The 218,902-nt window shown below is 49.7% G+C and carries 201 protein-coding genes, 3 tRNA genes, 1 other RNA gene and 1 pseudogene (1 of these 206 running past the window's edge); 122 read left to right on the plus strand and 84 right to left on the minus strand.

All coding sequences use genetic code 11. From position 1 onward, the window contains the following. Positions 1-854, plus strand: partial view of a right-handed parallel beta-helix repeat-containing protein gene (locus tag L9P87_RS10855; RefSeq protein ID WP_237444764.1) — the 3' portion only. Its footprint begins 229 nt before the window's first position; 854 of the gene's 1,083 nt are visible here — the last part of the coding sequence; its start codon lies beyond the left edge, outside the window; its stop codon occupies positions 852-854. A gap of 68 nt (positions 855-922) precedes the next feature. Here L9P87_RS10855 and L9P87_RS10860 read toward each other — a convergent pair whose 3' ends face one another. The 3 genes from L9P87_RS10860 to L9P87_RS10870 form a co-directional block, all read right to left on the minus strand. After that, positions 923-3,421, minus strand: coding sequence for an MFS transporter (locus tag L9P87_RS10860; RefSeq protein WP_237444765.1), 2,499 nt, complete (start codon positions 3,419-3,421; stop codon positions 923-925). Between the two features lie 172 nt (positions 3,422-3,593). Next, entirely contained in the window at positions 3,594-4,517 is a 924-nt protein-coding gene (locus tag L9P87_RS10865; RefSeq protein WP_237444766.1) for a hypothetical protein, read from the minus strand. Positions 4,518-4,588: 71 nt separating this feature from the next. Next, positions 4,589-5,197 (minus strand): TetR/AcrR family transcriptional regulator, encoded by a 609-nt coding sequence (locus L9P87_RS10870; RefSeq protein ID WP_237444767.1) that lies wholly within the window; start codon positions 5,195-5,197, stop codon positions 4,589-4,591. Positions 5,198-5,378: 181 nt separating this feature from the next. Between L9P87_RS10870 and L9P87_RS10875 the strand changes: the two genes are divergently transcribed. Then, the gene (locus L9P87_RS10875; protein WP_237444768.1) at positions 5,379-6,461 is read left to right on the plus strand and encodes a phosphotransferase family protein; all 1,083 of its coding nucleotides are present in this window, start codon (positions 5,379-5,381) and stop codon (positions 6,459-6,461) included. 66 nt (positions 6,462-6,527) lie between these two features. Here the strand turns inward: L9P87_RS10875 and L9P87_RS10880 are convergent, their stop codons facing one another. Next, positions 6,528-7,178, minus strand: coding sequence for a TetR/AcrR family transcriptional regulator (locus L9P87_RS10880; protein WP_237444769.1), 651 nt, complete (start codon positions 7,176-7,178; stop codon positions 6,528-6,530). A gap of 132 nt (positions 7,179-7,310) precedes the next feature. On the opposite strand from L9P87_RS10880, the gene L9P87_RS10885 reads away from it, so the two are divergent. The 3 genes from L9P87_RS10885 (at position 7,311) to L9P87_RS10895 (ending at position 11,600) form a co-directional block, all read left to right on the plus strand. Next, positions 7,311-8,123 carry a sterol desaturase family protein gene (locus L9P87_RS10885; RefSeq protein WP_237444770.1) on the plus strand — a complete coding sequence of 271 codons (813 nt, stop codon included), beginning with the start codon at positions 7,311-7,313 and terminating at the stop codon, positions 8,121-8,123. A gap of 39 nt (positions 8,124-8,162) precedes the next feature. Further along, complete coding sequence (locus tag L9P87_RS10890) at positions 8,163-9,197, plus strand: DUF7802 domain-containing protein (RefSeq protein ID WP_237444771.1); 1,035 nt, start codon at positions 8,163-8,165, stop codon at positions 9,195-9,197. Between the two features lie 198 nt (positions 9,198-9,395). Then, on the plus strand, positions 9,396-11,600 hold the full coding sequence (locus L9P87_RS10895) for a TonB-dependent receptor family protein (RefSeq protein WP_237444772.1): 2,205 nt from the start codon (positions 9,396-9,398) through the stop codon (positions 11,598-11,600). Between the two features lie 105 nt (positions 11,601-11,705). On the opposite strand, the gene L9P87_RS10900 is transcribed toward L9P87_RS10895, so the two are convergent. Further along, positions 11,706-12,293 carry a TetR/AcrR family transcriptional regulator gene (locus tag L9P87_RS10900; protein WP_237444773.1) on the minus strand — a complete coding sequence of 196 codons (588 nt, stop codon included), beginning with the start codon at positions 12,291-12,293 and terminating at the stop codon, positions 11,706-11,708. A gap of 126 nt (positions 12,294-12,419) precedes the next feature. Here L9P87_RS10900 and L9P87_RS10905 point away from each other — a divergent pair, with 126 nt between their 5' ends. Continuing rightward, a complete protein-coding gene (locus L9P87_RS10905; RefSeq protein ID WP_237444774.1) occupies positions 12,420-12,953 on the plus strand; it encodes a VOC family protein in 534 nt (177 codons plus the stop codon). A gap of 25 nt (positions 12,954-12,978) precedes the next feature. After that, positions 12,979-14,439: an FAD-binding protein gene (locus L9P87_RS10910; protein WP_237444775.1), complete on the plus strand. Its 1,461-nt coding sequence runs from the start codon at positions 12,979-12,981 to the stop codon at positions 14,437-14,439. Positions 14,440-14,566: 127 nt separating this feature from the next. Here the strand turns inward: L9P87_RS10910 and L9P87_RS10915 are convergent, their stop codons facing one another. The 4 genes from L9P87_RS10915 to L9P87_RS10930 form a co-directional block, all read right to left on the minus strand. Continuing rightward, entirely contained in the window at positions 14,567-15,880 is a 1,314-nt protein-coding gene (locus tag L9P87_RS10915) for an NnrS family protein (RefSeq protein ID WP_237444776.1), read from the minus strand. A 308-nt stretch (positions 15,881-16,188) separates the two neighbouring features. Then, positions 16,189-16,725: an SRPBCC family protein gene (locus tag L9P87_RS10920; protein WP_237444777.1), complete on the minus strand. Its 537-nt coding sequence runs from the start codon at positions 16,723-16,725 to the stop codon at positions 16,189-16,191. Positions 16,726-16,907: 182 nt separating this feature from the next. Next, a complete protein-coding gene (locus L9P87_RS10925) occupies positions 16,908-17,156 on the minus strand; it encodes a hypothetical protein (protein ID WP_237444778.1) in 249 nt (82 codons plus the stop codon). A 233-nt stretch (positions 17,157-17,389) separates the two neighbouring features. Beyond that, positions 17,390-19,018 carry a phytoene desaturase family protein gene (locus tag L9P87_RS10930; protein ID WP_237444779.1) on the minus strand — a complete coding sequence of 543 codons (1,629 nt, stop codon included), beginning with the start codon at positions 19,016-19,018 and terminating at the stop codon, positions 17,390-17,392. 139 nt (positions 19,019-19,157) lie between these two features. Between L9P87_RS10930 and L9P87_RS10935 the strand changes: the two genes are divergently transcribed. Next, positions 19,158-19,691, plus strand: coding sequence for a PadR family transcriptional regulator (locus L9P87_RS10935; protein WP_237444780.1), 534 nt, complete (start codon positions 19,158-19,160; stop codon positions 19,689-19,691). Between the two features lie 22 nt (positions 19,692-19,713). Here the strand turns inward: L9P87_RS10935 and L9P87_RS10940 are convergent, their stop codons facing one another. After that, a complete protein-coding gene (locus L9P87_RS10940) occupies positions 19,714-20,598 on the minus strand; it encodes a DMT family transporter (RefSeq protein WP_237444781.1) in 885 nt (294 codons plus the stop codon). Between the two features lie 182 nt (positions 20,599-20,780). Here L9P87_RS10940 and L9P87_RS10945 point away from each other — a divergent pair, with 182 nt between their 5' ends. The 3 genes from L9P87_RS10945 to L9P87_RS10955 all read left to right on the plus strand — a co-directional run bounded on the left by L9P87_RS10945 (position 20,781) and on the right by L9P87_RS10955 (position 24,466). After that, positions 20,781-22,322, plus strand: coding sequence for a PQQ-binding-like beta-propeller repeat protein (locus L9P87_RS10945; protein ID WP_237444782.1), 1,542 nt, complete (start codon positions 20,781-20,783; stop codon positions 22,320-22,322). A gap of 20 nt (positions 22,323-22,342) precedes the next feature. Further along, positions 22,343-22,912, plus strand: coding sequence for a TetR/AcrR family transcriptional regulator (locus L9P87_RS10950; RefSeq protein ID WP_237444783.1), 570 nt, complete (start codon positions 22,343-22,345; stop codon positions 22,910-22,912). 390 nt (positions 22,913-23,302) lie between these two features. Then, a complete protein-coding gene (locus L9P87_RS10955; protein ID WP_237444784.1) occupies positions 23,303-24,466 on the plus strand; it encodes a pectin acetylesterase-family hydrolase in 1,164 nt (387 codons plus the stop codon). Positions 24,467-24,639: 173 nt separating this feature from the next. On the opposite strand, the gene umuC is transcribed toward L9P87_RS10955, so the two are convergent. Both umuC and umuD read right to left on the minus strand, forming a co-directional pair. Then, positions 24,640-25,914 (minus strand): translesion error-prone DNA polymerase V subunit UmuC, encoded by a 1,275-nt coding sequence (umuC, locus tag L9P87_RS10960; RefSeq protein ID WP_237444785.1) that lies wholly within the window; start codon positions 25,912-25,914, stop codon positions 24,640-24,642. A gap of 3 nt (positions 25,915-25,917) precedes the next feature. Then, positions 25,918-26,361 carry a translesion error-prone DNA polymerase V autoproteolytic subunit gene (umuD, locus tag L9P87_RS10965; RefSeq protein ID WP_237444786.1) on the minus strand — a complete coding sequence of 148 codons (444 nt, stop codon included), beginning with the start codon at positions 26,359-26,361 and terminating at the stop codon, positions 25,918-25,920. Between the two features lie 214 nt (positions 26,362-26,575). Here umuD and L9P87_RS10970 point away from each other — a divergent pair, with 214 nt between their 5' ends. Beyond that, on the plus strand, positions 26,576-27,088 hold the full coding sequence (locus L9P87_RS10970; RefSeq protein WP_237444787.1) for a DUF4442 domain-containing protein: 513 nt from the start codon (positions 26,576-26,578) through the stop codon (positions 27,086-27,088). Positions 27,089-27,248: 160 nt separating this feature from the next. Here the strand turns inward: L9P87_RS10970 and L9P87_RS10975 are convergent, their stop codons facing one another. Beyond that, positions 27,249-27,962 (minus strand): 16S rRNA pseudouridine(516) synthase, encoded by a 714-nt coding sequence (locus L9P87_RS10975; protein ID WP_237444788.1) that lies wholly within the window; start codon positions 27,960-27,962, stop codon positions 27,249-27,251. Positions 27,963-27,982: 20 nt separating this feature from the next. Continuing rightward, positions 27,983-28,873 carry a pseudouridine synthase gene (locus L9P87_RS10980; RefSeq protein WP_237444789.1) on the minus strand — a complete coding sequence of 297 codons (891 nt, stop codon included), beginning with the start codon at positions 28,871-28,873 and terminating at the stop codon, positions 27,983-27,985. Positions 28,874-29,018: 145 nt separating this feature from the next. On the opposite strand from L9P87_RS10980, the gene L9P87_RS10985 reads away from it, so the two are divergent. Next, positions 29,019-29,993 carry an XdhC family protein gene (locus L9P87_RS10985; protein WP_237444790.1) on the plus strand — a complete coding sequence of 325 codons (975 nt, stop codon included), beginning with the start codon at positions 29,019-29,021 and terminating at the stop codon, positions 29,991-29,993. An 82-nt stretch (positions 29,994-30,075) separates the two neighbouring features. On the opposite strand, the gene L9P87_RS10990 is transcribed toward L9P87_RS10985, so the two are convergent. From L9P87_RS10990 to L9P87_RS11010, 5 genes are all read right to left on the minus strand, one after another. Further along, the gene (locus L9P87_RS10990; RefSeq protein ID WP_237444791.1) at positions 30,076-31,221 is read right to left on the minus strand and encodes an ABC transporter permease; all 1,146 of its coding nucleotides are present in this window, start codon (positions 31,219-31,221) and stop codon (positions 30,076-30,078) included. Further along, on the minus strand, positions 31,218-32,423 hold the full coding sequence (locus L9P87_RS10995) for an ABC transporter permease (RefSeq protein ID WP_237444792.1): 1,206 nt from the start codon (positions 32,421-32,423) through the stop codon (positions 31,218-31,220). The genes L9P87_RS10990 and L9P87_RS10995 overlap by 4 nt, the downstream gene beginning before the upstream one ends. A 2-nt stretch (positions 32,424-32,425) precedes the next feature. After that, positions 32,426-33,415 carry an HlyD family secretion protein gene (locus tag L9P87_RS11000; protein WP_237444793.1) on the minus strand — a complete coding sequence of 330 codons (990 nt, stop codon included), beginning with the start codon at positions 33,413-33,415 and terminating at the stop codon, positions 32,426-32,428. Then, positions 33,412-34,863 (minus strand): TolC family protein, encoded by a 1,452-nt coding sequence (locus L9P87_RS11005; RefSeq protein ID WP_237444794.1) that lies wholly within the window; start codon positions 34,861-34,863, stop codon positions 33,412-33,414. Before L9P87_RS11005 ends, L9P87_RS11000 begins: the two co-directional genes overlap by 4 nt. A gap of 131 nt (positions 34,864-34,994) precedes the next feature. Beyond that, positions 34,995-35,783, minus strand: a complete 789-nt coding sequence (locus L9P87_RS11010) for an SDR family NAD(P)-dependent oxidoreductase (RefSeq protein WP_237444795.1) — start codon at positions 35,781-35,783, stop codon at positions 34,995-34,997. 117 nt (positions 35,784-35,900) lie between these two features. Here L9P87_RS11010 and L9P87_RS11015 point away from each other — a divergent pair, with 117 nt between their 5' ends. Beyond that, positions 35,901-36,374, plus strand: a complete 474-nt coding sequence (locus L9P87_RS11015; protein ID WP_237444796.1) for an NUDIX domain-containing protein — start codon at positions 35,901-35,903, stop codon at positions 36,372-36,374. Positions 36,375-36,385: 11 nt separating this feature from the next. Here L9P87_RS11015 and L9P87_RS11020 read toward each other — a convergent pair whose 3' ends face one another. After that, positions 36,386-38,602, minus strand: a complete 2,217-nt coding sequence (locus L9P87_RS11020) for a PQQ-dependent dehydrogenase, methanol/ethanol family (RefSeq protein WP_237444797.1) — start codon at positions 38,600-38,602, stop codon at positions 36,386-36,388. A 302-nt stretch (positions 38,603-38,904) separates the two neighbouring features. After that, complete coding sequence (locus L9P87_RS11025) at positions 38,905-40,107, minus strand: cation:proton antiporter (RefSeq protein ID WP_237444798.1); 1,203 nt, start codon at positions 40,105-40,107, stop codon at positions 38,905-38,907. A gap of 778 nt (positions 40,108-40,885) precedes the next feature. Between L9P87_RS11025 and L9P87_RS11030 the strand changes: the two genes are divergently transcribed. Next, positions 40,886-41,413 carry a hypothetical protein gene (locus tag L9P87_RS11030; RefSeq protein ID WP_237444799.1) on the plus strand — a complete coding sequence of 176 codons (528 nt, stop codon included), beginning with the start codon at positions 40,886-40,888 and terminating at the stop codon, positions 41,411-41,413. Positions 41,414-42,200: 787 nt separating this feature from the next. Here L9P87_RS11030 and L9P87_RS11035 read toward each other — a convergent pair. The 5 genes from L9P87_RS11035 to rpsU form a co-directional block, all read right to left on the minus strand. Then, a tRNA-Ile gene (locus L9P87_RS11035) sits at positions 42,201-42,277 on the minus strand. Positions 42,278-42,505: 228 nt separating this feature from the next. Then, positions 42,506-44,308 carry an RNA polymerase sigma factor RpoD gene (gene rpoD, locus L9P87_RS11040; protein WP_237444800.1) on the minus strand — a complete coding sequence of 601 codons (1,803 nt, stop codon included), beginning with the start codon at positions 44,306-44,308 and terminating at the stop codon, positions 42,506-42,508. A gap of 162 nt (positions 44,309-44,470) precedes the next feature. Further along, on the minus strand, positions 44,471-46,444 hold the full coding sequence (dnaG, locus tag L9P87_RS11045) for a DNA primase (RefSeq protein WP_237444801.1): 1,974 nt from the start codon (positions 46,442-46,444) through the stop codon (positions 44,471-44,473). Further along, positions 46,445-46,891 carry a GatB/YqeY domain-containing protein gene (locus L9P87_RS11050; RefSeq protein ID WP_237444802.1) on the minus strand — a complete coding sequence of 149 codons (447 nt, stop codon included), beginning with the start codon at positions 46,889-46,891 and terminating at the stop codon, positions 46,445-46,447. Between the two features lie 120 nt (positions 46,892-47,011). Then, entirely contained in the window at positions 47,012-47,227 is a 216-nt protein-coding gene (gene rpsU / locus L9P87_RS11055) for a 30S ribosomal protein S21 (protein WP_123712439.1), read from the minus strand. A gap of 244 nt (positions 47,228-47,471) precedes the next feature. Here rpsU and tsaD point away from each other — a divergent pair, with 244 nt between their 5' ends. From tsaD to folK (L9P87_RS11070), 3 genes are all read left to right on the plus strand, one after another. Continuing rightward, positions 47,472-48,506 carry a tRNA (adenosine(37)-N6)-threonylcarbamoyltransferase complex transferase subunit TsaD gene (gene tsaD / locus L9P87_RS11060; RefSeq protein ID WP_237444803.1) on the plus strand — a complete coding sequence of 345 codons (1,035 nt, stop codon included), beginning with the start codon at positions 47,472-47,474 and terminating at the stop codon, positions 48,504-48,506. 94 nt (positions 48,507-48,600) lie between these two features. Continuing rightward, on the plus strand, positions 48,601-48,957 hold the full coding sequence (folB, locus tag L9P87_RS11065; RefSeq protein ID WP_237444804.1) for a dihydroneopterin aldolase: 357 nt from the start codon (positions 48,601-48,603) through the stop codon (positions 48,955-48,957). Continuing rightward, a complete protein-coding gene (folK, locus tag L9P87_RS11070; protein WP_237444805.1) occupies positions 48,958-49,467 on the plus strand; it encodes a 2-amino-4-hydroxy-6-hydroxymethyldihydropteridine diphosphokinase in 510 nt (169 codons plus the stop codon). Positions 49,468-49,483: 16 nt separating this feature from the next. Here the strand turns inward: folK (L9P87_RS11070) and L9P87_RS11075 are convergent, their stop codons facing one another. Then, the gene (locus tag L9P87_RS11075; RefSeq protein WP_237444806.1) at positions 49,484-50,218 is read right to left on the minus strand and encodes a pteridine reductase; all 735 of its coding nucleotides are present in this window, start codon (positions 50,216-50,218) and stop codon (positions 49,484-49,486) included. Between the two features lie 263 nt (positions 50,219-50,481). Here L9P87_RS11075 and L9P87_RS11080 point away from each other — a divergent pair, with 263 nt between their 5' ends. From L9P87_RS11080 to L9P87_RS11090, 3 genes are all read left to right on the plus strand, one after another. Beyond that, on the plus strand, positions 50,482-50,904 hold the full coding sequence (locus tag L9P87_RS11080; protein ID WP_237444807.1) for a hypothetical protein: 423 nt from the start codon (positions 50,482-50,484) through the stop codon (positions 50,902-50,904). 295 nt (positions 50,905-51,199) lie between these two features. Further along, positions 51,200-52,798 carry an isocitrate lyase gene (locus tag L9P87_RS11085; protein ID WP_237444808.1) on the plus strand — a complete coding sequence of 533 codons (1,599 nt, stop codon included), beginning with the start codon at positions 51,200-51,202 and terminating at the stop codon, positions 52,796-52,798. 140 nt (positions 52,799-52,938) lie between these two features. Continuing rightward, a complete protein-coding gene (locus L9P87_RS11090; RefSeq protein WP_237444809.1) occupies positions 52,939-53,499 on the plus strand; it encodes a hypothetical protein in 561 nt (186 codons plus the stop codon). 160 nt (positions 53,500-53,659) lie between these two features. Here L9P87_RS11090 and L9P87_RS11095 read toward each other — a convergent pair whose 3' ends face one another. From L9P87_RS11095 to L9P87_RS11105, 3 genes are read right to left on the minus strand one after another with little or no spacing between them, the layout of a single operon-like run. After that, complete coding sequence (locus tag L9P87_RS11095) at positions 53,660-55,303, minus strand: AMP-binding protein (RefSeq protein ID WP_237444810.1); 1,644 nt, start codon at positions 55,301-55,303, stop codon at positions 53,660-53,662. Between the two features lie 26 nt (positions 55,304-55,329). Continuing rightward, positions 55,330-56,871, minus strand: coding sequence for a thiolase C-terminal domain-containing protein (locus L9P87_RS11100; protein ID WP_237444811.1), 1,542 nt, complete (start codon positions 56,869-56,871; stop codon positions 55,330-55,332). Further along, positions 56,871-57,887, minus strand: coding sequence for an LLM class F420-dependent oxidoreductase (locus tag L9P87_RS11105; RefSeq protein ID WP_237444812.1), 1,017 nt, complete (start codon positions 57,885-57,887; stop codon positions 56,871-56,873). The genes L9P87_RS11100 and L9P87_RS11105 overlap by 1 nt, the downstream gene beginning before the upstream one ends. A 191-nt stretch (positions 57,888-58,078) precedes the next feature. Here L9P87_RS11105 and L9P87_RS11110 point away from each other — a divergent pair, with 191 nt between their 5' ends. Together L9P87_RS11110 and L9P87_RS11115 are read left to right on the plus strand one after the other, a co-directional pair. Beyond that, entirely contained in the window at positions 58,079-58,537 is a 459-nt protein-coding gene (locus tag L9P87_RS11110; RefSeq protein ID WP_237444813.1) for a MarR family winged helix-turn-helix transcriptional regulator, read from the plus strand. A 90-nt stretch (positions 58,538-58,627) separates the two neighbouring features. Then, positions 58,628-59,419, plus strand: a complete 792-nt coding sequence (locus L9P87_RS11115) for an enoyl-CoA hydratase-related protein (protein ID WP_237444814.1) — start codon at positions 58,628-58,630, stop codon at positions 59,417-59,419. Between the two features lie 84 nt (positions 59,420-59,503). Here L9P87_RS11115 and leuA read toward each other — a convergent pair whose 3' ends face one another. Beyond that, the gene (leuA, locus tag L9P87_RS11120; RefSeq protein WP_237444815.1) at positions 59,504-61,189 is read right to left on the minus strand and encodes a 2-isopropylmalate synthase; all 1,686 of its coding nucleotides are present in this window, start codon (positions 61,187-61,189) and stop codon (positions 59,504-59,506) included. Between the two features lie 718 nt (positions 61,190-61,907). Between leuA and L9P87_RS11125 the strand changes: the two genes are divergently transcribed. Next, positions 61,908-63,599 carry an AMP-binding protein gene (locus L9P87_RS11125; RefSeq protein WP_237444816.1) on the plus strand — a complete coding sequence of 564 codons (1,692 nt, stop codon included), beginning with the start codon at positions 61,908-61,910 and terminating at the stop codon, positions 63,597-63,599. An 88-nt stretch (positions 63,600-63,687) separates the two neighbouring features. On the opposite strand, the gene L9P87_RS11130 is transcribed toward L9P87_RS11125, so the two are convergent. The 3 genes from L9P87_RS11130 to L9P87_RS11140 all read right to left on the minus strand — a co-directional run bounded on the left by L9P87_RS11130 (position 63,688) and on the right by L9P87_RS11140 (position 65,079). Continuing rightward, the gene (locus L9P87_RS11130; RefSeq protein ID WP_237444817.1) at positions 63,688-63,867 is read right to left on the minus strand and encodes a hypothetical protein; all 180 of its coding nucleotides are present in this window, start codon (positions 63,865-63,867) and stop codon (positions 63,688-63,690) included. A 111-nt stretch (positions 63,868-63,978) separates the two neighbouring features. Then, entirely contained in the window at positions 63,979-64,458 is a 480-nt protein-coding gene (locus tag L9P87_RS11135) for an NYN domain-containing protein (RefSeq protein WP_237444818.1), read from the minus strand. 15 nt (positions 64,459-64,473) lie between these two features. Beyond that, positions 64,474-65,079: a nucleotidyltransferase family protein gene (locus L9P87_RS11140; RefSeq protein WP_237444819.1), complete on the minus strand. Its 606-nt coding sequence runs from the start codon at positions 65,077-65,079 to the stop codon at positions 64,474-64,476. A 238-nt stretch (positions 65,080-65,317) separates the two neighbouring features. Between L9P87_RS11140 and L9P87_RS11145 the strand changes: the two genes are divergently transcribed. After that, positions 65,318-66,217 (plus strand): DUF3943 domain-containing protein, encoded by a 900-nt coding sequence (locus L9P87_RS11145; RefSeq protein WP_237444820.1) that lies wholly within the window; start codon positions 65,318-65,320, stop codon positions 66,215-66,217. An 8-nt stretch (positions 66,218-66,225) separates the two neighbouring features. Then, entirely contained in the window at positions 66,226-66,762 is a 537-nt protein-coding gene (locus L9P87_RS11150; protein WP_237444821.1) for an outer membrane beta-barrel protein, read from the plus strand. A gap of 79 nt (positions 66,763-66,841) precedes the next feature. Here L9P87_RS11150 and cls read toward each other — a convergent pair whose 3' ends face one another. The 8 genes from cls to L9P87_RS11190 form a co-directional block, all read right to left on the minus strand. Further along, a complete protein-coding gene (gene cls / locus L9P87_RS11155; RefSeq protein WP_237444822.1) occupies positions 66,842-68,341 on the minus strand; it encodes a cardiolipin synthase in 1,500 nt (499 codons plus the stop codon). 14 nt (positions 68,342-68,355) lie between these two features. Further along, on the minus strand, positions 68,356-69,462 hold the full coding sequence (locus L9P87_RS11160) for an ABC transporter permease (RefSeq protein ID WP_237444823.1): 1,107 nt from the start codon (positions 69,460-69,462) through the stop codon (positions 68,356-68,358). Continuing rightward, positions 69,459-70,391 (minus strand): ABC transporter ATP-binding protein, encoded by a 933-nt coding sequence (locus tag L9P87_RS11165; RefSeq protein WP_237444824.1) that lies wholly within the window; start codon positions 70,389-70,391, stop codon positions 69,459-69,461. Before L9P87_RS11165 ends, L9P87_RS11160 begins: the two co-directional genes overlap by 4 nt. After that, positions 70,388-71,332, minus strand: coding sequence for an HlyD family secretion protein (locus L9P87_RS11170; protein ID WP_237444825.1), 945 nt, complete (start codon positions 71,330-71,332; stop codon positions 70,388-70,390). Before L9P87_RS11170 ends, L9P87_RS11165 begins: the two co-directional genes overlap by 4 nt. Before the next feature lie 102 nt (positions 71,333-71,434). Then, positions 71,435-72,652: an organoarsenical effux MFS transporter ArsJ gene (gene arsJ, locus L9P87_RS11175; RefSeq protein ID WP_237444826.1), complete on the minus strand. Its 1,218-nt coding sequence runs from the start codon at positions 72,650-72,652 to the stop codon at positions 71,435-71,437. A 19-nt stretch (positions 72,653-72,671) separates the two neighbouring features. Then, positions 72,672-73,685: an ArsJ-associated glyceraldehyde-3-phosphate dehydrogenase gene (locus tag L9P87_RS11180; protein WP_237444827.1), complete on the minus strand. Its 1,014-nt coding sequence runs from the start codon at positions 73,683-73,685 to the stop codon at positions 72,672-72,674. Positions 73,686-73,786: 101 nt separating this feature from the next. Beyond that, positions 73,787-74,131 carry a metalloregulator ArsR/SmtB family transcription factor gene (locus L9P87_RS11185; protein ID WP_237444828.1) on the minus strand — a complete coding sequence of 115 codons (345 nt, stop codon included), beginning with the start codon at positions 74,129-74,131 and terminating at the stop codon, positions 73,787-73,789. 92 nt (positions 74,132-74,223) lie between these two features. Continuing rightward, on the minus strand, positions 74,224-74,865 hold the full coding sequence (locus L9P87_RS11190) for a TetR/AcrR family transcriptional regulator (protein ID WP_237444829.1): 642 nt from the start codon (positions 74,863-74,865) through the stop codon (positions 74,224-74,226). Positions 74,866-75,149: 284 nt separating this feature from the next. Between L9P87_RS11190 and L9P87_RS11195 the strand changes: the two genes are divergently transcribed. From L9P87_RS11195 to L9P87_RS11225, 7 genes are all read left to right on the plus strand, one after another. Beyond that, on the plus strand, positions 75,150-77,576 hold the full coding sequence (locus tag L9P87_RS11195) for a TonB-dependent receptor (RefSeq protein ID WP_237444830.1): 2,427 nt from the start codon (positions 75,150-75,152) through the stop codon (positions 77,574-77,576). 165 nt (positions 77,577-77,741) lie between these two features. After that, positions 77,742-78,521, plus strand: coding sequence for an acetoacetate decarboxylase family protein (locus L9P87_RS11200; protein ID WP_237444831.1), 780 nt, complete (start codon positions 77,742-77,744; stop codon positions 78,519-78,521). 26 nt (positions 78,522-78,547) lie between these two features. Continuing rightward, positions 78,548-79,729 carry a 3-hydroxyacyl-CoA dehydrogenase gene (locus L9P87_RS11205; protein WP_237444832.1) on the plus strand — a complete coding sequence of 394 codons (1,182 nt, stop codon included), beginning with the start codon at positions 78,548-78,550 and terminating at the stop codon, positions 79,727-79,729. Then, entirely contained in the window at positions 79,722-81,479 is a 1,758-nt protein-coding gene (locus L9P87_RS11210; RefSeq protein ID WP_237444833.1) for a class I adenylate-forming enzyme family protein, read from the plus strand. Before L9P87_RS11205 ends, L9P87_RS11210 begins: the two co-directional genes overlap by 8 nt. A gap of 33 nt (positions 81,480-81,512) precedes the next feature. Next, positions 81,513-82,433, plus strand: coding sequence for an SDR family NAD(P)-dependent oxidoreductase (locus L9P87_RS11215; protein WP_237444834.1), 921 nt, complete (start codon positions 81,513-81,515; stop codon positions 82,431-82,433). 17 nt (positions 82,434-82,450) lie between these two features. Beyond that, positions 82,451-83,269, plus strand: coding sequence for an SDR family oxidoreductase (locus tag L9P87_RS11220; RefSeq protein ID WP_237444835.1), 819 nt, complete (start codon positions 82,451-82,453; stop codon positions 83,267-83,269). Between the two features lie 44 nt (positions 83,270-83,313). Then, on the plus strand, positions 83,314-84,591 hold the full coding sequence (locus tag L9P87_RS11225) for a spinster family MFS transporter (RefSeq protein ID WP_237444836.1): 1,278 nt from the start codon (positions 83,314-83,316) through the stop codon (positions 84,589-84,591). 73 nt (positions 84,592-84,664) lie between these two features. Here the strand turns inward: L9P87_RS11225 and L9P87_RS11230 are convergent, their stop codons facing one another. After that, the gene (locus tag L9P87_RS11230; RefSeq protein WP_237444837.1) at positions 84,665-86,023 is read right to left on the minus strand and encodes a cytochrome P450; all 1,359 of its coding nucleotides are present in this window, start codon (positions 86,021-86,023) and stop codon (positions 84,665-84,667) included. Between the two features lie 235 nt (positions 86,024-86,258). Between L9P87_RS11230 and L9P87_RS11235 the strand changes: the two genes are divergently transcribed. Beyond that, positions 86,259-87,464 (plus strand): Aq_097 family APC-type transporter, encoded by a 1,206-nt coding sequence (locus L9P87_RS11235; protein ID WP_237444838.1) that lies wholly within the window; start codon positions 86,259-86,261, stop codon positions 87,462-87,464. A gap of 2 nt (positions 87,465-87,466) precedes the next feature. Here L9P87_RS11235 and L9P87_RS11240 read toward each other — a convergent pair whose 3' ends face one another. After that, positions 87,467-88,372: a LysR family transcriptional regulator gene (locus L9P87_RS11240; protein ID WP_237444839.1), complete on the minus strand. Its 906-nt coding sequence runs from the start codon at positions 88,370-88,372 to the stop codon at positions 87,467-87,469. Between the two features lie 106 nt (positions 88,373-88,478). Between L9P87_RS11240 and L9P87_RS11245 the strand changes: the two genes are divergently transcribed. From L9P87_RS11245 to L9P87_RS11270, 7 genes and pseudogenes are all read left to right on the plus strand, one after another. Continuing rightward, positions 88,479-88,925, plus strand: a complete 447-nt coding sequence (locus L9P87_RS11245; RefSeq protein ID WP_237444840.1) for a PACE efflux transporter — start codon at positions 88,479-88,481, stop codon at positions 88,923-88,925. Between the two features lie 680 nt (positions 88,926-89,605). Continuing rightward, positions 89,606-91,087, plus strand: coding sequence for an AAA family ATPase (locus L9P87_RS11250; RefSeq protein WP_237444841.1), 1,482 nt, complete (start codon positions 89,606-89,608; stop codon positions 91,085-91,087). 396 nt (positions 91,088-91,483) lie between these two features. After that, positions 91,484-91,621 (plus strand): annotated as a pseudogene (locus L9P87_RS17870) (CDGSH iron-sulfur domain-containing protein); the annotation flags it as partial. A gap of 345 nt (positions 91,622-91,966) precedes the next feature. Further along, a complete protein-coding gene (locus L9P87_RS11255) occupies positions 91,967-93,058 on the plus strand; it encodes an FMN-binding glutamate synthase family protein (RefSeq protein ID WP_290368506.1) in 1,092 nt (363 codons plus the stop codon). Between the two features lie 155 nt (positions 93,059-93,213). Further along, complete coding sequence (locus tag L9P87_RS11260) at positions 93,214-94,083, plus strand: MerR family transcriptional regulator (RefSeq protein ID WP_237444843.1); 870 nt, start codon at positions 93,214-93,216, stop codon at positions 94,081-94,083. Further along, positions 94,080-94,628: a lipocalin family protein gene (locus tag L9P87_RS11265; RefSeq protein ID WP_237444844.1), complete on the plus strand. Its 549-nt coding sequence runs from the start codon at positions 94,080-94,082 to the stop codon at positions 94,626-94,628. Before L9P87_RS11260 ends, L9P87_RS11265 begins: the two co-directional genes overlap by 4 nt. A 145-nt stretch (positions 94,629-94,773) precedes the next feature. Continuing rightward, positions 94,774-95,130 (plus strand): sirohydrochlorin chelatase, encoded by a 357-nt coding sequence (locus L9P87_RS11270; protein ID WP_237444845.1) that lies wholly within the window; start codon positions 94,774-94,776, stop codon positions 95,128-95,130. Positions 95,131-95,153: 23 nt separating this feature from the next. Here L9P87_RS11270 and L9P87_RS11275 read toward each other — a convergent pair whose 3' ends face one another. The 10 genes from L9P87_RS11275 to L9P87_RS11325 all read right to left on the minus strand — a co-directional run bounded on the left by L9P87_RS11275 (position 95,154) and on the right by L9P87_RS11325 (position 107,577). Continuing rightward, entirely contained in the window at positions 95,154-97,097 is a 1,944-nt protein-coding gene (locus L9P87_RS11275) for a RecQ family ATP-dependent DNA helicase (protein WP_237444846.1), read from the minus strand. 529 nt (positions 97,098-97,626) lie between these two features. After that, complete coding sequence (locus L9P87_RS11285; RefSeq protein WP_237444848.1) at positions 97,627-101,064, minus strand: TM0106 family RecB-like putative nuclease; 3,438 nt, start codon at positions 101,062-101,064, stop codon at positions 97,627-97,629. Between the two features lie 27 nt (positions 101,065-101,091). Further along, positions 101,092-102,027: a nucleotidyl transferase AbiEii/AbiGii toxin family protein gene (locus tag L9P87_RS11290; RefSeq protein WP_237444849.1), complete on the minus strand. Its 936-nt coding sequence runs from the start codon at positions 102,025-102,027 to the stop codon at positions 101,092-101,094. A gap of 12 nt (positions 102,028-102,039) precedes the next feature. Next, complete coding sequence (locus tag L9P87_RS11295) at positions 102,040-102,849, minus strand: type IV toxin-antitoxin system AbiEi family antitoxin (protein WP_237444850.1); 810 nt, start codon at positions 102,847-102,849, stop codon at positions 102,040-102,042. 127 nt (positions 102,850-102,976) lie between these two features. Next, positions 102,977-103,495: a hypothetical protein gene (locus L9P87_RS11300; RefSeq protein WP_237444851.1), complete on the minus strand. Its 519-nt coding sequence runs from the start codon at positions 103,493-103,495 to the stop codon at positions 102,977-102,979. Next, a complete protein-coding gene (locus tag L9P87_RS11305; RefSeq protein WP_237444852.1) occupies positions 103,492-104,838 on the minus strand; it encodes a recombinase family protein in 1,347 nt (448 codons plus the stop codon). The genes L9P87_RS11300 and L9P87_RS11305 overlap by 4 nt, the downstream gene beginning before the upstream one ends. After that, entirely contained in the window at positions 104,838-105,329 is a 492-nt protein-coding gene (locus L9P87_RS11310; protein ID WP_290368503.1) for a DUF2924 domain-containing protein, read from the minus strand. Before L9P87_RS11310 ends, L9P87_RS11305 begins: the two co-directional genes overlap by 1 nt. A gap of 330 nt (positions 105,330-105,659) precedes the next feature. After that, on the minus strand, positions 105,660-106,334 hold the full coding sequence (locus L9P87_RS11315) for a hypothetical protein (protein WP_237444854.1): 675 nt from the start codon (positions 106,332-106,334) through the stop codon (positions 105,660-105,662). Positions 106,335-106,339: 5 nt separating this feature from the next. Next, positions 106,340-107,272 carry an ImmA/IrrE family metallo-endopeptidase gene (locus L9P87_RS11320; RefSeq protein WP_237444855.1) on the minus strand — a complete coding sequence of 311 codons (933 nt, stop codon included), beginning with the start codon at positions 107,270-107,272 and terminating at the stop codon, positions 106,340-106,342. Next, the gene (locus L9P87_RS11325; protein WP_237444856.1) at positions 107,257-107,577 is read right to left on the minus strand and encodes a helix-turn-helix domain-containing protein; all 321 of its coding nucleotides are present in this window, start codon (positions 107,575-107,577) and stop codon (positions 107,257-107,259) included. Before L9P87_RS11325 ends, L9P87_RS11320 begins: the two co-directional genes overlap by 16 nt. Positions 107,578-107,742: 165 nt before the next feature. On the opposite strand from L9P87_RS11325, the gene L9P87_RS11330 reads away from it, so the two are divergent. The 14 genes from L9P87_RS11330 to L9P87_RS11395 all read left to right on the plus strand — a co-directional run bounded on the left by L9P87_RS11330 (position 107,743) and on the right by L9P87_RS11395 (position 120,199). Next, positions 107,743-108,918, plus strand: a complete 1,176-nt coding sequence (locus L9P87_RS11330) for a hypothetical protein (RefSeq protein ID WP_237444857.1) — start codon at positions 107,743-107,745, stop codon at positions 108,916-108,918. Then, positions 108,915-109,856 (plus strand): hypothetical protein, encoded by a 942-nt coding sequence (locus L9P87_RS11335; protein ID WP_237444858.1) that lies wholly within the window; start codon positions 108,915-108,917, stop codon positions 109,854-109,856. Before L9P87_RS11330 ends, L9P87_RS11335 begins: the two co-directional genes overlap by 4 nt. A 203-nt stretch (positions 109,857-110,059) precedes the next feature. Continuing rightward, positions 110,060-110,269 (plus strand): helix-turn-helix transcriptional regulator, encoded by a 210-nt coding sequence (locus L9P87_RS11340; RefSeq protein WP_068642664.1) that lies wholly within the window; start codon positions 110,060-110,062, stop codon positions 110,267-110,269. Next, positions 110,266-110,736, plus strand: a complete 471-nt coding sequence (locus tag L9P87_RS11345; RefSeq protein ID WP_237444859.1) for a hypothetical protein — start codon at positions 110,266-110,268, stop codon at positions 110,734-110,736. Before L9P87_RS11340 ends, L9P87_RS11345 begins: the two co-directional genes overlap by 4 nt. Before the next feature lie 2 nt (positions 110,737-110,738). Beyond that, complete coding sequence (locus L9P87_RS11350) at positions 110,739-111,047, plus strand: hypothetical protein (protein ID WP_237444860.1); 309 nt, start codon at positions 110,739-110,741, stop codon at positions 111,045-111,047. After that, on the plus strand, positions 111,047-111,922 hold the full coding sequence (locus tag L9P87_RS11355; protein WP_237444861.1) for an ATP-binding protein: 876 nt from the start codon (positions 111,047-111,049) through the stop codon (positions 111,920-111,922). The genes L9P87_RS11350 and L9P87_RS11355 overlap by 1 nt, the downstream gene beginning before the upstream one ends. Then, on the plus strand, positions 111,922-112,515 hold the full coding sequence (locus L9P87_RS11360; protein WP_237444862.1) for a hypothetical protein: 594 nt from the start codon (positions 111,922-111,924) through the stop codon (positions 112,513-112,515). Before L9P87_RS11355 ends, L9P87_RS11360 begins: the two co-directional genes overlap by 1 nt. Positions 112,516-112,527: 12 nt before the next feature. Beyond that, positions 112,528-114,201 carry a DEAD/DEAH box helicase gene (locus L9P87_RS11365; protein WP_237444863.1) on the plus strand — a complete coding sequence of 558 codons (1,674 nt, stop codon included), beginning with the start codon at positions 112,528-112,530 and terminating at the stop codon, positions 114,199-114,201. 163 nt (positions 114,202-114,364) lie between these two features. Then, positions 114,365-114,559, plus strand: a complete 195-nt coding sequence (locus L9P87_RS11370) for a DUF6511 domain-containing protein (RefSeq protein WP_237444864.1) — start codon at positions 114,365-114,367, stop codon at positions 114,557-114,559. Continuing rightward, positions 114,559-115,317, plus strand: a complete 759-nt coding sequence (locus L9P87_RS11375) for a hypothetical protein (protein ID WP_237444865.1) — start codon at positions 114,559-114,561, stop codon at positions 115,315-115,317. Before L9P87_RS11370 ends, L9P87_RS11375 begins: the two co-directional genes overlap by 1 nt. After that, on the plus strand, positions 115,317-117,542 hold the full coding sequence (locus L9P87_RS11380; protein WP_237444866.1) for an AAA family ATPase: 2,226 nt from the start codon (positions 115,317-115,319) through the stop codon (positions 117,540-117,542). Before L9P87_RS11375 ends, L9P87_RS11380 begins: the two co-directional genes overlap by 1 nt. Next, positions 117,532-118,305 (plus strand): crossover junction endodeoxyribonuclease RuvC, encoded by a 774-nt coding sequence (locus L9P87_RS11385; RefSeq protein WP_237444867.1) that lies wholly within the window; start codon positions 117,532-117,534, stop codon positions 118,303-118,305. Before L9P87_RS11380 ends, L9P87_RS11385 begins: the two co-directional genes overlap by 11 nt. Further along, positions 118,302-118,691, plus strand: a complete 390-nt coding sequence (locus L9P87_RS11390) for a DUF6362 family protein (protein WP_237444868.1) — start codon at positions 118,302-118,304, stop codon at positions 118,689-118,691. Before L9P87_RS11385 ends, L9P87_RS11390 begins: the two co-directional genes overlap by 4 nt. 245 nt (positions 118,692-118,936) lie before the next feature. Further along, positions 118,937-120,199 (plus strand): site-specific DNA-methyltransferase, encoded by a 1,263-nt coding sequence (locus tag L9P87_RS11395; protein ID WP_237444869.1) that lies wholly within the window; start codon positions 118,937-118,939, stop codon positions 120,197-120,199. On the opposite strand, the gene L9P87_RS11400 is transcribed toward L9P87_RS11395, so the two are convergent. Genes L9P87_RS11400 through L9P87_RS11415 form a run of 4 tightly spaced genes read right to left on the minus strand, consistent with a single transcriptional unit; the run spans position 120,168 to position 121,564 of the window. Then, positions 120,168-120,512: a hypothetical protein gene (locus tag L9P87_RS11400; protein WP_237444870.1), complete on the minus strand. Its 345-nt coding sequence runs from the start codon at positions 120,510-120,512 to the stop codon at positions 120,168-120,170. The two genes, L9P87_RS11395 and L9P87_RS11400, sit on opposite strands and share 32 nt — an antisense overlap. A 35-nt stretch (positions 120,513-120,547) precedes the next feature. Continuing rightward, on the minus strand, positions 120,548-120,889 hold the full coding sequence (locus L9P87_RS11405; protein WP_237444871.1) for a hypothetical protein: 342 nt from the start codon (positions 120,887-120,889) through the stop codon (positions 120,548-120,550). After that, positions 120,886-121,341: a DUF3489 domain-containing protein gene (locus L9P87_RS11410; protein WP_237444872.1), complete on the minus strand. Its 456-nt coding sequence runs from the start codon at positions 121,339-121,341 to the stop codon at positions 120,886-120,888. Before L9P87_RS11410 ends, L9P87_RS11405 begins: the two co-directional genes overlap by 4 nt. Before the next feature lie 10 nt (positions 121,342-121,351). Next, entirely contained in the window at positions 121,352-121,564 is a 213-nt protein-coding gene (locus tag L9P87_RS11415) for a hypothetical protein (protein ID WP_237444873.1), read from the minus strand. A gap of 106 nt (positions 121,565-121,670) precedes the next feature. On the opposite strand from L9P87_RS11415, the gene L9P87_RS11420 reads away from it, so the two are divergent. The 30 genes from L9P87_RS11420 (at position 121,671) to L9P87_RS11560 (ending at position 143,041) form a co-directional block, all read left to right on the plus strand. After that, positions 121,671-122,213, plus strand: a complete 543-nt coding sequence (locus L9P87_RS11420) for an elements of external origin (protein ID WP_237444874.1) — start codon at positions 121,671-121,673, stop codon at positions 122,211-122,213. Then, a complete protein-coding gene (locus tag L9P87_RS11425; protein ID WP_237444875.1) occupies positions 122,161-124,227 on the plus strand; it encodes a phage terminase large subunit family protein in 2,067 nt (688 codons plus the stop codon). Before L9P87_RS11420 ends, L9P87_RS11425 begins: the two co-directional genes overlap by 53 nt. A gap of 7 nt (positions 124,228-124,234) precedes the next feature. Beyond that, positions 124,235-124,462 carry a gpW family protein gene (gene gpW / locus L9P87_RS11430; protein ID WP_237444876.1) on the plus strand — a complete coding sequence of 76 codons (228 nt, stop codon included), beginning with the start codon at positions 124,235-124,237 and terminating at the stop codon, positions 124,460-124,462. Positions 124,463-124,508: 46 nt separating this feature from the next. Next, on the plus strand, positions 124,509-126,020 hold the full coding sequence (locus L9P87_RS11435) for a phage portal protein (RefSeq protein ID WP_237444877.1): 1,512 nt from the start codon (positions 124,509-124,511) through the stop codon (positions 126,018-126,020). Then, positions 126,017-127,309: a S49 family peptidase gene (locus tag L9P87_RS11440; protein ID WP_237444878.1), complete on the plus strand. Its 1,293-nt coding sequence runs from the start codon at positions 126,017-126,019 to the stop codon at positions 127,307-127,309. Before L9P87_RS11435 ends, L9P87_RS11440 begins: the two co-directional genes overlap by 4 nt. Continuing rightward, complete coding sequence (locus L9P87_RS11445; protein ID WP_237444879.1) at positions 127,306-127,689, plus strand: head decoration protein; 384 nt, start codon at positions 127,306-127,308, stop codon at positions 127,687-127,689. Before L9P87_RS11440 ends, L9P87_RS11445 begins: the two co-directional genes overlap by 4 nt. 19 nt (positions 127,690-127,708) lie before the next feature. Further along, the gene (locus tag L9P87_RS11450) at positions 127,709-128,740 is read left to right on the plus strand and encodes a major capsid protein (RefSeq protein WP_237444880.1); all 1,032 of its coding nucleotides are present in this window, start codon (positions 127,709-127,711) and stop codon (positions 128,738-128,740) included. An 82-nt stretch (positions 128,741-128,822) separates the two neighbouring features. Continuing rightward, positions 128,823-129,155 carry a hypothetical protein gene (locus L9P87_RS11455; protein ID WP_237444881.1) on the plus strand — a complete coding sequence of 111 codons (333 nt, stop codon included), beginning with the start codon at positions 128,823-128,825 and terminating at the stop codon, positions 129,153-129,155. Then, positions 129,121-129,465: a head-tail joining protein gene (locus tag L9P87_RS11460; RefSeq protein ID WP_237444882.1), complete on the plus strand. Its 345-nt coding sequence runs from the start codon at positions 129,121-129,123 to the stop codon at positions 129,463-129,465. The genes L9P87_RS11455 and L9P87_RS11460 overlap by 35 nt, the downstream gene beginning before the upstream one ends. Before the next feature lie 10 nt (positions 129,466-129,475). Continuing rightward, entirely contained in the window at positions 129,476-130,009 is a 534-nt protein-coding gene (locus L9P87_RS11465) for a phage tail protein (protein ID WP_237444883.1), read from the plus strand. Then, positions 130,010-130,495: a hypothetical protein gene (locus L9P87_RS11470; protein ID WP_237444884.1), complete on the plus strand. Its 486-nt coding sequence runs from the start codon at positions 130,010-130,012 to the stop codon at positions 130,493-130,495. 3 nt (positions 130,496-130,498) lie between these two features. Next, the gene (locus L9P87_RS11475) at positions 130,499-131,077 is read left to right on the plus strand and encodes a phage baseplate assembly protein V (RefSeq protein WP_237444885.1); all 579 of its coding nucleotides are present in this window, start codon (positions 130,499-130,501) and stop codon (positions 131,075-131,077) included. A 6-nt stretch (positions 131,078-131,083) separates the two neighbouring features. Next, positions 131,084-131,419: a GPW/gp25 family protein gene (locus tag L9P87_RS11480; RefSeq protein ID WP_237444886.1), complete on the plus strand. Its 336-nt coding sequence runs from the start codon at positions 131,084-131,086 to the stop codon at positions 131,417-131,419. Continuing rightward, entirely contained in the window at positions 131,416-132,312 is an 897-nt protein-coding gene (locus tag L9P87_RS11485; protein WP_237444887.1) for a baseplate assembly protein, read from the plus strand. Before L9P87_RS11480 ends, L9P87_RS11485 begins: the two co-directional genes overlap by 4 nt. Beyond that, entirely contained in the window at positions 132,305-132,940 is a 636-nt protein-coding gene (locus L9P87_RS11490) for a phage tail protein I (RefSeq protein ID WP_237444888.1), read from the plus strand. The genes L9P87_RS11485 and L9P87_RS11490 overlap by 8 nt, the downstream gene beginning before the upstream one ends. Then, positions 132,940-133,908: a phage tail-collar fiber domain-containing protein gene (locus tag L9P87_RS11495; RefSeq protein ID WP_237444889.1), complete on the plus strand. Its 969-nt coding sequence runs from the start codon at positions 132,940-132,942 to the stop codon at positions 133,906-133,908. Before L9P87_RS11490 ends, L9P87_RS11495 begins: the two co-directional genes overlap by 1 nt. A 2-nt stretch (positions 133,909-133,910) precedes the next feature. After that, positions 133,911-134,444, plus strand: a complete 534-nt coding sequence (locus L9P87_RS11500; protein ID WP_237444890.1) for a hypothetical protein — start codon at positions 133,911-133,913, stop codon at positions 134,442-134,444. Continuing rightward, positions 134,441-134,926, plus strand: coding sequence for a hypothetical protein (locus tag L9P87_RS11505; RefSeq protein WP_237444891.1), 486 nt, complete (start codon positions 134,441-134,443; stop codon positions 134,924-134,926). The genes L9P87_RS11500 and L9P87_RS11505 overlap by 4 nt, the downstream gene beginning before the upstream one ends. A gap of 6 nt (positions 134,927-134,932) precedes the next feature. Next, positions 134,933-135,436 carry a hypothetical protein gene (locus L9P87_RS11510; RefSeq protein WP_237444892.1) on the plus strand — a complete coding sequence of 168 codons (504 nt, stop codon included), beginning with the start codon at positions 134,933-134,935 and terminating at the stop codon, positions 135,434-135,436. Beyond that, positions 135,429-136,643 carry a phage tail sheath C-terminal domain-containing protein gene (locus L9P87_RS11515; RefSeq protein WP_237444893.1) on the plus strand — a complete coding sequence of 405 codons (1,215 nt, stop codon included), beginning with the start codon at positions 135,429-135,431 and terminating at the stop codon, positions 136,641-136,643. Before L9P87_RS11510 ends, L9P87_RS11515 begins: the two co-directional genes overlap by 8 nt. Positions 136,644-136,654: 11 nt before the next feature. Continuing rightward, complete coding sequence (locus tag L9P87_RS11520) at positions 136,655-137,158, plus strand: phage major tail tube protein (RefSeq protein WP_237444894.1); 504 nt, start codon at positions 136,655-136,657, stop codon at positions 137,156-137,158. A 10-nt stretch (positions 137,159-137,168) separates the two neighbouring features. Continuing rightward, positions 137,169-137,441, plus strand: coding sequence for a hypothetical protein (locus L9P87_RS11525; RefSeq protein ID WP_237444895.1), 273 nt, complete (start codon positions 137,169-137,171; stop codon positions 137,439-137,441). Beyond that, positions 137,441-137,686 (plus strand): phage tail assembly protein, encoded by a 246-nt coding sequence (locus L9P87_RS11530; RefSeq protein WP_237444896.1) that lies wholly within the window; start codon positions 137,441-137,443, stop codon positions 137,684-137,686. Before L9P87_RS11525 ends, L9P87_RS11530 begins: the two co-directional genes overlap by 1 nt. Positions 137,687-137,846: 160 nt before the next feature. Next, complete coding sequence (locus L9P87_RS11535) at positions 137,847-140,156, plus strand: phage tail tape measure protein (RefSeq protein ID WP_237444897.1); 2,310 nt, start codon at positions 137,847-137,849, stop codon at positions 140,154-140,156. Positions 140,157-140,165: 9 nt separating this feature from the next. After that, positions 140,166-140,558, plus strand: a complete 393-nt coding sequence (locus L9P87_RS11540; protein WP_237444898.1) for a phage tail protein — start codon at positions 140,166-140,168, stop codon at positions 140,556-140,558. Continuing rightward, complete coding sequence (locus L9P87_RS17915; RefSeq protein WP_354001896.1) at positions 140,558-140,767, plus strand: tail protein X; 210 nt, start codon at positions 140,558-140,560, stop codon at positions 140,765-140,767. The genes L9P87_RS11540 and L9P87_RS17915 overlap by 1 nt, the downstream gene beginning before the upstream one ends. Before the next feature lie 3 nt (positions 140,768-140,770). Then, positions 140,771-141,742 carry a phage late control D family protein gene (locus L9P87_RS11545; RefSeq protein ID WP_237444899.1) on the plus strand — a complete coding sequence of 324 codons (972 nt, stop codon included), beginning with the start codon at positions 140,771-140,773 and terminating at the stop codon, positions 141,740-141,742. Between the two features lie 112 nt (positions 141,743-141,854). Further along, positions 141,855-142,145 (plus strand): DUF6127 family protein, encoded by a 291-nt coding sequence (locus L9P87_RS11550; protein WP_237444900.1) that lies wholly within the window; start codon positions 141,855-141,857, stop codon positions 142,143-142,145. 1 nt (position 142,146) lies between these two features. Continuing rightward, on the plus strand, positions 142,147-142,605 hold the full coding sequence (locus tag L9P87_RS11555; protein ID WP_237444901.1) for a holin family protein: 459 nt from the start codon (positions 142,147-142,149) through the stop codon (positions 142,603-142,605). A gap of 1 nt (position 142,606) precedes the next feature. Continuing rightward, entirely contained in the window at positions 142,607-143,041 is a 435-nt protein-coding gene (locus L9P87_RS11560) for a lysozyme (protein WP_237444902.1), read from the plus strand. A 36-nt stretch (positions 143,042-143,077) separates the two neighbouring features. On the opposite strand, the gene L9P87_RS11565 is transcribed toward L9P87_RS11560, so the two are convergent. From L9P87_RS11565 to smpB, 9 genes are all read right to left on the minus strand, one after another. Then, entirely contained in the window at positions 143,078-148,846 is a 5,769-nt protein-coding gene (locus L9P87_RS11565) for an ATP-binding protein (RefSeq protein WP_237444903.1), read from the minus strand. A gap of 46 nt (positions 148,847-148,892) precedes the next feature. Next, entirely contained in the window at positions 148,893-151,955 is a 3,063-nt protein-coding gene (locus L9P87_RS11570; RefSeq protein WP_237444904.1) for a type I restriction endonuclease subunit R, read from the minus strand. Beyond that, positions 151,956-153,161: a restriction endonuclease subunit S gene (locus L9P87_RS11575; RefSeq protein WP_237444905.1), complete on the minus strand. Its 1,206-nt coding sequence runs from the start codon at positions 153,159-153,161 to the stop codon at positions 151,956-151,958. After that, positions 153,154-154,635: a type I restriction-modification system subunit M gene (locus tag L9P87_RS11580; RefSeq protein ID WP_237444906.1), complete on the minus strand. Its 1,482-nt coding sequence runs from the start codon at positions 154,633-154,635 to the stop codon at positions 153,154-153,156. The genes L9P87_RS11575 and L9P87_RS11580 overlap by 8 nt, the downstream gene beginning before the upstream one ends. Then, positions 154,632-155,507 (minus strand): hypothetical protein, encoded by an 876-nt coding sequence (locus tag L9P87_RS11585; protein ID WP_237444907.1) that lies wholly within the window; start codon positions 155,505-155,507, stop codon positions 154,632-154,634. Before L9P87_RS11585 ends, L9P87_RS11580 begins: the two co-directional genes overlap by 4 nt. Further along, positions 155,504-157,021 carry a type I restriction-modification system subunit M gene (locus tag L9P87_RS11590; protein WP_237444908.1) on the minus strand — a complete coding sequence of 506 codons (1,518 nt, stop codon included), beginning with the start codon at positions 157,019-157,021 and terminating at the stop codon, positions 155,504-155,506. Before L9P87_RS11590 ends, L9P87_RS11585 begins: the two co-directional genes overlap by 4 nt. A gap of 1 nt (position 157,022) precedes the next feature. Beyond that, positions 157,023-157,964 carry a WYL domain-containing protein gene (locus tag L9P87_RS11595; protein ID WP_237444909.1) on the minus strand — a complete coding sequence of 314 codons (942 nt, stop codon included), beginning with the start codon at positions 157,962-157,964 and terminating at the stop codon, positions 157,023-157,025. 454 nt (positions 157,965-158,418) lie between these two features. Beyond that, positions 158,419-158,772, minus strand: a transfer-messenger RNA (tmRNA) gene (gene ssrA / locus L9P87_RS11600). Positions 158,773-158,942: 170 nt separating this feature from the next. Continuing rightward, positions 158,943-159,422, minus strand: a complete 480-nt coding sequence (smpB, locus tag L9P87_RS11605) for an SsrA-binding protein SmpB (RefSeq protein WP_237444910.1) — start codon at positions 159,420-159,422, stop codon at positions 158,943-158,945. Positions 159,423-159,614: 192 nt separating this feature from the next. On the opposite strand from smpB, the gene L9P87_RS11610 reads away from it, so the two are divergent. Both L9P87_RS11610 and L9P87_RS11615 read left to right on the plus strand, forming a co-directional pair. Further along, complete coding sequence (locus tag L9P87_RS11610) at positions 159,615-160,064, plus strand: type II toxin-antitoxin system RatA family toxin (RefSeq protein WP_237444911.1); 450 nt, start codon at positions 159,615-159,617, stop codon at positions 160,062-160,064. After that, positions 160,054-160,335, plus strand: a complete 282-nt coding sequence (locus L9P87_RS11615; protein ID WP_237444912.1) for an RnfH family protein — start codon at positions 160,054-160,056, stop codon at positions 160,333-160,335. Before L9P87_RS11610 ends, L9P87_RS11615 begins: the two co-directional genes overlap by 11 nt. A gap of 11 nt (positions 160,336-160,346) precedes the next feature. Here the strand turns inward: L9P87_RS11615 and L9P87_RS11620 are convergent, their stop codons facing one another. Beyond that, complete coding sequence (locus L9P87_RS11620; protein WP_237444913.1) at positions 160,347-160,676, minus strand: outer membrane protein assembly factor BamE; 330 nt, start codon at positions 160,674-160,676, stop codon at positions 160,347-160,349. A gap of 92 nt (positions 160,677-160,768) precedes the next feature. Between L9P87_RS11620 and fur the strand changes: the two genes are divergently transcribed. Then, positions 160,769-161,182 carry a ferric iron uptake transcriptional regulator gene (fur, locus tag L9P87_RS11625; protein WP_237444914.1) on the plus strand — a complete coding sequence of 138 codons (414 nt, stop codon included), beginning with the start codon at positions 160,769-160,771 and terminating at the stop codon, positions 161,180-161,182. Positions 161,183-161,250: 68 nt separating this feature from the next. Here fur and recN read toward each other — a convergent pair whose 3' ends face one another. Then, positions 161,251-162,909, minus strand: a complete 1,659-nt coding sequence (recN, locus tag L9P87_RS11630) for a DNA repair protein RecN (protein ID WP_237444915.1) — start codon at positions 162,907-162,909, stop codon at positions 161,251-161,253. A 242-nt stretch (positions 162,910-163,151) separates the two neighbouring features. On the opposite strand from recN, the gene grpE reads away from it, so the two are divergent. From grpE to greA, 7 genes are all read left to right on the plus strand, one after another. Next, entirely contained in the window at positions 163,152-163,733 is a 582-nt protein-coding gene (grpE, locus tag L9P87_RS11635; protein ID WP_237444916.1) for a nucleotide exchange factor GrpE, read from the plus strand. Between the two features lie 170 nt (positions 163,734-163,903). Continuing rightward, positions 163,904-165,826 (plus strand): molecular chaperone DnaK, encoded by a 1,923-nt coding sequence (gene dnaK / locus L9P87_RS11640; protein WP_237444917.1) that lies wholly within the window; start codon positions 163,904-163,906, stop codon positions 165,824-165,826. Between the two features lie 101 nt (positions 165,827-165,927). Beyond that, positions 165,928-167,055 (plus strand): molecular chaperone DnaJ, encoded by a 1,128-nt coding sequence (gene dnaJ, locus L9P87_RS11645; protein ID WP_237444918.1) that lies wholly within the window; start codon positions 165,928-165,930, stop codon positions 167,053-167,055. 196 nt (positions 167,056-167,251) lie between these two features. Continuing rightward, complete coding sequence (gene dapB / locus L9P87_RS11650) at positions 167,252-168,058, plus strand: 4-hydroxy-tetrahydrodipicolinate reductase (RefSeq protein ID WP_237444919.1); 807 nt, start codon at positions 167,252-167,254, stop codon at positions 168,056-168,058. 331 nt (positions 168,059-168,389) lie between these two features. Beyond that, positions 168,390-169,517: a glutamine-hydrolyzing carbamoyl-phosphate synthase small subunit gene (gene carA, locus L9P87_RS11655; RefSeq protein WP_237444920.1), complete on the plus strand. Its 1,128-nt coding sequence runs from the start codon at positions 168,390-168,392 to the stop codon at positions 169,515-169,517. A gap of 72 nt (positions 169,518-169,589) precedes the next feature. After that, positions 169,590-172,805, plus strand: a complete 3,216-nt coding sequence (gene carB, locus L9P87_RS11660) for a carbamoyl-phosphate synthase large subunit (protein ID WP_237444921.1) — start codon at positions 169,590-169,592, stop codon at positions 172,803-172,805. 1 nt (position 172,806) lies between these two features. Further along, positions 172,807-173,286 carry a transcription elongation factor GreA gene (gene greA, locus L9P87_RS11665; protein WP_237444922.1) on the plus strand — a complete coding sequence of 160 codons (480 nt, stop codon included), beginning with the start codon at positions 172,807-172,809 and terminating at the stop codon, positions 173,284-173,286. 68 nt (positions 173,287-173,354) lie between these two features. On the opposite strand, the gene yhbY is transcribed toward greA, so the two are convergent. Next, entirely contained in the window at positions 173,355-173,666 is a 312-nt protein-coding gene (yhbY, locus tag L9P87_RS11670; protein WP_237444923.1) for a ribosome assembly RNA-binding protein YhbY, read from the minus strand. Positions 173,667-173,836: 170 nt separating this feature from the next. Between yhbY and rlmE the strand changes: the two genes are divergently transcribed. From rlmE to pnp, 15 genes are all read left to right on the plus strand, one after another. Then, complete coding sequence (gene rlmE, locus L9P87_RS11675) at positions 173,837-174,451, plus strand: 23S rRNA (uridine(2552)-2'-O)-methyltransferase RlmE (protein WP_237444924.1); 615 nt, start codon at positions 173,837-173,839, stop codon at positions 174,449-174,451. A gap of 147 nt (positions 174,452-174,598) precedes the next feature. Then, complete coding sequence (ftsH, locus tag L9P87_RS11680) at positions 174,599-176,530, plus strand: ATP-dependent zinc metalloprotease FtsH (protein ID WP_237444966.1); 1,932 nt, start codon at positions 174,599-174,601, stop codon at positions 176,528-176,530. Positions 176,531-176,586: 56 nt separating this feature from the next. Further along, on the plus strand, positions 176,587-177,438 hold the full coding sequence (gene folP / locus L9P87_RS11685; protein ID WP_237444925.1) for a dihydropteroate synthase: 852 nt from the start codon (positions 176,587-176,589) through the stop codon (positions 177,436-177,438). Between the two features lie 9 nt (positions 177,439-177,447). Next, positions 177,448-178,785 carry a phosphoglucosamine mutase gene (gene glmM / locus L9P87_RS11690; protein WP_237444926.1) on the plus strand — a complete coding sequence of 446 codons (1,338 nt, stop codon included), beginning with the start codon at positions 177,448-177,450 and terminating at the stop codon, positions 178,783-178,785. Between the two features lie 85 nt (positions 178,786-178,870). Then, positions 178,871-179,623, plus strand: coding sequence for a triose-phosphate isomerase (tpiA, locus tag L9P87_RS11695; RefSeq protein WP_237444927.1), 753 nt, complete (start codon positions 178,871-178,873; stop codon positions 179,621-179,623). A 4-nt stretch (positions 179,624-179,627) separates the two neighbouring features. Continuing rightward, a complete protein-coding gene (gene secG, locus L9P87_RS11700; RefSeq protein WP_237444928.1) occupies positions 179,628-179,984 on the plus strand; it encodes a preprotein translocase subunit SecG in 357 nt (118 codons plus the stop codon). Positions 179,985-180,006: 22 nt separating this feature from the next. Further along, positions 180,007-180,093: transfer RNA gene (locus tag L9P87_RS11705), tRNA-Leu, on the plus strand. A 166-nt stretch (positions 180,094-180,259) separates the two neighbouring features. After that, positions 180,260-180,336 (plus strand) — tRNA-Met (locus tag L9P87_RS11710). A gap of 231 nt (positions 180,337-180,567) precedes the next feature. After that, positions 180,568-181,032, plus strand: a complete 465-nt coding sequence (gene rimP, locus L9P87_RS11715; protein ID WP_237444929.1) for a ribosome maturation factor RimP — start codon at positions 180,568-180,570, stop codon at positions 181,030-181,032. Between the two features lie 114 nt (positions 181,033-181,146). Next, a complete protein-coding gene (gene nusA / locus L9P87_RS11720; RefSeq protein ID WP_237444930.1) occupies positions 181,147-182,637 on the plus strand; it encodes a transcription termination factor NusA in 1,491 nt (496 codons plus the stop codon). A gap of 20 nt (positions 182,638-182,657) precedes the next feature. Beyond that, a complete protein-coding gene (infB, locus tag L9P87_RS11725) occupies positions 182,658-185,480 on the plus strand; it encodes a translation initiation factor IF-2 (protein ID WP_237444931.1) in 2,823 nt (940 codons plus the stop codon). Positions 185,481-185,593: 113 nt separating this feature from the next. Further along, positions 185,594-185,986 carry a 30S ribosome-binding factor RbfA gene (gene rbfA, locus L9P87_RS11730; protein WP_237444932.1) on the plus strand — a complete coding sequence of 131 codons (393 nt, stop codon included), beginning with the start codon at positions 185,594-185,596 and terminating at the stop codon, positions 185,984-185,986. 15 nt (positions 185,987-186,001) lie between these two features. Beyond that, entirely contained in the window at positions 186,002-186,934 is a 933-nt protein-coding gene (gene truB, locus L9P87_RS11735) for a tRNA pseudouridine(55) synthase TruB (RefSeq protein ID WP_237444933.1), read from the plus strand. A gap of 128 nt (positions 186,935-187,062) precedes the next feature. Next, positions 187,063-187,332 (plus strand): 30S ribosomal protein S15, encoded by a 270-nt coding sequence (gene rpsO / locus L9P87_RS11740; RefSeq protein WP_237444934.1) that lies wholly within the window; start codon positions 187,063-187,065, stop codon positions 187,330-187,332. A gap of 83 nt (positions 187,333-187,415) precedes the next feature. After that, entirely contained in the window at positions 187,416-189,509 is a 2,094-nt protein-coding gene (gene pnp, locus L9P87_RS11745; protein WP_237444935.1) for a polyribonucleotide nucleotidyltransferase, read from the plus strand. A 79-nt stretch (positions 189,510-189,588) separates the two neighbouring features. Here the strand turns inward: pnp and acs are convergent, their stop codons facing one another. From acs to dksA, 10 genes are all read right to left on the minus strand, one after another. Next, positions 189,589-191,532 (minus strand): acetate--CoA ligase, encoded by a 1,944-nt coding sequence (acs, locus tag L9P87_RS11750; protein WP_237444936.1) that lies wholly within the window; start codon positions 191,530-191,532, stop codon positions 189,589-189,591. A 147-nt stretch (positions 191,533-191,679) separates the two neighbouring features. Next, on the minus strand, positions 191,680-192,558 hold the full coding sequence (gene panC, locus L9P87_RS11755; RefSeq protein ID WP_237444937.1) for a pantoate--beta-alanine ligase: 879 nt from the start codon (positions 192,556-192,558) through the stop codon (positions 191,680-191,682). 266 nt (positions 192,559-192,824) lie between these two features. Continuing rightward, a complete protein-coding gene (panB, locus tag L9P87_RS11760; protein WP_237444938.1) occupies positions 192,825-193,619 on the minus strand; it encodes a 3-methyl-2-oxobutanoate hydroxymethyltransferase in 795 nt (264 codons plus the stop codon). A gap of 158 nt (positions 193,620-193,777) precedes the next feature. Next, on the minus strand, positions 193,778-194,257 hold the full coding sequence (gene folK / locus L9P87_RS11765; RefSeq protein ID WP_237444939.1) for a 2-amino-4-hydroxy-6-hydroxymethyldihydropteridine diphosphokinase: 480 nt from the start codon (positions 194,255-194,257) through the stop codon (positions 193,778-193,780). Between the two features lie 11 nt (positions 194,258-194,268). Next, positions 194,269-195,630, minus strand: a complete 1,362-nt coding sequence (gene pcnB, locus L9P87_RS11770; RefSeq protein WP_237444940.1) for a polynucleotide adenylyltransferase PcnB — start codon at positions 195,628-195,630, stop codon at positions 194,269-194,271. 467 nt (positions 195,631-196,097) lie between these two features. Next, on the minus strand, positions 196,098-197,492 hold the full coding sequence (locus L9P87_RS11775; RefSeq protein WP_237444941.1) for a sigma-54-dependent transcriptional regulator: 1,395 nt from the start codon (positions 197,490-197,492) through the stop codon (positions 196,098-196,100). A 74-nt stretch (positions 197,493-197,566) separates the two neighbouring features. Then, positions 197,567-200,521, minus strand: coding sequence for an ATP-binding protein (locus tag L9P87_RS11780; RefSeq protein WP_237444942.1), 2,955 nt, complete (start codon positions 200,519-200,521; stop codon positions 197,567-197,569). Beyond that, on the minus strand, positions 200,518-200,700 hold the full coding sequence (locus tag L9P87_RS11785) for a hypothetical protein (RefSeq protein WP_237444943.1): 183 nt from the start codon (positions 200,698-200,700) through the stop codon (positions 200,518-200,520). Before L9P87_RS11785 ends, L9P87_RS11780 begins: the two co-directional genes overlap by 4 nt. An 87-nt stretch (positions 200,701-200,787) precedes the next feature. Further along, complete coding sequence (gene gluQRS / locus L9P87_RS11790; RefSeq protein ID WP_237444944.1) at positions 200,788-201,717, minus strand: tRNA glutamyl-Q(34) synthetase GluQRS; 930 nt, start codon at positions 201,715-201,717, stop codon at positions 200,788-200,790. 76 nt (positions 201,718-201,793) lie between these two features. Further along, a complete protein-coding gene (gene dksA, locus L9P87_RS11795; protein ID WP_237444945.1) occupies positions 201,794-202,225 on the minus strand; it encodes an RNA polymerase-binding protein DksA in 432 nt (143 codons plus the stop codon). A gap of 310 nt (positions 202,226-202,535) precedes the next feature. On the opposite strand from dksA, the gene L9P87_RS11800 reads away from it, so the two are divergent. After that, the gene (locus L9P87_RS11800; protein ID WP_237444946.1) at positions 202,536-203,690 is read left to right on the plus strand and encodes a pyridoxal phosphate-dependent aminotransferase; all 1,155 of its coding nucleotides are present in this window, start codon (positions 202,536-202,538) and stop codon (positions 203,688-203,690) included. Then, positions 203,687-204,421: a DNA/RNA nuclease SfsA gene (gene sfsA / locus L9P87_RS11805; RefSeq protein ID WP_237444947.1), complete on the plus strand. Its 735-nt coding sequence runs from the start codon at positions 203,687-203,689 to the stop codon at positions 204,419-204,421. The genes L9P87_RS11800 and sfsA overlap by 4 nt, the downstream gene beginning before the upstream one ends. Here sfsA and L9P87_RS11810 read toward each other — a convergent pair. Next, positions 204,418-204,765, minus strand: coding sequence for a Rieske (2Fe-2S) protein (locus L9P87_RS11810; protein WP_237444948.1), 348 nt, complete (start codon positions 204,763-204,765; stop codon positions 204,418-204,420). The two genes, sfsA and L9P87_RS11810, sit on opposite strands and share 4 nt — an antisense overlap. Before the next feature lie 190 nt (positions 204,766-204,955). On the opposite strand from L9P87_RS11810, the gene L9P87_RS11815 reads away from it, so the two are divergent. From L9P87_RS11815 to hemB, 4 genes are all read left to right on the plus strand, one after another. After that, entirely contained in the window at positions 204,956-206,074 is a 1,119-nt protein-coding gene (locus L9P87_RS11815; RefSeq protein ID WP_237444949.1) for an Rv3169 family protein, read from the plus strand. Between the two features lie 142 nt (positions 206,075-206,216). Continuing rightward, positions 206,217-207,260 carry an AraC family transcriptional regulator gene (locus tag L9P87_RS11820; protein ID WP_237444950.1) on the plus strand — a complete coding sequence of 348 codons (1,044 nt, stop codon included), beginning with the start codon at positions 206,217-206,219 and terminating at the stop codon, positions 207,258-207,260. Positions 207,261-207,380: 120 nt separating this feature from the next. After that, on the plus strand, positions 207,381-207,644 hold the full coding sequence (locus tag L9P87_RS11825; RefSeq protein ID WP_237444951.1) for a DUF4404 family protein: 264 nt from the start codon (positions 207,381-207,383) through the stop codon (positions 207,642-207,644). A gap of 260 nt (positions 207,645-207,904) precedes the next feature. Next, positions 207,905-208,885 (plus strand): porphobilinogen synthase, encoded by a 981-nt coding sequence (hemB, locus tag L9P87_RS11830; protein WP_290368504.1) that lies wholly within the window; start codon positions 207,905-207,907, stop codon positions 208,883-208,885. Positions 208,886-208,947: 62 nt separating this feature from the next. On the opposite strand, the gene L9P87_RS11835 is transcribed toward hemB, so the two are convergent. Beyond that, positions 208,948-210,120: a TonB family protein gene (locus tag L9P87_RS11835; RefSeq protein ID WP_237444952.1), complete on the minus strand. Its 1,173-nt coding sequence runs from the start codon at positions 210,118-210,120 to the stop codon at positions 208,948-208,950. 302 nt (positions 210,121-210,422) lie between these two features. Here L9P87_RS11835 and L9P87_RS11840 point away from each other — a divergent pair, with 302 nt between their 5' ends. Then, positions 210,423-211,097, plus strand: coding sequence for a cyclic nucleotide-binding domain-containing protein (locus L9P87_RS11840; RefSeq protein ID WP_237444953.1), 675 nt, complete (start codon positions 210,423-210,425; stop codon positions 211,095-211,097). A gap of 7 nt (positions 211,098-211,104) precedes the next feature. Here L9P87_RS11840 and L9P87_RS11845 read toward each other — a convergent pair whose 3' ends face one another. Together L9P87_RS11845 and L9P87_RS11850 are read right to left on the minus strand one after the other, a co-directional pair. Continuing rightward, entirely contained in the window at positions 211,105-211,680 is a 576-nt protein-coding gene (locus tag L9P87_RS11845) for a lytic transglycosylase domain-containing protein (RefSeq protein WP_237444954.1), read from the minus strand. Continuing rightward, positions 211,680-213,404 carry a proline--tRNA ligase gene (locus tag L9P87_RS11850; RefSeq protein WP_237444955.1) on the minus strand — a complete coding sequence of 575 codons (1,725 nt, stop codon included), beginning with the start codon at positions 213,402-213,404 and terminating at the stop codon, positions 211,680-211,682. Before L9P87_RS11850 ends, L9P87_RS11845 begins: the two co-directional genes overlap by 1 nt. Positions 213,405-213,490: 86 nt before the next feature. On the opposite strand from L9P87_RS11850, the gene L9P87_RS11855 reads away from it, so the two are divergent. From L9P87_RS11855 to L9P87_RS11875, 5 genes are all read left to right on the plus strand, one after another. After that, positions 213,491-213,925, plus strand: coding sequence for an HIT domain-containing protein (locus L9P87_RS11855; RefSeq protein WP_237444956.1), 435 nt, complete (start codon positions 213,491-213,493; stop codon positions 213,923-213,925). Between the two features lie 220 nt (positions 213,926-214,145). Beyond that, complete coding sequence (locus L9P87_RS11860; protein WP_237444957.1) at positions 214,146-214,556, plus strand: HU family DNA-binding protein; 411 nt, start codon at positions 214,146-214,148, stop codon at positions 214,554-214,556. Positions 214,557-214,762: 206 nt separating this feature from the next. Further along, positions 214,763-214,984 carry an FmdB family zinc ribbon protein gene (locus L9P87_RS11865; protein ID WP_237444958.1) on the plus strand — a complete coding sequence of 74 codons (222 nt, stop codon included), beginning with the start codon at positions 214,763-214,765 and terminating at the stop codon, positions 214,982-214,984. 84 nt (positions 214,985-215,068) lie between these two features. Beyond that, complete coding sequence (gene aspS / locus L9P87_RS11870) at positions 215,069-216,838, plus strand: aspartate--tRNA ligase (protein WP_237444959.1); 1,770 nt, start codon at positions 215,069-215,071, stop codon at positions 216,836-216,838. A 234-nt stretch (positions 216,839-217,072) separates the two neighbouring features. Next, positions 217,073-218,347, plus strand: coding sequence for an aspartate aminotransferase type Ic (locus tag L9P87_RS11875; RefSeq protein WP_237444960.1), 1,275 nt, complete (start codon positions 217,073-217,075; stop codon positions 218,345-218,347). The last annotated feature ends 555 nt before the right edge of the window (positions 218,348-218,902 follow it).

Consider the following 218,902-nt stretch of genomic DNA (forward strand, 5'->3'; position numbering starts at 1 on the left):
GTGTGGGGATCTTGCTCTCTGGCAGTGACGGTTTTATCAGTGGCGGCGAGGTCTCTGGCTGTCGACAAGGTGTTGTGGTCGATGGCAGCGGTGGTCACTCGGTATTTGGTATGACAGTCAGCGCCAATGGTTTTGGTGACGACGGTGAGGGTGATGGTGACGAGGCAGGCTTTTTGGTGTTGAGCGGTTATAATTTTTTCATCCAAAATCAAGCGCTGAATAACGGGGTAGATGGTTTTAATATCGACGGCAGTCACAATGCCTTTTTGTATAATAAATCCAGTGATAATGAAAACGATGGCTTCGATATCGATGGAGGCTCTTACAATAGCTTCAGTAATAACACTGCCTCAGGTAATGGCGATGACGGTTTCGATGTCGACTCGGGTTTCTCCGACGAAAGCGACCTCGGCGAGGGGGAACACAATACATTTACCCTGAATATGGCCAATGGAAATGGCCGCGATGGTTTCGATGTCGATGGTAATTACGGCCGTTTTATCAATAATACGGCGAACAATAATGGTATGGAGGATGATGAAAACGAGGAGGATGGTTTCGATATCGACTCCAAGGGGAATGTCCTGCGCGGCAATATCGCCAACAATAACCCCGGCGATGGTATTGTGCTCAAAGACAATGATTATGATGAGGGCGATAATACGCTGGAGTCTAACTCAACCCGGCGCAATGGCCAGATGGGCATCCGGGTGATATCGGATGACAACACGGTGACAATGAATTTTTCCTTTCACAATGACGAGTTTGATTTGTACGATGACCGATCGGACTGTGGTGGCAACCGTTGGTGGTTTAACTTTTATAGAAATAAAAGTGAGGCCTGTATTCGTTAGCGCCATTCGCCTGATTAAGCGCAGTCGTAAGCTGGCGCCAGTGGTTCAACCGCTGGCCGCTGGCCCGACTAATTATTGCTAAACTTTTCGACCGTGTCCTCTATTTGGTGGCTGCTAACCTGTTCATTGATCTCCTCGATCAGCTCTGGGTTGTCGTCGCCGACCGAGGCGATAACGGCCTCAACCATATCGTTAGCCTGATCCGGCGCCGCTTCTGATAACCGGCTGATTAATTCGAGCGTGGCGCTATTGTCCTCTTCTTCTTTATCGACACCAGGCTCTGCTGACTTGTCGCTGCTGTCGTTGTCATTGATGGTGGGGGTAATGCTGGGTTGAGTGTCTTCAGTGCTGGTTGTATTGTTGTTTTTCTCCGTTTCCGCCTGCTCTGACATCACCGCCTCGGCAACCTGGGTGCTGGCCTCTGGCACGTTCTCTACCACGGCAACGGCAATGTCGATGCTGTTTTCCGGTGCGGCCTCGGATAATCGCTGAACGATATTCACAGCGCTCTCGTTGACCCGCTCGCTGATGGCTTCTGAAATTGCCTCGGTATATTCCTGTCGCTGTTTATCCTTTTCAGCCTGCTCAAAGGCGTCGGCTTGATCGGCATTTTTTGAGGCCATAATAATGGCTGCAGGCTGTGGTTGCTCGCTGTCACCTTGGTTGCTTTCACCTTGCAGGTCTTGGTCGGCGGTCTCGTTGTCCGGCTCATCATTAATATAGTTTTCCGCAATGGTACTGGCCATACCCTCGGCGACGGCAACGGCGGCATCGGGCACGGTCTCGACAATCTTCACCGCCACATCGATGGCTTTCTCGGGTGAGTTTTCAGATACCTTTGCCACGAGATCGACGGCTCGCTGCTCGTGTTCACCGCTGGCGGCGTCGGCGGGACGGGCGGTTTCGATGTCATCACTGAGCTCCTGGGCAAAGAATTCAGCAATTTCATCGGTGTTCTCTGGCAGGGTTTCAAAGGCGACGCGGGCCAGCACGCCACGAAGCTGTGGGATCTCTGCCGAGATTAAATAGGAGAAGTCGGCGAGGTCGCTGAGGTAGAGCTGGGCAAACAGGCTGATCACTTCGTAGGCTTTTTCCTCGCGAGCCTCGAGAATAGCCTCGAATATTTTGGGCTTATTCCATGGCACGGTTTCCGACAGTGCCTCGGCCAGGCGGCAGACATCGATCTCCTCGACAGTGGCCAGTGCACCGGCGATCTCATAGCTGTATTTAGGCTTCTTTTTTGCCAGCGCACAGGCCATGCGCACGGCCGCTGAGGGGTCGCTCTTGGCCAGTGAACGTGCCGCATGAGCCTCTTTGCTGAGGGGGAACTTAGCCTGAATAAACTTGGTTCGCGGGTCGAGGGTTGAGGCCGAAGGCACGACACCCGATTGCATAACAAAGCTTTCCTGTTGGTCGCTGGGCAGCGCCTGACGTTGGCCGATGCGAACCAAGACGATAAACGCGAGCACTAACTGGCTGCCGGCGATACCATAAAAAAGTGTTGTGCTACCAAATAGGCTCATCCCCTGTGACATGGCAATCGGGCCAATAATACCGCCGGTGGCATAGGCGACCAACAGCGTACCCATGGCGGCATTAATTTGTTCCTGGCGCAGTTTGTCATAGGCCTCGGCAATGCTGAGTGGGTAGAAACAACTGAGTAAACCGCAGACCACACTGTTGATACCAACGGCAAACCAAAACTGATCGAGGGCAACCAAGCGGGGAACAGACAGCACCAAACCGCTGGAGAATACCAGTAATAATGTCATGACCGTTCGGCGGTCGAAACGGTCGGCGAGAAAGCCGACAGGCAGTTGCAATAGAAAGGCGCCGAGTACCGCACCGGCCATAATCATCGAGACGCCGTAGCCGCTGAGGCCATTGCTGGAGGCAAAAATCGGTAGCATATTAAACATCGCAAAATACATCATGCCGGCGAAGAAGCAACCGGTAAAACCCAGCGGGCTGAGCTTGGCCATGCTGATAAACGACATTGTCTTTTGACTACTGACCTTGGGGCCGGCCTGGCGGCTCATCAGAATCGGTACCACCGACAGGCACAGCAACATGGCGCTGATAATGAACAAGAGGTCGGTCGCGGGGTCGCCAAGGTTGATGGCAAATTGGCCGAGAAAACTGGCGCTGAGAATCACCACCTGGTAAGAGGCGAGAATTCTCCCGCGGTTTTCGCTGGTCGAGCCGGCACTTAACCAGCTCTCAATGGCGGTAAAAATACAGGCATTACAGAAACCGGCAAAAATACGCATCAAGCCCCACAGCCAAGCATTGGTGAGTAGGCTGCAGGCGAGAATACCGAAGGCGGCAATAGCACCACTGATGGCAAATAAACGAATATGGCCCACTCGACGGATCAATACCTTGCTATACAGGCCGCCGAATAGCAGGCCAACGCAGTAGAGCGATAGCACCAGGCCAATCGTGCCAGTGTCAAATTGGTTGATCTGTAGCCGGACGGGCAGTAATAGGTTGATCAGACCGTTGGCCAGCATAAAGATAAAGGCGCTGATGAGTAGTGAACTGGCGGATAGCAGGTGTTTATGCACAACAGGTCTCAGTGAGGAAGATGATTAAATAGCCTAAGTGTAGACATTAAATCATTGTTGAATATGATTATTTATAGTTGTCCATAATGCGGATGTTGGCACTTTCAACCGTTGTTGTAGATCAAGAATTGGCAAACTAGCGGGGGCAATATTGGTCTTGATCGAATGCGGTTTACTGGCAGTATTGCTGCGCATATTGTTCGCTTTGTCGCACCGCCTGCTGCTGCTCATAAAGATACATATTGTCGAGTAGTATTTGTTTTCTGAGCCTTAACATCGTTGAGACTTGTGGCTGTGGTTGATAGTTGGCCAGTAGTCTCTCGACCATGACCAGGTGGCTATAGCTATCGATGTCCTGTTCCGGGTTATTATCATCCTGACTATAAAACTGCATCAGTGCGATGAAGCCATCAATAGAGCACTGTGCCCGGGCCTGAAATAATAGTTCCGGATGACGTCGCTGCTCGGGGCTGCTGTATTGCATGAACAGCTCGACCTGGGCGATGGCCAGCCCCTCGGCGGCAGCGGCTTCTAAGTGCTGGCGAATACTGCTGTTGTTTATCTCGATAGCCTGCCCAGTCTCTGCCAGTTGTTGGCAGCTGAGATAACGATTAATCAGTTGTTGTTTTTGTCGCTCCACGGCCGGTTGTTGCTCGGGGTGGTTTTGCTGCCGTTGCTCTAGGTGACGCAGTTGCTGGTTCAATACCTGATCGCTGATTGGCTGACGGCACTGTTTTAACAGGCGAAAGAGTAGGTACTCACTCTCGGCTTCTATATCGTCCGCACCGTGTCGCGCGTAGGCGATAAGCGCCGGTACCTGATCTGGGCTGATGCGATAGCGTTGTTGTGCCGGGTAGAATATTGGTTTGTTGCTGGCTTGCCGAGGAGTTGGCTGCTGCTTGGCGACAGAATACGTTACTGGCGGTGTTGTGTCGCGGTGGTTGGCCGCCGAGGGAGGGGGGCGTACTGCAATAGGGCTGGCGGGTGTCGACAGCGGCAGTGGTTGCTGGTGTGTCGCGCTGGCGACAAATAGACTGGCCGCTACCACGACGAGGGTGAGGCCGATCACAGCAAAGAGTAATTCGCGTTGTTTCACCGGCCTTCCTCTGCCTTATCACTGTCTATTGACGCTAAGAGTAAAACGATGGGTTGGCAATAGCTGGGCGTTTATTCGCCGCCAAATAAGCCATCGATATTGCGTTTCAAGGTTTTTTCCCACAGCCGGTCGTGCTGTACCAGGTCGAGATAGTCGATGGTTGCGGCGGCCTTGCCGTCGATCTCGATAAAGTTATCAACCACATCGAGCTGTTTTGAATCATTTTCAAATAAGCTGAAGCCGATGACCATCCACAACAGGGATTGGCCCTGGGCAATAGCATCGGCCTTATCGAAACCACTGGCCATCAACGGCTCGGCAATGGCGTCGATGATGGCCACCATCTGCAGTGCCGGCAGTGAATTATTAAACAGTGATAGCAGCCGACCATCACAGTTGAGCTGCTGTCGCAGCCCGTCGAGGAAGCGGGTGAGTTGCTGCCGCGCCGGTAGACGGGTGTCGTGTGCCAGGTGATCAATTTTAAACAGGTGGGCGGTGAGGGCGACAACCAGTGCCTGTTTATTAGCAAAATAGCTGTACAGCGATGGCGCAGTAATATTGAGCTCGGCGGCAACCTTGCGGAAGCTCAGCTCTTTTTCGCCACCCTGTTGCACGAGTTTTAAGGCGGCGGCTAAAATTTCTTCGCGGCTGGTGAGGCTGGGTCTGCCTACTTTTTTCATTATTGAGTCCGGTGGCGGGGTGGTTAAGCAAGGTTAACAATTATTCTAACACTGTTCGTTAAAACTGAGGTATTATTTTAACAGTGTTAAAATAATATGATAAATGCAACCACCACCGGCCACCTGCGCCGCTTCGTGTCTGTTGCCAACGCTGGATAACGTCAAGCCCTGGAGGGATGTTGTGAGTACGCAAGATAAAGTCAATGAAACGGTAAGACCGACGCCAACAATGGATAATCCCGAGAGTATTCGTCTGGCGTTACAGGATTGGATGTCACAACAGTTGGCCACTGAGGTCGTGATTGCCGAACTCCATGTTCCCGAGGGCACCGGCATGTCGAATGTGACGCTGCTGTTTGATGCCGTGGCCAATGGCCAGGGGGAAAGTTATGTCGCCAGAATCCAGCCCCAAGGTGAGGGGCTGGCGTTTCCCAGTTACGATTTAAAAATGCAGTGTGTGATGATGCAGGCAGTGGCCGAAAGCTGCGCCGCACCGATGCCCAATATCATCGGCGAGGAGAGCGATGCCGGCGTATTGGGTATGCCGTTTTATATTATGACCAAGACCTGCGGTATTATCCCGCCCGACCTGCCGCCTTATCATATGGACGGTTGGCTGAAGGAGACGACGGCGGAGAATCGCAATCGTGTATGGATGGCAGGTATCGACGAGATGGCCAAGGTGAATACCCTGGATATAACCCAGCCGTTGATGGCGGCGGCGATTGCCTCGGAGTCGTTCCCTAAATCACTGACCGAGCAGATACAATATTGGGATGACTACTACGCTTGGGGTTATGGTAATCATGTCAATGCCAGCTGTGAACAGGCGCTGGCTTGGCTGAAGGACAATCAGCCAGAGGAGCAGGTGAGGGCACTGTGTTGGGGGGACTCGCGCATGGCCAACGTGATTTTCAAAGAAGATATGAGTGGTGTGGCGGCGTTGATCGACTGGGAGATGTTAGCCCTGGGTGATCCGTTACAGGACATTGCCTGGTGGATTTATATGGATGAGCTAATGAGTACCGGCATCGGTGTCGAGCGTATAGAGGGGATTCCCGACCGCTTGCAGTCGGCACAACGTTGGGCCGACAAGACCGGTTTGAGCATCGATAATCTTCATTACTATTTGATCTTTGCCGCCATGCGATTCGCGCTGATTTTAGGGCGTATGTCGATTGCCGGTGGCAATGCAGAAAACACAGGGGGAGGCTTCGAGGCAGTCTATCTGCAGGGGCTGCTCGACCAGTTGCCGAAGCAGTAAGCCCTATAGACTTTAATGGTTGAAAAGCCCTCGCCGATGATTCGGCGAGGGCTTTTTTGTGGCTGTTTATTCTTGCTGTGCAAAGAATTGGTTTTCTAATATTTCAACCAACACCCGCATCGAGTTTTTTAGCGAGCCGGCCTGTAAGCCATATTGGAACAGGGCGACACCGACGCCGCTGCCGAGTACCGCATTAAACATGTCCATCGGATCGGCGTCAGAGGCCAACTCACCGGTGAGCTGGGCGTCGGTTAGCATGGTGGTCAGCGCCGTTAATATGGCATTGTTTTCCTCGACCAGGGGCTCGGTCAATTCTGGATGGCGACGCATCTCTATCGGTACGGCGGCCAGTAAGCCGGTAATAGTACTGTCGCTGTCGTGGGCCTCTGCCGACGCCATTAAGATCGAGGTAATGGCCTGTTTCAACGACTCGGCCGAGACGATGGCTTCCATATAGCGGGGTAATAAAATCTGCTGGGTGTCGACCACGCAGGCGATGTATAGGGCTAACTTCGAAGGGAAGTAAGCGTACAGCGCCGCATGACTCATGCCCATTGCCTTGCCGACATCCTTAAAGGTGGTTTGGCTGTATCCCTGTTCTGCAAACAGCTTGCGTGCTGCCGGCATCAGCCGGGCCAGGGTTTGTTCTTTGTTGCTGCCCTTGGGGCGGCCAGATCGTGTGGGGGTGGCGGCGTCGGCCATAGCAATAGTTCTCAACGGGGTAATGTCTACACATGGTAACAGCTTTATCAGCAATAAATTACTTGCATGTAACTTAGTTCAGGGGAATAATTGGCTGTAAATTACACGGTAGTAACTTAACAGAATAACAGGTCATAGGTAAATACGATGCAGCTTGGATTTGCTCTCTGGCAATATATTGCCATTACTTTGGTTGGGGCCAATGTCTTATACGTTGGTGTTGGCGGCGCGGTGCACTGGTGGTATTACGTTAAAAATAAAAGTAATGCCAAGCGTTGGAAGATTCAGTCGAGCAAGTTTTTATCGAAGAAGCTGGATCGCGAGGCGATGTGGCTGGGGCTGTTTAATATGAATCTGGCCTCCGGTGCCTTTGGTGTCATCGGCTGGGGCGTGTTCGAACACGGCTGGTCACGACTTTACTATGATTTTGGCAGCCACGGCTGGGATTACACGCTGCTGAGTATGTTTCTCTGCTGGCTGTTTATCGAGACCTGTGCTTTTTACCTGCATGCCGGTGGTCACATCGGCTGGTTTTATAAAAATATTCACTCGATACATCACCGTTACAGCGCGCCGACGTTCTGGACTATTTCGGCCATGCACCCACTGGAGTGGATACTGCATAGCTCTTATATTATCTTGCCGGCGTTTATTATTCCGATGCATTTATATGTCTATGGCTTTGTTGTGGCGATGACGTTTGTGCTGGGCTATTGGGATCACTGCGGCATCAAACTGCCCCGGATTCCGCTCCATGGCTCCAATAAATTTCACGATGATCACCATAAGTATTTCCATGTCAATTTCGGTTTCACCTGCAGCCTGTTCGACCGCATACACAACACCATACGCCGAGATGGCCACCACTACACCGAGTTGAGCTTCAACGGCGGTAAGGGGGTGGTGAAAAAACCAGAAGAGCTTGGCAGTAATGCTGTCGGCCCCGTCGTCGATTACTAATATTGATCGACACCATAATAATAAAAAAATGAGAAAGTGATGAGCGAACATATTTCCTATGCGATGAATAACGCCGAGGCGACCAATGCATTGGTGTATTTTAACTCGCCGGCGATGATAAAGGATTGGTCTTTCTTGGCGATCGAATGGCTGCTGATTATCGGCTTCGTATTAACGGTTGTACATGCGATTCGTTACAGTCGCCAGCATCAAACACCGGCGGCGATTTACACCCTGGTTGGTGCGTTATTGTACGGCCTGGCGATGGATATAATTTCCTATTACACGGTGGAAAACTTCTGGCACGGTGAGTTCTCGGTGATGTTTTTGTACAACCGTTTGCCGTTGTATATCGCCTTGTTTTATCCGACGTTTATGTATCATATCTACATGACTATTCGGCGCTTTGACTTCTCGCCGGCGGTGGAAGCAATCAGTGCCGGCTTTATGGCGGGAACCCTATATTTAATATTCGACAATATTGGCCCTCAGTTAGGCTGGTGGATTTGGGATCGCGCCGACCCCAGCACCTTGCCCTATGTCGATAGTGTGCCGCTGACCAGCTATCACTGGTTTTTCATGTTTATGATTGCCTTCGCCTTTATAGCCCGCAAGGTCTGTTGGCAGTGGCCTGAGCAAGACGCCAGCAAGGTGAAGCTGTACAGTGGTATTGCCTTGATGCCGATCACGGTGATTGTTCTGGGTTCGGTGTTGTTTATCCCCTATAACCTGTTTTCCAAGGGGGTGCCGCCCTGGGATATGTTGCCCTGGGATAAGTCGTTAGTCGGGGCGGCTGTTTTTCACTGCCTGAGCTTCACTGCCGCGGGGTTTGTATACTTACTCAATTATCGGCGCTCGTCGCAGCCTCGGGACACCTTGCTAATGATCTTCCCGCTGGCGTTTATTACCGGTCATTTATATGTCTATATCGCCAATTTTAGTCTGTTCTTTAATCTGACAGGCGATGGCTTAACCACAGAGGGCTTGGCAATCGGTAATTTACCGGCTGTATTGGTGGCAATCGTCGTTGGCACGGCGATGATTTTGTACGCTAATCAGCCGACTAAAGACTAGCGTTAGACTTATATAAGGTGTTTTAAAAAAGAGGCTGCGGCCTCTTTTTTTTCGCATGGTTAAAAATATATTGGACGGAAAACAAGAATAATGATAATTAGTATCGATTGTTGTTGATAATCATTATCGTTTTAATTATTATTGCGCCCATAAAAATCAACACGTTTACTATACCTTACAACCTAGGATGTCGCCCCGATGCAATTACGCCCGCTTGTTTTAGCCATTGCCATGGTTAGTTCAGCCTCTGCTATGGCAGAAGCTGAAACCACTAAAAAAGATCAGTACTACCTCGAAGAAGTTACTATTATTGGCTCTAAGAGCAATGCCCAAACCGCGGCTGGCTCAGCAACAGTGTTAGACAGTGAAGATTTGGCGGTGTTTAATTTTACTGATATCAACCAAGTGTTAGCTGATGTCCCCGGCGTCTATGCTGCGGCGGAAGAAGGGTTTGGTTTGCGCCCCAATATCGGTATCCGTGGTTCGGGTACTGAGCGTAGCGGTAAGGTGACGATGATGGAAGATGGCGTCCTGGTTGCGCCGGCGCCTTACTCTAATCCAGAAGCCTATTACTTCCCGACCACCAGCAGAATGTCTGGCGTCGAAGTATTGAAGGGTGCCCCGTTATTAGCCTATGGCCCTGCTACCGTTGGTGGCGCGATTAACTTTGTCTCGACACCCATCCCCAGCGAAGAATTGGCCGGTAGCATCAAGGCGGAGTATGGCGAGTACAATAGCCACCGACTACTGGGTAATATTGGTGGCTCTGGTGATGTTTATGGCTGGTTGATCGAAGGTCAGCAATACGGCAGCGATGGTTTCCATGATATCGATAATTCCAGCAACGATACCGGTTTTGATAAGCAGGATGTGATGGCCAAGTTTCGCTTGAATACACCATCTGATTTCGGTGGCATGTATCAGCAGCTTGATTTCAAACTACAGTATGGCGAAGAGAGTTCTGATCAATCCTATACCGGCACCACCGATGCCGACTTCGATGCGGATCCGGATCGTCGTTACGGTTTGACCGCCGAAGATCAGATGAATAACGATCGCACTGCGGCCTCTATCAATTATTTGATCAGTGTTAACGACAGCTTAGATGTTAAGGCGTTAGCTTACTATGCCAAGTACCAGCGTGACTGGTTCAAGCTTAACAAAATTAACGGTGGTAGCATTGGCGGTGTTATCGATGATGCTAACAATGGTGACCAGGGGGCGCAGGATATTCTCGATGGCAGCGCAGAAGCCGACCTACGTATCAAGCACAATAACCGTGAATACACCTCGCAGGGTATTCAGTTGGCGGCGGATTATCGCTTCAATACCTCGTCTATCTCACACCAACTAAACACTGGCGTTAGATTGCACAGTGATGAGATGGATCGCTATCAGCCCGAGGAAGATTGGTATCAAGATGCCGACGGCAACTTAAGCTATGTTGGCGAACATGACAACGGCGAGATCAGCGGCAGCAACAACCGTATCGAAACCGGTGATGCAATCAGCTTCTGGGCCGTCGATACGATTGCGGTTAACGATAAGTTGAATGTGACGTTGGCATTGCGCTATGAAGATGCTGAAACCGAGCGTAAAGAATACGGCGATAACAACCGCGATGTACTGGCCAAGACACGTAATAACTCGGTGCAGGAATGGCTGCCAGGCGCTGCTTTCACCTACCAGGTCAACGATGCTGTTCAATTGTTAGCCGGCGTACACAAAGGTATGGCTCTGCCGAGTGGTGGTGCTAAAGACGGTACCGACCCTGAATTATCGATGAACTATGAGTTTGGTGGTCGTTACAACAGCGGTGACCTCAGCGGTGAGCTGATCGGCTTCTACAGCGACTATGAAAACACTGTGCAGAACTGTTCTGATGCCAACCCCTGTGACAGCGGTGCTACCACCGGTTCGTATAGCTTGGGTGAGTCTGAGGTTCAGGGTGTCGAGGCGGTATTGGCCTACAATGGCCTTGCCGCTGGCGGCCTAACGTTCCCGCTAAGCGCAACTTATACCTATACCGATGCAGAGATTACAACCACGGCCGATGGCGGCGAATATACTAAGGGTGATCAAATTAAGTATATTCCCGAAAATCAGTTCGCACTGACGGCCGGTGTTGTTGCCAACCGTTGGAGCAGCCATTTACGCGCCAACTACGTCAGCTCGAGCTGTACTGAAACGGGTTGTAATCAGATGGCTGACGATACTTTCAGCAAGACTGATGACTTGTTTGTCATCGACTTCGTCGCTCGCCTCGATGTCGCAGCTAACACCAGTACGTATGTTAAAGTGGATAACATCCTCGATGAACAGGCCATTGTTTCTCGTAGTCCGTATGGCGCTCGTGGTAATAAGCCTCGCACAGCCTTGGTCGGTGTTGACTTCACGTTCTAAAATTTGAGGTTTCGACCGACACGAAAAAAACCGCCTTTATTGGCGGTTTTTTTATGATTTGAATTCACCGCTGGCCACCGTGCATCAGGGCTGTTGTCAGGGTGATTATTGCCTCGGCTCAAGCACAGGGCTAACAACGACACGCAAGTAGTGTCGTAGCTTTGCCTCATCAGTCCCGTATTCCCCGGGGTAGCTAACCAGTGAATGCATCAGCCGACTGACCCAGTCACTGAGGATTTCGAGGCTGAGATTGTCAGCCACCTCGCCGTTGGCCTTGGCCTGGTCGTAATTGTGCTGCAGTGATTGATAGGTGGTCTGATACAGCTCATGCGGATTTAAGTTGCCCTGCTGTTGGTTGCCCGACTCATCGCCGAACAGCAGGGCCTGCATCGGGTAGTGGTGGCGGCGCTGCATAATAAAGATAATACTCTCGGTGACCACGCCGTGCAGTGAGGACTGGCCAGCCAGGGTTTTTCTCAGCTCGATCAGCGACTGCTGCGACTCGCGCTCAATGACCCTATCGAGTAGTTGCCTTTTATTGTTGGCGTGTCGGTAGACGGTGGCGCGGCTGATGCCGCTGTATTTGGCAACACCCTCTAAATTGGTCTGCTGCAAACCGTCGCGCTGATAGCAGGCGATGGCGGCATCGATGATTCTATTCAGTGTGTCGGTTGATTTCTTCGTCTTTGCCAAGGCGGTCTCACCCTATCTCAAAAGCATTAATTATATTTTAGGCGGTGCTGTGGTGTCTTGTCGCTCACCGTGTTTTGAGATAAATTAACATAAAAATCTCAAAACAAAAGCAATAAGTGAGGCGTTATGAATCAGCACGGACAGTTTGGCAAGGTAAAACAGTGGGGCTTCTTGGTCAAAGACCTCGATAAGGCAATGGCTTTCTGGACCGAGACACTGGGCGTTGGGCCATGGTGGGGCTACCGTAATGTGTCGTTGGAATCGACGTTTAAGGGCGAGACCAACACGGTAAAAATGCATGTTGGGCTGGCGTTTCAAAACGGTGTACAGATCGAGTTAATTCAGCAAACCAACGATGTACGCTCTCCCTATAGTGAGTTTAAACAGACCGACAAAGAGCAGGTCATGCATCAAATTGCCTACTTTGCCCCCGACATTGATGATGCGGTTGCCCGTGCAAAGGCGACGGGCATGAGCGAGCTGGGTGTCTGCACCAATATGTTAGGCCAACGTTATTACTATATGAGTAACGATGACCTCGGTGACTTGGTGGTCGAATTGATGGAGGTCGATGACGGTTTTGTTGCCGACTATGAGCGCTGCGCCAAAGAGGCGGAACAGTGGGATGGCAGTGAGCCGTATCGATTAATCAGCTTATAAGTTGGTCTAAAGACAGGGTTAAATAATGGACGCTAATAATACAGCCGCGGATTTCGCCGTCATCGATGTGACACGGGTGGATCACTGGCACGAAGAGGCCGATGTGATTGTCGTCGGCTTTGGTGCCGCCGGCTCCTGCGCCGCCATTGAGGCAGCTGAGGCTGGCGCTGATGTGTTGGTGTTAGAGCGAGCCAGCGGCATCAGCGGCACCACCTGCGCCGCCACCGGCCATTTTTATCTAGGCGGTGGTACGCCGCCGCAACGGGCCAATGGCATCGATGACAGCAGCGAGGCCATGTTCGATTATTTGATGGCCAATACGCCGCAGCCCGATGAACAGAAAATTCGCCTCTACTGTGAACAGAGCGTTGAGCATTTTCACTGGCTGACAGACCAGGGCGTACCCTTTAATAATGGTTTTTATCGAAAAAAACATTTCGAGCAGCCCACCGATGAATGCTTGATCTGGTCGGGTAACGAGAAGGTCTGGCCAATCAGTCAGCAGGCCAAGCCCGCTCCCCGGGGCCACAAGGTAGAGAAAACCGGCAGCGAGGGTGGCGGCCTGGTAATGAAGCATTTAACCGCCAAAGCTCAATCGTCAGGGGTTAGGTTTCAACACGACGCGGCGGTAAAGAATTTGTTGCTCGATGGCGACCGTGTGGTCGGCGTCAGCTATAGCCACTTCAAAGAACAGCGCTTTGTCAGAGCTCACAAGGCGGTGATTCTTGCCGCCGGTGGCTTTGCCATGAATCAGCAGATGATGGATCAATACTGCCCGCGCCTCGCAGACCCACGAGTATATAAGCAGGGCAATCCCTTCGATGATGGCAGTGGTATTGAGCTCGGTATGTCGGTTGGCGGCGCCACCGAGCACATGGACGGCGCCTTAATAACCTCGCCGTTTTATCCACCGCAAGAGCTGTTGTTTGGCATTATGGTCAATAATCAGGGGCAGCGCTTTATTAACGAGGATTCTTACCACGCGCGTACCGCGGCGGCTTGTTTGGCACAGCCCGATGACACGGTGTATTTGATTGCCGATAACGACACCTTCGGCCGCCCAGAATTGGGTATGCAGGAGTTGATCGATGCCTGGGAAACAGTGGCGGAAATGGAGCAAGACCTGCAGTTACCCACAGGTGCGCTGCAAAAAACTATGGCTGATTACAACCGCGCCGCCGAGAACGGCAGCGACCCCGAGCAGCATAAATACAAGGACTGGGTAAAACCGTTGAATAATCCGCCTTACGCGGCCATCGAGTGCAGTTTCGGCAAGTCGTTCTATGTTGGTTTTACCCTTGGCGGGCTTAAGGTCAATGTCGATGGGCAGGTGATTAACCAGCAGCAGCAAGTGGTCGATGGCCTCTATGCAGCCGGTGCCTGCGCCTCGAACATCGCGCAGGACGGCGCCGGTTATTCCAGCGGCACCTGCATCGGCGAATCGACCTTTTTTGGCCGCCGCGCGGGGCGTCACGCGGGGCAATAAAGCGCCTCGAATATCGGCTGTTGCAAGGTAACGGCGCCGGTTATTCCAGTGGCACCTGCATTGGCGAATCGACCTTTTTTGGCCGCCGCGCGGGGCGTCACGCTGCCCGGTAACAGCCCGAGCAGGCCTATTGTTGTTTGTCGTGACGCTGGCTTAGCAGGATCGGTGTATAGCGCCAGAGGAACAGCGCAAAGGCGGTTATCCACAGGCCGGCGCTGATATCCCAGGCCCACAGCGGTTGGCCCAATAATGGCAGAAGTACTCGAGCGATGGCGGCCAGCAGGATTAAGCCAAAGGCGATATTGATGCTGACGTGCGGCTTTAGCGGCCGCCCGGTATGGCCGAGGGAGACTCGGGCCATCATCGCCAAAATCATTGCGCCAATCGTGCCGACAGTGATCAGGTGCAGCGCATCGGCAAAGCGGATGGCATCGGTGGCATAGCTCAAGCCCAATAGAATCAACCCAAGACCCAGTGCCAGATACGATAGATGCAGCGACCACAGCAGCGGCGTATTGCGTGTCGCCCAGCTGTCCCAGTAGCCCAGGCGTATGAGGTGCAGTGTACCTGCGGCAATCATTAAGATCGCGGGAGACAGCGGCAGCGATAGTATGCCGCCGAAGAAGAATACCGCCGTGCCCAAAATAGCCGTGGGTAGTATCCAGCGATCGAGGTTCGGTGTCTCGGTGACCTTGGCCTGATCAGCGCCGCGGCCGGTAAAGAACGGGATAACACGGCCGCCGACGATGCCGACAATAATGCCGAACAGTAAGATTGCCGTACGGGATAGATGCAGCGCCAGCGCGCTGTTGCCTGAGATATCGCTATAGAGTACGGCGATATTGAGCAGCATCATGGTGGTGAGCAGCGGCACGAACAGATAGTTTCTTCGATTGCGACTGCTGACTACCATCCAGCCGAGGTAGCCAATCACCGCCAGCCACCAAACGCTTTGCACTACGATGGCGGCGATGAGAGCATGGTTGTTATCGCTGATTAATAATGCTCTGACAACCAACCACACTACCGATAAGACGATTAATAATGTGCCGTTCATACCGCGCTTACCGGTCCAGGTCTGGGCCGCGGTGAGCAAAAAACCGGCGGCGACGGTGGCGCCGAAGGCGAATAGCATTTCATGAATATGCCAGATCACCGGTGTTAAGCCCCCGAGGGCGTCGCCGGCGAGTCGACCGTTTAGCCACAGTGACCAGGCGATAATACTGGCAACAGAGGACAGGGCGGCGAGTAAAAACCACGGGCGGAAGGGCAGGTCCCACAGCGGCTGCTGGCTGATGGCTAGGCGGGTAGAGGGGCGGCTGGCTTTGTCGCGCAGTGTGCCGTCGCTGGCCAAGCGTTGGTTCAGACGCTGCTTGGCACCCTGTTTATCGTTTTTCTTTGGTTCTTGAATGGTCAAAAATGGGCTACCTTGTTGGCTCATGGTTTGCTTCCCCCGGGCCTGCGCAGCAGCGCAGCATATAACCCCGTGTTGTGGCGGTGGCGAAAAGCAGGGTGGTCTTCTGGCAAGACCTCTACATTTCACGGCGAATGACTAGGGTTTAGCGACTATCGTGCCAAACTATTTATATTGAATTAATTCAATAGTTTAAGTTAGTTTATTTCAAATAAGGGTCTAAATGACTGCCAGTATTCAGGGGTGGATATGACCGCAAGAGGTCTTTAGGACACACCCCTGCGGCGAGGGGCGGGCAAGGTATAGGCCAGCGATTTTCTGGCGCAACGGCCGGTTTAAGCCGTGGTTGCAGCGCTTTGCTGCGGTTTGCTAACCACCAACTCATCCTTGTTAACCAGTTCGGCAAAGTTGTTCAGCCATTTTTGCAGCATACGACGCATGATCGGGGCAATCAGTGGTGTGACAAACCGACTAAAGCCTTTGGGCTGCATTGCCATCTGCCACACAACCTTGCAGCGGCCGTTGCCGAGATCGGTGACGAGATAGTCTTCGGCGAATGACTCGTTCATGGGTTTGCTCATTTCGGTGAAACAAAAGGCCATATGTTTGCCGCGCTCCCAGGCAATAAAGGTTTCCCAGCCTGTCATCCCGCCCTGCATATGCACTGTCCGAGTGGTGCCGAGGCCAAACGGTTGTGGCGATGTCCACTCGACCTTGTTGATAGGGTCGGCCCAGACAGTCCACGAGTGGGCATCTTCGAAGTATTCAAAAATACGCTCTGGTGTGGCGTTGACCTCAACTTCTGCCTTAAATACATAGGGGCAGGTGTTGAAGAAATCAGTGGTTACCGCAGTGCAGGGGTGCTTGTCCATTGTAGGCCTCGAGTGGATGAATTATTATTTTTTTATGGAAACGATAAAGACTGTAACCCGATGGCTAATAATATCAATGACAAAAAAGCTCGGGCTGCTGACTGTTTTTGTCACCTTTGGCTCATGAGCTGCCATCGTCATCGGTTGATTAGCCTGCGCAAGCGAGGGGGGAGAGGTAGGTTTTACTGTGCTTGGACAACCCGGTAGCGCAAATTTTTATGGATGTCGACTGTGGCAACGGTGGTGTCTGGGCTGGCGTGGATTGTTTTATCGATGGCGGCAATATAGGTTTTTTCAGGTATGGTAACGGTCAGAGTAATTGTGGCAGTGACGGCATGTGCCGTGGCCGGTTCGCCGGGGAGGGCGAATGGGGATGACAGTGACAGCAGGGCGACAATAAAGGAGGTGATTGCCCGGGTAGAGATCTGCATAGCGCCAGCCTTGTTATCGCTTCGATAAGACTAGAGGTTAGACGCATGGCAGAAAAAGAAGTACTGATTGTCGATTCAGACAGCACGATGCACTGCTGCCTGATTTTTTATTTTTTTAGTTTTGTATAAAAATGAGAGCGTTAGCCGGCGTTATAATTTTTTATATAACAAGATGAAATAAGCTGTTTTTTGCAACAGCAAAATCAACTTTAGCCAACGCACTATTTCGATGTTTATTCCGCCTCTGCCGGGATTTGATAATTTTTGATCAGTGACTGAACTTTGCTGCTGCCACCTAGGCCCAACATCGACATTGTCGTCATCAAACCGCCCATTAAGGCACCGCCAACACCGGCAGTCATGACATCAGAACCGGTCATGTAAAAGCCCTTGAGCTTGGTCTGTGGGTGTAGACAACTCTGACCGAAACGGTCGACGAAGTGGTCGAGGCCGTATATCTCGCCGCGTTCGTTAAGCTGATAAAATTGGGTCGATAACGGTGTTGATAGCTCGCAGTAATCGAGGGCATCGCGTAGCTGCGGCAGACGGTTAAATAGCACCTCGAGTAATTTCTCGGTCAGCTGTTCTTTATAGGCCTCGTAGTCTTCGCCACGCTGTTGCCAGGTGCTGCCATTCCACTGCTCGAACCAATCCATATTGGTAATAGTGACGATTTCTACCGTCGATTTACCGGGGAAACGCTCGTCCCATGAGGGGTCTTTCGTCGATGGAAACGACACGTAGACCAGCGGGAATTCCGCCTCGGGGTCTTTGAGGAAGCGCTTAATATTGCCGTCGTGATCGGCGTCTGGATAGATCCATAAATTGGTGCTATTCAGGCCTAGCTCTTCAGTCGTGCCCTTGAAACCAGCATAAATGCCCAGCGATGCGCTTGAGCGCTGTAGCTTCTTTTGTGTCTCTTTGACGCCGTATTGCTTTTGCTTGTCGGCTGGTAGCAGGCGATTGACGGTATTCATATAGCCGACATTACTGATGACTGTATCGGCGAATATTTCGTCGCCGTTGGCCATACGCACACCGACACAGCGGTTGTTTTTGACCACTAATTCATCCACCTCAGCGTAGGTGAAAACTTCGCCGCCCTGCTGTTGAATCGTGGGAATAATAGTGCGGGCAATTTCACTGGCACCGCCGACAGGGTAGGCGCCACCGGCGAGGTAGTGCTTGGCGATTAATGCATGCATGACAAAGGCGGCATCATTGGGTGTCTGGCCGTAGTCGCCCCACTGGCCGGTGAGAACGGCAATCAGTTGCTGGTTATCGGTGAGCTGTTCCAAAACCTCGCGGGTGGTTTGGAAAAACTCTTTTGGCAGCAATAGGCGTCGGCATTTATTGTAGAGATTGCCCAGTAGCCGAGGCATGGCCTGACCCATGAAAAATTTCGGCGTCAACCGACTCATCTTGCGAATCAGCTCGACATAATCCTCGATAACCTGGCGTTCTTCGGGAAAATCACTGGCCAACTGCTCGATAAAGTTTTCCCGTCCTGAGACGAAGTCGTATTCCTGCTCGCCGAGAATAATACGGTCATAAGTGGGGTCCATCTCAGCCCACTTCAATCGACCTTGGCTAATGACATCGAAGATGCGACCCAGGGTTGATGGCTTGTGTACTTCGCCAACATAGTGAACACCGACATCCCATTCGTAGCCGTTGCGCTCGTATGCGTGGGTGAAACCACCGGCAGTATAGTGCTGTTCTAGCACGCAAACTTTCTTGCCGAGTAGTGATAACAGTGCAGCGTTAGTTAAGCCACCCATGCCTGAGCCGACGACGATTGCGTCGTAGTGTTTGTCGGCACGATTGGTGCGGTAGCGCTTGCCGGTACGGACAGAGGCCATTAGAATACCCTTTTATTATGCAATAATTTGCATATAAGTTAAACAATCGGCGTAAGCTATGCAAGTTAATTCATATCTGACTGAAATGTCGGTATGATTTAGCCCAGTAATTTTAATCTATTGATAATGGAATTCTACGATGTCGTTAAAGCACGCGGTATTAGCGCTGTTACAAAAGGAAGAGGGTAGCGGCTACGATTTGTCGAAGCGTTTCAAGGGTGGAATGAGCTATTTTTGGAGCGCCAGCCACCAACAGATCTATCAGCAGTTAAAAAAGATGCTGTCAGATGATTTGATTGCCGTCAGGGTGGAGTCGCAGGACGGCAAACCCGATAAAAAAATCTATCAAATTACCGAATTAGGCACGCAAGCCTTAATCGATTGGATAGAAGAACCGAGCAAGATGAGCCGGGTTAACGATGCCTTCTTGGTGAAGCTGTATGCTGGTGAGGTGGTCGATAACAGCGTCTTGGCCGCTAAGATCAAAGAGCATGTGGTTCATCACCAAAAACTGCTGACGGCCTTCGCGTTGTTAGAAGAAGAGTATGCCGGGATGAATAAGCAGCAGCGTAAGAGGGTGATGCTGCCCTATATGACCCTGCGCAAAGGCGTCTTGGGTGAGCAGGCCTGGCTGCAGTGGGCGGAAGAGGCCTTGGCGTTGCTGGAGCAATAGCGGGTTTGAACTGGCGGCCGTTTTAGCGGCCTTTTTGCTGTACTTGCTGAATGACTAGGCCGGCTAAAATACAGCCCAGGCCAACGATTGTACTGGCCAGTATGGCCTCGCCAAGAACAAGGTAAATCAACACCAGTGACAGTATTGGCGACAGGAATATCAGGTTGGATATCTTGGCCGTGCTATTGGTCAGCTTCATCGCCTTGAGCCAAAAAATAAACGCCAGCCCCATCTCAAAGGCGCCGATGTAAATGGCCGAGGCAACCCCCTGCCAGGGCATCGTCCTGATTTCGTTATTGAGCAGACAGTAGGTGATGATGACTGGCAGGGCGGCGATAAAATTGAGTAACAGGCCGAGCAGTGCCGGCCGGCTGTCCTTGGTATTGAGGATCCAGTACAGCGCCCAGATCACCGTGCTGACCAAGGCCAGTACCACGCCGTCAAGATTATCGAACTCGAGCAACCAGGGCTGGCCCTTGGTGGCGATATAAAGCACACCAAAATAACACAGTAGCGCGGCAGCAATATCTTGTTTATACAGCCGATGACCCAGTATTGGCACGGCTAACAGTGTCATCGTCAGCGCCCAGGTATAGTTGATCGCTTGAGCCTGCTGCGCGCTGAGTAAGTCGTAGGCCTGAAACAGAATTAAGTAGTACAGCGTTGGGTTAAGCACGCCGAAGCCGAGAGAGATCAACCCCTGTTTCTTGCTGACCTGTTTAATCTCGGCCAATTTCCCCTGCCACCACAGTACCACCAATAACACTGCGCTTGAGGCGATGCTGGCAATCAGTAGCATTTGGCCTGGGCTGAGGTAGCTCAGGCTGATTTTAAAGGCTGTGGCGACGGTAGACCAACAGAGTACCGCGGCCAAACCGTAGCTGTATGCTCGACTTTGATTTGTCATAAAAAACTAACGAAAATAATTGTTTGTCAGAGTGGCCGATTGTCATCCTCTGGCGGGCTGCTGTAAAGCTTAGCGGCCATCATAGGCGGCGGCAAAGATGAACATTTCGTTAGTCGCTTGACGGTGATACTGTCAAGACTGTTATTATAGCGCCACTATAAATACTATGATGGACACACACGATGAGACTATTTGCAGCCTGCGCCCTATCAACCGCTGTATTGCTAAGCGGTTGCAGCGAGCCCGTTGAACCGAAGGCGATTGCTTCTAAGCCGGGTAATGCCAAAGCGTTTATCGGTTCGCCGGCCACGCCTAAGCCGATTACGGTTGCCATACCGGATCACCCTTATATGGCGGCTGCAGGCTTAAATGCCATGCACAGCGATGGCTATAGCTCCGACGTCCACGCCAGGGGGCCGCTGGGGAATAATGTGCAGTTGCGTTCGCGGGTGGGTACCAAGATGCCCGGTGGTCAGTGTGCCACGCTTACCTTCGACAGCGAGCATCGTCTGGTTGCCCTGTGTGCGGCAATCAGCGGTTTTAATATTCATTTGATCGAGCCTCGCAGCCTGGAGCTATTGGCCGAATACAATCTGCCTATACGTCCCTCCAGCTATGATGCGCTGATCAATCGCGATAAAAGTTACATTATGGAGGACAGCTCCGGTGCCTATTTTTATCTCGACGAGCAGGATCGAGTGGTCATGGCGGCCAGTGATCAGACTATTCGCCGCATTGCTCACCGGCAAGATGACAGTGGTCAATGGCAGTTTGTGCTGGAGAATAGCTGGGACTTAAGTGGTGAGGTGCCGTTCAATTGCACGACACTGACCGATTGGTCGCCGCAGGGAGAGTGCGATCCGATTACCGCGGTAATGCCAGATCATGATGGCTTTATTTGGTGGGTTACCCGTCACGGCCGTCTCGGCACGCTCAATCCCGAAACGGGCAAGGTAGTTGCCAGCCGCTTGCCGGGCGAAGAGATTCAAAATGGCTTCTCAGTCGCCGAAGATGGCGTCTATATTGTTTCCGATCACGCCATGTATCGTTTTTATGCCGATCAAGATGGTCAGCCGCAGACTGGTTGGCGGGAGGAGTACGACCGCGGCAGCAGCCGTAAGGTCGGTACGATTAACCAGGGTAGCGGCACCACGCCAACACTGTTAGGCGATGACTATGTCACCATTACCGATAATGCCGATGGTAAAATGAATGTGGTGGTGTATCAGCGTCAACAGAGTTTCAAGGGTGACCGTGAAGTCTGTGCCGTGCCGTTGTTTGATGATGGCCACTCGGTGACAGATAACTCGATGATCGGCTTTAACCGCACGATTATTCTCGAGAACAATGCCGGTTACAGCAGCGCCTACGAACAAAAAGACTGGGCGACCGCCGGTGGTGGTATCAGTCGGATTGATATTCGTGAGGATAACAGTGGCTGCGATGTGATCTGGACCTCTCCGGTACACTCGCCATCAGTGGTGCCGAAGCTATCCGCCGATAACGGACTTGCCTACTTTTATTCTTTCACCCCTCAGCCCGACGGTGAAAATGCCTGGTATCTAACCGCCCTCGATGTCGAGACCGGTAAAACCCAGTTTCAGGTGTTAACCGGTATTGGTTCTAACTTTGACAATAACTGGGCACCGCTTACACTGGCGCCTGATGGTACGGCCTATGTCGGTACCTTTAAGGGCTTGGTCGCCATTTGGGATGGCAAATAATATAGAAGGAAGGGTTATTCATGGGGCGTCCTCGGGTTCGGGATAAGATTATCGTGGCGGCACAGCAGTTGCTGGCCAGCAAGGGGGCGTCGGCGCTGACCACCAAGGCGGTGGCGAGCGAGGCCGGTGTGACCGAGGCCAGTTTGTTTAATAACTTTGGCGATAAGGCCGGTTTGATTCGAGTGTTGATTGAAGAGCAGGCGGGCGAATTCAGCACCTTTGAACAGGCGCTGCTGGCGGGTGTCGATGGCAGTTTTGAAGACTGGTTGGCGGCGGTGTTAATGACCGCGCGAGATTATTTCTCGTTTGTTTTGCCATTGGCGGCACCACAGCTGCTGCTGGCGCAGAGCGTCAAACAGCAGGGTAATAGTTATACCGGGCATCGCCCTCTGGCCTCTCGATTAAGCCAGCTGCAACAGCAGGGCTGGCTGCCCTCGGGTGTCGATGTTGAGGCCACGGCTCTGCTGATTATGGGGGCGGCGATGCACAGCGCCTTAACAGGGTTGACCATGGGTGATGATGCCCTGGGTGGTTCCATCGACAGCTGGGCCCGGCGTATTGCCTCCAGCCTGGTGTTACCCATTGGCTGACGGTGTTGAGCCGTCATGCTAGGTATATGCCACTGACGATTGGGTATTATTGCGAATAGGTTTTGCTGTAAAAATATCGATAATAGATGTCACAACACAGGTAAGTGTTGTTCCAACATCCAAGGTTTTTTTGCCGCTAAAGCGATTGCTTCAGCGGCTTTTTTTTGTCTGAAATATCTCGCCCTTTCATACTTGTAGAGCGCATGCCCTCGGCGACGCATGCTGGGCTGCAATTGAGCCCTGCAGTAAAATGAGTGTTTACACTGTGGACTTTCTATTTTGTGACGTATATTCTGAAAAAGAATCGACCGCTGTACCCCGACTGGGTGGTGGCAAACAAATAATAATAAAATGGCCCAGCTAAATGAATAATGGGCTGTGGGAGATACTATGATCCAGCCCTTTAACACCCCGGCGGCAGCCAAATCAACCCTGCTCAAATGTGCAACAATATCTGTCGCGCTGATGCTGTCAGCCTGTGGCAGTGATAATAACTCTGACAGCAGTGCTGCGGAATCGCCGTCGTCATCGGCCCCCTTCCAAGAGATTATTGATCAGGGCGTGACCCGCTATCTGGGTGACTTCAGCCCGTCGATCACCACTGATGTTGATGATTTAACCGTCCATCAATTTGGTGCCGGCGATGGCCCACTCTGTCTCGATGGCAGCGAGTATGAGATGTCGACCCGGGACGGTAGCTCTGAAGAGTTGGTTATTTATCTCGAGGGCGGTGGTGGCTGTTGGTCGGATCTTAATTTCTGTTTTGCCACGCAGTCCGCCAACGCCAAAAATGTTGGCAGCGGTATCTTGGATGCCAACTTAGCGGTTAACCCGGTGAAAGACGCCAATGTGGCCTACTTTCCTTATTGTGACGGCTCGTTATTCGCCGGCGATGCGGATAACGACTACGAAGACAATGGCGAAATCCGGTATCAGCGTGGTTTGAAAAACCTCTCTGCCGGCCTCGATGTCGTGAAAAACCAATATCCCGCGCCAGAGCGTATTATTCTGACCGGTGTCAGTGGTGGTGGTTTCGGTACTATTTTTGCCTTGCCTGTGGTCAGAGCCCTCTACCCTGATGTTGCCATTGAGGTGATTAACGATTCCGGTTTAGGTGTTGCCAAGGCGGGCATGCCGGAGTTTATTGATGGCTTGTTCAGCGATTGGAATGCCGGCGCCTTTGTTCCTGCGTCAGGTTGTCCAGACTGCTATAGCAATGGTCATTTGACCGATGGTTATTTTGATTGGCAGTTAGCGCAGGACCCGAATATGCGTTTGGCCATGCTGAGCTCCAAACAAGATAATACCATTGGCTTTGCCTTCCTCGGTATGCCGACAGAAGAGTTTGAGGCGGCGTTAGTACCAGAGATGGCGGCGCTGGAAACCAACAACCCCGATCGTTTCCGCAGTTTTATTATCAACGGTAAATCGCACACCATGCTACGCAGTGCCGACTTGGCGACGACAGCCGACGGTGTGGTATTAAGCGATTGGTTAAGTGACATGCTGAGCAATTCGGACAACTGGGTGTCAGCGCAGGACGCACCGCAATAGTCAGCGGTAGTCAACAATGAAAAATAGCCGCCTTATGCGGCTATTTTTTTTGCCAGTGGTTTACCCACAGAATCTGTGGGTAAGTCCGTGTGTAAGGTGTTGGCATGGCGGTGTGGCACTGTCTGTTGGCGGTTTGCGGCAATCGGTTGTTTTTTGTCCGAGGTGAAATCAGCCTAATACACACGGGGAATATCGGCCCAGCGCGTGGTATACGCGGGTGATAAATACTGCCGTTTAATCGACCAGGGTTTATCGATACCCTGGCTGGCAAAAAAAATCTGAGTCTTGCCGCTACGATTAACCCGGTCGATGGTATTCATCAGATCGGTGGCGTTTTTTCGCTGCCGGTGAGGGCTGAAAAGATCGGGCTGGAAAACCCCAGGGTGGTAAAAATCAGACAACATAATGCCGGCCTTGGCATAGGCGAAGCCCGGCCGCCAAATGCGTTGAAGTAACTGCCTGGCCAGCGCCATAATCTCTCTGCTGTCGTGGGTGGGGGTGGCGAACGAGGCGCTGAGACTGGGCGTATATTGCGGCTGGTGATTAGCAAAAGGGCTGGTGCGGATGAAGACATTGAGCTGTTTGGCGTATTGTTTTTCTTCTCGCAGCTTTTCGCCGCCGCGACAGGCATAGCCGGCAACAGCTTGTTGCATCTCGGTCAATGTGGTGACGCGCTGGCCAAATGAGCGGCTGCAGATAATTTGTTTTTTTCTCGCCGGTGTTTGCTCGAGGCCAAAACAGGCCTCGCCGTTGAGTTCTCGCACGGTACGTTCGAGTACCACAGAAAACTGCTGGCGTATCATCGCCGGGTCGGACTGCGCCAGTGCTAATGCGCTGCCGATACCGATATTGTGGAGTTGCTGTGACAGTCGCCGACCAACCCCCCATACCTCGCTGACCGGCAATAGTGCCAGCAATTTTTGCTGCCGGCTTACCGCGCTGAGGTCGACCACACCACCGGTGGCCGGATATTGTTTGGCGGCATGGTTGGCGAGCTTGGCCAGTGTCTTGGTGGGGGCAATACCGACGCAGACAGTAATGCCAGTGCCGTGGCCGACGGTGTCTTTTAGTTGTGTGCCCAAATTCAGCCGCTGGCCAGGGGCGATGCCGCTGAGATCGGCAAAGGCCTCGTCGATGGAGTAGACCTCGAGTGCCGGAGTCAGCGCCTCTAGATGATGCATGACACGGGCTGATAAATCGGCATAAAGGGCGTAATTGGAGGAGAACACAGCAATATTATACTGCTTGATCAAACGCTGTATTTTAAAAACAGGCACGCCCATTTTAATACCGAGCTGCTTAGCCTCTGCCGACCGTGCCACCACGCAGCCGTCATTGTTAGAGAGTACAACGACGGGTCGATGCCTTAAATCCGGACGAAATAAACGCTCGCAGCTGGCGTAAAAATTATTGCAATCGATCAACGCAATACAGTTTGAGGCGGCCATTATTCAGCGACGGATATTGCGCACAACACTGCTGACAACGCCGAATATATCGAGTTCAACGCCATCGGGAATATCGATGGGGCGATAGTGCTTGTTGCGGGGGAGCAGCCGCGGCCGTGGGTGTAGCTCGAGCTGTTTAACGGTGAGTTCGCCGTGCAGGCCGGCAATGACAATGTCACCATGGCGAGCTTGTAATGAGCGGTCGACGACTAAGATGTCCTCGGCGTAGAGCCCAGCTTCGATCATCGAATCGCCCTGTACCCGTACGTAGTATGTGGCGGCAGGGTGCTGAATACAGAGTTCGTTGAGATCGAGGGTCTGCTCAATATAGTCCTGTGCCGGCGAGGGGAAGCCGGCGGAGACTCGCTCTAAGAATAAAGGGATATGGATGCGTTGGGCGGCGTTAAAAGAGCGTATGCTGCTGCGCCCGCGTAGGGAGACTGACATAGGTAATCCAGAGGCTGTATATTTATACAGTATATAGTGAAGTGGCTCGATCGACAATAAAATAGTTTGCAACGCTGTCAGGAGAGAAAAAGCCAGGGCTTGCCTCACCTCAGTAAAGCTATATACAATAGTGTTGACGGTGTCACCATTTGTGGTGGTACCCCTTAGATGCCACCCTTTGGTGAAAAATAATACATTATCGGAGTTCCTCCCTATGGCTAATACCGCTGTAAAAAAGAGTATGTTGCGCAATGTTTACGACCGTTGCTCAGCCATGCCTGAATCAATTCAGCCACGTTTACTGTCTTTTATTTTTGGTCGGGTGGTTAAATTCTTCGGCACAGCGGGGTTGCGTTTCGAGTTACTCACCCCTGAGCGCAGTATTGTATTTCTCGCTAATCGTAAGAAAGTACAAAATCATATTGGCGGTATTCATGCGGTGGCGATGGGGCTGATCTGTGAGAGCGCGACAGGCGCCATCGTCGGTTTAAACTTACCGGCTGATGCGACGCCGGTGATTAAGTCAATGCAGATTGATTACTTGAAACGAGCCAGTGGCGCAATGCGGGCAGAGGCCTGGTTGACCGCCGAGCAAATCGAGTTGATGAAAAGCGCGCCCAAGGGCGAGGTTGAAGTGGCTTGCACCGTTACCGATGAAGATGGCAAGGAGCCAATAGAGGTGGCCATGATATGGGCCTGGGTGCCGTCGAAACGCCCCGAAAAATAGCGCGATAGGAGTGCGCCGATAAAGCGCTGGGACGGCGGAAAGAGCAATGGCAATATATCTTAGTATTTTAATTAAATGATATTTTTTATTAATTTCGATATAAACAAAGCAGTGTTGTGTCGATGCGAATATGACTCTTTATCGTGCTTGCCCCGGTTGTTTACTTAATACCACTGATTTCATCGGCGGTTAACGCCCGGTACTGCCCCGGTTGCAGCGTCGGGTCAAGCTGGATATGACCAATGGCGGCCCGGTGGAGGCCGATAACCGGGTTGCGAAAACGGCCGAACATCCGCTTTATCTGATGATACTTTCCCTCGGTCAAAAACACCTCGGCGGTGTGAGTGTCGATGATATTGAGTCGCGCAGGCTGGGTGGTAATATTTTCAAACTCAAAATACATGCCCTCGGCAAAACCGCTGATGTAAGATTCGTCGATCGGGTTTTGTAAATTGACTCGATAGTGTTTTTCGATTTTTTTATTTGGCAGCGTCAAACGCTCAGACCAGCGGCCATCGTTGGTGATGAGCACCAGTCCGGTAGTATGAAAGTCTAAGCGGCCGACAATATGGAGGCCGGCTATCACGCTATCTTCCTGTCTCAAGCAGTCAAACACCGTTTTATTTTTGTCGTCCTTGGTGGCACTGACTGTGCCGCAGGGTTTGTTGAGCATAAAATAAACCGGCTGATTATTTTGTAGCACGTTGCCCGCGACAGAGATATGGCTGAAATAATCGACCAACAGATTGGCGTCATTCACGGGCTGATAATCCACTAACACCTTACCTGTGGCTAACAGCGGTTTTAATTGTCGCCGTGTCAGTTCGCTGTGCTGGACAATAAAGCGGTCGAGGCGGGAGCGTTTAGCGGCCATGGTGATTTCCCGGGGCTGGATTACTCAAGGCCAAGCTCGGCGTGATAGCGGAAGTCACGTTGCTGCTGGGTGACTGGATCGGTAAAGGTTAAGCGCCTCGCCAGTAATTGCAGTGGACGGCTAAAGTCTTGTGGCTGTTCTGGTTGCAGTACGGGGTAGAGCGGGTCGTTGAGAATAGGCAGGCCGATGCTTTGCATATGCAGCCTCAGTTGATGAGTTTTTCCGGTGATAGGCTGCAGCTCAAACAGCGCCTTGTTGTGGTGTTGGCCGATGCAGCGTATCAGCGAACAGCTGTTATTGTCGCCCTCGCCGATGCGCATTAAAAAACGCGGCTCACCTCGACAGATATGGTTTTCCACCTGCCACTGTCGACCAACATAGTTTACACAGGGGTCTATTTCACTCACCGCCTGATAGTGTTTTTCGATGTTATGGTGTTCAAACAACTGATGATAGAGGGCGCGATGCTGCTCCTTTTTGGCGAACAGTACCAGGCCGGCGGTGAGGCGGTCGAGACGATGTAAGGCCTGCAGTTGATCGTTACCGGTCGACTGTCGAAGCCGGTTTTGCAGGCATTGATTGACATAGCGACCGCCGGCAGTCACCGGTAAAAAATGCGGTTTATAGGCCAGCAGTAAGGTGTCGTCCTCAAAAATAATAGCCTCGTCAAAGGGGATGACAGGCTCTTCGGTGACCTCGCGGTAGTAATAGACACCCAGCTTGGCGGTAAACAGTCTATCCGGGCCGATGGCCGTTCCCGCTGTGTCGTGTACCTTGCCGGTATTCATACGCCGACGCCAAGTATTGGCACCGATCAGTGGAAACTTCAGCACCAAGTAATCGAGCACAGTAATGCAGCCGGGGGCGGACTCGGGCAGTGTCACCTTCGAAGGGTATTTGCTGATGCTCATAGCGAGTGCGACCAAATAGCCTGATGATAACAAATCACAGGTGGCCTAAACAGCGGCCCGTGGCTGACTTGCCTATAATGGGGCCTTAGACACGATATCTAGGCTGATGTATTCTAACTATCCGACCCAGTGATTTAAGCAGACCATGCAATTAACAGACTTAAGCGTATTAAAACAACTCAAGCACTGGTTGGCAGACAGCCAACCGGTGTGGCTGTGTACCATCGTCTCTACCTATGGTTCGGCGCCCCGTCCCGTTGGTTCGCTTTTTGCCTCTAATGGTAAACAGCGGGTAGGGTCTATCTCCGGCGGCTGCCTAGAACAGGCGTTTTTCGAAAAACTAGTGGCCGGTGATTTCCAGCAGCAGGCGGTGTTGTTTGATTACAATAGCCAGCTTAATCGCAGTGGCCAGCCATCGGAGCTGCCCTGTGGCGGCAGTATTGAATTGTTAGTCGAAAGGCTGGAACCCAGTCATGACAACATCAATCATATCAGCCAGTGGTTAAAGCTGGCCGAACACTACCATCCCTTTGAGCGCACGATCAATCTGGGCACTGCAGCCCATGGCTTGATTACCCTCAGCGATAGTCCGAAGAAAGAGGTAGAGAGGAGCGCCGAGGCGGTCAGCCTCCGCTATGCTCAGGTCTGGTCAATCTTGTTATTGGGTATTAGTCAGGTCAGCGAGCATGTGGCCAGAATTGCACTGAGTGCCGGTTACCAGGTGCGGATCTGTGATAACCGCGAGGAGATGGCCGATGCCTGGAACTATACCGCCGATCAAGGTGGCATCGATATCGAATGGACTGACCCCGGCTTATTTGTCGAGAAACACAGCGGCCCCCGCTCGGCAGTCTTGGCCCTTGCCCACGACCCAAGAGTTGATGATATCGGCTTGATGACAGCCTTTGGTCTGCCAAGCTATTATCTTGGCGCCATGGGATCGCAGGCGACAACGCGAAAACGCCGTGAGCGGTTGCAGCGCATCTGCCAGTTTGACGATGCAACGTTGGATAGACTGCATGCACCCATCGGTCTCGATATCGGCAGTAAGACACCGGTCGAAATCGCCATTTCAATTATGGCGGCGTTGATACAGGCTAAATCAAAAACCGTGGTATAAGCATTTGACAAGGTTGGCTGCATAATAACGACAGCCCTTAGCTGGCAAGGGCGCTGCTGTTAAAGACGGTATCAGGGTGTGGTTAGGCTTGTGTTGTCACTGAAGACTGTCGGCGAGCGATCAAATAGCAGGCGAGACTGCCATAGACCGCAACCATCAGCCAGAGGCCAAGCCACAGGTCAATCGAGTGCTGCCATAGCCCGCCCATTTGATTGAGCTGCAGCATGGCATGGATGGCGGGAATGGCTGGAATGACATAACTCAGATCAATCATCCAGCCGGGAATTAACGCCGACGGCCAGACAAAGCCACTGATGAAAATAATTGGCATCGAGATAATCGCGTACAACTGGGTTGGCTTATCACGGTGGTTAAAGCAGACGCTAAGGCAGATACCGGCCAGGGTGGTGGCTAATATCCAGGGCAGTACCAGCAGTAATAATTCACCGATGCTGGCCAGCCGTGAGACATCGTAATAGTAATAGCCCCAGCCGAAGTAATAGGCCGAGAACCCGGCATAAATGGCACCGAAGGCAAGGCAGCGAGAGAGCACTAATTGCCAGGGCGAAACCCGCTGCCAATAACCAGCGCTTCGCCACTGGGACGCGCCTAAAATGCCGGTACCGATCAGCAGCGTCTGATGCAAAATGAGTAAAAATAAGGCGGGCACAATATAGCCTAGGTAGCCCAGGCTGAGGTTGAACACGGGAATGCTGTTGAGCTCGATGGGGTTGATACTGATATCGACATCAGCTTTCTGACTGCCGGTGGCCAGCAGTATGGCCGATTTTATATCGTCATTTAAGGCCAGTGTTGCCTTCACGGCTCCCTCGGCAATGGCTGAGTATACCAGCATATAATTGGCATTGGCGGCGATTGCTATTGTCGGCGATTTCGCCTGTAATAGGTCGCGCTTGAAGTGAGCGGGGATAATAACTAGGCCGCGGCTCAAGTCATTGGCAATGATTTTCTCGGCGGCCTGGATGCTGCTGGCATGGTGGCTGATGGTGATTTGTGGCGTCGCATCGAGATACCGGCTGAGCTTGCGGCTGAGGTGGCTGTGATCAAAGTCGACTAATACGACGGTTTGTTCGCTGGTGGTCTGGTGAAGATAGGGCAGCGGGTATAGGACGGAATACAATAGCAGGCCGCCAAACACCGTCAGTACAATGGCACTGTCATTGAAAATGCTGGAGAATTCATTTTTTAATAGTGCCCAAAAAGTCATGATGTTTCCCCGACTGCTTTACTGACACTATTATTTTCTTGAAGAATCTGTGTTCGGTATTGCCGGCTGAAAAACATCAGCGGTAGGCAGAGGGTGAAGAAAAATAAAAACTGACTCAGCGTTACGACATCTAACAGATTGGCACTGCGACTGAGCTGGTCGAGAAAAAGCTGCATATAGTGACTGCTGGGGATAATTTGTCGCCAGATAAGCGCCGCCAGCGGCATGTCTGAGCTGGGAAAGGTGACGCCCATAAAGGCAAAGGCCGGGGCAAACAGGGCGGCGCAAATACTGATGCTACGGACATTATCTTTGAAGATGATCGAGAGCACAGCGACGATCAAAAACAACGCTATTAAGCTGATCAGTTGACCGACAATCAACAGTGACAAACTACCGACTAACGGCAGGGCTAAGATGCCATAGAGAAAGGCTAGGCCGGCAATGCCCAGCAGCCATAGTGGCAAGGCAATGGCGATAAATTGTGCCAGCCACAGTGTGATGCTGCGGTATTGAGTAAACAGTGCCGGCTGTGCAATCAGCTGCGCACAGGCATTACTGATTGCCATAACACTGACCAATTGCCACAGCGCAATCATAATCGCCGGTAGCAAAAAGGCTAAATAATTACTGTTGCGATTGTTCAGCGGGGTGATTTGTTGGCGTACTGGCGACAGGGCAAAGGCGATCTGCTGACGGTTTAACCCCTTGAGTAGTGAGCTCTTGGTCGATAGTTTTTGCAGTCCGCTGGCCAGGGCCTGCTGAATAGCGCTGTTGGCCTGCTTTCCCAGTAGTAAATACTGACCGTTATAGCGAATATCAACCTCTGGCTGACGACCGTTTGCCAGTTTGCGGTGCAGGCCATAGGGCAGTGTAACCAGGGCGCTGTAGTGACCTTTTCTTACCGCCGTTATGGCGGCGTCAGCATCGCTATAATCGGTAACAGTCAGTGTTGGGCTGGCATTGAGATAGCGGCTTAGCAGGCGGCTGCTTTGGCTGTGATCGAGGTCAATGACGGCGATATCGATACCGCGAACAATGCCTGCGCTAAAAATTAAATACAGCACCGACATGATAATCAGCGGCGATGCGGACAGCAGCCATAACTGCCAGCGGCTGTTGGCGGTATTCAGCAGCAACTGCTTCGCCAGTAGCAATGAGCCAAGCCCTGCTGTGGATGAATGCGCCGATGCTGTCGCCATTTTTACAGACCGTTGCTGTCAAAGTCGAGTAACACGCTCATGCCGACTTTCAGATTTGGCACCGGGCTGCTGGGGCGTAGTTCCACCTCAAAGGTACGCATATCAAAATCATGGCCGCTCTCGGTGGCGCGCCACGTGGCGAAGTCGCCCATGACGGAGATGTGACTGACGGTATAGCTCACGTCTTGATTTAGCGCGGGAATGTGCAGGGTGACGCGGTCGCCCTGTTTGACCTTGCTGAGTAAGTCCTCACGCAGCTGGAACACGGCCCAGCTGTCGTCTATATCGACCATGCTAACCACGGGGAAGCCAGCTGGAGCCAGCTCACCGGGTTGTAATAGCACCTCAGTAATCTCGCCGTTAATCGGTGCCACCATTTGGCTGTCAGCGAGATAGGCGTCAACCTCGTCGAGGGCGCCCTGGGCCATTTCCTGCTGACCTAGGGCGGCGGCCTTGGTTTCAACGCGAGCACCTTCCTGGGCTATTTGGTACATCGCCAGAGCGGCCTGCTCGGTATACTGTGCTGCCTGCCACTGGGTGCGTGCCTCATCGCGTTTTTGTTCCGAGACCACGCCCTCTTGAAACAAATTATCCACCCGTTTGAATGTAGCCTTATATAAATCGTTAGCGGCCTTGGCTTTCAACCACTGATCCTTGGCGGCGCTGATTTCCTGTATGCGGGCGCCGCTGTCGGCCTGCTGCTTTTGTGCGCTGGCGGCGCTAAAACCACCGAGGGCCTGTCGACGCTTGGCCTCGACGACGGTGCTGTGAATACTAAACAGTGGCGTATTGATGGCGACGTTGTCACCGCGGCGAACATCAATGGTGCTGATACGGCCGGTGAGTTTGGAAGAGACGCTGTGTTCTGTCGCCTCTATCTGGCCCTGCAATACGGTCGACGGCTGCTGGTAGGCCTTGAACAGACCGATGATCAAAACGCTGACGATGATGGCGCCGGCAACGGCGGCGGCAATATGATGGCTGCGATTCACGGTTGATTACCTTGCTGTGTAAAAGGGTTGGCGATGGCGGGTTGGAAGGTGTCGCTATTGGCTGTTTTGTCAGGTGTGGTGTGGGAGCGGCTCTGTTGAGCATGGTTTAAAAAATTATCAATATCGCCGGTGACAGCACTGAGTTTGGCGAGGGCGACAAGATAATTGTACTCGGCCAACAACTGCTGAACACGGGCGCCGGATAATTTTATCTCGGCATCGACTCGTTCCAGTGAGGTAGAAAGCCCTTGTTTAAAGGCGATTTCACGCAGTCGCCTATTCTCAGTGGCGAGATCTAAGGTCGAACTGAGGCTGTCGACTTCATCATTGGCGCCTAACATTTGGCTATAGGACTGTTGCAGCAACAGCTGTAAATCCTGCTCTGTTTGGCTGGTCATATAGCGGGCCTGTGCCAGAGCGCTCTCGGCGGCGCGTATTTTACCGCTGTGACCATCGCGGCTGAACAACGGGATTTTAATGCCCACACCAACAATCCAGTCGGGCGTAATATCGGCGAGCAAGGTGTCGTCGTCATACAGCGTGTGATTGCCGTAGAGAAACACCGTTGGCTTATAGCCACCGCGCTCAACGGCGATCAAACCCTCGGCTTGTTGTTGCTTGGCTTGCAGTAATAGCAGCGCTGGATGACTGTCTTGGACCTCTTGCTGCAGGCTGGCCAACACCGGTGGCTCGGCCAGCACAAACATCTCCGAGCTCGGTGTATTGTGGTGACTGTTGAGTAAATGATTAAGGGCGGTCTGACTGATCTCGGCGGTGCGCTGGCTGTTGTTGTAATCCAATACTGCCTTGTCGTAACTGACCTTGGCGCTCAGTCGCTCGACCTTGGCAATCTGGCCCTGCTGCTCCATCAATTCGGCATGATGCAAGTGTTGCTGCAAGCTACTTTTTAATTTCCCCTGGGTGTCGCGTATGCGCTGGGTCAAGATGACGCCGTAATAGCGCTCGGTCAGCGTCACAAACATCTCACGTTGTTCGAGAATTAACTGCTGTTGTTGCTCCTGTACCTGGGCTGCACGTATGCCCTTGGCAGCATCAATTTTACCACCGACATAAATTGGCCACATGGCATTGAGGCTGGCGGCAAAAATATCCTGTTCGGTGAACGGGGTGACAAAGAAGGAGTCGGGCAGCTGTATCGGCAGCTGAATATTGGCCTCGGCCAGCGGGTTCAAATCACGAATATCCAGCTCGATGGGTTGCTCCATATAGCTGTAGTTTGCGGTGATATCGAGGCTGGGGTAGTTCAGGCTGCTGGTAGAATCTAAATCGCCACGGGCCTGCTCAACCTTTGAGGCGCTGGCCTTGAGTTTGTCACTGCTGCTCAACAGCTGTTGCCAAGCGGATTCAAAACCGATCGGTTCTGCTTGTACGGCGACGCTGAGGGCAGTGGTAAAAATAGCTAATATCAGCGGGTTGTGAGTATTCAATCCATGACCTCTGAAACGAAAGATATGACAGCTATAGTGTAGGTTAATATGCGCGCATAATACACTTGCTTGCTAAACTATTTCGTTAGCTGAAAACAGGGTGCTAGAGCGTTGGCTATATTGCCGAAGGTTTAGACATAGGCCACGGCACCGCCGTCGATACGAATGTTTTGACCATTGATAAAACCAGCCCGTTGGCTGCATAAAAAAGCCACTAAGTCGGCGACCTCTTGCCGCTCGGCTATGCGCCCGCAGGGGTTTGGGAATTCATGTTCTACAATGGCGGCTTCTATCTCTGGCCAGCTTTCTCCCCAGCCTTGCTTTTTTGCTTTTTGACGAAACGCCGCCTCGAGTTCGGTTGTTCTGATATAGCCAGGTGAGACGGTATTGACGGTGATGCCGCTACAGCTAAGTTCTTTTGTTAGGCTGACGCTCATCGTTGCCAGTGCGCCCTTGGCGGCATAGTAATGCGGCATAATGCTATTGGGCTGGTGACTGCCGATAGTACCCAGCTGAATGATTCTGCCCCAGCCTTTTTGTTTCATCGCGCCGCTGACCCCCTGAATCAGCGACATCGCCGAGAGTACATTCTTCTGGTACATATCGATCCAGTCATCAGGGCTGGATTGTTGCCAGCTGCCGCGGCCGGCGGTGCCATAGTTATTGACCAGTATATCGATGCTGCCGACACTGTCATCGAGCTGCTGTAATACCTGTGCCGGCCCTTGCGCCGTTGCCAGGTCACCCCAGACAGCCTCGCTGTTGGCGACTTCGGCGGCAGCGGTGGCACTATCGCCGGGCTGGTTGCTGTGAAAGACCACACGGGCACCTTCTGCGGCTAAAGCACTGGCAATGGCTTGTCCGGTGCCGCGATTGCTGCCGGTGACCAGAGCGGTTTTGCCACTGAGTTGTAGGTCCATGGGGCGATTCCTCTTCGGTGGTAAGGCGGGTCGATGCATTAACATCTCGACATTGATGGCGCTGTTCTGCAAACTGACCAGCAGCGATTAATTTACAATAATAAAGAGAGACTGAACATGAATTATTGCCCCCAGTGCGCCCAGGCGTTAGGCGATGTATTGATTGACGGCGAGATCCGCAAGGGTTGTTCAGAGCCGGGTTGTGGCTATGTGCTGTGGAATAATCCGACGCCGGTGGTGGCGATGATAGTCGAGGTCGAAGGCGGTGTGGTGTTGGCGCATAATGCGGCCTGGAAACATAATTTTTATTCGATTATCACCGGCTTTTTAGAATGCCGTGAAGACCCGAAAGAATGCGCCCAGCGAGAGACTGAGGAAGAGCTCGGCCTGACAGTCAGGTCATCGACACTGGTCGGGGTTTATCCGTTTGCCCAGCAGAATCAGGTGATTATTGCCTACCATGTTGAGGCCGAGGGCGAGATCACCCTCAACCATGAGTTGGACGACTATAAAATTATTCCCAAGGACAAGCTTAAGGGCTGGGATATGGGGACTGGCCTGGCCATTAACGATTGGTTGGCCAGCCAGTAAACAATAAGACGTTATTGCGTCATATTGAAATCGTAGGTGGCATTGGCCAGCCAGGGGAAGGCTTCGCCGAGTTTGGCCAAGCCATACCAAATCCAGTAATAGCACTGCTGCCAAAACGTCATCGGTTTGAGTTCCTCAACCAGCTGATGATTGCGCTCGATCAGATAGCCGTGGATAAGATCGACCTCTGTTGGCTGCAGGGTCTGGTAGAAACCGACCATGCCCTTGTGTTGACGCAGGCCTGCCAAGGCGATGGCCTGGAACTCACGGTGGGTGACCTCATCCATATAGCGCAGATCGGGAATGATGTTGCCACCGATGGCGGCGATGCCGTGACAGGTGGCGCAGTTGCGCTCATAGAGTTTCTCGCCCTCGAGTATTTGCGCCTCGCTGGCCTCCCAGGCTGGCGCTGTCGGTGGCATCAAGTCCTCGTTGGTCAACGGCGCGATGGCAACCGGGGCAGGTGCTTTCTGCTCCTGTAACTTAAACACCAGTAGGCGATTAGGGTTTTGATAGCTCTTCTTCGGGTAGGCTCTGCCCTGGTCGCTGACGGCCAGCATCAGGCTGCCACCGGAGCCCTGAGTGACGGCTATATATTGCTCGCCATCGAGCGAATAAGTGATCGGCCCGGCGAGTACGGCGCTGTCAGTTTGATAGCCCCATAAGCGCTCGCCGTTGCTGGCATCATAGGCATAGAAGCCGCCTTCACCAGTGCCTTGGAATACTAACTGACCGGCGGTGGCCAAGACGCCACCGTTAGAGACCTTGGGGTGCTCGACCTGCCAGACCTTGCGCTGCGTGACCGGGTCCCAGGCGCTGAGATAGCCGCGAAGAATCGCATCGTTGGTGGCCTTGGCAATCAGTGGGTTGGGGTTGAAGCGCATGCCCCAAAGGTCGACGCCGGTATTCCAGCGGTGCTGGGTAAAGCTGAATTTGTCATCGGGGGTGTAATGGCCGGGCACTCGCTGCTCGGGAATATAGACCAGACCGGCGCTGGGATTGAAGGCCATTGGCTGCCAGTTGTGGGCACCGAAGGGCGCAGGCCACAACAGGCTGCCGCCGGTTTCGTTGTAGTCGGCGATGGGGTTTTCCACCGGCTTGCCGGTGACCATATCGATATGGCTGGCCCAGTTAATATGGGCATAGGCCTCGGCTGACAGCAGCGTGCCGTCGCGGCGGTCGAGCACATAGAAGAAGCCGTTTTTCGGCGCCTGCATAATCACTGGCGTGGTGCTGCCATCGTTGTTGAGGTCGAGTTCGGCCAGCATTAAATGTTGGGTGGCGGTGTAGTCCCAGTTGTCCTTGGGGGTGACTTGATAGTGCCAGACATAGTCACCGTTGTCGGGGTTGATGGCGACGATCGAGTTGAGGTAGAGGTTGTCGCCGCCGCCGGGGCTGCGAATATTACGGTTCCACGGCGAACCATTACCGGTGCCGATGTAGAGCAGGTTGAGCGCTGGGTCGTAGGCCATGGCATCCCAGACTGTGCCGCCGCCACCGAACTTCCACCACTCGCCGGTCCAGCTGGCCACGGCATCCTCTAGCGCCTGACTCTCCTGTGGCTTGGCCGGGTCGCCGGGGACGGTGTAAAAGCGCCACAGCTGCTCGCCACTGACGGCGTCATAGGCGGTGATATAACCGCGTACGCCAAGCTCGGCGCCGCCGTTACCGATGATGACCTTGCCATCGATGACGCGGGGGGCGCCGGTAATGGTGTAGTGTTTGTTTTCCGGCACGGTTTGTACCGACCACAGCACCTCGCCGCTGTCGGCATTGAGGGCGATTAAGCGGCCATCGAAGCTGCCGACAAAGACATAGCCATTGTCGCCATCCTGCCACAGTGCGGCGCCGCGGTTGGCTGGGCCGCAACAGCTGTTGATCAGGTGCGACTTATCGACCTCGGGGTTGAAGTGCCAAAGCGATTTACCGCTGCGTGCATCGAGAGCAAAGACATGGCTCCAGGGCGTGGTGACGAACAGTTTGCCGTCGTGCATCAGCGGCGTCGATTCCATTACCCGGTGGGTGGGAAAGGTAAACGACCAGGCGAGGCCAAGATGGTCGACGTTGTCGCGGTCGATTTGAGTCTGCGGACTGAAGCGTTGCTCGGCGTAGTCTCTGCCGTAGCCGGGCCACTCATCGCCGGGGTTGATCAGAGTCTCGGTCATGGTCTGGCCATAGACAGAAGAGCAAAAACAGTAGTACAGAGCGAGCAATAGTATTTTTTTCACGCAGGCTTACCTTTGGCTGAATAGAGCGCGATGGCGGTGCGGCGGCGGTGTTTCTCCGCGGCGCGACCACGCCCCGTAACAAAGCTTATTGTCATTATTTCTGTCATATTATTCGCTGCGCCTGAAGAGGTCAATTCATCGTCGCTACTAGCGGCTATCAGGCCAATGAATAAACCTCAATCGGTGTTTGCAGCGGTGTTGATACTACGGTTGTCTTGAGCTTTCAGCATGGCCTCGATGACCCGTTCGCGAAACCATTGATGACTCAGTGTGACCCGGTTTATGATCGTGCAGAGTCGCCACTATGGTTCTTTTTTACTTAGCCAGCTAATCATCGGCCGGGCTGTGATGCCGTGTAAAACGAGGCTAAAGACAACAGTACAGGTGACGATAATGGCAATCAGCTGGCCATTGGCTAAACCGGCGTCGATGGCGATGATGACAAACACCAAGCTGGCCAAGCCGCGGGGGCCAAACCAGCCCATAAACAGGCGCGAGGCGGGGCTGACATCGCTGCCGCTGAACGAGAGATAAACGGGAATCATCCGTATAACGGTTAAGCTAAGCAGGGCGTAGACCGGCACCTGCCAACTGAATAGGGCGATGCTGCTGCCAATGACGGCGGCGCCAAATAATACCCAGGTCATTAACGCCAATACCTCGGCCGCGCCCTCGGTTGCCAGCAGCAGCTGGTGGGTTTTATCCTTGGCTAAGTAGCCAAACAGCATGCCGCCGGAAAACGCGGCGATATAGCCGCTGCCGTGATTGTTCTGTGCGATGGTAAAGCAGCTGACCGCCAGTGCGGCAACGGTTGCCTGCAGCCATATCGGCGACAGCCAATCGCGGGCGGCGCTCAATCGCAGCAGTTGGGCGGCAAGAAATGCCAGGCTTAAACCCACCGCCAGGCCTATGCCTAACTCCTCGGCGACTAATAACAGGGCATCAATGTCTTGCTGCTCACCGCCAGCACTATTGATTTCCAGCGCAATCAGCAGCAACAAAATGGGGACACAGAGTCCGTCGTTAAAACCGCTCTCGGCGTTAAGCCCCTCACGGATGCGTGCGGGCACCGCAGGGTTGGTGACCACCGCCTTGCCAAGGGCGGCATCGGTGGCGGCCAGCATGGTGGCCAGTATCGCCGCCTCAAACAGCGACAGCTGCTCAAATAACCAGGCTGCGGTTATAAAGCCGAGTAAGATCACCATCGGCAAACCGATGAAAAGCATTCTTGAGGGAATCTGTAACTGCTTTTTTAATACCGACAAATTAGCATTGGCGGCATCACTAAACAGCACCAGTGCCAGAGTCATGTCCGCCAGCAGGCGCAGATCTTGGCTGGTGGCCGAGCCGCCAAACAGCCCCAGGCCCCAGCTGCCAAAGAGGAAGCCTGCGGCGGTAAAAATCATCGGCCCAGAGACCACCGAACGGTCGACCCGCTTGGCGATTAAGCTATAGCAAAAAATAAAAGCGGCCAGCGTCGCCAGCGGTGTATAGATCTCGTTCATGGGGTTAAGCGTCCTGTGCTGTTATTGGTTGCAATACTTTGAGTGGTTGTGACCAGTGTGCCAGATCATTCGGCCTCTAACCAAACTTGTTAGCAGTCAACGCTGCATCTATTCACCCTGGGGCTACATCACTGTGTGCTTGGCAGCGCCAAAAGCGGCAGCCCCGATGTGTTGTTGGTGAGGTTGTTCTTCTAGGTGGTGACTTGGCTTAGTGAATTGGTTAGCGGCACTTCGCTCACTCACGCCACACCAGCCGCCGGGACGCCGTGAATACCTCCCTGTAGGCTCAGCTTCAGCATCCTTGCTGAAGATGCCCGGCTGCTGATGCAGCGCGAGCTGGTTTGGCGCTAATAGTTTTTACTCTGACCCTAAATATCGTGTTTACTCTGACCCTAAATATCCGTTTTTAATAACGGTTAGCCCGTTATTATCGACACCGTGCAGTTGAAAGCTTTGTTTGGCCAAATCAATTCCTAGTACAGCTAATTGGCCTTTTGCAGTATGCTTAGTCATGTTCGCCTCACTCTTCTTTTGATGTTTGTTATGCGCTTACATCATGGCTCATTCGAAGCCTTATGGGGAGTGATGCGGACCATTCCATTAGGTCTTTAAATTTGGATAAAATTAGGCTGAGTCAAAGATCAAAGACCTGGCCCCATACTTATTCACATACAGGAGGGAACATATTCGGTAAATTTTTTTATGCGCTGACAGTTCAAACTCCAATTAATATAATGGACACTTTTTCAGAAACTGATCATTATCTGGATAGGAATTTATGGAATTTGAAGTAGAGCCATATGATGTTGTTTGGTATGTGATAGTTATAATTGGAGCTGTAATTATGGCCGCTTCAATTATAGAAAAATATCGGAAGAAAGAGCTTGATCAAAAGGAAGTTAAGCTAAGTTTACTTGCAGTAGCTGTTGCTCTTGTTATGTTTTCGATGATTCTTTGCTATCAATATGGGAGGGTCTCAGATCTGCGAAAAATAGCTGGTAAGAAAACAATGATGAGTACTGAAGGCGTTCCAATGATGCTGTTTAAGGCCCTTATTGATCGTGAAGGCAACAGTACTGATAACGAAGTTTACCCAATAATCCAAGTAGGTGATGTTGATTTCTATGGGTACAGAGTTCAGCATAAATGTTTGAATGAAAGAATGTATGTTTATTCTCGTCTTGCATTGGAGTTGTCGGATAAAAGTATTAAAATATGGTACAGGCTTGTCGATGACGATGCATATATTTATAAATATTTGGGTCAAGAAGAGATTGCTTGCGCAATGAAAATAGAGATACTGTGAGTTCAGCGGGGTCAGGTTGATACTCCCCTAGCAGCCCTAACTGGACACCCATACTAGTTAGTCAACCACTGACATTAAAGCTGCGGCGCTTGGCTTGTTTACGGCTTCATCCTAAATATTAATCCTGTTGGCTGTTATTGCGTTGGTTCCAAGCTGTCACCGGCGCACCGGCAAAGCAGTTATTACATTCCAGGGCATCGACCTCGCCCTGGCTATCGAGATGCCAGAACCCTGGCACCAAATCAGCACTGCCACAAAATGGGCAGGGCTTGTTATCCGGTTGGCTATCACTTATTGCAGCACCTCGGCATCCACAACCAAGCGGCTGGGCTTGCGATAGCTGATTTTGGCGCTTTCTTTTCCGAGATATTTACGGTCAGAGTAAAAACTACCCACCCCAAACCACCCGCGGCTGCCGATATCGCCACAGAGACATCGTCAGCATGGACGCTGACGCTGAGCCTACAGGGACGTACTTGCGGCGTTCTCAGTAGTGGTGTCGGCGGACGCCCGCGCAGGGTAGCGAGTCTCGAATGAAAGCTCAGCTAGCAAAGCTTTCACTCATTTAAATACAGGATATTTAGGGTCAGAGTAAAAACCACCCGCGGCCGCCGATATCGCCACAGAGGCATCGTCAGCAGGGACGCTGACGCTGAGCCTACAAGGATGTACTCGCGGCGTTCTCAGTGGTGGTATCGGCGGACGCTCGCGCAGAAATAGCGGACAGGGGGGAAGCCAAGCTTATGATTCAGTTTTACTTGAGAGATTTTCGATCTTGAGGAAAAAGTGGTGGCCCCTCACAGATTTGAACTGTGGACCTACCGATTATGAGTCGGGTGCTCTAACCAACTGAGCTAAGGGGCCGTACAACATCGAGAATGTTGCCGTGCTATTTATGCAATAGCGGCGCAATTATATAGTGCTGAAATGGCTTTGGCTACCGTAAAAACACGCGGCGTGGCAGGTTGGTTGAATATTGCACAATGAGGCGGTGCGCTGGCTGGCTGGGGTTGGTCGGGTGTGGTGAGCAGAGACAAAAAAGGCGCTGTTATCGGGGATAACAGCGCCTTTTTTGTGCCCAAGGGCTAACCTTTAGCCTTCGTCTAAGAAGCTGCGCAGCTGCTCAGAGCGAGAAGGGTGGCGTAGCTTGCGCAGTGCCTTGGCTTCAATCTGACGAATACGCTCACGGGTCACGTCGAACTGCTTGCCCACTTCTTCCAGCGTGTGATCGGTATTCATATCGATACCGAAACGCATACGAAGAACCTTGGCTTCACGGGCTGTTAAGCCGCCGAGTACGTCTTTGGTGGCTTCGCGCAGGCCTTCGACGGTGGCACTATCGACGGGGGAGTCGATGGTGGTGTCTTCGATGAAGTCACCCAAGTGCGAATCTTCGTCGTCGCCGATTGGCGTCTCCATGGAGATAGGCTCTTTGGCAATCTTCAGTACCTTGCGGATCTTGTCCTCAGGCATCTCCATGCGCTCGCCGAGTTCTTCAGGAGTCGGCTCGCGGCCCATTTCCTGCAACATTTGACGAGAGATACGGTTGAGCTTGTTGATGGTCTCAATCATGTGTACCGGGATACGAATGGTACGGGCTTGGTCGGCGATAGAACGGGTAATCGCCTGACGAATCCACCAGGTAGCGTAGGTCGAGAACTTATAACCGCGACGGTATTCGAACTTATCCACCGCCTTCATCAAACCGATGTTACCTTCCTGGATCAGATCCAAGAATTGTAGACCGCGGTTGGTGTACTTTTTGGCGATAGAGATAACAAGACGGAGGTTGGCCTCGACCATTTCCTTCTTGGCGCGACGCATGCGCGCCTCACCGATCGACATGCGACGGTTGATCTCTTTGATATCGGTGACAGTGATACCAACGGTGGCCTCACGGACGCCGATACGACGCTGGGCGCGAACGATCTCTTCTTGGTAAGTCATCAGGCGCTCGGCATACGGCTCGCCGCTGGCGATAACGCCGAGAATCCAATCGTCGTTGGTCTCGTTGCCCTGGAACTCGGTAATGAAATCCTTGCGTGGCATCTTGGCGTAGCGAATACACCAGTTCATGATTTGACGCTCTTCCTTACGGATGCGCATCAGGTTGCCGCGGGCGATTTCTGTCAGTGGTTCAAACTGGCGTGGGGCCAGCTTGAAGAACTTGAACACCTCACCGAGTTTTTCTAATTCTTTGCCAACCTGCTTGCTGTAGCGGCCGTGCTTGTCGATGGCGGCGTTAACCTTATCGTTTTGCGCACGCAGCTCACCGAAACGCGTTTCTGCTTCGATCGGATCCAGGCCGCCTGGCTCGTCATCATCATCGTCGTCATCGCTGTCGCCGGTGTTTTGCTGTGGCGGTACCACGGGCTGCTCGTAAGGGTCGAGGTAGCCGCTGAAGATGTCGGTTAGGCGACGCTCTTCCTTGGCAACGAGGTCGTATTCGTCGAGGATGTGCTCGACGGCGCCGGGCCAGTAAGCCAGGGCGGCCATCAACTCACGGATGCCTTCTTCGATACGCTTGGCGATTACAATTTCGCCCTCGCGGGTCAGTAGCTCAACCGTACCCATTTCACGCATGTACATGCGGACGGGGTCGGTGGTGCGGCCGGCTTCGTTTTCGACAGCGGCCAGTGCGGCGGCGGCTTCGGCGGCGGCGATATCATCGGACGAGGCATCACCACTGTCCATCATTAAGTCATCGGCGTCGGGTGCTTGTTCAAACACCTTGATGCCCATGTCGTTAATCATCTGGATGATGTCTTCGACCTGATCGGGATCAGAAATATCTTCAGGCAGGTGATCGTTGACCTCTGCATAGGTCAAGTAACCCTGTTCTTTACCTTTGGCTATTAATGCCTTTAATCGCGATTGCTGTTGTGATTCAGCCATAGGAGACTAATACCTTGCCTGTGGATACGTATTGGATAGCCCTATATTATAACGGCTTTTATGCTATGTGGGCTAATTAATAGCCTGCATAATGCCAAAAAATTACAAAAAACTGATATATCATCAGTCCTGTTCGTAGCTTTTTTTGATCGCCGTTAAAATTTAGTGCTTCGAGTGCGAGATCAGCAGTTCGCTGTAACGCAATTTTTGCTCCGCCGACATCTCGTTAAACGGGATCTCGCTGAGGGTGTTCAGTTCTTGCTCTAGTTGGCCCTGTTGCTGCTGGTTGGCAAGAAAGCTAAAGATATCGATCAGCTGCTGCTGGGCGCCGTCTTCACAGCTGAGCAGCATGTCATCGTTCAGTAACTCTTGCAGTCGCTCGTAAAAGCTTGTTCCTATCCAGTGACCAATTAGCGTATAGGTGGGGGTGGCGGGGTGATTTTTCAAGAAGGCGATGATTTCTTTTAACAGCAGCGCGTCCTGATCCTGCAAATCGTCGATCGCCTCGGTGTTGTCGAGCTGGCTGATACTGCCGGGAAAATACAGCAGCAGGGTGATCGCCGTTTGGATATTGCTGCGCTGGCGGCTGTTAATCGCCGGGCTTTTGCTGGGCCGTTGTTTGGCCTGCGGCCGTCGCGGTGCCGGCGCGCCATTGTTGTCGTCGTGGTCGATGTCGACCGGTGGCGCCTCGTGGTGGCCGCCATCATCGTTGTTGAAATAGCCGTCGTAGCCATCGTCTGCCGGTTTGGCCGCTTGCTTGCTCTGCTGGTAGCGCTGGTTGGCCAACTGATCCTGCTGTTGCTTAAGCTGTGCTTTCGCCTGCTGTTGTTCGCGGCCTTGTTGACGCAGTTGTTCGAGAGTATCTGCCTCGAGACCGGTACGGGTGGCCAGCTCCTTGTGCATCAGGCTTTTGAACACGCCCTCGGGTATTTGGTCGATCATCGGAATGGCCAGGGTCGACAGCCGAGCCCGGCCGTCCATCGATTGCACATCGAGGCCCTCGGAGACGTGATCGAATAAATACTGTGACAGCGGCAGGCCCTGACCAATTTGATGTTCGAAACGGTCGGCGCCGATGCTGCGCACGAGGGTGTCGGGGTCTTCGCCGTCGGGCAAAAATAAGAACCGTGCCTGCAGCCCATCGCGAATCATCGGCAGCACGTTTTCGAGGGCGCGATTGGCGGCGGCGCGGCCAGCCTTGTCACCGTCGAAGCAGAACACCACCTCTGGGCAGACGCGGAAGATGCGTTCTAGGTGATCGCTGCTGGTGGCGGTGCCAAGGGTGGCGGTGGCGTAGTGAATGCCCGATTGTGCCAGTGCGACGACATCCATATAGCCCTCGACCACCACGATGCGTTCGATGGCTCCCTTGCTCTTTCTCGCCTCGTAGAGGCCGTAAAGTTCTTTACTCTTGCTGAAGACCGGGGTTTCCGGCGAGTTGAGATATTTCGGTTTGTCATCGCCGAGCACGCGGCCGCCAAAGCCGACGACACGGCCGCGGTGATCGCGAATGGGAAACATGATGCGGTCGCGGAAGCGGTCGTAATAGTCGCCGTTGTCTTTTTCGATCAGCATGCCGCTGTCAAACAGCTGTTTGATTTTCAGCGGCGTGGTGCCGACGGCTTTGATCAGATTGTCCCAGCCCGGTGGCGCATAACCAATTTCAAACTGCTTGGCGGTGTTGCCATCGAGGCCGCGATTTTTAAGGTATTCAATCGCCTGTTTGCCGCCGGGGTGACCCCGTAAATTGCTGTGGAATAATTCTGCGCAGCGCTCAAGAATCTCATACAGCGCCTTGTTGGCATTGTTGGCGACCTTGTTAAAGCTGGGGTTGTCTTCCTTGGGTACCTCGAGGCCGACGGTGGCGGCGAGGGCGTCGATGGCCTGGGGGAAATCAAGGCGCTCGTAATCCATCATAAAACTGACGGCGTTGCCGCCGGCGCCACAGCCAAAGCAGTGATAGAATTGCTTGTCGGCGTTGACGCTGAAGGACGGGGTTTTCTCGTCGTGGAACGGGCACAGCCCCTTGTAGTTGCGGCCAGCCTTTTTCAGCGACGAGCGGGCATCAATAATCTCGACAATGTCGACACGTTCGAGTAAATCGTCGATAAACCCCTGGGGGATGCGGCCTGACATCTACGCCAGTTTGGCTTTGATCAGCTTGCTGACATCGCCCATATTGGCGCGGCCCTGCATCGGTGCTTTCAGCACGCCCATGACCTTGCCCATATCTTTCATGCCGTCGGCTCCGGTATCGGCAATGGCCTGTACCACCATGTCGGTGATCTCATCTTCGGTCAGCGCCTGGGGAAGGAATTCTTGTACCACAGTGACTTCGGCTTTTTCGATGTCGGCGAGATCGTGACGGTCGGCGGCTTCAAACTGGCTGATGGAGTCGCGGCGCTGTTTGAGCATTTTATCGAGTACGGCCAAGACGCGGGCGTCATCTAGCTCAATACGCTCATCGACTTCAATACGTTTGATTTCGGCCTGAATGCTGCGAATAGTGGTCAGCCGAGGCTTGTCCTTGGCGCGCATCGCGTCTTTCATTGCGGATTTGATCGTGTCTTTTAAGTCAGACATGGTTTTTATTCCTAATCAGATGAGTTAAATCCTAAAACAGAAAAAGCCCTGAGGGTAGACCCATCAGAGCTTTTAAACCGGCAAACCGCTAGGTTATGCTAAATAGAGTAAAAAACTCTATTAGTATAGACGCTGCATCTTACGGTTTTCACGCTGAAGCTTCTTAGCGTGACGCTTAACTGCAGCAGCAGCCTTACGCTTACGTACGGTGGTAGGCTTTTCATAGTGCTCGCGACGACGTACTTCAGAGAGTACACCGGCTTTCTCGCAAGAGCGCTTGAAGCGACGTAGTGCGATGTCAAATGGTTCGTTGTCTTTCAGTTTTACTGATGGCATTAATTGTTACCTTGTTGTTGGCAGCGGTTTAAAGAAATCCGGCTATGCTTCAATCAATTCGTATTTGCTGTTTTAACAAATCAACAGCAAGCACTGTTCATTCGAGGTGGCGGATTTTACCCATAAACAAATCAAAATGCAAAGCCCACTGGATTTGCTTTACCTCGACCATTATCATGCGGCTTTTAATATTGACTGAATCGCCACTGCGGCAAGCCTGATTTAGGGGCTTAAGGGTTTGATAATGCTAGTACTAGGGCTCGAAACATCCTGTGATGAAACAGGTATTGCACTGTATGACACCGACCGAGGTTTATTGGCCGATGCGCTCTATAGTCAGATTGAGCTGCATCAACAATACGGCGGAGTCGTGCCCGAACTGGCCTCTCGCGACCATGTACGCAAAATTATTCCACTGATTGAAGAGGTGTTGGCCGAGGCTGGTGTGACGAAGGCCGATATCGATGCCATTGCCTATACCTCTGGCCCCGGTCTGGCGGGTGCCTTGATGGTTGGCGCCTGTGTCGGCCGCTCGTTGGCGCTGGCGCTGGATATTCCGGCCATCGGTGTACACCATATGGAAGGCCATTTATTAGCGCCAATGCTGGAGCAGACACCGCCAGCCTTCCCGTTTCTGGCGTTATTGGTCTCCGGTGGTCATACCCAGTTGATCAAAGTCGAGGCCATCGGCGAATATGAGTTGCTCGGTGAGTCCCTCGACGATGCCGCCGGCGAAGCCTTCGACAAGGCGGCTAAGATGATGGGCTTGGCCTACCCCGGCGGCCCGAATATCGCCAAGTTGGCGCTCGATGGTAATGGCGACCGCTTCAAATTCCCCCGACCAATGACTACCAAGCCCGGCCTCGATTTCAGTTTCAGCGGCTTAAAAACCTTTACCCTCAATACCGTCGCCAAACACGTCGATGACAACGGTGAGCTTGAGCCGCAGATAAAATGTGATATCGCCGATGCCTTCGAGTTGGCCGTGGTGGACACCCTGGTACTTAAGTGCAAGCGGGCGATGAAGCAGACCGGTATGAATCAATTAGTGATTGCCGGTGGCGTCAGCGCCAACAGCCGACTGCGGGAAAAACTAGAGCAGACGCTGACCTCGATGAAGGGCAATGTATTTTATGCTCGCCCTGAGTTTTGTACCGATAATGGCGCCATGATTGCCTATGCCGGTGCCCAGCGATTGCTGGTGGGCCAGCACGCGTCGTTGGCGGTGGTGGTGAAACCGCGCTGGCCGTTGCAGCAGTTACCGGCGCTGAGTCGTTAAATAGAATCAGTCTGACGGCACAGCAGCAAGCATCTGTGCCGCGATCAAATAGCGTTAATTGAATGAGCCGTGCTAGGCCGAGAGTAACAAAGTAATGGATATAGTCTTTATACGTGAGCTTAAAATCGATACCGTCATCGGCATCTTCGACTGGGAGCGGGAGATTAAACAAACCGTGGCCATCGATCTCGATATGGCGCATGACTTCAGCCGTGCTGCCGATACCGACAGCATTGATTATGCCTTGAGCTATAAAGATGTGTCGGATCGCCTGGTGGCGTTTATCGAGGCGTCAGAATTTTTCTTGATCGAGACCATGGCGGAACAGATCGCCGAGATTATTATGACTGAATTTAGCGTCCCCTGGTTGCGTCTACAATTGAGTAAGCCCGGGGCGGTGCCCGCAGCGAGCAATGTCGGTGTCGTTATTGAGCGAGGAGAGAAGCGTTAAATGGCCAAGGTTTATGTCAGTATAGGCAGCAATATAGAGCGTCAGAAATACATTACCAATAGCCTGGATGCGTTGGCCGACCGTTTTGGTGCGCTGGTTATTTCTCCGGTTTATGAGAGTGAGTCCGTCGGCTTTGATGGCGATAACTTTTTTAATTTGGTTGTCGGCCTCGAAACCTCATTGTCGATAGCTGAGTTGTCGTCCTGTTTCCGCGCCATCGAAGATGTGAATCAGCGCGATCGCAGTGGCCCCAAATTTGGAGGCCGAACATTGGACTTGGATATATTAACCTATGACGATGTCATCGGTGTCATCGACGGGGTGACGGTACCGCGGGGTGAAATTCTGACCAACGCCTTTGTATTATTGCCGCTGGCTGATATCGCCGCCGATGCTCAGCACCCCGAGAAAAAGATGACCTACCGTCAGCTATGGCAGCAGTATTCGACCGGCCAGAAACTCTGGACGGTCGACTTCGAATGGCGGGGGCAGTCGATATCTGCGGCCTAGGTCTCAGTGTATTGGCTCAGCATTGCAGGGTTCTGCCGCCATCGACGTTGATGATTTGCCCGCTGATATAGCCAGCTTGGCTGGCTAAAAACAAGGCTGTTTCTGCAATATCATGGGCCTGACCAGAGCGTTTCAGTGCCGTGGCATCGATAATCGTTTGCTGAGCGCTTTGGGCCATGTCATGTTCCGGCCACATAATGGCGCCGGGTGCGATGCCGTTAACACGCACCTCTGGCCCCAATTCCACCGCCAAGCTCTTTACCATCGCCCGATTGGCAGCCTTGGCCATGCAATAGATAGGGTGGTCGCTGAGCGGCTGCTCGGCATAAATATCGATCAGATTAATAATGCAGCCCTGCTGCGCCTTCAGCGATGGCGAACAGGCCTTGGCCAGGAATAGCGGCGCCTTGGCGTTGCTGGCAAACAGTTCATCCCACTGCTGCTCGGTCATTTGATCGACCGGAGTGGGATAGAAGCTGGAGGCGTTATTGATCAGCACGTCGATGCGACCAAAATGCTGTAGCGTGCTCTCGGCCAGCTGTTCGACCTGGGCGGTATCGGATAACTCCGCTTGTAAAAGCAGTACGGAACCGGCACGGATGGCGTTGAGTTCATCGGCAATCTGCTGCGCCGCCTCATGTGAGTTGCGATAGTGCAGGGCAATATTAAAGCCGGAGCGATGAAATAGCTGACAGGTTTCGGCGCCAATACGATTGGCTGCACCGGTGATTAAGAGAGTGGCTTGTGACATAGGCGGGCTGTCCATGGCGAGTGATTGTTTTATCTTACTGATCAACAGCGGTGTAATAAAGCGCGTTTTATCAGGTTGCTTAGGGGCTTAATAAGGCGAAGCCGAATAAATTGGCTTACAATAGTGCTGTCGCTGGGCAAACTGTGGCGGTGATTTTTACACGATTGTGGATTGGTTGGCGGCTACACATTATTTGCGTAGTATGATGGTAAGCTAATATTAATCAGCGCGATAACAATAAGATAAACGAGTAAACAACGCTTATGACGGCAACGGTTCGATTCATCCTCAATATTTTTGCCTGCACGCTACTATTGTCTGCCAGTGTCTGGGCCTCCGATCAGGCGGTGATTCAGCCGCTGCCAGAAGATGACCGCGTTTTGATTGTCGGTGAGCGCCCCTCCGATATTCAGATTATTCGCTGGCTTAAGCGGCCGAAAAACTTTTCAGAGTGCATTATTAAGAACGTCACCCCTTACCTGCCGGAAAAAATGGTCGAAGGCTTGATGCATGTCTGCATGACAAACTTTCCCAAGGGCAGTCAAAGTGCTTGGTTTAAGCCAAGAAGCATCGACGGTTGCTATCAAAAACACCAGGACAAGGCGGGTAATAAGAAGGCAGCCGGTGCCATTTATGTGGCCTGCCAGGCTTATCATCAGGATGTGACAAACGTTAGTCGCTATTAATTGCTCCCATCACAACGCAGCTGAGCAGGGCCGGGCATAGCCGTCCATATTGGCTAAAACACTGCGCTACAGCGACTATTTAGTTTTTATGGCGAATAATGGCAGCCCCATTATTCGCTTTTTTTTGATTAAAACTTGACGGTTTCGACCATTATTCATTGTCATGATGGAGGCTATAGATAGCATGGGATTTAGTTATAGTGGGTAAAGCGCTATTATTCTTTCCAACATCACAGCGACTAAAAATTCAGCGCTGAGTCACCTACTGTTAATTACACTCTGGAAGGAAATGATCATGTCAAACTACAGTCAAGACATCGATGCAGCAGCAGCCACAATCGATACAAAGGGCGCATCTTGGGATGCAATTAACCCTGAGTCAGTTGCTCGCATGCGTACTCAGAACAAATTCAAAACTGGTTTAGACATCGCCAAGTACACTGCCGATATCATGAATGCAGATATGGCAGCATTCGATGCCGATTCTTCACAGTACACTCAGTCACTTGGCTGCTGGCACGGTTTTGTTGGCCAACAGAAAATGATCTCTATCAAGAAGCACTTCGGTGGCAAGACTGACCGTCGTTACTTGTACCTGTCAGGATGGATGGTTGCTGCACTGCGCTCTGAGTTTGGTCCTCTTCCTGATCAATCAATGCACGAGAAGACTTCTGTTGCTTCTTTGGTTGCTGAGCTTTACACCTTCCTACGTCAGGCTGATGCACGTGAACTAGGCGGTCTTTTCCGCGCACTAGACGCTGCTACAGAAGCTGGCGACACAGCTGAAGCTGCTAAGATTCAAGCTGACATCGACGGTCACGTGACTCACGTTGTGCCAATCATTGCCGATATCGATGCCGGTTTTGGTAACGCTGAAGCGACTTACCTGATGGCCAAGCAAATGATCGAAGCCGGCGCTTGCTGTCTACAGATCGAAAACCAGGTTGCCGATGAGAAGCAATGTGGTCACCAGGACGGTAAGGTTACTGTACCTCACGCTGACTTCCACTCTAAGATCCGCGCACTACGTTACGCCTTCCTAGAACTGGGTGTCGACAACGGTATCATCGTTGCTCGTACTGACTCTGAAGGTGCTGGTCTTACTAAAGAAATCGCTGTTGTTAAAGAGCCAGGCGATCAGGGCGATCGTTACAACTCTTTCCTCGATGTTGAAGAAATCGACGTTTCTGAAATGGCTGAAGGCGATGTTTGCTTCAACCGTGACGGCAAGTTGGTTCGTCCTAAGCGTCTTCCTTCTGGTCTTTATCAGTTCCGTCAGGGCACGGGTGAAGAGCGTTGTGTTTTTGACTCTGTTGAAGCGATCAAAGCCGGCGCTGACCTTATCTGGATCGAGACAGCAACACCAAGCGTTGCCGATATCGCTGGCATGATGAACGAGGTTCGTAAAGAAATCCCAGATGCTAAGCTGGTTTACAATAACAGCCCATCATTCAACTGGACACTTAACTTCCGTCAGCAAGCTTACGACCGTTGGGTTGAAGCGGGTCAAGACGTTGCTGCATACGATCGTAGCGACCTAATGAACGCCAAGTATGATGATTCTGAATTGGCTGCCGATGCAGACGATAAGGTTCGTACTTTCCAGGCTGATACCGCTCGTGAAGCGAATATCTTCCACCACTTGATCACACTACCGACTTACCACACAACAGCCTTGTCTGTTGATAACTTGGCCAAGGAATACTTCGGCGAAGCAGGTATGCTGGGTTATGTTGCCGGTGTTCAGCGTAAGGAAATCCGTCAGGGTATTGCCTGTGTTAAGCACCAGAACATGTCAGGCTCTGACATGGGTGACGACCACAAAGAATACTTTGCTGGTGAGAACGCACTGAAAGCAGGTGGTGCTAAGAACACTTCAAACCAGTTCAGCTAAATCGAACCTGGTGCTTAACCTCGCTGTAATAAGCCTTGACTAACTAAGGCTGAGGTTTAAAGTGTGTGAAAAGGCGACCTCTTGCAAAAGGGTGTCGCCTTTTCTGCTGATTGAAACCAAGACTTTTTAGAGTGAAATTGATGATGACGAATATTCCAAACAACTTACAAGATGCAAGAGACTTACTGAGCGCAGAGGGTTTTAAGGTTGGCCGTACTTGGTATCACGGTACATCGTCGACATTGGTTGCTTCAATACAAGAGTATGGTTTAAAGCGCTCGGGTGACAGGGCCTTAAAGCAAACGGCTAAAAAAATCATGGCGACGATTGGCAACAGTTATACCGAAACCATCGAACCTGTTTTTCTCACTCAAAGTAAAGAGTTGGCTTACTACTGGGCTGAGCAAAAGGTAAAGGAGCGTGCTGCTCATAACGGCGGTGAAGAGGCCCCGGCAGTACTGGCGATCAACCTGCCAGAGGCAATGAATAACAGCGTTAAGCCGGATGTGGGTGCTGCCAGCCTGTTAATGATTGAGGGCAATGATTTCTTAGAACAGGTGTCTAACCTATACACAGCACACGGCTTTAAAGCGCCGTTGATCGACCCCGCACAGGCAGACCGACTAGATTATTTAAACAAGCTGGGTATGGCCTACATCAACGCCGACATCGATGCCGAGAATTTAGAGCTATTGGTTTAAGGGTTTACCGTCTACGACAAGATTCTGACCGGTGACGACAGTCATTGATTACCGGCAAAAAAGTTAACAGTAGTGTGGCGGTTCTGCCGCCACTTTGAAGCGATGAGCAATCATCGCTTTTTTTATGCCTGAAAAACGCCGAGGGAGCCTCCTTAAGCTTTTAGTTATTTTCTCGGCCCGGTGCGGGCTGGTATTGTTCTAAACAGCGGGCGGCAAAGTCGGTAATCATTTTGTAATCTACCTTGCCATTGGCAAAGCGCTGCATAGAGTCAATCGCATAGATTTTCTTGGGCACCTTGTAGTCCGCAAGATTTTTGCGTAAATAATGTTGTAGGGCGGCCACGTCCAAATTGTCATTGGTCAGCTCGCCACCCTCGACTACAGCCACCACCATCTTGCCAAAACGAGGGTGTGGCAAGCCTATTAGCAGGGCATCGGAGATGGTTTGGTGGCGGATCAATAACTGTTCAACCTCGATGGTATAGACCTTTTCACCGCCGGTGTTAATAACGCTGTTATCGCGCCCCAGCAGAGCTAACAAACCATCTTTTCTGACCGTGCAGCGATCACCGGTTTTGACAAAGCGCTCGCCATTGATCTTGATAAACGTGGCCGCGGTTTTTTCCGGCTCGTTGTAGTAGCCAATAGGAATGTAGCCGCCGGCATAGGCAATGCCGATGGTGTCACTGCCGGGAGCAACTTCCACGAGATTATCGTCAAATATTTTGGTGGTCGGCATGGGGAGAAAGACGCCGGCCTGTTCGGTGGTTAAAGCAAAACCACTGGTCTCGCTTGACCCCAGTGTGTCGAGCAACACCAGGTCGGGGTTTTGTTGAATAAAGCGTGTGCGGCTTTGATCGCTGAGTATGGCGCCGGATGATATCAGTGACTGAACACTATCAAAGCAGCCATCGTCGCGGGCTTCGATGCTTTCCAATAATGGCAAGGCGAAGGCATCACCGACAATCACCAAGCTACCAACCTGATGTTGTTTGATTAAATTAAGGCAGTGATCGGCATCGAAACGTTTGATCCCCGTGGTAACGACCGGCGAGCCCTGAGCCAGCGCACAGATTGCCATCATCAGCCCTGTGCCATGCATCAGTGGGCATAGCGGTAGCAAGGGTTTGGATGCTGGCTGGGTTTGTAAAAGGGTTAAATAGTCGTCCAGTGTGTCGGGGGCGTCGGTTAACGCTGTCGCTGCCATGGCACCAATACCCCACACCTTCATCTTGTGCCACAGCCCAGTATGCTCCCACTGTGTACCCTTGGGCATACCCGTGGTGCCGCCGGTGGCAATGATGATTTGGTTGTCGCTGGCGGTATCGGTTACTAAGTCATCGGCCCGGTAGAGATAGATATCATCCAGCGACACGGCAAAGTCGTTGACCGGGTCAGCGCCGTCTTCCGTCACTTCAACATAGGCAATTGTTTTGTTCAGCTGCGGTTTTATTTCAGCAACCTGTTTTGCAAATTCAGTGGCATAGACCAGGACTTCCACATCCAGCGAATGACAGAGATGCTCTAGCTCTTGCTGTTGATAGCGATAATTAATATTGACATGTGCACAGCCGATTAAACCGCTGCCGAAAAACACCTCTAGGTAGGCATTCGTATTGCGTAGATAGTGACCCACATGGCTGTGTTTTTTAAGCCCCTTGTCTTGCAGCCAGGCGCCAATGCTTCTGGCGCGACGACGCAACTCGGCAAAGGTATATGTTTGTTGTTCATGGATTAATGCCGTGCGTTCTGCCATAGGGCCGAGGCCTATTCGATCGACCGCCTCACTGTAATTCCAACTCATGTTACGTCCTCTGTTTCGGCGCTGCGTTAAGGGGTGGTTAACACAAACTTAAGCTGCTCGCCCTTTATTATTATGTCGACCGCCTGACCGCTTGGGTCACTGGCGGACATCGCTGTTAAGGTTTTTGGGTCTGATGTGCTGGCGACAAAATGTTGTTGCTCATTGGTACGGCCAATAATGATGGCCCGGATGCTGCCTTTTGCCGTGGGGTAAATTACGTAAGAGACAATCCGTCCGGCTGTCGGCGCATCGCTGATCGTCATTGGCTTGTCAGTATTACGCACCCAGGTTTCTGTGTTGGCCCAGTCGATGTCATTAGCGCGGTTCGAATAAATGACACTGGCGTGTTTCGATAGCACGCCGCCATTGGCGGTTACCATGGCGTAGCTTGGCACCGGCTTAGCCGCCGCGGTATTTTGCCGCAGTTGCGTCACCACCTCGGCCATCGCATGGAGGCTGTAGTTGTTACCCGGGCCGCCGAAGTAAGGCAGGCCACCGGTCAGCGTCAGCGCGCGACTGCCATCCACAGGCAGCCCCATATGATTGGCAACTGCGGTGATGGCGCAGGGAAAGCAACTGTATATATCGATCAATTCTATTTGCTCGGCGGTGAGTCCGGCGGTGTCGAGTACACGGTCTGTAACGTGATTGGCGATGGGCGATAACGCCGGATCTGGGCGCTGTGTCAGGGTGTGCTCGGCGCCCTCAGCCATGGCTTGCAGGTAAATAAAGTGAGACTCGGGAACACCCAGCTCGCGTGCCTTGGCGACGCTGCACAGTATCACTGCCGCCGACTGATTAACGCTGTCCTGGGCGATCATGCGCTTGCTGTAGAGGTGATTGAGTGGTGCAGCACTGATAATTTCTTCGGCTGTTTGCTGTCCGGGAAATTGCGCATAAGCGTTGTTGGCGGCGACGGCGCTAAACGATGCCAGCAGCTGTGCCATAGCCTTTTGATGGGCCGGTATCGAACGACCGGCTTGCTGGCGTTGGGCCTGCTCAATGAGAGCGTAATACAGCGCCACACTTGTCAGCCCATTGGCCTGTTCCTGCGTGGTGGCTATGCTTTCACCGATGCCTCGGTCTTCCAGAGGCTGGCTGAACTCTTCACTCCAGTCGAGAGAGAATGTCGGCGTCAGTTTTTTTTGACGGGCGCCGTGGCGCTGATTTTTTAATGCCTCAGCCCCAGCAATTAACACCATATCGCGGTCGCCGCGGGCAATATCCGCGGCAAACTCGATCAACATGGACTGCGGTTGATTGCCCCCCATCGATGAATAAATACGATGTTTTGGCGTGGCGCCTATTGCCTGTGCAATGGATTGCGGCGGGTTATTACTACGGCCCCACTCGCACGGCCATAGGTGCCCCATATCGGAAAACAGACGCGTCACTGCAATGGTGTCGATGTGTTGAGCAATCTGAGCTGTGTCGCATGCCGTACCACTTAGGGCATGCGTCAGCGCCTGCATGCTGGCCTGAGCAGCCAGCGTCATTGGTGAGTCATCGGTTGTCTGGCGTTGTACAAACTGTCCCGCGCCAATTAAAACCGGTGTACGATCATTCATCAGAGCACCAGTTCGGCGATATCACGCAGCTGTTTTTTGTCGGTCGTCGCCACCAACAAGCTGGTGACGCGGGAATCACGCCAGGCCTGAAGGCGATCTTTAATTCGGGCTTTTGAGCCGATCAAAGAGATGCTGTCAGCAAATTCGTCGGGAATAGTGTTAATGGCCTCATCTCGCTTACCTTCCATAAACAACTGTTGAATCTTGTCGGCTTCAGCCTCGTAGCCCATGCGGACAAATAAATCTTTGTGGAAATTTTGTGTCTTGGCTCCCATGCCGCCGATGTAAAAACTTAAAAAGGTTTTTACCCGTAGCAAACCGGCTTGGAGGTCGTCGTCAATATTCACCATGACCATCTGGTTGATCTCAAAGTCGGGCTTGGCATTGACCAGCGACTTTTCATACATGCTTTCGTCATAAGGGTTATAGATCAGCGGCAGCCAACCATCGGCAATCTCGGTCGATAGTGCAATATTTTTGGGGCCTTCAGCGCCCATGAAAATCGGAATGTCTTTACGTACAGGGTGGACAATTGGCTTAAGGGGTTTACCCAGGCCCATGCCATCGTCACCGGTGTATGGCAGCGGGTAATGGGGGCCGCTGTTGGTCACTGGGGCTTCCCGGGCCAGCACCTGTCGCACTATGTCTATGTACTCGCGAGTGCGCGCTAACGGCTTGGGGAAGGGTTGGCCATACCAACCTTCGACAACCTGCGGTCCAGACACGCCCAGCCCCAGTATAAAACGTCCCTTGGACATCAGGTCCAAACTCAGGGCGTGCATTGCACAGGCGGTTGGGGTACGAGCTGATAATTGGACAACAGCGGTACCCAGTTTAATTTTATTGGTATGTGCGCCAATCCAGCACAGCGGGGTGAAGGCGTCATTCCCCCAAGATTCTGCCGACCAAACCGAGTCGTAACCCAGCTTTTCGGCTTCCTGTGCCATCTCAATAAAATTCTCTTGGGGGGCTCTGCTCCAGTAACCCTGCGCTAAACCTAATTTTAAATCACCCATTGTTTAAGCCCCTATTTGACTGTGTGTATGTCGTTATTTTAGTCGCAATATCAAGCCCCAACGGGCAGACATTGGTAATTGAGGGATACATTACACTTATGACAGCATGCTGACAAGTGGTGTGCATGCTGTCGTTTATGATAGGATAACGGTTCGATGATATTGAGTCATACAGTTAAAAAGGTAGACACGTGAGCACTTCACCCGGTGGCAAGGCGGTTTTGGATCTGGTTTTTGAGATTCTTAAAACCGCACCAAAATTGCAATTAAAAGGCGACAAATTGACACAGGATACAGGCCTGACGAGCTCGCGCTGGTGGTGTTTGGTGACCATTGCAGAAAACGATGGCAGTCTCTCCGTCGCCGATATTGCCCGGCGTATGAATTTGCAGCGACAGACTGTGCAGCGTTTTACCGATGCCTTGGCTAAAAGCGAGATGATTACCTACACCGAAAACCCGGACCATAAGCGTGCACGACATCTGTCGATGACCGACAAGGGCAAAGCGGCTTTGGTCACGGTGAAAAAACGCGATAATGACTGGGCAGAAAATACTGCGGGCGCGGTTAACAGCGACGATATCGAAACCACTATCCGCACCTTAACAGCGCTTAGAGATGAAATTACTGCGCAATTTACCGAGCGCTAGACATCGGCTTGTTTGGGTTTGAATATTTTCATAGTGGCTGAGTTGAGAAATGTTCTATGGATATCATAACGACACAGGGGTAATGCCAGAATGACTAATCATTATAAATTTTGCACACTGGAAAAAAGAGACCATATTTGGATTGTGACGATCAATCGCCCCGATGCCCTCAACGCGCTCCACCCGCCGACTAATTATGAATTGGAGTCGGTATTTAATGACTTTGATACCGATAAAAACGCCTGGGTTGCGATTTTAACCGGCGCTGGCAATCAGTCATTCTCTGTTGGGCATGATCTTAAATACCAAGCCTCTGGTGCGAAGGTTACCATCCCTAAAACTGGTTTTGCTGGGTTAACCGCGCGTTTTGATCTCGACAAACCGGTGATTGCTGCCGTCAATGGCTTTGCGATGGGGGGGGGCTTTGAAATAGCCTTGGCCTGCGACCTGATTGTAGCGGACCAACGTGCTCAATTTGCCCTGCCTGAACCCCGGGTTGGTCTGGCCGCTTTAGCAGGGGGAATACATCGGCTGTCGCGCCAGATTGGTCAAAAACAGGCCATGGATATGTTATTAACGGCTCGTAAAGTTGGCGCCGAAGAGGGGCAGCGAATGGGTTTTGTCAACCGTATTGTCAGCGTCACTGACAATACGACAGTGGTTGATGAGGCGGTTAAAGTGGCTGAGCAAATGATCTTGTGTTCTCCGGTCTCATTGCAGATGACCAAGCAAATGCAGCGCCAGGGTGCAGACCTTGCCGACTTAGAAACCGCGGTATCGTATCGATACGAGGCCATTGACACGCTGTTGAGTAGTAACGATTTTATCGAGGGGCCTGCTGCCTTTGCCGAAAAGCGTGCGCCTAAATGGTCGGGCAGCTGATTTGTCACGCGTACTGCCTTTATTGAACACGGTGTGGGTGTGATGGCGGGCTAAGTTTTCAACCACGCCGCCATCACAGCACGCTTAGGCGACGGCAGAAGTACAGGGCTGTTGCCGGTTAAACGCTGACAGTACAGCATTTAATGACGCGGAGACGATGTCTCCGCTTTCCGCTATACCGATGACTGTTTTACCGTCAATGGTCAGGTCGACTATCGCCCTCGCCGAGGCGCTGGCACCTTCTTCGATGGCGTATTCAATATAATTTTCAATATCGATAGACTGTTGGCTGAAACGGCTAATGCCTTTTACAAATGCGGCAAGTACGCCGTCGGCGCTGGCCTTGATCAGCGCTTCTGCACTACCGTTGGTAAGAGTAATGGCAACCTCATCCTGCTCGTCATGATTAATCTGATAGCTGCTGATTGCATAGGGCTGGTCGCCATCTGCCTGGTGGCTACCGATGTGATAGTGTTGTTTAAATAGTTGTAGCACCTTGTCGCTGCTGACTTCGCCGCCATTATCTTCGGCAAAGGCCTGCACCACAGGGCTGAAATCGACCTGTGCCCAGCGGGGTAGGCTGATGCCGTGATCGCTTTCTAAAATATGGGCGACGCCGCCTTTGCCAGACTGGCTGTTGACCCGGATCACCGCCTCGTAGCTGCAGCCAACGTCGGCAGGGTCGATAGGCAAATAAGCGACCTGCCAAGGGGCGCTATTATCTTGGCGTAAGTCTAAGCATTTTTTTATCGCATCCTGGTGGCTGCCAGAGAAGGCGGTAAAGACTAATTCACCGGCATAAGGGTGGCGGGGGTGGGTCTTAATATCGGTGCAATATACGACAGTTTCGACAATTTTTTCCATATTCGAAAAGTCCAGCGTTGGGTCGACGCCCTGGCTGTAAAGGTTCATTGCCATGGTGACAATATCCATATTGCCGGTACGCTCACCGTTGCCCAACAGCGTACCTTCGACGCGGTCGGCACCGGCCATGACGCCGAGTTCGGCGGCAGCGACACCGCAGCCTCTGTCATTGTGGGTGTGGAGGCTGATAATAACAGCCTCTCTATTGTCAATATGCTGACCAAACCATTCGATTTGGTCGGCATAAAAATTAGGGCTGGCAACCTCGACGGTGGCGGGTAAATTCAGTATGCATGGGCGTGCTTGTGTCGGCTGCCACACAGCGCAGACAGCGTTGCAAACCTCGACGGCGAACTCGATCTCGGTGCCGGTAAAACTCTCCGGTGAGTATTGGAACTGCCACTGGGTGTCAGGCTGCTGTTCGGCGTAAGATTGCACCCATTGCGCTCCCTGCACAGCGATATCGATAATACCTTGTTGGTCGAGTTTAAATACCTGCTCGCGCTGTACCACTGATGTCGAGTTATAGACATGCATAATGGCTTTGTTGGCACCTCTTAACGCCTCGAAGCTGCGCTTTATCAAGGCTTCACGGGCTTGAGTGAGCACTTGAATCGTTACATCGTCGGGGATCAAATCCTGCTCGATCAAGCAGCGGACAAAATCAAAGTCTGGTTGCGAGGCGGCGGGAAAACCGACTTCAATCTCCTTAAAGCCAACCTCGACCAATACCTTAAAAAGCGCCAGTTTCTGCTGTACAGACATCGGGTTAATCAATGCCTGATTACCGTCGCGCAAGTCGACACTACACCACTGTGGCGCGTTATCGATGACGTTATCTGGCCACTGGCGGTTGGTCATTTTTATCGGAGTAAATGGGCGATATTTTCTGTGGTCGAAGCTCATGGTAATACATCCTATGCCGTGATTTTAGGCGGGGTGGTGCTGCTGATTTAGAGGTGATGGCGGCGATAAGAGGATAAAAGGGCTGCCGAACACCGCTGACAAGGATCGGTAGCCGCTTTAAAGTCGAAATCTGTGAGTAAGTCTTTGCATGGAAAACTCTTCTTATTAGGGGCGGTCTGCGCTGGGTAAGCAATCGATATTCCGCACTGGCTGTCGGCCGTTGGACAAGGGTAAAGCCCGGGGCTCTCCCCGGCCATTTTTGATAACCGGGGGAGTGGCTGCGCTGGCCCCTTTGTGAGGGTGAGCGCTTTCTGCCTTAAGTTGTGAACAGTATAAGGAGGTGCTGTTAGCAGGTGGTTGCGAATTTGGAGTCATTGCGACATTTTTTGATATTAAATAGCGTATATTTATTGTTATTTAGTTTATTGTGTATTTTTGCCGTAAAAAATCGATTCCTTTGACCTTTTTTTGATGAATAGTTGATGATTAATAGCGCCGGTGTGTTTTTTCGTCACTTCGGATCCAGTTAAAGGCAACAACGTCGATGAAAAGCCGGGGGAGAAACAAATAGCAACAACAGAGTATTACGGAAAGTAACAAGTGTTTACACCGACAACAAATATCGAGGGCAATGCGTCGGTTTGCTTTCCATTTATCCTGTGCTATGCAACACTCTTTGCAAATAACAAGCAAACCATTTTCGAAGCAGGAACTTTTTATGCAGGCTGATTTTTGGAACGGTAAACGCCCTGAAGGTGTTGCCAACACTATCGATAACACGCAATACCAGTCGATTGTTGAGGTCTTTGAAAAGTCATTTAAGGAGTATGCAGATAAACCTGCATTTACCAATCTTGGCTATACCATGTCTTATCGTCAGCTCGATAAGCTCAGTGCTGACTTCGCTTCCTATTTACAAAACCACACGACATTAAAGCCCGGCGATCGTATTGCCGTGCAAATGCCAAACTTGTTGCAGTTTCCTGTGGCTGTTATTGGTGCCATGCGCGCTGGTATGGTGGTGGTGAATACCAACCCGCTGTACACCGCTCGGGAAATGAAACACCAATTTAATGATTCCGGTGCCAAGGCGCTGGTTGTTGTTAGCATGTTTGGTCATATGGTTGAGGAAATTCTCGATCAGACACCGATAGAACACGTTATAGTGACGAATATCGGCGATATGATTCCAGGTCTAAAAGGCCCGCTGATCAGTGCCCTGATGAAGTATGTCAAGAAAATGGTACCTGCCTTTAGCCTGCCCTCGGCAGTGCCATTGAAGAAGGCATTAAAGCTCGGTGCTGATAAAGGCTATACCCCAGTGTCAGCGACACGTGATGATGTTGCGGTATTACAGTACACCGGTGGCACGACAGGTGTCGCCAAGGGTGCCATGCTGACCAATAGAAATATTTTAGCCAATATGCTGCAGGTGCGTGCCAATTTACAGCAGAAAGATAGTAATGGTGAGGTTATCTATTCTGTGGGGCGTGAGACCGTTGTTGCGCCATTGCCGCTGTATCATATTTATTCGTTTACCGTACACCTGATGTGTATGTTCGAGACCGGTAATCACAGTGTTTTGATTACCAACCCTCGAGATCCTAAGATGTTTATCAAATCGATTAAGGATCGGGGCATTACTGGTTTTGTCGGTTTAAATACCTTGTTTGTCTCCTTGATGGATCATGAAGACTTTAAATTAATTGATTTTTCAAAGCTCAAAATGTCGATGTCCGGTGGTACTGCTTTGGTGAAAGACACCAGTGATCGCTGGGAGCAGGCGACCGGTGTTCGTATCTCTGAGGCCTATGGTTTAACCGAGTGTTCGCCGGCTGTTTCGTGTAACCCGCTGGGTGAATTGGCCCAGGTAGGTACTGTTGGTTTGCCGATGCCGAGCACGGCGTTAAAATGTATCGATCCCGAGGGCAATGAAGTTGCTGTTGGTGAGCGCGGCGAACTCTGTGTGCAGGGTGAACAGGTGATGAAGGGGTATTGGCAGCGCCCAGAGGCGACCGCTGAAGTGCTGGATGCAGACGGTTGGTTCCGTACCGGTGATGTGGCGGTTATCGCCGAAGATGGTTTCGTCAGCATTGTTGACCGCATCAAGGATTTGATCCTGGTTTCAGGCTTTAACGTCTATCCAAATGAAATTGAAGATGTGGTTTCCTCTCACCCCAAGGTGGTTAACTGTGCCGTTATCGGTGTGCCGGATGATAAGTCTGGTGAGGCGCCAAAACTGTTTGTAGTCACCAATGGCGAAGTGAGCAAGGAAGAACTGATTGCTCACTGTAAGGATAAGGACCACGGCTTGGCAGGATATAAAATTCCTCGCTATGTTGAGTTCAGAGATGAACTGCCGATGACGCCTGTGGGTAAGATTCTTCGCCGCGAGCTACGCGACTTATAATCCCCGCCTGATTTCTGCGGTCAAAAATCCCGTACTGATGCCCATCAGTTCGGGATTTTTTTTATTTAAAAACCGTTATGCTGCTAACTCAGTGCTGACGCGCGCCGCTTTCGAAGATCACTTGTACCGCCTCGGCCTCGGTGATACCTGTCGCCATTAAAGCCGCGACCATCATGACGCGTTGCTGTTGAATCTTATCGACCGGCCTAGTGTCAGTTACATTAGGTAAAGCCAGCTTTGACTCATTGGATGTATCGGAGTTCTTCATCGTCCCTTGCCGCTATTTTGATTATTTATTGTTCGATAGTAGCGGCATCGCTTGTTGAAAACTTAGCGATAGATCAAATGTTATCAACATACCCTCTGTCAGGGTTCAGCGCTACAACAGCAGATCTCTGTCGATGGCATGGTATTGGTCGGCGGCTAGGATAAGGGATTTTGCCGTCAATGCGGCCACGCCATAGGCCTCAGTGTGGACACCATAACGCTGCTTGACCCGCTCCAGCAAACGATCAAAATCGCCATCGCCGGATAGTAAGACAACGGTGTCGATCGACTCAGAGGCCGCCGCCTCCATGATGTCGATAGCAATGCCGACATCCCAGTCGCCCTTGGCGGAGCCGTCGCTTCGCTGGATATAGGGTTTGAGTAAGATCTCGAAGCCGATGTGATTGAGTGCCGCTTGGAATTTTTGTTGGCCACTGTTACCACTATCAATGGCATAGGCCTTGGCCATGACAATGTTGCCTTGCTGAGCCAGTCGCTGCCATAATTTTTTATAGTTAAATTGCCTGCCATAGGCTTGTCGCGTGGTGTAGTAGATATTTTGGACATCGGCAAACACGGCAATGTTGTTCATTGTATAGTCTCGGTGCTATTTTTCTTCGCGATTGTCGTGTTGCTGCCAGTGCAGCAACTCGTCACGGGTATCAATATCAATAGCGGCATTAGGCATTACAACGTGGCAGATATCAAATCTATCGTCGGATAATAAGCGTTTAGCGCCACGGTCGCCGCTCAGTTGTTGCAGTTGCTTAAAACTATGAGGGGGGAAAATTGCCGGTACCCCTGGGCTATTATGATAGAAAGCGCAGCTAATATTATCCCCGGTATAGGCTTGTAATAAACGCTGTAAATCCTCCGAGCAGAGGGCAATTTGGTCAGCTAATAAAATGAGGATGGCATCGTAAGAATAGTGTTTGTCGAGGTATTGCACGGCAAAGGCTATCGAGCTGCCGATGCCTTGCTGCCACTGACGATGGTGTATGACGCTGCCATGATAGTGACTCTTTGCCAGGTAATGGCTGATGTCCTCATGCCAGGCTCCGGTGACAATATGACAATGACTACCGGTAATTGTATTGGAATGGTTGATTGCATGCTGCAATAAGGGCTGTTGGTTGAACAGGGCCAAGGCTTTGCAGCCGTTAAATCGACTGCTGGCGCCGGCGGCGAGGATGAGGGTGCCAATGGATGCCATCTGCAGACCTTAATATATTGTATTTAATGATAAAAGAAAATATTTTCCGACAGGAAATAGCCTTAACTATAATAGAGAGTATTGCCAGTAAGCGGCAAGCAATATTAATTCGTCGAGCTAAGTGCTCAATGTTAGTAGCTTTATCCCGTGGTAACCAATTACAATAGTCTCCGCAAATAATTCGAGCACAGCAAATTGATATTGCCGTCTCTCAATAATTGTCACACTCTGGAATCTCATGAAAAATACCTGTGCCGCACTGCTTATTCTTTGCAGTCAACCGCTATGGGCTATCAATAATATTGATAGCAGCTTAATGCTAACGGTAGAAAACCCGGATCAACGTATTGTCGTCGCTCAGCAGGATGCCAGCGATGCCGATGCAGTCGAAGCCGAGCAGCACACTATCGAAGCCAGTGACGATGTGGCGGCGGAGATGACGCTTAATATCAGCAATAATACCTCACCCTGGGAAGTAACGTTATTCGATAGTAACCCCAAGGAAGATCAGGAGAGATTGTGGTCGCAGACCAAGTTGGTGTTTGGCTTGGCCCTGGGTGTTGCCGGTACTATTGCGCTGCTGCCGGAAGATGTTTCAAATTGGGCTTCCAGCGACGAGGGCATGGGCGAGAAGTGGTGGAATAACGTCAGCAGTGGTCCGGTCTGGGATGAGGATGACCTGTTTCTCAACTACGTTGGCCATCCGTATTTCGGTGGTGTCTACTATATTACCGCCCGTTCTTCAGGTTATAACGAGTGGAACTCTTTTGTTTACTCGTTTCTGATGTCGACGTTTTACTGGGAGTACGGTATCGAAGCCTTTGCCGAGGTGCCGTCTATTCAGGATTTAGTTGTTACCCCGGTTGGCGGTTGGCTTTATGGTGAGTGGGCCTACCAGCAGAAGCTTGGGCTGGAAGAAGAAAAGATGGTTAACGGAGAGCTCAACGGTTGGCAGTCAACCGGTTTGTTCTTCCTCGACCCCGTTGATGCGATTGCCAAGGGCATTAACAATGTTGCCGGCGGCCAGGTGATTAAGAGCGGTACGGCGACGATTATGACTCAGCCAGCATTTTACCAGCCGATGCGTGGTGAAGAGCTGCAGGATTATGTTGGCTTTGCTATTAACCTAGAGATGTAGACCAAACAATGAAAAAAATTATTGTGGCGCTAGCGCTATTACTTCCTGTTTTTAATGCCGCCAATGTACTGGCCGATGAAGTCACCGTGGCCAATGTGGAGCTATCGGGTTCGCTGGGCTATTACGATGCGGATGACTCCCAGGTCAACGATTACGGCACGATGTTTGGTACCGGTATTGGTATCAACTTTAGTGATAGTTGGGCGGTATTGTTAGAGTACAGTGCCTTGGCCTATGATGCGGAAATTGGCATCGATGACGTACCTGCCATTAAATATCACATGACCAGCTATCACTATCTGCCGCTGGGCTATGACTTCTCGCTTTACGGTGTGTGGGGTATTGGCGAGGAAAAACGTGAGGAACTCGGTGAAACGATTACCGATACTCAAGGGCATTATGGTGTGGGCATTCGCTACCGAGTGAATAAAAACTGGGCAATACGGACTGACGTAAGAGATTTTTATAATTTTGATAGTAACTTTCATGAACCGGCATTGACTATGACCTTAGCCTTCAGACCGGGTAAGGGTGACGGCCGTTAACCGGTGAGACAGGCAATAAAAAAGGGCGAGTCATCGCCCTTTTTTATTGTTTAAAATACTGCATATTGAATGTTAAGGCTTATAAATAAGGGCTGAACAGTCGCGTAATACCATCGCGAAGTTGCTGCAGTTTTGGTCGTCGATTGAGGTCCTTCAGTGTGTAGTGCTTAGCCCGCGCGATTTTTTGATCGAATAGCTGATGGAGCTGTTCTGTAATTTCGCGTCCCGATAATTCGATATTGAGTTCGTAGTTTAAGCGCAGGCTGCGCTCATCCCAATTTGCCGAGCCGATAGAGGCATACTCGGCGTCAATCAGCATCAACTTGGAGTGATCGAAGGGGGGTGGGCTGAAATAGAACTGGCATCCCCGCGCTAACATATCGTTCATACTACCGCGCAGCGCCCAATCCATATAACTGTGATCGGAGCTGTCCGGCAGCAGGATTTCTACATTGACACCTCGAAGGGCAGCGGAGCAGAGGGCGGCGCTGATGGGGGCATCGGGCAGAAAGTAAGGTGTCAAAATTCGAATATGGTGATGGGCGCTGTTGATGGCGTTAAGGAAGTGCCAACGCATTCTCTCTTCTTCGAAACTGGGGCCATCGGCAATCACCCGGCCAATACAGTTGCCAGCCTCAATAATATTGTCGCTATACCAGATGTCGTCGGTGAGTTTTTCTTTGGTGGTAAAAGCCCAGTCGTTGGCAAAGGTTTCCTGTAGATAGTTGACCAAATAGCCTCGCACCAGAAAATGTAAATCAATGACGCCACCGTCGCCGTATTTTTCCGGCCAATACAGTTGGCTGATATTTAAGCCACCGGTAAAGGCTGTTTCGCCATCGACAATCAGCAGTTTTCGGTGGTTTCTGAGGTTTGAAAATTGCGTCTTGATCAGCACGCGCATAAATACCTTGGCCGGTATTTTGTGTTTTCTTAATGTCTTGATAACGGTGTTACGGCTTTTGTGTGAGCCAACGGCATCGATTAGTACGCGGACTTCAATACCTCGATTTTTGGCGGCGATCAACGCCTGACAAAATGCCATGCCGGTGTCGTCATCATTGAAAATATAACTGAATAAACTGATGGATTTTTTTGCTTGAGCGATGGCGGCCAACATTTGAGGGTAGGCTTGATCGCCGCTGTTGAGGATGTCTATCTGACAATAGTGCTCAGCGGAGTAACCCAGATTTTTCCCGGTGGTGCTGATTGCCAGCCATTTACTGTCGCGCTTTATACCGGAGTTTTTAGCGGTGATAGTGTTTAAATCGATTTTTGTTTCAGTGAGACGAAAATCCCCTTTGCGAAATTTTCGGCTGAGGCGATTGACCCCTAAACAAACATAGAGAATAGAGCCGACTAAGGGGAAAATAACCAAGACACCGCGCCAGCCGAGGAATAAATACATCAGCGCCGATAGGCTGGGTGCCAGCAAGATAAAGGTGAGCCAACCGAAGGCGGAATAAGAATTACGCTTATAGATAACCGCATGAACGCTGGTCATCAAACAGAACGTCGCCACGGCGCTGAGTAGTAATAATTTCTCGAACGAAAAAACAAACTGGCTCTCTGCAAACATAGTAAACCCTGTGATTAATCGAGGCGTTGCTTAAAGCGAAGCAATGCCAATAACATGGTGACGATAAAGAAACCGACTAAGAACATCATATCACTGTGGATATCACTCAGTTCTGCTCCGCGTAAGATGACGGCGCGAATGATGCGCATAAAATGGGTCATCGGTAGTATTTCTGCCAGCCATTGGGCCACCTTCGGCATAGCGACGAAGGGAAACATAAAGCCGGAGAGTAGCAGTGAGGGTAAAAAGAAAAAGATAAACATCTGCATCGCCGCCAGTTGATTCTTCGCCAGTGTCGACAGCAGTAAACCAAAACCGAGGTTGGCAAAGATAAACACGGTACAGACCAAGAGTATCAGCGACAGGCTGCCAACAATGGGGACATCGAACAACTGTTGCCCGAGCAGCAATATTATCAGCGTTTGAATCAAGCCAATAATGACATAGGGAATGAGCTTGCCGGTCATCAATTCGACCGTTTTAACCGGTGTGGCGATCAGTAGTTCCATATTGCCGCGTTCCCGCTCTCTGACGATGGCGATGGAGGTGAACATGGTCATGGTCATGGTGAGAATAACGCCGAGTAATCCGGGTACGGTAAAGAGTTCGGAACGCTGTTCGGGGTTGTACAGTAGTTGCACCGAGATTAACGGGTTTAACTCGGCTAACGAGATCACTGCCCCCGGTTGAAACGGCATCGAACCAAGTGATTTTAACGCGCCAGCCAAGACCGTATCGGAGCCATCGACTACCAGCTGTGCTACGGGCTCACCGGTACCACTGTAGAGTCTTTGCTCGGCGTCGCGGGGGATGAATAAACCGGCGGCGGAGGAGCCGTTGCGAATGCTCTCCATCATTTCTTCTGGGGTGTTCATCTGTTGTTTGACCACGACCACCTGGGTGGCCTGAATATCCATAATCAGCTGGCGTGAAAAACTATTCTCGGCCTGGTCGACGACGGTGATCGGCACATCGCGAATATTGGTATTGATGGTATAGCCAAACAATAACAGCTGGATCAATGGGATCATGATGACCATACCAAAGGTTAAACGGTCGCGTCGCAACTGAATAAATTCTTTTTGGCAGACGGCCCATATTCGCCACAGTGAAGCGCTCATCCGTCACCTCGCGTAGCGATAACAAAAACATCTTCCATCGAGGCCGGTATTGAGTCGACACGATAGTCGTTGCCGATTAATGCCTGTACATCGCAGGCGTCCATAGTGGATTGCTTATCGACCAGCAGGCGCAGGTCGAGGCCTACCTGAGTGACGGCATCGATATCGTCATGGGCTAATAATAGCGGCCGTAGGCCTGGGGTATTGTCGCCCTTGATCAAATATACTGCGGCATTGATATTGTGTTTCAGTGTTTGCGTGTCGCCGTCGGCGACCATCTTACCGTTATCCATAATGGTGAGATAATGGCAGCGTTCGGCCTCGTCCATCAGGTGGGTCGACACTAATACGGTGGTGCCTTGATCGGCTAGCTGAAACAGGATCTCCCACATCTCACGTCGAGTGTTAGGGTCAACCTCGGAGGTTGGCTCATCGAGGATGAGTAATTTGGGGGATTTTAAAATAGCAGCGGCGAGGGCCAGTCGACGTTTCTGACCACCGCTCATCGGGCCGACAATGGCGTGGCGAAATTCTAGCAGGCGAAAGGTGGCTAACACCTCGTCGATACGCTGTTGCAGTTGTTTTTTATCGATGCCGTTGACCCGGCCTAAAAACTGCAAGTTTTCACTGATCGTCATGTCTTCATAGAGCGAGAAGCGCTGGGTCATATAGCCCACCTGCAGGCGAACTTGCTCAGCGTCTTTGGGTACGGCCATGCCGAGTACTTTAACGCGACCTTCGGTGGGCGTTAACAGGCCACACATCATGCGAATAGCCGTGGTCTTGCCCGAGCCATTGGGGCCGAGAAAGCCGTAGACATAACCGCGAGGAATCTTCATCGTTAGATTGTCGACGGCGGTAAAGTCGCCAAACTTTTTGCTCAGGTTTTCAACCTCGATGACATATTCTGGGCTGGCGGCCACACTCATGGCTTAACCATTTGCAGTGGTATACCGACAGGCAGAGTTTGGGCATCGCTATCCAGCAGGTCGATCTCGGCGATATAGGATAAGCGCGCTCGATTATCTTCAGCCATGGCGTAATAAGGGGTGAAGGATGCCTGGGAGGCAATATAGCGAATGCGACCGTTTAGCGTGGTCTCTCGGCCATCAATCTTAATGCTGACCTCATCGCCGATGGCGACCTGGCTGAGCCAGGGCTCGGGCAGATAGACTCTAGCCCATGGGGTATCGCCGGCCAGCAAGGTAGAGATGATGGCCGAGGTAGGTGGCTTATCGCCTAACTTAAATGGCAGGCTATCGAGTCTGCCGGCGCGTTCGGCGGTGACGATATAGCGGCTCAGTAATAGTTTTCCGTAGCGTAGGGCGGCGTCGGCGGCGGTCAGTTGCGCCTGTGCTTGCTCGATTTCTTCTGTGCGGTAGCCGGCTCTTAACGCATGCAGTTCTTCGCTGGCTTTTTTCTCGTTGGCGACACTGCTCTGGTAGCGGTTGTCAGCACTGTCGACATCGTTTTGGCTGTTGAGATTCTTGGCTCGCAGTTCCAGTTGCCGTTGGTAGGTTCTGTCTTTGGTGACGCGGTCGCTGGTGGCAGCATTGAGGGCGGCCTCAGCGGCGGTTACCCGCTCAGTACGATAACCCGCTCGTAGCTTTTCTAGCTGCCATTGGGCGACGCTAACATTGGCCTCAAGCTGCGCCACTTTGGCTTGTTGCAACAGCGTGTCGAGTTTGAGTATTTGCTGGCCCTTCTCTAGCTGATCACCTTCGGCGGCATAGATTTCGACGATGGCTTCTGAGGCGATGGCGCGGGCATTGATTCGGTCCCATTCGAGGGTGCCGAGGGCCTGTGGCTGCTCATTTGAGCAGCCGACAATGGCCAGGGTGGTAACAGTGAGGAATAGATAGCGCAGCATCGGGGCATCCCTGTGGCGAGTAGCAGAATGTTTAATTATATAATAATAGCCGCAATACCAACCCAGAGCATTGAAAAACAATGAAAAAGCACGATTACATGATCATCGCCTAGGCAGCCTCGCCGAGAATACCGCGGCCAAGGCAATAAACAGTGCCGATACCCAGAGGCAGGCAACTAAACCGTATTGTTGAAATAGCCAACCTGACAACAGCGTGCCGATCAGTCGGCCCATGGCATTGGCCATATAGTAAAAACCGACGTCGAGGGAAACGGCGTCGCTGTTGGCATAGCTAACGATGAGGTAACTGTGCAGTGATGAGTTAATGGCAAAGACGACGCCGAAGAGTATTAAGCCCGCGAGCAAGCTTGTGAGGGGTGCAACATCGAGGGTTAAGGCGATGGCGATTGCCGCCGGTATCGCCGCTAAAATCAACGCCCAAGAAAGCGCCGTCTGCCCGTCGGCTGTCGCGCCTGTTGTGCGACTACCGGTAATACGGGGGGCGATGGACTGCACCAAGCCATAGGCGATAATCCACAGGGCGAGAAAGCTGCTGACCGACCAATGGCTCCAGCCAAATTCGCTGGCCAAGTATACCGGCAGGGCGATGACAAACCAGACATCGCGGGCGCCGAATAAAAAAAGCCGCGCCGCCGACAATAGATTAATTGCTCGGCTCTTGCTGAAGATATCTTTGAATTTAGGCTTGAAGCTCGATTTGCCCAAGTCCTTTTTCAAAAAAATAACACTGCTCAGCCATACCATCGTCAGTGCGATCAGCATCACTAAAATAGCGTCGTGGAAACCGATCAAGCTGAGTAGTGCGCCGCCGAGGAAGAAACCGAGGCCTTTTAAGCTATTTTTCGACCCGGTTAACAGCGCCACTAAGCGATAGAGTTTGTCCTGAGCGTTATCGTCAACGAGTAGTTTGACTGACGACTTTGCACTCATCTTATTCAAGTCCTTGGCAACACCGCTCAGCGCCTGCGCCGCCATAACCCACGCCACAGTGAGTTGTGCGCTTGGTACTAACAGCATGCTTAAGGCGGCTAATTGCAGGCCGAGACCAATATTCATCGTCCGGTTGAGGCCAATCCTAGCTCCCAGCCAACCGCCGACAAGATTGGTGACAACGCCGAAGAACTCATAAAAAACAAACAGCATGGCAATGGCGAGGGCGCCGTAACCGAGCTGATGAAAATGCAGCACAATCAGCATGCGCAGGGCGCCATCGGTCAGGGTAAACGCCCAATAATTACCGGTGACAATGAAGTATTGTCGCAGCGGTGATGCCACGGCAGGTGTTTTAGCTGAGATCATGTTGTCGATGTCATCGTGGTTACTTGGCCTGATCCATTTGGCCTACCATGCGAGCCAATTCGGCGGCGCGATTGGCGTAGCCCCACTCGTTGTCATACCAGACATAAAGCTTGAGCTGGGTATCGTTGATCACCATGGTCGACGGCGCATCGATGATGCAGGAACGCGGGTCGGTCTTATAGTCGATCGATACCAGCGGCTTGGTCTCGTAGCCTAGAATACCCTGCAATTCGTTGTTGGCTGCGTGTTCAAATAGCTGGTTAACCTGCTCGACACTGACCGGTTGTTCCATCTCGAAGACGCAGTCGGTCAGCGAGGCGTTGGCCAGCGGAATACGTACTGCATGGCCGTTGAGCCGGCCCTTGAGCTCGGGGAATATGTGGGTGATGGCGGTCGCCGAGCCGGTAGTGGTCGGGATCAGACTCATGCCGCAGGCACGGGCACGACGAAGGTCTTTGTGGGGGGCGTCGAGAATGGTCTGGGTGTTGGTAATGTCGTGAATAGTGGTCATCGAGCCGTGCTTAATACCGATGCTCTCATGCAACACCTTGACCACGGGGGCCAGGCAGTTGGTGGTGCAGGAGGCGGCGGTGACAATGCGGTGTTGGTTTTTATCGTATAGCGCATCGTTAATGCCTATGACAATGTTGAGCACACCGTCTTCTTTTACCGGTGCCGTGACGACAACACGTTTTACCCCTTGATCAAGATACGGCTGCAGCAGTGCCTTGGTTTTCATCACCCCCGAGGCCTCAATCACCACGTCGCAGTCGGACCAATCGCTGTCGTTAATCGCACGATTGGCGCTGTAGGCGATGCGTTGCCCGTCGACCACGATGGTGTCGCCCTCGGCCTCGGCCTGATGATGCCAGCGACCATGCACCGAGTCGAAGGTGATCAGGTGCGCCTGGGTGGCGGCATCGCCGGCGGGGTCGTTGATGTGGACCACCTCGATATCATCGTGGTCGAAGATGGCGCGGAAGGTGAGCTTACCCATGCGGCCAAAGCCGTTAATGCCTATTTTGATGGTCATATAATCCTCGGTGTCGGCGCTTAAGCTGACGGCTGAACGTTGCTTATTAATGAGTGTAATAATAGTCGATGACAGTTGTGCGTTTTCAACCGGCTGCGACGCTAACAGCAGTTGTTGGCCCGCTCCGGGCGACTGCCCATGGCTTCTAGGCGAGTGATGCTGGCGGATAAGTAATCGGCGTTGGCGGCGAGAGTGTCAGCCAATACGGCCCCGGCCCAGGGGGCGAGGCTGGGGTTGATGCGGTAAAACACCCACTGGCCCTGACGTCTGTCGGTGAGCAGCTCGGCCTTGCGCAGTTGGGCGAGGTGACGGGAGACCTTCGGTTGGCTGAGCATCAAGGCCGCGGTGAGTTCGCAGACGCAGATCTCGCCCTCGCGCTGGATTAACAGCAGGCTGGCGAGACGGGTATCGTCGGCGAGCAACTTATAAAACTGGACGGGATTCATCGATGGGCGACCTGTAAGAAACATACGAAAAATAGTATATATGTTTTTTCATATGTTTCAAGCGGGCGCTAATGCTTAAAGAGTAGCGAAGACTAATCTTTGAGCAGCATTGATACCAGCATATCGGCATGGGCCTCGACCATTGCTTCTTCCTGAGGGTCGACATTGAACAGCAGCTTGCACTCAGGGGCGAAGGAGAAAATAGTCGAGCTGGCACTGACCATGATGTAGTACCAGTTGATAAAGGCCAGCTCTTCGATGCCCTGAGTATCCATCACCAGTTTCTTAATGCCCTGTGTCGCCGGGCCAATATGACCTTTGATCAGATAGCGAATACGCCAGCTATCGTTGGTGGCCTCCTGGCTCATGATACGGCTGAGTATCGGGTTGTTGGCATGGAAGCGAACATAGTAGCGAATGAGAAAGCGGATGCTCTCGTAATCGGATAGGTCTTTGAGGATTTCTAAGCGCTGATCAAACTGGTGTCGCATATTGCCGAAGGTCTCGTCAACAGCACTCATCCACATGGTTTCCTTATCGCTGAAGTGGTAGGCGAGGATGCCCCGCTTCACATCGGCGCTATTTTCGATGTCTCGAATAGAGACGCCGTCAAAACCCTGTTCGGAGAATAAACGTGCCGCTGCTTCCAGCAACTTAGCGCGAGTGACCTCGGCGCGCTCTTGCGTGCGACGAGGGCTCTTTTTTAAAGCAGGTGCTTTGGCGGTTGAAGGCATATTTTGGCTTATCGGCTAAACAACAGAATGAAGAGTGCTGATTATAAAGCATCTCGCTTATAGAGAATACTGCTATTAAACTTGTTGACGTGCAAGTTTATTAGTAATATATTTTGTTCAGTAGCAAAATAAGTGTCGTCTATATTTGTGGTGATACATATTTAATGTCGTTGTAGAGTGATTTTGGCTCGGTCGTTGTTGGTTGATTACGACGAGTCTTATGTTGTAATTAACACTACTGCGCGGAATAACATAATAATAAAGCCCTGTTGGAGGGATTATCCTTGAGCATTAAAATGAAGATGAAACCATTAGCGCAGAGCGTTGCTGTTGCCACCCTGCTGATGTCTGGTGTTGCCGGTGCGGAGCAATTGCAATTAGAAGAAATTGTTGTCACCGCGACGAAACGTTCAACAAATTTGATGGAAACATCGGTGGCAATCAGTGCCTTCGATAGCAGCACTATCGAGGATTTGGGTATCAAGGATGCTCAGGATTTGGCGGTTAATACGCCATCGCTATCGGTGGCGCCGAGCCGTGTCAGTATCCGGGGTATTGGCCGGACTAACTTGGCGCTGGGCTCTGACCCCGGTGTTGGCCTTTATGTCGATGGTGTGTATAGCACTGAGACCGATATGTTTGGCGCCTCTAACTTCTTAGATGTCGAGCGTATCGAAGTGTTACGTGGCCCGCAGGGTACCTTATACGGTCGTAACTCCGTCGGTGGTGCCATCAACTTTATTAGTAAGACCCCCAACAGTGAAGAACTAGAAGGCAAGGTTTCCGCCGAAGTCGGTAACTATGATTACACGGTCTATCAAGGTATGGTCACCGGCCCGCTGACTGACAAACTATCGGCCATGCTAGCGCTATCCACCATGGATCGCGGCGGCTTGCAGGAAAACGAAGTCAACGGTCAGAAATATGACGAAGAAGCCAGTGACTATGTGTCGTTGAGCCTGCAGCACATGACGACCGATCGCTGGATGAACACGCTGAAGGTCTCGGTTCGTGATTCCGATAAGCGTCGCTCGCAGCCCTATGTTATTTCTCCCTATTCAAGGGATTACATCCAACCGGTATTCGACCAAGATATTGGTAACTTTAGTAACTTCCCCGGTTTATTCCCCGGCCAAAACGCCACTAACCCGACCCAGGGCTACGATCGTGAGAACCCTGCTGTCCGAGATATTGATAAGGTGGCGGTCGATTTCACCCCGCGTGAATCGAATAAGCGTAAGTCGGCCACCTTTATCAGTGAATTCGATTTCGATGACTACCAGTTGAAGTACACCGGTGGCTGGTCGAAGTTCGAATACGATGAAGACTATGACAACGATGGTACCAACGCCGCTAATTCCGGTTTGAACTGGGATAATATTAGTTACTATGGCGTCGCCCCAGTATCGAGTTTTAATGGCGGTTACGCTTTAACCCCGTCATTCCAAACCCGTCCGTTTGAACTGGCGAGCACCACGCAGTCACATGAACTACAGCTAAGCAGTCAGTTCGATAGCGCCGTTAACTTTATCGGTGGTTTGTATTACTACAACAGTGAAGAGACGCAATCGCTGCAGTTTCTCGAGCATAACGATGGCCTAATGGCGACCTATGCGCTTTATGCCGGCTCGACTCGCCCAGTGAGTGCAAATAATATTTTATACAGCGGTGAATCAGAGCTCGATACCACCTCTTATGCCGCCTATGGTCAGGCTGATTGGGATATCACCGATGCCACCAAGATTACTGCCGGCGTGCGTTACTCTTACGATGAGAAAGACGGTGGCGACGAGACCTACGCCCAGTTTGTCGGCGATCCGGCCGACCCGTATGTGACCCATGAGCAGAAAAAAGATTGGAGTAAAGTGACCGGCCGTTTGGGTATCGATCACAGTTTATCTGAAAACCACTTTGTCTATGGTTTTGTCGCCACCGGTTACCGTTCCGGTGGTTTTAACCTGATGGCACCGTCAGAGACCAGCGAAGTCGATACGGTTGAGCCAGAAGAATTGCTGTCCTATGAAATCGGCTACAAGGGCGGTTTTATGGATAACCGCATCAACTTGGCCACCGCTTTTTACTACTATGACTACCAAGATTTACAGGTACTAAAGGAAGATGTTGTTGGTGGTGTACCGGTTAAGACTTTCGAAAACGCAGCCGATGCAACAGCCTGGGGTATTGAGGGCGAGTTAACCGCCCTGTTGACTGAGCAACTGATGCTGACAGGTACCTACTCATATAACCAAACCGAGTTTGGTGATTATGAATCTATCGATAGCACCGCTTGTGCTCTAGGGCCAGAGGCTGCCGGTAACTCCGGCGCTGCGTTATGTACTGAACCTACCGACTTGACGGGCAATGAGTTTGCAAACTCTCCGGCGCATCAGGCATCGGTTAACCTGATCTATAACTGGGAATTGCTGGATTTAGATTGGCAGGCACTGGTTAGCTATCAGTACACCTCCGAGCAGTATTCGTCGGGCTTTAACGTCGATGAATATGACTTGATCGACAGCTATGATCGTTGGGATGCACGCATGACCATGGGCTCTGCTGAGCAGACCTGGTTGGTCACCGCTTATGTGAAAAACATTACCGATGATCGTAATGTTACTTTCCAGGGCCGCCCTAGTACGGTCAGTCATACAACATCGGCAGCACTCACTGATCCACGTTTGATTGGTCTTAAGTTGGACTATAACTTCTAATCCCCTTGCTTCTTTGCTGGGCTTTGACACGCCAAAGCCCAGTCGAGAAGCTTTTTTATTCTTATTCATTTTAATCGTTTTTTGTTAGCGCGATTTTTCTTTTTTCTTTTTTTATATTTCGGGATTAATGCTGTGTTTAAATTTGACCCTAACCAAAGTTATCAAATGCCCGCGCACTTCGGTCCACGCTACATCGGTGAAAAGTCCAGTGGCTGGTATCACGATGTCACCATGATGATGGTGTCCTATCGTACCGACAGGGAAAAACTGGCCGCCTATTTACCGGCGCCCTTCGAGGTTGCCGAAGAGGCTATTATCACGGTCTATTACGCCTGCAATAAGCAGGTGGATTGGCTCGCCGGCCATGGCTATAACATGCTGGGCGTCAACGCCTCGGTGGTTTATCAAGGTGAAAAAGAGCAGTTGAAGGGCTCTTATTCGCTGGTGATTTGGGAAAATCTCACCGACCCCATATTGGCGGGCCGCGAGTTGCAGGGCATCCCTAAAATATTCGCCGACATCCCCGATCACAGTGTGTTAAATAACGATTGGCAGTGTAATGCCAGCCACTTTGGCCACAAAATAATTGATCTAGGAATTACCGATTTACAGCCGGTGAGTGCTGCCGATATCGCCGCGCAACAAGAAGCCAATGCCGATAGTGACAACCCCATGGGGCTACGTTATATGCCCGCAATTGGTGGTTTTGGCCCGCCGGCGATCAATCAGGCCGTCACATTTCCGTCTAAGAGTGAGTTCAGTGAGGCCTATATTGGCACTGGTCATATCGATTGGCAGCAACTCACCTGGGAGCAAAACCCGACCCAGTTCCATATCGTCAACGCGTTGAAAGATCTGCCGGTACTTGAAATGCTGCCGGCCATCGTCACGCGCGGGAAAACCAATCTGATTTTACCCGAGCGTTGGTCTCGTCCCCTGGCATAAAAATAATATGCGGTATTGAATCCATTATGAAAATTTCAGAAATCAATAAAATCTGCTATGTCGGGGCCGGGACCATGGGCTGCGCTAATGCGATGATGGCAGCACTCGCTGGCTATGAGGTAGTGTTGTATGACATCGCCAAAGAGAGCTTGGCGCAGGTCCCCAGCCGCTTGTTGGAGGTGACTGATTACCTGCAGAAAAACGGCTATGCAGAGGCTGATAATATCGCTCTGGCAATGACACGAGTAACGACCAGCTCGTCACTGGAGGCGGCGCTGACCGGTGTCGATTTGGTCAGCGAGTCTGTGTTGGAACGACTCGATGTGAAACATCAAGTGCACGACCAACTCGATCATCTGTGTGCCCCATCGGTGATTGTGACCACCAATACTTCCAATATACCGCTGTCATCCATCGCCGAGGTAGTGGTGCATCGTGAGCGTTTTGCGGCTCTGCATTCGCATTTAGGTTCGCCGTTGATCGATATTGTGGGTACCACTAAAACCAGCGCCGGTACGGTGGATATTCTTACCCGCTATGTCGAAAGCATCAACTGCATTCCCCTGGTACTAAAAAAGGAAAACCCCGGTTATGTGTTAAACGCCATGCTGGGGCCAGTACTGACCATCGCGATGATTCTGGTGATCGAAGGGGTGGCGACAATAGAAGAGGTCGACCGCGCTTGGATGCAGCATCGCCGAGCAGCGATCGGCCCGTTTGGTATGATGGATGCTTTCGGAATCAATATTATCGCCGACAGTTGGCAGCAGCGTGAAGATGATGACGATAATCTCAAAGCTAAAATTACCGGCTTCTTGGCCCCCTATATGGCAGCCAATACGCTAGGGTTGAAGTCGTCGAAGGGTTTTTATCAATACCCTGATCCGGTCTATCAGCAGGCAGAGTTTTTCGATACTGATAAAGATCTATCGTTTGTGCACAGCTCTATTGTTGCAGTACTCATCTCTAATGCGGTGACTATTGCTGAAAAAGACGTGGCCGAACCGCAGGAAATCGATCGCGCTTGGATGGCAGCCACCCATTTAGACATCGGGCCGTTCGGTATAGTGGACGAGCTTGGCAGCGCAGAAACAGTGGCATTGTTCGAACAACTTGCCGGTTTTGGTCTGCTGCCACCACAAGCGGTAACCCAGTTGGTGAATTTTTTACAATCTTATACCTGTGATAGGGGTGCGCCTGATGAGTGATATGACGATGACGAATAGCCAGCAGGACGATGCGGTGTTGAGTGAACAGCAATTAGCAGCCCTCATCACCAAGACTCAAGGCGCGGTGGATAATTTGACTGCCATCGGCGGTGCCTTTGAAGTGCAATCGCGTGATGTTTTTGGTCAGGCCAACGATGTTTTTACCGTCGCTCCTAACAGCCTGCGTGATACTTATGCCAGCTGTTTAGGTCATGGCGACAAGACCTTCGTGGTCTATCATGAACAGCGCTTGAGTTTTAATCAGGTATACCAGCAGGCGGTGTGTTTGGCCGAGGCGCTGGCAAGCGATTACGGTATCGCAAAGGGCGACCGGGTGGCTATCGCCATGCGAAACAACCCCGAGTGGATGGTGACGTTTATGGCGGTAACATCGCTGGGCGCTATCGCCGTACCGATCAACTCCTGGTGGACCACACAGGAGCTGGCCTTCGGTCTGAAAGACTGTGCAGCAAAACTGGTGGTGGTGGATAATCAGCGTTTTGATCGTATCGAACCCTTTATCGCCGAACTCGACAGCGCCATTATTGTGGTCGACAAAAAAACCACGGTGGATAAGGTGGCAGATTATGCCGAGGTTGCTGGACGTTATATTCAGTGTTCGATGCCGACCATTGATATACAGCCCGATGACGATGCGGTGATTCTGTATACCTCCGGCTCTTCCGGTCACCCCAAGGGTGTTGTCTCTACTCAGCGCGGTATTCTGTCGGCGGTGATCAGTTGGATGTTGTTGGGCCAGGCCGCAACCGATGCCGGCATTATTGCCCTCAGTACCACACCGGAAGAGGACTCTGCCGCCTTGCTTTCGGTACCGCTGTTCCACGTTACCGGCTGTCATAGCCTGTTTTTATTGTCGATGATTATTGGCCGTAAAGTGGTGATGATGCATCGCTGGGACCCCGAGGTTGCTCTGGAGCTGATCGAGCGCGAAAAAATAAGTTATGTTAACGGCGTGCCAACGATGTCGCAGGAACTGCTCGATGCGGCGTCAAACTCCAATCGAGACATCTCCAGTTTAGTGGAATTGGCTTCCGGCGGTGCCGCCAGACCACCGGAGCATGTTCGCCGAATCAAGCAAGATTTTAATTTAAGTCCTTCCAGCGGCTACGGTTTAACCGAGACTAACGCCTTAGGTGCGGTTAACTCAGGTGACACTTATATTTCCAAGCCTGCCAGTGTTGGCATGCCCTCACCCGGGGTGACCAAGGTGCGTATCGTCGATGAGCAGGGTGAAGTTTTACCGACAGGAGAGGCCGGTGAAATCTGTATTCAAAGCCCGGCTAATGCCAGGGGCTATTGGAACAACCCAGAGGCGACGGCGGAATCATTCAAAGACGGTTGGTTCCACAGTGGCGATGTTGGCTATATCGATGAACTCGGATTGTTGTACATAGTCGACCGCTTGAAAGACATTATTATTCGCGGCGGTGAGAACATCAGCTGTGGCGAGGTGGAAGCCGCCATATACAGCCACCCGGCGATTGCAGAGGTGGCGGTGTACGCCATGCCCGATGAACGTTTAGGCGAAATCGTCGCTGCCACGATTTATTTCAAACAAAGTTTCTCACTATCGAAAGAGTCATTACTCGAGTTTCTTAAGACTCATTTGGCCGCGTATAAAATTCCAAAAATACTGGTTATTAGTGATGAACCGTTACCACGAACCGGTACCGATAAGATTTTCAAGCGTGAAATAAAACAGAAAATGTTAGACAGTTATACTGGCTAAACGAAAAAATTAAAACAAATTGCAGGGTGTGTTATGAGTATTCGATTTGATGGAAAAGTAGCAATTGTTACCGGTGCAGGCGCAGGTCTCGGTCGTTGTCACGCACTGGGTCTAGCAGCCCGCGGTGCCAAGGTGATGATTAATGATATCGCCGCCGTTGGCGAAGTGAGTGCTGCCGCCGCCGCTGTTGTCGCTGAAATTGAGGCCGCCGGTGGTGAAGCAATTGCCCACGGCGCTAACGTGGCCGACGCCGCCCAGGTTGAAGACATGGTTGCCCAGACCATGGCTAAGTGGGGTCGTGTCGATATTCTGATTAATAATGCTGGCATTCTGCGCGATAAATCGTTCGCCAAAATGACCATGGATGATTTCCGTCTGGTGGTCGACGTGCATTTGATGGGCGCCGCTTACTGCAGCAAAGCGGTGTGGAATATTATGCGTGAGCAGGGCTATGGCCGTATCGTGATGACGACCAGCTCCAGTGGCTTGTACGGCAACTTCGGTCAGGCTAACTACGGTGCCGGTAAAATGGCCGTTGTTGGCTTGATGAACACACTGTCTATCGAAGGCCATAAGAATAATATCCGCGTCAACGCGCTGTCGCCTACTGCGGCTACCAGCATGACTGAGGGGTTGATCTCCGAGGAAGTCTTTGCCCTGATAACACCTGAGTCTGTCACCCCGGCTGCCTTGTTCCTGTGCAGTGACGAGGCGCCGACCAAGACTATTGTTGGTGCCGGTGCCGGCTCCTATGCTGTTGCTCGGCTGTATGAAACCGATGGCATGTATTTGCCCGAAGAACATCAGAACCCCGAAGGAATAGCCGAGCACTGGCAACAGTTGTTCGATAATAGCGAGCAGAAAGAGCTGAGCAGTGGTTGGGGTCAAACCGCCAAGTTTGTAGAGAAATCTGCGGCGGGTCAGGGCATCGCTATCGACTTGAGCAACGTTTAACAGCGGGAATAACGATTATGTCTGAACACGCAGATTTCTCACTTGATCATTTGTTTTCACTGCAGGGTAAGGTGGCGCTGATAACCGGCGGCTCACGGGGCATTGGTCGTATGATGGCGCAGGGCTTATTGCAGGCCGGGGCCAAGGTATACATTACTGCACGCAAGGCCGATCCCTGCCAGCAGGCGGCTGAAGAGCTGTCGCAGTATGGCGACTGTGTGGCGATCCCAGCCGATGTTGCCGACAGCGATAGTCGCATGGCGCTGTGTGCTCGCCTGGCCGCAGATGAACAGCAGTTGGATATTCTGATCAACAATGCCGGCAGTGCCTGGGGCGACGATTACGAGACTTATCCCGAACAGGCCTTCGAGAAGTTGATGAAGATAAACGTCACAGCGGTCTTTGCCTTAACCCGCGACTTAACCCCAATGTTAGAAACGGCGGGCAGCGGTAGTGATCCAGCCAGGGTGATTAATATTGGTTCGATGGATGGCCTCCATATCCCAACCGTCCATCAGAAGGCGGGCTATGCGTATACCGCGACCAAGGCGGCAGTTCATCAGCTTACCCGCCATCTGGCGGTAGAGCTTGGACCTCGCGGTATCGCCGTCAACGCCGTTGCCCCGGGTTTCTTTGCCAGTAAGATGACGGACCAGCTGTTTGAAAATCACCGCCAAGATATGGAGGCTAACAGCCTGCTTAAGCGGGTGGGGCAGGCGGAGGAGATGGCCGGTGTGGCTATTTATTTGTGTTCTCGTGCAGGGGCCTATACCCACGGTGCGGTGATTCCTGTCGATGGCGGCACCTCGATCAATCATCAGCATGTAACAGCCTAACGGTTAGATAATAACAACGATTAATTAAAAAAGTGGTTAAAGCAATGAATGAGAAAGCAAGTTCGATGCGTTCCAATGCGACCCTAGGGTTGTTGATGCTACTCAGCATACTCAATATGGTCGATCGTAATTTGATCAGCAGTTTTGGTCCGCAGATCGTTGAAGACTTAGGTTTGACGGATAGTCAGTTCGGTCTATTAACCGGTATGATTTTCGTATTCTTTTACGCGGTCATGGGCTTTTTCATGGGTGTCTTGGTCGATAAGTATCATCGACCCCGTATCATCGCCATCGGTCTATTAGTGTGGAGTCTGTTAACTGCCTATTCGGGCTTGGCCAAAAACTTTATGCAGATTGCCATGGCGAGATTAATGGTCGGTGTGGGCGAGTCGAGCCTAACGCCGGCATCACTATCGTTACTGTCTGATTTATTCCCTCAGCGCAAAAGAGGCATGGCCGCCGGTATTTATTATCTCGGCTTACCGCTGGGCGCCGGTGGTAGTTTCTTGGTGGCCGGCTTGTTGGGCCCGACACTGGGTTGGAGAAACTGCTTCCTGCTATTAGGTGCGTTAGGTGTCTTGCTAACGATTCCATTATTCTTCATGCGTGATGCCAAACGTGGTGCTCAGGAAGAAGAGGAATATGTGGCCATAGAAGACAAAACCAGTTTTCAAGACCTTTTAACTCATCTGCGTCAGTCTAAGGCGCTGATGCTGACCATGGCCGGTGCGGTGTTCTTGCATATTCCTATCGGTGCTGGTCAGTTTTCACAACTATGGCTGGTACGTGAGCGCGGCTTTGATGTGGCGGAGATTGCCACCATCTACGGTGGCTTGTTTATCGTCTTCGGTACGATCGGTACCTTGATCAGTGGCATTGCCAGTGATTGGTATCATCAGCGTTTCAACGGCGGTCGTGTGCGTTTTCTCGCCATTCTGATGCTGGCAATGTCGCCGCTGTTAATGGGTTACCGCCTGGGGGAACCCGGCTCGATAATTTTTTATACCGGTATGTGCGCAGGTTTTTTAATCATGTCGGCATTTTATGGCCCAGCCTTCTCCACGGTGCAGGATTTATCACCGGTCAATATGCGTGGCCGAATGACGGCACTGTTACTGGTTGCCTGCAACCTCATTGGTCTGGGCTTAGGTGCGGTGATGACGGGTATTCTCAGTGACTTACTGCGCAGCAGTGGCAACGATCAGCCGTTAACCTGGGCATTAATCATCACCGATTTATGCTCCATGTTAACCGTCCCCTGCTTTATTTGGGCATCGATGTATATGACCAAGAAGTCGTCTGCGGAAGCTATCACAGCTTAATGGTAGATTGAAAACGCCGAGATAAAAAAGCCCTGCGACTGCGGGGCTTTTTTTTGTGTTGCAATTGTCGCGATTAAATACGCTCAAGCAGCAGCGGCAGCTTCGTTGGCTTGGGTAGTGGTGCCCACTGCAGCTTGGCTACGTATCCCTCTGGAGTGCTGTAGCGATAAGTTTTCAAAAAGTAGAACATAAAGCTTTTCACCAGCATATTGGCGAAGTGCATGCCGATACATTTATGGGCACCGCCGCCAAAGGGGTGGTAGCAGAACGGATGATTTTTGTGTTCCTGACGCTCGGGTGAGAAACGGTCGGGATCAAAGGCCAGTGGGTTGGTCCAGTAGCGTGGGTCACGATGGTTGAAGGTAAATGGAATCAGGATTTTGGTGTTTGCCGGTATGGTGTAATCGCCCATTTGGCATTCGTTGATGGTGCGTCGAGTGCCGATGGGGGCCGGCGGCACCAGGCGAATTGCCTCGTGGAAGACGCGGTCGACCATCTCCATATTGTCGAGGTCTTCATAGCTGGGGTGGTCGGTGTTCAAGGCTTCAACCTCGCCCCGCATTTTCTCCTGCCACTCGGGGTTGGCGGCGGTATACATCATAATGCTGTTGAGCGTGCTGGTGGTGGTATCGTGGGCGGCAAACAATAGGAAGGCGGCGTTGGCGACGACATCGATGTCACTGAAATAGTCACCGTCTTCGTTTTTCTCGCGGCACATATGCGAGAACATATCCTCTTTCATACCCTCGCGACGACTGGGGATTTCGTCGGCAAAGAAACTGTGTAGCGTGCGCATGCCCCGCTTACCGCGCCAAAAAGTGCTGCCGGGTATTTCAACGTGTAGCTGGGCTAATAAGCCATGGTTGATATCGACGAAGGCTTTATTTAATTGTTGGGTTTTATCGTTGGGGCTGTCGAGGCCGATAAAGATTTTCGCGCCGACATCGAGTAGCGTATCTTTCACCAAGGGCCCGAAAATACATTGTCCATTTTTCTCAAAATCACCGATATGACGCTGTAGCACAGGAGTCATCTGCTCGACGTAGCCCTTCATCGCCTGAGTCTTGAAGGCTTTTTGCATGATGCGTCGCTGTGTTTTATGTTCATCATAATCACGCAATAGTAGGCCTTTGGGGTAGAAGTTGGCCAGTGAGGTTTCGTAACCTTTTTCGGTGGAAAAGTTCCTGTCGCGGTCGAGCAAAATCTGCTGCCAGTTATCGGCACCGAGTGCCATCACCCACGATGTGCCGAGGGCGCGAGTTTTTGAAATCTCGCCAAATCGGTCGTAGTGGTCCTGGGCCATTCTCTCCAAGCCAAAGACAAAACTGAGTCCTTTGCCGATCCAAGGCAGGCCATTCTCGCCGGGTATGTGGCTGAGGTCTTTGTGGTCGGGAAGGTTTTTATAATCGGTATTGAATGCTGCCTTGCTCATCATCGCTGCCTTATGTTTTTATATCGAACGCTTGATATGTTTGAGGTTAACACGTAATAGATCCCCGTTGCACTTAAAAATCACGGTCTAATAAAGGGTAATATAGTCGCTAATAGGTGACTTTAATGACGCGATTTCGGCCGGCCCGAGGGTGTGTCATTTTGGCTAACAGCGACACGGTGTCGTAAGCAGTATAATATCGGCATAACAGTTAACGGATGATAGAAAAATGGTGTTGAATATTTTTTTAGTGCTGGTCGCGGTTGTCGCTGCGGCGTATCTTGCGTTCTCGCCGCGACTGGTGAATTCTTCTGATTGGCAGGCAACCGTCACGCCGTTGGCCTCCATCATGGGTAGCGGTTTTTTGGTCAGTGCGCCGCTGTTAGCCGGTGCTGTGGGTAATTATGCGGTGCTGTGTATGGCGGCATTATTGCTGTTAGCTTTCTGTGTTGGCTCGGTTATTCGTTTTAATATTGCTCACTTCGAACCGATATCGGAGCGGGGTCACGGCACGCCTCAGGCGATTGGTTTTTTATCCCGCATTGCTTTGTCCGGCGCTTATTTAATTTCTGTCAGTTATTATTTGCAGCTGCTGGCGGCATTTTTATTATCGACGTTTAATATTGAAAATGGCTTGTATGCGAATGTGATAACGTCGGCAATTTTATTGTCAATCGGTGCGATAGGCATGATTAGCGGCTTGGATTTATTAGAGAAGGTCGAGCGCTACGCGGTGAGCATTAACTTAGGTGTTATCTGCGCTCTTATCGTTGCTTTGATGCTATATAACGTTAAATTATTTCAGGCTGACACTTGGCAGTTGCCGGATCTTTGGCAGCCCATTGACGGCCATGATATCCGTATACTGCTCGGCTTGCTGATTGTTGTTCAGGGCTTTGAGACCTCACGATATCTCGGCGATAAACATCCGCCGGCACAGCGAATTCGCACGATGCGGCGAGCACAGTTGATCTCTTCGGTTATTTATCTCAGTTTTTTATCGTTGGCGACAATACTGTTTAGTGCCGATGTGGATGCCGATGTTACCGGCATTATTACCATGATGGCGCCGGTGGCCTTAGTATTGCCGATTGTATTGTCGATCGCGGCCATCGGCAGTCAGTTCAGTGCTGCAGTGGCCGACAATGCCGGCGCCGGTGGTTTGCTCGAGGAACTTAGTCATCGACGTTTCTCCCTGAGATTTGCCTATGGCTTTATTCTGGCGGCAACACTGTTTTTAACTTGGGCAACCGATGTCAATCAGATCATTGCCTATGCCTCAAGAGCATTTGCCTTTTATTATTTTTTGCAGGCCCTGGTGGCGTTCACGGTTTGTTATCAACATCGCGAACTGCCTAATCGAGTGGTTAGATTAGTGTTTTTCAGTATTGTTGCTACTTTCTGTTTTGCCGTGTTCAGCCTTGGTTTGCCTGCGGAATAGGGCTAGTCGAACAGTGTCTTGAGGGCACTGTCGAGCCAGCTAAGTGCCGGGCCCACCGTGCCGTGATTGGCGCGTACGCGTTCCACTGGCGCGCGCCAGGGTTTGTAATCAAAGCTAACAGGCAGCTGGCAGAGTTTACCGTTAGCAATATCCTCATCGGCCATATGACAGGGGAGATAGCTCCAGCCCAGCCCCAGGCGGGTGAGCTGCTGCAGACTGTCAAAGTTGTCGCAATGCAACCGCTTGGTGGCGATCGGTGAGAAGTGGGCCAGGTATTCACCGCGACTGCTGTGAATAAGCAGTTGCTGGTAAGGCATTAAATCCCCGCTATTGATCGAGGTCATTGCAGACAGAGGGTGGCCGGGGGCGGCGACGGCATAAAAAAGCGTGTCGCCGAGATAGCAAATATCGATGCTGCTGGCGAATTCGGCATCGCAGAACATCAGCCCTATGTCGGCGGCACCAGCGGTAATATGGTCGATGATATCGGGGCTGGCAAGGGTATGAATGTTGATTTCGGTGGCAATGAATCGGCGATTAAGCTCGCTGATGATGTCCAGCAATTTGCTTGTCATCAAGCCGCTGTCGATGACAACCGACAGCTGTGCCTCCTGCTCCCTGGCCAGTGCGGAGGCGGCATTGCCAAACTCTTGGCTCTGTTTTAATACCGCCTGCGCATAGCCGAGGAGTTTTTCGCCGGCGGGGGTGAGCGTGGGCTTTCTGGCGCTGCGGTCAAACAGTGGTGTGTCGATATCGATTTCTAAGCCGGCGATGGCTTGGCTGATCGCCGACTGAGCCTTGGACAGTTTTCTGGCGCAGGCCGAGAAAGAACCGGTGGCCGCCACCTCGGTGAATATTTTCAATTGTTCCAAGCTGTACATGGTCGCTCCCGCGGGCTGATCAATCATAATCTATCACTAAATGCGATAGTAACTAACTTTTATCCATCTATTTTAACTATAGAATAGCAGGCGTTTTCTATCATTTGTTATCGGATTCAGAGTAGAGGTGGTTATGTCGACGCAATCGATGTCGGTTAAAGAGCGAATATTTCACAGCGTCTTGTTTGAGGTATTAGCGCTGTTGATTGTCATCCCAATTTCAACCTTGGTGCTGACTGAGGAGACCGCGACTATGACGGTGGTCGCCGTTGCCATGGCGCTGAGTGCCATGGTCTGGAACTATATTTACAACCTTGGTTTCGATGCACTTTTTGGTCATGAACGCATCCTGCGAGGGTTGGCCCTGCGCATCTTGCATGGCGTCGTTTTCGAACTTGGGCTGTTGCTGGCGACGGTGCCCTTAATCATGGTGTTGATGGATTTGGCCTTTTGGCCTGCCTTGCTGATCGATGCTGGCCTGGTGGTTTTCTTTCTGGTTTACGCCATTGTGTACAACTACTGCTACGACCATATCCGCTTTAAATGGGTCAGTAAGAACGCTACCCAGCAAGCTAACTGATCTAAGGGCGTGGCCATATTCCTCCTATAATCAATCCACCATGATGATTTTGCTGGTTGCTGCTGGCGGGAGACAGGGATGAAAATTATATCTGGGCTGTTGCTGTGTTATTGGTTGACGGGGGCTGCAGTGATGCAGAATGTCAGGGAGAGTACGAGCAGCTTAAACATAATCGACTAATCCTATAATACCACTACCACATAGAGCAGGGGACGGTTGCCTTGGCTGATGTCGTCGCTATTATATTTATCTCTTAAGTTTAGATTGAAACAGAACGTTATCTTATAGATAAATGGCATAACTGCAGGGCGTTGGCTGTCACGGTACAGACCGCACCGTGCTCGAGTCTGGCGCTGGGGATCTAACATGTTGATCATTCGTATGTTTAACGTTTAAATAGGGTCAGCGTGGGAATTAGACTGTCGCGATAGCAGCCTTTATGTGCTCGTAGAATATGGAATAACAGATAAAAAAAAGCCGCTAAAGCAAAGGCTTTGGCGGCAAAAAAACCTTGGATGTTGGAGCAACACTTACCTGTGTTGCGGGATCTATTATCGACATTTTAGCGGCAAAACCTATTCGCAGTTGTACCCAATCTGCTGTGAGTTATACCTATTTTGTTAGATTGGCCGCTCTATAATCTATTGATTTAATTTAACTGTGAAATATGAGGCCGCAAGGTGTTAAAGGACAGCCAAGATTTAAACCTAATTATTCGTTCTGATATCCCGATTATTCGATTGGAAACCCATGAAGAAGCCCGGTCCTTGCAATTGCTAACCCAGGTAGGCATTAAACAGGGTATACCTGTTTATAGTTGGTCGGTTACCGAGGGGGTTCAGCGCTTTGGGTTTGGTGCCGATTTGGCGGTCGATTGCTGTGAGCCGGAAGAGGTGTTGCGCCATATAAAGGCCAGTCAGCAACCGGCGTTATTTGTACTCTGTGATTTTCATCCCTATTTAACCAATGCACCAAAAATTGTACGGCTGCTGAAAGAGATCGCACTACAGTACGCCACGGCCAAGCAGACTGTTGTGTTGCTTAGTCATCAGCTAGAATTGCCGGCTGAACTCAGCCGCTACAGTGCATATTTTCAATTGTCCCTACCCAGCGATGCCGAGATTCGCAGTATTTTGATGGAGGAGGCCAAGGCTTGGGCAGGCAATAATCAAGGCGCCAAGGTCAGGACCGATAATGCGACGCTGAATAAGTTAATCCACAATTTGCAGGGTATGACCTACGAGGATACTCGGCGCCTAATCAAGGGGGCTATCTGCGACGACGGTGCCATTACTGATGAGGATATACCGGAAGTTGGCAAGGCCAAGTTTTCGTTGATGGATTTGGACAGCATCCTCAGTTATGAATACGATACAGAAAAATTTGCCGATGTGGGCGGCCTCGACAACCTACGTCAATGGCTTGACCAGCGCCGCTCGTCCTTTATTGCTGGCGATGAAGCGGCACCGAGCATCGATCAACCCAAGGGTATTTTGCTACTCGGTGTTCAGGGTGGCGGTAAAAGTCTGGCGGCCAAGGCCGTGGCAGGGTTATGGAGCATACCCTTGCTGCGGCTGGACTTTGCTCAGTTGTACAACAAATACATCGGCGAATCGGAGCGAAACCTACGCCAGGCGTTAGCGCTGGCAGATGTGATGGGGCCCTGTGTGTTGTGGATGGATGAGTTGGAAAAAGGCCTGTCGAGTAGTGACGAGGATGGTGTGGGTCGGCGCCTATTGGGTACTTTGTTAACGTGGATGGCCGAGCGAAATTCGCCGGTGTTTATGGTGGCAACCTCTAACAATATCGCAGAGCTGCCGGCAGAGTTGGTGCGCAAGGGCCGTTTTGATGAAATATTTTTTGTCGATTTACCCGATGACGATGTGCGCCGCACGATCTTCGAGATTCATCTTAAAAAACGTCAGCAGAGCGTTGCTGCAATCGATTGCCAGCGCTTGGCGGCCTGCAGCGAGGGATTTACCGGTGCTGAAATTGAGCAGTTAATCGTATCGGCGCTCTATACTGCCGCCGCGCAACAGCAGGTGTTAACCACGGCCTTGCTTGAGCTTGAAATAAACAAGACAAACCCCCTCAGTGTGACCATGGCTGAACAGGTTGCAGTATTGCGTCGCTGGGCTGCTAACAGGGCGGTTCGAGCATAGCTTGATTTATGTCAATCATCTGCGCGAATAACCAGTGGGTATTTGATTGTTTAAAAGGTCAATGAGTACTGCAGCAGCACGACCAACCGACGATTAGGTTGACTCTACAGCAGCGGTAGAGCCTCTGCCATTGATGCTGAGAGGACTGTATTATGCATTGTCGATAAGGCCGATAGCGTGTTGATGGATGGCGAGCATGTTGGTAATGTGCAGGCCTCGGCTGTCAGGTTGACTTTGACAGTGAGTAGACAGCCTTTGAAGGTCTAAGCCCGCAAATGAAAGTTTGCGGGCTTTTTTTTGCCAGCTTAAAGGCAAGGCGTGTCGAAAATACTGGGCCCGCGAACTGCTATGCTTTTTATTCACCGCGGAACGATGCGGTAGCAGAACAACCCCCTTGTTGTTAATCACCCAATAGGAGCAACCATGGATAAGCCTATTATTGCCGATAACAAACCCGTCAAAGTGGATCTCAACCAGGGCGAAGAATATTACTTCTGTGTCTGTGGCCGTTCGAGCAGCCAGCCATTCTGCGACGGCTCACATGCTGGTACGGATTTTAAGCCCCAGGCTTTCACGGCTGAAGACAGTGGTGATGCTTACCTGTGCCAGTGTAAGCACACAGGCAGCAGCCCTTTTTGTGATGGCAGCCATAAGCAGTTCGCGCCGGGGCAGGTGGGTAAAGAGGGACCGGGCGTACAGGCCCAGGCTGGCGCCATGCCGGTGGCGGTGGCAACCAAGGAAGAGCCTACGGTGACGTTTATTCATCAACTGGCAAGAGAGGGTTTGTCGACAGTAGGGCATCATGGCCCCATGACGGCGATGGGGGTCCCTCGAGATCAATTACCGCACTGGGATGATTTACAATTAATGGTGGCGCAGATGGCCCGTCAGCCACTACAGGAAGATGTCGCCGTCAGTACTGAGCTAGTGATTGGCCCGCAGGCGAAAAAACCGTTGCGACTGAGCATTCCCTTGTTTGTCTCAGATATGAGCTTTGGTGCCTTGTCAGAGGAGGCCAAAATAGCCTTGTCGAAGGGGGCTGAGTTGGCCGGAACCGGTATCTGCTCCGGCGAAGGAGGCATGTTGCCGGAGGAGCAGGCGGCCAACTCGCGATATTTTTATGAGTTAGCCAGTGCTGGTTTTGGCTATGATGAAGAAAAACTAAAAAAGGTGCAGGCCTTCCATTTTAAAGGCGGACAGGGGGCTAAAACGGGTACCGGGGGACACCTACCGGGTAATAAAAACATTGGTAAAATATCGCAGGTACGAGGAATAGAAGAGGGTACCCCGGCCATATCACCACCTACATTTAGGGATTTGCACAGCGAAGATGATTTTAAAAAATTCGCAGATAGAATCCGTGAAATCACCGGCGGCATTCCAATCGGCTTTAAACTCAGTGCCAATCATATAGAGGCAGATATTCAGTTCGCCTTAGATGCCAGCGCCGATTATATTATTCTGGATGGTCGCGGTGGCGGTACAGGTGCGGCACCGGAAATGTTTCGCGACCACATCAGTGTTCCGACTATTCCTGCACTTGCCCGTGCCCGCCAATACTTGGATAAACAAGGGGCCAGTGGACGAGTCACCTTGATTATTACCGGCGGCCTGCGCGTCCCCATCGATTTTGTCAAAGCCTTGGCACTGGGTGCCGACGGGGTTGCTATCTCTAATAGCGCAATGCAATCGATAGGCTGTGTGGCGGCGAGAATATGCAATACCAATAATTGCCCAGCAGGTATTGCCACGCAAAAGCAGGATTTGCGTCAGCGTTTAAATGTCGATAAATCAGCGCAGCAATTGGCAAATTTTTTCCAGGCGTCGACGGAGCTAATGCAGGTAATGGCCAGGGCCTGTGGACATAACTCGCTGGCTAAATTTACGCAGGATGACTTGGCCACCTGGCAGCGCGACATGGCGCTATTATCCGGTGTGAAATTCTCTGGCGTTGGCCGGGTCGATAAATGAGGGCGCCGGTTGGGTGCAGATTATTGCTATTAGGCAGGGAAAAGTTAGGGCTATAGGGTTGTACATGATTAAATAATGTATAACTTTTTCTTGTACGGGAATGATATCTGTACAATAATTGCCGTAACTGATGTTGCCATAATAGGCCTGAAAACATGTCTGAAGAAACAGCTGCTGATAGAGAAAATGTATTCCCAATCAGGGATTTAAGTGCAAAAACCAGTGTTAATACCGTCACGCTAAGGGCCTGGGAGCGTCGATATGGCCTGCTAAAGCCACAGCGAACATCCAAGGGACACCGATTATACAGCGAGGCCGATGTCGCAACGGTTGAAAAGATACTCTCGCTGGTGTCTCGTGGTGTCCCTCTTACCAAGGTGAAGCCATTGTTGAGTGAGCAGTCATCTGCGGAGGTCATGACTGGTGGTAATGATTGGTCAGCCTCTGTGGATAAACTGATTGCAACCATCGGTGCTTTCTCGGCCAGCCGCATTGAGCCGGTCATCGATGAATTCTTCTTAAACTATCCGGCCAATGTTTGCCGAGAGCAGTTGGTTGAGCCAGCCTTTGAACGGCTGACAAACCTGCCGAGTAAGGCGTCGCTGCTGTTTGCAGAGAGCGAGTTACTTCGCTACACCTTGTTTCGACTGAATTTCACTGTGAGAAACGATCAACGTCCAGTGATCTGTTTGATGTACGGGCCAAATACACCAATTTGGCGCCTGTGTTTGATGGCAATGGAGTTATCCGATGCCAATTATAAGGTTGAGATAATCTCTCAAGAAGTCACCCTTAACGATTGTCTTGAACTCACCGGGCAGCGGACTAACGTTACCACTGTTTTTTACCAAGATGGTGTTTGGCGAAAAGACGAAGGAGAGGTTGCGTCGGTGGCAATAGCGCAGAACAATCAATTTTTTCTCTGCGGCACAGCCGCTATTCTAGCGGCTGTTAAGGGCGAAAACCCGGTTTTTTCCGACCTTAATCACTGTACGAGTTTTTTACTTAAAGGGGTTAACTCATGAGAGCTGCAATAGTATGTGTGCTTGTTATTTTGGCCGGCTGCGTGTCGGTTCCCGAGGGTGTTGAACCGGTAAAAAACTTTAAGCTCGAACGCTATCTAGGGCAATGGTATGAGGTGGCTCGTTTGGATCACTCTTTTGAACGAGGCATGCAACAGGTGACAGCACAGTATTCGTTACACGATGAGGGCGGTGTCCGGGTTATAAACCGTGGCTTTGATACAGGGTCTGATAGCTGGGATGAAGCCGAGGGGCGAGCATACTTTGTTGATGGTAGCGATACGGGGTATTTAAAGGTGTCGTTCTTTGGCCCGTTTTATGGTGCCTATATTATTTTCGATCTTGGTGAAGATTATCAATACTCACTGGTGACCAGTAGCGACAAATCTTATCTGTGGTTGTTATCGCGAACACCTGAAATCGATGCGGCATTACAGGCGAAGCTGATTAATCGCATGGCAGAATTAGGCTTTGATACCGAGGCGCTTATTTTTGTCGACCAGTCCAAGGCGGTTAAAAACACCCGTGAAACTAAGGGGGAACTGTAATGAATAGCATCACAAAGAGGCTGCCTTGCCGAGGCTGCTTAGCCAGCTGTAGTAACTACGAACGTTGTCAGGGCAGCCCTTGGAGAATGTCTGAAGCCAAGCCCGCAACAGAGAAAACCAGTAGAACAAAAGTGGTAACAGACAAATGAAAACCTTACTCATAGTCGCCCATGGCAGCCGCCGAGAATCCTCAAATGAGGAGGTCAGAGAGTTAACGGCCAGGGTGTCGGACAATGCATCGCTGGCGGTGGATGAAGTGGTAGTGGCTTTTTTGGAATTTGCTTCCCCATCAATTAGTACAGCCATGAATAACTGTTTGGCTAAGGGGGCCGACGAGGTGGTGGTGCTGCCCTACTTTTTGTCGGCGGGTAATCACGTGGTTGAAGATATCCCAAGGGCAGCCAATGCAGTGCTGGAACAGTGGCCTGAAAAAGGCGTTACAATCTTGCCGCATATTGGTGCCAATGTTGCGATGGCGCAATTGATTAGTGGCTCGTGTTAAGAAACATTGGATAAAGGGCCTGACTATTGAATGCCCAGGCGTTGCAGGTTTTCTCTGATGTTGGCATAGCGCTGATCTTCACAGCTGGCAAAGCCCGCTAACTGACGAACTTTGTGGCGACCAAAATAGGGTACGCTGATGCCGGCCAAAAACCGACAGTAGCTTTCAAGGCTTAAAGGCTGTGGTGTCTTGCCCTGCAGGTGTTGCTTAAGCTCGTGGACGTAGCCTTGCAACTGCTCGTCGCTGACCACCGTCGGTTGTTGAGAGTATGCGAGCTTGGCCACCTGTCCTCGACAGACAGAGCAATGACCACATTGTGCTGGTGATTGCTGGTCGTCAAAGTAGCGAGAGAGGTTGTTGCTCAGGCATTTGTCCAATTCATAAAAGCGAATCAACGCGGCAATGCGCTGCACCTCCTTTTCCTCTTTGTCGACAAAGTACTGATGCAGTGACAGGGCCAGATCAGGTTGATTAAGCCGCTCTGAATCGACCGAGAAAACCTCGGTCATACCCTTGGTTTCGAGGATGATCAACTGTTTTTCCTGCAGGTATTCCAGCGCCAATACCACGCGGCTGCGGTCGCAATTGTAGCCGGAGAGAAGGTGATCGAAACTGAGTTCGCCCCAGACTTTCTTAAATTGAGTGTGCTGAAAAACGGCGCTGATAAAATCCCGGCGCTCGCCCTCGAACATGGCGACGATAGTGTCTTTGGGTTGCAGCAGCTTGAGCTTAAACTCGGCGAAATACGCGTACAGCGGCTTGATGATGTTGCTCAATTCTAACTGTACCAGCAGTGTCTTTAATGGCAGTTGCTTGATGTTTGAGGCGTTTGATAACGGGTTAAGCTGCACCTCCCACTGACGATTTTTGGTCTCGCTGCGAATACTGGCAAGCACGCTGTCGATACCGGCGCGTTCGGGTGTGTCGCCGTAAACAAAATTTTCAACGGTGGTAATACCGTCAAGATTGGCCAGGGTGTAGCACTGCGAAGCAAGGCCATCTCGCCCGGCGCGGCCAATTTCCTGACTGTAATTCTCTATCGATTTGGGCAGATCATAATGCATGACAAAGCGAATATTGGCCTTATCGATACCCATGCCAAAGGCAATGGTGGCAACAATCACCTGCACCTTGTCCGACATAAATTGTGCCTGGATCTGCTGTCGATGATCACTGTCAAAGCCGGCGTGATAGGCAGCGGCAGAGACGTCGTGACGGGTTAGATACTGGGCAACTGTTTCGGCGGTTTGCTGCAGGGTAACATAGATAATCCCCGGTCCTTGTTGCTGCTGAACCAGGCTGAGTAACTGCTGGTCTTTGTCGGCGGTGGCTACGGGCACGACGGATAAATCGAGGTTGTGGCGGTAGAAACCTGTCTGCACGATATGCTCGGGTTCGATGCCAAACTTAACGGCCATATCTTTTTTAACTTTGCGCGTTGCCGTTGCCGTCAGCAGTAATACCAGCGGGATATTCAGCTCATGACGATAAATAGGTAGTTTGAGATAGTCCGGCCGAAAATTATGCCCCCACTCCGAGATACAGTGAGCCTCATCGACGACCAGCATCGACAGCGGCACCGACTTAATAAACTCTCGGAAGCGCTCGTTTTTAAATCGCTCCACCGACACCATCAAAATCTTGGTGTTACCGGCACGGACGTCGCCGATCACTCGCTGGTGCTCATCGGCACTCAGCGTGCTGTCGATGCTGGCGGCGGCAATACCCTTAGACGATAAGAACTCGATCTGATCCTTGATCAGCGCTAACAGCGGTGACACCACCAGCGTCAGGTGTGGCAACAGTGTCGCCGTCAATTGATAGCACAGAGATTTACCCGACCCGGTAGGGAATATGGCCAGCGATGAGTGATGATTGAGCAACTGCCTAATGGTTTGTTCCTGCCCAGGTCGAAACTGGTCAAAACCAAAGTTGTTGTGCAAATCAATATGAAGCTCGCTGGTCATAGCTATCCTAAGGGCGTGAGGTGGACGGTGACCAATCAGTATAGCGGCTAATGACCGGGCTTTTGTAAGAAATAATGGGGGGTATTTAAGCTGTTGGTGGCTTAGAAATGAAAAAGCCCCGTAAAACAGAAATTTTACGGGGCTTTCGGCTTTTGGTGGTGGGGCGGGACGCGGGTTCAGTTCCCCCTTTCGCAACTGAACAAGTCCATTAAATACCTATGATTACCTATCGATATTTATACCCTTAACCAGTCCTAATTAGCTTGATTTTATCCGTATTTTCGAGCGTTCATGGTGGTTACCAAATTGTCCAACAAAGGAGTTTTTATGACGGTAATCCACATCAATCAGAGGCAACTGGCTAATCGCTGGTGTGTCAGCGAAGCTACTTTAGAGAGGTGGCGCTCGGAAGGTATAGGCCCTCAATATTTAAAGCTTGGGGGCCGGGTAATGTATCGAGAGCAAGACATCGAGGCATACGAATCAAGCTGCTTGAGGCAGTCGACATCGCAGCCTGTTAAGGATGGAGTTAACTCCTAGTGATGGCATTAAACAAATTGACCAGTTTAAGCTGGTCGACTCGATTTACTGGTGTTTTACCGATATTCGGATTTCCCACCACTACCGCTAACGTTTGTGCTCTGGATATGGCTACGTTGATGCGATGTTTGTCGAATAGAAAGTCTAGCCCACGAGGTGATTCGCTGGCATCGCTCGCACACATGCTCAAGAACACAATTGGGGCCTCTTGGCCTTGGAACTTGTCGACACTGCCCACCTTGGCTTGCTCGCCTAATGCAGCGCGTAGCTTGCTGACTTGGTGATTGTATGGAGCGACAAACAAAATGTCGTTCCAGTCTATAGCCCGAGTTTCGGGAGCTGACTTTCCTGTATGAAAAGTCCTGCCTATCAAAGCGTTGGCGAGGGACTTTATTTCAGCTACTTCCTCATCGGAAGCTTGAGTGTTGCCTTCATGCTCGACTGGCACAAATGTAACACCAGCATCGAAGTTAAGTGGTCCATCATAACCGGCAGGCACCTCAATAATTCGCTTATCGTTATCAGGATGTGACTCCAGTTTATCTTCGTAAATATGCTCGCTGATGAAGCGGTTGACCTTTGAGTGCATTCGGTAGGTTGTGCCCAAAAACACGCCCATGTCGTCGGGTATGGTGGGTGTTTCGTGTAAAAGGTAGTCCAATACAGAAAGTCCGCTGTCGGCCGGGTGTGTGCCCTGTGAAGGCTGGCCAAGTTGCATCTGGTCGCCCATCAAAATAAGGTTGCTTGCACTGCGACTCATGGCAATTAAATTGGCAACCGCTACTTGCCCCGCTTCATCGACAAAAAGATAGTCCAGCTGATCTGTCATATCTTCTCGGGCAAAACCCCAGGCTGTGGTGCCAACCACACTGGACGGTTGGATATGATTGACTAGCTCATTGTTCTTCAAAATGGCTACTTCGTAATCGACTAGTTCTGGCTCATTATCTTTTGTACAACAGAAAGTCGCAGCGATGCCTTCTTCTTTGCAGTATTTTGCTGTACTCAATAACAGGTTGTTGATCGCCTTGTGACTATTGCTGGCGATACCTACTCGTGCACCTGATTTCATCAGTTCAGCAATTACATGTTTTCCGGTATAGGACTTACCAGCACCGGGAGGCCCTTGAATAGTTAAATAACTGGATTCAAGATTGCTGATCGCATGAATGATTTGTTGAAGCCTTTCTCCGGGGGCGTGACTTGGGGCAATAGGACCTTCGTTGTGTCCATTTATCCTGGGTTTAGATCGTGATAGAAAGTCGATGATGGCTGATTGGCCAGGAATCAGCTGCCCACTTTCGTATTCGCTAACACTTAGGTCAATGGCTTGCGGAATCGGATTCGGATTAACGTACTCATCCGGCACTAACGATATAATCGTTGGTGGTTCCTCTTTTGATTGCAGCACGATCAGTCCATTTTCCAGATCGCTTTCATCTCTGACGAAAGTAACCTTCGCAGTGTTCCCATCTTCCGTTTCAACCCCCAATAAATAGAATTGTTTTTGTGCACCCTTGAATTCCTGGGAGGGATCAAAGCGATATTCATAAGCCATATTGCGCGCTCGTGGCGTAGGTTTAAAGGGCTCACGCTCAGTTCTTTCACAACAGGCCAAGCAATCTAGATCGTCCATTAATTCAATATGACTTAAGCCAAGCCTTTCGAATAAACGCCAGAATATGGGTTTCGCTTCTCGTCGATGAAACTCTAGCACCCATGCAAGGTTTTCAGTTAATGCCGCTTTTCTTGGATCGGACTCAAGCTCAGATAAAACCCGCTCAAGAAGACGATCACGCAGCTGCGTTCGTTCTGTTACTTCTTCTTTGACATCAGGCTCGGTGACTTCGGTTTTACCCTTATAGTTTATGCCATGATTCGCTTGCTGTTGTCGCAACCAATCGACCAGCTCCTGGGTTGAGTCGCAATCATCAATGTTGTAATCCCTGATATCGTTTAGGATTTTAGATGTTTCCCAGGTATCACCCTGTTCGCCTCGTTGGTTAAGTTCTCGCCATTGCTCATAGACCACAACCGAGTCACCGCCATTTCCAACTTCAGTTTCACGCTTTCCGCGATAAAGATGCTCGACATTCTTGATTGAATACCGAGGCTCGCCTAACAGGACGCCACCTTTAACAATTTTGTAGAGGTCGACGAAAACCTCGTTGCGAAGTAGCTGATCAACTTCATATTCACATACACCATACCGCCCCATCAATTTGCGACAGGCTGCGATTTCATAGTTGGCGTAATGGTAAATATGCATTGTTGGGTCTCGCTGCCAACGCTGGTAAACCCAATGAATGAAGTCTTGGAAGCATTGCTTTTCCTGCTCAGGATTATGCGCCCAGAAATCGATGAACTGTCGATTACCATTGTCATCAAAGTAGGTGTTTCCCCAAAGGTATTCCAAGCCACCTTCATCGAGCGGATAGCCCTCAATATCAAAAAACACATCCAGTGGCGATTGTGGTGGAAGTAACGCTAGTCCTATTTTCTCATCAGGCGCTGGCGTTATAATTTCAAACTTAGGAATGTCATCGCCTGCGCTGCGTTTTTGAATGGCAGCTTGCGCTTTGAGCTTTTCAAGAACGGCAGGGTTGAAGCCAGGTACATGCTCAACTGTTGAATCTGTAAGCTCTTGCATTGTATTAATACCAGCCTGGCGCAGTTTTTTTATCTGGCTCTTGGTAATGGTGGCGACTTGAAAGAGATGGTCTTTTTCTACTAATAACGCTTCGGCAAAATTACTCCAGTCACCCCAGTTTTTTGATTCGGCAGGATCAGGCCTTTTACTTGGGTCAAAGTTTTTTTGATCAGTAACAAATGAAGATTTTAGTGTTTGATAATAATAGAAATAATCTTTGGTTCGCAGGCGTTCATGATCGCCATTCCCTAAGGCAACGGTAATAAATTCGGGCAAACGGCCCTGCATGGATTCGAGCATTTGTGCGTAACAACATAGCTGAATAACAAAGGTTGGCTTCAGCTTGTTGGCCAGTTTCGTATCCCAAACTTCGTAATGCCAATTACCCAGTAAGCTAGGTTCAGCGCCTTCAGCATGCTGAACTTTGACGAGAAAATCTGCATACCCACCAAATGGCACTAGCTGCAATCGAGCCTGTACGATGACATCAACGCCTTGGTGCATTGCTTCAAGCGTGCTGGCCTGCTTTTCATCTGCTGATTTGCCTTCAATTTTGACTACGGCGAGGCCTTGTTCAGCAAAGGTCGTTTCTAGCGCATCCTCGTGCGCATAGCCTTTCTGCGCGAGGGAACTCATCAAAGCATCGGCTGGGTCTTTTTCTGGCGCCTGGTCTGGGTATTCAATCGAAAACCGATCCATCCAAGAGGCAAAAGGACTCTCCATGTAGCGAGTCAGACCTGAGGGGGAGAAATGAAACTGTCCGTGTTGTTTATACATGATAGTTAATGCCTTTGTTATTCATGCCTAGCGCTCAAGCCAACGAAGCATTGTGTTATTCAGGGTTTCTAATGCTGATTTATGTTTATCTCTTGACATCTTTTGTATGTTTAGCAGTTTCCATTGAACTGCTGGTAAGTTTTGTATCTGGCTATGAGGCGACAGGCTCCAGTCAGGCTCTCCAGATTTAAAAGAGTATAGAAAGTCAAAATCTGACTGAGTAAACTGCGATTTTAGTGACTGCAGCATAAGGCTTGGGACTGTTTGAAGCTCTTCTAGTGATACGGGCTTAAATGTCATCCCATCGAACTCGTTGTTGAATACATCACTAATATCCTTCCATCTGGGGTTCATGACCTCAGAAATTGGACGGTTATGCGATAGCAAATACGCCAAGAACCCGATAAATATGTCTCGGTCAATGCCTCGAGATTCGAGTAATACTTTTACATCGAATAAGTCTCTTGGATGTTGACGATCCATTGCCGCACACAGCTTTCCGCCATATAGGTCAGGGATTGAGACAGTATTTATAGTTGCAAAGCCAAACTCATCTTCCACTTGCTCAATAACATCGCAGTAGGTCGCGTCATGTAAAGCACCTCTTGCAACTGGTGAAACTTCAATTTTTATTTGTGCGGAGTCTTTTGCCATACCAGCGGACTCAACAATAATCCGCATTTCGTCAGGCTTATTATCTTGTATGGTTGCGTTGAATTTTTTTGTTTGATTTAAGTTATCTCTTATATTGGCCAATGACGCTCTAACATTTTTTAGCGCTTCCACTCTTGGCTCTAAAGGCAAGTAAGCCAAATCGATGTCTACTGATAACCTCGGGAAATTATTAACAAACAGATTTATTGCTGTTCCGCCTTTTAATGCAAAACAGTTTTCTTGGGCAACATAAGGTAAGCAGTTTATAAGGAGCGCCACTTGTTTGTAGTAGGGGGAATTTTTGTCCATGTCGCGGTCTCTTTATTGTTTATGCTCTTTCGTTAGAAATGAATCTGGAACTGTTATTTGGTATCGATGGTCGAGGGTGCCTCCAGCGACAACTTGCCGTTTTCCAGCTCCTAATTTGATTTGTGATTCGTCGATGCGTGATATCCATGGGTGCTCATAATAGTTTGCAAGAAAAAGAAACAGCCTATTTGTTTTTATCGTCTTACTTCTGTTGAGTATCGACTGTACTTTTCTAGGGCTTAAACTCGTTAGTCCTTGGAAAACTTCAGCTGCGTGTTCAAATGATATTTTTAAAGGTACAGAATTTAGTAGCTCAAAGGCCGCAAGTTCCGCTCGGCTTGCTTTCAGCTGAGTATCGTTTATTTCGATCTCTGTTAGATCTGATGGATCGTCTTGAAGAAGTTTGTTGCTTGTTACAAATAGCCAGTTTGGTGTGCTTTCTTGAGTCTCTGTTGAGAATTGAGATGAGTATTCAGGAAATGCTCTAAACCACTGAGGTAGAGGCGTTTGGGGGGGAACTTCAAGCCATATGTTTTTTTCATGCAGTTGAAGATAATGAGACTTCCCCTGATACGTTAAACTCGTAAGACCTGCTATATGGACAGGAACATTAAGCTGCTTTTCCAAGCAATCGAGGGCGTTATGCCATGACGGCGACTTTCCGGGGCGAGCATAAACACCCGAACGCAATTTAGTGAGCCAGCCATTTTTGACGTACTTTTGTGCTAACTGTGGGCTTACTTCATTCTTGCTTAGCCAAGATTGCAGTATCACATTGCCAGGAGCGGTATTTTGTATGAGCCAGTTTAACTTTAATGACATAGTTATACCTAGGGTTTAACTTTAGCATATATATTAAACCAGTTTGTAAAATATGCAATAGTTAAACCCTGGGTTTAACTATTCGCTTTATTTTAAACCTTTGCGCTATTAGCCAGCATGATTTCAGCTAAACGAGCAGTCTTTGTCTTTGCTGGTTCCACAACCTAGGAGGATCTACTGCCAAATCAAACAAGGTCACGGTCGGTGGCAGTTGGTCGTCAAGAATGGCCTCGACGATATCTGGCGCCAGTGTAGTCAGGTTAACCATTCGGCTCACGTAGCTGTTGTCGACGCCTTCTTTCTCTGCAATATCTTTAAGGGATTTAGCTTGGCCGGTTTCTAGCATAGCGAGCCAGCAATGGCCGCGTGCTAGAGCTAGCTGCAATGGCGTTGGATCAGTATCCCATGGCCTGGGCTCATGGGAGGAACCATCTGGTAGAGTGATTAGTTGTCGGCCGCTTCGGCGTTTTAAATTGATAGGCACCGAAATACTGAGTTGGCCATTACTGGCTTCAACAACGCTTGAGTCACCTGACTGACTCATTTCAATTTTAAAGCCGCTACCCTTGTTGTTCACCCCATCCTTGGGGTTCACCGCTTCGCGGCCCGCAGAGCGGTCCAAATTATTTCCAGAAGAATTTGTCATGCGACCTCCTGTTTAGCTGAGTCAGTAATTTCTAAGGCAAGTCGTTCTATACCATTTTCCCAAAGGCGAATATCAATATTGTCTGGCTTGACGATGATTTTTTCGACCATCAATTTAATGATGCGAGATTGCTCATCAGGGAATAATTGCTCCCAAACGTTATTGATCTTGTTAAGCGCGACGGTAACTTGGGCTTCATCAATATCGTAGTTTTTCTCCTGTACGATAGATGCAACCTTTTGAGTAACGGGCGGTGCTTTGAGAATACCTCTTATTTGTTCAACTACAGCTGATTCTAGCTCGGCTGCAGGGATTCTAGGTAAACCTGATGCGCCTGAATATTCCTTAGTATCGCGAGTGCTAATGTAGTAGCGATAACGTCGGCCACTCTTTTTCTTAGTTGAGCTCCAAGTTGTCAGCGCTCGGCCATCTTCGGCGAATACCATGCCTTTCAGAAGGAATGGTATTTTAGCGCGAGTATAATTGCCGCGCTTATGGCCATTCACTGCGAGTATGGAGTGAACATCGTCCCAAAGTTTTTGATCAATTATGGCGTCGTGCTTGCCTTGGTACCATTGATCTTTGTGCCTGAGTTCGCCGAGGTAAGTACGATTGTGCAGTAGCTTATAGATAAGGCCTCTGTCGATTGGTTTGCCAGGGCGGAAGCGCCCGTCTTGAGTTGTCCATGATTTGCTGGTTGCGCCTTCTAGTCTTAGTTCTTTGTACAATAGTGTTGTTGATCCGATCTCTGTAAACCGTTTAAACACCTGTTGAATTAATTTCGCTTCTTTTGGATTAATGACCAGATGTCGATCTTTTACGTCATACCCCAGCGGTGGGATGCCGCCCATCCACATGCCTTTTTTCTTGCTGGCGGTAATCTTGTCTCGAATACGCTCACCGGTCACCTCTCTTTCAAATTGTGCGAATGAAAGGAGAATGTTCAGCATCAGCCGACCCATTGAATTAGTGGTATTAAATTGCTGAGTGACCGACACAAACGAAGTGTTATGTTGTTCGAACACTTCAATCATTTTGGAGAAGTCAGTCAGGCTTCGCGTCAATCGATCAATTTTGTAAACCACCACGACATCGACTTTGTCATCCTGTATATCTTTAAGTAATCGCTTCATCGCAGGGCGATCCATGTTGCCGCCTGAAAATGCAGGATCGTCATAATCATCTTCAACGGGAATCCAACCTTCTGCTCGTTGGCTGGCGATGTAAGCATGGCCAGCATCGCGTTGTGCATCGATTGAGTTGTAATCTTGATCCAGGCCCTCTTCAGTGGACTTTCGTGTATAGACTGCACAGCGAAGTCTCTTTTTGATTTGTTCTGACATTATTTTTTACCCCGCTTTGTTTTCTTCTCATGGTTTTCTTTTCTTAAGCCAAAGAACAATGGTCCAGACCAGCGGGTGCCAGTAATTTCTCTGGCGACAACCGAAAGACTTTTATAAATACGGCCTTCAAATTCAAACTGTTCGTCGTGGGTGACGGTAACCTTGTGTTCCTTTTCTTGGTAGATGCGGCTTAGAACAGTTCCTGGTATAGGTTTTGGGTATCGATCTCGCAGAGGCTTCTTGCCTGTATTTACGATGGCATTAATACGCCGATCGTTTTTGTCGGCAAAGTTTTGATGTGCGCGCCTAAATTCGACTTCTTGCAATCGAAAAGCCAAGCGCTTCTCTAGGAAGGATCGAATATGGGTTGGTGGTTCTTTGCGGTAAAGTTGTCGCCACAATGATTTAATTTCGTCCATTGTCATATCTGATAGTTGGGCTATTTGCGCAACTGCTGACGATGATGGTTCGAATATGATGTTTGAGCTCATTTTTCCTCCGAAGTGTTGGCGTTCTCTGTTTCACCATGAACGCTTCGGTAGGCAGACATAGCAAGTGAAACATTGCTATCTGAGTCCAATAATTGTGCCTTTTTTGAATGGGGTGCTCTAAGCCTGATTATGCCTTGAGCGATGATGTTAGCGACCTCATGAACGCGTTGCTCGGGGGGCATTCTGTGCGGAGATAATGGGTTTGTTTGTTGCATTTGCTTACCACTCTAAATGTTCAAAATACTGTTGAATATTCTGTGTTTAGAGTGGCGAAATGGCCATCAGGTATATGCGGGCTTATGCGTAAGTGATTGGGGTGTCACTAAAAGCTCAAAGAATAATGGGTGTTAATTCTTCCAGAACGGAAGCTCTTAACTTGATGACATCTTTATCGTTGAGGGTTTTATCCTGTTCAATTTTTTCGAGGTATACATGAATTGCATCAATCAGCTCAGGGGATGTAATCAATCCATTGTAATCGGTTATAAGTGATTCAAAATGATTGAAACTCTGCCTTTGAAAGCGATCTTTATATTCGTCAATCATTGCTCCTTTTGCTTCATGACCGGTAAAAGGATCCAGCATTTTAGGCATGTAGACGATATTCCAAGGTGCGGTAAAGGCGAATACGTTTTTGGTTCTGCCAAAAATATGCGAGATTTGATAATTCTGGATTGGCTCATGTTTACTGCTTTTTGTCTTTGAATAACCCGTTAAGTCCCGGATCAATTTTGTTGGTTGAGCATTATTGGTTGGATCAACGGTAACTTGGTTGTTCGAAAGGACATCAGCATAGAATGCTTGAAATAAATGTGTGCCGTTTGAATTTCGTCCAAAGCCGCGAATAAATACCTGCTGGTTGTTTTGAATTCTATGCTTCAACTCTTGCCAAGCCACCTCGGCTTTATCCAAAGGGGCGTAAATGGTTTCACTTAGGCCGAATTCGAAAAATTGGTCTTTCGAAATATAGCCTTGTGAGAAAAAGCGTTCGTAGGAGTCTCGCATAATGGTTAGTAGGGATTCTGTCCGTTGTTAATAAAGTTAGTGTACGAATCAGTAAGCAGCTCATCTTCTTCGCTGAAATCACCCGGGTCGCTGTATCCGCCTGCATCATCTAGAACAAGGATGGTTAGGGTCTTACGGTACTCCTCAGAGTAAATGCTGTGCTCGATAACTTCTTCGCCGGGAAACCAAATATCTGGCCCATGCCTGACGCCATTTCTAGCTTCTGCTGAATACTGCTCTTCCGCCGCTAACGATAATTCTGGGATTTCAACACAGTTTTTCTTTGTGGCGAAGTAACGGCCAGAACGAAAAGCGCTGTTGCTCGATTTTGACCAATGCATAAAGCCTTCTTCAGACAGCAGGCCGATAGCGCGTTTCTTTGTGAAATCGAGCCACTTTAGCACTGCCGCAGTTAACGATACGCCGTAGCGATTAGCACAGTGCTGCATTAGGTCGATACTAAATTTTTGACCATCGGCTTGTGCGCGGAAGTCGTGGTTAGGCATCAGTAAGTTGGCGGCGAAGGCATTAGCTTCTGCTTCGATATCAATACCTTGTTGGTTTTCGTCCAGCATGTCTTCTTCGCCACATTCGAACTTGGTTTTGTTCAATGCTTGCCGGTGAACCATGTAGTGGCCCAATTCATGTGCGAGAGTGAAATTTGTTCTCCCTGGATGGACGACGTCGGTGTTGTAGAAAATAGCCCATTCGTCTTTGGCGTCATGTTTGACTAGCATTCCATCGATCGAAGAGCCCATGCTACCGCCATTAACTGCAGTAATTGGGTCCTGGTTAAATGATGGCGTGAGGTCTTTTGCCACCATTTCCACATTGACAGGAAATCGAACAGGCTCGGGAAGCGCCGTATCTAAAAGCCGAGTAACTCGGTTGGCTTCCTTGTGAGGGGATTTTTTCTCTGACACTACTTCTTGCTCCATGCGTCTATCATATCCATTATTCGATCTTGGTCCCCTTTGTCGAGTTGTCCCAGCTTCCGGTAAAATACTTCTTTTTCTAGATCGTCAGAGACTTCTGTTTGTGTGTCGTCAATCAGATAGTCAGTTGTAACATCCAGTGCTTTGGCTATAGCGGCTAATTTTTCGGCAGATGGGCGTTTTACACCTTTATTTTCAATCTCCCAGATATAGCTTTTCCCTGAACCTATTTTCTCCGCAAGCTGTTCTAATGTAAGGGCTTTTTCTTTGCGGAGCTCTTTAATTTTGGCCCCTAATACGTTGGCCACGGCATTGCCTCCTTAGTGAATCGCGTAAAAAGTTCATTATAGACTTACTTTTTTTACTTGAAAAGAAATATAAGCGCCCATATTATATAAGTTCGCTATCTTGAACTTTCTGTAATTGAATGCCGAGAGTTTGCCGTTTATCGCTTATATTGAGGAATTGTGCCTATGCCAATCGTTCGTAACTTTATCCGCCACTCATCAGCTCAGGGGCTGCATGAGTATTTCACCAACAAGAACATTGCTGTTTCTGGGGTTGACTGGTCGCAAGATCAAGCCACTGTCGCCAGTAATGTCATCCAATTGTTGGATCATCTGCCAGCTGAGGATCAGGCTCGATTGAGGATTGATGCCGAGCGCATAAACCAGATGGCGGACGAGATTGGTCAGGCTGCCTTGCTAAGCGCGGTCACCAATACTTCACAATTGAGTCAGATGGAGTCTGCGCTGGAACGAAGTCGCTGGGTTTACCTCCACGAGCCGGATAGGTTTCGTCATGCCGAGGATATTCGTTATGCCGATCAATACCGGCATGGCCGCAATTGGAGCGGTTACCAGCTCCCTCCATCTCTGCCATTGCATACAGATCAGGTGTCACTGAATACCTTCAAAGAAAAAATGAAGTCACTGTTTGGTCTGGGCGACAAGGTCAAGGTCGAGCTTTTTGACCGCTCGTTGCTGGATGACGACGGGAATGATGTAGATGTGGTGCAAGTGATGATCTACCAGGAAGGTCTGCCAGATGCTTACCTAGAGTTTGAAGGTGATGAGGACATTGTCTCCCGCATTCGTCGACCGGTATCGGAGCATGCGATTACCTATTCACCGGACTCTGGGACCATGGAGATCGTCGCTGCCAAACGGGAGCGTCGCGAGGAAATTGCCAAGTCTTTCACTGAGGATTTGCTCAAACAGACGGTCGAAGCGGATAAGGTTCCACTTCGGCAATATTGCCTCGATCCGTTATTGAATGGTCATGGGCTGGATTGGGATCTCGACGACCATATTGATTCGGTTCAGCTGGTGATGTTGAAGTTGAAAGACCTCTCGGGCGATGGCCGCATCCAGATTGAAGTACCTGCTAAAAACGAGGTAAATTTTCACGACTACTGTAGAGAGCATTTCAGTGATTTTAATCCGCTAACCTCTAAGTCTTTCGCGCCAATCCAGGCGGTCATAAGTATCCGTTTTCAACCTGAACAAGGATCAAATCGCAAGAAAGTCCTGCCCGTAAAGATTTCTTTGCCTAATGGTTGTGATCTGCGCAGTCGCACTGAGCGGGAGCGATTAATTGGTGAGAAATACCTTAAGCAATGGGGGCTAGTACGGGAAATAAACCCATGATTCCTTCCTCACTTAATATCAGCAGAAGCGCACTTGAGCTTCTATTTGATTTGCTGAGTACACCGAAAATGGAACTGTCTGCAGAGCAATTTAAGTCTCGGCATGAATACAGAGAGCTGTTGGCCGCAAGATTGTTAACGCCAGTCAGCTCAACGCCAGTGTCTGTATGCATTGATGGACGTGACTACGACATCATCCCAAATGCTACCGGTCCAGGGTTTGGTTATTTTTCCGCTGGTGCAGGCTGGGTGAATGTGCCGATGGAGGATTTACAACGCTATCAGGTCGACTCTTTGCGAGTGTTTGCTGTTTTGCGCAATTGGTTGGACATATCTGATCGGTCGCCAATAGCGAGCTTACAGCACGATGTCATTTGGGACTTGGGTGATACCTGGGTAGGTAAAAGGAAGCTCGCCGTTTTGTTTGTACGCAGAGCCCATCTTCCCGTATCCATGCATCTACTAAGGCAGGCTTTGCAGATATTTCCTAGACGTAAATCGGCCATGGTGTTGACCGATTTACCATTTCACCACTTTGGTCCAGATCTCCCGGGGGAGCCACTATGCACTGATCTGATGGGCTTGATTTCTCCTGGCGAGGAGGCGGTTAGCACAATCGACAAAGAGTTAATTGCTGACTTGCTTGGACTGGGGATTCCTAAGCGAAACCAGAACGGCCCGGTGTATTGCTCTGAAGATGGGGGGGAACTGGTGGTGAATGGAGAAACCTACAGGTTCAATGGATTGATTCATCGCTCAATCATTCGCCAGCTATACGAGGCTTGGCAAGGTGGTGAATCTCGGGTCAGGAAAGAGGTGCTGCTGGAAACGGCAGAGTCAAGGTCAAACACAATAAGCCAAGCATTCAGTGGTTGTAAAAACGAATGGCGAAAGGTGATTGACTACGGAGACGGTTGTGGCTGGTTGAAAGTTGAGTAGATCCATAACTTACAGCAAAAGGCTGGTGTCATTCGTGGCATCAGCCTTTTTTGGTTTTCAGGGCGCAGAATTTATCCAGCAGCTAAAAATCACCAAGAAATTATCCCTTCCTAACCTCTTACCTAACTTCCCCCTAAACGGATCCTAACCTACCGAAGCACATCATTACCTCACGTTTTCGCAATAACCATCAGGAGTGCAACGTGAGTGTAAATCATATGAACCAACGGCAATTAGCCAACCGCTGGGGCGTCAGCGAAGCCACATTGGAGCGCTGGCGCTCTGAAGGCATCGGCCCCGTTTTTCTCAAACTGCAAGGTCGCGTGATGTACCGCCTCGAAGACGTCGAGGCCTATGAACACGACTGTCTTCGCAAGAGTACCTCTGAGCGTGTAGCTGGAGGTGACGCATGAGTCTTTCTCTAGAACAAGCACAAGCCATGAGCATCGGCGAGTTGGCAGGTATGACTGCTGCTGAATTGATGCGTGTTCAGGCTGAAGCGGCCAACTACCTTCGCAATGCCAAAGAACTTAAAGACTGGGTCGATGGCGCAATTGCCATGAAATACGACCCAAAAGTTAGTGAGTTAAGAACTCAACTTGGCAAAGACACCGGAACTGTCAACTTTGATGACGAGGGTGTGCGAGTGTCATCTGACCTTCCGAAAAAGCCTGTCTGGGACCAATCGCAATTATCTGAAATCGCACAGCGAATTTCTGCCAGTGGCGATAACCCAGCTGAATTCTTGGACATCACTTACAAGGTGGCTGAGCGCAAATACACCGCTTGGCCTGAAAACCTTCGAACCGTTTTTGAACCCGCTCGGACATTAAAAACCGGCAAGCCCACCTTCCGCCTCAGCCATGCAAAGGAGCAATAATCATGACGATTTTTACCAAAGAAACCAATTTTTTAGAGGCTTTGCGCAAGAGCAGTTTTTCATTGGAAAGCCTGCCAGATGCTATTTCCATTCCTGATGTATCTGACAATGGAGAACCTGAATCTAAGGCGTTGCTTCTAGCGACCGTTGATGATTTGGCCTTTGCACAGCAGGGTTTGAATAAAGAGCTCAGTCGCATTGTTCAGGAAATGGACTCGCTACGCCGAGTGCATGACATGGCTCGGGGTTACGGTGCCAAAGGCGCCGACTACGCGCTTGAGTTTCTGCGTGAACATGGGGAGGTGAAGTAATGGCCTTTCCAATCATTACGGCCGATCAGCGATTGGCAGAAAAGCGCGGGATCAAAGGCTGCATTCTTGGTCCATCAGGCATCGGAAAAACCAGTTTGTTGTGGACGGTCGATGCAGACAAAACCTTGTTCTTCGATTTAGAAGCGGGAGACCTAGCTGTTGAAGGGTGGTCTGGCGATGCGATTCGACCACGTACATGGCAGGAATGTCGTGACTTTGCGGTGTTTATTGGCGGCCCAAATCCTGCGCTACGGGATGAGCAGCCATACAGCCAAGCACACTATGAAGCAGTCTGCGCTAAATTCGGTGACGTTAGCAGCATTGATAAATACGACACGGTGTTTATCGACTCAATAACTGTTGCAGGTCGCCTCTGCTTGCAATGGTGCAAGGGACAACCTCAGGCGTTCAGCGAGCGAAGTGGCAAACCTGATACGCGTGGTGCTTATGGTCTTCATGGGCAAGAGATGATTGCTTGGCTGACTCATCTACAGCACACCCGTAATAAGAATATCTGGTTTGTTGGCATCCTCGACGAAAAAGTCGATGACTTCAATCGTAAGGTTTATTCACCACAGATTGATGGTTCAAAAACGGCTCTAGAGCTGCCAGGCATCGTTGATCAGGTCATCACACTTGCGGAAATTCAAAGTGATGATGGCCAGAAATATCGTGCCTTTATTAACCACACCCTAAATCCCTATGGCTATCCAGCCAAAGATCGCAGTGGGCGACTTGATGTTATCGAGGAGCCACACCTAGGTCGACTTATGGAAAAAATTCATGGGCCAGTAACACCTCCGTCAGATCGCCTGACCTTTGCTCGCCCAGCACCTATCGAAACCCAAACCAATACTGAAGAAGGAGCTCAATAATGACTACTTGGAATGATTTTAACTCGGCTGAAGACCAAAACAATTTTGACGTAATCCCAAAAGGCACGCTGGTAAAAGTGCGCATGACGATTCGACCCGGTGGCTATGACGATGCTTCGCAAGGTTGGACTGGTGGTTACGCAAGCCAAAGCATGACCACTGGCTCTGTTTACTTGAACTGCGAGTTCGTAGTGCTCGATGGTCCATACGCGAAACGGAAAATGTGGAGCCTCATTGGTCTTCACAGCCCTAAAGGTCCCGAGTGGGCAAATATGGGAAGAGCGTTTATAAAAGGGATCTTGAACTCATCGCGTGGATTGCATCCTCAGGACAACTCACATCAGGCTCAACAAGCACGTCGCATTCAAGGTTTTGCCGATCTTGATGGTATTGAGTTTGTTGCCAAAGTTGAGATGGATAAGGACCAAAATGGTGATGATAAAAATGTCGTTAAAACCGCAATCACACCAGACAATAAAGCTTATGCAGGCATCGCGGGTGAACCGACACAAGCATCAGCTTCGGTACAGCAATCTTCTCCGGCCCAATCTACCTCAACTGCTCCAACTGGTCGTCCCAGTTGGGCGCAATAAGGAGGTCGAATTATGTTATTACGACCTCGTCAAAAACTGTTTGTTGAGCGCAGCCTCGCTGCGCTTAATAAGCACCAGAATACATTGGGGGTGGCGCCTACGGGCGCCGGTAAAACCATTATGTTATCCGGTGTTACCGGTCAATGGCTGGAAAACGGAGATGCAAAAGCCTGTGTGCTAGCTCATCGAGATGAACTAACTTCTCAAAATGCTGCCAAGTTCAGCCGAGTGAATCCCAGCATCGCCACTTCAATCTATGACGCTCAGGAAAAGTCATGGGCGGGACAAGCAACCTTTGCCATGGTGCAAACGTTAGGACGTGAATCAAACCTGAAGAAAATACCAACGCTAGATTTGTTAGTTATCGACGAAGCGCATCATGCAGCTGCACCCACTTACCGAAAAATCATTGATAGCGTTCGAGATCGTAATCCTGATGTCGCTATTTTTGGCGTAACGGCAACGCCTAATCGAGGTGACAACAAAGCATTACGCCCTGTTTTTAGTAATGTCAGTGATCAAATTACGCTTGCCGAATTAATTCAATCAGGGCATTTGGTTCCACCGCGAACTTACGTCGTTGATGTTGGTACTCAGAGTGAACTGTCACAGGTGAAGCGAACCGCCGATGATTTCGATATGTCGGCAGTCGATGCCATCATGAATAAAGCACCGATCACTGAAGCAGTGATTCGTCACTGGAAAGAAAAAGCTCATGATCGTTCTACCGTGGTCTTTTGCTCTACCATCCATCACGCCAAAAATGTAGCTGAGGCATTCTCATCTTCTGGTGTGAATGCCGAGGTTATTCATGGTGAGCTATCAAGCGAGGCGCGCAAAGCGGCGCTGTCTCGTTTCGAATCCGGGGAATCTCAAGTTGTTGTCAATGTAGCAGTGTTGACTGAAGGCTGGGATTACCCGCCGACCAGTTGTGTGATTTTACTCCGGCCAAGTTCCTATAAGTCGACTCTGATACAAATGATTGGGCGTGGCCTTAGAACCATTGATCCCAATGAACACCCTGGTGTGGTGAAGAGTGATTGCGTGGTACTCGACTTTGGCACCAGCACCATGCTTCACGGTTCATTAGAGCAAGATGTAAATTTGGATGGACATGAGGGCCATGGTGAGGCACCTCAGAAAGAGTGTCCCGACTGCGGAGCGATGGTGCCTGCGGCGGCAAAAGAGTGCTCCTTATGTGGTCATGTTTGGGAGCGAACTGATACCGATGACAAAGTGGATTTAGCTGACTTTGTGATGTCTGAGATTGACCTGCTTAAACGCTCCTCGTTTCGTTGGTGTGATTTGTTCGGTGATGATGCGGCATTGATGGCAACAGGCTTTGAAGCGTGGGCCGGAGTGTTCTTCTTAGCCGGTCATTGGTTTGGCATGGGCGGAGGGAAAAAGCTCCCCGCACGTTTGTTGGCCATGGGTGAGCGGACTGTTTGCCTGGCAGCAGCTGACGACTGGTTGAATGATCATGAAACGGAAGATGCCGCGAGCAAATCCCGTAAATGGTTAAACCAGGCTGCAACTGCTCAGCAACTTCGATATTTACCTCCGGCCTATCGACAGGACTTTGGATTAACTCGCTACCAAGCATCATGCCTATTGGCGTTCCAGTTTAACAAGCGTGATATCCAATCTCGAATTTTCAACAAAGTTGAAGGAAGGGAGGCCGCTTGATGTGTATTACCGATGTTATATATGCCACAAACCTCCACGCGGTTTCTGTTGGCTGGATCCAAATCGTTTCCAATCTTCTGAAAATCGGCGCGCAAGTTTTAAGCGCTTTTGTTCGAAGACCTGTCAGGACATTCACTACCAATTGCATCGCAAGGGGGTGGATGTGAACAGAACCGATTTAGAACAAAAAGCCGCTGAGTCTGTTTTAGCCCCACTTGCAGATTATGTGATGGCCGTAGGCATGGAAAAAGGCCTTGGTAGTTACAGCAAAGATGAAATTATTGGTTTGGTGGATACGGTCCTTGAATCTTATCACTGCACTTTGCAGGAGTTGTACAAAGACGAGGTGCCTTTCTGATGCTGGATTTTAATCATCAACCGACATTGTCTGAAAAACTCACCGATCTAATCGACAGTGCTTTGCAAACTGAGAACCAGGCACAAACGCCGCGCAATTATTTAGGCGCTTCTCGACTAGGCGTTGCGTGTGATCGAGCGCTTCAATATGAATTCACTAATACAGCCTTAGACGAAGGCAGAACATTTACGGGTCGCACTCTTAGGATATTTGCAGCCGGACATGTCTTCGAAGACTTAGCCATAAATTGGTTACGCCAAGCAGGGTTTAATCTTTATACAGAGACAGCGTCAGGTGGTCAGTTTGGCTTTGCTGCCGTTGATGGGCGCTTGTGTGGTCACGTTGATGGCGTGCTCGCTGGAGGACCTGAATCAATCGGTAACAGTTACCCTGCGCTTTGGGAGTGTAAATCACTGAACGCAAAATCATGGAAGGATACGGTAAAACGTGGCGTCACACTTTCCAAGCCTGTTTATGCGGCACAAATTGCACTGTACCAAGCCTACATGGAAGAGCAGATCCCAGGCATATCTTCAAATCCGGCTATGTTCACTGCGATCAACAAAGACACCGCCGAGTTGTACTTCGAGTGGGTGCCATTTAATGGTGAACTGGCTCAGCGTGCATCCGATCGAGGTGTGCGTGTCATTCAGGCGACTGATGCAGGAGAGCTCTTACCCAGAATCAGCAAAGATCCTACCCACTACGAATGTAAGTTTTGCTCATGGCAAGACCGCTGCTGGCAAGGAGGTGCGTGATGGAAAAAGGTAGCGACAAAGTTGTGTGGCTTGATTTTAATGACGCGCCCGATCAAGGCGTTGCACTCAAATCCAAGCATGATACGCGTGAATTAAAACAGCGACTATTGGGCTCTCTTCAAAACGTATTGATGTATTTGTTTCCGGCAGGAAAGCAACGCGGTAAACAATTTATTGTGGGTGATATTGAAGGTAATCCCGGTAAGAGTTTAGTTGTTGAACTGGAAGGCTCGCGCGCTGGCATGTGGATGGATTTTGCGACCGGTGAAGGTGGCGATATTTTTGATGCATGGGCGCGTGTGATGGGCATTGATGCTACGAGTCGATTTCCAGAATTGGTTGAGTCCGTTGCGCAATGGTTAGGAGTCTCGGATTCCCAAGTACAAAATTCTCACGCAGCCAAAAGTAAGTCTGTGAGTTCAACCTCAATACCAAAACAGGTGCCGACTGATGAGCTAGGTCCGGTAACTGGAAAGTGGGATTACCGTGATAGCCAAGGAAAGCTGATAGCTTGTATATATCGATATGATACTGCAGGGGGTAAAGAGTTTCGGCCGTGGGATGTCGGTTCTCGGTCAATGAAAGCGCCCGACCCCAGACCGCTGTATAACCAACCTCAGATACTTACGGCTAACCAGGTGGTTCTGGTTGAAGGTGAAAAAGCGGCCGATGCGTTGATTCGCTTAGGGATGATTGCGAGCACCGCAATGAACGGTGCCAATGCACCAGTCGCCAAAACGGACTGGGGGCCACTCAAAGATAAACACGTTTTGGTGTGGCCGGACAACGATGAGGCTGGCATTGAATATGCGCGCAGGGCATCAGAAGCGATTGCTAATGTAGGCGCCTCTTCCGTTGCTGTATTGCATATCCCAGATGGAAAACCAGATAAATGGGATGCTTATGATGCCATTGAAGATGGCGTGGATGTTTGGTCTTTTGTAAAAAACGCCGAGCGTACTGTCGTAAAAGATGAAATGCCAATCCCGATGCACTCATTGGGGGAGTTGTTGGCCGATACCTCACCTATGCCTGACGATTTAATTGCACCGAGAGTTTTAACGCCAGGTGGAATGATCGTATTTGGTGGCGCTCCGAAGGTCGGTAAAAGTGATTTTCTGTTGTCATGGTTAACACACATGGCAGCCGGTGAACCTTTTCTCGAGCTGACACCCTCCAGACCACTTCGAGTGTTTTATCTGCAGGCAGAGGTTCAATATCACTACTTGCGTGAACGGATACAGTCTATGGGCTTACCCGAACGTGTAAGTCGTCGTGCGGCAAATAACTTGCTGGTAACGCCTCAACTTCGTTTAGTGCTCAATGATCAAGGTGTTGAACAAGTGATTGAGGCACTGCAACGAGCCGCTGCACAGGGTGGTGTCGATATTCTAGTGATTGATCCAATACGCAATGTCTTTGATGGCGGTCCAGAGGGAAATAGTGAAAACGACAACAATGCTATGTTGTTCTTTCTGCGCGAGCGAGTTGAACAACTGCGGGATGCGGTCAATCCGTTAGCGGGTATTATTCTGGCCCACCACACTAAGAAGATTAGTAAGAAACAAGTTGAGGAAGATCCCTTTCTGGCGCTATCAGGTGCAGGCAGCCTTCGTGGCTATTACACCACTGGCATGTTGCTGTACCGGCCAGATGAAACGCGCACCGACCGCACTCTGGTTTTTGAGCTGCGAAATGGTCCGGGCTTGCCAGCAAAATGTGTCGACAAAAGCCAAGGCAAATGGATTGAGCTAGACGCTCATAGCGATCGACTGGTCAATCAAGACTATGGCGCCAAGCTCGATGCAGAGCGTCAGCGTAAACGCGATGTCATTGTGCAAATGATATTTGATGAGGCAGCTCAAGGTAGGGTCTATACCTCGAATCAATTTGCAGAATCGTTCGAAGGTCAAGCTGGACTGGGCGCCAATAGAACCATCAATGAACGCATCGCAGTTCATGCCACCAAGGGCGACATAAAGTTCTTCCGCAATCCAGAGGATTACAGCTTGCCTATGTTAACCCGCAGTAAATACGGCTACCTCTGTGTTGAAGGTATGACTGTTCCCGCATCAGAAAATATTGATACCGATACTGGTGAAGTCAAACAGGCTCACTTTGCAATCAAACCTACCCATTATAAATGTGCTCAAACCGGTGCGGTGCTCCCAGTCGAGAACCCGGATGTTTGGGTATACCAGGAGGAAATTAGCCATGAATCATGATCACAATAACGCCTCAGATACGGCTGTTTGCAGTCTGCAATCTGAACCAGTTTGCTGCAATCTGCAAACTACCCGCAAACTGAAAGTCAGCAATATCAAGGCATCCAGCCAGATTGCAGATTGCGGAGCCCAGATTGCGGATACCCCCTGCAATCTGAACACAAACCTAGTCAATTCAAGGGGTGTAGAGATAAATCCAGATTGCACGCAAACCCCCTCTCTCTACGAGAGAGGAGAGTCCCCTAAAGGGGAGGCTCTCCATCTCGGTGAGAAAGAGATCATCAATCGAACCTTACCAGTGGTGCTCTGCTTGGATTTGGGCACAACAACTGGATGGGCAATTCATTCCAAACAAGGCGTTATCACCAGCGGCACCATCAGTTTTAAAAACGATCGTTGGCAAGGTGGTGGCATGCGCTTTTTGAAGTTCAACCGTTTCTTGGGTGAGCTAAACGAAAATGCTGGGCCTATCAGCATGGTGTTTTTTGAAGAGGTTCGTCGCCACATGGGTGTGGATGCTGCACACGCTTACGGTGGTTTTATGGCGCATCTGACTGCTTGGTGCGAGCAACAGGATATTGCTTACGAGGGTGTCCCGGTTGGAACAATCAAACGCCACGCAACAGGCAAAGGTAATGCAAATAAAACCATGATGATTGAGGCTGCTAGGAACCGAGGCCACCTACCTTCAGATGATAACGAGGCCGATGCATTAGCTTTGGTCTATTGGGCTGTTGAGCAAAGACTGGGAGAGCAATCATGAATGAATTTACGCCAGAACAAATTGCTCACCGGTTCGAGGAGTGTGTATCAACACTGCGTAAACTACCTGGGGAACGAAGCCTTGGCTATGTGAGCTATTGGCCCGAGATCAAATACGATCAAAGAGAGCTTGGCAGACAAGAGGTTCAACCAATTCGTTTACGTCCAACGCCAGATCAAATCACTCGCATGGAGGAAACGCTGTCATGGATCACGTTTGTAAATCATGGCGAGCGAAACCTAATCTGGTCGCGTGCCTATCGAACACCATGGCGAGTGATTTCGCGTGAGACTGGTTTCCCCAGAACGTCTGCGCAGCGTTATTGGCAAGGGGCGTTAATAAAAATTGCGGAGCGGCTCGCTCAAGAGCAAAGACCTGCGTGTTAATGCCAAAACCCCCAGTGGGACAAAACCCCGTTTTTAGGCGAGAATACTTGCTAATCTCACGAGTGAACTGCACACAAGCCACGGCCTTTGACCGTGGCTTAGTTATTTCTGGCCCCAGAAAAAAATGGGTCCTTCCTGGCCATCGAATCGATGCGGGTCGCAAGGCCGCCGCATTTCGCTAGCGACAGCCCATTAAACCGGGTTCGCAGGTTCGCGGTTCGCACCGCTATTTCCAAGGTAATCAAATGCAACTTAACGCTGTTGAAACGGTGGAGCACTGGTCGCTTCAACGTTTAATCCCTTATGCCAAAAATGCGAGAACACATGATGATACTCAGGTATCACAAATCGCGGGTTCTATTGCTGAGTTTGGATTTGTTAATCCAATTTTAGTGGGTGATGACAATGTCATTATCGCGGGGCATGGTCGATTGATGGCTGCCCAGCAACTTGGATTAGATAGCGTACCTGTCATCGTATTACATCACCTGACAGAGTCTCAGCGTCGAGCGTTGGTTATTGCGGATAACAAAATTGCTGAAAATGCTGGATGGAATGATGAGCTATTAAAGCTCGAGCTAGAAGAACTTGGCGACCTTGGTTTTGATCTCGATGTGATTGGTTTTTCAGATGAAGAATTGGACGAACTATTAGGTGCCGATGATCAGGCAGGCGAAACTGACGAGGACGATATTCCAGAAGTGGAAGAAGAGCCGATAAGTCGCTCTGGAGATATTTGGGTCATGGGAAATCATCGCGTGTTGTGTGGCGACTCGACCAGCAAGCAAGATTTAGAAAAGCTAATGAATGGTGAGCTTGCCGACATGGCGTTCACAGATCCACCTTATAACGTGGACTATGGCAACAATGCCAAAGATAAAATGCGCGGTAAAGACCGACGCATTATGAATGACAACTTGGGTGATGATTTTTATCAGTTTTTAAAAGACTCATTAACTAACCTACTAAGTGTGACTAAAGGGGCGTGCTATGTAGCCATGTCGTCCAGTGAACTTGATACGTTGCAAAAAGCATTTCGTGATGCGGGCGGTAAATGGTCGACGTTTATTGTGTGGGCAAAAAATACTTTCACGCTTGGACGCTCAGATTATCAGCGTCAGTACGAACCGATTTTATATGGATGGCGTGAAGGCAATGATCACTTTTGGTGTGGTGCGCGAGACCAAGGTGACGTTTGGTTTTTTAATAAACCGGTAAAAAATGATCTTCACCCGACAATGAAACCTGTCGAGTTGGTTGAGCGAGCAGTTCGAAACTCCAGTAAAAGCCGTGACATTGTTTTAGATATATTTGGCGGCTCTGGTAGCACCCTAATCGCCAGTGAAAAAACAGGACGGGCTGCACGCTTAATTGAGCTGGATCCAAAATACGTGGATGTTATTGTCAGGCGCTGGCAAGACTATTCTGGTGAACAGGCTGTTCGTGAAAGTGATGATCTGTTGTTCGATGATCTTGCTATTTCGATTCAGTCCGCTTCTGCAAACTAATTGCACTAGCTGGTAGTAATGACTCACACGTTGTGATGGCATCTTCCTCCCACTTGAGGAAAGAGCGGTTTAGATTATTCAGCGTTGTTTCGATGTGTGATTGCACCAAATAACGAACATCATCAGTAGGCTCTAGCTCTTGGATAAAATCGAATAAGTCATCATCACCGACAAGGTGATACAGTTTTTCACAAGCTTGATTCTTCAAGAGTGGCTCGCTCATCAATTTTTTTAACTGATGTGCTTTTTTAGCGGTATTTGGTTGGCTCCATGTACCCATAATCTTTGCCTCATTTTTTGTTTGTGATGGCATGAACGCTTCAATGTCTGGGATAATCAAGTCAATTCTTAAAGTTTAAAACTGTGCCATTCACCCTGTTTGAATAGGTAGAGATATTGCGCATCACATGCCTTTGCCAATGCAAATAACTCTGGTTGGCTGCGAGTGATTCTGGGTTGGGTTTGATCCCAGGAATCACCGCGATCCCGGTGGTAAGCACAAACTGTTTCGCCCTGCACAAAGGAAACATCTCCAAGAGCTATCAAACTCTCGGCGTGATATTCACTGTTGTGATGTTGTCTTAGCGTTGGACCTACGCCATTGTCGGTGTCGTATCCATCGTGATGGCAATAAATGGATTGATAAGTCACCTCGTCTTTTGTCATGGCGATAAAGCAGCGAGTGCTCATAGCGTATCTCCTTGAATTCGGTACCGGCGTTGTTGGTCGTCATCTTTGTATGAGGTAACAATAAGGCCCAGTCGTTTTTTAAGGGTATTTGAAAACACTCCTCGAACGGTGTGTTTTTGCCAGCTAGTCTCCGTACAAATTTCTTCGATGCTGGCGCCTTCTGGGCGCTGCATTAGCGCGATCATTCGGGCTTGCTTGGTTCCCTCGCGTAGAGTGACGGGTTGGCTAGGTTCCGTTTTTGTGGGCGCTGGTCGGCCTATAGCATCAAACCCTTTAGCATTGATGATGTAGCCATTTTCAAATTTAGTAATAAGCTCTCGCTTCAATAAACCTTGGATAACCCGAGGCTTAATACCCGCGTTAATGTTACTGGGTAATGGCTCTATGTTGTTGTCGGACCGCTTGCTGGCGGCTTCAAGGATGGTGATTTGAGTATCGGTGAGTTTGGTCATGATGTGCTCCTTATTCGGCATGTTCGCCTTCGTTAAAGGCTGAGTCGGTGATTTGTTTGAGTAGTTCGGCGTAGTGGCCTAGGTCGCCAACGTGCCCCCAGTTGATTTCATCGGGGTGAGCGTTGAAGTGGTCATTGCTGAGTGCTTGTAAGCGCTCAAGGGCTGTGTCGATTTCAGATTTTCGAGCTAAAAAAGCGTCTAATGCGTTCTGTTTGTGAGCCATTTTGTTGTCTCCAAGTGCTGTTTTGTTAAGCACATGAACGCTTCATTCAGCGGTCTTATCAACTCATTTGTGCTTATTAACTCGACTAAAAACAACAGGTTAAAAGATGGGCGTATCACTGCGGGCTTATGCCAAACATCGAGGAGTGTCAGATACCGCTGTGCGCAAAGCGATTAAGTCTGGCCGTATTCAAGCTGAGACTGATGGCACCATCGATATAGCTAAAGTCGACAAGCAATGGGCTCGAAACACAGACCGCGCCCAACAGCGTAAATCGTCAGGTGCAACTAAAGCAGTACCCAAAGCTGCGCTTGATGCAGTCGCTGACACACTGAGTGAAAGTGGCAATACCGGTGGTGGCACCACCTATATGCAAGCCCGAACAGCTAATGAAGTCCTTAAAGCCCAGACCAATAGAATCAAATTACAGCAACTAAAAAATGAGCTGGTGGATCGCGCTAAAGCGATCGCTCATGTGTTTCGTATTGCAAGAGCCGAGCGCGACGCTTGGCTAAGTTGGCCAGCAAGAATATCTGCCCAAATGGCCGCAGAACTGGAGGTTGACCCGCACAAGATGCATGTCATGTTGGAGTCTTATGTCAGACAGCACTTATCCGAGCTTAGCGACATCCAACCAAAGGTCGATTGACGAACACGGACGTTCTAATGCCGTGGCGTCAGGGATGACGAGGAACGGTGATACTGAGTTTTACGACGGGGTAATAGAGCTCGAAAAAGCCTGGAATGAAGGCTTAAAACCAGACCCCATGTTATTGGTGTCTGAATGGGCTGATCAATTTCGTGTGCTATCCCCTAAATCGGCTGCTGAACCCGGCCGCTGGCGTACTCAACGAACGCCTTATCTACAAGAAATCATGGATTGTTTGTCAGTATCTTCGCCGGTACAGCGCGTTGTATTTATGAAAGGCGCGCAGGTTGGCGGCACAGAGGCTGGCAATAACTGGATCGGCTACGTCATCCATATGGCACCCGGTCCGATGATGGCAGTTTCGCCAACCGTCGAAATGGCAAAGCGTAATTCCCGTCAGCGTATCGACCCTCAACTTGAAGATGTGCCAGAGCTAAGGGCGCGTGTTGCGCCTGCGCGCAGCAGAGACTCAGGTAATACGGTTCTCTCAAAAGAGTTTCCTGGCGGCGTACTGGTCATGACTGGCGCAAACAGTGCTGTCGGCCTGCGATCTATGCCTGCTCGTTATCTGTTTATGGATGAGGTGGATGGATATCCGGGCGATGTTGAGGGTGAAGGCGATCCTATTTTGCTGGCTGAACGTCGAAGTGCGACCTTTGCACGCAGGAGAAAGGTGCTGCTCGTGAGTACGCCAACCCTCAAAAGTACATCGCGTATTCAGAGAGAATTTGAAAACTCAGATCAGCGTTATTTTTATGTGCCTTGTCCCTCATGCGGTCATTCACAGCCATTGCGGTTTTCTCAGTTACGATGGGAAGAAGGCAAGCCGGAGAATGCGCAGTATTGTTGTGAGAATTGTGATTTCTTAATTAGTGAACATCAAAAAACCGAGATGTTCAATCAAGGTTACTGGCAAGCAACCGCTGAAGGTGATGGCCAAACACAAGGCTATCACTTGTCGTCACTCTATAGCCCTGTCGGTTGGTTTTCATGGGAAGACGCTGCAAGAATATTTGAAGGAGCGCAACAAAATCCGGATTTAATGAAAGGCTTTGTGAATACCGTTCTCGGTGAATCTTATGAAGAAGAATTCGAGGCACCAGAATGGGAGCGTTTATATGAACGACGAGAGTCTTACACCATTGGTGTTGTTCCTGAAGGAGGTTTGTTTTTAACGGCCGGTGTTGACGTTCAGCGCGATCGCTTGGAATGTGAAATCGTCGCTTGGGGGAGAAGCAAAGAGTCATGGTCAATCGACTATTTAGTCTTAGACGGTGATACCGCTCTACCTGATGTATGGAAAAAACTCGATCGAGTGCTTAGCAAAGATTGGCCTCACGCTTTAGGAAGCTCGCTGCCAATTCGTGTGATGTGCGTTGATTCTGGTTATGCCACTCAGGATGTTTATGGGTGGGTACGCAATTATCCTCAGGCAGTCTGGGGTGGCGCAGGTGCACGAGCATCACAGCCAAGAAGTGTCGTTGCCATAAAGGGACGAGATACAGAAACAGCATTAATCCAGAATGTCTCAAAAGCGGATACCGGTGGTAAACGCCGAGGATTGAGGGTTTGGAATGTCAGCGGGCCGGTTGCCAAAGTTGAACTTTACCGTTGGCTCAAGCTGCCGAGACCGACGGACGAGGAGCGGGCTTTGGGTGAATTATTTTCACCAGGGACTTGCCACTTTCCCCAGTATGGAGAGGAATATTTCAAACAGCTCACCGCTGAGCGACGCATTATCCGTTTACACAAAGGCTTCCCAAAAGCTACATGGGAAAAAGACCCGACTCGAAATAATGAGGCTTTGGATTGCCGTGTGTATGCACGAGCAGCTGCAAGTATTTATGGTCTTGATCGATTTAAAGAGTTGCAGTGGAAGCGATTAGAAAATGCGCTTGGTGAAGTAAAGCAAAGCACACCAGTCCAAAGCGAAAGCGCTCAGCCAATCGCAAAGAAAACAACTAAAGCATTTCGACAACGATCGTCTGTCGTTGCAGATGACCCTTACCTCTAAGGTGTTTATGAGTGATTTAACAATACTCCGGCAGCGACTCATTGATGCTGAATCCGCACTGCACCGTTTGATGATCGGTGAACTAGAAGTGACGGTGTCTGTTGGCGGTTATGGTGCCACCACTTATGCACAAACCGATATCAACAAACTCACGGCTTACATTGCGAAGCTTAAGTCGGAGATAGCAGCAAAAGAGGGGCGCCCACGACGCGGCCCCCTGTTCATGAAATTCTAAGCTTATGAAATTTTAATTATCCAATAAAAATGCTAGTTGAGGCGCTATGACCAATCAAATGATCTTAGGCCCTGATGGCTTACCACTAGTATCTGATACGGCTCACCGGGCGGCTTCATTGTCTGCGAGAGAGATGTCGAGCTGGCGCCCAATGGCTGGCTCACCAGATTCAGATTTGCTCGATGAACTGCCTACACTGGTTTCACGCTCTAGAGATCTGGCGAGAAACCATGGAGTAGCCTCAGGGGCAATTCAAACACTGGTGGATAATGTCGTTGGGACTGGCTTGCGCCTATCAGCGCTGCCTGACTATAAGGCACTAGGAAAAGACAAAGACTGGGCAGATAGCTGGTCGAGAAAAACAGAAGCACTTTGGCGTAGCTGGGCTGACACCACTGAATGTGATGCTTCAAAAAGTCTGACATTCAATGGTTTAACAACCCAAATGTTCCGCTCGGGCCTAATCAATGGCGAAGCACTTGCTTTGCCACTATGGCTTCCCAATAGAAGCCAGGCGTTTGCAACAACTATTCAGCTTATTGAGCCCGACCGTTTAGGAAATCCAAATGATCGAATAAACGATGCCAATATTCGCGCTGGTATCGAGGTTGATTCTTATGGTGCGCCATTAGCTTACTGGATTGCTAAGACGCATCCGGGTGATCAACTTCTTGGTGTTAGCAATAACGCTCAAGAGTACGAGCGCATTCCAGCACGCACCCGCTTCGGTCGCCAGCGTGTTGTCCATGTTCATGACAAGGAACGAACCGGTCAAAGTAGAGGCAAGCCGATCTTTAGTAGCATTATGCCGCTATTTAAGATGCTTGATCACTATGAGCGTTCCGAAATGCAAGCGGCCGTTGTCAACGCAATGATCGCTGCTTTTATCGAAACGCCATTAGACGGTGAATCAATTAGTGAAATGTTTGGTGGGTCTGGCGAGGATTACATGGCTGCTCGAAATGAGTGGCAAGTAAAGCTTCAAGGTGGTGCCGTTATTCCAATATTTCCAGGAGATAAAGTCGCGCCTTTTACGCCCAGTCGGCCTAATTCTGCTTACAGCAGTTTTGTAGAAAACATTCTTCGTCATATCGGCACCGGGTTGAACTTACCTTTCGAATTGTTGATGAAGGATTTTTCGAAAACCAATTACTCCTCAGCACGCGCAGCATTGATGGAAGCATGGCGATATTTTATTGGCCGACGTCATTGGTTAGCTACTTATTGGGCGAAGCCTGTTTATGAGCTCTGGTTAGAGGAAGCTATTAACAAAGGCATGATTGAGGCACCAGGTTTTTATCAAAACAAGGCGCTGTGGTGTCGATGCAAATGGATAGGTCCTGGGCGTGGGTGGATTGACCCTGTAAAAGAAGCCAAGGCTTCAAAGATACGGTTAGAAATTGGCCTTTCAACGCTCGAAGATGAATGCGCCACCCAAGGCTTAGACTGGGAAGAAGTTCTCGAACAAAGAGCTCGAGAGCAAACAAAAATGAGAGAGCTAGGTTTGAATACTGAAACGGCTCAATACGCTCCCCAGACTACAGAGGAAAAACAATGAAGTTCTGGAATCATGCAGCTGGTGAGCCATGGGCAATTACCGAGGCTGCTCTTAATAATATTTTAACGATTGCATCACGCCAAAACGAAAGCATCGAAGTGGTGTCTGCAAAGCTTGGTAGAGAATTAGATAACAGTTACGTCACTGAGATTCGTGAAGGTGCGGCGGTTATTCCTGTCGTGGGTCCTTTGTTTCGCTACGCAAATATATTTACTGCAATTAGTGGTGCATCCAGTTACGAGGTTTTAGCGAAAGACTTTACCAGTGCTTTAGAAAATCCAGACGTCCATAGCATTATTTTAGATATCGATTCACCGGGCGGCGAAGTCAATGGTTGCGCTGAATTTGCCAGTATGATTTTCGAAGCTCGTGGCAAAAAGCCAATCATTGCCTATGCCTCAGGTGATGCTGCTTCAGGTGCGTATTGGATTGCGTCAGCTTGCGATCAAATTATTGCTTCAAAAACGTCCATGCTCGGGTCCATTGGTGTGGTAGCGGTTTATCGAGGAAGTAAAGATGAAAGCGTCTTAGAGATCGTGTCATCCCAAAGCCCATATAAACGATTAGATCCAAGCAGTAAGGATGGAAAATCACGACTGCAATCACGTATCGATGATTTAGCGACGGTATTTATTGAATCCATTGCAAAGCATCGTGGTGTTGACCCGCCAACGGTTATCAAAGACTTCGGTGGCGGTGATGTCTTTATTGGCAAGAACGCCATCAACTCAGGATTGGCCGATGATATCGGAAGCCTGGAACAAATTATCAATGAACATTTAAACAATCAGAACCCCGCCAAGTTGCGGGGTTCTTCTTTTTTAGCACTTGAGGACAGCACGATGACTGACAAAAACCACAAGACCGAGGCTTCTGAAGGGCAAGTCCTTAGTCTGGAATCATTAAAAGCCGACTATCCGCAGTTGGTTGAAGCCATTCAAACCGAAACTATAGCCTCTACGAATGATGAAGCATCCCAGCAAAGCGTTATAACAGAACGTGAACGTATTGGCGCCATCATATCTTCTGAGGCTGCCAAGGGGCGTGAACAGTTAGCTCAGCACCTGGCATTTTCTACGGATATGAGCGCTGATATGGCGCTGGCAACGCTAGATGCTTCACCGGTCAAAGCCGAAGCATCGGCTCCTGTTTCCAATACAGGTTTTGAACAAGTCATGGCCTCAGTGGGCAACCCTGCCATTGAGCCAGATGCTCCGGAACAGGAAGGCGATGATGCCGATGCAGTGGCGAAACGGATCGCTAAGTTTTCACAAGGGGGTGCGGTATGAGCATGCCAGGGATTGCAGAAGGGGTTAACGATCAGGGGAGCTATGCGCCTGACAATCTAATTGCAGGTGAATTTCCGCGAATTACTCGAGTTGTCACGATTACTGGCGGTGCCACATTACCTGCTGGCGCTGTGTTAGGCAGGGTTGCAGCTAGTGGAGCCTATTTATTGAGTGACGCAGGAGCAAATGATGGATCAGAAGAACCGGATGCCTTGCTGGTCGAGGCGGTGGATGCCTCCACTGGTGATACACAGGCCCATGTGTATTTAGCGGGTGAATTTAATGCGGAAGCTCTTACGTTTGGTCCGGGCCATTCAATAGCGTCTATTTCGATCGCTTTTCGAGAGCGATCTATTTTTCTACGAAACAATCAAGCTTAACCAGCAATAGGATATTCTCATGGATATATTTTCAACTCATGTGCTTAACCGAGTCGTCGAGCACTTGGATCGTCCAGCATCCTTTTTGCTGGATACATTTTTCGGTTCAATTCAAACAGAAGATAGTGAAGAAATTCACTTCGATATTGATAAATCCAAACCGCGATTAGTGCCATTTGTATCACCGCTCGTCCAGGGTAAGGTCATTGCTGCGGAAGGGTTTGAAACACGTAGTTTTAAGCCTGCCTACGTGAAAGATAAGCGTCGCTTTGACCCTAGTGCTCCACTGAAGCGTTTGATTGGCGAAACCATTGGAGGGAATTTAAAGCCCATGGACCGCCGAGAGGCTGCATTAAATCGTGCGTTAACGAGTCAAGTGGAAAACCTGACTCGCCGCGAAGAAGTGATGGCGGCCGAAGCATTACGAACCGGAAAGATTACCGTAACCGGTGAAGACTACCCAACACAGATTATTGATTTTCAGCGTGACTCAGCACTGACTCAGGCACTGACAGGCGCGACTCGGTGGGGTGAGCCTGACGTTAAAGTATTAGATGACATTGAAGACTGGGCGGGCTTAGTACAAATCAAATCGGGTGCCGCCGCTCGTACCGTTGTTATGGACCCTTTGGCATGGCGAGTCTTCAAGGCTGATCCCAAAGTTGAGCGCTTGCTTGAGCTCCGTCGTGGAACCTCCAGTACATTAATAGTCGACCCAATCCTCCGAGGGCAAGGTAACGATAAAGCACGCTATGTAGGTTCAGTGGGCGATTTTGATTTCTGGGTTTATAACGACGCCTACGTCGATGATGATGGTGTTTCCAGAAATATGCTGCCGGAATATACGGTATTGATTGCCAGCCAAGGTTTACTGGAAGGTACCCGGTGCTATGGCGTGATTCAGGATGAAAAAGCCAACTATCGGGCAAGCCGCTACTTCACCAAATCATGGTTGGAGGAAGATCCGGCAGTACGTTGGTTGCTGATGCAGTCGGCCCCGTTGATTGTGCCTTACCGCCCTAACGCAACATTTTGTGCGACGGTTCGTTAGGAGGCAACATGATAAATTTTTCTGGAAATAAATTTGCACAGCCGAAGGCTGCCCATCAGGGTGCAGCACATGGAGGTGCTGCATGAAAATAACCACAACGATAACGCTGCGAATTGGCAAACCAGGTGCTTATGAATATGTCGCTCCTGGTACGCCCGTAAACTTACCCAATGAGGAGGCTGAGTATTTGGTTTCGCGAGGGTTTTCCATTCAGGAACCCTCGAAGAGTTCAAAATCCACTGATTTGATCGATGCGATTATGGATGCCATTGACGATCTAAAACCTGATGCATTTGGTAAAGATGGCAAGCCTTCGGTAAAAGCCATCGAAGAAATTTTAGGACAAGGCATTTCAGGGGGTGATAGAGATAAGGCATGGGATGCGTATCAGTGTCTCATTCGTGATGAACGTTAACGATCGCTTTAAAAAGGCTATTGATAGTCAATTTTCTCATCTTGGGCGAATGGCAACTTATCTTAAGCCTCTTTCAGGTACTCAAGAAATTCGCGTAATTGCCCGTCGCCCAGAGCAGCTATTTGAACTGGGTGATGGCCACTTACATGCGGAGGACCCGCAATTGGAGTTTCGAGTGTCGGAAGTTGCAACACCTAGCCGAGGCGATGAAATACATATCGATGGTCGTATCTATCGAATTGAGTCTGAGCCACGGTTGGACCTTCATCAATTGGTATGGATCACAGAAAGTTTGCCCCTAATAGAATAAAGGTTCGTTCATGTTGACCTTACAAATTAATCCATCACCTAACTTAAGTGAATGGAGTGGCTCATTCACCTCAACCGAAAAACAATTGAAGGTAGCGGCGACTCGAGCGTTAAACAAGACTGCTCGATGGGCAAGAACACAGGTCGCGAGTAAAACGGCAAAAGAGTTATCCATTAAAGTGGGTGCTGTTCGAGAGGGGCTTATATTGATTAGAGCAAAACAATCGAACCCTCAAAGTGTTGTTGGGTTGTCTCAGCAGTCTGGCGTTATTAAAGCGAAGCAATTAGGTAGTGTATCTCAAAATTCAACGGGCGTTCGAGTTGGTCGACGTCAGTTTGATCATGCTTTTTTGGCAGCAATGCCTAATGGTCATCAAGGTGTTTTTCGACGACGAGGGAAAGCTCGGCTACCCATACAGGAAGTACAAATTGTGATAACTGGGAAGATGCAGGAAATTATGGAAGACCTGTCTAATGGGCCAGCGTTAAAGCAGTTTGAAACGATATTTGATCGTGAACTACGTTACCTTTTGAGGGCCGCGTAAATGGATGTGTTGAGTGTTTTATTCAAGGAAATTCAGCAAGGCTTTTCAGAAATAGTTGGTATACAGCATTGCGGCTCATTTCCACGAAGACGTGATGATATTCGCTTACCTGCGATCTTAATTGATCTGGTTGAGCTAGAGCCTGGTAGTGATCCAGGAACCGGAGAACTGGCTCTTATTGCTCATTTTGAGGCCAGAATTCTGGTGTCTGATCAGTTGCCAGAATCGGACCTTTGGGCGCTAGTGCAAGAGGCCATGCTTTGGTTATTTAATCATTCATGGTCGGAAACCAATATGGGTCGTGCACGCCTAAAACAAGCGAGCCCGGATCATTTTTCGCCTGACTATCAAGGACATCGAGTTTGGCTAATTGAGTGGACCCAAACTGTTCGAGTTGGCGAGAATGTATGGAATGGCACCGATGTTATTCCCAGTGTGATATCTATTTCGGGTTTGGATACAGAAAATCAAGAATTAGAGGTGTAGCCAATGATTGATTTTGAAATAACAGAATTGAATCGTCGGCTCGCCAATATGATTTTGCTGGGGAAAGTTATAGCGGCTGATTACAGTCAGCCAACACCAAAACTACAAGTTAGGATTGGTGAACTTCAAACGGCTTGGTTACCTATGCTCATGCAACGCGCAGGCCCTGACATTAGTTGGTGGCCACTTGAGGTTGGCGAACAGGTTGTCGTGCTTTCTCCTAGCGGGGAGTTAACGCAGGGTGTTGTGCTTGGTTCAATTAACCAAACTGATTATCCATCAACAAGTACCAGTGCTGACAGCCATAAACAGGTTTATTCCGATGGCGCAGTGATTGAGTATGACCGTAAAGCACATCGATTGTCTGCAATATTACCGTCAGGTGCTAAAGCAATGTTGGTATCAGATGGCGGTATTAATTTTGTTGGTGATGTGACGGTTACTGGTGACATCAAAGCGTCAGGGGATATTACAGATCATACTCGTTCGATGAAAAGCGATCGGGTCATTTTCAATAGTCATACTCATGCGGGCATTAAGTCTGGGCCGGGTAACACGGCTCCCCCTAATCAATCGCAGTAACTTATTATGAATGGTATGAATCGAATGACCGGGGCAGTCGCTTCCGGCATTGATCACTTGCGCCAGTCAATTATCGATATCTTAACGACCCCTATTGGATCTCGCGTTATGCGAAGAGACTATGGTTCCCGTTTGTATCAGATAGTTGATGCGCCAGTGAATAGATCGTTGATGGTTGAAATATATTCGGCTGTTGCTGAGGCATTGGTGAAATGGGAACCGAGACTTGAGTTAACTCGAGTGCAAGTTGAAGAAGTTCACCCTGGCGGTTTGATGGTCAGCCTTGAAGGTATTTATCTGCCAGATAACAAGAGAATAGCAATAGAAGGGGTGGTGCTATGAGTGGTTTCAGTGCCATTGACTTAGCTAAATTACCTTCGCCAAATATCATCGAGTCGTTGGATTACGAAACGATATTGCAGGGTATGTTAGAAGGCTTGCTGCAACGTGATGAAAGCTTCTCTGCTTTATTAGAAAGTGATCCTGCGTACAAAATATTGGAAGTGGCAGCCTATCGCGAACTGCTTTTACGGGCGCGAATTAATGATGGTGCTCGTGGCGTTATGTTGGCTTATGCGACTGGCGCCGACCTTGAAAATCTAGCCGCATTTTTTGGTGTTGAGCGCCAGCTTATTACTCCTGAAGATAAAGAAGCAATACCGCCTGTTGATGCTATTTACGAAACAGATGATCGCTTACGTAAACGGGTTCAATTGAGCTTAGAGGGGCATAGTACAGCGGGTCCAATTGGTAGTTATGTCTTTCACGCGCTAGCGGCTAGTCCATTGGTAAAGGATGTGGATGTCTCAAGCCCTGCGCCAGGTAAGGTGAGCATTACTATCTTATCGACTGACGGAAGAGGCATACCCACGAGTGAGGTGTTGGCTCAGGTAGCGGAGCAATTAACGGCAGAGCATGTTAGGCCTTTAACTGATGAGGTGATCGTTAAAGCTGGAGCCATCATTGAATATAACGTTAAGGCGAAACTTTTCCTTTATGAAGGCCCCGATGCAGAGGTCGTGAGGCGTCAATCGCAAGATGCCATCGATAATTACGTGTACCGGCACCACCTTCTTGGGAATGATATTACGCTCTCAGGTATTTATTCTGCCTTGCATCAGCCAGGTGTTCAGCGGGTTGAATTAACAGAACCTATTAACACCATTGTTGTTGAAAATGAATCTGCTGCCTGGTGCAAATCGGTAAGCCTAGTCGTGGGTGGAACAGATGAATAGATCATTGCTTCCATTCAATGCAACTGATTTCGAGAGGCATGTTGAGCAAGTAACGAGCAAGGCAGAGGTGCTTCCAGTTCCGATAAAAACGGTATGGAACCCAACTACCTGCCCAGAAGAATTACTGCCTTGGCTAGCATGGGCTTTATCGGTTGATAATTGGAATAGTGATTGGCCAACAGCTGTTAAACGAGAACAAATAGCAAACAGTATAGAGATTCATCGACGCAAAGGTACGGTATTAGCCGTTAAGCAGGCCATGGCGGTATTTGGTGTGGCGGTGGAGCTTAAAGAGTGGTTTGAATTTAACGGACCACCCCATACGTTTTCGGTAATGGCTTGGGCTGGGGACAACTTTAGCGAAGACGCTCACCCTGTTCTAACTGAAGATTATTACCGCTCATTAAAGCATGCCATTGATTACTCCAAGCCTGTACGAAGTCATTACCAATTTAAAGTCGGCGTGTTGTTTGGTGGCGGTTTTTCAATTGCCACGGCACATCAAATTAAATCTTACATTCGCGCTGAAGGTGAAATGATTTTTCCGGAAGTTCAGCTTGATGGCGCAATCAGTGTGGCCGGTGCGAATCAAACACACAGTGTCACACGTATTAATATGGAGTTGTAATGAGCTCAGCATTTAAACCTGTTATCACTCAAGCGGGTATTACCGCAGTGTTTAACGCCACAAATTCTGGCTTAGAAGCCAATATTGTTGCCGTGGCGTTAGGGGATCAAAGTTGGTCGCCAACATCAGCCGCTACCAAGTTGAAACAAGAAAAACGACGAATACCTGTTGGTAACGGTAATAAGCTGTCGCCGAACCAAATACATATAACAGCCATAGAAGATGGCCAGCAAGAGGCGTATTGGGTTCGGGAGGTTGGTTTCTACCTGGAGGATGGTACTTTGCTGGCGGTTTGGAGTCACCCGTCACAGCCGCTCGCCTATAAGGCTCCCGGTGTGGACTTGTTGCTGGCTTTTGATGTTGCCTTGAGCGCACTGCCCAGTGACAGCATCAATGTCATTGGTAATGGTACTGTTAATCTTTCACCTGCAACCACAGCAAAGTTGGGCGTTGTTCGCTTTGCAACGGATACAGACGCGAAAGCGGGCGCGGTTAACAATGAAGTTGTTACGCCAAAAGGGGTGAGGGTTCATGGTGATGCCCGATATGCACGCGTATCGCACCGTCATCCGTGGAATGAAATTGATAGCAAGCCATCAACCTATCCCCCTTCAGGGCATAGGCACACGTGGACCCAGATCGACAGCAAGCCAAAAACTTTCCCGCCATCCAGTCATAGTCATGACGATCGATATATACGCCTTACGGAAGTGCCTAGAGCCGTATATGTGGATGTGCGAACAACTGGAACTACTGCTACGGGAAGTACCGCTTTAACCTGGGCGCTAGCGATTCATCCAAATAGTGGTTTTAACAATAACGATCATTTGGTCGTGAAGTATAGAAACCGCTATGTGCGTGGTACCGGTAATGGCAGCGCCTGGTGGACCGATGAATACACCACGACATTTATCAAAGCTGGATCTTGGCGTTCGATCGCAACCAGTACCAACGGCTTCTGGGGATAATTATGAAGGTCATTGTAATCTTTAATAAGTTCACAGATCAGTACATTGGCTTAACCTATGCGACTGATCAAATGAACGTGGATGAGTCGTCTTGTGATGAGACGCATTTTAAATATAAGACCGTCGAAATGGATCTTGATAAAGAGGTTTGGGAAGGGAGCTATGGCGATGGTTCAGTGATTGCGATTGCAAATCAGACCACGGTTATTACGGAGACCGAGCTGGATGCTGACTGCCAGGATAAGGTTTTTCGAGAATATCGCTATTATCATCAGCTCAATATTGTTTATCAGCTTTTAGATATGCTGATTGAAAAGTCGGCATTAGACGAGGCGCTTTTGACTGAGTACCGTCGAATGCGTAAATACATTGACGATACAGTGGCTAACAATGAGCGCTACAAGCAGGCGTATCTTACTCAAAATGGTTATGAGTACCGTGATAAAGCAACCGAACGCTCCGTATTAAATGCACAGCTTGAAGGTGGACTTCACGAGGTTGTAGGTCGTGCGCCTCACCCCGGTACGCCGCAATGATCAGTGTTGAACCACACTTAGGCGAGCAGCAAGCTCACACTATTAGGCAAATGATTGCATCGTTAGATGAAGCATACTGGCGTGACCGAAGTAGGCATAAACCTAACTTAGGTCTGAATGGTGAAGTTGGTTATTACTTCTCATGTGGTAGAGAGTCATTTCCTGAAGTAATTCGTTTGGCTGTCGATGCAATCGAACCAATCATTCATGGGTATGAATGTGAAGATTGGGTGGTTAACAGAACCCCCATCGGTGGGGGTATGCCTCCGCATATTGATAACGAAGGGTATCTGGCAGTCTCACTCCTGTGTATGCAAAGTAATAGCGGTGAGTTTCGTTGGTACGAAAACAAGGATCTTGATAAGCCGCAATTCATTTTGGATAAATCAGGTCAGCTTATTCGTTTTAATCAAATGGACCTAGTTCACTCGGTTCCAAGCGCACTATCTGAACGCTACGTCATCGTTTTTCTTTATAGGTAATTCAACATGAGTAAGACCATCAGTTCGCTGCTCTCACCTGAGCAGTGCGGGCAGCTATTGTCTGTGTGTCAGGAAAACACCGATGTGTTTCGAAAGAGTGAAGGTGTTTGGCGCCGTATGGGCGCTAGGGGTAATCAAGTTTTATCCGACTATCGATTCTTAAAGTATTGGCGAATGCCTGCATCACTAAGAGCCTTAATCGATGATCTATTGCCAAATAATTTAATAGAAAATTCAAACGAAATTTGGTTGTTGCACTTTCCTGAAGGTGGGCAGTTAGATTGCTTTAAGGCGAGTAAAGGACTGTTTAACTGCTTGTCTATTCCGCTCAATAGCGGTGGTAGATTTACTCTTTGGCAAGATGGGAAGCCTCAAGCGCTTACGAATACTGCAGGCGACGCTTACTTATTTTCACTCGACACAGAGCATGAAGTACCAACCACCCATCAAGAAGATTGGTATTTATGCTTTCTATTCTTACATCACATTGAGGTTATCCCAAATGCCTGAACAATTTTTACATGGTGTCGAAGTCGTTGAAATCGACTCGGGGCCACGCCCAATTCGTACTGTTCGCTCATCTGTGATTGGGCTTATTGGTACAGCGCCTGATGCAGACGAAGACCTGTTCCCCTACCACACTCCCATATTGATTGCAGGCAAACGCAGTGAAGCGGCGGGCCTTGGTCGAGATGGCACCTTGCCTGCAGCCATTGATGATATTTTTGATCAGACTGGCGCGATGATTGTGCTCATTCGCGTACCGGATTGGTTTGGCGAAGAAGAATGGCCAAGCTTTGAAGAAGAGTTCGAAGGTCCGTGGTTGCCAAATGTCGGCCAGATTATCGGCGGCATTGACGACGAGACTGGACAGTATCTGGGGATTCAAGCCTTCTTAGCGGCAGAAAATGAAGTGCATGTTACTCCTCGTATTTTGATCGCCCCTGAGTTCAGTCATCACCCTGCAGTTGCTAATGAGTTGTTATCAGTCGCAGAGCGTTTGCGAGCAGTCGTGATTGCCGATGGCCCCAACTATAACGATGAAGAGGCCATCGACTATCGACAAATGTTCGGTAGCTCTCGCTTATATCTGGTTGATCCATGGGTGCGAGTTTGGGATGCAGAAGACAATGTCGAGGTGGTTCGTCCCGCCAGTGCTCGAGCTGCAGGGCTTATTGCTAAATCAGATGCAGAGCGCGGATTTTGGTGGTCGCCATCCAATCGTGAAATTCGTGGTTTGATGGGTACGGCACGCAGTGTTGATTTTGCATTGGGCGATACTAACGCCCGCGCCAACTTCCTCAATGAAAATGAAGTGGCCACCATTATTCAAAAGAATGGCTTTCGCTTATGGGGGAATCGTAGTTGCTCTGCCGATCCAAAATGGGCCTTTTTAAGTGTGCGGCGCACCGCTGACATGATCAATGAATCGTTGCTTCGTGCGCATATGTGGGCCGTGGATCGCAACATTACCAAAACCTATATCGAAGATGTGCTCGAAGGCGTCAATGCCTATTTGCGGCACTTAAGGACAGTGGGTGCGATCATTAATGGACAAGCTTGGGCCGACCCTGAATTGAATACGCCGGATCAAATAGCTCAAGGTAAGGTCTATATCGACTTCGATTTTACGCCGCCTTATCCCGCCGAACACATAACATTCAGAAGCCACTTAGTGAATGATTATCTGGTAGAAATTCTGCCAGATGCAACTTAAAGGAGACGAACATGCTTGATGATATTTTGAAAAATATGGCCTTGTTCGTCGATGGACGAGGCTTCGCAGGAAACGTGGAAGAACTTACACTTCCAAAACTCACGTTAAAAACCGAAGAGTTTCGCAACGGCGGTATGGATGCTCCCATCGAAGTGGAGATGGGTATGGAAAAACTCGAAAGCGAATTTACGCTAACACGTTTTGATAAAAACGTATTGAAGCTGTTTGGCTTGGCACCGGGCCAGCTTACGCCGTTAACGATACGCGGTGCCGTGATTTCAGATGATGGAACGCAAACAGCCGTGGTGGTAAACCTTCAGGGCATCGTGCGTGAAATGGATCCTGGTAATTGGAAGCCTGGTGAAAAATCGACTCTAAAAATTATGATGGCTCTGCGTTACTACAAACTCACCCACGGTGGTGACGTTGTTCATGAAATTGATATCCCCAACATGGTTCGCTCCATTGGCGGTGTCGATCAGTTATCTGCGGTTCGTTCCGCGCTAGGCATTTGAGGAGTTGAGTATGCAAACCGAAAAATATTACGTCATTAAGCCAACCACGCATAGCCGCAAAAAAGTCAGTTACGGTGATGAGTTAGCTTTAACAGAATCTCAAGCCCGACCACTGCGCAATGGTGGCTTTGTTTCACCCGATAAAGCAGCGGCACAACGCATCGCAGAATTGGTGAAAGAAAACCAAACACTGCAAGCAAACCAAACACTACAAGCAAAGAGTACCCAAGAAACCGAAGCGCAAACTGAAGCAGACACTGAAGTAAAAAGTGAGGCCAAGTAATGGACAAATTAAAAATTGAACTGACTCATCCCATTGATATTGACGGTACTAAAGTAAGCGTGTTGCAACTTCGTCGGCCTAAAGTGCGTGACATGCTCAGTGTAGAAAAGAGCGTTGATAATGATGCCGAAAAAGAGATCCAGTTGTTTGCCAATCTATGTGAACTCACACCGGAAAACTTGCTCGACTTGGACATGGCTGATTACTCAAAGCTGCAAAAGGCCTATCAAGATTTTTTGTCTTAAGCCCGCGTGATGCTCGTTACGCGTTAGTGACTCTAGCCAGCCATACCGGTTGGGCACTTTCTGAATTACTCGAATTGAACGGTCATGAACTTATACAGTGGCTGGATGTATTACCTCGCGTGCCAAAATCTTAATCAATTAAAAACTATTGGGGGCGCCAATGGCTCAGTCGTCATTTAAATTAGCGCTCCAAATCGGCGCAAGTATTGGTCAAAGCTTTCGTACATCCGTAAGAGGATCACAATCTCAGCTTAACCAACTGGGTTCATCCATCAACAAACTGAAGAACCAACAAGCGTCGATTAAAAAGGTTGAGTTAGGTGAAGCCAGTGTGGGTAAGGCTCGAGTTGCCTATGAAGCCGCCAGTAGAGAGTTATCCCGATTACGTCGTGAAGTTGCCAATACCGATCAGCCCAGCAAACAGCTAACGCAATCATTTGAAGCAGCAAAGCGTAAAACAGAGCGTCTTTCTCAAGCCTTAGGTAAGCAGCGAGATCGCCTGCAACAAAGTCGGAGAGAGTTGCAGCAAGCCGGTGTATCCACCAGAAACTTGATGGCAGATAACGCGCGCTTAGGTGCATCAGTTGAACGCCTGAGTTTGAAATATCGAAAACTGAATCAGGCCATGCGCGCTCAGGAGGCCAATAAAGCCCAGCGCGCAGATCTGCGAGGCCAGTTATTTGATGCGGTGGCATTAGGGGCGACGGTTGTAGCACCGGTAAGCATTGCGGTGAACTTTGAGCAATCTATCGCAAGGTTGGGTGCTATTACCCGCTCGGGTGATGATGCGCTTTTAGGGCTCGAACAAACGGCTCGACGTTTGGGTGAAACAACCCAGTTTTCAGCCTCCGAAGCTGCTTCAGCCATGACCTTTTTGGGTATGGCGGGTTTTAAAACCAATGAGATCATTTCGGCCACGCCGGGCATGCTCAATCTAGCCCAAGCGGCTGGTAGTGATTTAGCGGGTACCGCAGATATTGCATCCAATATCTTAAGTGGTTTTTCTCTAAAAGCCGATGAGATGGGGCGCGTGGGTGATGTGCTTTCTGCCACGTTCACTACATCTAACACCACGTTGCAGATGCTTGGCGATACGCTGAAGTATGCAGCCCCTGTGGCCAGTAGTGCTGGGGCGAGTATCGAACAAGTTGCTGCGATGGCTGGTTTGTTGGGTAATGTTGGTATTCAGGGCAGCATGGCGGGTACCGCATTACGCGCGGCGTTTTTACGTTTGTCTGCACCACCCAAGGTTGCTGCGGATGCCTTAGCCAACCTAGGTGTTGAAGTTAAAGATCTGGATGGCAACTTACGCTCGGTTCCTGAACTATTGCAGGAGCTAGCGCAAGCCACCGAAGGCTTAGGGTCTGCTGAAAGAGCAGAAGCCATTAAGCAAATCTTTGGCTCAGAAGCCTCCGCAGGTTTAACAGAGTTGCTCAAACAAGCTGGTTCCGGCGCATTGGATTCTTATATCCAACAGCTACAGCAAGCGAAAGGCACCGCCGATACCATGGCTAAAAAAATGAGTGCCACCACGGCCGGTAGCCTGAAACGATTGGGCAGCGCACTTGAAAGTGTTGCGATCAGTATTGGCAGTTTACTCCTGCCAACTATTGCTGCTGGTGCTGAGTTGTTTGCCGGTATGGCAAGCTGGGTGTCAGGTGCTGCGCAAGAATACCCATGGCTTACCAAAGCCATCGTCGGTGCAACGGTAGGTTTAGTTTCACTGAAGGTAACAGCTATCGCTGGCGCTTATGCATTCACTTTTTTAAAAGGTGGTGTACTTAGCTTAGTGACTGCATACCGAACCTTGAGTGCTGGCATCGCCATGGCGCAATTAGGCATGGCGCGAATGACTATCCTATCGGCGTTATCTGCTGTTCGAATGGGAGTGGTGACCGCAGCGCAATGGGCGTTGAATGTTGCCATGACCGCCAATCCGATCGGACTCATTGTTGTGGGTATTGCCGCATTAGCGGGTGCAGCTTTTATGCTGATTAAATACTGGGAGCCTATCGGTGAATTCTTTTCAGGCCTTTGGGACGGTGTGAAAAATATTACCAGTGGTGCCGTGGATTGGCTGCTAGGCAAGATGGGCTTACTAGCGAAGCCTTTCGAGTTATTAGGTTCTACCTGGGGCGCTGTTTCTGGTTGGCTAGGCGGTGATGAATCTGCTGACACGCCATCTTCAGGTAATAAACGAAAGCTAGCGACAGCCGCCATTGGGGCATCGCTAGCGGCGCAACCAGCAATGGCATTGCCAGATTCAACGGTCAATGCACTACCTCAAATTCAAGCAGTCAGTGCTTCTACTCATAACCAACAGTCGGTCAGCATTGATGCGCCTATTACCATTCATGCTGCACCCGGTATGGATGAGCGAGCTATTGCCGGTGAAGTTCAAAAAGCACTGGAGCAACGAGAGGCGCGAGCGGCAAGTCAGCAAAGAGGAGTACTTTTTGATGAAAGTTAAGGTGGTGCCATGAGCGAAACCATGATGGCATTAGGCAGTTACCGATTCTCCATCGACAGTGCGGCTTATCAAGAACTAAAGCATAGCCAAGCCTATCGTTGGCAAGCTCAAGAGCGATTACAACGCCGACCAGCCATGCAATTTTTAGGAGCCGGTGAAGAATCGATTGAGCTTAGCGGTGTGATCTATCCACACTTTAAGGGCGGGTTGGAACAGCTGGATACCATGCGTGCTGAAGCTAACAAAGGACAGCCGTTATTACTGGTGGATGGATTAGGTTTTGTCTGGGGACAATGGGTGATTACTCAAATTGATGAGGGGCAGTCATTCTTTCAGGGAAACGGTCAACCGCTTAAACAAAGCTTCCAACTTAAACTTGTGAACTATGGAGCAGACAGCTAATGGCCATTTATCGAACGCGCGATGGCGATATGTTGGATGCAATTTGCTTGTCGTATTACGGCCAAGCGAATGGTTATCTTGAGCCTGTTTTAACTGCGAATCCCGGTCTTGCTGATATGGGTCCAGTCTATTCCTCTGGCTTATTAATAGAGCTCCCGAACCTATCGGAGCAAAACCGGAGCCAAGAGACTATTCGTCTATGGAGCTAATACATGAGACCACGCTTTAGAATTCTGGCGGACCAGCAAGACATCACTGACACAATCCGAGATCGTTTGTTGTCACTTCGCATTACCGATGAGGCAGGCAATCAATCGGATACGGTTGAGCTGCAACTGGATGATCGTGATGCAAAAATACAATGGCCGAGCCATGGCGCTGAGTTGGATATTTCTCTAGGTACCGATCAAAACCAATTGACCCGAATGGGTTTATACATTGTTGATGACATCGAGCATTCAGGGCCACCAAACACCATCACAGTTCGAGGCAAAGCAGCGGATATGCGCGCTTCAATCAAGGCGCCTAAGACCCGCAGTTGGGAAGGGATTACGCTGGGCGCTTTGGTACAGACGATTGCAGGCGAGCATGGTTTGACTGCAAAAATATCTGAGCAATTGGCTTTGATCGCCATAGAGCACATCGACCAAAGCAATGAGTCTGACTTGCACTTATTGACACGCTTAGCTCGGCAACATGGCGCCGTAAGCAAACCCGTTGCAGGCTTTCTGGTATTTGTTTCCAAAGGCGAAGCCAAGTCAGCCACCGGGCAGCAGTTGCCATTAGTTGTGATACCAAAGCACCACATTTCTCGGCACCGTATGACGCAAGCAGAGCGCGGTAAATACCAATCCGTAAAAGCCTACTGGCACGACAATGACACAGCGGAAAAGCAGGATGTATTAGTCGGTGACGGTGAACCGGTGTATTCGATTCGTCATACTTATAACGATGTCCAAGAAGCGAGCAGAGCTGCCTTAGCCAAACTACAAAGCTTACTCAGAGGCACAGCCACGCTATCGCTAACATTACTCGGCAGACCCGAGCTACAAGCCGAAGGAAAGTTGCGTATTACAGGTATCCGCGATCCGGTCGATGACGAATGGGTCATCAACCGTGTTGAGCACCAACTAGATTCCAGTGGATTGCAAACCCGGTGTGATGCTGAAGTACCCAATAACTGATAAGACATTGTTGTATTTGAAACCGCCCATGAGGCGGTTTTTTTATGTATAGGACATACGGTATGTCGCGTTGCCATGGATGGCAAAGAGCGACCATTTTAGGAGGTTGTAAATGGCACCAGCCAAAGAAAAAGAAAACGGCATGGTGGTTGTGCCGAAAGATGAATTTGAAAGCTTGTTGAATAGCGCCGCAGAGCGTGGCGCCGAACGTGTACTAGCGCATCTAGGTTTAGAAAACGGCCATGCCGCTAGGGATATACGAGAGCTTCGAGACTTGTTGGATGCTTGGCGCGATGCCAGACGCACCGCATGGCAAACCGTTATTAAAGTTGCCACCACAGGCATTCTCGCCACCTTGCTGCTAGGCGCAGCCATAAAACTAAAACTGTTCGGAGGACAATAATATGCTGACACTATTAGGTAGCCTGCTTGGCTTTATTTCCAGTGCTTTTCCTGACTTGCTGAAAATCTGGCAAGACAAACAAGACAGAAAACACGAGCTACAGATTCTTGATCGACAAATGGAGCAAATGCGCCTTGGTCATAACCAACGGCTAGAAGAAATTACCGTCAATGCTGATATCAACGAAAGCCTCGCCTTACTAAAGCACGACAGCCAGCCTTCTGGAGTAAAGTGGGTGGATGGGCTTCGAGCCTCTGTGCGCCCTGTAATCACTTACGCCTTCTTCCTGCTGTTTACCACCGTGAAAGTCAGCGCGTTATATGTATTGGTCTTCGATCAAGGCCTAGATTTCGTCATCGCTTTGCCACAAATCTGGGACCCAGAAACACAAGCATTGTTTGCAGCGGTGATGAGCTTCTGGTTCGGCCAACGAGCCTTGGCAAAAGCCAGGGGGCAGTGATATGCGCCATATTACCCAAGATGGCATCGACTTGATCAAACGATTTGAAGGTTTTAGCTCGTCGGTTTATATCTGCCCAGCCGGATACCCAACGATCGGTTACGGGCACTTGGTTCGTGACTATGAATCGTTCGAAGAAATAAGCCAGGAACAAGCGGAAGCATTACTTCGGACAGATGTCGAATCAGCAGAGCGTGCTGTGTTGAGGTTGATCAAAGTTCCCCTTACCGATGGCCAGTTTGATGCTCTTGTATCGTTCACTTACAACTTAGGCTCCGGAGCGCTGCAGTGTTCTACGTTACGCAGGAAGGTCAATCGCCAGGCTCATGGTGAAGTGCCAGCCCAGCTAATGCGATGGGTATGGGCTGGTGGACGGAAGTTGAATGGTTTGGTAAAGAGAAGGTATTGTGAGTCTTCGGTGTATGGAACACTATGAGCGCTAAAATGCATCGTTGTTTACCTGGTCAGCAAGCTAGGTGATCATGAAGCTCAGTTCTTGCTCATCGAAATCTCTATAACTATCTTCCGATGAAAGTACTTTGGCCTTGCACACATAAACGAAGCCAGCCATCGATTCTTTTTCATTGTACCAGTCACCAAGTTTATCTTTATGTATCACCGTCGAAGAGCCACAAAGTGCGCGGATACCTTTTGGGTGTTTTGGCTGCCATTCAGAGAACCAAAAAGAAGAAAAACCTATCATGGATTCGTCGACATAATAACAAAATTCTCCATCGGTAGTTTTCCCGATTAACTTTTTGTCTTCAATGTCGCACTTCGGAACATATAGACCTCGTGATTCCATATCAGAATGCCAATGTCCATATCTATTGAATGGGTATGGTGTAGTAGCCATCACTCCACTATTATTTTCATCATTATTGCTGAATTCGTAAGTTAGCTCGGGAGCAAGTAGGTCTCCGACAGTTATACATCCAGAGCGTTCTTCTAGCTGCAAAGCTTCTTCTGAATTTTTGAAAGTTGCAGCTCTGACAACAGACAAATCAATCCAGTTGTGTTCATCTATTCTTATAGGTATCGAAAAAGCCAATAATGCTTGAGAGTCGTCAATTGAATCGAAGTTTGCCAAAGCAATCTCAACGAACTTGGTAATTCCCTCAATGTCGGCGGTACTATTTCTGTCCCACTCTGGTAACCAATTCGGTTTCCGTGGTTTAAATCCTGTATATGCTGGTTCTATAGGCAATGCAAGTATTGAGAGGTGCTCAGCATAAGTATCTGGCATATCATAGAATTTCTTTGCTATCTCTATAGTTCGCAGATAAGCGGAGCGTCCTCGATGGCTAGCTTGTGTATAAAACTGTCCTGTGGCGCGTTGTCGGTCGCTGCCAAGAAAATAATCAATTTGTGTTTCCGACGATGGCAGGTATTCAAAAGTATTGCTCCATTCCATCTCATAATAATCTGTAAAGGGAATGCCGGTTCTTTGCTCCTCTTTCTCGAGCCATGAATAATATAGGTGTGGAATATGCGTACCTTGAAAGTAGTTGAATCTATGGTTATCACCCCGAAGACTGATAACAGGGGTAAATGGGTAAGCGTACTCACCTAGCTCATCGGAGCTTTGAGTTAATTTGTCTATAAGAAGGTCTGATAGCGTCGATCTGGCCTTGATGTAGCTCCCTAAATCTTGTGGACACTTGTATCCTTTGGAATGTGCGACATAAAAAGCACAAAGCACCTCAACGCACTCCGACTCTTGTTTTCTGCTTGCTAAATCTTGCTTTAGTAAACGCTCAATATTTGGATGCTTACTGTTCAAAAGAAGAGAAATCTGTTCGATTGCCCACAACTTAATTGATGGTACTGGGCATTTTAGCCTTGAAATTAGCAGTCTACTCAAAGCATCTTCGACAGAGTCGGTATCTCCCCAGTCCCAAGCTGGCTTAGTCAATGTTAGGTTTCGGACACTACTCTCTAATCCTTCCACCATAGCGAGGGTTAGCTGTATCGCTTCATCGGTTCTGCCGCCGTGAGCAAGCAGATAAACTAGCTTGTCATTAGGTATTATTAAGCTACCCAATTTGTCTTTCCAACTATCAGGCTGCGAAGTGGTTAATCCAATAAATTCATCAATCTTATTAGGGTATTGCTCTGCAACTACGCCAAGTCGATTGATACTGTCCTCAGAACTTTCATACCAATTCGACCATCCGTTCATTGCAGTATGAGCGGAAATCAACAACCCAAATGCCTTAGCCTTACCTGCCATTTTTCTTTGGCTTTGAAATAGCAAGTCCAAAAGATATCGTTTGTCATCATGGCGATCAATAAATGTCATGGCGTGTGGCGTCAATTGCTGTAATAGCTCAGCTTCTTTACCTTGCTCCAGCCAGAATAAATACCAACATTTCCAAAACTTTCGAGTGCTGATGTTTCCTTTTAAATCCTTCGCTAGTTGTTCGAAAGATTCGGGGGGGTAATCGGCGGGGCTTAACTTGATTTTTTCGTCAAACTCATCTGCCTTTGATTGTTTTTCTTGGGGTTCATCGAGAATATCGATGCCAAGCAAGTTACCAACTTTTGATGCAATGTCTGTTGCGTGTGCATTTCCAGATTCGTGCTGCTCTCTAATAATCTGATAGCATGAACGCGGCAACCCAGTTAAAAAAAGGTGTCCAGCAATTGGTGATGATAAGTCGCATCGTTCAACCAGTCTTTGAATGGTATCTTCTGCATAGTACCACTCGCCATCGTGAAGCTCTTGATCATATATTGAGGCAGCAGTTTGAGGGTTCAGCTTTGCAGCCAATGAAGATATTGAGTGTTTGGAATGTCTGGTTTCATCCCCATCAGTAAATTTGGAAATGTTAAATACGATCGGTGAAATTCTTTCCAATACTTGGAGTGCAGTTTTCGAATCAACTTTCGATAGATATTCAATTGCATTAAGCACGTCAAATATTGTCGGGTCTTTATGGTGTCCATACCCAAGTACAAAGTCCCATGTCTTTTTCAGACATTGCTTAAAGTAATCTTGTTGATCGTGTCGAAATGCTATATTGGCAAGCTCAAGGTATGCATTGGAGTTCTCAATAGTTTCTTCGAGTTCACTTTTCTGACGCATTATTTCACTGTCAATTAACAGCTTCACCGCGTCTTCGGTAAACAGCTCAAGATTTAGTTCTTTGTACCAGAGCCGTAGCCAATCAGACCGAAAAACATCAGATCCTAAAACATTTTCTAGCTCATTAGACGATATTTTGTCTTTCATTGTTATTAAGTGGCAATCTGCCGCAATTTCAATCCACTCTCTCTTTAAAGCAATACCCGACCTACGTTTTTCCCATTGAGTGTCATCAAATATTTGGCCTGAAGGGAACATCAAGCAAATCAGGTCAAAAGTTAATTTGCTTTCTATTAAAAGCTCGAAACCAACCAAATTAGCTAGCTCATTTAGCAAGTCATAATGATCTGAAACATCGGCTCTTTCGGACTCCGCTCGTACTGGTATCCAACTAAAATTACCTCCAGCGGTAATTCTGAGTTGTAGCGCGGAGAAAAACCATGAATGATAGCTCAGTGAGGTTTCTACCTTATAGCCAACCGCAGAATCTCCACCATAAAGCTCAGCGTTGATATCGATGAATGTTTGCTCAAGATATGCATCTGAGAACTTGCTGAGTTCCTGAGAATAGAATTTTTGATATTCTGGCCAGCATGTAACATCAGCGTCTTCAATAATGCTCAACCTAATAACATCAAGTTCGATTTTGCTAATGTGCGGAGAATCGCAGGGTAAACATCGCCAGGCTCTCATAAGAAGGCCTACTTCCTTCTTGATAAGGCATGCTGTTCTAAAGCTGGCGATGTAACCATCTGGCCAATTTGCAAAGTTGTTTTCGTCAAAGATGGCGTCGTAGTTTAGGCTATCGGTTAGCGTACCAGCCTTAATTATGGTAGCAGCTTCGCTTTCTTCATCTTGTGAATCTCGTGAAGCTAATAATTTTGTTTTAGCTCTGTAACGATCAATTGCCTTTCTGGACAATTTCGCAGCTCTGTCAGTTTCTCCACGAAACCACATCGCAATTGATAGTATTGATAATTTTATTGGAGTGTATTCGTTTTCCCTTGATAAAACTTCATTAAGAGCAAGGGGGTCAGCGCCAACTAGTGATAACATTTCCAGAGAAGTTGAATCCCAGGTTTGAAATTCAGGTCCGTTGATTAGTCTAGTTTTTAGCTCTCTGTGCCGATAGGCCTCAGCATAGTCACGCTCGCTAAAGGCATAGGTTTCTGCTTCTGATAATAATCTGATACTTGCTTTAACGGGCATTCCTAGAATTAATCTATCCAATACCCAGTCGCGTGTAACGCCTTGTCGCAGCTCGGTTGTATTACCAGATAAAGCTTGGCATGACCAAAGCCAATGGTCTTTAAGGTGAGTCGGCGCGCCAAGCTCGAGCCATGCGCAGACATCTGTAAGTAACTCATCTATGCGACTTTGATGATCGGCGAGGCTTCTAACAAATACGACCAGGCTTTCATGAAATGGTCTTACACCTGAAATAGTTTCAGATAGCAAATGTGCAACAGCATCGACGCTTGGAGCTTTGCCATGCTCGTCGTTAATAACTTTACCAATCGCATCACGTGGCCAAGCGAATTTGAAGCCACAACTAAGGTGAAGAACATCTTTTTGTCTGTAATTGAGAGATAGCCACAGCTCATTGTAGTAGCTTGTTATATTGCCATCGGTACAAGGGGGTAGTTGCTCAATTTGCCATTTAGATAGTGGTAATCCGTGGCTGGATAAATACTCGGATGAGTAAATTACATGAAGAGGGTAACCATTAGTGATTTTCAGTAATTCATTTGCACTGCTTTGAATTTCTTCACTCTGATGCTTTTCGTGACAATTTAGAAATAACCGTCCAGATTTAACATGAACTTTTAAATATTCATAGATTGAGTTCCCAGACATTTCTGGTAGCCAGCACCACTCATTCTTTGGTGAGTTGGTTAGCAAAACATTAGGTAAAAGAGCGTTATCAACAGGTTGGGTGCCGATGAGAACGACTATGTTCTCTGATACTGGCAATAGTTGTTTGAATATTTCATCTAATGGCTTTTTGTTTTTGGCATTGTCACGCCAAACATGATCCAAACCATCTATTAGTACTACAAATGGCTTTCCTTTTGTGTTGTAGTAACTTGCGCACGTTTTTATTGCTTTGCAAAGATCCTCTGCTTGACTTGTGTCTGCTCCTGCGTCTTTGTGAAGACTGTTAATTTGGTGAAGTAAAGACTCAGCGACAACTCTTGGACTTAAGCGGTCAGTGGTCGAGTCGCCTAGAGCCAAAAAGTAATGATGGCGTATAAGTGGGATTTTATAATTTTCTAACTCTTCGCATAGGAAGGAAAGGTAGGTACTTTTTCCGCCACCTGGCTTACCAGTTAAAGTAATTATCTCACCATTAGAGTTGGATATTCTATCCAGCATTTTATTGTGAAATTCTGAATCGGGAAGGCAGTAATCATCTGGTACGGCAAAAAATTCAGGGATTGGTTCAGGCCTCCTAGGAGATAAAACTTCTCTAATATGGTGAAGCTGAATCCAGCCTGCACTAGGAGGGTTATTTTGGAACATTGCCCATTCACGTGATCTTGAAATGAGCCGCTCAACTCCAGCATAATCTGAGAACTTTAGAAGTTCTTCCCGTACCCCACGAGATGTTGCATGGTGGTCACCATCGCTATGCTGAATTATTAATCTGGAACAAAGGTACTCAGCTGCATCTTCGCTTCCCAATTGGCTAACGATCTTGTTTTTTGTAGCCTCATCTATCCGGTCAAAATCGATTTTTGAACTAGATATGCAGGACTCCATGCTTCTATCAGGCAATTTATTGGTCAGAAGAACTACATCACCAAGTTTTTCAGAGGGTACTGAAACAATTGCATCATAAAGCTTTTTAAAAATAGATCGTGATCTTTCTGTTTTACCAGAAACTTTTAATAACCAGTCCCAGGAGAGTCGGTTTTCATCTTTATTAGGTGACGGAGTGAATTTGACCTGCCAAAAATCCTTAACCCCATCTGGTCGCTCACAGACAATATCATCAATTCCAGCAGGCGTATCATTGGTATCTTGGTCTGCCTCAAATGCAACTCTGGAATACTTCGTTGGATTTTGAAGCCACTCTGCAAGTAGTTTAACTCCTTGCAGCGTTTGATAGTCGTAGCCTGTATAGATGATCGCAGAGTTCTTTACCTTCATGAGACTTGAAAACAATCCTTGTTGTCACATCTGATAATTTTCAGCATCAATAATGCTCTTCAATATAAGCATAAGCTTTATTAAACAACTCTTTGTCTTTCCCCAAACCAAACTGCGCTAAGGTTACAAGTAAGGCTTTTTGAATTTCTCTTGGGCCGCTATTGGAATTTTGCCAGCCATCAAAGCGAGTGGCATTTACGATTTTGTCTATCTGCTCAACCACATCATGAATGACCTTAGGTGTACTGTCTGGTCGTGTTTCTAGGAATAACTTAGTAAGCGCCTGTACATTATCTTCTTCAGTTACAACCTTATCGCCGGTTTCGCGCTCTGCCTGGACGGTGTCTTTAGCGGCATCCAATAGGCCCTTTAACCAATCGATGGCTTTAATCACACCTGCTTCATAGTCTTGACGAAGCTTTTCTAATCGTTCGCCAAGTTCTACAAATGTAGGGTCACCACTACCACGTAATCGGCCCATCAAATCAATTTCAAGTTTACGCGCGCGTTGTTCTTGTTCCTTTTCTGTTAAGGTGAAAATCGCATGCTCGTCCATCACCAACTCATCAATGTCATCACGAATACGGTTAATGTCGGTATGCTCATGAATCATCTTAATGGTTTCAGGGCCGAGTGCCGCCCAAACTAGCGCACCGGTTTGGCCCACGGGGCGAACTGACTCATAAATTTGAGCCAGCCATTTATAATCATTTCTGAACGGACTTAAGAAAGGGTCGGGATTAATAGCTGACCACAGTTTAGTGAGCACACCAAAGCTTGCAGCAAATTCATCCCGTTTCTCGTTAGTCGGAAGACATTCTTGAGCGGCCATAATGCCCTCAAAACCTTCCAGTGTGCGATCCACATTTGGGAAGAAATCTAAACACTTTTTCAATTGCATTGGCAGTAGCTCTTTGAAGGCTTCTATGCCTTCTACCACACCTTCAATTTCATCAGGATTGTAAGCCAAAGCTGTGCGTAAATTTTCGAATACGCCAAGGTAATCGATAATCAATCCCATGGTTTTTCGGGTGTCATCGGTTTCGTACAAACGGTTAGTACGGCACATGGCCTGCAATAGCGTGTGGTCTCGTAAGGGCTTATCGAGATACATGCAATAACAAATAGGCGCATCAAACCCGGTAAGCAGTTTGGCGGTTACTATAATCAGCTGTAACGGATGGTTTGGGTCTTTATAAGATTCAATTAAATCTTTCTGCTTTTGCTCGTCGCCATCCAGTTCTTGCCAGCGGCCGAAGTCAGATTCTTGTATGGGCAGTTCCAGCTCATCTTTCCACTTTCGCCAGTCTTTATTGATTTTGTCTTTTTTATCGCCTTCTTTGGCTTTGATCGGCGCCTGGTCGACGTTCATTACCACCTCTACCGCGTCAAACCCCAGTTTATTGCCCAGTAGGTAATACATTTGAACACAAGCATCGCGATCATAAACCACCACCATGCCTTTCATTTTTTTCGGCTTAACGTGGCTGGTAAAGTGCTCCATAATGTCTTCGCTCACGGCGGTCATCCGCTTTGGTGCTTTGAGCATAATGGCGAGTTTACCGGCGCGTTTAGAAAGCGCAGCTTTTTCTTCTTCGTCTAAATTATTGTCTTTGGCCAGTTGTTCAAACTCTTGATTGATGGCATCACGATCCACTCGTAATTCGGCTAATCGTGGTTCAAATTTAACAGGGTTAGTTGCTCCATCGCGAATGGATTGTTTATAGCTGTAGCGGTTCATATAACGACCGGGATCGTCCTCAGCGCCAAACAATTTAAAGGTGTTACGATCAATGCCAGAAATAGGTGTGCCGGTTAAACCATAGAAATGCGCATTAGGCAGTGCCCAACGCATTTTTTCACCTAAGCCACCTTCTTGGGTTCGGTGCGCCTCATCCACCAAAACGATAATATTGTCTCGGTCGTTCAGTCCTTTTTCATTATTATCGTCAATTTCAACATCTTTAAATTTAAAGATAGTGGTAATTAAAATGCCACGACTGTCTTGCTCAATATGCTGGCCGAGCTTTTTGCAGCTTTGTACTTTAACTAAATTTTTAACGTCAGCCCCACCAAAGGTTTCGCTGATTTGGCTGTCCAAATCACGGCGATCGACTACCACTAATACGGTTGGGTTTTTCAACTCGTTATCGGCACGCAGCATCTTGGCGGCATATAACATCAAGAGGGATTTACCCGAGCCTTGGAAGTGCCAAATTAGGCCTTTTTTCGGAAAGCCGTTTCTTACCCTGTCAACAATCTGTTTCGCTGCTTCAAACTGTGGGTAACGGGGTAAAATTTTAATTCGTTTCGGCGGGGTGTTTTTACCGGTTTTAATACTTGAGAATAACGCGAAGGATTCAAGTAGCTGCAAAAGCGTTTTAGGGTTTAGCAAACCTTCCGAGCTATCCAGCACAGTTGCCATACCTGGTAACACTTCTTCACGTTGGTCAGTGTTGTGCCAAGGCCCCCAATCTTTTACTCGGGCATTAATTGCACCATAAGCAAAGGTTTTACCTTCACTGGCAAAGCATAAAAGATTCGGTACAAAGTACGGCTCAACATTTTTCCAGTAGTGCTTTTTTCCACCCATAAAATCGGCTGCACCATCTTGCCAGGTTACACTGGGGCGCGTCGCGGTTTTCACTTCTCCCACGACTAGTGGCAAGCCATTCACGTACAACACAATATCGAAATACACTTCGGTCGCGGCGATGTAGTGCACCTGCTGCGAAACCACAAAGTGGTTGTTCTCAATATTGTCGAAATCAATCAAGTTGATGGTGATATGGTCGCCGTTCTCGCCAAAGGGTAAGGTTTTCTCAGCCATTAACCACTCATGGAAGTTTTCATTGGCTTTTACCAAGCCAGTATGCCGAGCCTCTAGTATTACGCCACGTAGCTTGTATATCACCTCGTCGGCATAATCAGGCTGCTTCGCAATATCTGGGTTTAACGAACATAGCGCGTCTTTCAGCCATTCATCCACGAAGATGTCCTGCGCTTTTTTGGGTAACGCTTCGCCATGGCAATAAGTCCATTTAATACCGCTTAAACTTTTTAAGCGATCGATAATTCCATTTTCTGTGACGGTTAGTTCGTTAAACATCTAATCGGCCTTTAAGTTATTATTTATATATTCCGCACTTAGCAAAGAAACAAACTTGATATGCTCTTCAAATCGATTTCTAAGAGAGAACAGATTTGAGAAAATTGTAACTATCTCTTTTTGTTTGCTGATTGGCGGTACAGGTACAGGAAAGTTTTCTATCTCACTCTGACTAATCGTTGTCATAGTAGTGGTTTGCCCTACGCACAAGAAATACTTCCTTGCCCAGGGAGAAAGCGCATAAATATATAGGTACTCAGGCAAAACTATCTCAGAATTAACGTTAACTCGAATTAAATGGCAGTCAAAAGTTGATTGCTTAGCTTTATTTAAAACTAAGAATGGCCATCCAATTCCTGATTTAACAAGAGATGAACGATTGAATAGGAGGTCGCCATTCTTAAGGTTATATTTATCGAAGTCTGACTGGTTGCAACTAATTATTTCTCTCCTGTCCTCTGTCGAATAGGAGTTTACGTATCCGTCTACTACGTTGAGAAAAAAACAGTCAACTGACCCTCCACTGCCTTTTTTTACAAATTGCCCGTTTTGAGGTTTGCTCAAAAGTAATTCTTTTAGAGGCTTAATTTCAATGCTTGAAGTGGAGTTTATTTTTAGTGGATAAGTAGTGTAATCTTTAACTCCCAATTCATCTTTAAACGTCTTGTAGTATTGTGACTTTATGAGCTGCTCTTGAGCATCTACTAATAGGTCGGTACTTTTGACAACTTCGTTGGATTTTCTAACTTCTTGAATCAGCAATTTCCTCCCATTAGAGTCTGGAATTGCTAACTCGAAGTTGGCAAGGGATTTAAACTTTGTTCTTGGTGAAAGTGATCCTGATGATGTTTGAACTGACCATTCCCAAAAGTCTTTAGACTGCACAATAAAAGGAAATAAATCTTTTACATTTATATCAGGTTCCATAACAATGATGTCGCCAGAACAGATTCCATCAAATTCAGCAATCGCTGCTTTTTTTAAATAAGGGCGACGCTTGCCAAATAGGATGTGTCCTTTTTTAAATACTCGTGTAAAGCTAGGATTGTCTTCAGCGATCATCCCCCAACGTTTGATCTTGAGTGAGCCGGAATCCAAATGTTCTAAGCCAATATAGCGGTCGTAACCATCTGCAATCGGATCTCTTGTAGAGAGCTTTACCTCTCGGCAAATATCGCCAAATTTAATGGTTTTTTTGTCAGTCATTTATCTCTACCTCATGACCCATATCTGCGAGGTTCACAAATAATCTGTTAGTTTGCTTCTTCATTAGCACGCGGCTGACTTTCCATGCCTCTATGGCTTGTTCAATATTTTGTAATTCATCATTGCTTTGTGCTTGCACATAAAGCGGTATGGATAAGTTGTAGAGATTTTCCTCAATTGCTTCTATATCCACTAACGCTGTGATGCTGTTTTGGCTTGCTGGAGTAAAATATGCATCGCATAACACTGCTAAATCATTATCGGACAAGCTACTATGAGCACGCTCGCGGGTGACATGTTCAACACCATTGATAAATAACACCTTGTTTTTACGCTCGACGGGCTTATTGCAATTAAGTACCACCACACAAGATTCCATTGGCGAGTTGTAGAATAGGTTTGGCCCTAAACCAATTACCGCTTCTATAATGTCGGATTCAATCACTTGCTTACGAATTGCTTGCTCTGAATCACGGAACAATACACCGTGAGGCCAAAGCATGGCAGCGCGGCCAGTATCTGGCTTTAAACTTTTAATGATGTGGGTGTAAAACGCATAGTCGGCACAACCTTGTGGCGGCACGCCATAAAGGTTGCGTCCAAAAGGGTCTGCAGCAAACTTGTCGCGGTTCCATTTTTTAATCGAGTAAGGTGGATTGGCGAAGATTACATCAAACTGCTTAAGCTGGTCGTTTTCAATAAACTTAGGTTCCGCGAGCGTATCACCGCGCAACACGTCAAACTCTTCGATGTCGTGCAGGAACATATTCATACGGGCGATGGCGGAGGTAAGCAGATTGACTTCCTGGCCGTGTAAATGCACAGTCCTCCATTCGCTGCCCTGGCTACGCAAATCCATCACCGCATTCAATAACATACCGCCGGTACCGCAAGTTGGATCATAAGCGGTTTCACCGGGTTTTAAGCCCATAATGCGCGTCATTAGATGTACCACGGTACGGTTGGTATAAAACTCAGCGGCAGTATGACCAGAGTCGTCGGCAAACTTTTTGATTAGGTACTCGTAGGCTTCACCTAAATCATCTTGCGCGACTACAGATATGCCTAAAGGAATTTTGCTGAAGTGCTCGATTAAATCTGCCAGCAGATGGTCCGGCAGGCGTTCTTTATTGGTCCACTGCGCATCGCCAAATACGCCATGCAATCTCGGGTTGTTGGCTTCTATTGAACGCAGTGCGTTTTGAATGGCTTCACCAATACTTTTACTTGTATCGCGCACTGTTTGCCAACGCGCTTCATTAGGGATAGTAAAACGGTGGAACATTTCGGCGGTGGCCATTTCCATATCACCGGTTTGCTCTAACGCCTCGGCTAGCTCTTCTTCATAAACATCAGACAGACGCTTAAAGAACAGTAACGGAAATATAAACTGCTTATAGTCTGAGGCGTCAATTTGGCCACGCAGGAATTCAGCCGCACCCCAGAGTAAGCTTTCTAGTTGGTTTTTATTCATAGTCGGTAATCCAAATATTCAGGGCCTTCACACCAAATATTAATAAAGTCTCCATTGGGGTAAGGTGTGGTCTCGGATAGCAAAAATATTTTCTTAGGATAATTGTTGGCAAGTTTATCTAGAGTCGATTGTTTGAATCGTTTGAAGCTACCATCTTCGATTTGGCTATCTGACATATATGTAGACGGTTGACTCTCTAGTTCGCCGAACTTGAGTTTGTTAGCAAACACAAAACCATACCCACCTTTTCGTTTTTTTATCCACCCCTTTCCATAATAAATTCTGAATTCGTCTTCGAGCTCAGTTAAGTCTTGGCCATTGATTTCGACGAACAAATCCCTGATGTCGATAACGCCGACTTCAGGAAGTTGTACTGTGTGCGTTTCATTCGCTAAAAAAGCATCAATCAGTGACGAGAGTGTTTTTGAACGTTGGATTTTTCGCTTGCCAGATTCTGGACTATGGCCTGCTCGAGCTCTTGCTTCCGTATCATATACGCCTGACGTATTACCTGTTGGCTCAGGTCTTTTGGTGCTGGGTGGTTGCAGGTTTAGACGGATAGCGTGATCGACATATTCATCGCTGTCGCTATAGATATCTGTGGTGATTCTTGAACTTTTTTTCTGAGGATCGATGTCCTTTGCTATATCGCATTGTGAAGTGTGCTCACCCACAACTTTGTAATAGGGGTCTCGTTTTCTTTTTAGTTTGGGGCGATCTAAGTTGGCGCAGGTAACCGGTGCGTCGCATTTGTCATCTGGACACTGAAAGCTAAATTTGGATTTAATTTTCCCCTCTGCAAACTGTTTGTCTGCTTCTTGCGCTGTGATGCTTAGCTCAATATCTTCTGCAAAAGCCTTATCTAATTTCATACTTCGAAACCCTCTTTTATCAGTAAGGCTTCCAGTTCTTCCTCGGCTTGCTCCAGATCTGCCAATTTACTTTGGAAATCTTTCAATGCTTCTTCTACCGTAATAGTTTCTTCTTCAAGCGGCTTTTGCACATAACGCGCTATGTTTAAATTGAAGTCATTTTCTTTGACTTCAGATAGCGGCACCCAGCGAGCAACGCCTTCGATCTCATCTGCACCTTTTCTGGTTTTAGTAGAGGGTCCTTGCTGTTCTTGAGTGTGATAGATGCTATAGATTTTATCGGCTTGCGAATTAGACAGCGTGTTTTGAGCGCGGCCCTTGGTGAAAATTTCTTCGGCGTTGATGATCAGAATATGATTTTTATGAGCCTTCGGTCGCTCTTTGCGTAACACCAATATACAAGCTGGAATGCCTGTGCCGTAAAACAGGTTAGATGCCACACCGATGATGGCTTCAATTCGGTTTTCTTTGAGTAATTGGGTGCGAATTTTTCCTTCAGCGCCTCCACGAAAGAGCACGCCGTGAGGTAATACAACGGCCATTCGGCCATTGTCATTGAGGGACGCGAACATGTGTTGCACCCAAGCAAAATCACCATTGGTTTTAGGGGCCAAACCGAACTGTTTACGGCCATATGGGTCTGCCGACCAGAGATCGTAACCCCATTCTTTTAAACTAAAGGGGGGATTGGCAATCACATTATCAAACGTCTCTAGTCGGTCACTGACTAGAAATTTAGGTTCGCGAAGCGTGTCGCCACGTATAATGTCGAAATCTTCCATGCCATGCAGAAACAAGTTCATGCGAGCAATGGCTTCGGTGGTGAGGTTCTTTTCTTGGCCTTTAATCTTCAATAAGCGCGGATCACCGCCGTTTTCTTTAACGTGGTGAATGGTTTCTAACAACATGCCACCGGTTCCGCATGCAGGGTCATAAACGCTTTCACCCGCTTTCGGGTCAAGGATATTTACCATTAAACGAACGATGGTGCGTGGTGTATAGAATTCACCGGCCTTTTTATTAGCCTTGTCTGCAAAGCGTTTAATGAGGTATTCATAAGCGCGACCCATATCATCATCACGAACACTGGCAACGCCAAGATTCACTTTATTAAAGTGATTAAGCAAGGTGCTTAAGAGCTCATCCGAAAGACGCTCTTTGTTGGTCCAACTGGCGTCACCGAATATTCCATGTAGCTGTGGGTTAGCGAGTTCGATGCCTCGAAAAGCATCTTTTAATGCCTGACCAATGTCTTTTGTTTTTTCAAATACGTGTTTCCAGTGGCACTCGCTTGGAATTTGAATACGGTGGAACATGTCGCCTTTGGCAAGCTCTTTGTCGCCGACTTGCTCCATTGCCTCTTCAAACTCTTCATCATAAACATCGCAAACACGTTTAAAGAAAAGAATCGGGAAGATGTATGTTTTGTAATCTGAAGCGTCTATTGGGCCGGTAATAATATGAGCGGCGTGCCAGAGGTGAGCTTCGAGGTCTTTTAGATTAATCAGTGTCATTTTATTGTTCTGTCTCAATTACTTCAGACTCATAACCAGCTGCTAACTGTAAGTTATCGATGCCATATAAAGTGGGTGTGTTTTGAAGCCACAAGTGAAACTCTGGGCCCGTTAATGAGTGCTGCTTAGAACAGTCGACGTTCCAATGCCGCAAAAGATAACCAGCTACTGCTGCTCTTGCTTGGACTTTTAACACGGCATTTTCCATACCGTATTCAAGCTCAATAGTCTCGGGGTGAGAAAGCCTTGGATGCGGCACAATGTTTAAATCAACAATACGATTCCATTGATTATCGGCAGTCTTGGTTTGTGCTTCTGGAATCTCTTCATTGATAAGTTGTGGTGTTTCAATACGGTTAACAACAAAATCAGCAAAGCGTTCACGAGCTCTGTCGTAACCTCTAACATGCCAACGCAGGCCGTTATCAATCAATGCGAAAGGCACAATTTCACGTTCGCTTAAGCCGCTGGATAGTGAGCGGTACTTAATTTTCAAAACTTGGCAGTTGTGTATGGCTCGGGTGATGAGCGCTAAAGTTTGTATGTTTGGGTAGTTAAGCTGTGTCGGAGCTTCGCAGGTGACGATGGGTTTTTGAGTGCCTACAAAGTCATCACCAAAGCCATGAAGTAGCGCCGCTAATGTTTGGCTACCTGAATATTCAAAGAGTGGCGAAAAACCATCTCGCTGAATATAGGTTTTAGCTTTGGTGTCGTATTCGATGTTTTTAGAGGCGAGTTCTTTATATAAAGAAAGGTCTCGTGAGGCGGCTGCTTCCTTGATGCCAAAACGTGATACCAGATCAGTGCGGTTAACCGAGCCCAGAAAGAAGAGCTTAAAGTCTATATGGAATAGGCGCTCCCTTTGGGCTTGGCTAACTTTCTCTAACTGCGCTCTAGGCAGTGCTAGCTGATCCTGTTTATTGTTGTTAGCAGTGGGCGACATTCGATTCTCTGTTTAGTAGCAAAATTTTGTAATCTCTTGATGCTGAGCCTTTTACCGCGTGTACAAAGCCATTAATAACACCTGATGGCTACATACGACTAATTAGTAGTTGAGTTTATAAATGATAATGTAGTGCATGTCAATATGATGACCACATCTATTTTGATGGTTATTTATTGATTTCCTTTCGCTCTACCAATTCACCCAACAAATCTTTTGATTAGTCCGATAATAAGTTACTGATTTTAAAGGGTACTCTGTTCTCTGGTCATGGACTTGGGGCCTGGGAGATGGGGAGAGCCACAGAGAGTATTCGGCAATTCAGAGAATATTTGCTTTGAAAAGTCCGAGATTAAGAAGGGGGAGAAGTCCGTAAACCCTTGCCACATAAGGGCTTTAGCGCGGGGCGCGGGCATAAAAAAAGGCCAACCGAGAACGGTTGACCTTCTTAAATTGGTGGAGACGGCGGGATTTGAACCCGCGTCCGTCAGCCCTCTGCCAGAGGCTCTACATGCTTAGTTCCATCAATTAATTTAACCACATTCAGCCCGATGGGCAGGACGAAATAGGCTGTCTTATTAAGTGTTTCACCGCTCGGTCATAAGCATACGTTGCTGGCTAGTTTGTTCTATATGACAGTCACTTTCCGTTTACAAACATCCGTTGGTGACTGCTAGCAGCCTAAGCTGCTAGAGCGTAGTTGTCGTCGTTGGCAACTAATAAATTTCAGCTTTGATTTTACGTGATTCGCTGACATCACGGCATGCACCCAAGGTTTTGGCACCGGCGTCGAATCCAAATCGTCCCCGCGCCTGGCTGGGATCATTGTCGGGGATCAGAGAGCTTATCCTCTCACCACCGCTGTGACTTCCGTAAACAGGCGTGCTTACCCTTGAAGAGTATGGGTGGATTGTAAACTAGCTGGGGATAAACAACAACCGCCGTTTGCAGCAAACGACGGTAATAGAGGGGGGGGGGTTACTTGTTACGCTCGCGCATGGCGCGGCCAACTTCGATCTTGCCTTGTTGCTCTTTGAGGGTGGCACGCTTGTCGTGGTCTTTCTTACCCTTGGCCAGGCAGATCTCGAGCTTCACCAGGTGCTTTTTCCAGTAGATCGCGGTGGCGATACAGGTGTGGCCCTTCTGGTTAACTGCCTGATGGATCTTGGCCAGTTCGCGCTTGTGTAATAGTAACTTGCGATAGCGCATCGGTTCGGCGACGACATGTGTGCTGGCGGTTTTCAGTGGCTCAATCCTGGCGCCGAGAAGAAAAGCCTCGCCATTTTTAAGGAACACGTGAGAATCTACCAGCTGGCACATGCCTGCTCGCATACTTTTGACTTCCCAGCCAGTCAGGGCGATTCCCGCTTCGAATTTAGTTTCGATGTGGAAATCGTGTTTGGCACGCTTATTTAAAGCGATAGTGCCACTGGATTGTTTCGGTTTCTTTTTAGCCATGGCGCCGATTATATGCGTAGTCGACTAGCATTGCATCCCCGGCCGTCGGCCTGCGCCATTTATTTTGTCCTATCCGTCTATTCGTGGCAAAAGGCGGGCCAAACTAACGGTAGTTAGCATCGGGGCTGAATGTTGCGCAGGAGTTGGGTAGAATAGCGGCATAAATTAAATCTAAGAGCCATTTCTATCGCCATGGTTGATATTAACCGTACCGCATTACTGCCTTACCCCGCTGAGCAAATGTTCGATTTGGTCAACGATGTTGCCGCCTACCCGGAATATATGGAGGGCTGCAGCGGCAGCGAGATTATCGAGCAAAGCGGCAGTCATATGGTTGCCCGCTTGAGCTTGGCCAAGGGCCCTCTCAAACATAGCTTTGTCACGCGTAATACCTTGGTGCAGGGGCAGTCGATTGATATGGGCTTGGTGGAGGGGCCGTTCAAGCGCTTCGAAGGACACTGGAAATTTATCGCATTGGATAACAATGCCTGTAAGGTGAGCTTGGATTTACGCTTCGATATGTCGAGTAAGCTACTCGGCGGTGCGGCCAAGAAGTTATTCTCAGGTTTAGGAAACTCATTAGTCGATTCGCTGTGTCAGCGAGCGCATCAGTTATACGGAAAACAATCAGATGAAAATTGAAGTCAGCTACGCTTTGCCACACCAGCAGCGCATTTTTAGCCTCGATGTAGAGCCGGGTACCACCGCCAGACAGGCGGTAGAACAGGCCGGTGTCGAAAAAGTCTTCGATGGCGTCGATGTCAGCGCTGCCAAGTTGGGTGTGTTTGGCAAGGGCGTAAAGGCAGATTATCAGGTTAAAGAGGGTGACCGGGTAGAAATCTATCGGCCGTTAATTGCCGACCCGAAAGAAGTCCGAAAGAAGCGCGCAGAAAAGGCCAAGGCGGCTAAGTAGCGCCGCCGTGGTTACTTAGCCGATTCCGGTGCTAAGTTACCATCAAAGTGTGAGAGCAGATCGCCATCAAAATATAGCGACATGGTCTGCTCGGGCTTTGGGTTGTTTTGCGAGCGGACAGCATAATAATAATCCCAACGATTGTTATTAAAGGTGTCTTCGAGCAGCGGCGAGCCCATAATGTATTTAACCTGACGCTTGCTCATGCCCGGTTTTAATTGGTCGACCATCTCTTGAGTAATAACATTACCCTGTGCGATGTCGATTTTATAAACGCCGGGAAATTCGGCGCAGGCTGTTAGCGCGGCTAACAGTATTAATGTCGTAGTAAGTCTTTGCATCCAACAACCAGTTAACGTATCTTGCAAATAGAGAATCATACCTGAACCGTCGGGACTCTGCGACGGTTAGATCGCGTAAATAAGGCTTATTAATGGCAATCGAGAATCAAGAGTTAAGAAAAGTCGGCTTAAAAGTCACGCTGCCACGGGTGAAAATCCTGCAAATCATGGAAGCAGCTGGCGCCGAAAGCAAGCATTTGAGCGCTGAAGATGTTTACAAAACCCTGATGGAGGCTGGCGATGATGTTGGTCTGGCCACGGTTTATCGGGTGTTGACTCAGTTTGAGCAGGCCAACCTGGTTACTCGTCATAATTTCGAGGGCGGCCACTCGGTGTTTGAGTTGGCCAGTGATGACCATCACGACCACATGGTGTGCATGGAGACCGGTGAGGTGGTTGAGTTTTTCGATGAGATTATCGAGCAGCGTCAGCACGAGCTGGCAGAAAAGCACGGCTTCGAGATCGTCGATCACAGCATGGTGTTATACGTTCGTCCAAAGAAGTGATGAATACGGGTAAAAAAAGCGCCCTAGGGCGCTTTTTTTTGTGTCTGCAGAAAGTATGTTAATCGCTTTTAGGCGTGTTGTGTGGTCAGCATCTCCCTGGCGTGGGCTCTTGTCTGCTGGGTAATCGCAATGCCCCCTAGCATTCTGGCGACCTCTTCTACTTTGTCGTCTTTGTTGAGTGAAATAATCTCGCTGTGAGCGCTTTTCCTATCGGCAATTTTGTGGGCGAAATAGTGTTGGTGGCCCTGGCTGGCCACCTGCGGCAGGTGAGTGATACAGATGACTTGGCTGCTTTGGCTCAGCTCGCGTAATAATCGGCCAACCACCTCGGCAACACCACCGCCGATGCCGGCATCGACCTCGTCAAAAATCAGCGTCGGCGGCGATTTTTTGCCGGTGGCGACGACGCTGATGGCCAGGCTGATGCGAGAGAGTTCACCGCCAGAGGCGATCTTGGCGATGGCGGCGGCGGGCTGGCCGGGGTTGGTGCTGACCAGTAGCTCGATGGCTTCTCTGCCGTGCAGTGAGCGGTCGCAGCTGATCAGGGCGAATTCGATTTTACAGTGCTGCATGCCCAGTGCCTGCAGCTGTTTGTTGACGCTGGTGCAGAGCTTTTTGCCGTGACGGCGTCGGTTGTTGGTGAGTTTGTCGGCGGTGGCGTCGTAGCGTTCTTGTAGCGCTACTATCTGTTGTCGCAGTTGCTCGATTTGCTCTTCGCCGCCAAACAGTTGCACTAACTCTTCGCTTAACTGCTGATGCTTCTCGTAGAGCTGGTATGCCTCTACCCGATGTTTGCGGGCGATTTGATAGACGCTGCTGAGCCGTTGCTCAACGCTTTCTAAGCGTTCAGGGTCGTTGGGTTGATGGTTGATGTGATGATTAATCGCATCGCTGGCCTCACCGACAATAATGTGGGCACTGTTAATCATTTCCAGTGCTTCCTGCAGTGAGCTGGAGGGCTGTTGGATGGTGCTCAGTGCTGAACTGACCTGGTGCAGTTGGCTCAGAAGGCCGGTATTACCGTCGTCGCAAAGCTGCTGACTGTGGAAGCAGGCTTGTAGAATCTCGTCGGCGTTGGCCAGCTGTGTTTGCTCCTGCTCCAGTTGCTCCAGTTCATGTTCTGCAAGGGCGAGCTGGTCGAGTTCTTCGACCTGGTAGCGCAGCAGTTGTTCGCGGGCCGTTTGCTCTTCACTGTTATCGATGCAGTTTTGTAGCTGCTTATTTAATGTTGATATTTCACTGTAGTACTGTTTGATATCGGTGATCAATGGCTCGTTACCGGCGTAATCGTCGAGCAGCTCACGTTGACTGGTTTTCTGCAGCAGCGAGTAATGTTGGTTCTGGCTGTGGATGTCGATTAGCAGGGCGCCGAGCTCGCGCAGTTGCACCACGGTGGCGGGGCGACCGTTAATATAGGCCTTGTTGCGCCCGCTGGTATTGATTATCCGTCGCAGCAGGCAGTCGTCGGTGCCGAGATCCTGCTCGCACAGCCAGGCCTGGGCGGCTTTGTTCGTGCTGATATCGAAGCAGGCGTGAATATCGGCCTGTTTGCAGCCATTGCGTATCAACTTGGCGTCGACTCGGCCGCCACTGACGGCTTCTAAGGCGTCGAGAGTCAGCGACTTGCCGGCACCGGTCTCACCGGTAATGACGGTCATCCCCTTGTCGTACTCGATTTCGAGGGACTTGGCGAGGGCGAAGTTATCAATGCAAAGCTGGGTCAGCATAGTGAATTCCTGTTGTTGTTCTGGTGTGGCCAACTACTGTTCATTTTTACAGCTCATGTATGTTTATACAGTAAAAATTTGGCTTTGGGAAATCCGTGTAAAAAAACAGCAATCTGACGCTTGATATTTATTTGGCCAGCCCCCATAAACAGCTACATCAATCATCGCCCTGTTACCGCTTCATTAAAGAGCGGACGCAGGGCGGCGTTAAGAAAAACGAATTTTGTGATCGGAGTGACAACGTGTCAGAGCTAAATCAAGAGCAGCAAGCAGCAGAAGCGGCGGCAGAGGAACAGGTAGAGCAGCAGTTGGATGAGCAATCTGAAGCTGTTGAGGGAACCTTTGAACAGGCTGCTGAGCAAGATGGAAACGATTTGCAGGCTCAGCTTGATGCGGCCAATGAGGAAATTGCCAGCTTGAAAGACAGCTCGCTAAGGGTTCAGGCAGAGGCGCAGAACGTTCGCCGTCGTGCCGAAGGTGAAGTCGATAAGGCGCGTAAATTCGCCCTCGAGAAGTTTTCTATCGAGTTGTTGAGCGTGATGGATAACTTGGAGCGTGCTATTGAGGCTGCTGGTGATGAAGCCAATGCGCCGGCAATGGAAGGCGTTGAGTTGACACGTAAGAACCTCGCCGATGTATTTGCCCGCTTTAAAATCACGGCAGTCAGCCCGGAAGGTGAGCCGTTTGATCCGCAGCAGCACCAGGCAATGAGTATGATCGAAAACCCCGATTGCGAGCCAAATACGGTGATGCATGTGGTCCAGAAAGGCTACGCCTTGAACGAGCGTCTTATTCGCCCGGCCATGGTGATGGTTAGCAAGTAAAAATATTTTGCAGCAGTAGTGAACTTTTTGATGGCGCCCCTTGATATTTCAAAAATTGCGCCAATATATACTACCAAGCAACGAATCAGGGGTATTCCCCTTAGGTACGCTGCCAGGGTCGACAATCCGACAACCTGGTAAGCAGCAAAGATTAGATTTAGGAGAGAGACATGGGAAAGATTATCGGCATCGACTTGGGTACTACTAACTCTTGTGTATCGGTTTTGGACGGCGACAGCGCCCGCATCATCGAAAACGCAGAGGGTGACCGTACTACCCCATCTATCATCGCTTATACCGATGACAACGAAGTACTTGTAGGTCAGCCGGCCAAGCGTCAAGCAGTGACCAACCCAACGAACACGTTGTTCGCGGTTAAGCGCCTTATTGGTCGCAAGTTTAAAGATGACGTTGTACAGAAAGACATCAGCATGGTTCCTTATACTATTGTTGGCGCCGATAACGGCGATGCATGGGTTGAGGTTAAAGGCGACAAAATGGCGCCACCGCAGATCTCTGCTGAAGTATTGAAGAAAATGAAGAAGACTGCCGAAGAATACCTCGGTGAAGACGTGACCGAAGCGGTTGTTACCGTTCCAGCTTACTTCAACGATTCTCAGCGTCAGGCAACAAAAGATGCCGGCCGTATTGCGGGTCTGGATGTTAAGCGCATCATCAACGAGCCAACTGCCGCAGCACTTGCCTACGGTATGGACAAGGCTATTGGCGATCGCACCGTTGCCGTTTACGACCTCGGTGGTGGTACTTTCGATATCTCTATTATCGAAATGGCTGACGTCGATGGCGAGAAGCAGTTCGAAGTATTGTCGACCAACGGTGATACCTTCCTCGGTGGTGAGGATTTCGATATGCGTCTGATCGAGTTCTTGTCAGGCGAGTTTGAAAAAGAAAGCGGCATTAACCTGCACAGCGATCCACTGGCTATGCAGCGTCTGAAAGAAGCGGCAGAGAAGGCCAAGATCGAATTGTCTTCTGCATCGCAGACCGAGGTTAACCTGCCTTATATTACTGCCGATGCAACCGGACCTAAGCACTTGGTTGTTAAAATGACTCGTGCCAAGCTTGAGTCGTTGGTAGAAGACTTAGTGGTTCGTTCGCTGGCGCCAATGAAGCAGGCGTTGGCCGATGCTGACCTAAGCACTTCGGAAATTGATGATGTCATCCTGGTGGGTGGTCAGACACGCATGCCAATGGTTCAGGAGAAGGTTGCAGAGTTCTTCGGTAAAGAAGCGCGTCGCGATGTTAACCCAGATGAAGCCGTTGCCATGGGTGCCGCAATTCAGGGTGCTGTATTGGCCGGTGATGTTACCGACGTCTTGTTGTTGGATGTAACGCCACTGACTTTCGGTATCGAAACCATGGGTGGTGTTGCCACGCCGCTGATCGACAAGAACACGACTATCCCAACCAAGAAGTCGCAGATCTTCTCGACCGCTGAAGACAATCAGTCTGCTGTAACCATTCACGTGGTTCAGGGTGAGCGTAAGCAAGCCTCGCAGAACAACTCATTGGGTCGTTTCGACTTGGCTGATATTCCACCTGCACAGCGTGGTATGCCTCAGATCGAAGTAACCTTTGATTTGGATGCCAACGGTATCTTGAACGTGTCGGCCAAAGATAAGGCGACGGGTAAAGAGCAGTCTATCGTGATTAAAGCCTCTGGCGGTTTGAACGATGACGATATCGAACGCATGGTTCAGGAAGCTGAGGCCAACGCCGAAGAAGACAAGAAGTTTGAAGAGCAGGTTGCCGCGCGCAATACGCTTGATGGCTTGATTCACGCAACCAAGAAGACTCTTGAAGAAGCTGGCGATAAGGCAAGTGACGAAGAGAAGTCGGGAATGGAAGCGGCTCTGGCGACAGCTGAAGAAGCGGTTAAGGGCGATGATGTTGAGGCGATGCAAAAGGCAACTGAAGCATTAACTGAAGCTTCGAGCGGTTTGGCGCAGCGTATGTACCAAGAGCAGCAGGCTCAGGCCGGTGCTGAACAAGAAGGTGCTGAGCAGCCACAGGAAGCGGATGACAATGTTGTCGATGCTGAGTTCGAAGAAGTGAAAGAAGAGAAGAAGTAATTAAGGCTCTTCGGTCGCGCCCTTGGGTGCGACCCACGCTCTTTTTAAGAACGCGGGCCTTGCCGCGTTTTTTGCTATTAGAAAATAGGCGATAGAAGTCAATGTCAAAACGTGATTATTATGAAGTCCTCGGTGTTGATCGTGGTGTGTCAGGTAAGGATTTAAAGAAAGCCTATCGTCGAGTGGCGATGAAATTTCACCCGGACCGCAACCCGGATGATGCCCAGGCAGAAGAAAAATTTAAAGAAGCCAATGAGGCTTATGAAGTCTTATCCGACGAGCAGAAGCGTTCTGCCTACGATCAATACGGGCATGCCGGTGTCGATCAGCAGGGCGGTTTTGGTGGCGGCGGCGGTGGCGGCGATTTCGGTGATATCTTTGGTGATGTTTTCGGCGACATGTTTGGTGGTGGCGGCGGTCGTCGTCAGCGCGGCCCGCAGCGCGGCAGCGATTTGCGTTATACCCTGCAGATCGATTTAGAGCAGGCGGTTAAAGGTACGACAGCCAAGATTAAGATTCCAACCCTGGTATCCTGTGATCCTTGTGGCGGCAGCGGTGCTAAAAAGGGTTCGGCGCCAGTGACCTGTACCACGTGTAATGGCGCTGGCCAGGTGCGTATGCAGCAGGGTTTCTTTGCGGTGCAGCAAGCCTGTCCGACCTGTCATGGCAAGGGCAAAATGATTGCTGATCCGTGTAACAGCTGTCACGGCCAGGGGCGTGTCGAGGAAACCAAGACGCTGTCTGTAAAGGTGCCTGCCGGTGTTGATACCGGTGACCGTATTCGCCTGAGTGGCGAGGGTGAGGCCAGTCCCGATGGTGGTGCGCCGGGTGATTTGTATGTGCAGATGTCGGTGCGTCAGCACCCGATTTTCGAGCGCGATGGCAAGCACCTTTATTGCGAGGTGCCGATCAGCTTTGTTGATGCCGCTATTGGTGGTGAACTTGAGGTGCCGACACTGGATGGCCGCGTCAAGTTGAAGATTCCTGCTGAAACTCAGACGGGCAAGATGTTCCGTATCCGTGGCAAGGGCGTTGCGCCTGTCCGTGGCGGCAGTGCTGGAGATCTGATGTGTAAGGTGGCTATTGAGACGCCGGTCAGTCTGACAAAAAAGCAAAAAGAGCTGCTCGAGGAGTTTCAGGCTTCCATGGAGGGGACTGATACTAAGCACTCTCCGCGCAAGAGCTCATGGTTCGATGGCGTAAAAAGCTTTTTCGACGATATGAAATAAGCGGCTCTGTCCACGGTAAGATAAAAAGCCCCGCTACTAATGTAGCGGGGCTTTTTTATTGCTGGATTATGCCGGAGATGGTGTACAATCTTGGCCACAATGACGTGTCGGCGGTTGATACTGCGGGCTGATGCGGCCTAAACGAATAATGAGATGATAGCTGCCGGTACGTACTGGCCAGTGGGAGAAAAGACGGATGACAACACGTATTGCGGTAACTGGCTGCGCCGGTCGCATGGGAAAGACCTTGATTGAGGCGGTTGCCGCGCAGCAGGGTGCGGAGTTAACTGTGGCCATCGAGCGCGTGGGTAGTTCGTTGGTTGGCGTCGATGCGGGTGAATTGGCCGGTGTTGGTAAAAATGGTGTCATCGTGGTCGATGATATCAATGCCGTCATTAACGATTTCGATGTGTTGGTCGACTTTACCGCTCCGGCGGCAACATCGGCCAATGCTGTTGCCTGTAAGGCGGCGGGTAAGCAGATGGTTATCGGTACCACGGGGTTTAGTGATGCAGAAAAAGCCGCAGTCATTGCCTGCAGCGAATCCTCTGCTGTTTGCATGGCGGCCAATTTCAGTGTCGGTGTCAACCTGTGCTTCAAACTCAGCGAAATTGCTGCGCAGGTATTGGGTGATACCGTCGATATTGAAATCACTGAGGCGCACCATCGTCATAAGGTGGATGCCCCATCGGGAACGGCGCTGCGCCTCGGTGAGGTTATTGCTGACGCTCTCGATCGCGACTTAAAAGAAGTGGCGGTTTATGGGCGCGAGGGGCATACCGGTGCCCGTGATCGCCAGACTATTGGTTTTGCCACGGTCAGAGCGGGCGACGTGGTCGGTGATCATACGGTTTTGTATGCCGCCGAGGGTGAGCGTGTTGAGATCACCCACAAGGCCAGCTCGCGGATGTCGTTTGCCGGTGGCGCAGTGCGTGCCGCTGTTTGGCTGACTGCTCAGCCTGCTGGCATGTACGATATGCAGGATGTTTTAGGGTTGAAATAAGGCTAAATGACGCGAAATGGTTTTTTGTCGTATCTTTGTTGTTCTGTGTGGACGAAATAACTCCACCCGTGTACAATCCGCTGTTAGCAAAAGCACGGCCATTTTTCGGTGTAATTTGTCGATAAATTCGATGGGTTAAACAGCGAGGCCTGCCCTGCCAGCTAATGACAAAAGCGAAGAACGAAACAATAAAGTCTTGCTGCTTAAAACAATTAGAAAAAGCGAGATGGAGCCTAGCCTTCATCTCGCTTTTTTGCAGATAGCAACAAGGCAAATCGTTCTTCCCAGCGTCTCAAATGATGACTTATCGAGACCTAAGTAGGAGGTTTACTTGACCACACGAGCCATTCTTGCCCTTGAAGACGGCAGCTTGTTCCGAGGAATTGCAATAGGTGCTACTGGTAGTACCAGTGGTGAGGTAGTGTTTAACACCTCAATGACTGGCTATCAGGAGATTTTGACCGATCCTTCCTACGCCCGCCAAATTGTAACGCTGACGTATCCGCATATTGGTAATACCGGTGTTAACAGCGAAGATGAAGAATCGTCAAACATCTGGGCCGCCGGCCTGGTTATTCGTGATCTCCCCTTGTTGGCAAGTAACTTTCGCAGCGAACAATCGCTGTCTGAGTATCTGCAGCAACGTAATATCGTCGGTATCGCCGATATCGATACCCGTCGCCTGACGCGAATTCTGCGTGAAAAAGGTGCGCTTAATGGTTGTATCATCGCCAGTGACGAGATCGACGAGGCCAAGGCGCTAGAGCTGGCTAAGTCATTCCCAGGTCTTAAGGGGATGGATTTAGCGAAGGAAGTGACGGTCGATCAGCCCTACGAGTGGACTGAAGGCACTTGGGTGCTGGGCGAAGGTCACAGCACGCCAGAGAAAAAACAATTTAACGTTGTTGCCTATGATTACGGCGTTAAGCGCAATATCCTGCGCATGTTGGTCGACCGCGGTTGTCAATTGACTGTCGTCCCTGCGCAGACGCCTGCCGCCGATGTGTTGGCGATGAAGCCCGATGGCATTTTCCTGTCAAACGGCCCGGGTGATCCAGAGCCCTGCGACTATGCTATCGAGGCAATTCAGCAAATTTTGAAGACCGATATCCCCGTCTTCGGTATCTGCCTTGGTCATCAGTTGTTGGCATTGGCCAGCGGCGCCAAGACCAGCAAGATGAAATTTGGCCATCACGGTGCCAACCACCCGGTTCAAAACCTAGCGGATGGCACGGTGATGATTACCAGTCAGAACCACGGTTTTGCTGCCGATGAGGCAAGCCTGCCAGCCAATATCAAAGTGACACACAAGTCATTGTTTGATGGCTCGTTGCAGGGTATTCATCTGACCGACAAGCCTGCCTTTAGCTTCCAGGGACACCCTGAAGCCAGCCCAGGGCCGACAGATGCGGCACCGCTGTTCGATCACTTTATTGAGTTGATGACAGCCACTAAGTAAGGCGTGATAAACGGGGGCAGAGCTCCCGTTTTTATAGTGTATTTTTTAAATTTTTAAGCGCGGACTCCATCGATGCCAAAAAGAACCGACATAGAAAGCATACTCATCCTAGGCGCAGGCCCGATCATCATCGGACAAGCCTGTGAATTTGACTATTCTGGTGCCCAGGCCTGTAAAGCCCTTCGTGAAGAAGGCTATCGCGTTATTCTGGTTAACTCTAACCCAGCAACCATAATGACTGATCCATCCATGGCCGATGCAACCTATATCGAGCCGGTTGTTTGGCAGACGGTTGAGAAAATCATCGAGAAAGAACGCCCGGATGTGATTCTGCCAACCATGGGTGGTCAAACTGCGCTGAACTGTGCGCTGGATTTGGATCGTGAAGGTGTACTGAAAAAGTACAATGTCGAGTTGATTGGTGCGACCAAGGAAGCCATCGACAAAGCCGAAGACCGTAGCCTGTTTGATCAGGCAATGAAAAAAATTGGTCTAGAGACACCACGCTCAGGCATTGCCCACACGATGGAGGAGGCACTGGAGGTTCTTGATCAGCTGGGCTTCCCAATGATTATTCGCCCCTCGTTTACCATGGGCGGCACCGGTGGCGGTATTGCGTATAACCGTGAAGAATTTAATGAGATCTGTAAGCGTGGTCTGGATCTCTCACCAACCAGCGAGTTATTGATCGATGAGTCGTTAATCGGTTGGAAAGAATATGAGATGGAGGTTGTTCGTGACAAGAACGACAACTGCATCATTATCTGTGCCATTGAGAACTTTGATCCAATGGGTGTTCACACCGGCGACTCGATCACCGTTGCCCCAGCGCAGACACTGACCGATAAAGAATACCAAATCATGCGTAACGCCTCATTGGCGGTGCTGCGTGAAATCGGCGTTGAAACCGGCGGCTCTAACGTACAGTTTGGTATCTGCCCCAATACCGGCCGTATGGTCATCATCGAGATGAATCCACGAGTCAGTCGTTCATCGGCACTGGCTTCTAAGGCGACCGGCTTCCCGATTGCTCGAATCGCCGCCAAGTTGGCTGTCGGTTACACCCTCGATGAGCTGCAAAACGACATCACCGGCGGTGCTACCCCGGCCTCGTTTGAACCGTCTATCGATTACGTGGTCACCAAGCTGCCACGCTTCACCTTCGAGAAGTTCCCAGAAGCCGATTCACACCTGCACACCCAGATGAAGTCTGTTGGTGAGGTGATGGCAATTGGTCGTAACTTCCAGGAATCGATGCAGAAAGCATTGCGCGGCCTGGAGGTTGGTAGCTGTGGTTTTGAGACGCAGCTGGAAGATGTGGCCGAAAATGATCAGCGCGCCAAGATTGTCTCCGAACTGAAGGCCCCTGGTCCAGACCGTATTTGGTATATTGCCGATGCCTTCCGTATCGGTATGACCATCGATGAAGTATTCGATGCCTGTATGGTTGATCGTTGGTTCCTGGTGCAGATCGAAGATATCGTTCGCGAAGAAGCGTTGCTGTCTAAACGTGCCATGTCTGAGCTCGATGCCGGTGAATTATACCGTCTGAAGCGAAAGGGCTTCTCGGATCAGCGTCTTTCTCAGCTGCTGGCTGTCAGTGAAAAGGAATTACGAAAGCGTCGTCAGCGTTTAGGTGTTCGTCCGGTGTATAAGCGTGTCGATACCTGTGCCGCGGAATTCTCTACCGCAACGGCCTATATGTACTCTACCTATGACGAAGAATGTGAGGCGGCACCGAGCGATCGCGATAAGATTATCGTCCTCGGTGGCGGCCCCAACCGTATCGGCCAAGGTATCGAATTTGATTACTGCTGTGTACACGCGGCTTTGGCCATGCGTGAAGACGGTTATGAAACCATCATGGTTAACTGTAACCCTGAGACGGTATCAACCGATTACGATACCTCTGATCGCCTATTCTTCGAGCCTGTGACCTTAGAGGATGTGCTGGAAATTGTTGATTTAGAACAGCCAAAAGGCGTGATCGTGCAGTTTGGTGGCCAGACGCCACTGAAGCTGGCGATGGAGCTTGAGGCCGCAGGTGTGCCGATTATTGGTACCAGTACCGATGCCATCGACCGCGCCGAAGATCGCGAGCGTTTCCAGCAGATGATCGAGCGTCTAGAGATCAAGCAGCCACCGAATACCACCGTTCGCTCTGTCGAAGAGGCAATTGTTGCCGCCGATCAGATTGGCTACCCATTAGTTGTTCGCCCATCGTATGTACTCGGTGGTCGTGCGATGGAAATTGTTTATAACGAGGAAGAGCTTCGCCGTTATATGCGTGAGGCTGTGCAGGTCTCTGACGATTCACCGATTCTGCTCGATCACTTCCTCAACGCCGCCATCGAGGTTGATATCGATGCGGTCTCTGATGGTGAGTTGGTGGTGATTGGCTCTATTATGCAGCATATCGAGCAGGCTGGTATTCACTCCGGTGACTCGGCTTGTTCACTGCCACCATACTCGCTGCCCGCCGATGTGCAGGACGAGATGCGCGACATCGTCAAGAAGATGGCTGTTGAATTAGGTGTCTGTGGCTTGATGAACGTACAGTTGGCCTGGCAGGATGGAGAGATCTACGTGATCGAGGTTAACCCTCGTGCCTCGCGTACTGTCCCCTTTGTCTCCAAGTGTATTGGCACCTCGCTTGCCAAGGTTGCCTCCCGCTGTATGGCCGGGGTTTCTCTCAAGGATCAAGGCTTTACCGAAGAGATCGTGCCGACAATGTTCAACGTCAAGGAAGCGGTTTTCCCGTTTAATAAGTTCCAGGGTGTTGACCCTATTCTCGGCCCCGAAATGAAATCCACTGGTGAGGTTATGGGTGCTGGTGAGACCTTTGCTGAGGCCTACTCTAAGGCGCAGGTTGGTTCCGGTGAGCGTTTACCGACGTCTGGTACTGCCTTCCTCAGTGTTCGAGATGCTGATAAAGAAGGCATTGTCGGCGTTGCTCGCGAATTAGAGCAACTTGGTTTTAATATCGTTGCCACCGGTGGTACGCACACTGTTATTGAGGCGGCGGGTATTAAATCTGAGCGCATTAACAAGGTGACCGAGGGGCGTCCTCATACCATCGACATGCTGAAAAACGGCGAAATCGACTTGATTATTAACACCACTGAAGGCAAGCAGGCAATTGCAGATTCTGCCTCGATTCGTCGTCAGGCGCTGACGGAAAAAGTTGTCTCAACAACGACTTTGGCTGGCGGATACGCAGTCTGTGAAGCGATTAAGTTTGGTGAAGAGAAGCAGGTTCGCCGTCTACAAGATATGCACGGAGAGTAAGATGCAGCAAATTGTACCGATGACAGTAGAGGGTGATCGCCGCCTTCGTGAAGAGTTGTTGCAGTTAAAGAGTGAGGCTCGACCTAGCGTTATTGCTGCTATTGCTGAGGCGCGTGAGCACGGCGACTTGAAAGAAAACGCCGAATATCATGCGGCGCGTGAGCAGCAGGGCTTTATCGAGGGCAGGATTGCCGATATCGAGGGTAAGCTTGCCGATGGCCGTGTCATTGATGTCACGCAAATCGCCAATACGGGCAAGGTTATCTTTGGCACCACCGTCACGATGATTAATTGTGATACCGACGAAGAGTTGGTTTACACCATTGTTGGTGAGGATGAGGCTGATGTGAAGGACGGCAAAATCTCCGTCACCTCGCCTATCGCTCGTGCGCTAGTCGGTAAGGAAGAGGGTGACGCGGCAATGGTCACCACGCCGGCAGGTATTGTCGAGTACGAAGTAGAGAAGGTCGAGCATATTTAAGTGCGTTTTTCTGCGATAAAAAAAGGCCGGTAATACCGGCCTTTTTTTATTGGATAATAGCGATGGTATTAGCTGTTGGCAGGGCTTAAGTTGCTCAGCTTGGGGTTTGGCTTCTTGGCGGGGCGGTACAGCAATACTGTGTGGCCAATGGCCTGGACTAAATGGGCGCGAGTCTTGGCTAGCATTTCTTCAATAACTTGCTGCTTTACTTCTCGCTCGCCAACGGCCAGTTTTACTTTGATCAGTTCATGGTCATCGAGAGCGCGGTATATTTCAGTAACCACGTTATCGGTAAGGCCTTTGCCAGCAACGGTCACAATTGGCTTAAGTTTATGGCCAAGGGCGCGCAGGTGTTTTTTGTCGGAGTTGGAGAGGCTCATAGTGTGGTCTCGAATAATCAGGGTGTTAACGTATAATGCTCTAGCAATTGATGCTTAATTGAGCAGCGGCCAATTCTATACTAATGCTGCTGCGAAACATAAGTATTAGTCATAATTTTTCATTTTCCCAGCCGATGCTATCGTGGCGGGAGATGTTCAGGGGTAGATGAATGAGTAAAACTTCCAAGGCTTGGATGAAGGAGCACTTTGACGACAAGTACGTCAAGGAGGCTCAGCGTTTGGGTTATCGCTCTCGAGCCTGTTTTAAACTATTAGAATTGCAGGAAAAAGACCAGCTTGTTCGCTCGACAGGGACGGTGGTTGATCTCGGTAGCGCGCCGGGTGGCTGGTCGCAGGTGGCGGCCGAGATCGTTGGCGACCATGGGCGTGTTATTGCCTCGGATATATTGCCGATGGACTCACTGGCAGGGGTGGACTTTGTACAGGGCGATTTTACCGAGGATGCGGTTTTTGAAGAGATACTATCGGCGATTGGAAATTCAGCGGTAGACCTTGTAATTTCCGATATGGCACCCAATATGAGTGGTATGACCGCTGTCGATCAGCCGCGGGCAATGCACCTTGTTGAGTTAGCCTTGGATATGGCCAAGAGTGTGCTTTCGCCGGGCGGCAACTTTGCGGTAAAAATCTTTCAGGGCGAGGGCTTCGATGCTTATTTGAAGGATTGTCGCGATACATTTAAGGCTGTTGTCGTGCGCAAGCCCAAGTCATCAAGGGCGCGTTCGAAAGAGGTTTATATCGTGGGCAAGGGCTTTAAAGGTTAAATTATTTATAAGGAACTGATTGGGGTTTCAACTACTCTATTGTTATAACTTGGCGTAGTATAGATTTCAAATGTGTTACTTATTGTTAGTTAGTAAATGTTGGGTCCGCGTGAGGCGGCGCTTACAGAGGATTAATCGTTGAACGATATGGTGAAGAACTTACTGTTGTGGTTGGTAATAGCGGCAGTGTTATTGACAGTTTTCAATAATTTTACCGCGCCACAAAAAGCGACTCAGCTAGATTATTCCAGCTTTGTTCACTCGGTCCAGCAGGGGCAGGTGAAAAAGGTTGAGATCGATGGCTTGATATTCCGTGGTGAGCGCACGGATAATTCCCGTTTCGAGACGGTTCGCCCTAATATCTCTGACCCAGAAATCATGAACGACCTGCTGAAGAATGATGTTCAGGTAGTTGGTAAGGCGCCTGAAAAACAGAGCCTGTGGATGCAGTTGCTGGTCGCCAGCTTCCCAATATTGCTGATTGTCGCCGTGTTTATGTTTTTCATGCGCCAGATGCAAGGCGGTGGCGGTGGTAAGGGCGGGCCAATGTCCTTCGGTAAGAGTAAGGCGCGCCTGTTGGGCGAAGATCAAATAAAAACCACCTTTGCCGATGTCGCCGGTGTCGATGAGGCCAAGGAAGAAGTGCAAGAGCTGGTCGAATTCCTTCGTGACCCCAGCCGCTTCCAGCGTCTCGGCGGTCGTATTCCTCGCGGTGTACTGCTGGCGGGCTCTCCTGGTACCGGTAAAACCCTGCTGGCCAAGGCTATTGCGGGCGAGGCCAAGGTGCCTTTCTTCTCGATTTCCGGTTCTGACTTTGTAGAAATGTTTGTCGGTGTTGGCGCCTCTCGTGTCCGCGACATGTTTGAGCAGGCCAAGAAGCAGTCACCCTGTATTATCTTCATCGATGAGATCGATGCCGTCGGTCGTCACCGTGGTGGCGGCATGGGTGGTGGTCACGATGAGCGTGAGCAGACTCTGAACCAATTGCTGGTCGAGATGGATGGCTTCGAAGAAAATGACGGCGTTATTGTTGTTGCCGCTACTAACCGTCCCGATGTACTGGATGCTGCTCTATTGCGCCCTGGTCGATTCGATCGTCAGGTTACTGTTGGCCTGCCTGACATTCGTGGCCGCGAGCAGATTTTAAAAGTGCATATGAAGAAGGTGCCATTGGCCGATGATGTTGAGGCAAGCTATATTGCCCGCGGCACCCCCGGTTTCTCTGGTGCCGATTTAGCCAACCTGGTTAACGAGGCGTCGTTATTTACCGCCCGTGCCGATCTGCGCTTGGTGGGTATGGAGCAGTTCGAATTAGCCAAAGATAAAATCATGATGGGTGCTGAACGTAAGAGCATGGTCATGAGTGAAGATGAGAAACTCAATACCGCTTACCACGAGGCGGGTCACGCCATTGTAGGTCGTATCGTGCCTGAGCATGATCCAGTGTATAAGGTTAGTATTATTCCCCGTGGCCGCGCCCTCGGTGTGACCATGTATCTGCCGACAGAAGATCGTTACAGCTATAGCCGTCAATATATTCTCAGTCAAATTTGCAGCCTCTACGGTGGCCGTATCGCTGAGGAAATTATTAATGGTAAGGATGGCGTCACCACGGGTGCTTCTAACGATATCGAACGCGCAACCAGTATGGCTCGAAATATGGTCACCCGTTGGGGTTTGTCAGACAAGCTTGGTCCGCTGATGTATGAAAGTGATGATCAGGGCTACCAGGGCGGTGTTAACACCAGTGCCTCTGGCGCCACGGCCAAGGTTATCGATGAAGAAGTTCGCACAATTATCGACGATTGCTATAAGATCTCGACGGATATTCTGCACTCTCATCGCAAAGAGCTGGACGATATGGCCAAGGCTCTGATGACCTATGAAACCATCGATGCCGGTCAAATTGACGACATCATGGCTGGTCGTGACGTGGGCAAACCCGATGGCTGGGATGACGACAGCAAGACACCGCCGACGGGTAGTGATTCCTCTGCCGGTGATGAGCCTGTGCAGAAGGAAGAGCGTCGTAGCCACGGCGACGACTCTTCTGTCGGCGGCCCAGCTGGTGAACACTGATTCAGTACATCTAAGTAGTTAGAAATTTGAAAAACTATCTATCAAGCGGGCAGTCAATGCCCGCTTTTTATTGCGGCGAAGAACTTCTCTGTGGTGATAAAACGCTCTCACTAACGGCCACTCGACTAATGGGTGTGCTCAATGTCACGCCAGATTCTTTCTCCGACGGTGGCCGCAACCACGGTTTCGATCAAGCGCTTTCATGCGCCGAGGCAATGCTTGCCGCCGGTGTCGATATTATCGATGTCGGAGGTGAGTCGACCCGCCCTGGTGCCGAGGCAGTATCATTGGATCAAGAGCTTGACCGAGTTGTGCCGGTGGTCGAGGCGATCAAGCAGCGCTTGGATGTTATTGTCTCTGTCGATACCAGTAGTGCGGCGGTGATGACTGAGGCGGCTGCAGCCGGAGCCGGCCTAATCAATGATGTCCGTGCGCTGCAGCGCGAGGGTGCCATGGCCGCGGCGGCGGCCTCCGGTTTACCGGTTTGTTTGATGCATATGCAGGGGCAGCCTGTGACCATGCAGCAGGCGCCAAGCTATCGAGACGTACAGCAAGAGGTGGAAGAATTCTTGCTGCAGCGGGTGGCGGAATGTCACCGGGCGGGTATTGGAAGCGATAAGCTGTTACTTGACCCAGGCTTCGGATTTGGTAAAACTGTAGAGCATAACATCAAATTATTCAGTCAGTTGGATAAGATCGGCGGTTTGTCGTACCCGTTACTAATTGGCGTGTCACGCAAGTCGATGATCGGCGCCGTAACAGGTAAGGATGTCGAGCAACGCCTCTCTGGTAGTCTTGCCTTTGCTGTCTTGGCGGCGCTTCAAGGGGCGGCTATTGTCAGAGTGCATGATGTCGATGAAACGATGGATGTTTTAAAAGTAGTTAATGCAGTCGCGGCAGCGCGATAAGGAAGCTCTATGTCTCGTAAATACTTTGGTACAGATGGAATTCGGGGGCTGGTGGGTCAGGCACCCATTACGGCTGACTTTGTTCTGCGTTTGGGTTGGGCCGCCGGCAAGGTGCTGGCCAGTGCCAGTGATGGCAGCCGTCCGAAGGTGTTGATTGGTAAAGATACGCGTATCTCGGGTTATATGTTTGAGTCGGCTCTTGAGGCTGGATTGGTGGCTGCCGGTGTCGATGTGTTGCTGCTTGGTCCCATGCCAACCCCGGCGATTGCCTATTTGACCAGAACCTTCCACGCTCAGGCGGGTATTGTCATCAGCGCCTCGCATAACCCGTATTACGATAATGGCATTAAATTTTTCTCGTCCCAGGGCAGTAAACTGTCCGATGATATTGAGCTGGCAATTGAGGCGATGCTCGATCAGCCGATGACGACCAGTCCCTCTGATCAATTGGGAAAGGTGAGCCGGGTCACCGACGCCGCCGGCCGCTATATTGAATATTGTAAATCGACAGTACCCATGGGTACGCAGTTTAAAAACTACAAAATCGTGCTCGACTGTGCACACGGTGCAACTTACCACGTGGCGCCGGCGGTGTTTGATGAGCTCGGTGCTGAAATAGTCTCTATAGGTGTCAAACCTGACGGCCTGAATATCAATGAAAAAGTAGGCTCTACCAGCCCCGGCGCGTTACAAGAAGCCGTACTTGAACACGAGGCAGACCTTGGTATCGCCTTCGATGGTGATGGCGACCGTGTTTGTTTTGTCGACCAGCTGGGTGAGGTGGTCGATGGCGATGAAATACTCTTTATTATTGCCGCTGCACAGCAGCAATGCCCCGGTGTTGTCGGTACGTTAATGTCTAATCTTGGCTTTGAGTTAGCGTTAAAGGAGCGGGGTATTGATTTTGTGCGGGCCAATGTTGGCGATCGATACGTCATGGCCGAAATGAACAAAACAGGATGGCAGCTCGGCGGTGAGTCCTCGGGTCATATTATCTGTGGTGATGTTAGCACCACGGGTGACGGTATTGTGGCTGCTCTGCAAGTAATGGCAGCCGTTGTCGGCAGTTCGCGGTCTCTCTATGAGCTTAAAAATGCCATGGCTAAATTTCCACAGACGATGATTAACGTCAAGGGTGTGGATAAGGCGGCACTGAAGACGAATCAACACGTTGCCGATGCGGTTGCCGAGGCTGAACAGGAGCTTGCCGATAAGGGGCGAGTGTTGTTGCGGCCTTCTGGTACTGAGCCGGTGATACGCGTCATGGTTGAGGGCGAGGATGGTGAGCAGGTACAAAGATTGGCTGAGAGTTTGTCTCAGGTGGTAAAAGCGGCGCTGTCGACGTGATAGCCTTATAAATTCGTTGTCGAAGCTTGTCAGCTTAAGACAATGTCGGTAATATTGGCGCCCGCTAAAGAAGGTAATGAGATTGATGCGACAAGGGTTAGTAATAGGCAACTGGAAGATGAACGGTTCTGATGAGTCAATCAGAGAGCTGGTTAGTGGTCTAGTTGCTGAAGCGGCTGATAGTGTTCAAGCTACAGTTGCTGTTTGTCCGCCATTTATTTATCTCACTACTGTGGCGAAGTTACTTGCTGATTCGGCGATTGAATTAGGTGCGCAAAACTGCTCGGCAGAGTCTTCAGGCGCCTACACCGGCGAGGTATCTGTTGAAATGCTGGCTGATGTCGGTAGTCGCTATGTGCTTGTAGGTCATTCGGAGAGGCGCGCCTTATTCGGTGAAACAGATCAAGATGTCGGCAGTAAGTTTTTGGCGGTCAAGGCCGCTGATCTAACACCGGTGCTTTGTGTTGGTGAGGATTTGGCTCAGCGTGAAGCGGGCGATGCGCTCAGTGTTATCGAGTCGCAACTAAATGCGGTTGCTGGCATGAGTGATGCCAATGTCTTTGATTCAGCGGTTATTGCTTACGAGCCGGTTTGGGCAATAGGTACGGGTAAGACAGCGAGTCCGGAGCAGGCACAGGAAGTACACCAGTTTATTCGAGCATTTGTTGAAAAAACAAATGCCCAGGTTGCCGCCAAGGTTCAGATACTTTACGGTGGCAGTGTTAAGGCGTCGAATGCTGAGGAATTGTTTTCTCAGCGCGATATCGACGGAGCCCTAGTGGGTGGTGCGGCATTGAATGCCGTTGAATTTGCAACAATTTGTAAGGCGACAAGCTAAAATTATGGAACAGTTAATAGTTGTATTACATGTTTTATTCGCAATCGCGATTATCGCACTTATTCTGCTGCAGCAGGGCAAGGGTGCCGATGCCGGCGCTTCTTTCGGTTCGGGTGCCTCGCAGACTGTATTCGGTAGTGGCGGTAGCGGTAATGCACTGACTCGCGGCACGGCCATTCTGGCGACATTATTCTTTGTTACCAGTTTCGGTTTGGCAATCATTGCCAAGCAGAAGGCGGGTATCGTCGTCGTCGATAGTTTGGATATGCCAGCGATCGAACAGCCAGTTGAAAATAATGCAGATAATGCTGCTATTCCAGCATTAAACGATTCTTCTTCAGAAGAAATTCCTGTAGAATAGCTTCTATTGAAATAAAGTTTTAGCCGAAGTGGTGGAATTGGTAGACACGCCAGCTTGAGGGGTTGGTGAGCGCAAGCTCGTGCGGGTTCAAGTCCCGCCTTCGGCACCAAATACTGAAAAGCCCAGCTCTGGATAGCTGGGCTTTTTTTTTGCCAAAAAAGCCGCTGTTTTGCCATTGGAATTATCAATGAGGCAGCTGTTAAATAAGCTTTTTATTTGCTTGACCAGAGTGGTCGATATCCCTATAATTCACGCACCCTGAATAAGGGCGTTGGTGCGGGGTGGAGCAGCTTGGTAGCTCGTCGGGCTCATAACCCGAAGGTCGTAGGTTCAAATCCTGCCCCCGCTACCATTTTTACGGACGTGAGGCCGTAAAGAACAGTATTTTGAAGAGGCCCCTCACATGAGGGGCTTTTTCTTTTGTAGGGTTTTAAAATTGAAGTTTGATTTTAATCTCCTCAACTGATTGATTTGTAATCAGTATGCGATAAAGACGTGATATTACGTCGCTAAAAGAAGGTGGGCCACAGGGCCCATTTTTTTATGGTAAAAGCAGTTTCCTGTCTGCTACGAAGGTATTTTAATGTCATCAAAACAAAGTGTAATCGAAGCAATGGTTGCCCCGGCGGTAGAAGCCCTAGGCTTTGAGTTGTGGGCGCTTGAGTATTTGAATCAAGGTAAGCACGTAACCTTGCGGCTGTATATTGATGCCGAGAAAGGTGTTGGTATTGACGATTGTTCAGAGGTTAGTCGACAGGTTGCCAGTGTGCTTGATGTCGAGGACCCTATTGCCGGTGACTACACCTTGGAAGTCTCTTCGCCTGGCATGGATAGACTGCTGACCAAGCTTGAACATTTTGAGGCATATAAGGCGCATAAAGCGTCGATCAAACTACGCTTTCCATTTGAAGGGCGCCGTCGTTTCACCGGTATTTTGAATGGTGTTGAGGGTGATGAGGTCATTATCGTAGTTGATGAGGACGAGTATTTGCTGCCTATGGATAGTATCGATAAGGCGCGTGTAATACCGGTTTTCGAAAACGAGTAATTTGGGCAGTGTTCCGTTGCTTTGGCATTGGAATAATTGAATTGAAAATCATATCTACTGATAGATATGACGCAAATAGCGCGATGAATAAATCGCTAAAGATGAGGCGGGAGAATGAGTAAAGAAATTCTTTTGGTTGCAGAGGCAGTTTCTAACGAGAAAGGCGTGTCTCAGGATGTGATCTTTGAAGCACTGGAAATTGCACTGGCGGCGGCAACAAAAAAACGTTACGACGAAGATTCTGAAATCGAAGTACGTATCGACCGTAAGACGGGTGATTACGAGACTTTCCGCAGCTGGCTGGTTGTTGACAACGAGGCGGTTCCTGCTTTGGGTACAGAGCTTACCATGCAGGAAGCCGAGGAAATCAGTGGCGAGTTGCAGCCAGGCAGCACGCACACCGAAATGGTAGAGAATGTTGGCTTCGGTCGTATCGCGGCCCAAACGGCTAAGCAAGTTATCGTTCAAAAAGTACGTGAGGCTGAGCGCGCCAAATTAGTTAATGAATACCGCTCTCGCGTTGGTGAGTTGCTTGGTGGTACAGTCAAGAAGGTTAAGCACGACGCTTATATTCTTGATCTGGGTAACAACGCCGAAGGCTTTCTGCCGAAGAATCAGCTTATTGGTCGTGAAAACTTCCGCATGGGTGATCGCATCCGCTTTGTCTTGGATTCAATCAATGAAGAGGGCCGTGGTCCTCAATTAATTCTGAGTCGTTCGTGCCCTGAAATGCTGATCGAACTCTTCAAAATTGAAGTGCCAGAAATCTCAGAAGAAGTTATCGAAATTCGTGGTGCAGCACGCGATCCAGGCTCTAGAGCTAAAATCGCTGTTAAAACCAACGATGGTCGTATCGATCCCGTCGGTGCCTGTGTGGGTATGCGAGGTTCTCGTGTACAGGCTGTTTCAGGTGAGCTAAATAACGAGCGTGTTGATATTATCCTGTGGGACGACAACCCAGCTCAATTGGTTATTAATGCTATGTCGCCTGCTGAGGTTGAGTCGATTATTGTCGATGAAGATACCCAGTGCATGGAAGTTGCTGTTGCTAATGAAAACCTAGCCTTGGCTATTGGCCGTAGCGGACAGAATGTTCGTCTTGCCAGTGAGTTGACGGGTTGGGCAATCAACGTGATGAGCACAGAGGAAGCCGAGGCCAAGCAAGAGGCTGAATCTGGCGAAATCATCAGCCAGTTTGTCAATGTGTTAGATGTTGAAGAAGAGACTGCTGAGGCGTTAGTAGAGGAAGGCTTTACAACGCTGGAAGAGATTGCCTACGTTCCAATTGAAGAGTTCACCGCAATTGGTTTCGATGAGGAAACCGCAGAAGAATTGAGAGCGCGAGCCAAAGATGCGCTGTTAACAAAGGCGATTGCCAGCGAGGAAAAACTCGATGGTTCTGAGCCAGCCGAAGACCTATTGAACATGGACGGGATGGATCGCCATCTTGCCTATGTGCTTGCCAGCCGTGGCATTGTCACCATGGAAGACTTGGCAGAGCAGTCTATTGATGAGCTTATCGATATCGAAGAAATAGACGAAGAAAAAGCAGGTCAACTAATTATGACTGCTCGCGCCCCTTGGTTCGAAGATCAAGGCGAATAGGCGAGGTAGAGGAGAAAAAAATGGCTGAAGTTACAGTTAAAGAGTTAGCGCAATCGGTGGATCAATCTGCCGAACGTTTGCTGACCCAAATGAAAGAAGCGGGTTTGACGCATACAGAAGTCGACCAGGTAGTCTCTGACGAAGACAAGCAGACATTGCTTGCCTCTCTGCAAAAGAGCCATGGCGAGTCCGGTGCCCCTGCTAAGAAAATCACCTTGAAGCGCAAGACGACAAGCACGTTGAAGGCCACGGGTGGTGGTAAGGCTAAGAAGGCTGTTAACGTTGAGGTTCGCAAAAAGCGTACCTATGTTAAGAGTGAAGATGCGGCTTTAGAGGCAGTGGCAGAAGAAGTTGCGCCAGTGGCTGCGGATCCAGCAGTCAAGGCTGCTGAAGAAGAAGCTAAGGCTGCGGCAGTTGCTGCTGCGAAACAGGCTGAAGCCCAAGCAGAAGCTGCAACCAAGGCTAAGCAGGAAGCCGAGGCAAAGGCGGTTGCCGAAGCCAAGGCGGCTGAACAAGAGCGTGCTAAAGCTGAAAAGTTGGCTGCTGAAGCGGCGATTGCCAAAAAGAAAGTGATCGAAGCTGAACAGGCTGCCAGCGACCCGTTTGACCCTGAGGTCATTCGTCAGCGCGCCATCGCTCGCCGTAAGCAGGAGGCTCAGGAAGAACAAGAGCGTCGTGCCAAGGCTGCCCAAGAGAAGAAGGAACAGCAGGAACGTAAGGCTAAGGAAGCACAAGAGGCTGCCGCCAAGCACGCTGAAGAAGCCAAGGCTGAGAAAGTGAAGGCGACGGCTGCTAAATCTGCCGATAAGAAGCCTGCCCCTGCTGCTGCCAAGCCTGCTGGAGACAAACCCGCAGCGGCACCTGCACGCAAGAAGACAACGACCGGCGCTGATGGTAAACGTCAACCGCTTCGTCAGCGTCAAGCGCCAACGGGTGCTGATCATAAGAAGGGTAAGAAGGGTAAGAAGGGCGGTCGCAACTCATACGAAGATCGTGGCAGCAAGCGTCGCGGTAAGGCCCAGCGTAATTCGGTTCATGCTGAGCACGATAAGCATGGTTTTGAGAAGCCTGTTGAAAAAGTGGTACACGAAGTTGAACTCCCCGAGGCAATCAGCGTTGGCGATCTAGCCTCGCGTATGGCTGTCAAGAGTGCTGAGGTTGTTAAGGTGCTATTTACCTTAGGTACCGTGGTTACCATCAACCAGACACTGGACCAAGACACAGCGACAATTGTTGTTGAAGAGTTGGGTCATACGGTTAAATTGGTCAGCGAAAATGCTATCGAAGAGCAGTTGTTCGAGGCCATTGATGTGAAGGATGGCGAAGGTACCAAGGTATCACGCGCCCCTGTTGTTACCGTTATGGGTCACGTTGACCACGGTAAGACATCTTTACTCGATTATATTCGCAAGGCTAAGGTGGCCACAGGTGAGGCGGGTGGTATTACCCAGCACATCGGTGCCTACCACGTTGAAACCGGCCACGGCATGATTACCTTCTTGGATACACCGGGCCACGCAGCCTTTACTGCGATGCGTTCTCGTGGTGCCAAGGCTACTGATATTGTCATCTTGGTTGTTGCCGCAGACGACGGTGTAATGCCGCAAACTGAAGAAGCTGTCCAGCACGCACGTGCCGCTGGTGTGCCTTTGGTTGTTGCCGTTAACAAGATGGATAAAGAGGGTGCAGATCCGGATCGCGTCAAGAATGAACTGTCAGCTCACAATGTTATCCCTGAAGATTGGGGTGGCGATGTGCCGTTCATGCCAGTTTCGGCACACTCGGGCGAAGGTATAGATGAATTGTTAGACGCAGTATTACTGCAGTCTGAAATGCTTGAGCTTGAAGCGGCTGAAGACATTGCTGCCCGCGGCGTCGTTATCGAATCGTCATTGGATAAGGGGCGTGGTTCTGTCGCAACTGTTCTGATTCAGAACGGTACTTTGAAGCAGGGCGATGTGGTCTTGGCCGGTCTTCAGTTTGGTCGTGTTCGTGCCATGCTGGATGAGAATGGTCAGCCTGCTAAAACAGCCGGCCCCTCTATCCCTGTCGAGATTCTAGGTCTTAACGGCTTGCCAAGCTCCGGCGATGACTTCCAGGTTATCGAGAGCGAAAAACGCGCTCGTGAAGTTGCCCAGCATCGTCAAGAGAAAGATCGTCAGGCTCGTATGGCTCGTCAGCAGGCAGCCAAGCTCGACAATATGTTTACCCAGATGGCTGAAGGCGACGTCAAGATTCTTAACATTGTCGTTAAGACTGATGTCCGCGGCTCACTGGAAGCATTGCTTGGCTCACTGGCTAAAATTGGCAACGAAGAAGTACGCGTTAATGTCGTTTCCAGCGGTGTTGGTGGTATTAGTGAAAGCGACGTCAACTTAGCGGTCACCTCTGGTGCTGTGATGTTCGGTTTTAATGTTCGTGCTGATAACTCAGCCCGTGCAATGATCGAGAAGGAAGGTGTTGATTTACGTTACTACAGCGTTATCTATGACCTGATCGACGATGTAACCAATGCGCTCAGCGGTATGCTATCGCCTGAATTGCGCGAAGAGATCGTCGGTATTGCCGAGGTTCGCGAAGTATTCAGTTCACCGAAATTTGGTGATATTGCTGGCTCGATGGTGATCGAGGGTACTATCTACCGCAGCAAGCCAATTCGTGTATTGCGTGACGACGTGGTCATTTATGAGGGCGAGCTAGAATCATTGCGTCGCTTTAAAGATGAGGCCAATGAAGTCCGCAATGGTATGGAGTGTGGTATTGGTGTTAAGGGCTATAACAATGTTAAGCCTGGCGATAAGATCGAAGTATTTGATGTTAAGGAAATCGAACGCAGCTTGTAATACAGGCGCTATGATTAATTAGCATTTAGCCACACTAGGCGGAGTGCGGAAGAACGGCTTATTCAGACTGTTTTTTCGTCACTCCGTTTTGGCGTTTTAAGGAGTTATTTTTTATGGCTAAAGAATATAGTCGTACCCAGCGAGTTGCGGATTATCTGCGTCGCGAACTAGCGCAGCTTATTCAGTTTGAAGTGCGTAATCCCAAGGTTGGCATGGCGAGTATTACTGACGTCGAAGTCAGTCGTGATTTGTCGCACGCCAAGGTCTTTATCACTATTGTCGATAAAGATACCGCAGAGCAGGCCGAGGAGAATATTAAGGCGCTGAACAGTGCTCAGGGTTTTCTTCGCTCCGCGCTGGCCAAAGACAGCAGCATGCGAACAGTGCCTCGTTTACACTTTGTGTTCGATGCCAGTGTTGGCCGTGGTCAGCATTTGTCGGCGTTGATTGAAGAGGCGATTGCCAGTGATGCAGGACATCAAGATGATGTCGAGAAAGACGACTAAAAGGGGCGGTAACCAGTGGCTAGAAAGAAACGTGGTCGCCCAGTCGATGGTATTATTATTTTAAATAAGCCTGCTGGCATGACTTCTAACGGCGCATTGCAACGTGTTAAACGCGCGTTCTTTGCACAAAAAGCCGGTCATACCGGCGCCTTGGATCCGCTTGCCACCGGTGTCTTGCCGCTGTGTTTTGGCGAGGCAACCAAGTGTTCACAGTTCCTGTTGGATTCCGACAAGGCTTACCGCAGTGTGTTTACCTTAGGGGTTACTACCGATAGCAGTGACGCCGATGGTAAGGTAATCTCTGAGAAAGATGCATCACAGGTGACTCGTGAGAAAGTAGAAGCGGAGCTTGCTGCCTTTCGCGGTGATATCCAGCAGTTGCCATCGATGTTCTCAGCTCTCAAGCACAATGGTCAGCCGCTGTATAAGCTGGCCAGAGAGGGCAAAGAGGTGGCGCGCAAGCTGCGTGATGTGACTATATTCAGCCTTGAGCTGATCGACTTCAGGCCCGGTGAGCGAGCTGAGGTTGAGGTTGAGGTGTATTGTAGCAAGGGCACATACATACGCTCAATTGCTGAAGATTTAGGCTTTGCTCTCGGTTGCGGCGCACATGTCAGTGTTTTGCACCGCATTGAAGCGGGTCCGTTTAAGGAATCCGACGTCATTGAGCTCGAATTTTTAGAGTCGCTGGCAGAAAATCAGGATTTTGATGCATTAAATGAGTTACTATTACCCGTTGATGCGGGAATTCAGGATATGCCTGAGGTGTTTCTTGATGCCGACAGCGGGTTTTATATCCGCCAGGGGCAGCCCGTCACGGTACCGAAATTGCCGTTAGAGGGTTTGGTTCGTATTAAACTCGATGGCGGTCAGTTTATCGGCATCGGGGAAGTTTTAGAGGACGGAAGGCTTGGCCCCCGTCGTCTGATCGCTGAACCGCAGGGGTAGCCCTGAGGTCGGCACTCAACCCAGCTGTAAATATGCACGGCTGGGCTGATGGCATTGCAGATGGTCTGCAATGCTTTTAACCAGTGCAATCGAATGGTTGTGCGCATATTTTAAAAAGGTATATAGAAATGGCATTATCTGCTGCAGAAAAAGCTACAGTTGTCGCTGAGTATCAAACCGCCGAAGGCGATACCGGTTCACCAGAAGTTCAAGTTGCCCTACTGACTGCTAACATTCAGAAGTTGCAGGGTCACTTTTCTGGTCACAAAGGTGATCACCATTCGCGTCGCGGTCTTATCCGCATGGTTAACCAGCGTCGCAAGCTACTAGACTACCTAAATGGCAAAGATCACGGCCGCTATGTCAGCCTGATCAAGCGTCTAGGTCTACGTCGTTAATAGCTGTTGTACGGCCTGCCTCAAGTAATTGGGGCAGGCCGTAACAGTTTCATCATTGCAAAAAATGCATGGAGGATTTTTGAATGAATCCTGTAATAAAAAAGTTTAATTTTGGTGGCCAGGAAGTAACTCTGGAAACCGGCCGTATTGCTCGTCAAGCATGCGGTGCCGTATTGGCAACAATGGGTAACACGACTGTTTTATGTACCGTGGTTGGCGCTAAGAAAGCGAAGCCTGGTCAAGATTTCTTCCCGTTGTCAGTGCACTATCAAGAAAAAACCTACGCTGTAGGTAAGTTTCCCGGTGGTTTCATTAAACGTGAAAACCGTCCATCTGAAAAAGAAACGCTGACTTCACGTCTGATCGACCGTCCAATCCGCCCACTGTTTCCTAACGGTTTCAAAAACGAAGTTCAGGTTATCTGTTCTGTTGTTTCTGCTGACACCGAAAACGATCCAGATATCTGTGCAATGATTGGTACTTCGGCCTGTTTGGCTGTGTCGGGTATTCCTTTCAATGGCCCTATCGGTGCCGCACGTGTTGGTTACACTGAAGAGGGTGGCTATAGCCTAAACCCTAGCTATGCAGAGCTTGAAGAGTCGCTGCTAGATATGGTTGTTGCCGGCACACAAGATGCTGTGTTAATGGTTGAGTCTGAAGCTAAAGAGCTTAGCGAAGATGTCATGCTAGGTGGTGTACTATACGCTCACCAAGAGCTTCAGGCTGTTGTTCAGGGTGTGACTGAGCTGGCTAAAGATGCTGCCAAGCCTACTTGGGAGTGGACGCCAGAGGCCGTTAACGGTGAGCTAACTGATGCGATAGCCTCAGGTTTTGGCGGTGCTATCAGCGAAGCCTATCAGATTACCGATAAGATGGAGCGTTATGCTCGTATCGGTGAGCTGAAGCAGCAAGCCGCTGAGCAATTGGTAACAGAGACCGCCTCTAAAGATGACGTTATGTCTTATTTCTCAAAGCTTGAGAAGTCGACAGTACGTAACCGCATTCTCGATGGTGCACCTCGCATCGATGGCCGTGATAGCACCACTGTTCGCGGTATTCAGGTTGAGGTTGCGGTCTTGGGCCGTACCCACGGTTCTGCACTGTTTACCCGTGGCGAAACTCAGTCTTTGGCTGCGCTGACTCTCGGTACCAGCCGTGATGCACAGTTTGTTGAGTCGCTGCACGGCGAGCTAAAAGACCCGTTCATGCTGCACTACAACTTCCCTTCATATTCTGTTGGTGAGTGTGGTCGTGTTGGTGCACCTGGTCGTCGTGAAATTGGTCACGGCCGTTTGGCTCGTCGCGGTATCGCTGCGGTATTGCCAAGCCAGGAAGAGTTCCCGTACACCATTCGTGTTGTTTCTGAGATTACTGAATCAAACGGCTCAAGCTCTATGGCTTCTGTTTGTTCTACCTCATTGGCACTCATGGATGGCGGTGTACCCATCAAGGCACCTGTTGCCGGTATTGCGATGGGCTTGGTAAAAGACGGTGATCGTCATACCGTACTGACCGATATCTTGGGTGATGAAGATCACCTGGGCGATATGGACTTTAAGGTTGCCGGTACTGCTGAAGGTATCACTGCTCTGCAGATGGATATCAAGATCGAAGGTATTACCGAGCAGATTATGGATGTGGCCCTTGAGCAAGCTCAAGCAGCGCGTCTGACTATTCTTGCTGAAATGAACCGTGTTATCTCAACGTCGCGCGACGCGCTGAATGAGAATGCACCGGTGATGAGCAGCATGAAGATCGACTCTGATAAAATCCGCGACGTTATCGGTAAGGGCGGCGCAACTATCCGTTCTATTACTGAAAATACTGGCGCACAGGTTGATATCGAAGATGATGGTACCATCCGTATTTATGCCGCTAATAAGAGCGCCGAACAGGCTGCTCGCGACATGATTGAGGGTATTACCGCTGAGGCAGAAGTTGGCAAGCTATATACCGGTAAGGTTATTCGCGTTGTTGATTTCGGTGCCTTTGTTAACATCATTCCTGGTAAGGATGGTCTGGTACACATTTCTCAAATCTCTAACGAGCGTATTGAGAAAGTATCTGACTACCTTGAAGAAGGTCAGGAAGTGACGGTTAAGGTCTTGGATGTTGATAACCGTGGTCGTATCAAGCTAAGTATTAAAGAAGCTGTTGCCGAGCAACAAGCTAACTAGTTACTGCTTAATATCGCGTTATAAAAAAAGCCGCTACTGATCATCAGTAGCGGCTTTTTTGTGTCGGCGTTTTGTGGTTTTACGCCTTCGGTATGACGCGATTATCAATCAGGTCATCAACCACGGTGGGGTCGGCTAAGGTTGAGGTGTCACCCAGCGTGTCGAGTTCGTCGGCAGCAATCTTGCGCAGAATACGGCGCATGATTTTGCCCGAGCGCGTCTTGGGGAGGCCGGGGGCAAACTGAATAATGTCGGGGCGAGCGATTGCACCAATTTCCTTGGCAACATCGCTGCGCAGTTGCTGCATCAACTCCTCGCTCCATTCGTATCCGGTCATCAGAGTCACATAGCAATAAATGCCCTGGCCTTTGACGTCGTGGGGGTAGCCGACAACGGCGGCTTCAGCGACGGCATCCTGTAATACCAATGCCGATTCAATTTCTGCTGTTCCCATGCGGTGGCCTGAAACATTGAGTACGTCATCAACGCGTCCAGTAATCCAATAATAGCCATCCTCGTCGCGACGAGCCCCATCACCGGTGGTGTAATAGCCCGGGTAGGTGGTGTAGTAGGTATCAATGCAGCGTTGGTGGTCGCCATAGACGCTGCGTATTTGGCTGGGCCATGCCCCCTTAAAGGCAAGGTTGCCGCTGACTGCCCCTTCTAATTCATTGCCATCAGGGTCGAGCAAGACGGGGTTGGCGCCAAAGAACGGACGTGTTGCCGAGCCGGGTTTCAGTGAGTTGGCGCCGGGCAGTGGGGTGATTAATACGCTGCCGGTTTCTGTTTGCCACCAGGTATCGACAATAGGGCAGCGGCTTTGGCCGACTTCCTGGTGATACCATTCCCAGGCCTCGGGGTTGATCGGTTCGCCAACGGTGCCGAGTAGTCGTAATGATTGTCGCGAGCTCGTGGTGAGGTATTGATCGCCTTGAGCCATTAGCGCGCGCAGTGCGGTTGGCGCCGTGTAGAAGATATTTACCTGGTGTTTGTCGATAACCTGCCAGCAGCGCGATGCATCGGGGTAGGTCGGCACGCCTTCAAACATCAGCGTGGTCGCACCATTGGCCAGAGGCCCGTAGACGATGTAGCTATGACCGGTAATCCAGCCAACATCGGCCGTGCACCAGTAGATTTCACCGGGGTTGTAGTCGAAGATGTATTTATGGCTGATGGCCGCGCCCAGTAGGTAGCCGCCGGTGGTGTGTAATACGCCCTTGGGTTTGCCAGTAGAGCCCGAGGTGTAGAGTATGAATAGCGGGTCTTCTGAGTCCATTTCCTCGGCGTCGCAGCGGCGACTCTGCGTTTCGCAGAGTGCGTTATAGCTGATATCGATATCGCCATTGCTGGCGATATCTGCACCGGTGCGTTCGACGGTGATGACGGTATGTACATTGGGGCACTGGGCAACCGCAATATTCACATTGGCCTTAAGTGGAACGGCCTTGCCGCCACGAAGGCCTTCATCGGCGGTGATAACAACTTGGCAGTCGGCGTTCTCGATACGGTCTTTCAGTGCGTCGGGTGAGAAGCCGCCAAAGACTACCGAGTGAACCGCACCGATACGGGCGCAGGCCAGCATGGCATAGGCGGCTTCAGGAATCATCGGCATGTAGATGCAGACGCGGTCGCCTTTATTAACGCCGCGCTGTTTCAGGCCGTTGGCCAGTTGGCAGACTTTATCATGCAGTTGTTGGTAGCTGATGTTCTGGCTTTCGTTCGGGTTGTCGCCTTCCCAGATGATCGCAGTGTCATTGGCGCGGTCGGCCAGATGACGATCGATACAGTTTTCGGTGACATTGATCTTGCCGTCGACAAACCAGGCGACCTGGCCTTGATGAAAGTCTTGTTCGACGACCTTGGTCCAGGGCTTGCGCCAATCGAGAAATTTATTGGCTTGCTCGGCCCAGAACTGCTCAGGCTGCTCGATGGAGGCGCGATACATTTGCTGGTACAGCTCGTCGTTAACAAGGGCGTTGGCCTTGAAGTCTTCGGGTACCGGGTGAGTTGATATTTCGTGCATGAAAAAACCTTATTATTATTTGGGCGCAATAGGGTTGGGCGTGATCCCCTAATCATAGGCTAATAAGGTCGTAGATTAAAATACTCTTATCGTATTATTTTGCATAAAAAAGCCCGCTATAAAGCGGGCTGTTTGATATCGCTGATGTTAGCCAAGCATACGGTAATCGCTGTGCGGCGCCAGTGTTAGCGTAACGTTGTCAATCAGCCGTGGCGTACCGAGTTTGGCGGCGGCGAGAATGACGATTTCGTCAGTATCTTCAGTGACGTCATGCAGTGTTTCTGCATCGCAAATAGTGAAGTAGTCAGGGCTGAAACCGGCGTTTTTCAAATCATTCTGGGCGTGATGCTCTAGCTCTTTGTAATTATCGAAGCCGTTGGCAATCGCGTCGCGATACTCCTGCAGTATTTGATGCAGGCGGGGTGCTACCTTGCGCTCCTGCTCAGATAGGAAGCCGTTGCGTGAGCTGAGGGCAAGGCCGTCTTCGGCGCGGCTGGTGTCGACACCAACAATTTCAACCGGCATGCACATGTCATCGACCATTTTGCGAATGACCTGTAGCTGCTGGAAATCTTTTTTACCGAAAAAGGCGATATCAGGCTGAACAATATTAAACAGTTTGCTGACAACAGTGGAGACGCCGGTGAAGTGACCTGGGCGTGAAGCGCCACACAGTGTTTCGGTGACTTCAGGTACGCTGAGTTGCGATTGAGGCCCGGTACCGTTGGGGTACATCTCGCTGACGGTAGGGGCGAATAGATAGGTGGTGCCCTCGCCAAATAGTTTTTCTTTATCGGCGGCAAGCGTACGGGGATAGCTGTCGAGATCTTCGTTGGCGCCAAATTGCATCGGGTTGACAAAGATGCTGACCACAACACATTCGCCGCGGCGCTTAGCCTCGCGTACCAGCGTCAGATGCCCTTCGTGTAGGTTGCCCATTGTAGGTACAAAACAGACGCGCTGACCCTGAGTGCGGTTGCCGGCAATAGCACGGCGCAGAGCGTAAACTGTTGTTAGAGTTTTCATTATTCGCTGCTCCTCTGATTCGGGCAAGTTGGACAACTCTTAGACTGGTGTAGCCTTGATTGAGTCGTGTGAGCCCTTAATGAGTACATCAAGCAATGTGTACATAAAATAAGCGATTACCAAAGTTGCGCAAGTATGCCTCAAAGAAATTGGCCGCGCAATAAATCTGTAACACTTTTCGGCCTAAATGTTACCTTTGGTGTCGATAACTTCTCGATGGTAACGTTTTTATCGCCTGCTGAAGGGTGTTATAGGTCGTATATTAGCTAGTTAAAGGTGTGTTCTGCGGCGGGAAAACTGCCATTTCTGGTCTGCTCGCCGAATAGCATCACCGCTTTGGTGATATCGCCGCCAGCCTCTGCCATAAAGTTCTTAACGAACTTCGCTGGTCGCGGGTTTAGCCCTAGCATGTCGTGTATCACTAATACTTGACCGTCAGTACTGTTGCCGGCACCGATGCCGATAACTGGGATGGTCAAAAGCTCGCTGATTGTTCTGGCTAGGTCGCTGGGAACGCATTCCAGCACCAGCAAGCCGGCACCGGCAGCTTCTATGGCTTTGGCATCGTCGATAATAGCCTCGGCCTGCTCTGGAGAGCGCCCCTGGACTTTGAAACCACCGAGCGTGTTGACCGATTGTGGTGTCAGCCCTAAGTGGGCGCAAACGGGGATGCCGCGTTCGGTCAGCATGGCAATTGTTGGGCATAGCCACTGTCCGCCTTCAAGTTTGACGACATGGGCCCCAGCCTGCATTAACTTTGTTGAGTTAATCATTGCCTGTTCTGGGGTGGCATAACTCATGAACGGGAGATCGGCAATCACCATAGCGCCAGTGTTACCACGAGCTACGCCGGCGGTATGGTAGGCGATATCATCGGTGGTGACAGGTACCGTCGTGTCGTGGCCTTGTAATACGTTGCCGAGGGAGTCGCCGACCAGCATGGTTTCAATACCGGATTCAGAGATCACGCGGGAGAAGGTTGCATCGTACGCGGTTAGGCAGGCGAACTTCTTCTTTTCTTTCTTAAGTGCTGCGAGGCTCTGAATTGTGTATTTGCTCATTGATCTCATTACCTTAATTTACAAAAAACGATGCCGAAGTGGGAGTGAATAATGCGGTATTTTAACTGGCTTGGCAAAGTCGTATGGTCGCGGTCATTGTTATGACTGTCAATCGGCAATGATCAATTTCGCTGCATTATTGACTGTTTTTAATTAAATCAGATTTTTAGCCGCTGTAACTCTTGGCTGTCCAAGTTTGATAATAGATCAGCCAGAGGCTGATAAGGAGGGGTCGGCATCCGTTTAACCAAATCGAGTAGTGGGGCCACCACAAAAGCTCGCTCAGCAATACGGGGGTGAGGGATGTTAAGTCGCGGACAGTCAATTTGTTGATCCTCATAAAAAAGGATGTCGAGATCCAGCGTTCTGGCACCCCAGCGGAGGGTTCTTACTCGGCCGTGTTGGTTTTCGATACCCTGTAAGGCGTCGAGAAGAGCGATAGGGGATAACGTTGTAGTGATGAGGATAACGCCATTAATATAATCGGGCTGGTTGCCGGGGCCAATCGCTTTGGTTTGATACCAGGATGATTGCTTGAGAAGTTGGCAGCCTGGCAGCGCGCCGATTTCATTGACGGCATCGCTGACATGGCTGATAGAGTCCTCTAGGTTGCTGCCTAAGGCTATATATACCGACATAGGTGTGACAACTAGCTATTGTTTTGACTGTGGTTGTTGTTGCCGTTGCGGCGCATGCCGCGTCTACGTCTTGGCGGGCGGCCATTGTGATCTTTGTTGCCCTGCTCATCATTGTATTGGCGCTGCTGGGGTTCAATCGGATTATCTATTTGAAACTGAGTCCACCAGGCTCCGAGACCGTTCAGCTGTTCGCCGGCCTGCTCACGTAGCAGCAGGAAATCATAGGCCGCCCGGAAGCGAGGGTGACCAGAGAGGCTGTGAGCCCGCTTGCCCTGACGCTTGGTTAGGCGGATTTGCAGGTCCCAAATCTCACGCATCGGAATAGAGAACCGCTTGGGTATGGATGTGCGCTTGAGTTGTTCCATTGTGGCAATATGAGCTGCCTCATGCAGTGCCGGTGCAGCAGGTACGCCTTCGGCTTCAAGCCGCTCCGCATGGGCGCGGGCCACTGGCCAGAGTAGGGCCGCAAAAATGAAGGCCGGGGTGACGGTCTTGCCAGCTTGTAAGCGAAGGTCAGTATTGACCAATGCCTGTCGAATTAATTGATGATCAATGGGGTCGTTATTCTTCTCGAGGAAATACTGCGTCTCAGGGAACAGTTCACCAAAGAGGTGGTACTTCATCAAGCTGTCGTAGACGGCGACGGCATAACCAGACATAAATAGTTTGAGAACTTCATCAAAAAGTCTGGCGGAGGGGATGTCTCGAAGCAGCGGCGCTAACTGTTCGATAGGTTCGGCTGTTGCCGGCTCGATGTCAAAGCTGAGCTTGGCGGCAAAGCGAGCGGCGCGAAGCATTCTAACCGGGTCTTCGCGGTAGCGAGTCTCGGCATCACCAATGATGCGGATGTTGCGGCTGTCGATATCTTTTAGGCCGTTGGTGTAATCGTGTAGTGTGAAGCCATCGGCGCTGTAATAAAGTGCGTTGATGGTAAAGTCGCGGCGGATAGCGTCTTCCTCAATACTGCCGTAGACGTTGTCACGCAGTAACATGCCACTTTCCGCCTGCTTAGAGACATTGTTATTCTTGCCCTTGCTGACGTTTTCGTGATTTCCGCGGAAGGTGGTGACCTCGATGATTTCTCTACCAAAGGTGACATGAACAATGCGAAAACGACGGCCGATAATGCGCGAGTTACGAAACAGCGACTTTACCTGCTCCGGTGTTGCATCGGTGGCGATATCGAAGTCTTTCGGTTGTTCGCCGAGTAAAATGTCGCGAATACCGCCGCCGACCAGGTAAGCACCATAACCACCGCCATTGAGGCGATACATGACCTTAAGGGCATTCGGGCTGATCTGTTTTCGGGAGATACTGTGTTCATCTCGTGAAAGAATACGAGGTGATATTTGAGATGGATTGTCACGGTCCATAGTTGAATTCCGGCGGGGGAACAAACTTTTCAGCCAATTAAGCATTGAATACCAAGCTTGAGAAAATGAGAAATTATCGATAATTAACCCGATTCTAACACAAGGTATGCAATAGGGTGTAGTGGGGACTGCAGGAGGAAAGGGGGAGAATGATGACAGGGGGAGCAGAGCCCACCCCATCCAGGTCTTATTTACTTATTATTTTTATTATTGACTGCCATTTATTATTTTTATTAGGTCAGTTGTTTTTATTATTATTATTATGTCTAAAGGATAGCAGTTACTGTGCCAGAAAACATAAGCTAATAATAAATAAGACTATTTTGTATATTTCGTGGCCCTTACGTAATATGTGTGAGGTGTCTTCGTTACTGCATTACACCAAATAGCCGGCAATAGTTACATTGTGAAAACAAAAAGTAACACTGTTAATATATTGCCGCTCGGCGGACGAAGCAGGATCCGGGTTAGCTGCTAGTCTTGTTGCTTTTCTTTCTTGGTATGCCAAAACGCTGCCTTCTTTCCCATAAGCATTTTCTGCTCACACCAAGTTTTCTTGCCAGCTCGGTCTCGCTCATGCTGTCTTGATGCTCGAGGACAAAGCGTTGAAAGTAGTCTTCTAGTGATAGTTCTTCAGCCGGGTCGCCCAGTGCTGAGGTGGCTTCTTGGCCCATGTCGATATTGGTGTTGTAATTGTCGACGGCCAGTTGATGGCTGGATTTGTGTGGTTCAATATCGAGTAAATCGTGGCTGACTTCATTACCCTCTGCAAGAATTACAGCGCGTTCTACAGCATTTTGTAATTCGCGGACATTGCCGGGCCAGCGGTGATTGGTAATAGCTTGGATAGCTTGGGGGCTGAAATGAAACTCCGGACGATTTAAGCGGTTGCCGATCTCGGCGAGAAAGCTTTCGGCGATCATCAGGATGTCTTTTCCGCGTTCGCGCAGTGGTGGCAGATTTAATTGCATGACGGCAATACGGTAGTAAAGGTCTTCACGGAATAGGTTGCGCTGCGATTGTTCTTTCAGGTTTCTGTGGGTGGCAGCAATCAGGCGGACATCGACCTTCTTGGTGTGTACTGAGCCAATGGCACGAATTTCCCCCTCCTGCAGAAAGCGTAAAAGTCTGGCCTGGGCTTCGAGCGGTAATTCGCCAATTTCATCGAGGAAAAGGGTGCCGCCATCAGCGGCCTCAATGAGGCCGGCGCGATTAGCTGCGGCACCGGTAAAGGCACCTTTCTCATAGCCGAATAGTTCTGATTCAATCAGGCTCTCGGGGATGGCGGCACAGTTGACTGAAATAATGGGCTTGTTAGCGCGATCGCTCTGGCGATGAATCGCACGGGCAACTAGTTCTTTACCGGTACCCGTCTCGCCCTGCACCAAGACGGTGGCCGTGGTCGGTGAAACCTTGTTGATGCGTTCGAACAGCTGCTTCATGGTATCGCTGCTACCAATAATACCGTTGTTCTTGCTCTGAACGGGTAGGTTGTTGCCTTCTGTTTTTGGGGTTCGATCACGAATAATACGGGCGACACTTTCAACCATATCGTCGTGATCAAAAGGCTTGGCAATATAATCGATGGCGCCCATTTTCATTGCGTCGACGGCGCTGCGCAAGCTGGCATAGCTGGTCATGATCAGTACTGGTGTATTGCCAGCAGGTTTAATGAGGTCGGTGCCGGTACCGCCGGGCAGTCTCAAATCACTGATAATCAGTTGATAATGACTGAAATTATGATTCTGTAGCGCATCTTTGATCGAGGCAGCTTCGCTGATGGTGTAGCCGTGGCGTTCGAGTAGGCGGCGCAGCGCGTTTCGAATGACGGTTTCATCTTCAACAATTAGAATATGACTCATACAACGACTCTCATGATAAACGGTGACGATACGGTGACGGTTAGCTGTTTAGTATTCTGCAGCATATTTGCATGTTATGCCTGCGGCAGGCTAATCAAAAACTGTGTACCACTATTGTTACTTAAATCTACAGGGCTTTTGACCGAAATAGAACCCTGATGTTCTTCGATAATACTGTAAACCAGGGCTAATCCCAAACCCGTCCCTTTGCCGGGCTCTTTTGTGGTGAAGAAGGGCTCAAAGATTTTCTCTTGTTTATCAGCGCTTATGCCAGAGCCTTGGTCGGTAACAGTAATCAAGTGATTGTTACCTTTCTGCAACGATTCTATCAGTACGTCACTGTCTTCAGGGCTCGCGTCACGGGCATTGGAGAGCAGGTTGATAAAGACTTGAACCAGGGTTTGTTCATCGCCAAAGACGTAGTGGTCTTCTTCGCACAGGTTAACCACATTAACATTGTATTCATGTGTTGTATCGAGTGAGATCAGCTTACAGGCCTCATCGACAATGCTCGAAAGATTATGACGTTCGAATTTATTATTGCTACCGGTGTGTTTGCCGCTGTGCGAAAAACTAACCAGCGAATGGACGATAGAGCTGATGCGATCTGTCTGATTGACGATTTCTTCCGCTACTTCTAGCACGCCGGGCTGATCGGACTCATAGCGCAGGTTTTGTGCCAGGCAGGCGATGCCGGTAACAGGATTGCCAATTTCATGGGCTACGCCAGCGGCAAGTCGACCAATCGAAGCCAGACGCTCGCTATGCAGCAGCTCATCTTCCAGCATTTGGAGTTCGGTGAGGTCTTCGAGTACAAAGAGTTGGTCTCGATTACGATGGAACGCGCCCTGTCTGCTCGCCTTGTGAAGTGAGAAGTGCTGGATGCGACCGTCGAGTTCGACACTCTGCTTGTGTAAGTGAAGCTCCTTGGAATTGGCAAAGTCGACAAACACCTGTCGCCAAGGCTCGTCGATCGATGAAATCGTCGAGCCGCGTATGTTGTCAGAGCTAATGCCGGTCAGTTTGGCAATACTGTAGTTCCACAGTAAGACTTCGTTGTCGGGCCCCAGCGAGAATACGCCTATCGGCAGGTCTAAGAGGGTTTGTTTATGCAAGCGGCGCAGGCCATCAAGTTCGGCGGCGACACCGGTAAGGTTCTTTTTGTAAGTTTCTAGTCGGGTTTCGACCAGCTGAATATCTTCACTGGCAAAGGGTTGTGAAGAGCGCTTATAAGGCAATAAGCGATTAATCATTTCGTGGGCAACAGAGGCGCCGAGCAAGGATGACAGGTTGGCTTCGATGCGTTCCCGCAGTCGTCGCAACGAGTAGGGACGATTATCGCTGTGTTTGAGTCCCAGGTCATCGAGTGCGGCATTGACCTCTCTTTCGGCAACCGACACACCTAAGGCGGAGGCGAGACGTGATTTGAACTCGCTGCTGCTGGTGAATGTCAGTTCGCGTCGCTCGGGCCTGTTGAGACTGTCGAGCGCGCAGTTCTGTGCGGCAGAGCGCTCCTCGTCGCTGATTCTGGTGACCCAGGACAGCGTGACAAAGACCAAAATGTTGGCAATCAGAGAGCCAACGGTGGCAGCAATCCAGCTTTGATCACTGATAAGGTCGGCGCCCACGAGTACGGCATACCATGGTTGGGTCGAGCTGATGATGGGGACTACCAGGGTGAAGAACCAGATACCGAAGCCAATTAATAGGCCGCCAATAAGGCCGTTGCGGTTGGCTTTTGGGGTGTATAAAACGGCGAATATCCCGGGCAAGAATTGTAGAGTGGCTGCAAAACCCGCGACACCGAGGTAGCCGAGTTGGCCCTTAGAGGTATAAATGCGGAAGAATATATAGCCAGCTAAGATGATCATGGCAATCAATAAACGCTTGGTCCATAGCAACCAGCGATAGATATCCCGCTCAATGGGTGGTTGATAGTAGGGCAGAATTAAGTGATTCAAACACATCGAAGCCAGCGCCAAGGTGCTGACAATAATGACGCCACTCGCAGCTGAAAGGCCGCCAATATAAGCGATGACGGTCAGCCAGTAATTCTCACGGATCATCGAGGTACCGATGGCGAAATAATCCGGGGGTGTGGTGGCACCACTGGCATAGCCGGCCCACAGTATTGGCAGTACAGGGAGGCTGATAATGAGTAGCAGTAAAGGAACCCCCCAGCTGGCAGCATTGACCGAACGGGAGGAAGGCCGTTCAGAAAAAATCATATGAAACATGTGGGGCATGCCGATGGCGGCGGCAAATGAAGTGAGCAGTAAGGTACGAGTCGAATATTCACCAAAGGTGGAGTGCAGCCGCTCAATGATTTGAGGGTTTTGGTCCAGCCACAAATCGAGGCCACCAAAACCGCCAAAGACTTGCTGGACAGAAAAATAGGCAACCAGAACCAGCGCTATTGATTTAATCACTGTTTCGGCGGCGACGGCGGCAATCAGGCCGTCGTGCCGTTCGTTGGAAGCGGTATGCCGAGCACCGAATAGAATAGTAAACAGGGTAATCATAAAGCAAAACACCAGGGCCATAGAATCATGACGTTCGGGGCGGTCATTGTGAACCAGCGGTGTTAGATCGGTCATGATATGGACGGTATCGGCAATTGATTGGATCTGTAGCGCCAGCAGCGGCAGCATGCCCATTAACATACAGAGCGTGACCAAGGCGCCAGCCCATGAACTGCGGAAGCGAAAAGCGAGTAAGTCAGCCAGAGAACTCAGTTGATTGCGTTTACAAATCGACACCAATGGCTTGAGTAATAACGGCGATAACATAAAGAAGGCGGTGATGCCGAAATAGTAAAACATAAAGCCAAAGCCGTATGAGTGGGCGAGGCCTAATACACCGTAATAAGCCCAGGCACTGGCAAAGACACCAAGGGAGAGAACAAATACCACCGGGTGATTGACCAATCGCTCGGGAATCCATTTTTTGTCGGTGGCAAAGGCGATGGCAAACAAGATGCTGAGATAGAGAAAACCGACGACGAATATGGCGCTGATTGAAATAGTCATTGGCGCTTATTCGCCTTGTGTCGAAGATGCTGCGAGATAAAGACCACGGCAATTAGCATCGACCAGACAATATAAGGGCGATACCAGGCATTGCTGTCGGCAAATACCCACAACTCAATCGAGGGTAAAAGGATAAATAGCAGCAGAATGACCCACAGTGTTGTTCGGGGGATATACATAACACGTTCATTTTCATCGCAAAGGGTTAGAGTATATTACCTTGGCTATCGAGGGGGCGAAAGACCTATTGCCGATAGCTGGGCGAGCTAGGCCAAGGAGGGAAGCGGCTGATAGTGGCTACAGTGTTTGGCAATCGCATCAATGTCCCAGTGTTGAATGGCGAATTCGAGCAGCTGTTCTACTGTCTTCGGTGGCCGCTCTGGCAGGGTTTGATTAAGAAAGCTCAGAGCAAACAATAGATTGTTGATGATTTGTCCGGAGTCGAGCGACGGTGCAAAGGTTTGTTTGCTGAGTTTTTGCCCTGCTTCATTGGTCAAAACAGGTAGGTGGGCATAGTCGATACTGGGGTAGTCGAGCATTTTTCCAAGGTATATTTGTCGCTCAGTGGATTCGAGTAGGTCGGCACCTCGAACGATATGAGTAACGCCCTGAAAGGCATCGTCCACGACAACCGCCAGTTGATAGGAGATCAGGCCGTCTTTGCGAGCGATCACAAAATCACCGAGCTGGGCGGCAAGGTTTTGCTGACGCGGCCCTTGGATTCGATCGCAGTAACTAACCGGCTGTTGGTCGACTAATAGCCGCGTCGCGGTGGCAATGCTGTCGTCTATCGTGCGATAACGGCAGTGCCCCGGATAGATGTCGCTGCCCTTTAATTGTGTTCGCGAACATTGGCAGCGGAAGCACAGTTGTTGGCGCTGCAGTGTTTGCAGTGCGGCTTGATAGGCATCAAGCCGGCTGTGTTGAAACAAAATCGGACGGTCAGAATGTAGGCCATGAGCGCTGAGTGAGGCGATAATGTTCTCACTGGCGCCAGCGATCTCTCTTGGTGGGTCGATATCTTCTACTCTGATCAGCCATTCACCCTGGTGTGCTCTGGCGTCTAAGAAGCTGGCCAGGGCGGAAATCAGTGAGCCCATATGAAGCGGGCCGGTTGGCGAGGGGGCAAAACGGCCAACATAAGGGGGGATGACTGCGGTGCTATCATCATTGTCTTGGGAGTGTTTATTTGTCATATCAGCTGCTTAAACAAAAACGCCACTGCTTAACAAGGTAGGCAATGGCGTTTATATGGCGACCTAGCAAAAGTTGTTAAAGGCGCTGAGTTTTCTCTTTGATTTCATCAAGCGTCTTACAATCGATACATTGAGTCGCTGTTGGGCGGGCCTCGAGTCGACGAATACCAATTTCAATGCCGCAAGAATCGCAGAAGCCGTAATCATCATTTTCAATAAGTTCGAAAGTCTTATCAATTTTCTTGATCAGTTTACGTTCGCGGTCCCGTGTGCGCAGCTCTAAGCTGAACTCTTCTTCCTGGGTTGCGCGGTCGGCAGGGTCAGGGAAGTTGGCAGCCTCGTCTTTCATGTGCGAAACGGTGCGATCGACTTCTTCCATCAGCTCCGCTTTCCAGGCGCGTAGGATATCGCGGAAGTGTTCTTTCTGGGGTTCACCCATGTACTCTTCATCTTTAGCTGCCTCGTAGGGCACGAAACTACTGAATGAAGAATTTTCTTTATTTGGCATTTAAATGACGCCTCGACAGTACTTTTAATTCCACATACCCATTAAAAGAGTGTAAATAATCACAGCTCAATATCAAGATATTTCAACAGGGAGGTAAAGCTATCAAATCACAAGGCTTTAAGCCATAGCTTATTGTCGGCTATTGCTGTTTCTTGACCTCGGCGACTAAAAAATTCAAATTATGACGGGGAAAAGTGTTTTTCTGGTTGTTTTTTATACAGCTGTGCCGGTGTGGACAGTGTTTGCTGGGGTGAGAGGATGATCAGATCTGTTAATATGGCCAGATAAACAAGATAACAGAGACGTTGCCATGCCTTTTTCCCGCCGAATGGATGATATTGAGCCCTTTCGAGTCGTCGAAGTATTAACCCGTGCCAAGCAATTAGAGGCTGAAGGTAGGAACATTCTGCATTTAGAGGCAGGGGAACCTGATTTTACCACCGCCGAGCCTATTCGTCTCGCTGGCGCGAAAGCCTTAATGGACGGCCATACTGGCTATACACCGGCTGCAGGGATACCGGCGTTGAGAGAAGCCATCAGCGGCTATTACCAAACGGATTATGGTCTCGATATTGCGCCGGAGCGGATTATGGTTACCGCGGGTGCCAGTGGTGCCTTGCTATTAATCGCAGCGTTGTTGATGGACCCGGGCAAGTCGATGTTAATGACCGACCCAGGCTACCCTTGCAATCGTCATTTCCTGCGGTTGGTTGAGGGCCATGCTCAATTGATTCCGGTCGGAGCTGAAGACCGTTTTCAACTGCAGGCCCGTCATCTAGAGCAGCACTGGCAGCAGCAAACCATCGGTGCCATGGTGGCGAGTCCTGCCAACCCAACAGGGGAGATCTTATCGGCAGAGGAACTCGAAGCGCTGTATCAAATATGTGCTGCTAAAGGAGGCTATTTGGTGGCCGATGAGATTTACCATGGCCTCGATTACGATGATCACGCTGCCAGTATTCTGGCGCATACGGATCAGGCCTTTGTGATTAATAGCTTTTCCAAATATTTTGGTATGACAGGTTGGCGCTTGGGTTGGTTGGTTGCTCCCCAGAATGCGGTGCAGGAAATGGAACGGCTGGCGCAGAATCTGTTTATATCGCTGTCGACACCGGCACAATATGCAGCGCTGTCTTGTTTTAAGGATGAAACGCGGGAGATCCTCAATCAGCGCAAGGCCATCTTCAAGCAGCGCCGTGATTTTCTTTACCCTGAACTGTGTCAGCTAGGTTTCAATATCGCGAATAAGCCCGCCGGTGGTCTTTACCTGTATGCTGATATCAGTCGCTTCAGTAATAATAGCCAGCAATTTTGCGTCGATATGCTCGAGCAACATGGTATTGCCTTAACCCCGGGGGTGGACTTTGGTCGACACTTGGCTGATCGTCACGTACGTTTTGCCTATACCACCGGTATGGAGAAGCTCGAACAGGCGGTCGAGCGGCTTAGCAAGGTGCTGACATGAGGCTGCCCGAACTGGTGGAAGGCAGGCTGATCAAGCGCTATAAGCGATTTCTTGCCGATGTCGAGCTGCTCAATGGTGAAATCATTACTGCTCACTGCCCCAATACGGGCAAGATGACAGGTTGTGCCATGCCGGGTGAGCGCGTTTGGCTTAGCATCAGTGACAATCCCAAACGAAAGTACAAGCATGGCTGGGTGTTGGCTGAAATTGACCATCAACAGGTGTTGGATAATAGCCCGGCACGATTGTCGTTAGCCTGTATTCATTCCGCCTTTGCCAACGACTTACTGGCGGAAGCGCTGGCTGAGGGTGTTGTCGAAGAATTGGCGGGGTATTCTCAGGTGGTTCGAGAGGCACGTTATGGGCTCGAGAATAGCCGTATCGACTTTCTGCTGTCGGCCCCCCAGCGCCGCAAGTGTTATGTCGAGGTCAAAAGCGTGACCTTGTTGAGAGAGAATGGCATCGGCCAGTTCCCTGATGCCGTCAGTGATCGTGGTCGAAAGCACCTACGGGAGTTGATGGCAATGGTTGCAGAAGGGTACCGAGCGGTGTTGTTTTACTGCGTTCAGCATGAGGGTATCGAGGTGGTTGAGCCGGCCCGCGATATTGACCCCAGCTACTGCCAAACCCTCTTAGAAGCGATGGCTGCGGGGGTGGAGGTGATTGCCTATAGGGCCAGTATCACACCCAAGGCCATTACCATTGATCGTCGCTTACACTTTAACAGCTAGGCGATAGCTGTCGCGGCTTCAGCGATATGGATCTGCTGCTCAATCACTTCAAAGTCAACGGAGATAAGGCTTTGGCCTTGGCATGGGCCATAGACACATTTGCCGTCTTCAGGTTGAAACAAGGCGCCGTGGGTTGAGCACATAATGTAGAAGTTATCGGCATCGAGAAATTGATCCTGTTGAAATTCGAGGTTCACGCCGAGGTGGGGGCAATTATTTTGAAACAGCGTAATTATGCCATCGCGCTTAACAGCAAAGAAGTTTAGATCGCCAATCTCAAAGCCTTTAGAGCTCTCGTGATCGATGTCATCGACGTGGCAGACGGGAATAGTAAAACGGCTCACGGTATATAACCTTGGTAAAAATAGCGGAAGGCAACTTTACCTGATTTTCCCTCGATGAAAAAGCCACCGGTGTTCTTCCGCCTGCTTCTATTAACCATCGGTCATGCAGCTTGTTATGCTCCCTATACGATAGTATTGTGAGTTTACGGCTGCCATAATAACCAATAACAATAGATGACAGGGGATAGCAATGATTACCAGTTTCGATGACTACTGCATACACCAAACCGCCGAGCCCGTGGCGGAGCCCTCGCAAAGTGATCGTAATTTCTATGATCGATACTGGTTTAACGGTTTCGATGAAGATACTTTTCTGTTTGAAATAGGACTTGGTCTATACCCCAATCGTCGGGTAATGGATGGTCACTTCAGTGTTGCCATGGGGGATAAGCAAGTTGCTTTTCATGCCTCGCGACGTGCCCCAAAGGAGCGTTTGGATACCGCTGTCGGGCCATTAAGCGTTGAGGTTGTAGAGCCGATGCGACAGATACGTGTACGACTAACCGAAAACGAGCACAACATCACCTGTGACCTGTTATTCACCGCTATTTCTGCCCCGCATCAGGAGCCAAAAAATATTATGCATGATGATGGCCATCTGATTATGCATAACACCCGCTTTACTCAGTTGGGGCATTGGCAGGGGCATTTTATCATCGACGGCGAACGCACCGAGGTTAACAAGGCTTATGCGACCCGTGATAAATCATGGGGTGTTCGCCCGGTAGGAGAGCCTGCTGGTGGCGCACCGGGTCTGATGAATAATGAGCCCGGCGTTTATTGGGCCTGGTGTCCGATCAATTTTGGTGATCAGGCGTCGCAGTTTGGTACCTTTGAGGATCGTGACGGTAATGCCACCCAAGTGTCCGCGGATTTAGTACCACTGTACTCTGATATGGATAGCATTCCTGTGGGCGAGGATAGCGGGATGATTGCGATGACTGCTATCGAGCACAGAGTAAAATTTGTGCCAGGTACGCGCCGTGCGCAATCGGTTGACTTCGACTTTGCCGACAAGAATGGCGAAAGTTATCACATCACTCTAGAGCCGCTGCAGAAGTTTTATATGCTGGGTATTGGTTACAACCATTTTGAATGGGGGCACGGCTATTGGAAGGGGGAGCTTGAAACATTCCGTGAGGATTGGAATCTCGATGAGGTGAACGAACTCGACTACCAATTTATCCACAACCATCAAGTAGTGAGGGCAACCCTGGGTGATAAGGTCGGTTATGGCACCTTCGAGAGTATTATCATTGGCCGCCACGCCCCGTCAGGCTTTAAAGACTTTTTCGACGGCGCTGAATAGTCAGTACCTCACTGTGGGCGGGTTGGTACCGGATATTACATCGTTGAATTCGGCTTTCGCATCTCTATAATAGAGTGATATTAGACAGTTAGCTGGTTATTAACGGCTGCGTCAGTCCATGCTGCCAGAGGTTGTAGTCACAGTGAATTCCCCCCCGCGAGAAGGCCTTGTCCCGCCAGCGTTTGTCACTGCGTTATTGATGCCGCTGCATAGCAAAGGTGTTGGAGTTGATACCGTTTTGGAGCAGGCCGGTTTAGGCGATTTAGACCTGAGCAAGTTAACGGTTGAGCAGTATAATCGGTTATTTGTCGCTATCGTCGATTACATTGGTGATGAGTCTGGGGGCCTGCTGGGGGCGAGTCGTTCCCCTTTGGGAACGACCCGGATGATCGCCTATGCGGTATTAAATTGCCCATCGTTGCACGACGCTCTGGTGCGGGCTATTGATTTTAATCTGGCCTGTCGAGAGCCTGGCAGAGACGAGGATATTATTCATCGCTTAGATGTCGATGAGGCGTTGGGTATGTCGACGATCCACTATTGCCTGCCAGAGCACCCCGGTGAAGCCCAATACCAGCCCGCGGTGTTAAGTGCGCTGGCGATGTGGCTGCGCTTGTGCGGCTGGTTGATTGGTCGCCAAATAGAAATTATCAGCGCCAGTTGCGCCGGCGAAAAACCCAGTAATATGGGGGCTATGGAGCATTTTTTTAGCTGTCCGGTGGACTTTGATACAGCCACTAATTCGCTGACTTTTAGTAGTCACTATCTCCGTTTGCCGATTATTCGTAGCGATGCCGATTTTGAGGTGTTCATTAAAGAGGCGCCCTATCAGGTCATTATTCAGCCGGTATTGGGTGAGCAAAGTATATTGTCACGAATTCGCACTATCTTAAGTGAGAACCTAACCGATGAATTGCCCGGTTTTGATGTCATGGCCGATCGGTTAAATCTATCGGCGAGAACTCTGCGTCGTCGCTTGGAGGAGGAGGGTACCTCTTACCAAAAAATCAAAGATCACTGTCGGCGAGATCGCGCCGTTGAGTTGTTGCTTTACAGTACGGAACCAGTCAGCGAAGTGGCTGTTTTGGTTGGCTTTAGTGACGCCAGCGCTTTTCATCGCTCATTTAAAAAATGGACGGGTGTGGCGCCGGGGGAATATCGACTAAATCATGTTGTAGACGGTTAATCGGTGTATGATTATCTTATGGTTTTTTGTAATGTGAGTAATGTATTTAAGAGTCGTTAATGATTAGCCTGTTTTATCTGGCGGCAGTAAAATGATGATGTGTCACACAGGGAGTCACGAATGAATAAACAACAATGGGTAGAGCAAATCCAGCAGGTCTTGGCCGAGATCGATGCGCTGCCAGAGCCAGCGGTGGCACAGCGAGAATCATTACAGCAACTGTTAATATCGCTGGAGCAGCAGCTGATGGATGGCGCCACGGATAGTGACTATTCGATGCTAGAAAACATCGAGCTGATCGGTGTTGAAATCGAGGCTGAGCACCCGGTGGTGTCGATGATGCTGCGAAACCTGGTCGCGACGATGAATGCGATGGGTGTCTAGGGCTTGAGCGGCAACCCTCTGCTCAATAACATCGTATTTGGCCGCCATTCTCCAACCATTTATCAACCTCGATTGTCGGTTTTGTCCGATCGCGGCTGGGTACTTTGCAGCGACCGTAGTTAACAGTATCGATGCCTCGCTGCGGAATGTCTGCATAGCCATGCTTCGTCTCTATTATTGTCGAGGACTGAGCGCTACCTTGTTAAATTAAGCTGATACAATACCCCGATACTATTTGAATTATCGATTAGGAGAATAATGTGAGTTTTGATCTGCCCTACCGTTTCCGTCGTCTGCGCCGTAATAGCAATATCCGGGCAATGGTGCGAGAGCACAGTATCAGTGTTGACGACCTAATCTTGCCGATTTTTGTCGAAGAGAACATTGGTCAGCCCGTTGCCATTAGCAGTATGCCCGGCGTGTTTCGCTACCCGGAGTCTGACTTGGCTGAGGTGGTTCAGCAGGCGTACAGCAAGGGTATTAAGGCGGTCATACTGTTTGGCGTATCGCATTGTAAAGATGCGGTCGGCAGTGATACATGGTCTGATGAGGGGTTAATGGTGCGCTGCATCAAGGCGGCAAAGTTAGCACAGCCAAAAATGATGGTCATCAGTGATAACTGTTTCTGCGAATATACCGACCACGGCCATTGTGGTGTGATCAGCGACGATGGCCATGTCGACAACGATAAAACGCTGCTCAACCTGCAGCAGCAAAGCTTGGCGGCAGCCCGAGCTGGCGTCGATATGCTGGCGCCGTCGGGTATGATGGACGGTATGATTGCAGCCATGCGGGAGGCCTTGGATGATAATGGCTTTAGCCACCTGCCAATCATGTCGTATTCAACTAAATTTGCCTCTGCTTTTTATGGCCCCTTTCGCGACGCTGTGGATAGTAATTTCAAAGGCGACAGAAACGCCTATCAGATGGATGCTGCGAATGGCCGTGAGGCGGTTGCCGAGTCGTTACAGGATGAGTTGGAAGGTGCCGACATCTTAATGGTCAAGCCGGGAATGGCTTATTTGGATGTGCTCTATCGCATTCGTCAGGACAGCAGTCTGCCATTGGCGGTGTATCATGTCAGTGGTGAATACGCGATGGTTAAGGCGGCGGCAGCAGCTCAGGTAATCGATGAAAAGGCAGTCGTCATGGAATCTATGATGGCCTTCAAGCGGGCTGGAGCAGATTTAATTATTACGTATTATGCTGAAGATATTGCAGGCTGGCTGACAGAGGGGTAACTCTTAGGGTGGGTAGCACTGATTGATTATACAGAATAGAAACCATCGCTTGCGGTGGTTTTTTATTTGGGTAGTCGAAACTTAATCGGCAGCTTAACAACGAAGTTGTTTCCTTCGAGGCTGTTAGGTGGTGAGGGGTACTGTGATTGCTGGATCGCTTTAATTGCGGCGTTATTTAGGCTGTGGTGAGCGGCACTTTCCAATTGGTCTATATCGATCACCTCTCCCGACCTATCTAAGGTGATCGCAATCACTACATCGCCCTCAAGCTCTTCGTCGATAGCGAGATTAGGGTAGATGATATGCTGATAAGTTGTTTTTAATATGTTTGACCGGTACATCGTCATGATACTGAGTTGTTTAGAGGCTTGTTGCTCGATGGCTACCGACTTCTGGGTGGTGACATCACTGGCGGTAGCGTTGGCAGTGGCTGTAAGTTTCGGGCTTTGCAGTGTTGGTGATAGGCTGGCGGTTTGTATGCCGCTAACCGGAGGGGTTAGCGGTGAAGAGGCGGCCTGCTGAGTATTGACAGGCTTTGGCGCACTTATCTTGGCGCTGCTGGGGGTGGAGATAGTCTCGTTAAAACTGGGAGGTAACCGTTGCTGGTTGTTGGATTTTTTGGCCGGTTTGACCCGCCATTTTTTGCTTTCTTTCTGTCGTTCGGGGCTGGCCAGTAGTTGGGTGTGGGTATCTATCAGTTCGGCTGTTTTGACGCTATTGGGTAGTTTCAGTAGCTCAGCCTTAAACTCGCGAGAGGTTGGCCGAGGGCCAAGCCAGGCGTTAAGCAATACAGGGTAAAAGCCGCTGTTATCGAAACTAGAGATCAATTGGTTGTTGGCGTGGACGTTGATCTCGAAATCCCGAGTGAAACTGATGGTGATTTCATCGCCATAAATAAAGCTATTCTTAAACAACTGAGTAAAGCGAATAATTTCCTCGTCGTAGATGTCGAGGTCCTCTTCGTCATTATTTATGTTAATAGCGGTCAGCCAATATTGATTGAATTGTCGCGCAGAGAGTTTTTTCTGAACAACCTTCATCGACAATTTGCTAGGTTCATAGCTGTTGATGATTTCATCGGCTGAGCTATTTCTTTCCTGCAGAAACAGTGCGGCGATAAAATAATCGCGGTTGAGTTTGTTGTACGTGGTAATGCCGTTTAGGCGCAGTGAATCTTGGGCGATCGCAGCCTGAGATAGAATAACGACTAAAAACGCGCTAATGAGCGATTTCATCAGTTCATCCTTATGTGTTGGCCATGGTATATAGTCCGTTACCAGTAGCCTTGTTATTATTATTTTGTGAGTCAGTCGACAAATACTTGCCGTGGCTCTTACTATGACGTAAAAGTTAAATCAATAGTAGTACATAATTACAGTTTTATTTTGCCTACTGTTGACGTGAATAAGGTGAACGGTTAGGTGTTTTTTGAGTCACTCCCCTGTGATAATTGCTAACAGCAATGTATTTCAGTTAGATTAGGTACAACAGCTGACAATCACTTGATTGTTTTCTCGTTTCAATAAAGTAGTAGCCGATGCAGATAACAGCGATACACGATTTAGCCAATGTGGACTTAGAGGCCGCGCTACAGCGATTGCCTTTTTTCCGGAAAATAAGAGCGTCCAGTGAGAGTCAGTTTAAACAGCTGATGGGCTTTTGTCGCATTGTAGAGATGGGCAGTGACGAGGTGATTTTGCGTCGCGGTGATAAGAGTACATGGCTGTACTTTTTGTTGCGTGGCGAATTACTGGTTTTTGCCGATACCGATGAAGATGAGGCACCTGTCAATCATATTCTGCCGGGCGAGATGTTTGGAGACTTGGCATTAATTGGTGATAGTGAGCGTCAGGCAACTGTCTGTAGCAGCCCCAGTGGTAGTGGGGTAAGGCTTTTTGCCTGTGATGCATCCTGCTTTGGTATGCTAGAAGATGATTACCCCGTGTCGCTGGAAACCAAGCTGATCTTCTATCGCATGATGACGGATTCGGTGCGCTGGAAACTAGAGAAAAACCGCATGGCTCAGCCGCAGCATGAGTTATCTAAGCGGATGATCTCACTGCCTGTGTTTCGTGGCGTCAAGGATGGCTTAGAGGAGTTGCACGCCTTGGTAGAACAGACTATAGCGCTTGCCGACATCCTGTTGGCGTGGAATAGTGAGACCAATGCCAGTGCATCCTATATTAGTTGTGAGGAAAAAAGCGCGATTTGATCAGGTGTTAAAATGGCGGTCCATACCAGTGTTTGTCCCAAATCCGAAGCACCTTGTCGCTGTATACCCTCCTGCCGTATGAGCCATTATAACGGGCGAGGGCTGGCGCGAGCCTGCCTTTTTCTCTATCGATATAAAACTTTAAGATAGTGCAGCCATAGCGAAGATTGGTTGCAACGTCGGTGAGGTTGTCTTCTGGCCGGCCAATCTCGTTTTTCCAAAACGGCATCACCTGCATCATCCCCTGAGCGCCCACACGAGATATGGCAAAGCGCTTGAAGTGGCTTTCTATCTCAATCAGAGCGAGCACTAAATCGGGTGGTACGTCAGCGCGGGTGGCTTCACTATGAATCATTTTAAGCAATTCGAGCCGCTCCTCGGGCGATTCAATATATCGACCGAGGGGTTTCTGCATGGTCATTAGCCATACCTGTGCATCGTATTGATCTTCGAAGCTGTCGGCATTATGTAAAGACTGTTGCAGATAGTCGGCCAGCGCCTGATGCTCCTGATCACTGTTTTCGGCGAAGCATATCGCAGCGCTAAACAGTGACAGAGTAAGCAGTAAACTGGCTAAGCGCATTACTGTGCGAGTTTCTCGATGACGGTATCAAAAATCTGGTCGAGGATGATGTCTTGGCTGTCGCTGTCGCGGCGGCCCTTGTATTCGACCATGCTTTCTTTCAGGCCTCGATCACCGATTACCACGCGATGCGGAATACCCATCAACTCCATGTCGGCAAATTTAATGCCGGGGCGTTCTTTACGATCGTCGTATATAACCTCAACGCCCTGGTTGCGGAGGCGCTGATACAGTCCTTCGCAGGCCTCACTGACGGCTTCTGACTTGTGGTTGTTAAGACCGATAATCGCCACCTGGTATGGGGCTAATTGCAGTGGCCAAATAATGCCTTTGTCGTCGTAGTTTTGCTCGATGGCAGCGGCAACAATACGAGAAACCCCGATGCCGTAACAGCCCATCGTCATGGTGACCTGCTTGCCGTTCTGGTCCAGAACAGTGGCGTTCATCGCCTCGGAATATGTGGTGCCGAGTTGGAATATGTGTCCGACTTCGATACCGCGTTTGATACTGAGGGTACCATTGCCACAGGGGCTGGGGTCGCCGGCAACGACATCACGAAGGTCGGCAATATCGGCAAGTTCAGCATCACGTTGCCAGTTGACACCTTGAAGGTGGTAGCCATCTTTGTTGGCACCACAGACAAAATCACTGGCGTGTGCTGCGCTGCGATCAATAATAGTCGTCATCGGCAGGGCGACAGGGCCGATAGAGCCCGGTGAGCAGCCGATAGCGGCTTTGATTTGCTCGTCGTCGGCCATGGTAAGAGGGGTGCCAACGCCGGCAAGTTTCTCGGCTTTGATTTCGTTTAGCTGGTGATCGCCACGCAGTACGAGGGCTACAAGTGGCTGCTTGCCTGCTTCATCAGCTTCACCGAGTACAATCAGTGTTTTTAGTACGGTTGCTTCTTCGATGTTCAGCAGTGAGGCAACGTCACTGACGCTCTTGCAGTTAGGTGTTGCCACTTCTTCCATGGTTTGACCGGCCGCGGCGCGTTCGCCGGCGGGGGGCAGAGCCTCTGCCATTTCGACGTTGGCGGCATAGTCACTGCTGTCGCTGAAGGCGATATCGTCTTCGCCGGAGTCTGCAAGCACGTGAAACTCGTGTGAGGCATCGCCGCCGATAGAGCCGGTATCGGCTATGACGGCACGGAAGTCCAGGCCGAGGCGCTCAAAAATGCGTGTATAGGTGTCAAACATTCGCTGGTAGGTCGCCTTGAGACAGTCATCGTCAGCATGGAAAGAATAGGCATCTTTCATGGTGAATTCGCGGCCACGCATCAGCCCGAAGCGCGGGCGAACCTCGTCGCGAAACTTGGTTTGGATCTGGTAAAAATTAGCAGGCAGCTGTTTATAGCTGCTGAGCTCGTTGCGAATCAGATCGGTGATGACTTCTTCATGGGTTGGGCCTAGACAAAAATCCCGTTGGTGGCGATCCTTTAAGCGGCATAGCTCATTGCCGTATTTCTGCCAACGCCCTGTCTCCTGCCAAAGCTCAGCGGGTTGTACAACCGGCATCAATAATTCCTGGGCGTCGCTGGCGTCCATTTCTTCGCGCACAATCTTTTCGACATTGCGAAGCACTTTTAGCCCAGCCGGTAACCAGGTGTATAGGCCGGAGGCAAGTTTACGCACCAGACCGGCTCGAATGAGTAGTTGGTGGCTGATTACCTCTGCATCGGCAGGGGTTTCTTTAACGGTGGCGATCAGAGTTTTGCTTGCGCGCATGGATTCATCTACTCGAGTGGTGCAAAATGGATAGTATAATCAATTTTACTTGTCATTATTGCCGACGTATAGAGCGAGAGTAAGGTATGGAGCAAAAACCGTTCAAATTAGCCAATGAATTGGCGCGAGATTGTATTCATTTAGGTGATTTTCCTCTTTGCCGAGTGTTATTAATGAACGATCGTCAGTACCCCTGGTTTATTTTGGTGCCTCGACGAGCCGATGTTCAAGAGATTTTTCACTTAGAGGTAGATGATCAACAGCGCTTAACGCGGGAGTCCAGCATATTCGCTCAGTGGCTCAGTGATAGCTACTCGGCAGATAAAATCAATATTGCCGCGCTGGGTAACATGGTGCCGCAACTACACATTCACCACATTGCGCGTTATACGATGGACGCGGCATGGCCGGGTCCTGTTTGGGGGGCTAGTCCTGCAATTGCGTTGACGCAAGAGGATGCGGAGGCGTTTGCTTTGAAATTGATTGAATTGCATCAATTGCCGGGCTTTGTGCCCGCTTAGAGGGCAAATAGCCGTTTTAACACAGAAAAAACTTGTTAGATTGAAAAAGCGCTTGAAATAAAGGGTTTTATGATATATATCGTTTATATAGTCTTTAAAACAAGAGGCTTGCGTAGCTCAAATTTTTAAGGCTGATAAAGGATCGTATCTCAATGTCGAGGATGGCTAGCCTTTGAGGCAGTTAATTCTTACCTCATAATAAAATAGGATTTCGTCTAACATGGCACAAAAAAAAGCTGCACCCAAGAAGAAAGCTGCACCCAAGAAAGCTGCCCCTAAGAAAGCTGTTGCGGCAGCCCCTAAGCGCAAGATGACTGCGCTTAAGGATAAGATGACTAAGGCGCAAATCTTTACCGAGATTGCGGAGAATACCGAGCTTACCAAGAAGCAGGTTGCCGCAGTCTTTGAAGAACTTGACGTTCTTATAGAGCGCTCGACTAAGAAGCGCTCTATCGGTGAATTCACCGTTCCGGGTCTGATGAAGATAGTCACGGTTAAGAAGCCAGCGAAGAAGAAGCGCAAAGGCATTAACCCGTTTACTGGTGAAGAGACTGAATTTGCCGCCAAGCCTGCCTCCGTCGCTGTTAAAGTTCGTCCGCTGAAGAAGCTAAAAGAGTTCGCTAACAACTAGTTAGCAAAGCTTTTATGAGATGGCTGTGGCTTTTTCGCCGCAGCCTATCTGATTATATTGTACTGTCCGCTCCCCCGCTGTTTCGTTTTTTCACTGTCGTGTATTTATTCCCTGCCCCACATTCAGGTATAATCCAGCGTTTTTCTCGTCGGCGGCGTTGTTTTGGCGTGTCTGACAATATAATGCGATTGATTTAGGGTGTTGTTATGCCTATTTATGAATATCAGTGTTCTGCCTGCGAGCATACACTTGAGGCTATCCAAAAGATGAGTGACGCGCCATTGATTGCATGTCCGTCCTGTGATGGCGAGGCTTTGCAAAAGAAAATTTCTGCCAGTGGTTTCCGTCTTAAAGGTGATGGCTGGTATGAGACGGATTTTAAATCCGGCAACAAGAAGAATCTTGCCGGTAGTGCGAATAGCGAATAATTCTCGCTAACGAAACAAGCAGCTTAATCGCTGCACGAAATGTTATACACGCTAATTAAAGCGGCTTAAAACAGGAAGATTGATATGCGTAGCCATTATTGTGGCGATGTTCGCTCAGAACACATCGACGAAACAGTAACATTGTGCGGTTGGGTCGATCGTCGACGTGACCATGGTGGCGTTATTTTCTTGGATTTGCGTGACCGCGAAGGGATAGTGCAGGTCGTATTTGATCCCGATACCCAAGAGCATTTTGAGCGAGCCAACAAGGTGCGTAGTGAATATGTTATTAAGGTTACCGGCCGAGTACGTGCTCGCTTTGAGGGTACTGTTAACCCGGCCATGAAGACCGGCGAGATCGAGGTGTTGGGTAAAGAGCTCGAGATTCTTAATGCTGCTGCGACACCACCGTTCCCGCTAGAGGACAAAAATGTCGGTGAAGATGTTCGGCTAAAGTATCGCTATGTTGATCTTCGTCGTGATGAGATGCAGCAGAAGATGCGTCTGCGCTCGAAAATCACCTCGGCCATGCGTGGCTACTTAGATGACAATGGCTTCCTGGATATTGAGACGCCTATTCTGACCCGCGCAACCCCAGAGGGTGCGCGCGACTATCTGGTGCCCAGTCGTACACACGCCGGTAAGTTCTTCGCTCTGCCGCAGTCGCCTCAACTGTTTAAGCAGTTGTTAATGGTGGCCGGTTTTGATCGCTACTATCAAATCGCCAAGTGTTTCCGTGATGAAGATCTGCGTGCTGATCGTCAGCCAGAATTTACTCAAATAGATATTGAAGCCTCTTTTGTTGACCAAGAGAGCATTATGACGTTAACCGAGGGCATGATTGTCGATCTGTTCAAGAAGGTGCTCGATGTTGATCTCGGTAACATCCCACGTATGCCTTTCGCCGAGGCCATGGATCGTTTCGGTTCTGATAAGCCGGATCTTCGTATTCCGCTAGAGCTAGTCGATGTCAACGATTTGATGCAGCAGGTCGATTTTAAAGTTTTCAACGGTCCTGCCTGCGATCCTAAGGGGCGTGTTGCTGCTTTGCGTGTGCCAGGTGGTGCGTCAATCTCACGTAAAGTGATTGATGCTTATACCAAGTATGTCAGCATTTACGGTGCAAAAGGCTTGGCTTGGATTAAGGTCAATGAGTTGTCCAAAGGCATTGAAGGCCTGCAGTCGCCTATTATTAAATTTATGCCCGAGGAAATTGTGCTGCAGTTGATGGAGCGGCTGGAGGTTGCCGATGGGGATATTATCTTCTTTGGTGCGGACAAGGCGAAGATTGTTAATGAGGCCTTGGGAGCTCTGCGCTGCAAAATTGGTGCGGATCTTGATTTATACACCACGGATTGGGCGCCTTTGTGGGTTGTCGATTTCCCTATGTTTGAAGAAACTGATGCCGGCTGGACTTCGCTGCATCATCCGTTCACTGCGCCAGCTTGTTCGCCAGAAGAATTGCTGGCCAACCCTGGTGAGGCGCTCTCCATTGCTTATGATATGGTCTTGAATGGCTGTGAGCTTGGTGGTGGTTCTATTCGTATTCACGACCAAGAAATGCAGAAGACCGTATTTAAAGTCTTGGGTATCAGTGATGAAGAGGCAGCCGAGAAGTTCGGCTTCTTGCTGGATGCGCTGCAGTATGGCGCGCCACCGCACGGCGGCTTGGCCTTTGGTCTCGACCGGATTGTGATGTTGCTGACGGGTAGCGATTCAATTCGTGATGTTATTGCCTTCCCTAAAACCCAGAGTGCCGGTTGTGTTATGACTAAGGCGCCGGGCGAGGTGGCGAGTCAGCAATTGCGTGAGCTCAGTATTAAGTTGCGCTTAGACGAGCCAAAGTCGGAGTAAGCGGCACCGGGTCATAGTGAATTCTCCAATGACAGAGTGGTTGTCGTTCGAGTGTGTGTCGTGTTGTTCGATCAAGCCTGCAGTGAGTAATCGCTGCAGGCTTTTTTGTCGCTATTCATAACATTGGTTTATGCTCCAATTATTTAATGCCGGAGGTTAATATTCTAGGTATACTGTGCCGCGCTCATTTGAGCGAAATTGCCCCCGTGTTAATTATATTCTGAGGATATTATCTTGAACCTTCAAAGCGCCTCCCGCGAGCAGTTGCAAGCTTTTGAAGCTGAGTTGTCGCAGCAATACGATACTTATCAAGCAGCAGGTTTGAACCTAGACCTTACTCGAGGTAAGCCCTCGACTGAGCAGGTTGCTTTATCGAATAATTTAGACGGCATTTTATCGGGCAATTATTTCGCTGCCGATGGCACAGACTTACGTAATTACGGTGGCCTTGATGGCCTGCCTGAAATGAAGCAGCTGTTTGCTGACACCTTTGGTCTAGACGCGTCGTCTATCGCCATTGCTGGTAACTCAAGCCTCACTTTGATGTACCAGAGCGTCATGTTTGCTCAGCACTTTGGTCTGGGGGCGGAGGCTTGGAACAAGGAGGAGGGCGAGGTTAAGTTTCTTTGTCCAGTGCCGGGGTATGATCGTCACTTCTCTATCTGTGAAGAACTCGGTATTGCAATGATTCCAGTGGCCATGAACGAGAATGGCCCGTTGATGGATGAGGTCGAGGCACTGATTAAGGCCGACCCAATGATCAAGGGTATTTGGTGCGTGCCTCGCTTCTCAAATCCGACTGGCTGTGTTTACTCGGCGGAAGTGGTTGGCCGTATTGCTGCACTCGGTAAAATTGCAGGCAAAGGTTTCAAGGTGTTCTGGGATAATGCCTATGCCGTTCACGTTTTGAATGATAATGCGGAGGAGTTGACCAGCATCACCGATTGCGCCAAGGATGCAGGGACAGAGGATAATATACTGCTCTTTGGTTCAACATCGAAGGTGACTTTTGCGGGTGCGGGCGTAGCTTTTTTAGCGGCGGCATCGCCAGCTTTGTCGGCATTTAAGAAGCACTTGGCGATATCGAGTATTGGTCCTGATAAGGTCAATCAGCAGCGACACATTGATTTGTTGAAAGATGCAGAGGGCTTTAAGCGGCATATGGCAAAGCATGCCGTCATTTTGAAACCGCGCTTTGATATTGTTGAGAAGCATTTATCCGAAGGCTTGGCTGCTGCGGGTATTGCAACATGGCTTAAGCCGGAGGGCGGCTACTTTGTCTCCTTCGATAGTATGCCAGGCCTGGCGAAAGAGGTCGTGGCCATGGCAGCGAAGGCTGGCGTGAAGCTAACGCCGGCAGGGGCGACATACCCCTATGGTGATGACCCGCTCGATACCAATATCCGTATCGCACCAACCTATCCTGCTATTGAGGATATCGATCAGGCGATGGGTATTTTTGTTACCTGTGTTAAGTTGGCCTCGGTGAGAAAGCTTCTTTCGGCTTAGGCCTGTTGTTAGAAATAAAAACCGGCGTCAGCCGGTTTTTTTATGTCTGAGATTTGGCGGCCGGTGTTTGGTTTGGGTCTGTATCGAGGCTTGTAGGGTGTGGGCTACGGGTAATCCCCTATCTGCGACGGCTTTTTAGCTTGTTTTTGCTGCTTTTTTGAGCGACTTTTGCCGTGGCTGTAGTTTTTTTACTTTTCTCTCAAAAAGCCCTTGCGTGATTCAGGGCTCGTCCGTATAGTTCGCATCCGTCGTCACCGAGACAGCTTTTAAAGCGCCTCAGGCGACACCGTGAAGACCTTTATTTCACACCTTGTTTTTAAGCGGTTTTAAATCAAAACTTCTTACCAATAAAATGAAATAAAACGTTGACACATCGCTGCGAATCATTAGAATACGCAGCCCGACATTGAGCAACACGCTCTGTCGATAAGATGTTAAGTCCCAGCGGCTAACATGCTTTTTAACAAATTGATCAAGTAATTCGTGTGGGTGCTTGCTGAGTGATTGTCTCCAAAAAGATAGTCAGATGCAGCAGGGATCTACACATACATCATG

This window comes from Sinobacterium norvegicum, assembly GCF_923077115.1.
Taxonomy (GTDB): Bacteria; Pseudomonadota; Gammaproteobacteria; order Pseudomonadales; family Sinobacteriaceae; genus Sinobacterium; species Sinobacterium norvegicum.

Excerpts from the sequence above, each read along its gene's own strand:
- L9P87_RS10870 (WP_237444767.1), bottom strand. The coding sequence starts at position 5,197 with ATGAAAAAAGTAGGCAGACCCAGCCTCACCAGCCGCGAAGAAATTTTA.
- L9P87_RS10885 (WP_237444770.1), top strand. The coding sequence starts at position 7,311 with ATGCAGCTTGGATTTGCTCTCTGGCAATATATTGCCATTACTTTGGTT.
- L9P87_RS10890 (WP_237444771.1), top strand. The coding sequence starts at position 8,163 with ATGAGCGAACATATTTCCTATGCGATGAATAACGCCGAGGCGACCAAT.
- L9P87_RS10895 (WP_237444772.1), top strand. The coding sequence starts at position 9,396 with ATGCAATTACGCCCGCTTGTTTTAGCCATTGCCATGGTTAGTTCAGCC.
- L9P87_RS10905 (WP_237444774.1), top strand. The coding sequence starts at position 12,420 with ATGAATCAGCACGGACAGTTTGGCAAGGTAAAACAGTGGGGCTTCTTG.
- L9P87_RS10910 (WP_237444775.1), top strand. The coding sequence starts at position 12,979 with ATGGACGCTAATAATACAGCCGCGGATTTCGCCGTCATCGATGTGACA.
- L9P87_RS10915 (WP_237444776.1), bottom strand. The coding sequence starts at position 15,880 with ATGAGCCAACAAGGTAGCCCATTTTTGACCATTCAAGAACCAAAGAAA.
- L9P87_RS10920 (WP_237444777.1), bottom strand. The coding sequence starts at position 16,725 with ATGGACAAGCACCCCTGCACTGCGGTAACCACTGATTTCTTCAACACC.
- L9P87_RS10925 (WP_237444778.1), bottom strand. The coding sequence starts at position 17,156 with ATGCAGATCTCTACCCGGGCAATCACCTCCTTTATTGTCGCCCTGCTG.
- L9P87_RS10930 (WP_237444779.1), bottom strand. The coding sequence starts at position 19,018 with ATGGCCTCTGTCCGTACCGGCAAGCGCTACCGCACCAATCGTGCCGAC.
- L9P87_RS10935 (WP_237444780.1), top strand. The coding sequence starts at position 19,158 with ATGTCGTTAAAGCACGCGGTATTAGCGCTGTTACAAAAGGAAGAGGGT.
- L9P87_RS10940 (WP_237444781.1), bottom strand. The coding sequence starts at position 20,598 with ATGACAAATCAAAGTCGAGCATACAGCTACGGTTTGGCCGCGGTACTC.
- L9P87_RS10945 (WP_237444782.1), top strand. The coding sequence starts at position 20,781 with ATGAGACTATTTGCAGCCTGCGCCCTATCAACCGCTGTATTGCTAAGC.
- L9P87_RS10950 (WP_237444783.1), top strand. The coding sequence starts at position 22,343 with ATGGGGCGTCCTCGGGTTCGGGATAAGATTATCGTGGCGGCACAGCAG.
- L9P87_RS10955 (WP_237444784.1), top strand. The coding sequence starts at position 23,303 with ATGATCCAGCCCTTTAACACCCCGGCGGCAGCCAAATCAACCCTGCTC.
- umuC (WP_237444785.1), bottom strand. The coding sequence starts at position 25,914 with ATGGCCGCCTCAAACTGTATTGCGTTGATCGATTGCAATAATTTTTAC.
- umuD (WP_237444786.1), bottom strand. The coding sequence starts at position 26,361 with ATGTCAGTCTCCCTACGCGGGCGCAGCAGCATACGCTCTTTTAACGCC.
- L9P87_RS10970 (WP_237444787.1), top strand. The coding sequence starts at position 26,576 with ATGGCTAATACCGCTGTAAAAAAGAGTATGTTGCGCAATGTTTACGAC.
- L9P87_RS10975 (WP_237444788.1), bottom strand. The coding sequence starts at position 27,962 with ATGGCCGCTAAACGCTCCCGCCTCGACCGCTTTATTGTCCAGCACAGC.
- L9P87_RS10980 (WP_237444789.1), bottom strand. The coding sequence starts at position 28,873 with ATGAGCATCAGCAAATACCCTTCGAAGGTGACACTGCCCGAGTCCGCC.
- L9P87_RS10985 (WP_237444790.1), top strand. The coding sequence starts at position 29,019 with ATGCAATTAACAGACTTAAGCGTATTAAAACAACTCAAGCACTGGTTG.
- L9P87_RS10990 (WP_237444791.1), bottom strand. The coding sequence starts at position 31,221 with ATGACTTTTTGGGCACTATTAAAAAATGAATTCTCCAGCATTTTCAAT.
- L9P87_RS10995 (WP_237444792.1), bottom strand. The coding sequence starts at position 32,423 with ATGGCGACAGCATCGGCGCATTCATCCACAGCAGGGCTTGGCTCATTG.
- L9P87_RS11010 (WP_237444795.1), bottom strand. The coding sequence starts at position 35,783 with ATGGACCTACAACTCAGTGGCAAAACCGCTCTGGTCACCGGCAGCAAT.
- L9P87_RS11015 (WP_237444796.1), top strand. The coding sequence starts at position 35,901 with ATGAATTATTGCCCCCAGTGCGCCCAGGCGTTAGGCGATGTATTGATT.
- L9P87_RS11025 (WP_237444798.1), bottom strand. The coding sequence starts at position 40,107 with ATGAACGAGATCTATACACCGCTGGCGACGCTGGCCGCTTTTATTTTT.
- L9P87_RS11030 (WP_237444799.1), top strand. The coding sequence starts at position 40,886 with ATGGAATTTGAAGTAGAGCCATATGATGTTGTTTGGTATGTGATAGTT.
- rpoD (WP_237444800.1), bottom strand. The coding sequence starts at position 44,308 with ATGGCTGAATCACAACAGCAATCGCGATTAAAGGCATTAATAGCCAAA.
- dnaG (WP_237444801.1), bottom strand. The coding sequence starts at position 46,444 with ATGTCAGGCCGCATCCCCCAGGGGTTTATCGACGATTTACTCGAACGT.
- L9P87_RS11050 (WP_237444802.1), bottom strand. The coding sequence starts at position 46,891 with ATGTCTGACTTAAAAGACACGATCAAATCCGCAATGAAAGACGCGATG.
- rpsU (WP_123712439.1), bottom strand. The coding sequence starts at position 47,227 with ATGCCATCAGTAAAACTGAAAGACAACGAACCATTTGACATCGCACTA.
- tsaD (WP_237444803.1), top strand. The coding sequence starts at position 47,472 with ATGCTAGTACTAGGGCTCGAAACATCCTGTGATGAAACAGGTATTGCA.
- folB (WP_237444804.1), top strand. The coding sequence starts at position 48,601 with ATGGATATAGTCTTTATACGTGAGCTTAAAATCGATACCGTCATCGGC.
- folK (WP_237444805.1), top strand. The coding sequence starts at position 48,958 with ATGGCCAAGGTTTATGTCAGTATAGGCAGCAATATAGAGCGTCAGAAA.
- L9P87_RS11075 (WP_237444806.1), bottom strand. The coding sequence starts at position 50,218 with ATGTCACAAGCCACTCTCTTAATCACCGGTGCAGCCAATCGTATTGGC.
- L9P87_RS11080 (WP_237444807.1), top strand. The coding sequence starts at position 50,482 with ATGACGGCAACGGTTCGATTCATCCTCAATATTTTTGCCTGCACGCTA.
- L9P87_RS11085 (WP_237444808.1), top strand. The coding sequence starts at position 51,200 with ATGTCAAACTACAGTCAAGACATCGATGCAGCAGCAGCCACAATCGAT.
- L9P87_RS11090 (WP_237444809.1), top strand. The coding sequence starts at position 52,939 with ATGATGACGAATATTCCAAACAACTTACAAGATGCAAGAGACTTACTG.
- L9P87_RS11095 (WP_237444810.1), bottom strand. The coding sequence starts at position 55,303 with ATGAGTTGGAATTACAGTGAGGCGGTCGATCGAATAGGCCTCGGCCCT.
- L9P87_RS11100 (WP_237444811.1), bottom strand. The coding sequence starts at position 56,871 with ATGAATGATCGTACACCGGTTTTAATTGGCGCGGGACAGTTTGTACAA.
- L9P87_RS11105 (WP_237444812.1), bottom strand. The coding sequence starts at position 57,887 with ATGGGTGATTTAAAATTAGGTTTAGCGCAGGGTTACTGGAGCAGAGCC.
- L9P87_RS11115 (WP_237444814.1), top strand. The coding sequence starts at position 58,628 with ATGACTAATCATTATAAATTTTGCACACTGGAAAAAAGAGACCATATT.
- leuA (WP_237444815.1), bottom strand. The coding sequence starts at position 61,189 with ATGAGCTTCGACCACAGAAAATATCGCCCATTTACTCCGATAAAAATG.
- L9P87_RS11125 (WP_237444816.1), top strand. The coding sequence starts at position 61,908 with ATGCAGGCTGATTTTTGGAACGGTAAACGCCCTGAAGGTGTTGCCAAC.
- L9P87_RS11130 (WP_237444817.1), bottom strand. The coding sequence starts at position 63,867 with ATGAAGAACTCCGATACATCCAATGAGTCAAAGCTGGCTTTACCTAAT.
- L9P87_RS11135 (WP_237444818.1), bottom strand. The coding sequence starts at position 64,458 with ATGAACAACATTGCCGTGTTTGCCGATGTCCAAAATATCTACTACACC.
- L9P87_RS11140 (WP_237444819.1), bottom strand. The coding sequence starts at position 65,079 with ATGGCATCCATTGGCACCCTCATCCTCGCCGCCGGCGCCAGCAGTCGA.
- L9P87_RS11145 (WP_237444820.1), top strand. The coding sequence starts at position 65,318 with ATGAAAAATACCTGTGCCGCACTGCTTATTCTTTGCAGTCAACCGCTA.
- L9P87_RS11150 (WP_237444821.1), top strand. The coding sequence starts at position 66,226 with ATGAAAAAAATTATTGTGGCGCTAGCGCTATTACTTCCTGTTTTTAAT.
- cls (WP_237444822.1), bottom strand. The coding sequence starts at position 68,341 with ATGTTTGCAGAGAGCCAGTTTGTTTTTTCGTTCGAGAAATTATTACTA.
- L9P87_RS11160 (WP_237444823.1), bottom strand. The coding sequence starts at position 69,462 with ATGAGCGCTTCACTGTGGCGAATATGGGCCGTCTGCCAAAAAGAATTT.
- L9P87_RS11165 (WP_237444824.1), bottom strand. The coding sequence starts at position 70,391 with ATGAGTGTGGCCGCCAGCCCAGAATATGTCATCGAGGTTGAAAACCTG.
- L9P87_RS11170 (WP_237444825.1), bottom strand. The coding sequence starts at position 71,332 with ATGCTGCGCTATCTATTCCTCACTGTTACCACCCTGGCCATTGTCGGC.
- arsJ (WP_237444826.1), bottom strand. The coding sequence starts at position 72,652 with ATGATCTCAGCTAAAACACCTGCCGTGGCATCACCGCTGCGACAATAC.
- L9P87_RS11180 (WP_237444827.1), bottom strand. The coding sequence starts at position 73,685 with ATGACCATCAAAATAGGCATTAACGGCTTTGGCCGCATGGGTAAGCTC.
- L9P87_RS11185 (WP_237444828.1), bottom strand. The coding sequence starts at position 74,131 with ATGAATCCCGTCCAGTTTTATAAGTTGCTCGCCGACGATACCCGTCTC.
- L9P87_RS11190 (WP_237444829.1), bottom strand. The coding sequence starts at position 74,865 with ATGCCTTCAACCGCCAAAGCACCTGCTTTAAAAAAGAGCCCTCGTCGC.
- L9P87_RS11200 (WP_237444831.1), top strand. The coding sequence starts at position 77,742 with ATGCCCGCGCACTTCGGTCCACGCTACATCGGTGAAAAGTCCAGTGGC.
- L9P87_RS11205 (WP_237444832.1), top strand. The coding sequence starts at position 78,548 with ATGAAAATTTCAGAAATCAATAAAATCTGCTATGTCGGGGCCGGGACC.
- L9P87_RS11210 (WP_237444833.1), top strand. The coding sequence starts at position 79,722 with ATGAGTGATATGACGATGACGAATAGCCAGCAGGACGATGCGGTGTTG.
- L9P87_RS11215 (WP_237444834.1), top strand. The coding sequence starts at position 81,513 with ATGAGTATTCGATTTGATGGAAAAGTAGCAATTGTTACCGGTGCAGGC.
- L9P87_RS11220 (WP_237444835.1), top strand. The coding sequence starts at position 82,451 with ATGTCTGAACACGCAGATTTCTCACTTGATCATTTGTTTTCACTGCAG.
- L9P87_RS11225 (WP_237444836.1), top strand. The coding sequence starts at position 83,314 with ATGAATGAGAAAGCAAGTTCGATGCGTTCCAATGCGACCCTAGGGTTG.
- L9P87_RS11230 (WP_237444837.1), bottom strand. The coding sequence starts at position 86,023 with ATGAGCAAGGCAGCATTCAATACCGATTATAAAAACCTTCCCGACCAC.
- L9P87_RS11240 (WP_237444839.1), bottom strand. The coding sequence starts at position 88,372 with ATGATTGATCAGCCCGCGGGAGCGACCATGTACAGCTTGGAACAATTG.
- L9P87_RS11245 (WP_237444840.1), top strand. The coding sequence starts at position 88,479 with ATGTCGACGCAATCGATGTCGGTTAAAGAGCGAATATTTCACAGCGTC.
- L9P87_RS11255 (WP_290368506.1), top strand. The coding sequence starts at position 91,967 with ATGGCCCGTCAGCCACTACAGGAAGATGTCGCCGTCAGTACTGAGCTA.
- L9P87_RS11260 (WP_237444843.1), top strand. The coding sequence starts at position 93,214 with ATGTCTGAAGAAACAGCTGCTGATAGAGAAAATGTATTCCCAATCAGG.
- L9P87_RS11265 (WP_237444844.1), top strand. The coding sequence starts at position 94,080 with ATGAGAGCTGCAATAGTATGTGTGCTTGTTATTTTGGCCGGCTGCGTG.
- L9P87_RS11270 (WP_237444845.1), top strand. The coding sequence starts at position 94,774 with ATGAAAACCTTACTCATAGTCGCCCATGGCAGCCGCCGAGAATCCTCA.
- L9P87_RS11275 (WP_237444846.1), bottom strand. The coding sequence starts at position 97,097 with ATGACCAGCGAGCTTCATATTGATTTGCACAACAACTTTGGTTTTGAC.
- L9P87_RS11285 (WP_237444848.1), bottom strand. The coding sequence starts at position 101,064 with ATGTATAAACAACACGGACAGTTTCATTTCTCCCCCTCAGGTCTGACT.
- L9P87_RS11290 (WP_237444849.1), bottom strand. The coding sequence starts at position 102,027 with ATGGACAAAAATTCCCCCTACTACAAACAAGTGGCGCTCCTTATAAAC.
- L9P87_RS11295 (WP_237444850.1), bottom strand. The coding sequence starts at position 102,849 with ATGTCATTAAAGTTAAACTGGCTCATACAAAATACCGCTCCTGGCAAT.
- L9P87_RS11300 (WP_237444851.1), bottom strand. The coding sequence starts at position 103,495 with ATGACAAATTCTTCTGGAAATAATTTGGACCGCTCTGCGGGCCGCGAA.
- L9P87_RS11305 (WP_237444852.1), bottom strand. The coding sequence starts at position 104,838 with ATGTCAGAACAAATCAAAAAGAGACTTCGCTGTGCAGTCTATACACGA.
- L9P87_RS11310 (WP_290368503.1), bottom strand. The coding sequence starts at position 105,329 with ATGAGCTCAAACATCATATTCGAACCATCATCGTCAGCAGTTGCGCAA.
- L9P87_RS11315 (WP_237444854.1), bottom strand. The coding sequence starts at position 106,334 with ATGCGAGACTCCTACGAACGCTTTTTCTCACAAGGCTATATTTCGAAA.
- L9P87_RS11320 (WP_237444855.1), bottom strand. The coding sequence starts at position 107,272 with ATGGAGCAAGAAGTAGTGTCAGAGAAAAAATCCCCTCACAAGGAAGCC.
- L9P87_RS11330 (WP_237444857.1), top strand. The coding sequence starts at position 107,743 with ATGCCAATCGTTCGTAACTTTATCCGCCACTCATCAGCTCAGGGGCTG.
- L9P87_RS11335 (WP_237444858.1), top strand. The coding sequence starts at position 108,915 with ATGATTCCTTCCTCACTTAATATCAGCAGAAGCGCACTTGAGCTTCTA.
- L9P87_RS11345 (WP_237444859.1), top strand. The coding sequence starts at position 110,266 with ATGAGTCTTTCTCTAGAACAAGCACAAGCCATGAGCATCGGCGAGTTG.
- L9P87_RS11350 (WP_237444860.1), top strand. The coding sequence starts at position 110,739 with ATGACGATTTTTACCAAAGAAACCAATTTTTTAGAGGCTTTGCGCAAG.
- L9P87_RS11355 (WP_237444861.1), top strand. The coding sequence starts at position 111,047 with ATGGCCTTTCCAATCATTACGGCCGATCAGCGATTGGCAGAAAAGCGC.
- L9P87_RS11360 (WP_237444862.1), top strand. The coding sequence starts at position 111,922 with ATGACTACTTGGAATGATTTTAACTCGGCTGAAGACCAAAACAATTTT.
- L9P87_RS11365 (WP_237444863.1), top strand. The coding sequence starts at position 112,528 with ATGTTATTACGACCTCGTCAAAAACTGTTTGTTGAGCGCAGCCTCGCT.
- L9P87_RS11375 (WP_237444865.1), top strand. The coding sequence starts at position 114,559 with ATGCTGGATTTTAATCATCAACCGACATTGTCTGAAAAACTCACCGAT.
- L9P87_RS11380 (WP_237444866.1), top strand. The coding sequence starts at position 115,317 with ATGGAAAAAGGTAGCGACAAAGTTGTGTGGCTTGATTTTAATGACGCG.
- L9P87_RS11385 (WP_237444867.1), top strand. The coding sequence starts at position 117,532 with ATGAATCATGATCACAATAACGCCTCAGATACGGCTGTTTGCAGTCTG.
- L9P87_RS11390 (WP_237444868.1), top strand. The coding sequence starts at position 118,302 with ATGAATGAATTTACGCCAGAACAAATTGCTCACCGGTTCGAGGAGTGT.
- L9P87_RS11395 (WP_237444869.1), top strand. The coding sequence starts at position 118,937 with ATGCAACTTAACGCTGTTGAAACGGTGGAGCACTGGTCGCTTCAACGT.
- L9P87_RS11400 (WP_237444870.1), bottom strand. The coding sequence starts at position 120,512 with ATGCCATCACAAACAAAAAATGAGGCAAAGATTATGGGTACATGGAGC.
- L9P87_RS11405 (WP_237444871.1), bottom strand. The coding sequence starts at position 120,889 with ATGAGCACTCGCTGCTTTATCGCCATGACAAAAGACGAGGTGACTTAT.
- L9P87_RS11410 (WP_237444872.1), bottom strand. The coding sequence starts at position 121,341 with ATGACCAAACTCACCGATACTCAAATCACCATCCTTGAAGCCGCCAGC.
- L9P87_RS11415 (WP_237444873.1), bottom strand. The coding sequence starts at position 121,564 with ATGGCTCACAAACAGAACGCATTAGACGCTTTTTTAGCTCGAAAATCT.
- L9P87_RS11420 (WP_237444874.1), top strand. The coding sequence starts at position 121,671 with ATGGGCGTATCACTGCGGGCTTATGCCAAACATCGAGGAGTGTCAGAT.
- L9P87_RS11425 (WP_237444875.1), top strand. The coding sequence starts at position 122,161 with ATGTCAGACAGCACTTATCCGAGCTTAGCGACATCCAACCAAAGGTCG.
- gpW (WP_237444876.1), top strand. The coding sequence starts at position 124,235 with ATGAGTGATTTAACAATACTCCGGCAGCGACTCATTGATGCTGAATCC.
- L9P87_RS11435 (WP_237444877.1), top strand. The coding sequence starts at position 124,509 with ATGACCAATCAAATGATCTTAGGCCCTGATGGCTTACCACTAGTATCT.
- L9P87_RS11440 (WP_237444878.1), top strand. The coding sequence starts at position 126,017 with ATGAAGTTCTGGAATCATGCAGCTGGTGAGCCATGGGCAATTACCGAG.
- L9P87_RS11445 (WP_237444879.1), top strand. The coding sequence starts at position 127,306 with ATGAGCATGCCAGGGATTGCAGAAGGGGTTAACGATCAGGGGAGCTAT.
- L9P87_RS11450 (WP_237444880.1), top strand. The coding sequence starts at position 127,709 with ATGGATATATTTTCAACTCATGTGCTTAACCGAGTCGTCGAGCACTTG.
- L9P87_RS11455 (WP_237444881.1), top strand. The coding sequence starts at position 128,823 with ATGAAAATAACCACAACGATAACGCTGCGAATTGGCAAACCAGGTGCT.
- L9P87_RS11460 (WP_237444882.1), top strand. The coding sequence starts at position 129,121 with ATGCGTATCAGTGTCTCATTCGTGATGAACGTTAACGATCGCTTTAAA.
- L9P87_RS11465 (WP_237444883.1), top strand. The coding sequence starts at position 129,476 with ATGTTGACCTTACAAATTAATCCATCACCTAACTTAAGTGAATGGAGT.
- L9P87_RS11470 (WP_237444884.1), top strand. The coding sequence starts at position 130,010 with ATGGATGTGTTGAGTGTTTTATTCAAGGAAATTCAGCAAGGCTTTTCA.
- L9P87_RS11475 (WP_237444885.1), top strand. The coding sequence starts at position 130,499 with ATGATTGATTTTGAAATAACAGAATTGAATCGTCGGCTCGCCAATATG.
- L9P87_RS11480 (WP_237444886.1), top strand. The coding sequence starts at position 131,084 with ATGAATGGTATGAATCGAATGACCGGGGCAGTCGCTTCCGGCATTGAT.
- L9P87_RS11485 (WP_237444887.1), top strand. The coding sequence starts at position 131,416 with ATGAGTGGTTTCAGTGCCATTGACTTAGCTAAATTACCTTCGCCAAAT.
- L9P87_RS11490 (WP_237444888.1), top strand. The coding sequence starts at position 132,305 with ATGAATAGATCATTGCTTCCATTCAATGCAACTGATTTCGAGAGGCAT.
- L9P87_RS11495 (WP_237444889.1), top strand. The coding sequence starts at position 132,940 with ATGAGCTCAGCATTTAAACCTGTTATCACTCAAGCGGGTATTACCGCA.
- L9P87_RS11500 (WP_237444890.1), top strand. The coding sequence starts at position 133,911 with ATGAAGGTCATTGTAATCTTTAATAAGTTCACAGATCAGTACATTGGC.
- L9P87_RS11505 (WP_237444891.1), top strand. The coding sequence starts at position 134,441 with ATGATCAGTGTTGAACCACACTTAGGCGAGCAGCAAGCTCACACTATT.
- L9P87_RS11510 (WP_237444892.1), top strand. The coding sequence starts at position 134,933 with ATGAGTAAGACCATCAGTTCGCTGCTCTCACCTGAGCAGTGCGGGCAG.
- L9P87_RS11515 (WP_237444893.1), top strand. The coding sequence starts at position 135,429 with ATGCCTGAACAATTTTTACATGGTGTCGAAGTCGTTGAAATCGACTCG.
- L9P87_RS11520 (WP_237444894.1), top strand. The coding sequence starts at position 136,655 with ATGCTTGATGATATTTTGAAAAATATGGCCTTGTTCGTCGATGGACGA.
- L9P87_RS11525 (WP_237444895.1), top strand. The coding sequence starts at position 137,169 with ATGCAAACCGAAAAATATTACGTCATTAAGCCAACCACGCATAGCCGC.
- L9P87_RS11530 (WP_237444896.1), top strand. The coding sequence starts at position 137,441 with ATGGACAAATTAAAAATTGAACTGACTCATCCCATTGATATTGACGGT.
- L9P87_RS11535 (WP_237444897.1), top strand. The coding sequence starts at position 137,847 with ATGGCTCAGTCGTCATTTAAATTAGCGCTCCAAATCGGCGCAAGTATT.
- L9P87_RS11540 (WP_237444898.1), top strand. The coding sequence starts at position 140,166 with ATGAGCGAAACCATGATGGCATTAGGCAGTTACCGATTCTCCATCGAC.
- L9P87_RS17915 (WP_354001896.1), top strand. The coding sequence starts at position 140,558 with ATGGCCATTTATCGAACGCGCGATGGCGATATGTTGGATGCAATTTGC.
- L9P87_RS11545 (WP_237444899.1), top strand. The coding sequence starts at position 140,771 with ATGAGACCACGCTTTAGAATTCTGGCGGACCAGCAAGACATCACTGAC.
- L9P87_RS11550 (WP_237444900.1), top strand. The coding sequence starts at position 141,855 with ATGGCACCAGCCAAAGAAAAAGAAAACGGCATGGTGGTTGTGCCGAAA.
- L9P87_RS11555 (WP_237444901.1), top strand. The coding sequence starts at position 142,147 with ATGCTGACACTATTAGGTAGCCTGCTTGGCTTTATTTCCAGTGCTTTT.
- L9P87_RS11560 (WP_237444902.1), top strand. The coding sequence starts at position 142,607 with ATGCGCCATATTACCCAAGATGGCATCGACTTGATCAAACGATTTGAA.
- L9P87_RS11565 (WP_237444903.1), bottom strand. The coding sequence starts at position 148,846 with ATGAAGGTAAAGAACTCTGCGATCATCTATACAGGCTACGACTATCAA.
- L9P87_RS11570 (WP_237444904.1), bottom strand. The coding sequence starts at position 151,955 with ATGTTTAACGAACTAACCGTCACAGAAAATGGAATTATCGATCGCTTA.
- L9P87_RS11575 (WP_237444905.1), bottom strand. The coding sequence starts at position 153,161 with ATGACTGACAAAAAAACCATTAAATTTGGCGATATTTGCCGAGAGGTA.
- L9P87_RS11580 (WP_237444906.1), bottom strand. The coding sequence starts at position 154,635 with ATGAATAAAAACCAACTAGAAAGCTTACTCTGGGGTGCGGCTGAATTC.
- L9P87_RS11585 (WP_237444907.1), bottom strand. The coding sequence starts at position 155,507 with ATGAAATTAGATAAGGCTTTTGCAGAAGATATTGAGCTAAGCATCACA.
- L9P87_RS11590 (WP_237444908.1), bottom strand. The coding sequence starts at position 157,021 with ATGACACTGATTAATCTAAAAGACCTCGAAGCTCACCTCTGGCACGCC.
- L9P87_RS11595 (WP_237444909.1), bottom strand. The coding sequence starts at position 157,964 with ATGTCGCCCACTGCTAACAACAATAAACAGGATCAGCTAGCACTGCCT.
- smpB (WP_237444910.1), bottom strand. The coding sequence starts at position 159,422 with ATGGCTAAAAAGAAACCGAAACAATCCAGTGGCACTATCGCTTTAAAT.
- L9P87_RS11610 (WP_237444911.1), top strand. The coding sequence starts at position 159,615 with ATGGTTGATATTAACCGTACCGCATTACTGCCTTACCCCGCTGAGCAA.
- L9P87_RS11615 (WP_237444912.1), top strand. The coding sequence starts at position 160,054 with ATGAAAATTGAAGTCAGCTACGCTTTGCCACACCAGCAGCGCATTTTT.
- L9P87_RS11620 (WP_237444913.1), bottom strand. The coding sequence starts at position 160,676 with ATGCAAAGACTTACTACGACATTAATACTGTTAGCCGCGCTAACAGCC.
- fur (WP_237444914.1), top strand. The coding sequence starts at position 160,769 with ATGGCAATCGAGAATCAAGAGTTAAGAAAAGTCGGCTTAAAAGTCACG.
- recN (WP_237444915.1), bottom strand. The coding sequence starts at position 162,909 with ATGCTGACCCAGCTTTGCATTGATAACTTCGCCCTCGCCAAGTCCCTC.
- dnaK (WP_237444917.1), top strand. The coding sequence starts at position 163,904 with ATGGGAAAGATTATCGGCATCGACTTGGGTACTACTAACTCTTGTGTA.
- dnaJ (WP_237444918.1), top strand. The coding sequence starts at position 165,928 with ATGTCAAAACGTGATTATTATGAAGTCCTCGGTGTTGATCGTGGTGTG.
- dapB (WP_237444919.1), top strand. The coding sequence starts at position 167,252 with ATGACAACACGTATTGCGGTAACTGGCTGCGCCGGTCGCATGGGAAAG.
- carB (WP_237444921.1), top strand. The coding sequence starts at position 169,590 with ATGCCAAAAAGAACCGACATAGAAAGCATACTCATCCTAGGCGCAGGC.
- greA (WP_237444922.1), top strand. The coding sequence starts at position 172,807 with ATGCAGCAAATTGTACCGATGACAGTAGAGGGTGATCGCCGCCTTCGT.
- yhbY (WP_237444923.1), bottom strand. The coding sequence starts at position 173,666 with ATGAGCCTCTCCAACTCCGACAAAAAACACCTGCGCGCCCTTGGCCAT.
- rlmE (WP_237444924.1), top strand. The coding sequence starts at position 173,837 with ATGAGTAAAACTTCCAAGGCTTGGATGAAGGAGCACTTTGACGACAAG.
- ftsH (WP_237444966.1), top strand. The coding sequence starts at position 174,599 with ATGGTGAAGAACTTACTGTTGTGGTTGGTAATAGCGGCAGTGTTATTG.
- folP (WP_237444925.1), top strand. The coding sequence starts at position 176,587 with ATGCCCGCTTTTTATTGCGGCGAAGAACTTCTCTGTGGTGATAAAACG.
- glmM (WP_237444926.1), top strand. The coding sequence starts at position 177,448 with ATGTCTCGTAAATACTTTGGTACAGATGGAATTCGGGGGCTGGTGGGT.
- tpiA (WP_237444927.1), top strand. The coding sequence starts at position 178,871 with ATGCGACAAGGGTTAGTAATAGGCAACTGGAAGATGAACGGTTCTGAT.
- secG (WP_237444928.1), top strand. The coding sequence starts at position 179,628 with ATGGAACAGTTAATAGTTGTATTACATGTTTTATTCGCAATCGCGATT.
- rimP (WP_237444929.1), top strand. The coding sequence starts at position 180,568 with ATGTCATCAAAACAAAGTGTAATCGAAGCAATGGTTGCCCCGGCGGTA.
- nusA (WP_237444930.1), top strand. The coding sequence starts at position 181,147 with ATGAGTAAAGAAATTCTTTTGGTTGCAGAGGCAGTTTCTAACGAGAAA.
- infB (WP_237444931.1), top strand. The coding sequence starts at position 182,658 with ATGGCTGAAGTTACAGTTAAAGAGTTAGCGCAATCGGTGGATCAATCT.
- rbfA (WP_237444932.1), top strand. The coding sequence starts at position 185,594 with ATGGCTAAAGAATATAGTCGTACCCAGCGAGTTGCGGATTATCTGCGT.
- rpsO (WP_237444934.1), top strand. The coding sequence starts at position 187,063 with ATGGCATTATCTGCTGCAGAAAAAGCTACAGTTGTCGCTGAGTATCAA.
- pnp (WP_237444935.1), top strand. The coding sequence starts at position 187,416 with ATGAATCCTGTAATAAAAAAGTTTAATTTTGGTGGCCAGGAAGTAACT.
- acs (WP_237444936.1), bottom strand. The coding sequence starts at position 191,532 with ATGCACGAAATATCAACTCACCCGGTACCCGAAGACTTCAAGGCCAAC.
- panC (WP_237444937.1), bottom strand. The coding sequence starts at position 192,558 with ATGAAAACTCTAACAACAGTTTACGCTCTGCGCCGTGCTATTGCCGGC.
- panB (WP_237444938.1), bottom strand. The coding sequence starts at position 193,619 with ATGAGCAAATACACAATTCAGAGCCTCGCAGCACTTAAGAAAGAAAAG.
- folK (WP_237444939.1), bottom strand. The coding sequence starts at position 194,257 with ATGTCGGTATATATAGCCTTAGGCAGCAACCTAGAGGACTCTATCAGC.
- pcnB (WP_237444940.1), bottom strand. The coding sequence starts at position 195,630 with ATGGACCGTGACAATCCATCTCAAATATCACCTCGTATTCTTTCACGA.
- L9P87_RS11775 (WP_237444941.1), bottom strand. The coding sequence starts at position 197,492 with ATGAGTCATATTCTAATTGTTGAAGATGAAACCGTCATTCGAAACGCG.
- L9P87_RS11780 (WP_237444942.1), bottom strand. The coding sequence starts at position 200,521 with ATGACTATTTCAATCAGCGCCATATTCGTCGTCGGTTTTCTCTATCTC.
- L9P87_RS11785 (WP_237444943.1), bottom strand. The coding sequence starts at position 200,700 with ATGTATATCCCCCGAACAACACTGTGGGTCATTCTGCTGCTATTTATC.
- gluQRS (WP_237444944.1), bottom strand. The coding sequence starts at position 201,717 with ATGACAAATAAACACTCCCAAGACAATGATGATAGCACCGCAGTCATC.
- dksA (WP_237444945.1), bottom strand. The coding sequence starts at position 202,225 with ATGCCAAATAAAGAAAATTCTTCATTCAGTAGTTTCGTGCCCTACGAG.
- L9P87_RS11800 (WP_237444946.1), top strand. The coding sequence starts at position 202,536 with ATGCCTTTTTCCCGCCGAATGGATGATATTGAGCCCTTTCGAGTCGTC.
- sfsA (WP_237444947.1), top strand. The coding sequence starts at position 203,687 with ATGAGGCTGCCCGAACTGGTGGAAGGCAGGCTGATCAAGCGCTATAAG.
- L9P87_RS11815 (WP_237444949.1), top strand. The coding sequence starts at position 204,956 with ATGATTACCAGTTTCGATGACTACTGCATACACCAAACCGCCGAGCCC.
- L9P87_RS11825 (WP_237444951.1), top strand. The coding sequence starts at position 207,381 with ATGAATAAACAACAATGGGTAGAGCAAATCCAGCAGGTCTTGGCCGAG.
- L9P87_RS11835 (WP_237444952.1), bottom strand. The coding sequence starts at position 210,120 with ATGAAATCGCTCATTAGCGCGTTTTTAGTCGTTATTCTATCTCAGGCT.
- L9P87_RS11840 (WP_237444953.1), top strand. The coding sequence starts at position 210,423 with ATGCAGATAACAGCGATACACGATTTAGCCAATGTGGACTTAGAGGCC.
- L9P87_RS11845 (WP_237444954.1), bottom strand. The coding sequence starts at position 211,680 with ATGCGCTTAGCCAGTTTACTGCTTACTCTGTCACTGTTTAGCGCTGCG.
- L9P87_RS11850 (WP_237444955.1), bottom strand. The coding sequence starts at position 213,404 with ATGCGCGCAAGCAAAACTCTGATCGCCACCGTTAAAGAAACCCCTGCC.
- L9P87_RS11855 (WP_237444956.1), top strand. The coding sequence starts at position 213,491 with ATGGAGCAAAAACCGTTCAAATTAGCCAATGAATTGGCGCGAGATTGT.
- L9P87_RS11860 (WP_237444957.1), top strand. The coding sequence starts at position 214,146 with ATGGCACAAAAAAAAGCTGCACCCAAGAAGAAAGCTGCACCCAAGAAA.
- L9P87_RS11865 (WP_237444958.1), top strand. The coding sequence starts at position 214,763 with ATGCCTATTTATGAATATCAGTGTTCTGCCTGCGAGCATACACTTGAG.
- aspS (WP_237444959.1), top strand. The coding sequence starts at position 215,069 with ATGCGTAGCCATTATTGTGGCGATGTTCGCTCAGAACACATCGACGAA.